General features: G+C 47.2%; 165 protein-coding genes, 4 tRNA genes and 6 pseudogenes. 84 read left to right on the top strand and 91 right to left on the bottom strand.

Annotated elements, in window-relative coordinates; genetic code table 11:
• The first annotated feature begins 275 nt into the window (after window positions 1–275).
• Both C7379_RS02770 and C7379_RS02765 read left to right on the top strand, forming a co-directional pair.
• Window positions 276–1,145, top strand: a complete 870-nt coding sequence (locus C7379_RS02770) for an IS982 family transposase (RefSeq protein ID WP_116615924.1) — start codon at window positions 276–278, stop codon at window positions 1,143–1,145.
• A gap of 483 nt (window positions 1,146–1,628) precedes the next feature.
• Window positions 1,629–3,875 (top strand): glycoside hydrolase family 3 C-terminal domain-containing protein, encoded by a 2,247-nt coding sequence (locus tag C7379_RS02765; protein ID WP_116615899.1) that lies wholly within the window; start codon window positions 1,629–1,631, stop codon window positions 3,873–3,875.
• Between the two features lie 151 nt (window positions 3,876–4,026).
• Here C7379_RS02765 and pncB read toward each other — a convergent pair whose 3' ends face one another.
• Window positions 4,027–5,244, bottom strand: coding sequence for a nicotinate phosphoribosyltransferase (gene pncB, locus C7379_RS02760; protein WP_116615898.1), 1,218 nt, complete (start codon window positions 5,242–5,244; stop codon window positions 4,027–4,029).
• Window positions 5,245–5,536: 292 nt separating this feature from the next.
• Here pncB and C7379_RS02755 point away from each other — a divergent pair, with 292 nt between their 5' ends.
• Window positions 5,537–6,427, top strand: a complete 891-nt coding sequence (locus C7379_RS02755; RefSeq protein WP_116615923.1) for a DMT family transporter — start codon at window positions 5,537–5,539, stop codon at window positions 6,425–6,427.
• A gap of 90 nt (window positions 6,428–6,517) precedes the next feature.
• Here the strand turns inward: C7379_RS02755 and pnp are convergent, their stop codons facing one another.
• Window positions 6,518–8,815, bottom strand: coding sequence for a polyribonucleotide nucleotidyltransferase (gene pnp / locus C7379_RS02750; protein ID WP_116615897.1), 2,298 nt, complete (start codon window positions 8,813–8,815; stop codon window positions 6,518–6,520).
• A 158-nt stretch (window positions 8,816–8,973) separates the two neighbouring features.
• Between pnp and C7379_RS02745 the strand changes: the two genes are divergently transcribed.
• The 7 genes from C7379_RS02745 to C7379_RS02715 all read left to right on the top strand — a co-directional run bounded on the left by C7379_RS02745 (window position 8,974) and on the right by C7379_RS02715 (window position 17,565).
• On the top strand, window positions 8,974–10,143 hold the full coding sequence (locus C7379_RS02745; protein ID WP_116615896.1) for a thioredoxin-like domain-containing protein: 1,170 nt from the start codon (window positions 8,974–8,976) through the stop codon (window positions 10,141–10,143).
• A gap of 149 nt (window positions 10,144–10,292) precedes the next feature.
• The gene (locus tag C7379_RS02740) at window positions 10,293–10,862 is read left to right on the top strand and encodes an NUDIX domain-containing protein (protein WP_116615922.1); all 570 of its coding nucleotides are present in this window, start codon (window positions 10,293–10,295) and stop codon (window positions 10,860–10,862) included.
• Window positions 10,863–11,487: 625 nt separating this feature from the next.
• Complete coding sequence (topA, locus tag C7379_RS02735; protein WP_116615895.1) at window positions 11,488–13,821, top strand: type I DNA topoisomerase; 2,334 nt, start codon at window positions 11,488–11,490, stop codon at window positions 13,819–13,821.
• Between the two features lie 24 nt (window positions 13,822–13,845).
• Complete coding sequence (locus C7379_RS02730) at window positions 13,846–14,403, top strand: shikimate kinase (protein WP_116615894.1); 558 nt, start codon at window positions 13,846–13,848, stop codon at window positions 14,401–14,403.
• Window positions 14,404–14,456: 53 nt separating this feature from the next.
• Complete coding sequence (speA, locus tag C7379_RS02725) at window positions 14,457–16,349, top strand: biosynthetic arginine decarboxylase (protein ID WP_116615893.1); 1,893 nt, start codon at window positions 14,457–14,459, stop codon at window positions 16,347–16,349.
• Between the two features lie 95 nt (window positions 16,350–16,444).
• Window positions 16,445–16,957, top strand: a complete 513-nt coding sequence (locus C7379_RS02720) for an RNA polymerase sigma factor (RefSeq protein WP_116615892.1) — start codon at window positions 16,445–16,447, stop codon at window positions 16,955–16,957.
• A 113-nt stretch (window positions 16,958–17,070) separates the two neighbouring features.
• Window positions 17,071–17,565 carry a pyruvate ferredoxin oxidoreductase gene (locus C7379_RS02715; RefSeq protein WP_116615891.1) on the top strand — a complete coding sequence of 165 codons (495 nt, stop codon included), beginning with the start codon at window positions 17,071–17,073 and terminating at the stop codon, window positions 17,563–17,565.
• A gap of 236 nt (window positions 17,566–17,801) precedes the next feature.
• Here the strand turns inward: C7379_RS02715 and C7379_RS02710 are convergent, their stop codons facing one another.
• Genes C7379_RS02710 through C7379_RS02700 form a run of 3 tightly spaced genes read right to left on the bottom strand, consistent with a single transcriptional unit; the run spans window position 17,802 to window position 22,294 of the window.
• Window positions 17,802–18,641, bottom strand: coding sequence for a CPBP family intramembrane glutamic endopeptidase (locus tag C7379_RS02710; protein WP_243406687.1), 840 nt, complete (start codon window positions 18,639–18,641; stop codon window positions 17,802–17,804).
• The gene (gene ribF, locus C7379_RS02705; RefSeq protein ID WP_116615889.1) at window positions 18,634–19,581 is read right to left on the bottom strand and encodes a riboflavin biosynthesis protein RibF; all 948 of its coding nucleotides are present in this window, start codon (window positions 19,579–19,581) and stop codon (window positions 18,634–18,636) included. The genes C7379_RS02710 and ribF overlap by 8 nt, the downstream gene beginning before the upstream one ends.
• 13 nt (window positions 19,582–19,594) lie before the next feature.
• Window positions 19,595–22,294, bottom strand: a complete 2,700-nt coding sequence (locus tag C7379_RS02700; protein WP_116615888.1) for a cation-translocating P-type ATPase — start codon at window positions 22,292–22,294, stop codon at window positions 19,595–19,597.
• Between the two features lie 805 nt (window positions 22,295–23,099).
• Here C7379_RS02700 and C7379_RS02695 point away from each other — a divergent pair.
• A tRNA-Ile gene (locus C7379_RS02695) sits at window positions 23,100–23,173 on the top strand.
• A 203-nt stretch (window positions 23,174–23,376) separates the two neighbouring features.
• Complete coding sequence (locus C7379_RS02690; RefSeq protein ID WP_116615887.1) at window positions 23,377–24,384, top strand: IS5 family transposase; 1,008 nt, start codon at window positions 23,377–23,379, stop codon at window positions 24,382–24,384.
• Between the two features lie 150 nt (window positions 24,385–24,534).
• On the opposite strand, the gene C7379_RS02685 is transcribed toward C7379_RS02690, so the two are convergent.
• A complete protein-coding gene (locus C7379_RS02685) occupies window positions 24,535–25,902 on the bottom strand; it encodes a transposase (protein ID WP_116615886.1) in 1,368 nt (455 codons plus the stop codon).
• Between the two features lie 123 nt (window positions 25,903–26,025).
• Between C7379_RS02685 and C7379_RS02680 the strand changes: the two are divergent.
• Window positions 26,026–26,769 (top strand): annotated as a pseudogene (locus C7379_RS02680) (IS256 family transposase); the annotation flags it as partial.
• Window positions 26,770–26,835: 66 nt separating this feature from the next.
• On the opposite strand, the gene C7379_RS02675 reads toward C7379_RS02680, so the two are convergent.
• From C7379_RS02675 to C7379_RS02530, 30 genes and pseudogenes are all read right to left on the bottom strand, one after another.
• Window positions 26,836–27,270 carry a DUF4372 domain-containing protein gene (locus C7379_RS02675; RefSeq protein ID WP_229039301.1) on the bottom strand — a complete coding sequence of 145 codons (435 nt, stop codon included), beginning with the start codon at window positions 27,268–27,270 and terminating at the stop codon, window positions 26,836–26,838.
• Between the two features lie 114 nt (window positions 27,271–27,384).
• The gene (locus C7379_RS02670; protein ID WP_116615885.1) at window positions 27,385–28,686 is read right to left on the bottom strand and encodes a class I adenylate-forming enzyme family protein; all 1,302 of its coding nucleotides are present in this window, start codon (window positions 28,684–28,686) and stop codon (window positions 27,385–27,387) included.
• Window positions 28,670–28,906, bottom strand: coding sequence for an acyl carrier protein (locus C7379_RS02665; protein WP_116615884.1), 237 nt, complete (start codon window positions 28,904–28,906; stop codon window positions 28,670–28,672). Before C7379_RS02665 ends, C7379_RS02670 begins: the two co-directional genes overlap by 17 nt.
• A 17-nt stretch (window positions 28,907–28,923) precedes the next feature.
• Entirely contained in the window at window positions 28,924–30,171 is a 1,248-nt protein-coding gene (locus C7379_RS02660) for an alpha/beta hydrolase-fold protein (protein WP_116615883.1), read from the bottom strand.
• Window positions 30,168–33,755: a 1-acyl-sn-glycerol-3-phosphate acyltransferase gene (locus C7379_RS02655; protein ID WP_116615882.1), complete on the bottom strand. Its 3,588-nt coding sequence runs from the start codon at window positions 33,753–33,755 to the stop codon at window positions 30,168–30,170. The genes C7379_RS02660 and C7379_RS02655 overlap by 4 nt, the downstream gene beginning before the upstream one ends.
• A 1-nt stretch (window position 33,756) precedes the next feature.
• Window positions 33,757–34,881, bottom strand: a complete 1,125-nt coding sequence (locus C7379_RS02650; RefSeq protein ID WP_116615881.1) for a 1-acyl-sn-glycerol-3-phosphate acyltransferase — start codon at window positions 34,879–34,881, stop codon at window positions 33,757–33,759.
• Window positions 34,882–34,941: 60 nt separating this feature from the next.
• Window positions 34,942–35,805, bottom strand: a complete 864-nt coding sequence (locus C7379_RS02645; RefSeq protein WP_116615880.1) for an alpha/beta hydrolase — start codon at window positions 35,803–35,805, stop codon at window positions 34,942–34,944.
• Window positions 35,806–35,851: 46 nt separating this feature from the next.
• Complete coding sequence (locus C7379_RS02640) at window positions 35,852–37,345, bottom strand: phytoene desaturase family protein (protein ID WP_116615879.1); 1,494 nt, start codon at window positions 37,343–37,345, stop codon at window positions 35,852–35,854.
• The gene (locus tag C7379_RS02635) at window positions 37,338–38,840 is read right to left on the bottom strand and encodes a phytoene desaturase family protein (protein WP_116615878.1); all 1,503 of its coding nucleotides are present in this window, start codon (window positions 38,838–38,840) and stop codon (window positions 37,338–37,340) included. Before C7379_RS02635 ends, C7379_RS02640 begins: the two co-directional genes overlap by 8 nt.
• Before the next feature lie 27 nt (window positions 38,841–38,867).
• Window positions 38,868–40,364, bottom strand: a complete 1,497-nt coding sequence (locus C7379_RS02630) for a glycosyltransferase (protein WP_116615877.1) — start codon at window positions 40,362–40,364, stop codon at window positions 38,868–38,870.
• Window positions 40,358–40,756, bottom strand: a complete 399-nt coding sequence (locus C7379_RS02625; RefSeq protein WP_116615876.1) for an ApeI family dehydratase — start codon at window positions 40,754–40,756, stop codon at window positions 40,358–40,360. Before C7379_RS02625 ends, C7379_RS02630 begins: the two co-directional genes overlap by 7 nt.
• A complete protein-coding gene (locus C7379_RS02620; protein WP_229039303.1) occupies window positions 40,740–41,156 on the bottom strand; it encodes a hypothetical protein in 417 nt (138 codons plus the stop codon). Before C7379_RS02620 ends, C7379_RS02625 begins: the two co-directional genes overlap by 17 nt.
• A complete protein-coding gene (gene lolA2 / locus C7379_RS02615) occupies window positions 41,143–41,766 on the bottom strand; it encodes a flexirubin biosynthesis/transport protein LolA2 (RefSeq protein ID WP_116615921.1) in 624 nt (207 codons plus the stop codon). Before lolA2 ends, C7379_RS02620 begins: the two co-directional genes overlap by 14 nt.
• Window positions 41,767–41,768: 2 nt before the next feature.
• On the bottom strand, window positions 41,769–42,122 hold the full coding sequence (locus tag C7379_RS02610) for an EamA family transporter (protein ID WP_116615874.1): 354 nt from the start codon (window positions 42,120–42,122) through the stop codon (window positions 41,769–41,771).
• Window positions 42,110–43,888, bottom strand: coding sequence for a beta-ketoacyl-[acyl-carrier-protein] synthase family protein (locus C7379_RS02605; protein WP_116615873.1), 1,779 nt, complete (start codon window positions 43,886–43,888; stop codon window positions 42,110–42,112). The genes C7379_RS02610 and C7379_RS02605 overlap by 13 nt, the downstream gene beginning before the upstream one ends.
• Window positions 43,889–43,900: 12 nt before the next feature.
• The gene (locus C7379_RS02600) at window positions 43,901–44,158 is read right to left on the bottom strand and encodes a phosphopantetheine-binding protein (protein WP_116615872.1); all 258 of its coding nucleotides are present in this window, start codon (window positions 44,156–44,158) and stop codon (window positions 43,901–43,903) included.
• Window positions 44,159–44,202: 44 nt separating this feature from the next.
• A complete protein-coding gene (locus C7379_RS02595) occupies window positions 44,203–45,873 on the bottom strand; it encodes a beta-ketoacyl synthase N-terminal-like domain-containing protein (protein ID WP_116615920.1) in 1,671 nt (556 codons plus the stop codon).
• Window positions 45,874–45,889: 16 nt separating this feature from the next.
• Window positions 45,890–46,318: an acyl-CoA thioesterase gene (locus tag C7379_RS02590; protein ID WP_116615871.1), complete on the bottom strand. Its 429-nt coding sequence runs from the start codon at window positions 46,316–46,318 to the stop codon at window positions 45,890–45,892.
• A 9-nt stretch (window positions 46,319–46,327) separates the two neighbouring features.
• A complete protein-coding gene (locus tag C7379_RS02585; protein WP_116615870.1) occupies window positions 46,328–46,798 on the bottom strand; it encodes a hotdog family protein in 471 nt (156 codons plus the stop codon).
• 17 nt (window positions 46,799–46,815) lie between these two features.
• Entirely contained in the window at window positions 46,816–47,655 is an 840-nt protein-coding gene (locus C7379_RS02580; protein WP_116615919.1) for an LpxL/LpxP family acyltransferase, read from the bottom strand.
• Window positions 47,656–47,685: 30 nt separating this feature from the next.
• Window positions 47,686–47,928 carry an acyl carrier protein gene (locus tag C7379_RS02575; protein WP_116615869.1) on the bottom strand — a complete coding sequence of 81 codons (243 nt, stop codon included), beginning with the start codon at window positions 47,926–47,928 and terminating at the stop codon, window positions 47,686–47,688.
• A 14-nt stretch (window positions 47,929–47,942) separates the two neighbouring features.
• Window positions 47,943–49,037: a FlxJ family methyltransferase gene (locus C7379_RS02570; protein ID WP_116615868.1), complete on the bottom strand. Its 1,095-nt coding sequence runs from the start codon at window positions 49,035–49,037 to the stop codon at window positions 47,943–47,945.
• A 6-nt stretch (window positions 49,038–49,043) separates the two neighbouring features.
• A complete protein-coding gene (locus tag C7379_RS02565; RefSeq protein WP_116615867.1) occupies window positions 49,044–49,571 on the bottom strand; it encodes a hypothetical protein in 528 nt (175 codons plus the stop codon).
• 23 nt (window positions 49,572–49,594) lie between these two features.
• On the bottom strand, window positions 49,595–50,116 hold the full coding sequence (locus C7379_RS02560) for a hypothetical protein (RefSeq protein WP_116615866.1): 522 nt from the start codon (window positions 50,114–50,116) through the stop codon (window positions 49,595–49,597).
• A gap of 21 nt (window positions 50,117–50,137) precedes the next feature.
• Window positions 50,138–51,361: pseudogene (locus tag C7379_RS02555) on the bottom strand (beta-ketoacyl-[acyl-carrier-protein] synthase family protein).
• A 49-nt stretch (window positions 51,362–51,410) separates the two neighbouring features.
• On the bottom strand, window positions 51,411–52,139 hold the full coding sequence (gene flxB / locus C7379_RS02550) for a flexirubin biosynthesis SDR family reductase FlxB (RefSeq protein WP_116615865.1): 729 nt from the start codon (window positions 52,137–52,139) through the stop codon (window positions 51,411–51,413).
• Window positions 52,140–52,189: 50 nt separating this feature from the next.
• Window positions 52,190–53,065 (bottom strand): annotated as a pseudogene (locus C7379_RS02545) (IS30 family transposase); the annotation flags it as partial.
• Window positions 53,066–53,089: 24 nt separating this feature from the next.
• Window positions 53,090–54,037 (bottom strand): IS30 family transposase, encoded by a 948-nt coding sequence (locus tag C7379_RS02540; protein WP_116615864.1) that lies wholly within the window; start codon window positions 54,035–54,037, stop codon window positions 53,090–53,092.
• Between the two features lie 181 nt (window positions 54,038–54,218).
• Entirely contained in the window at window positions 54,219–54,506 is a 288-nt protein-coding gene (locus tag C7379_RS02535) for a helix-turn-helix domain-containing protein (RefSeq protein ID WP_116615863.1), read from the bottom strand.
• 12 nt (window positions 54,507–54,518) lie between these two features.
• Window positions 54,519–54,821 (bottom strand): helix-turn-helix domain-containing protein, encoded by a 303-nt coding sequence (locus C7379_RS02530; protein ID WP_116615862.1) that lies wholly within the window; start codon window positions 54,819–54,821, stop codon window positions 54,519–54,521.
• Window positions 54,822–55,411: 590 nt separating this feature from the next.
• On the opposite strand from C7379_RS02530, the pseudogene C7379_RS02520 reads away from it, so the two are divergent.
• From C7379_RS02520 to C7379_RS02510, 3 genes and pseudogenes are all read left to right on the top strand, one after another.
• Window positions 55,412–56,682, top strand: a pseudogene (locus C7379_RS02520) (virulence-associated E family protein).
• 225 nt (window positions 56,683–56,907) lie between these two features.
• Window positions 56,908–57,900 carry a toprim domain-containing protein gene (locus tag C7379_RS02515; RefSeq protein ID WP_116615861.1) on the top strand — a complete coding sequence of 331 codons (993 nt, stop codon included), beginning with the start codon at window positions 56,908–56,910 and terminating at the stop codon, window positions 57,898–57,900.
• Between the two features lie 22 nt (window positions 57,901–57,922).
• Window positions 57,923–58,309, top strand: a pseudogene (locus tag C7379_RS02510) (transposase); the annotation flags it as partial.
• 130 nt (window positions 58,310–58,439) lie between these two features.
• Here the strand turns inward: C7379_RS02510 and C7379_RS02505 are convergent.
• From C7379_RS02505 to C7379_RS02475, 7 genes and pseudogenes are all read right to left on the bottom strand, one after another.
• A pseudogene (locus tag C7379_RS02505) lies at window positions 58,440–58,688 on the bottom strand (recombinase family protein); the annotation flags it as partial.
• Between the two features lie 411 nt (window positions 58,689–59,099).
• Window positions 59,100–59,690 (bottom strand): P-loop NTPase family protein, encoded by a 591-nt coding sequence (locus C7379_RS02500; protein ID WP_116615860.1) that lies wholly within the window; start codon window positions 59,688–59,690, stop codon window positions 59,100–59,102.
• Window positions 59,684–60,382 carry a DUF6291 domain-containing protein gene (locus C7379_RS02495; protein WP_116615859.1) on the bottom strand — a complete coding sequence of 233 codons (699 nt, stop codon included), beginning with the start codon at window positions 60,380–60,382 and terminating at the stop codon, window positions 59,684–59,686. The genes C7379_RS02500 and C7379_RS02495 overlap by 7 nt, the downstream gene beginning before the upstream one ends.
• A 7-nt stretch (window positions 60,383–60,389) precedes the next feature.
• The gene (locus C7379_RS02490) at window positions 60,390–60,752 is read right to left on the bottom strand and encodes a helix-turn-helix transcriptional regulator (RefSeq protein WP_133241860.1); all 363 of its coding nucleotides are present in this window, start codon (window positions 60,750–60,752) and stop codon (window positions 60,390–60,392) included.
• A 254-nt stretch (window positions 60,753–61,006) separates the two neighbouring features.
• Complete coding sequence (locus C7379_RS02485; RefSeq protein WP_116615857.1) at window positions 61,007–61,678, bottom strand: hypothetical protein; 672 nt, start codon at window positions 61,676–61,678, stop codon at window positions 61,007–61,009.
• Window positions 61,679–61,966: 288 nt separating this feature from the next.
• Entirely contained in the window at window positions 61,967–63,526 is a 1,560-nt protein-coding gene (locus tag C7379_RS02480; RefSeq protein ID WP_116615856.1) for an RNA-binding domain-containing protein, read from the bottom strand.
• An 80-nt stretch (window positions 63,527–63,606) separates the two neighbouring features.
• Window positions 63,607–65,055 (bottom strand): site-specific integrase, encoded by a 1,449-nt coding sequence (locus C7379_RS02475; RefSeq protein ID WP_229039369.1) that lies wholly within the window; start codon window positions 65,053–65,055, stop codon window positions 63,607–63,609.
• A gap of 817 nt (window positions 65,056–65,872) precedes the next feature.
• On the opposite strand from C7379_RS02475, the gene nadB reads away from it, so the two are divergent.
• The 3 genes from nadB to nadC all read left to right on the top strand — a co-directional run bounded on the left by nadB (window position 65,873) and on the right by nadC (window position 69,412).
• A complete protein-coding gene (nadB, locus tag C7379_RS02470) occupies window positions 65,873–67,462 on the top strand; it encodes an L-aspartate oxidase (protein ID WP_116615855.1) in 1,590 nt (529 codons plus the stop codon).
• A 19-nt stretch (window positions 67,463–67,481) separates the two neighbouring features.
• Window positions 67,482–68,474, top strand: coding sequence for a quinolinate synthase NadA (gene nadA, locus C7379_RS02465; protein ID WP_116615854.1), 993 nt, complete (start codon window positions 67,482–67,484; stop codon window positions 68,472–68,474).
• Window positions 68,475–68,539: 65 nt separating this feature from the next.
• A complete protein-coding gene (gene nadC, locus C7379_RS02460; RefSeq protein ID WP_116615853.1) occupies window positions 68,540–69,412 on the top strand; it encodes a carboxylating nicotinate-nucleotide diphosphorylase in 873 nt (290 codons plus the stop codon).
• Between the two features lie 495 nt (window positions 69,413–69,907).
• Here the strand turns inward: nadC and C7379_RS02455 are convergent, their stop codons facing one another.
• Together C7379_RS02455 and C7379_RS02450 are read right to left on the bottom strand one after the other, a co-directional pair.
• A complete protein-coding gene (locus tag C7379_RS02455; RefSeq protein ID WP_116615852.1) occupies window positions 69,908–70,270 on the bottom strand; it encodes a hypothetical protein in 363 nt (120 codons plus the stop codon).
• Between the two features lie 183 nt (window positions 70,271–70,453).
• Window positions 70,454–70,527: transfer RNA gene (locus C7379_RS02450), tRNA-Asn, on the bottom strand.
• A 321-nt stretch (window positions 70,528–70,848) separates the two neighbouring features.
• Here C7379_RS02450 and C7379_RS02445 point away from each other — a divergent pair.
• Window positions 70,849–72,486 carry a S41 family peptidase gene (locus C7379_RS02445; RefSeq protein ID WP_207773385.1) on the top strand — a complete coding sequence of 546 codons (1,638 nt, stop codon included), beginning with the start codon at window positions 70,849–70,851 and terminating at the stop codon, window positions 72,484–72,486.
• A 371-nt stretch (window positions 72,487–72,857) separates the two neighbouring features.
• Here the strand turns inward: C7379_RS02445 and C7379_RS02440 are convergent, their stop codons facing one another.
• Window positions 72,858–73,943, bottom strand: coding sequence for a BPL-N domain-containing protein (locus C7379_RS02440; RefSeq protein ID WP_243406689.1), 1,086 nt, complete (start codon window positions 73,941–73,943; stop codon window positions 72,858–72,860).
• Window positions 73,944–74,783: 840 nt separating this feature from the next.
• On the opposite strand from C7379_RS02440, the gene C7379_RS02435 reads away from it, so the two are divergent.
• The 5 genes from C7379_RS02435 (at window position 74,784) to C7379_RS02415 (ending at window position 80,771) form a co-directional block, all read left to right on the top strand.
• Window positions 74,784–76,841 (top strand): TonB-dependent receptor, encoded by a 2,058-nt coding sequence (locus C7379_RS02435; RefSeq protein ID WP_116615850.1) that lies wholly within the window; start codon window positions 74,784–74,786, stop codon window positions 76,839–76,841.
• Window positions 76,842–77,038: 197 nt separating this feature from the next.
• Complete coding sequence (gene hemN, locus C7379_RS02430; RefSeq protein WP_116615849.1) at window positions 77,039–78,430, top strand: oxygen-independent coproporphyrinogen III oxidase; 1,392 nt, start codon at window positions 77,039–77,041, stop codon at window positions 78,428–78,430.
• 96 nt (window positions 78,431–78,526) lie between these two features.
• Complete coding sequence (gene hemG / locus C7379_RS02425) at window positions 78,527–79,948, top strand: protoporphyrinogen oxidase (protein WP_116615916.1); 1,422 nt, start codon at window positions 78,527–78,529, stop codon at window positions 79,946–79,948.
• A 257-nt stretch (window positions 79,949–80,205) separates the two neighbouring features.
• Window positions 80,206–80,293: transfer RNA gene (locus C7379_RS02420), tRNA-Ser, on the top strand.
• A 67-nt stretch (window positions 80,294–80,360) separates the two neighbouring features.
• Window positions 80,361–80,771, top strand: coding sequence for a hypothetical protein (locus C7379_RS02415; protein ID WP_116615848.1), 411 nt, complete (start codon window positions 80,361–80,363; stop codon window positions 80,769–80,771).
• Window positions 80,772–80,774: 3 nt separating this feature from the next.
• On the opposite strand, the gene C7379_RS12655 is transcribed toward C7379_RS02415, so the two are convergent.
• Window positions 80,775–80,933 (bottom strand): hypothetical protein, encoded by a 159-nt coding sequence (locus C7379_RS12655; protein ID WP_165815005.1) that lies wholly within the window; start codon window positions 80,931–80,933, stop codon window positions 80,775–80,777.
• Window positions 80,934–80,958: 25 nt separating this feature from the next.
• Here C7379_RS12655 and C7379_RS02410 point away from each other — a divergent pair, with 25 nt between their 5' ends.
• Together C7379_RS02410 and C7379_RS12580 are read left to right on the top strand one after the other, a co-directional pair.
• The gene (locus C7379_RS02410) at window positions 80,959–81,360 is read left to right on the top strand and encodes a hypothetical protein (RefSeq protein WP_116615847.1); all 402 of its coding nucleotides are present in this window, start codon (window positions 80,959–80,961) and stop codon (window positions 81,358–81,360) included.
• Window positions 81,361–81,518: 158 nt separating this feature from the next.
• Complete coding sequence (locus C7379_RS12580; RefSeq protein WP_133241859.1) at window positions 81,519–81,881, top strand: hypothetical protein; 363 nt, start codon at window positions 81,519–81,521, stop codon at window positions 81,879–81,881.
• A 265-nt stretch (window positions 81,882–82,146) separates the two neighbouring features.
• Here C7379_RS12580 and lipA read toward each other — a convergent pair whose 3' ends face one another.
• Window positions 82,147–83,970: a bifunctional lipoate--protein ligase/lipoyl synthase gene (gene lipA / locus C7379_RS02400; RefSeq protein WP_116615845.1), complete on the bottom strand. Its 1,824-nt coding sequence runs from the start codon at window positions 83,968–83,970 to the stop codon at window positions 82,147–82,149.
• 891 nt (window positions 83,971–84,861) lie between these two features.
• On the opposite strand from lipA, the gene C7379_RS02395 reads away from it, so the two are divergent.
• Window positions 84,862–85,398, top strand: coding sequence for an LOG family protein (locus C7379_RS02395; protein WP_116615844.1), 537 nt, complete (start codon window positions 84,862–84,864; stop codon window positions 85,396–85,398).
• A gap of 392 nt (window positions 85,399–85,790) precedes the next feature.
• Here C7379_RS02395 and C7379_RS02390 read toward each other — a convergent pair whose 3' ends face one another.
• The 5 genes from C7379_RS02390 to C7379_RS02370 form a co-directional block, all read right to left on the bottom strand.
• Window positions 85,791–87,704 carry a RagB/SusD family nutrient uptake outer membrane protein gene (locus C7379_RS02390; RefSeq protein ID WP_116615843.1) on the bottom strand — a complete coding sequence of 638 codons (1,914 nt, stop codon included), beginning with the start codon at window positions 87,702–87,704 and terminating at the stop codon, window positions 85,791–85,793.
• Between the two features lie 21 nt (window positions 87,705–87,725).
• A complete protein-coding gene (locus C7379_RS02385; RefSeq protein ID WP_243406685.1) occupies window positions 87,726–90,899 on the bottom strand; it encodes a SusC/RagA family TonB-linked outer membrane protein in 3,174 nt (1,057 codons plus the stop codon).
• A gap of 226 nt (window positions 90,900–91,125) precedes the next feature.
• Window positions 91,126–92,640 carry a polysaccharide biosynthesis C-terminal domain-containing protein gene (locus tag C7379_RS02380; protein WP_116615842.1) on the bottom strand — a complete coding sequence of 505 codons (1,515 nt, stop codon included), beginning with the start codon at window positions 92,638–92,640 and terminating at the stop codon, window positions 91,126–91,128.
• Window positions 92,641–92,678: 38 nt separating this feature from the next.
• Window positions 92,679–93,908, bottom strand: a complete 1,230-nt coding sequence (locus C7379_RS02375) for a nucleoside recognition domain-containing protein (RefSeq protein ID WP_116615841.1) — start codon at window positions 93,906–93,908, stop codon at window positions 92,679–92,681.
• Window positions 93,909–94,171: 263 nt separating this feature from the next.
• Window positions 94,172–94,810, bottom strand: coding sequence for an alpha-amylase (locus tag C7379_RS02370; protein ID WP_116615840.1), 639 nt, complete (start codon window positions 94,808–94,810; stop codon window positions 94,172–94,174).
• A gap of 478 nt (window positions 94,811–95,288) precedes the next feature.
• Between C7379_RS02370 and C7379_RS02365 the strand changes: the two genes are divergently transcribed.
• Both C7379_RS02365 and C7379_RS02360 read left to right on the top strand, forming a co-directional pair.
• Window positions 95,289–97,211 carry a DEAD/DEAH box helicase gene (locus C7379_RS02365; protein ID WP_116615914.1) on the top strand — a complete coding sequence of 641 codons (1,923 nt, stop codon included), beginning with the start codon at window positions 95,289–95,291 and terminating at the stop codon, window positions 97,209–97,211.
• Between the two features lie 90 nt (window positions 97,212–97,301).
• Window positions 97,302–98,441 carry a TlpA disulfide reductase family protein gene (locus C7379_RS02360; protein WP_116615839.1) on the top strand — a complete coding sequence of 380 codons (1,140 nt, stop codon included), beginning with the start codon at window positions 97,302–97,304 and terminating at the stop codon, window positions 98,439–98,441.
• A gap of 691 nt (window positions 98,442–99,132) precedes the next feature.
• Here C7379_RS02360 and C7379_RS02350 read toward each other — a convergent pair.
• On the bottom strand, window positions 99,133–100,065 hold the full coding sequence (locus tag C7379_RS02350) for a PfkB family carbohydrate kinase (protein ID WP_116615913.1): 933 nt from the start codon (window positions 100,063–100,065) through the stop codon (window positions 99,133–99,135).
• Window positions 100,066–100,146: 81 nt separating this feature from the next.
• On the opposite strand from C7379_RS02350, the gene C7379_RS02345 reads away from it, so the two are divergent.
• Complete coding sequence (locus C7379_RS02345) at window positions 100,147–101,466, top strand: M16 family metallopeptidase (RefSeq protein ID WP_116615912.1); 1,320 nt, start codon at window positions 100,147–100,149, stop codon at window positions 101,464–101,466.
• A gap of 13 nt (window positions 101,467–101,479) precedes the next feature.
• Window positions 101,480–102,205: a nitroreductase family protein gene (locus C7379_RS02340; RefSeq protein ID WP_116615837.1), complete on the top strand. Its 726-nt coding sequence runs from the start codon at window positions 101,480–101,482 to the stop codon at window positions 102,203–102,205.
• 118 nt (window positions 102,206–102,323) lie between these two features.
• Here C7379_RS02340 and C7379_RS02335 read toward each other — a convergent pair whose 3' ends face one another.
• The 4 genes from C7379_RS02335 to dapB all read right to left on the bottom strand — a co-directional run bounded on the left by C7379_RS02335 (window position 102,324) and on the right by dapB (window position 105,914).
• Window positions 102,324–102,941, bottom strand: a complete 618-nt coding sequence (locus C7379_RS02335) for a WbqC family protein (protein ID WP_116615836.1) — start codon at window positions 102,939–102,941, stop codon at window positions 102,324–102,326.
• A 54-nt stretch (window positions 102,942–102,995) separates the two neighbouring features.
• Window positions 102,996–103,400 carry a signal peptidase I gene (lepB, locus tag C7379_RS02330; protein ID WP_116615835.1) on the bottom strand — a complete coding sequence of 135 codons (405 nt, stop codon included), beginning with the start codon at window positions 103,398–103,400 and terminating at the stop codon, window positions 102,996–102,998.
• Window positions 103,401–103,625: 225 nt separating this feature from the next.
• On the bottom strand, window positions 103,626–105,074 hold the full coding sequence (gene lepB / locus C7379_RS02325; protein ID WP_116615834.1) for a signal peptidase I: 1,449 nt from the start codon (window positions 105,072–105,074) through the stop codon (window positions 103,626–103,628).
• Between the two features lie 84 nt (window positions 105,075–105,158).
• Window positions 105,159–105,914 carry a 4-hydroxy-tetrahydrodipicolinate reductase gene (gene dapB, locus C7379_RS02320; RefSeq protein WP_116615833.1) on the bottom strand — a complete coding sequence of 252 codons (756 nt, stop codon included), beginning with the start codon at window positions 105,912–105,914 and terminating at the stop codon, window positions 105,159–105,161.
• A gap of 230 nt (window positions 105,915–106,144) precedes the next feature.
• Here dapB and C7379_RS02315 point away from each other — a divergent pair, with 230 nt between their 5' ends.
• Window positions 106,145–107,332: a PCMD domain-containing protein gene (locus tag C7379_RS02315; RefSeq protein WP_116615832.1), complete on the top strand. Its 1,188-nt coding sequence runs from the start codon at window positions 106,145–106,147 to the stop codon at window positions 107,330–107,332.
• A gap of 25 nt (window positions 107,333–107,357) precedes the next feature.
• On the top strand, window positions 107,358–108,116 hold the full coding sequence (locus tag C7379_RS02310; RefSeq protein ID WP_116615831.1) for a porin family protein: 759 nt from the start codon (window positions 107,358–107,360) through the stop codon (window positions 108,114–108,116).
• On the opposite strand, the gene dusB is transcribed toward C7379_RS02310, so the two are convergent.
• The 4 genes from dusB to C7379_RS02290 form a co-directional block, all read right to left on the bottom strand.
• Window positions 108,108–109,115, bottom strand: coding sequence for a tRNA dihydrouridine synthase DusB (gene dusB / locus C7379_RS02305; protein WP_116615830.1), 1,008 nt, complete (start codon window positions 109,113–109,115; stop codon window positions 108,108–108,110). The genes C7379_RS02310 and dusB overlap by 9 nt on opposite strands.
• 126 nt (window positions 109,116–109,241) lie before the next feature.
• A complete protein-coding gene (gene dprA / locus C7379_RS02300; protein ID WP_116615911.1) occupies window positions 109,242–110,369 on the bottom strand; it encodes a DNA-processing protein DprA in 1,128 nt (375 codons plus the stop codon).
• A gap of 82 nt (window positions 110,370–110,451) precedes the next feature.
• Window positions 110,452–110,898, bottom strand: a complete 447-nt coding sequence (locus C7379_RS02295; protein WP_207773384.1) for an acyl-CoA thioesterase — start codon at window positions 110,896–110,898, stop codon at window positions 110,452–110,454.
• A gap of 90 nt (window positions 110,899–110,988) precedes the next feature.
• Window positions 110,989–112,299, bottom strand: a complete 1,311-nt coding sequence (locus tag C7379_RS02290; protein WP_116615829.1) for a DUF2851 family protein — start codon at window positions 112,297–112,299, stop codon at window positions 110,989–110,991.
• A 96-nt stretch (window positions 112,300–112,395) separates the two neighbouring features.
• On the opposite strand from C7379_RS02290, the gene C7379_RS02285 reads away from it, so the two are divergent.
• The 4 genes from C7379_RS02285 to ybeY all read left to right on the top strand — a co-directional run bounded on the left by C7379_RS02285 (window position 112,396) and on the right by ybeY (window position 115,359).
• Window positions 112,396–112,647, top strand: a complete 252-nt coding sequence (locus C7379_RS02285) for a hypothetical protein (RefSeq protein WP_133241858.1) — start codon at window positions 112,396–112,398, stop codon at window positions 112,645–112,647.
• A gap of 634 nt (window positions 112,648–113,281) precedes the next feature.
• The gene (ruvB, locus tag C7379_RS02275; RefSeq protein WP_116615826.1) at window positions 113,282–114,313 is read left to right on the top strand and encodes a Holliday junction branch migration DNA helicase RuvB; all 1,032 of its coding nucleotides are present in this window, start codon (window positions 113,282–113,284) and stop codon (window positions 114,311–114,313) included.
• 81 nt (window positions 114,314–114,394) lie between these two features.
• Window positions 114,395–114,904, top strand: coding sequence for a pantetheine-phosphate adenylyltransferase (gene coaD / locus C7379_RS02270; protein ID WP_116615825.1), 510 nt, complete (start codon window positions 114,395–114,397; stop codon window positions 114,902–114,904).
• 29 nt (window positions 114,905–114,933) lie between these two features.
• Window positions 114,934–115,359, top strand: coding sequence for an rRNA maturation RNase YbeY (gene ybeY, locus C7379_RS02265; protein WP_116615824.1), 426 nt, complete (start codon window positions 114,934–114,936; stop codon window positions 115,357–115,359).
• A 218-nt stretch (window positions 115,360–115,577) separates the two neighbouring features.
• Here ybeY and C7379_RS02260 read toward each other — a convergent pair whose 3' ends face one another.
• From C7379_RS02260 to C7379_RS02230, 7 genes are all read right to left on the bottom strand, one after another.
• A complete protein-coding gene (locus C7379_RS02260; RefSeq protein WP_243406683.1) occupies window positions 115,578–117,179 on the bottom strand; it encodes a S41 family peptidase in 1,602 nt (533 codons plus the stop codon).
• 19 nt (window positions 117,180–117,198) lie between these two features.
• Window positions 117,199–119,190: a DNA topoisomerase IV subunit B gene (locus C7379_RS02255; protein WP_116615908.1), complete on the bottom strand. Its 1,992-nt coding sequence runs from the start codon at window positions 119,188–119,190 to the stop codon at window positions 117,199–117,201.
• 163 nt (window positions 119,191–119,353) lie between these two features.
• Window positions 119,354–120,493 (bottom strand): N-acetyltransferase, encoded by a 1,140-nt coding sequence (locus C7379_RS02250; RefSeq protein ID WP_116615823.1) that lies wholly within the window; start codon window positions 120,491–120,493, stop codon window positions 119,354–119,356.
• 864 nt (window positions 120,494–121,357) lie between these two features.
• The gene (locus C7379_RS02245) at window positions 121,358–122,587 is read right to left on the bottom strand and encodes a THUMP-like domain-containing protein (protein ID WP_116615822.1); all 1,230 of its coding nucleotides are present in this window, start codon (window positions 122,585–122,587) and stop codon (window positions 121,358–121,360) included.
• Window positions 122,588–123,139: 552 nt separating this feature from the next.
• On the bottom strand, window positions 123,140–123,895 hold the full coding sequence (locus tag C7379_RS02240) for a succinate dehydrogenase/fumarate reductase iron-sulfur subunit (RefSeq protein ID WP_116615821.1): 756 nt from the start codon (window positions 123,893–123,895) through the stop codon (window positions 123,140–123,142).
• Between the two features lie 17 nt (window positions 123,896–123,912).
• On the bottom strand, window positions 123,913–125,862 hold the full coding sequence (locus C7379_RS02235) for a fumarate reductase/succinate dehydrogenase flavoprotein subunit (RefSeq protein ID WP_116615820.1): 1,950 nt from the start codon (window positions 125,860–125,862) through the stop codon (window positions 123,913–123,915).
• Between the two features lie 41 nt (window positions 125,863–125,903).
• Window positions 125,904–126,587: a succinate dehydrogenase cytochrome b subunit gene (locus C7379_RS02230; RefSeq protein ID WP_116615819.1), complete on the bottom strand. Its 684-nt coding sequence runs from the start codon at window positions 126,585–126,587 to the stop codon at window positions 125,904–125,906.
• 219 nt (window positions 126,588–126,806) lie between these two features.
• On the opposite strand from C7379_RS02230, the gene mnmG reads away from it, so the two are divergent.
• The 7 genes from mnmG (at window position 126,807) to deoC (ending at window position 134,527) form a co-directional block, all read left to right on the top strand.
• On the top strand, window positions 126,807–128,678 hold the full coding sequence (gene mnmG, locus C7379_RS02225; protein ID WP_116615818.1) for a tRNA uridine-5-carboxymethylaminomethyl(34) synthesis enzyme MnmG: 1,872 nt from the start codon (window positions 126,807–126,809) through the stop codon (window positions 128,676–128,678).
• Window positions 128,679–128,916: 238 nt separating this feature from the next.
• The gene (locus C7379_RS02220) at window positions 128,917–129,447 is read left to right on the top strand and encodes an adenine phosphoribosyltransferase (protein WP_116615817.1); all 531 of its coding nucleotides are present in this window, start codon (window positions 128,917–128,919) and stop codon (window positions 129,445–129,447) included.
• A 405-nt stretch (window positions 129,448–129,852) separates the two neighbouring features.
• Window positions 129,853–131,739 carry an excinuclease ABC subunit UvrC gene (gene uvrC / locus C7379_RS02215; protein ID WP_116615816.1) on the top strand — a complete coding sequence of 629 codons (1,887 nt, stop codon included), beginning with the start codon at window positions 129,853–129,855 and terminating at the stop codon, window positions 131,737–131,739.
• Between the two features lie 677 nt (window positions 131,740–132,416).
• Window positions 132,417–132,869, top strand: coding sequence for a D-aminoacyl-tRNA deacylase (gene dtd / locus C7379_RS02210; RefSeq protein ID WP_116615815.1), 453 nt, complete (start codon window positions 132,417–132,419; stop codon window positions 132,867–132,869).
• The gene (locus C7379_RS02205; RefSeq protein WP_116615814.1) at window positions 132,866–133,057 is read left to right on the top strand and encodes a hypothetical protein; all 192 of its coding nucleotides are present in this window, start codon (window positions 132,866–132,868) and stop codon (window positions 133,055–133,057) included. The genes dtd and C7379_RS02205 overlap by 4 nt, the downstream gene beginning before the upstream one ends.
• 15 nt (window positions 133,058–133,072) lie before the next feature.
• Entirely contained in the window at window positions 133,073–133,399 is a 327-nt protein-coding gene (locus C7379_RS02200) for a nucleotide pyrophosphohydrolase (RefSeq protein WP_116615813.1), read from the top strand.
• Window positions 133,400–133,555: 156 nt separating this feature from the next.
• Window positions 133,556–134,527, top strand: a complete 972-nt coding sequence (gene deoC / locus C7379_RS02195) for a deoxyribose-phosphate aldolase (RefSeq protein WP_116615812.1) — start codon at window positions 133,556–133,558, stop codon at window positions 134,525–134,527.
• 231 nt (window positions 134,528–134,758) lie between these two features.
• Here deoC and C7379_RS02190 read toward each other — a convergent pair whose 3' ends face one another.
• Window positions 134,759–135,736 carry a polyprenyl synthetase family protein gene (locus tag C7379_RS02190; RefSeq protein ID WP_116615811.1) on the bottom strand — a complete coding sequence of 326 codons (978 nt, stop codon included), beginning with the start codon at window positions 135,734–135,736 and terminating at the stop codon, window positions 134,759–134,761.
• 89 nt (window positions 135,737–135,825) lie between these two features.
• Between C7379_RS02190 and polA the strand changes: the two genes are divergently transcribed.
• Window positions 135,826–138,588, top strand: a complete 2,763-nt coding sequence (gene polA / locus C7379_RS02185; protein ID WP_116615810.1) for a DNA polymerase I — start codon at window positions 135,826–135,828, stop codon at window positions 138,586–138,588.
• Between the two features lie 591 nt (window positions 138,589–139,179).
• On the opposite strand, the gene C7379_RS02180 is transcribed toward polA, so the two are convergent.
• Window positions 139,180–140,127 carry a cation diffusion facilitator family transporter gene (locus C7379_RS02180; protein WP_116615809.1) on the bottom strand — a complete coding sequence of 316 codons (948 nt, stop codon included), beginning with the start codon at window positions 140,125–140,127 and terminating at the stop codon, window positions 139,180–139,182.
• A 410-nt stretch (window positions 140,128–140,537) separates the two neighbouring features.
• Here C7379_RS02180 and C7379_RS02170 point away from each other — a divergent pair, with 410 nt between their 5' ends.
• From C7379_RS02170 to mutS, 3 genes are all read left to right on the top strand, one after another.
• A complete protein-coding gene (locus C7379_RS02170) occupies window positions 140,538–141,767 on the top strand; it encodes a VapE domain-containing protein (protein ID WP_116615807.1) in 1,230 nt (409 codons plus the stop codon).
• Between the two features lie 43 nt (window positions 141,768–141,810).
• Window positions 141,811–142,494, top strand: a complete 684-nt coding sequence (locus tag C7379_RS02165; protein WP_243406682.1) for a NanQ anomerase/TabA/YiaL family protein — start codon at window positions 141,811–141,813, stop codon at window positions 142,492–142,494.
• Between the two features lie 75 nt (window positions 142,495–142,569).
• Window positions 142,570–145,236 (top strand): DNA mismatch repair protein MutS, encoded by a 2,667-nt coding sequence (gene mutS / locus C7379_RS02160; protein WP_116615806.1) that lies wholly within the window; start codon window positions 142,570–142,572, stop codon window positions 145,234–145,236.
• 113 nt (window positions 145,237–145,349) lie between these two features.
• Here mutS and lgt read toward each other — a convergent pair whose 3' ends face one another.
• From lgt to C7379_RS02120, 8 genes are all read right to left on the bottom strand, one after another.
• Complete coding sequence (gene lgt, locus C7379_RS02155) at window positions 145,350–146,210, bottom strand: prolipoprotein diacylglyceryl transferase (RefSeq protein WP_116615805.1); 861 nt, start codon at window positions 146,208–146,210, stop codon at window positions 145,350–145,352.
• Window positions 146,211–146,300: 90 nt separating this feature from the next.
• Window positions 146,301–147,404, bottom strand: a complete 1,104-nt coding sequence (ychF, locus tag C7379_RS02150) for a redox-regulated ATPase YchF (protein ID WP_116615804.1) — start codon at window positions 147,402–147,404, stop codon at window positions 146,301–146,303.
• Between the two features lie 632 nt (window positions 147,405–148,036).
• Complete coding sequence (locus C7379_RS02145; protein WP_116615803.1) at window positions 148,037–149,086, bottom strand: M28 family peptidase; 1,050 nt, start codon at window positions 149,084–149,086, stop codon at window positions 148,037–148,039.
• A gap of 69 nt (window positions 149,087–149,155) precedes the next feature.
• Window positions 149,156–151,033: a membrane dipeptidase gene (locus C7379_RS02140; RefSeq protein WP_116615802.1), complete on the bottom strand. Its 1,878-nt coding sequence runs from the start codon at window positions 151,031–151,033 to the stop codon at window positions 149,156–149,158.
• Window positions 151,033–151,497 (bottom strand): Lrp/AsnC family transcriptional regulator, encoded by a 465-nt coding sequence (locus tag C7379_RS02135; RefSeq protein WP_116615801.1) that lies wholly within the window; start codon window positions 151,495–151,497, stop codon window positions 151,033–151,035. Before C7379_RS02135 ends, C7379_RS02140 begins: the two co-directional genes overlap by 1 nt.
• A gap of 205 nt (window positions 151,498–151,702) precedes the next feature.
• The gene (locus C7379_RS02130) at window positions 151,703–152,632 is read right to left on the bottom strand and encodes a BamJ family beta-barrel-assembly machinery protein (RefSeq protein ID WP_116615800.1); all 930 of its coding nucleotides are present in this window, start codon (window positions 152,630–152,632) and stop codon (window positions 151,703–151,705) included.
• A gap of 228 nt (window positions 152,633–152,860) precedes the next feature.
• The gene (locus C7379_RS02125; RefSeq protein ID WP_116615799.1) at window positions 152,861–153,739 is read right to left on the bottom strand and encodes a BamJ family beta-barrel-assembly machinery protein; all 879 of its coding nucleotides are present in this window, start codon (window positions 153,737–153,739) and stop codon (window positions 152,861–152,863) included.
• A 31-nt stretch (window positions 153,740–153,770) separates the two neighbouring features.
• Window positions 153,771–154,352, bottom strand: a complete 582-nt coding sequence (locus C7379_RS02120; RefSeq protein WP_116615798.1) for a BamJ family beta-barrel-assembly machinery protein — start codon at window positions 154,350–154,352, stop codon at window positions 153,771–153,773.
• Window positions 154,353–154,537: 185 nt separating this feature from the next.
• On the opposite strand from C7379_RS02120, the gene C7379_RS02115 reads away from it, so the two are divergent.
• The 11 genes from C7379_RS02115 (at window position 154,538) to C7379_RS02065 (ending at window position 166,687) form a co-directional block, all read left to right on the top strand.
• Entirely contained in the window at window positions 154,538–155,248 is a 711-nt protein-coding gene (locus C7379_RS02115) for an SIR2 family NAD-dependent protein deacylase (RefSeq protein WP_116615797.1), read from the top strand.
• Between the two features lie 597 nt (window positions 155,249–155,845).
• Window positions 155,846–157,972 carry a S9 family peptidase gene (locus C7379_RS02110; protein WP_116615906.1) on the top strand — a complete coding sequence of 709 codons (2,127 nt, stop codon included), beginning with the start codon at window positions 155,846–155,848 and terminating at the stop codon, window positions 157,970–157,972.
• Window positions 157,973–158,591: 619 nt separating this feature from the next.
• On the top strand, window positions 158,592–159,248 hold the full coding sequence (locus C7379_RS02105; protein WP_116615796.1) for a hypothetical protein: 657 nt from the start codon (window positions 158,592–158,594) through the stop codon (window positions 159,246–159,248).
• A 24-nt stretch (window positions 159,249–159,272) separates the two neighbouring features.
• Window positions 159,273–160,793, top strand: a complete 1,521-nt coding sequence (rpoN, locus tag C7379_RS02100) for an RNA polymerase factor sigma-54 (protein WP_116615795.1) — start codon at window positions 159,273–159,275, stop codon at window positions 160,791–160,793.
• Between the two features lie 21 nt (window positions 160,794–160,814).
• Entirely contained in the window at window positions 160,815–161,426 is a 612-nt protein-coding gene (locus tag C7379_RS02095; protein WP_116615794.1) for a hypothetical protein, read from the top strand.
• Between the two features lie 78 nt (window positions 161,427–161,504).
• Window positions 161,505–162,014: a 5-(carboxyamino)imidazole ribonucleotide mutase gene (gene purE, locus C7379_RS02090; protein WP_116615793.1), complete on the top strand. Its 510-nt coding sequence runs from the start codon at window positions 161,505–161,507 to the stop codon at window positions 162,012–162,014.
• A 14-nt stretch (window positions 162,015–162,028) separates the two neighbouring features.
• Complete coding sequence (locus C7379_RS02085) at window positions 162,029–163,966, top strand: 4-hydroxy-3-methylbut-2-en-1-yl diphosphate synthase (RefSeq protein WP_116615792.1); 1,938 nt, start codon at window positions 162,029–162,031, stop codon at window positions 163,964–163,966.
• 110 nt (window positions 163,967–164,076) lie between these two features.
• Window positions 164,077–165,045: an aldo/keto reductase gene (locus tag C7379_RS02080; protein ID WP_116615905.1), complete on the top strand. Its 969-nt coding sequence runs from the start codon at window positions 164,077–164,079 to the stop codon at window positions 165,043–165,045.
• A gap of 187 nt (window positions 165,046–165,232) precedes the next feature.
• Window positions 165,233–165,736, top strand: a complete 504-nt coding sequence (locus C7379_RS02075) for an RNA polymerase sigma factor (RefSeq protein WP_116615791.1) — start codon at window positions 165,233–165,235, stop codon at window positions 165,734–165,736.
• Window positions 165,737–165,753: 17 nt separating this feature from the next.
• A complete protein-coding gene (locus C7379_RS02070) occupies window positions 165,754–166,233 on the top strand; it encodes a hypothetical protein (protein WP_116615790.1) in 480 nt (159 codons plus the stop codon).
• Window positions 166,234–166,237: 4 nt separating this feature from the next.
• A complete protein-coding gene (locus C7379_RS02065; protein ID WP_116615904.1) occupies window positions 166,238–166,687 on the top strand; it encodes a DUF4252 domain-containing protein in 450 nt (149 codons plus the stop codon).
• Between the two features lie 69 nt (window positions 166,688–166,756).
• Here C7379_RS02065 and C7379_RS02060 read toward each other — a convergent pair whose 3' ends face one another.
• On the bottom strand, window positions 166,757–167,743 hold the full coding sequence (locus tag C7379_RS02060) for a glycosyltransferase family 2 protein (protein WP_116615789.1): 987 nt from the start codon (window positions 167,741–167,743) through the stop codon (window positions 166,757–166,759).
• Between the two features lie 258 nt (window positions 167,744–168,001).
• On the opposite strand from C7379_RS02060, the gene C7379_RS02055 reads away from it, so the two are divergent.
• From C7379_RS02055 to C7379_RS02025, 7 genes are read left to right on the top strand one after another with little or no spacing between them, the layout of a single operon-like run.
• Complete coding sequence (locus tag C7379_RS02055; protein ID WP_116615788.1) at window positions 168,002–169,834, top strand: ABC transporter ATP-binding protein; 1,833 nt, start codon at window positions 168,002–168,004, stop codon at window positions 169,832–169,834.
• Window positions 169,835–169,884: 50 nt separating this feature from the next.
• Window positions 169,885–171,894 carry an LTA synthase family protein gene (locus tag C7379_RS02050; RefSeq protein WP_116615787.1) on the top strand — a complete coding sequence of 670 codons (2,010 nt, stop codon included), beginning with the start codon at window positions 169,885–169,887 and terminating at the stop codon, window positions 171,892–171,894.
• The gene (locus tag C7379_RS02045) at window positions 171,891–172,814 is read left to right on the top strand and encodes a lysophospholipid acyltransferase family protein (protein ID WP_116615786.1); all 924 of its coding nucleotides are present in this window, start codon (window positions 171,891–171,893) and stop codon (window positions 172,812–172,814) included. The genes C7379_RS02050 and C7379_RS02045 overlap by 4 nt, the downstream gene beginning before the upstream one ends.
• Window positions 172,815–172,849: 35 nt before the next feature.
• Window positions 172,850–174,046 carry a glycosyltransferase family 4 protein gene (locus tag C7379_RS02040; RefSeq protein ID WP_243406681.1) on the top strand — a complete coding sequence of 399 codons (1,197 nt, stop codon included), beginning with the start codon at window positions 172,850–172,852 and terminating at the stop codon, window positions 174,044–174,046.
• Window positions 174,047–174,060: 14 nt separating this feature from the next.
• Window positions 174,061–174,780: a glycosyltransferase family 2 protein gene (locus C7379_RS02035; RefSeq protein ID WP_116615785.1), complete on the top strand. Its 720-nt coding sequence runs from the start codon at window positions 174,061–174,063 to the stop codon at window positions 174,778–174,780.
• Window positions 174,781–174,808: 28 nt separating this feature from the next.
• Window positions 174,809–175,990, top strand: a complete 1,182-nt coding sequence (locus tag C7379_RS02030; RefSeq protein ID WP_116615784.1) for a glycosyltransferase — start codon at window positions 174,809–174,811, stop codon at window positions 175,988–175,990.
• Window positions 175,991–176,005: 15 nt separating this feature from the next.
• The gene (locus tag C7379_RS02025) at window positions 176,006–177,013 is read left to right on the top strand and encodes a glycosyl transferase family 90 (RefSeq protein WP_116615783.1); all 1,008 of its coding nucleotides are present in this window, start codon (window positions 176,006–176,008) and stop codon (window positions 177,011–177,013) included.
• Between the two features lie 493 nt (window positions 177,014–177,506).
• On the opposite strand, the gene miaB is transcribed toward C7379_RS02025, so the two are convergent.
• The 3 genes from miaB to C7379_RS02010 all read right to left on the bottom strand — a co-directional run bounded on the left by miaB (window position 177,507) and on the right by C7379_RS02010 (window position 180,958).
• On the bottom strand, window positions 177,507–178,868 hold the full coding sequence (gene miaB, locus C7379_RS02020) for a tRNA (N6-isopentenyl adenosine(37)-C2)-methylthiotransferase MiaB (protein WP_116615782.1): 1,362 nt from the start codon (window positions 178,866–178,868) through the stop codon (window positions 177,507–177,509).
• A gap of 110 nt (window positions 178,869–178,978) precedes the next feature.
• Window positions 178,979–179,947 (bottom strand): phosphatase PAP2 family protein, encoded by a 969-nt coding sequence (locus tag C7379_RS02015; RefSeq protein WP_116615781.1) that lies wholly within the window; start codon window positions 179,945–179,947, stop codon window positions 178,979–178,981.
• Between the two features lie 15 nt (window positions 179,948–179,962).
• On the bottom strand, window positions 179,963–180,958 hold the full coding sequence (locus C7379_RS02010) for an NAD-dependent epimerase/dehydratase family protein (RefSeq protein WP_116615780.1): 996 nt from the start codon (window positions 180,956–180,958) through the stop codon (window positions 179,963–179,965).
• A gap of 300 nt (window positions 180,959–181,258) precedes the next feature.
• On the opposite strand from C7379_RS02010, the gene rnr reads away from it, so the two are divergent.
• Window positions 181,259–183,460, top strand: coding sequence for a ribonuclease R (gene rnr / locus C7379_RS02005; RefSeq protein WP_116615779.1), 2,202 nt, complete (start codon window positions 181,259–181,261; stop codon window positions 183,458–183,460).
• A 328-nt stretch (window positions 183,461–183,788) separates the two neighbouring features.
• Here rnr and C7379_RS02000 read toward each other — a convergent pair whose 3' ends face one another.
• A complete protein-coding gene (locus tag C7379_RS02000; RefSeq protein WP_133241856.1) occupies window positions 183,789–184,139 on the bottom strand; it encodes a hypothetical protein in 351 nt (116 codons plus the stop codon).
• Between the two features lie 193 nt (window positions 184,140–184,332).
• Here C7379_RS02000 and C7379_RS01995 point away from each other — a divergent pair, with 193 nt between their 5' ends.
• On the top strand, window positions 184,333–185,274 hold the full coding sequence (locus C7379_RS01995) for a DMT family transporter (RefSeq protein ID WP_116615902.1): 942 nt from the start codon (window positions 184,333–184,335) through the stop codon (window positions 185,272–185,274).
• A gap of 153 nt (window positions 185,275–185,427) precedes the next feature.
• Here C7379_RS01995 and cysS read toward each other — a convergent pair whose 3' ends face one another.
• Window positions 185,428–186,918: a cysteine--tRNA ligase gene (gene cysS / locus C7379_RS01990; protein WP_116615777.1), complete on the bottom strand. Its 1,491-nt coding sequence runs from the start codon at window positions 186,916–186,918 to the stop codon at window positions 185,428–185,430.
• 211 nt (window positions 186,919–187,129) lie between these two features.
• Here cysS and sucC point away from each other — a divergent pair, with 211 nt between their 5' ends.
• Both sucC and sucD read left to right on the top strand, forming a co-directional pair.
• Window positions 187,130–188,275 (top strand): ADP-forming succinate--CoA ligase subunit beta, encoded by a 1,146-nt coding sequence (gene sucC / locus C7379_RS01985; protein WP_116615776.1) that lies wholly within the window; start codon window positions 187,130–187,132, stop codon window positions 188,273–188,275.
• A 124-nt stretch (window positions 188,276–188,399) separates the two neighbouring features.
• The gene (gene sucD / locus C7379_RS01980) at window positions 188,400–189,272 is read left to right on the top strand and encodes a succinate--CoA ligase subunit alpha (protein WP_116615775.1); all 873 of its coding nucleotides are present in this window, start codon (window positions 188,400–188,402) and stop codon (window positions 189,270–189,272) included.
• Between the two features lie 120 nt (window positions 189,273–189,392).
• Here sucD and C7379_RS01975 read toward each other — a convergent pair whose 3' ends face one another.
• From C7379_RS01975 to C7379_RS01965, 3 genes are read right to left on the bottom strand one after another with little or no spacing between them, the layout of a single operon-like run.
• Complete coding sequence (locus tag C7379_RS01975) at window positions 189,393–189,998, bottom strand: RNA methyltransferase (protein WP_116615774.1); 606 nt, start codon at window positions 189,996–189,998, stop codon at window positions 189,393–189,395.
• Between the two features lie 5 nt (window positions 189,999–190,003).
• On the bottom strand, window positions 190,004–190,474 hold the full coding sequence (locus tag C7379_RS01970) for a SufE family protein (RefSeq protein ID WP_243406680.1): 471 nt from the start codon (window positions 190,472–190,474) through the stop codon (window positions 190,004–190,006).
• Window positions 190,475–190,514: 40 nt separating this feature from the next.
• Window positions 190,515–191,765, bottom strand: a complete 1,251-nt coding sequence (locus C7379_RS01965) for a peptidase U32 family protein (protein ID WP_116615773.1) — start codon at window positions 191,763–191,765, stop codon at window positions 190,515–190,517.
• Between the two features lie 762 nt (window positions 191,766–192,527).
• Between C7379_RS01965 and C7379_RS01960 the strand changes: the two genes are divergently transcribed.
• The 6 genes from C7379_RS01960 (at window position 192,528) to C7379_RS01935 (ending at window position 199,397) form a co-directional block, all read left to right on the top strand.
• Window positions 192,528–193,565, top strand: a complete 1,038-nt coding sequence (locus tag C7379_RS01960) for a C1 family peptidase (RefSeq protein ID WP_116615772.1) — start codon at window positions 192,528–192,530, stop codon at window positions 193,563–193,565.
• Between the two features lie 94 nt (window positions 193,566–193,659).
• Window positions 193,660–194,754 carry a tryptophan--tRNA ligase gene (gene trpS / locus C7379_RS01955; RefSeq protein ID WP_116615771.1) on the top strand — a complete coding sequence of 365 codons (1,095 nt, stop codon included), beginning with the start codon at window positions 193,660–193,662 and terminating at the stop codon, window positions 194,752–194,754.
• A gap of 194 nt (window positions 194,755–194,948) precedes the next feature.
• Window positions 194,949–195,020 (top strand) — tRNA-Arg (locus C7379_RS01950).
• Between the two features lie 126 nt (window positions 195,021–195,146).
• A complete protein-coding gene (gene porZ, locus C7379_RS01945) occupies window positions 195,147–197,189 on the top strand; it encodes a type IX secretion system anionic LPS delivery protein PorZ (protein ID WP_116615770.1) in 2,043 nt (680 codons plus the stop codon).
• Window positions 197,165–198,385: a hypothetical protein gene (locus C7379_RS01940; protein WP_116615769.1), complete on the top strand. Its 1,221-nt coding sequence runs from the start codon at window positions 197,165–197,167 to the stop codon at window positions 198,383–198,385. Before porZ ends, C7379_RS01940 begins: the two co-directional genes overlap by 25 nt.
• Window positions 198,386–198,872: 487 nt before the next feature.
• Window positions 198,873–199,397: a HutD family protein gene (locus C7379_RS01935; protein WP_116615768.1), complete on the top strand. Its 525-nt coding sequence runs from the start codon at window positions 198,873–198,875 to the stop codon at window positions 199,395–199,397.
• A gap of 196 nt (window positions 199,398–199,593) precedes the next feature.
• On the opposite strand, the gene C7379_RS01930 is transcribed toward C7379_RS01935, so the two are convergent.
• Together C7379_RS01930 and C7379_RS01925 are read right to left on the bottom strand one after the other, a co-directional pair.
• Window positions 199,594–200,640: a glycosyltransferase family 9 protein gene (locus tag C7379_RS01930; protein WP_116615767.1), complete on the bottom strand. Its 1,047-nt coding sequence runs from the start codon at window positions 200,638–200,640 to the stop codon at window positions 199,594–199,596.
• 27 nt (window positions 200,641–200,667) lie between these two features.
• The gene (locus C7379_RS01925; protein ID WP_116615766.1) at window positions 200,668–201,273 is read right to left on the bottom strand and encodes a DUF4254 domain-containing protein; all 606 of its coding nucleotides are present in this window, start codon (window positions 201,271–201,273) and stop codon (window positions 200,668–200,670) included.
• Window positions 201,274–201,483: 210 nt separating this feature from the next.
• Between C7379_RS01925 and C7379_RS01920 the strand changes: the two genes are divergently transcribed.
• The 6 genes from C7379_RS01920 to C7379_RS01895 all read left to right on the top strand — a co-directional run bounded on the left by C7379_RS01920 (window position 201,484) and on the right by C7379_RS01895 (window position 208,749).
• A complete protein-coding gene (locus C7379_RS01920; RefSeq protein ID WP_036893036.1) occupies window positions 201,484–201,720 on the top strand; it encodes an acyl carrier protein in 237 nt (78 codons plus the stop codon).
• A gap of 65 nt (window positions 201,721–201,785) precedes the next feature.
• Window positions 201,786–203,048, top strand: coding sequence for a beta-ketoacyl-ACP synthase II (fabF, locus tag C7379_RS01915; RefSeq protein WP_116615765.1), 1,263 nt, complete (start codon window positions 201,786–201,788; stop codon window positions 203,046–203,048).
• Complete coding sequence (rnc, locus tag C7379_RS01910; RefSeq protein ID WP_116615764.1) at window positions 203,038–203,961, top strand: ribonuclease III; 924 nt, start codon at window positions 203,038–203,040, stop codon at window positions 203,959–203,961. The genes fabF and rnc overlap by 11 nt, the downstream gene beginning before the upstream one ends.
• 128 nt (window positions 203,962–204,089) lie before the next feature.
• Complete coding sequence (locus tag C7379_RS01905) at window positions 204,090–205,598, top strand: GH3 auxin-responsive promoter family protein (RefSeq protein WP_116615763.1); 1,509 nt, start codon at window positions 204,090–204,092, stop codon at window positions 205,596–205,598.
• 201 nt (window positions 205,599–205,799) lie between these two features.
• Window positions 205,800–207,722 (top strand): Ig-like domain-containing protein, encoded by a 1,923-nt coding sequence (locus C7379_RS01900; protein WP_243406688.1) that lies wholly within the window; start codon window positions 205,800–205,802, stop codon window positions 207,720–207,722.
• Between the two features lie 235 nt (window positions 207,723–207,957).
• Window positions 207,958–208,749 (top strand): DUF3108 domain-containing protein, encoded by a 792-nt coding sequence (locus C7379_RS01895; protein ID WP_243406679.1) that lies wholly within the window; start codon window positions 207,958–207,960, stop codon window positions 208,747–208,749.
• A 234-nt stretch (window positions 208,750–208,983) separates the two neighbouring features.
• Here the strand turns inward: C7379_RS01895 and C7379_RS01890 are convergent, their stop codons facing one another.
• Window positions 208,984–210,978 (bottom strand): ComEA family DNA-binding protein, encoded by a 1,995-nt coding sequence (locus tag C7379_RS01890; protein ID WP_165815003.1) that lies wholly within the window; start codon window positions 210,976–210,978, stop codon window positions 208,984–208,986.
• Window positions 210,979–211,147: 169 nt separating this feature from the next.
• On the opposite strand from C7379_RS01890, the gene C7379_RS01885 reads away from it, so the two are divergent.
• On the top strand, window positions 211,148–211,789 hold the full coding sequence (locus C7379_RS01885; protein ID WP_116615760.1) for a DUF4294 domain-containing protein: 642 nt from the start codon (window positions 211,148–211,150) through the stop codon (window positions 211,787–211,789).
• The last annotated feature ends 357 nt before the right edge of the window (window positions 211,790–212,146 follow it).

The following is a 212,146-nucleotide window of genomic DNA, read 5'->3' as shown; positions in this document are numbered from 1 at the left end:
TTAGTAAAAACAAAGATAACCAAAAGGGCTGACACCTCGTGAGAAGTGTCAGCCCTAAATTATTTTGTTTAATAAAGTTTTACCGGACAGCAATAAAAAAAAATATACCTTATGTTAACGTGAGTTCGACGAATTATAAGTGTCTATAAATTTGGTGATTAGTGAAATTTATTGTACCTTTAAGGTGTGATTTACAAGCAATTACAAACAAAAATCGCTATGATCATCGAGGACAAAGTTTTTCGCAAGCTCAAGGAAATCCTGAAATATTTTGTATGGCAGATGATTTCTGCAAGTTTTTTGATGCAATGGTGGCAAAATATACGCTAAAGCCTACTGGAAAAAGAAGGTATCATCGAGATTCCACGATGTCAAAGGCAGAAGTCATGCTAATAATGATTCTTTTTCACGACTCTGGTTATCGCTGCTTTAAACATTTCTATCTTGAAAAAGTATGTAAGCATCTGCGTCATTTGTTTCCTAAAGTTGTCTCATACAACCGTATAGTAGAATTGGAAAGGGAGGTTGTCATTCCACTCGCTTTGTTTATCAAGAAAGTCTTGTTAGGAAAATGCACGGGCATAAGTTTTGTTGACAGCACACCACTGCGTGTCTGCAAGAACCAAAGAATACATATTCATAAGGTTTTCAAAGGTATAGCCCAACGAGGTAAATGCTCTATGGGTTGGTTCTTCGGTTTCAAATTGCATTTGATTTGCAATGAGAAAGGAGAGCTTCTCAACTTTATGATAACACCGGGAGATGTTGATGACCGTAAGCCATTGGAATATAAAGCGTTTATAGATTCCATATATGGCAAGCTGATCGGCGAAAAGAGGTACATCGGCAAGTATCTCTTCCAAAGGCTGTTTGTGGATGGAATACAACTTATTACCAAATTGAATAGTAACATGAAAGGAGCTTTGATGAGCGTTTCTGACAGACTCTTACTCAGAAAAAGATCCATTATAGAAACTGTGAATGATGAGCTTAAGAATATTGCACAGGTGGAGCACTCCAGACATAGATGCTTTGACAATTTTATCGTCAATTTATTAGGCGCTATTGCAGCCTATTGTCTGTTCCCCAAAAAGCCGTGTATCAATGTACAAAGGACTATTGACACACAGCTTGCTCTGTTCTGAATTCGTCGAACTCACGTTAAATTAATATGAAAGTGCAAAATTAAGCATAAACTGTGAAGAACCCTTGTTTCGGGATAGAAAAGTTTTGTCGTCCTTGAGATTTTCAGCGTAGGCAACAAAAATACCGAGACGCTCTTTTTTGTTTTTTCAAGCTGGCTTATAATACGGATATTTTATCTGATAAACAAAGCGCCATGAAAACAACGACTCGATAAAACAGTGCCATACCGGCCATGCGCCCACATGGACATCTACGCGACATCCACTCTTTTACTATTGGCGCCCAAGCACAACCTTCTCACTTGCAAATACATTCATTTCCACAACATATCACGCGCTTTCCACTTTTTAAAGTCACAACTTGACATTAGTGATTAAAATCCATTACCTTTGCAAGTCAAAAACATTCATCGCAAAAAAAAACGCTCTCGCTCGTCTTGAATGAGCGAGCGTTATTGAGCAACCAATCAAAAAAAACGGATTATGACAATTAGCAACAAATTACTCACGCTTTTCCTGCCTTGCCTAATGTCACTGCCCAGCAACGCGCAGACACCCGTGTATCTTGACAGCGGCAAGCCCATTGAGCAACGAGTGGAAGACGCACTCGGCCGTATGACATTAAACGAAAAAATAGCCGTGATACACGCTCAAAGCAAATTCTCGGCCCCGGGCGTAAAGCGTCTCGGGCTGCCCGACTTTTGGACCGACGACGGCCCACACGGCGTGCGCCCAGACGTGCTATGGGACGAATGGGAACAGGCGGGCCAAACCAACGACTCCTGCGTGGCATTCCCAGCGCTCACGTGCCTTGCCGCCACTTGGAACCCATCGCTGGCACTGATCTATGGGCACAGCTTGGGCGAGGAAGCGCTATACCGGGGCAAAGACATGATTCTCGGACCGGGCGTGAATATCTACCGCACGCCGCTCAATGGACGCAACTTTGAATACATGGGCGAAGACCCATTCCTCGCCTCGACCATGGTGGCGCCATACATCATAGGCATGCAACAGAATGGCGTGGCGGCCTGCGTGAAGCACTACGCACTCAACAACGACGAGGAGAACCGTCACAATGTCAATGTCATTGTCTCCGATAGAGCCCTACACGAGATATACCTGCCGGCTTTCAAGGCGGCCATGCAGAAAGGGAAAGCATGGGCCATCATGGGGTCATACGGCATGTATAAGAACCAGCACAACTGCCACAACGACATATTGCTCAACCAAATCCTTAAGCGAGACTGGAGGTTTGACGGCGTAGTAGTGAGCGACTGGGGAGGCGCACACGACACCGACCAAGCCATCACAAACGGACTCGACATGGAGTTTGGCACATGGACAGACGGCCTTGCCATGGGCAAGACCAACGCATACGACAGCTATCACTTGGCCGAACCTTACAAGAAACTTATCCTCGAGGGCAAATATACTGAGCGGGAACTTAACGACAAGGTGCGCCGAGTGCTCAGATTATACTTTCGGACAACGATGGCTCACAAGCCCAATCGTGGTTTCCTGTGCTCCGAAAGTCACTATGAGGCCGCACGGAAAATAGCCGGAGAAGGTATCGTGCTGTTGCTAAACAAAGACAACACGCTGCCCATCGTTCCGTCATCGTCAACGCATCGCAGAGCCAAGCTGTTGGTAGTGGGCGAGAACGCCATCAAGATGATGACCGTGGGGGGAGGCTCTTCCTCGTTGAAAGCGCAGCGAGAGGTGTCTCCATTGGATGGCATCAAGGCGCGACTGGGGCACGTCATGCAAGTGGACTATGAGCGCGGATACGTTGGCGACACCACCGGCAACTATAATGGAGTGACAACCGGCCAAAACCTCGCGGACCATCGCTCCGAGAGCCAACTCATCAACGATGCCGTCGAGAAAGCTAAAGGGGCCGACTACGTGGTGGTGATCGGTGGCCTGAACAAAAGCGACTACCAAGACTGCGAGGGGCACGACCGCAAGAGTTACGCCTTGCCATACGCCCAAGACAAACTCGTCTATGCGCTGACACGGGTCAACAAGCGCGTCATCTTTGTCAATATATCAGGCAACGCCGTGGCCATGCCGTGGCGAGACCGGGTGCAAGCCATCGTGCAGGGATGGTATATCGGCTCCGAAGCAGGCCATGCCATAGCCGACGTGCTTAGCGGAGACGTAAATCCCTCGGGCAAATTACCGTTTACATGGCCAGCGAGACTCGAGGACGTGGGCGCTCACGCACTCGGCGCTTATCCCGGCACATGGCGCGCCGACAAAAAGGTGATAGACCAAGAGTACAAAGAGGGCATCTACGTGGGATACCGATGGGTGGACAAGGCACATACCAAGCCGCTCTTCGCATTCGGCCACGGACTGAGCTACACGTCTTTCGCCCTGTCAAACCTGCGTCTTGACAAAACCACCATGCGCCCCTCCGACAGCCTGCGCGTCACCGTGACGGTGAGAAACACTGGCCCTCGCGACGGCATGGAGACCGTACAACTCTACGTGCGCGACAACCAAGCATCCGTGGATAGGCCCATGAAAGAGCTCAAAGGCTTCGCCAAAGTGGAGCTTCGGGCAGGCCAACGGCAAGACGTGACTATCACCATCGGGAAAGACGCGTTAAGTTTTTACGACGAGAAAAACAAACGATGGACGGCCGAGCCGGGCGAGTTCACCATATTAGTGGGAAACAGCTCCGACAAATTGAAACTGAGAAAGAGCTTCGTCTTGTTATAGGCTGGCTCTCGCTTTAACGCACCCAAGGCAGATCTAACAAGACAAGCGTTAGCCAAACAGCCCCATCCCGGGCAAAACAAAAAATCTCACGAGCCATCGTGAGATTTTTTTGTGGCAAGCTACCCACTCCCTCCATGTCTCGAAAAACGCGTCAGGCGTCGCCCTTCATGTTGAGACTTGCCATAAATCGCCTGATGACCTCGGGCTTGCCAGTGTGCTTGCCAGTATCCTCCGATAGCTTGCAGGTGTCGTTATAGAATGGCCACGACTCCGTAATCTTTACCGCCACCAACTTGATGACGGTGTTCATAGGGACAATTCCCTTAAAATCGTTGGTGAAATGAGTGCCTATCCCGAACGATGGATGACAACAATCCTTTGCGTATCTTTGTATCTCAATGGCGTCATCGGTGGTGAGCCCGTTAGAAAAGATGACTTGCTTGGTTCGCGACGGGATGTTAAACGACTTGTATTTCCGTACGATTTTACGCAGTTCCTCACGGTTGTCGCCACTATCCACACGCAAACCCTTGAACAAATTAGCAAAGTCTTCAGAGAAGTTCAACGAGAAGATGTCCCAGCCATAGCTATCGTAGAGATACACGCCCAAGGCTCCACGAAACGTGCCACGCCACGCCTCCATGGCTAAATGGTTGGCCATCTGTGGGCCGAACATGCCGCCCAAGGCGCAAACGAACTCGTGCGCCATGGTGCCCACAGGCTTGAAGCCATATTTCATGGCCAGATAAACATTGCTGGTACCCACTATTTTGCCCGTGGCGGATTTACCCATCTTGTCGGCACAATCCCTGAATGCCCTCACCACAGTATCCTCGGCCTTGAACGAAGCGCGACGGCGCGTACCAAAATCGGAGAATATGCACCCAGCTTTCAAAAGCCGCTCGGCTTTGTGGTAAGCCTTGCAATAGTAGTCGTCATAATCGAACGCCGCGTCCTGCCCGGTCACTTGGTAGTACAACTCCGAGACAATGGCAAGCACTTTCACCTCCAACAGGATGGTGTCAGACCAGTTGCCCTCTATCTCAATGTGCAGTTTTCCCTCCGCGTCTTGTGACACGTCCACCCACTCTTCCTTATACCTGAACCCTTTAAGATAGGTGTAAAACCAGCAAGGTATATAATAACACTCACGTCTCATAAAGGCTATCTCCTCGTCCGTAATGACAAGAGCCTCCAACATTTTGATTTGCTCGCGTACCAATTCGGCGAAACCGTCTGGATATACAGTGTCGTTTCGGTCAAAAAACGAGTATCTCACTCGAGCCCGTGGATAATTGTCGATAACGGCGCAACACATCGAAAACTTGTAAAGGTCATCGTCGGTGAAATGGCTAATGATAGGTTTCATTCTTTTTACGATATTGTTACAAGGCGTAAACTTACATCTTTTTTTCCGAAAAAAGCAACGCGCGTGCCATGATTTTTTCATTTGACATGAAATGGTGAAATATAATGCGTACCAAACATGCGCCAATAAGCCACCGCGGGCAAAAATTATCGCATGTACTGGAATGCGTTTGCCGATTGGGAAGCGAAATTGTTTGGGAAGGCAATAAAAATGATTACATTCAAACTCCTCGTCTCGCTTTTTACAGCATCCAAGCTTCATTAAATAACGAATAATGCTTAACTTTGTCGGCATGATGGAAAAAACAAAGATTCAAGGACACACAGCCGTCCTGTTAGCCAATATCATTTTCGGTCTCGGCGTGCCCGTGACCAAGTCGCTTTTGGAGCAATGGGTATCGCCCATGGCCTATATGGCAACGCGTTGCATCGGTGCGGCGGCCATTTTCTGGCTCATATCGCTGTTCATGCCCAAAGAAAACGTGGAGCGCAAAGACCTCTTGGTGATTATGATGGGCGGATTGCTGGGATTTGTCATCTCGCAAACGCTCACGGCTTGGGCACTCAACTATACCACGCCTGTATACTTCAGCCTCATCGCCACGCTCACGCCAGTGGCTACGATGGTATGCGCGGCTCTCTTCATCGGAGAGAGAATGTCAAAGCGTGGCGTTGTAGGAGTGGCAGTGGGCATCGTCGGAGCCATGCTCATGGTGCTGATGGGATGGCAACGTGGCAGTGGCAGCAACGACCTGTTAGGTATTGGGCTGGCCATATTGAGCCTACTCACATGGGCTGTGTACCTTATTGTCACACGCAAAGTATCGGTTAAATACACCGCCGTGACACAGATGAAGTGGATTTTCTTGGTATCGACCGTCGCGGTATTGCCATTCTCATGGTCAGACTTACTATCAGCCCCACTCTATAGCGCGGCGTGGCAATGGAGCGGCATGTTAGAGATGGGCTTCATCGTGGTGTTCGCCACCGTGGCCGGCTATTTTGCCATACCATTCGCTATGCGCTACCTTCGGGCCACCACGGTGAGCGTCTACACCAACCTACAACCCATCGTGGCATCAGCAGTGGCCATCGCCATCGGGCAAGACACGCTCACATGGGACAAGCCCACAGCTCTCGTCTTGGTTTTGCTGAGCGCCTATATCGTAACCACACGCCGCTGAGGCGTCACAATCAGAAACATCCAAAAAGCCCCACAACATCACGTTTGACGTTGTGGGGCTATTTTTATATCGAAAAAATTCGCTCTTGGCTTACTCGGCAGAACCGTTGTCGTTGCGTGCGTCGTCATTGTTACGCTCGGCGCGATCACCGCCGCGATCACCGCTGAAGCCATGGCGATCATTGTCACGACGTGGCCTGCGCTCGCCACCGTTGCGGTCTTCGCGACGCGGGCGACGCTCGCGAGCCACATATCCTTCGGGCTTTTCAAGCAGCGCGCGACGCGAAAGTTTATACTTGCCGGTCTTGGCGTCTATGTCAAGGAGTTTCACCTTGATCTTATCGCCCTCCGAGATACCAGCCTCTTCCACCGTCTCAAGACGTTTCCAAGCTATCTCCGAGATATGCAGCAAGCCCTCCTTGCCGGGCAAGATCTCCACGAAGCAACCGTAAGGCATCACGCTTTTCACCGTGCCCTCATACACCTCGCCCACCTCGGGCAATGCCACGATGCCCTTGATCTTGGCCAATGCGGCATCTATGCTATCCTTGTTGGGCGCGGATATCTGCACCTTGCCAACGCCATCAATCTCATCTATGGTGATGGTAGATCCAGTGTCCTCTTGCATTTGCTGGATAATCTTACCACCGGGGCCTATCACCGCTCCGATAAATTCCTTGGGAATCTCTATGGCAACAATGCGTGGCACTTGTGGTTTCATTTCGGCGCGAGGCTCAGACATGGTCTTCATCATCTCGCCCATGATATGCTCACGACCAGCCTTAGCCTGCATCAGAGCTTTCTCCAAAATATCAAATGACAGACCGTCGCACTTGATATCCATCTGCGTGGCGGTCAAGCCATCCTTCGTTCCGGTAGTCTTGAAGTCCATGTCACCCAAGTGGTCCTCGTCGCCAAGAATGTCGCTCAGTATGGCGTACTTGTCTTCTCCCGGGTTCTTGATAAGTCCCATGGCAATGCCGGAGACAGGTTTTTTCATAGGAACACCAGCATCCATCAACGCCAACGTACCCGCGCAAACAGTCGCCATGGACGAGGAGCCGTTAGATTCCAATATTTGGCTCACAAGACGCACGGTGTAAGGAAAATCAGATGGTATCTGATCTTTCAGTCCACGCCATGCCAAATGTCCATGCCCTATCTCTCTACGGCCCACACTTCGTTGCGCTTTGGCCTCGCCTGTGGAGAACGGTGGGAAGTTGTAGTGTAACAAGAAGCGCTGGTATCCACGGTTCAACACGTTGTCTACCAATTTCTCATCCAGCTTTGTACCCAATGTGCAGGTAGAAAGGCTCATGGTCTCACCGCGCTGGAAAATGGCGCTTCCGTGAGGCATTGGCAGTGGAGACACTTCGCACCAAATGGGGCGAATGTCGGTGGTAGCACGACCGTCAAGACGCTTACCTTCGTCGAGTATGCAACGGCGCATAGCGTCGCGCATCACGTCCTCGTAATAACGAGCGGCCTCTGCGTGTTTCTCCTCAAGCTCATCCTCGGACAATTCGGTGTGCGCCGCATCGTACCTCTCAAGGAAGTCGGCTATAATCTTATCGAAAGCGTCGTGGCGTGCGTGCTTCTCCAACGCCTGACGGTTGATGTCATACACAGGCTTGTAAAGCTCGTCCTTGATTTGTTGGCGCAGCTCGTCGTCGTTCACCTCATCCTCGTAAGCGCGTTTGGTGTCGGTGCCAAGCTCTTTGGCCAACTCGTCTTGCAACTCACACATGGGCTTGATGGCCTCGTGGGCCACTTTGAGGGCGGCAATAAGGTCTGTCTCCTGCACCTCTTTCATCTCGCCCTCCACCATCATGATATTGTCTTTGGTGGCTCCGACCATAAGATCCATGTCGGCCTCTTCCATCTGCTGGAACGTGGGGTTTACCACATACTCGCCGTTTACGCGAGCCACACGAACCTCCGAGATGGTATAATCGAAAGGAATGTCAGAGCATGCCATAGCCGCAGACGCAGCAAATCCAGCCAAAGCATCCGGCTGGTCCACCCCATCGGCGGAAAGTAGCATTACTTGCACATAAACCTCACAATGATAATCTGCTGGGAAAAGTGGACGAAGTGCTCGATCCACAAGGCGCGAGGTGAGTATCTCCTCGTCACTTGGCTTGCCTTCGCGCTTGGTAAATCCGCCGGGAAAACGACCCGCAGCACTGTACTGCTCACGATAATCAACCTGCAAAGGCATAAAATCTGTACCCGGAACTGCCTCTTTGGCTGCGCAAACTGTGGCCAACAAAACGGTGTTTCCTAAACGAAGGACTGCGGCACCGTCGGCTTGTTTCGCAACCTTTCCGGTTTCAATTGAGATGGTTCTGCCATCTGGCAACTGAACGGTCTTTGTAATTACGTTCATCTAAAAATCTTATTGTTTTGACTTACATCTAATAAAATATAATGTTGCAAAGTTACCCATTTAACACGAGAAAAGGGAAGAAAACGTTAATATTTTTTGTTTTTTTGGCGATTAGGCACTAACTTTGCAATCAACAACTTAGTAACCATAACATAGAAATGAAGATAACCAAACTCATTGTATCTGTGGCCTTGACACTCGCCGCCACTGCCATCACCTCTTGCTCCGGAGAAAAATTCAAGGTGAGCGGCAACATCACGGAAGCCAAAGACTCCACGCTCTATTTTGAAAATATGAGCCTGAACGGCCCCGTGGCGGTAGACTCTATCAAATTGGGAGCGGACGGCTCGTTCACTTTCGAGGGAGAAACCAAGGGAAATCCCGAATTTTACAGACTGCGCATAGACCGCCAAATCATTAATATTGGCGTGGATTCCACCGAGAACATCAGTGTGAAGGCTTCCTATCCCACAATGTCCACCGACTACCACGTGGAAGGATCGGAGCAGTGCGCCAAGATCAAACAGCTCGCCACTATGCAGATGCAATTGCAAATCGCGGTGAACGCCATCACACAAAACCCAAACGTGACTTACCAAAAGGAAGCCGACAGCATACAAACTGTGATAGAAGCCTATAAAAACATTGTGAAAAACGACTTCATTTTCAAAGAGCCCAAGGCCACATCCTCTTACTTCGCACTGTTCCAAACATTTTCCGTGAACGGCAAGCCAATGCTCATCTTCGACCCACGCAGCAAGAAAAGCGACGTACAGGTCTTTGCCGCCGTGGCCACCAGCTGGGACACTTTTTACCCAGGGTCTGAGCGTGGGCAAAACCTTCACAATATTGCCATTGAGGGCATGAAGAACGTGCGTATCATCCAAGCTGGCCAAAACCAAACAATAGATGCCTCGAAGGTTGTGGACGCAGGTGTAATAGAGATTGCCTTGCCAGACAACAAGGGCAACATCAGAAAACTGACCGCGCTGAAAGGGAAGGTAGTGTTGTTAGATTTTCACGTGTTTGAAAGCAAGGGTAGCGCACAACGCATCATGAAATTGCGAGAACTATACAACAAGTACAGCCGCCAGGGACTCGAGATATATCAAGTGAGCCTTGACCCTGACGAGCACTTTTGGAAAGAGAGCGTCGCCGCGCTGCCTTGGATATGCGTACGAGACGAGGAAGCCATGTCGTCTGTGAACGCCGCCCACTACAACGTGCAAAGCGTGCCTACTTTCTTCCTCATAGACAAAAACAACGTGCTGCAAAAGCGAGACTCCCAAATTAGAGATATCGACAAAGAAATCAAATCCATGCTATAACGGCACAATATGTTTGGCGGCTACACCCTAAAGGTTAACCGCCAACGTTGCTCCAGTGGCGAAGTCTCCGAGTGGCTGACAAGCGCCACCAACTCCAAGCCAACCACTCGTACCAAGCCATCGCGCCAACAACCCAAACAAAACACACTATGCATCCACTCGAAAAATTCCAGTACTGCCCCGTTTGCGGAAGCAAGCACTTTGATGTGCAAGACGACAAAAGCAAGAAATGCGACAACTGTGGGTTTGAATATTACCTAAACCCCAGTGCAGCCACCGTGGCCATCATACTCAACGACCGCGAGGAACTGCTCGTGCTAACCCGAAAAATAGCCCCTGCCAAGGGCACGCTCGACCTACCGGGTGGTTTTGTAGACATCGGCGAGACCGTGGAGCAAGGCGTGGTGCGCGAGGTGAAAGAGGAAACTGGCTTGGACGTGACGCACGCCAAATTTCTTTTCAGTCAGCCCAACGTGTACATGTATGCCGGTTTTGAGGTGAGAACCGCAGACTGTTTTTTCTTTTGTCAAGTGAAAGACGTGTCGGTGGTCAAGGCTTTGGACGACGCAGCCGCTTACCAATGGATTTCGGTGCACGACATCCACACCGAGCTTTTCGGGTTGAGATCCATCCGTCAGGGACTGTACGACTTTATAGACTGGTATGACAAACAGAGAAACGGGGAGGCGGAAAGCGGAAGTATTGAGAAATTTGTATGATAAAATACGTATTTCGATCACTCCGTTTTGAATGAGACAGGTGCACAACTGTCAAAAAAAACTACATGAAATCGTGACAAGAAAAACTTGACAAATAGCACACGAAAATCAACTTTTTCAGCCCTTACCCCATCAACAAGAGGTGTCTAAACTCTATTTTTAGTGGTCGAATGTCACTGCCATTATGCGTCTAAGCATTAATCGTGTCGCGACAAAGCATTAAACGCTTACCCATTAACTACTATTCACGCCACGATTAAGCATTAATGGCAAAGCGATTAAGCCCTAAAGGCACCCATCACGCAAACGAATTGTTTGACGCCAAACGAGCGGTTGCAACACGACTCTGACTTTCAGGCAGTTACCAAGTTTGCCCATTTCTTGCATATTTGGAAGCAAAGGCACGTCCATGCGCAAATAAGCCAAATATGAGCGTATATTTGTCAACATAATTCAAACTCAAAATATGACTCGCACATACCATGAAAATGTGCAATGTACGTTATGAATTACGAATTACAACATTTTCTTTTCTATTAAAAAAACAAAAAATATTATATATAATAATGTATAAGAAAATGTTTTAATTACTTTTGCCAACCATATAAATAACATGTACGCAAGTATGCAAGACAATTTAGTTATCGTAGAGAGCCCGGCAAAGGCTAAGACCATAGAGAAATTTCTCGGAAAAGATTACAAGGTGATGTCCTCATACGGGCATATTCGAGACCTCAAAAAAAAGGAGCTCAGCATAGACGAGAACACGTTGGAACCGTGTTATGAAATTCCAGAAGAGAAGAAAAAAATTGTAGCAGAACTCAAGAAAAACGCCAAGCAAGCAGGTAAGATTTGGCTCGCATCGGATGAGGACCGCGAGGGAGAGGCCATCAGTTGGCACCTTTGTGAGGTGCTTGGCTTAGACGAGGCGAAGACCGCCCGCATCGTATTCCATGAAATTACGAAAAGTGCCATAAAGGAGGCCATTGCCCATCCGCGACACTTGGACATGAACTTGGTGAACGCACAGCAGGCGCGCCGCCTGCTGGACCGTATCGTGGGTTTCAAGCTCTCGCCCGTGCTTTGGCGCAAAGTGAAGCCCCAGCTCTCGGCCGGCCGTGTTCAAAGCGTGGCCGTGAGATTGATCGTGGAGCGAGAGCGAGAGATACAAGCGTTCAACACCGAGCCTTACTATCGGGTGAGCGGCATCTTCACCGTGAGAAACACAGACGGCAGCAAAAGCGAGGTGAAAGCCGAGTTGGACCGCAGGTTCAACACGCACGAGGAGTCGGTGGCGTTTCTTGACAAATGCAAAAACGCCACGTTCACTGTGGACAACATCGTTAAAAAACCTACGAAACGCACGCCAGCCCCACCCTTCACCACCTCTACGCTACAACAAGAGGCCGCGCGAAAATTGGGGTTCACCGTGTCGCAAACCATGATGGTGGCCCAACGACTGTACGAGGCCGGCCGCATCACCTACATGAGAACCGACAGCGTAAACCTGTCAACATTGGCCATCAATACGTGCAAGGAGGAAATCATCAAGTCGTACGGCGAGAAATACAGCAAACCTCGCAACTATCACACGCACTCCAAAGGAGCGCAGGAGGCCCATGAGGCCATCAGGCCCACTTTTGCGAGCGAGCGCGGGCAAGATCTCTCAAGCCAAGAGCGCAGGCTCTACGACCTGATATGGAAACGCACGATAGCCTCGCAAATGGCCGACGCCCAACTGGAGAAGACCGTCGTGACCATTGACGTGGAAGGCGTGGACGAGAAATTCGTGGCCACCGGCGAGGTCTTGGACTTCGATGGATTTATCAAAGTATACCGCGAGTCGACCGACGAAGACGAAAACACCCGCGAGGAGGTCACGCTCTTGCCAACCCTAAAAGTGAGCGACAGGCTGGAGAGGCAGGAGATAGCCTCAACGGAGCGTTTTTCGCAAAGCCCATACCGCTACACAGAGGCGAGCTTGGTGCACAAGCTGGAGGAGCTCGGCATAGGGCGCCCATCCACTTATGCCCCAACAATATCTACCATCCAACAGCGCGAATACGTGGTCAAGGGAGACAAGCCCGGCAACGAGCGCACCTACATGGTGGACACGCTGAAAGGCAACAGCATAAAATCCGACAAAAAAAAGGAGATGGTAGGATCGGAAAAAGGAAAGTTGCTGCCCACCGACATTGGCATCGTGGTGACAGACTTCTTGGTGGATAGTTTTCCAGAAATAATGAAATACAACTTCACCGCAAAGGTGGAGCAACAGTTTGACCTTATCGCCGAGGGAAAAGAGGAGTGGAAAGACATGGTAAAGCAATTCACCAAAGATTTCGACCCCGACGTGGACAAGGTGATGCAAAGTCGCTCCGAGCACAAAGTGGGCGAACGACTGTTGGGCGAGGAACCAGCAACGGGCAAGCCTGTGTCTGTCAAGATTGGACGTTTTGGCCCCGTGGTGCAGATAGGATCGGCCGACGACGAAGAGAAGCCGCGCTTCGCGCAGATGCCCAAGGACAAGAGCATAGAGACCATTACGCTTGACGAGGCGTTAGAACTGTTCAAGCTGCCGCGCCACATTGGCGAGTTTGAGGGATCTGAGGTGACCATCGGCACCGGAAGATTTGGCCCATACGTGCTGCACAACAAGAAATATGTATCGCTGCCCAAGGGTGAAAACCCACTGACGGTGACACTCGGAACAGCCGTGGCGCTCATCGAGACCAAACGGCTACAAGAAAAGGAGAGGCACATCAAACAGTTCGAGCAAGACAACAAGATGGAGTTGCTGAAAGGGCGTTACGGACCTTACGTGGCCTATGACGGCAAAAATTATCGTATAGACAAGAAGCTGCACGAGCGCGCCTTGGCCGGAGACCTGAGCTACGAGGAGTGCATGGACATCGTGAGAAACGCCCCAGAGCCCAAGACAAACAGGCGCAAGAAATAACCACCCACAAAAATGGCGCACGGCATGACAAACGAAGCGCACGGCAAGGACATAACCCGAATTGCGCTTGTAGGATATATGGGGGCAGGCAAGACCACCATTGGCAAGGCTTTGGCAGAAGACTTGGCACTGTCATTCTACGACCTCGATTGGTACATCCAAAACCGCATGCACAAAAGCGTGAGCCAAATCTTTGACGAGCGAGGCGAGGAAGGCTTTCGCCTCATTGAGCGAAACATGTTGCACGAAGTGGCCGAGTTCGAGGACGTGGTCATCAGTTGTGGGGGCGGCACGCCATGTTTTTTCGACAACATGCAGTACATCAACCAACAAGCGCAGAGCGTTTACCTGAAATGCCATCCGGACACACTCTATGCCCACCTGCACATGGGACGGGCAGTGCGACCACTGCTGCTCGGGAAAAATACTGACGAAATGAAAAAATACATTGCCACCCAATTGGAAGAACGTGAGCCATACTACCTCATGGCCAAACACACGGTGGACGTGACGCTGATGGACAGTTGTCTAAAAATAAGCAACATGGTGGCCAAATTGAAAGAAACGTTGCACATAGGATAACGGCAGAATGCGACACAACCTTCATTTTTTAATAAAAAGACCCGCTTACAGACATGAAAAAATGGACTATTGAAGATTCGAAAGAGCTTTACAACATCAATGGTTGGGGCACTTCCTACTTTGGTATCAACAATAACGGTGACATGTACGTCATGCCGTGCAAAGATAACACCGAGATCGATCTACGAGATGTAATGGACGAATTGGCGCTGAGAGATGTTACGCCACCCGTGCTACTACGTTTTCCCGACATACTTGACAACCGCATAGAGAAGACGGCCTCATGTTTTACAAAAGCCAAGAAAGAATACAATTTCCAAGCGGAAAACTTCGTTATCTATCCCATCAAGGTTAACCAGATGCAGCCAGTGGTAGAGGAGGTGATCAGTCACGGCAAGAAATTCAACCTCGGCCTTGAGGCAGGCTCCAAACCCGAGCTACACGCGGTGATCGCCGTGCAATGCCAAAGCGACTCGCTCATCGTCTGCAACGGCTACAAAGACGAAGACTACATAGAGCTGGCATTGCTCGCGCAGAAGATGGGCAAGCGTATCTTCATTGTCGTGGAGAAACTCAGCGAGCTGGATACCATCGCCAAAGTGGCCAAAAAACTACACGTGGAACCCAACCTCGGCGTCCGTATCAAACTCGCCTCATCAGGCTCGGGCAAGTGGGAAGAGAGTGGTGGCGACGCCTCCAAGTTTGGCTTGACAGCCACCGAGTTGCTACAGGCGCTACGTAAACTCGACGCCATGGGCATGCACGACTCCCTAAGGCTCATCCATTTTCACATCGGCAGCCAGATAACAAAAATCAGACGCATACAAACCGCACTGAGAGAAGCGGCGCAATACTACATTAACCTGCACAAAATGGGCTATGCCGTCAACTTCGTTGACTGTGGAGGAGGTCTCGGCGTGGACTATGACGGCACCCGAAGCTCAAGCAGCGAAAGCTCAGTGAACTATTCCATACAAGAGTATGTCAACGACTGCGTGTCCACTTTCGTAGAAGCCGCCGACAAAAACGGCATCCAGCATCCCAACATCATTACCGAAAGCGGGCGCAGTTTGGCCGCTCACCACTCGGTATTGGTCATCGACGTGCTGGAAACGGCATCGCTACCAGAGATGCCCGAAGAGTTTGAGGCCACGGAGGAAGACCACCCCTTGGTGAAAGAGCTATACAATATCTGGTGCAATATCAACCCTAAGCGCATGCTTGAGGATTGGCACGATGCCGAGCAAATACGCGAAGAGTCGCTCGAACTATTCTCACACGGCATCGTAGACCTGCAAACGCGCGCCGAAATAGAAGCTATGTATTGGAGCGTTTGCCACGAAGTGAACACCATTGCCAAAAGCATGAAACACGTACCTGATGAGCTTCGCAGCTTGGACAAATTGTTAGCCGACAAATATTTCTGCAATTTCTCGCTCTTCCAAAGCCTTCCAGACTCGTGGGCCATAGACCAATTGTTCCCCATTGTGCCCTTGCAACGGCTCAACGAGCGCCCCACCCGCAAGGCCACGTTGCAAGACATCACGTGCGATTCTGACGGAAAAATCAGCAATTTCGTGGCCGATGGTCACGTTTGCAGCGTGCTACCACTACACACTTTGAGGAAAAACGAGCCTTATTACTTGGGCGTTTTCCTTGTCGGAGCCTACCAAGAGATACTCGGCGACATGCACAACCTCTTCGGAGACACCACCGCGGCGCACATCAGCGTGAAAGATGGGCGATACAACATAGACCAAATTTTTGATGGGGAGACCGTCGAGGAGGTGCTTGAATACGTACAATACAACCCCAAGAAACTTGTGCGCCAATTGGAACAATGGGTGGCCAAGAGTGTCAAACAGGGCAAAATATCAATCACGGAGGGCAAAGAGTTTCTCAACAACTACCGATCGGGACTCTACGGTTACACTTATTTAGAGTGAGACCCAACCTTATTCCACCTCGCGCGAAACACTCGCAAGAGCTCATCTCACAACTTTCTCCACGTAAACAAACATGGAGGGAAACGCCTTGAACCATGTCAGAAATTAGTTTTCGAAACGATATCATGCCGCTCAAGAACCAGCTGTACCGGCTGGCGCTACGCATTACACTTGACAATGCGGAGGCGGAGGACATCGTGCAAGAAACGCTTATCAAGGTTTGGAACCAGCGCGATCGATGGAATGAGATTGAAAACATACCAGCTTTTTGCTTCACCATCTGCCGAAACCTGTCCTTGGACAGCATCAAGCGGCAGGCTAACCAGCACCAATCACTGGACAACACACCCGTAGAACATACCGACAACGCCATCACACCATCCGAAAAAGCCATCCAGCGAGACCAAGTGAACTTGGTACGGCACATCGTGGACAACCTGCCCGAGAAGCAGCGCAGTTGCATACAATTACGCGACTTTGAGGGTAAAACTTACAAAGACATTGCCGAAATTCTCAACATATCCACCGAACAGGTCAAAGTAAACATCTTCAGGGCACGCCAAACTATCAAATTAAGATTTCAAGATTTGGACGATTACGGACTATGAAAACCATACCAACATCTTAATATCCGAAAAACCAAATAAAAGTTAAAACATCATTGCACTGTAACTTTGCTCCTGCCCAATCGTCATTATTATAGCAAACAAGAATATCGACAATGGATTACAAATACATCGACCAACTCTTAGAGCGCTATTGGCGCTGTGAGACCACCCTTGAGGAGGAGGATATCTTGCGCGCTTTCTTCAGCCAAGACAACGTGCCGGTGGAGTTGTTGCGCTACAAGGCTCTCTTCTGCTATGGAGAAAGCGAGCGCAAACACGATGTGTTGGGAGACGATTTCGACAACAAACTGATGGCCATGATAAACGAGCCCGAGCCGGTCAAAGTTCGTACAATCACCATGACACAGCGTTTCAAGCCGCTTTTCAAGGCCGCAGCCACCGTCGCCATTATCCTCACGTTGGGCAATGCCATGCAGTTCTCGTTCGGTCGTCACAATATCGACCCCATGAGCAGCTATGATGGCTACGCCATGCCAGAGATAGACAAGGCAAACCCAATGGCCATGGGCGATAGTGCCACTATCGACACTATGAAGCAAACCATGGCGCTGCCAGCCACAACGCATGACAAATCCATGCTGAAATAAGACTATTTTCTATGCTTTCTCTATAAAATAATGTTTAGTAAAACAACTTGAGGCTGTGAAGCTTCGTTTCTCTCAAATTTTTCATAACATACTAACGTAGAGAAGGGGTCACCACTCGACATCGAGCCGTGACCCCTTATTTTATGCCGATAAGCCAAACAATCGTAGTCATCAGTAATGGCAGATCGCACCCCAAGTGCCCAAAGAGGCATTAAATAGCCCTGCATCGTCGCATATCAACCCTGCGATCGTCTCAGCCTCAACGCCAATTGATACAGACTTGGCACGATGATACACACCGAGAACAACAACCCCAACCACATGGTTCGACTATCTCCGTGAAACAAATCGATGAGTTGACCATCCGCCGATGAGGGTAGCAGGTTAAACATGAGATAGGCCACCGTGTTGTTTATCCAGTGGAACACCACACCCGGAATTATGGAATTGGTGCGATAATACATCCATCCCAACAGCAAACCAATAATCATGGCATGCGCGAATTGGGCTTCGTTGCCATGCACTGCGCCAAAGATGAGGGCAGAAATGGCAATGGCTATCCAATGCTTGCGCCCAGTAAATACATGCAACAGATTGCCAAGGATAGCTCCCCTGAACACCACCTCTTCCGCCAAAGGTGCCAAAACGCCTATGGCCATGTACCCCACCGGCTCACTCATGATACTCTCAAACGTCCGCATCGCACTCTCGGGCACAGTAAGATTCATCTGCTCTTGCAACCATTGCGATGGCAAGATGGAGCCCAAAGCCAAGCATGCCACCCACACCAAGACCGTCCACGGACGCATAGAGAGCCACACACGCGTCAAGCGCGCCCATCGGGCGTACACAAACACAATGATAGTGACAATGCTGCTCAGCGCCGATACAGCTACCAACAACTTGCCACCCACACCGATGGCTCCATGATAGACATGGCTTGAAAACTCAGCCCACGAGATGCCGTTATGCCAAGCGTTAGCTCCTGACACGCCAACCAACATAACATACTGTATGACAAAAAACATCACCACATACAGCACGATGTCAAAAAAAACACGAGTCTGTTTATTCAAAACCATTTTCTTTTAATATTTTTTCTATTTCTTTCTCATCCAGTTTTAGTTGGTCCACCAAAGCATTCACGTCTTCAAACTTGCGCTCTGACCTCACGCGACGCACAAAAGACAAATCAAGCCTTTGATCGTATATATTCTCACTAAAATCGAAGATATGTGTCTCCACTGTTCGCTCGTGCCCAGCGAAAGTAGGCCTCATTCCTATATTGGTCATGGCGGGCATCGAGCGGCTGGCCGCCCCAACTCTTGCCTTCACCGCATACACACCATTACCCGGTATCAACTGCCCTATACGCGATACGTCGAGATTGGCCGTGGGATAGCCCAACTTTCTACCCTCTTTGTAACCATCAGATACCCATCCATACAATGTGTAGTCGCGGCCCAAGCAGCGAGCCGCCAACGTCACCTCACCCTCATGAAGAAAAGCTCGCACCACCGATGAACTGACCTCTATGCCATCCACCACGTAGGCAGAAGCATGTGTAACCTGCATGCCTATCTCGCGTCCATAACGGGCATAATCGTCAAAACTCTCTGCACGATCGTGCCCAAATCGGTTGTCATATCCGATAATCAGTTGCTGAACACACAGCCGTACACGCAGCACCTCATCCATGAAACGGCGAGCGGACAACATTGCCATTACCTTGTCAAAACGCAGCACCACCACTACATCCACGCCCGTTAGCCCAAGCAATCGCAGCTTCTCGTCGAGCGGGGTGAGTAGCTGTGGTTGAAAATCCTGCCGTAATACTGAGCGCGGATGGCGGTCGAACGTGATTACCATCGACTCTAAACCCAATGTGTGGGCACGATCCACCACTTGTCTCACAAGATACTGATGCCCCAGATGCACGCCATCAAAGAAGCCCACCGTTGCCACGACCGGCCGCGTCAATGCCCCACTTTCATTATCAAGATATATCGTTCTCATGGTCAGTCTATTGTTACCGGGCCATTCGCCAACGCCCCACGGCACGTATCAACTCGCCCGAGCCAAGCACCGCTACACACGTAATGCCTACTATCGCCATCCACTCTTCTGCGCTGAGAGGAAGCGTGCGAAACATTCTACCACCAAAAGTGACAATGGCCCATTGGCCCACCAAGATGAAAAACAACACCAACAATAGTCCGCGGTCACGCATCAGGTAGCGAAAAGCACTGTAATGGCTACCCAGACATTTAGCGTTGAAGAGATTCCAAAATTGCAACATGACAAACGTGGTGAAGAAAAGGGTCAGCTCATGCACATCTATCACACTGCCTGGGCCATGTCTTTCGCACCAAAGTAAAAACGTAAACATCACCGCAAAAAATAGCATGCCACACCATAAAATGGCGTTTCGCATGGCCTTGGTAATGATAAATTCGTTTTGTTGGCGTGGTTTGTCATGCATGACCTCATGCGATGGGGGAAGCGAGGCCAAGGCCATAGCCGCGAATGTGTCCATGATGAGGTTGATCCATAGTATTTGTGTCACCGTAAGTGGAACCTCTGTGCCTACAAACGAGCCAGCGAGCACGAGCATCAACGCAGAGAAATTGATGACAAGTTGGAAAAAGAGGAACCGTTGTATGTTCTTGTAGAGCGAGCGTCCCCACATCACTGCCGAGGCGATGGATCGGAAACTGTCATCCAAGAGCGTGATGTCTGACGCCTGCTTGGCGACCGACGTGCCAGACCCCAACGACAATCCCACGTGCGCATAGTTGAGCGCCGGTGCGTCATTGGTGCCATCACCCGTGACGGCCACAACCTCGCCTCGTCGTTGCAACAGTTGCACCAACCGCTGCTTGTCGGCCGGTCGAGCCCGAGACATCACCCTGAGCTTAGGCGCTAACTCATAAGCTTCGTCGTCGCTCAGCGCCGCGAACGCCTCGCCGGTGATGTGCCATCTATCCTCTTCGTTTTGTTTTTTGAGCTCATGGATATGTCGATCCTCCGCATTTCGATTATGATCGTTCCATATACCTATCTGTCGGGCTATCTCTATAGCTGTGGCCGAGTTGTCGCCTGTAACCACCTTTACTTCTATACCCGCTTTGAGGCACTCTTCGACAGCCTGCGGAACGTCCGAGCGGATAGGGTCTTCTATGGCGAATATGGCCTGGTAGCGCAAGCCCGCAGTGGCAAAATCAGCGCCTTGCCCACACGCCAGCGCTATCACGCGCATGCCAGCGCGCTGGTAGGAGGCTAGCTTTTCAGCCACATCGGCACGCTCACTGGCTCCCATGTCGCACATGGCCAAAACGATCTCTGGCGCACCCTTGACGTAGATCTGCCGGTCGTCAGTCACCGTTATCATGTATTTGTTCTCGGTAGAGAAAGGCAGTTGCTTGGTCACATGGGCCGCTTCGCGAATGGACTGATAGTCTTGGCCCTGCGCTTGCATCCATCTTAGCAATGCAACCTCGGTGGGATTACCCACGCCTTTGCGCCCATCCAAATGAGCCGTGGTGTTAGCGGCCACCCCCTTGAAGACGCTATCCATCACAGATGGGTCTGCCGCCATGCAAGCTTTGACCATCATGCGGTTTTGCGTGAGCGTTCCCGTCTTGTCGGTGCATATCACAGTCACGGCTCCCATGGTCTCTGAGGCATGCAATTTACGCACCAAGTTATTTGATTTGAGCATACGACGCATGTTGAGCGCCAACGCAAGCGTCACCGCCATGGGCAGACCCTCGGGCACTGCCATCACGATAAGCGTGACCGCCACCATGAAATAGTTGATCACAATGTGGGCCATACCAAGATAATCAGTGCCCTGCCAAATGGTGTTGGTGAGGATGTCGTGCACCATAAAAACCACAAAGGTTACTATAGCCACGACCGTGCCGACCTTGGATATGAGCTTGGCCAATTTGTCAAGCTGCATACTCAATGGTGTCTTTGTTCTGGTTTGCTCGGTGGCACTGATTGCCACTCTGCCTATCTCGGTATGGTCACCCACTTGAGTCACCACGGCCTCACCCCGTCCATTCATAACCATCGACGAGCGCAGCACCACATGTGGTGGATAGGCAGCATGTTTGTCGGAATCGGACAAGGTAGCGCTCGTAGAAAGCGACTGATGCGACGGCGCTCCCACAAGACTCTCCGCAACGATATTAGTGTGCGTGTTGCCACGCAATGATTTGGTGGCTATCTGCTCGCCGGTGAGACTTGATTCGTCCACTTGCAGGTTGACAGCCTCTGTCAAGAACCCATCGGCCGGTATTTCATCGCCCACCTCCATAAGCATGATATCGCCCACCACCACGTCGCGACGCGGTATCTGCGTCACTTGGCCATCGCGACGCACCTTGACTGGCTGATCTTCGTTGATCAAAGTGAGCACTCTGAACTTCTTGGCAGCGTCCATTTCAAAATAAAATCCTACCGTCGTGGCTATAAATATGGCCGCGAAGATACCAATGGTCTCCACGAAATCGTTCTCCACGAATGCCAAAACTAAAGATACCAAAGCAGCTACAAGCAGTATCTGGATAATGGGGTCGCGATATTTGTCTAAGTAAAGTCTATAAAATGATATTGGCTTGGGAGGTGTCAACACGTTGTCGCCGTGCTCACGGCGGCTTGCCGACACTTGTTCATCTGTCAATCCATGCGTCGACACGTCATGGGATGTCTGCTCTGTCATAAATAATGTTTTTATATTGGCAAAGATACTCAAAATACAAAAAATGACCAATATATTCGCTTGTTATTTGTTCTGGTAACACAAACTAAGAAGCATGCTATGGCATGAGACACTTAAGGATTTGTCTTTTATGTCAAAAATTAATCACAAAAAACAAGCCAAGATGAGGGGTTGTTTTAGCGAAAGAAAAGACATCCGATCCAAGTCAAGAATGCCATCCAGGCCATAAAAAAAGACACGTTTTTTGTTTCGGCACGCGTAAAAGCACTAATGGCAACACGTTTAGCGCTTAACCAAAGCGCGACTAACACCTAATGGCACCGTGATTAACGCCCATTCACCACACGATTAAACCTTAAACGCAAACCAGCAAAAAAACTTTTATTGTATAATACACTGTATTATTATCATAAAATCCTGAAATACAACACTTTGATAAAAACTCCAAATGAGGGCGTATTTACAAAAACACAAGACACATTTGTGTATACGCTAAGCATGGAGACTTTTTTGTCATATTTTTTACACATGCCATCGTCGCATCTAAGCGGTGTAAACAAAACGCTCGTCGCCGTATTGCATGCCACGCACCATTCTGTCACGGACAAGAGTGTTTTCTGTCGTCAAAACAGCGTTTGTCTTGCTATGTCATATCAGTCCCATCCTCACACAAGGCCAAATACAGAGCGTCAAATGGTCAAAATCGCACATTTTATCTTTTTTTTGCTAAAAACATTTGGAATTTTGCCAAGAACCCGCTATCTTTGCAGCCACTTAATTCGTCTGCGCCATTGCAGACTTACATGGACTTGTAGCTCAGTTGGTTAGAGCAACAGACTCATAATCTGGAGGTCCCTGGTTCAAGCCCAGGCTGGTCCACGCTGAAAATCAAGGAGTTACGCCATTAGCGCAACTCCTTTTTCTTTTGCTTGCGAACACATTGCGAACACGGGATATCACAGAATACATGCAATTCTAATTATCCATTATCTATTTGTCCTTTGTTTTTCCTATTTTGAGACCTCTGCAAAACTCATTGTTCAAAGTTTGCTCATTTCATCATATTTTTGTACCTTTATAGTATGAAACAACGTCCTTCTTCTCCGAGTTTTGCTGACCTAATAGTTGGTCATCGTAAGGTTAAACAGACCTTTTTCTTACAAATTGATCAGATAATCGACTGGAATCCCATTCGTGGACTTATTGAAATTGCTTACACCAAAGGCAACCGTCCCACTGGTCGTCCAAGCTATGACAGCCTTGTGTTGTTCAAGACCGAACTTCTTCGTACATGGTATGGCTTGAGTGACGGCGAGGTCGAAGAACAGGTAAATGACCGTCTGTCCTTCAGTCGCTTTGTTGGTTTAGGATTGGATGACTGCGCTCCAGATAGTACAACTGTATGCCGTTTCCGTAACATTTTGGTTGAAGCCGACCTTTATGACAATGTGCTGCAAGAGATAAATCGCCAGTTAGAGTTGGCTGGTGTTTTGGTTAAGCGTGGTGCCATCGTTGATGCAAGTATCACGGATAGTCCTCGTCGACCTCGCGGCCGTAAGGAATACGAAGTAGTTGAGGATCGCAATGAGGAATCAGGCAGGGATGTTGCAGAAAAGGCAATGGTTAATGAAATCGTCAAGCCCAATGTTGATGGTGAAGCACGTTGGGTAAAGAAGATGGGGAAGCTACACTTCGGTTACAAGCGACATTCGGTTACAGATGAGAACGGCTTGGTGATAGCCGAGGAAACCACACCGGCTAACGAAAGTGACATCAAACATTTGGAAAAGCCATTAGAAAAAGCTAAACTTCCACAAGGTACACCTGTTTATGCCGACAAGGGTTATGATTCTACAGCAAACAAGGATGTACTTAAACGTATGAAGCTCAAGAGTCGTATCATGCACAAAGGAGTAAGGGGACGTAAGCTAACGGAAAGAGAGCAGCGTGTTAATGTAGCTATCAGCAAGACACGGTACAAAGTGGAACGTACCATTGGATCTATTCACAGATGGTTTCATGGTGGGATAGCCAGATATGTAGGTTTAGCTAGGGAAATTCAGCTAATTCCCTTTTGGAAATCCTCATAAGCAGTAAAATATCATATTCTTTTCCTTGAAAAAGTTCTTGGAAAAGAATTTGATGTATCTTTCGCTCAAAAATCTTAAATTATGAGACGTATGGACACACTTGTTCCTTCCATACCCATCTATGGAATCGTAAAATTACTTTAATTTTTGTCAAGCTGTCTTCTTTATAGTCTGCGCCATCTCCCTTGCGGCAAGAATAGCAGCATTTACCGTATGTATGCCGAAAAAGAGTAGCAATCTTTCGCTGAACATATTGCGTGCCTTGATGCGTCCTACGTCATAATGCTGTTTCTGATTTCCGAAGCTACCCTCCATTGCCGTTGCCCTAAGATTTCCGATAATTCGTCTTGCCGTCTTGAGACATTCGGCTTCTTCCTTGGGCTTCGGACCTTTTCTGGTGAAACATGTTATTATGCCTTTTTCTGTACACATAGAGCGGTTGGCATTGTTGGCATATATGGAGTCGGCACCTACACGGCTGACCTTGATTCCCGTTAGAGATTCCTGATATTCAATACATTGCTTAAGACGAACACCCTCGTTGAAAGCTTCAAAGGAGTGGTGTTCTATAAATGATATGCCGTCAATTTGTATGTTGTTGACTTTTGCCCCGAACTCCACACGCTTGTTTTCCTTGCCTCTGACAATGGGACGGAGATAGGGACGGTCGATACTGACGATACGGTGTTTAACCTCCTTGCCAGAGAACAAGTCTGACTGTTGAAGATGTACGGTGCGTATTGCAGAGAGACGCTTTTCCTGTTCTGCCGACAGGCTGATGCAGGGGCGGTATAATTTGCAAAGACGGTTCCACTGGAAGAGGAGCTTGGAGAGAAGTTTCAGAAGTCTTCTCTTAAGCTTTCGGGTGGACGTAGCCGTGTGCTTGCGTTGCTTGGCATATACAAGTCTGGCCTTGGCAACATCATTGTACTTGCTTCTTGGAACACGTTCTGACAAGTGTTTGCTCTCAGAAACGAGCAGATCGTGAAGCCATTGACAACACTCCCAAAGCAGTTTGATGTCTGTCGGGAAGCGCAGGTAGCTCTCATAGCAGGTAGCATCCGTCAGGCACAGATCCTTGTTCTTAAGGCTGTCTTTCCATTTGTCGTACAATATGCGTTGAAAGTTGTCAATGTCAAGAGTTCTGGCAAGACGATTGCGTATGGCACTTATAATCTTACCATCCTTGAAGGGATGGGAAGGATTGATGAACACACCACAGAACATCTGCATATGGATGCTTCCGTTGAGCATCTCTATCAGACCGTCATCTGACAGACCTGTGTAGGGTTTGAGAAACATGAGAGCGATTTCCCCCTCTGGCGAGAAAAGTGGCTTTTTCCCTCGCTTACTCTTATGAATGCAATTCGTATACTCAGCTGCCAACTCCTTTAGCGGGAGTTGGGAATGGATACGTCCAAGTTCACTTTTTACAAAGCTATCACGATAAGCTTGTAAAATATTGAACTCCGTAAAGGGCAAAGTTGGTGTTATATCAGAAATTTTTTGTATCTTCACAACGATTTTTTTAAGAATTTTCCCCCGATTCTGCCCGTGATGGGTCGTTCGGGGGTTTTATGTAAAGGTACAAATAATATATTACTCTGGCAAACAATTAGTTAGGAATTTACAGAGTATCCCTACTTAGCCGTCTATATCGACGCCACCTTTATTTCCACCCGTAGGGACAGACAGGTGTCCAAGGAAGCCTACTATACCATTCTGGGGGTATTGGAAGACGGCAGCAGGGAGGTGCTCACGGTTGTCAATCATCCCACAGAAGGGGCTCTGTGCTGGAAAGACGAGCTTGAGGCCTTGAAGCAAAGAGGCGTCGAACAGATAGACTTAGTCGTTTCCGATGCATTGCAAGGAATAGAGAATGCCGTCTGTGCAGCCTTTCCCGGTGCCGCACACCAGTTCTGCGTGGCACACGTCAAGCGACAGATACTCAGCGGCGCATCACATAAAGACAAACCGGTAATGGCGCAGCAGCTCAGTGAGGTGTTCCAATTGGAGAACAACGAGATGAATTCCTTGCAGGGATACGAACAATTCATTACCTTTGTCGAGAAATGGGAAAGGAAATATCCTGCACTAAGAAAGTACAAGGCTGAACGCAACAGTGCCTACTTCACGTATATGGACTTCCCGGCCCAAGTGCAGAGGTGCATATATACGACCAACTGGATTGAAAGGCTCAATAGGAAGTACAGGAGAACCATCCAAATGCGAACATCCATGCCATCAGAGAAGTCTGTCATCTTCCTCCTGGCAGCCGTGGCGATGGAGGAAACAAAGACAACATATGAAAGGAGAATATATCAATTCAAGAACTGGAAAGAAAAGAATAAAATAACAGTGGAAGTACAGAGAAAGGAAAGATGAATTACACACTTTTAAGGACAGTACCTTCCCGTCTTAGGATGCCGGCCCACGCCCTTGAAGATGACGTTAGAGAACAGGGCTATCGTGGTGGAATCGATGATTCTCAGACGTTTTATCCATTCCTCCGTACCATTGCCGTCGGCTGTCCGAAGAAAGTCTGTCCTTATTGGACTCGTAAAGGTCGCGGTACACGTCCTCAAAGAACTTTTCCGAGTGTCTGGTGTTTGCATCTGACAGGGTACTGCGCTTAGGAACCCTGTCAGTGCCTATGTGGTGAAGCTTGCGCACCTCAGCCGTCATTGCCGCCTCTATCTCGCGCAGGGAGTTGAAGCGCATGATGACTGCATACAGCATCGTAAGAAGATGGGTGAAGCCGTCAAAGGTTTTCACATACCGCTCACCGCCGTTTCGACGGCTTATTTCAACTATTTTATCATGGTCGAGAGATTTTATCAGCTGACCATATACTGGCTGTCCGAAGAAATGTGTACTTTTGCCCATGTTATCTGAGTTTGGAAGCAAAAGCAATGATAACAAAAAGGGCTGATATCTCGTGAGAAGTGTCAGCCCTAAATTTGTATCTTACCCAAAAGTTTAGCGGACAGTAATAATTTTTTATCGATAACTCTTGCGATCGATTTTTCCATTAAATGTACGCCGCACTTCAGCAATCTCACCATATAATACAGGAACTTTATGAGATTCTAATTTAGATTTGAGGTAATTCACCAGATTCTTTCGATTATAATCGACATCTGGTACAATCAACAGTTTCAATACTTTTCCAACAACAGGATGTGGAGCCTCGATACAAATGCAATCTTTCACGCCAGAAAAAGCCAATGCAATGTCTTCAATCTCTGTAGGTGCAATCTTATAACCTCCAACGTTTATAACATCGTCACTTCGTCCATGCAGACGTAACCTACCTTTCATATCTATAGACCCTAAATCTGCTGTAATAATGGTACCATCTTTTAGTACTTTTGCTGTTGTTTCCGTATCGTTCCAATATCCCATCATAAGTGTTTTTCCCTTACACCCAACGACACCGTCGTCTGTAATGAAAAATGAGGATCGTTTCATTGGCATTCCCAAACAACCTGCCAAACATTCGCCATCATTATAATTAAAAGTAGAAATAATGCCTGTTTCTGTAGATGCATAGGTGTTGTAAAGTCGGGTTTGAGGCAAAACTTGACACAACAGACGCATATCTTCTAATGGCATGGGAGCTGCTCCCGTTTCTATGAAATCTATCTTATTAGCATACGATGTCAATTTATCCTTTGCAAAGGTCAAGAGCATACGTATGCAAGCTGGAACCAAGAAGGTTGCCACCTTGGTATTCGCATCATCTATTACCTCAAAGAAACGGTTAATATCCTTCATTCCATCAATCAACTGGATTGTTCCTCCTGTGTAAATAACGGGATAGATTTTCGACAAACTACCAATATGATTCAAAGGTCCATTGATGATAAATGTTAAATCACCATCATACTCTTGTGCCTCAACCAAATTTTCCGCATCAGCCATAATGGTTTCATGACTTATCATGACTGCTTTGGATTTTCCTGTTGTACCTGTTGTATAGAGAATATCTGCCACACCCTCTGGAGCAATCTTCCCAGAAAAAAAATCTATAAGTTGCTTTCTTTTACAGGATGGTAATTCTTTATCTAAGGGCACAGCTACAGCATTTGCAAGATGGATTGCGAAATAAGATGTAACAAAATCAAAAGTAGAAGTTGCCACGATTGGTACCATTTTTCGTGTAACATCACCCAATTCTGTTGATTTACGGCAAGCGGCTTTAAATAATGCTGAATACGAATATGACTTTCCCTCGCATTTTAAAGCTATCTTCTCTGGGCTATACGCTGCATGTGAACGCAATTTATCCTCTATCGTCATTTCCTGCTAGTTTTTTTTGTACCATCTCAACAAGACTATCAAGCGTCTTGAAATTCTTTGGAGTGACATCCGAATGGTTAAGTTCTATTCCATACATATCAGAAAGCGTCATCAAAATTGTTGTTATTCCAAGAGAATCAAGCTCTTGAAACAAAAAATCAGAGTCTAAATCTACTAGAGGCAACAAATTCTCCAGTGTCTGTCGAATAATTTCTTTCATTGTCAAAATAATAATAATTAAAAAATACGAGGTAAAAAATCCAATAAATATTTCCGCCAATTTTCCCAACTATGTGCTCCATCTGTTTCTTTATAGAGAGATGTAGCTCCTTGTTTAGAAAGGCGTTTGCGAAATTTATCCAAGAAAGGTTTTAAAGGGTCTTTCCTCCCAATTGCAATATAATAAAGTCGAGGAGGAGTTTTAAACTGATTTTTTAGTTTGTTGTCTAAATTTTGATAAATATCTACATCTTCAACAACATCTTTTCCCTTCTCATATTTTTGCTTCAACCAACTTGGAAATTTGTCTTTAATCTTCTCAACTTGAGCATTTACTTTTTGTATGTGCATAATATTTTTGTCAGTCAATGGGTTTATTGATTGGGGAGAGAACAAACCTACATAATCAAACATCATTGGATTGTTAGCAGAAATGGCTATAGCATGTAGACCTCCCATTGAAAGGCCAGCGATAGCTCTATGTTGTTTGTCTGGTTTTATCCTAAACGTCTTTTCGACGAAAGTTACCACTTCTTCGGGAAATGCTTTTTCTGTTCGACCCATCCATGAAGATACATTAGAATGACTCGCTTTTCCTTGCATATAAGGACTTTGTCCAGGTGCTGCATCCAAATCTACGATTCCATTAGGCATAATTACAATCATAGGTTTTGTCTTGCCTTGTGCAATCATATTATCCATTATCTGAGCCAAACGGCCCATATCAAGCCACGCCATTTCATCACCACCAGTACCATGTAAAAGGTACAATACTGGATACTTCTTCTTAATATTCATTTCATAGTCTGCAGGTAGATAGACAGACAAGCGACGTTGCTTCATATTCTCGTTAAATGATGAAGGATACCAAAGTTGATAAACTTTGCCATGTGGCACATTTTGCTTTTTATAATAAGAGCCTGGGACTCCATCAATAATAAAATAATTTATGGTGTCAGTAATATCACGTACCACATTTGGATTGCATGGATCCAAAAACTTTTTATTGCCATCATAGAAACGGTATGTATACATCTCCGATGGAAGAGAATCAATATGTAAAATCCATGCACTGTCTTTGAATGTCATATCTTTAGCTTCCGTAAATGATCCTTCTATTGTCACCTTTCTTTCTTCAGGACTTCTGTATTTGAATGTGATAGACCGATCTTCGCCTATTAATGGCATTTGTTCATTTGGAGTCTGACCTCTAACCGAGGTAGAAAGCAAGAAAAATATAAATGACAATATAAACATGTTCTTCATACGCTTATAACTTTAATATTACTAATTCCCTCTAAACTCTTGTCGTGCATATCAAACATAAATACCTGACATTCATCCGCTTTAATTTCTGCAACATCTATTGTCTTATGTATTTTTAAATTAGGAACTAATCCTTCTGAACAATAGAACAACAATGTTGATTTTTCCTCATCAGGTTCATATACTGATACTATAATATTCTTATGCACTAAGGCGTAGAGAAGTGCGAATTCTCCAAAGCTATGATTGAAGACAAGAACATTGGAAGATGTTACAACTCCATCTATCCACTGAGAAAAGTTGCTATACTTCTTTAGATTGTTCTGTACAGCACGATAAATTTCCGTTCCTTTATATCGATAGCGGTCAAGCAGTAAATTATGATAATAATGAGAGGTTTCTATCAATGAAGCCATTTTAACATACTCCTCAACATAATACCTATGTATATTTTTTGTCCGCTGTACATATCCATCTCCCCATCGAGCATCATTCAATAAAATGCGCTCACGAATACTTACTGTAATATTTCCACCATACACCGCAAAGCTATTTCTTGGTAAAACATCATTCAAACCATGTAAGAACACAGGCACAATATCCAATCCCAATTGTTCTGCTATATAGAATGCACCTTTATGAAATCGCATAATAGAAGACTTGGAATTTCGTTCGCCTTCAGGAAATACAACAAGACTATATCCCTGTTTTACACGTTCCTTAAGAACTGAGAGGTTCTTATTCATATCCTCTGATAGGGTAACAAAGCCCAACCATTGATAAATACGTTTTACTACCCAATTGTTACTTGGGTGTCTATTGGAAATTAGTACTATTTTAGAGCTCAACGCCATAAAAACAGCAGCATCCAACATTGATTGATGGTTGCTAATTATCATGGCAGGTTGTTCAAAGTCTTCATCAGAAGTTTTCTCCACACGATATCTAACTGTAGGTATATGCGTAAGATTATACTGATAAAGTCGTTGTACATATCTATGAAGATGTCTCCTCTTACTTGCCGTAGGTTTTAACAAGCATAAAGTCAAAAATCCTCTTACATAAACAGTTGTCAACTGACAGAAGAAAACAAATGAAGATAATCCCATAACGAGAAGAGGAATCATTGAAACAGGTCGTTTACGATACTCGTCATTGTGTCGCACCAAGAATTTGAATACGAGTGGTGGAAAAATGTAAGCCATTAGAACTACAGAGAACATACCAGCAATTGTAATTTCTGCAAGCGAATGGAGTGCGGGATGACGTGCCACGATCAAAGTACCGATACCAATAAACATAATCAATGCCGAAATGATGATGGAATGCTTGTAAGAAGCCAACATCTTGCGACGATAAGCATACTCATACATGGCACCCTCAGTCATGAAGATTGTATAATCATCGCCCTGACCAAAGATGAAGGTAGCCAAAATGATATTGACAATGTTGAACTGCATACCAAACAAAGCCATGATACCCAATATCCACAACCAACTCACTGCCATAGGGACAAATGAGAGGACTGCCAACTCGATACTGCCAAAAGAGAGCCAAAGGAAAAAGAACACTATGAATCCGCATGCAAAGCCGATGTAGTTGAAGTCGTCAGACAAGTGATTGGCGATAGCACTATTCATACTGACCACATCAAAGCTATAGCTATCATGCGAATCCAAGACATCCTCCACTTCCTTCACGTTGTTATCCTTCACGGAAAGGATATTAACTACATTATATCTTCTATTGGCACTATCCATACTCAAGTTGGAAACAAAAAGTGACTGGGTAAGAGGTTTAAAGTAAGAGAAGTTTTGTGGCTGATAATCCTTATCTAACAAGGCATAGAACTCATCAAAACTATCGTCAGCAAAACCTTCCAAGCGCATACCGACTTGCAAGGAAGACTTGATTTTTTCCTTGTTACGTTGCACAAAATCCTGCCAAAGAAGCAAACGGCGTTGCTGCTCCTTATATGAAACTATAAACTGACTGCACGTATTGTAATCGTGTACCTTACCTTGGGCTTGCAATTTCTTGAGACAAGATTGTAAATGTAGACTCTTGTCCAAAGCACCATCCATCGTAGAATCAGAAGAGATGGCATATACCTTCTGATATTCTCCACTCTGTACCATCGTACGCTGGAAATACGCCATGTCTGCCTTCTGCTCATCAGTCATATAGTTGATGTGCCCCATGTTGGCATCAAACTGAGTTTGCAAACTGAAATAGCCAAACACCAAGGTTAGGACAATCACCACAACCACAAAGACAGGTTTGTTTTCCAAAGATACATTGCTCAACTTATCTAAGAAAGTATGTTTCACTTCCTTTGTTTCCTTGGAAAGATGAGGAAGATAAATCAATACAAAGATAATGGTACCGATGAGCAAGAAAGAACTGAATAAGCCTAAGTCACGCAAAGCAACAGACTGCAAAGGCACCAATGCCAAGAAAGCCCCCACGGTCGTCACATTTCCTACCAACAAAGGCATCACTATTTCTCGCAAAGCCTTGCGTTTATTAGGTGTATGAGAAAGATGGGCGATGAAATGCAAAGGATAATTGACGGCGATACCCAAGATGACAGAAGATATGCCGATGACAATGACCGAAACCTTGTCATGGAAAAGAGCCAATCCACCCATGGCAAAGAGCCATCCCCATGCTATGGAGAATGCTATCAGAAGGAGATTATGGAAACTACGGAAAGAGAACAGGAGCAAGGCCAATATCAAGGTCACGGAAATTATGACTGCCAAGATACTATCCGTCTTTATCTGAGAGGCATTAGTTACAGCTATAACTGGGGCACCGATGATATGGATGCCAATATTCTTCTGCCCACTGGTCACTATGTCTGCACATGTCTTCAACATATTGGTAAGTCGGGCATTGTTCTCTGTCTCGCTCGCTCCATAAGGGGAATCCATCATGACAATGGCCTTCTGCATGTCGGGAGAAAAGATATACCCATTATACATCTCATGTTTGAGACCTGTATCTGAACGCTGCAATTTCTTTACCACAGGAGTAAAGATATTGAGTGGATCACGCTGAATATTATCAGAAAGAATGCCACCGGCAGGGAACATCAGCATTTGCTTGTCTTGCTTCAACTGATGAGCCACATAGTCAGGCTGAGTCATCACACTATCCATCCTCGCATAATCAGCATCTGTCAAGAAATAAGGGATGTTTTTATATACGAAGTCTGTCACCTCGGTCATCTTTTCCACATCGATCTGCGACATCACATTGGTGAGGATATGAGCAGTGTCAGTCTTCTCTAACTTTTCCACAAAAGCATCGATGCTGTTCACCATGGCGTCAGGATCCGTCTTAGTAGTATCACGATACTGGAAAATAGCAAAGACTTTGTTTGCACCTGAGATGTCCTGATATACTTTTAACGCATTGTGATGTTCGCTATCAATTGGCAGGAAGTCGGCAATGTCTTCCTTATAACCCAAGCGCAACACCGACATCACCAACAAGAGAGTAATGACGACGAATGAGAAGAAACACGTCATACGGTGCATCTTCATATAGTCATATAACTTCAGAATAAACTCTGGCATTTTACTTATTGTTTATTGGATTTGAATAAATGCCCAAGAAAATATCCATCAGTTTCCCGATGTCACAAGTGTCATATCGTTCCAACTCCTTGACACGCTTTAAGAACAGTTCTTTTTGCTCCTGCGTATAGCAATCTTGATATTTCGTTGTACCATAACGCAAGTCGTAAGCAATATAGTTGTTCGGATAGAGACGATAAGCCGTATTGATTCTACTATCCAAGAGCTGAGCTACCGCCCTGTGATACTCGTTATTGGTCAAGTTCTCAAACTTAGCCAATTCGGCATGGGAGATAGGGTCGCAAAGTTCAATATGTACCCGTCCCTTAGATTGCACAATGCCCGTAAGAATGCTATTCAAGTCCTCTCCTGGCTTTTTAGTATATTTGGAAAACTGGGACTCATAGAGTTCTAAGGTCTTGAGGATGTCGCAAGATTCCCATTCATAAGAGATAGACACTGGCACTATATGAAGTTGGTCTATCGCTTTGATTTTGTCATCCAAGCAAGACATACAAAACATCTTGATGATACCTTGGTCTGTAGCGTCATTTCCATCCTTGGTTCTTCCATTGCGTTGTGCAATCCAAACCGACTGTTTTTTCTCTGTAATGACATGGCGAATATAATCAGAAAGGTGCTTCGAACAACGATAGAACTCCTTAATGCTCCCCCCTGGACGTTCCACCTTAAACATCTTATTACTCTTGCCTATGTCAATGATCAAAGGATTCATCATCAAGTTTGCCCCGAAGGTTATCTCCGTTGTATCAAAACCATTCTGCACGAGGAAATACTGGAGAAGACTGGAGTCGAGCATGATGTCTCGGTGATTAGATACATAAAGATATTGCTTGTGAGGATCTAATTTATCCAATCCTGAACAAGAAAAATCGGTAATGCTATTCTCTATTACACGCTTGTTGACCATACGCATCGTCTCCGTTTGGAATTCCTTCACGGTTTTATAGTTGGCTATTCGCTTACGCACCTTATCCAAAGGTTCCTCTGGGTAGACGTATGCCGCCAAAATGGGGAAGGAAGAACTATAAGCTATACGCTGCATAGCTGCAGGTATCTCCTCTGCATTATAGGGACGAATATCATCGAATATTGTTGATTTCATTAGCTTCTTTTGATTAAAATCTATACCTTATTATTTTATACATTTGATTATAAATATCGCTTACCGAGTTAATCCCCTCAGCCAAATCAGGAACTCATCCTTCCATTGTCGGCATTCTGCTGTACCTTTATAGTCGGTAGCACCAAAACCATGACCACCAGTTTTATATTGGATATAACGGTGATCGACATGATGAACCGTAAGCGCAGAGTCAAGAAGTTCTGAATTATGGCATTTCACGATAGGGTCGTCCTGGCAATTAACCAAAAATACAGGAGGACAATCATCCGGAACATGCAACTCAAGGGAAAGAGAATCACGCAATTGTCGATTATTCTTTCTTCTATCCCCTAATAAAGCACGTCGTGAACGCTTATGCACACACTTGTCTACCATCGTCACGACAGGATAGATAGGGGCGATAAAAGCTGGACGCTCTTTCGGTTGCAATAATTCGCCAGCCGACATCACAAGATGGCCACCTGCCGAAAAGCCCATGGCACCAAGACTGTCGGGATTGATACCATATCGTTGTGAATGTTCCTTGATATATCGCATAGCTTGATGCAAGTCATTCAAAGCATCAGGATAGCGATTTCCCCGAAAAATATAGCGATAGTGTGTAAAATAAGCCCAGAAGCCTGCTGTACGATAATGAAGCACAAAAGCAGAAATACCATATTTCTGCAACCATTCACCTACCGCTTTGCCCTCTGCTTCCATATCATGCCAAAAATAACTACCACCAGGACAGACCACTACAGCAACATTGTTGTGCCCAGGAGCTAAGTAAGGGATCATCTCTACTATCCTATGGCAATCAATTCCTTCCCAAATGTTGACCTTGCCATTTTTCTCTTGCGCCGTCAGTGTCAAGACTCCTAAGTAAAGCAACATCCACAAAGTATATAATTTTCTCTTCATTTGCTTCTTTCTGTCTTTTGTTCTTTACTTTCCTTCAAGTCCTTCATTATTCGTTCAACTTGTTCAAAACATAATTTCTGCCCAATATGGCTTCTGCAGTACTAATAGCAGTCAGAGGAACTCCACAAAATCCATGCAAGTTGTTGTTCTGTCCTGTCAACAGGAGATTACTTATCTTGGTCACAACTGGAAGCTGTGAGAGAGCCATATTCTTGTAATCCTTGCTATAGCCACACAATGCTCCCTCCTTTACACCGTAGAAATCACGGATGGTCAATGGTGAGGAAGCATTAACCTTGTCTATGCACTCCTTGAAGTTTGGGTGCATCTCCTCCACACGTTCCAAAAGTTGTTTTGTCATTTTCTCTTTCCAAGCCTCATAATCAGCCCCACGATGTCCCACCGTGGTATTCTCCCATCGTCTAACCTCGTCATAGAGCATAGGAGCAGTAATGAGCACCTTGGTGCTGTATTTGCCTTGATGGTTCTCTGGTGAAGTCATAAAGAGAAACCCAAGGGGCCAAGAATCGTGATGTTCGCCAAAGTTCCACATCTCATCATATTTCGTCATATAATATTCCGAATGATTGATGTAAGGGAAGGAGTTTGGTTTGAGCTTGATATATGCAGAAAAGGCCGAATAAGCATTAGGTATCGCCTCTAAGCGATTACGATAAGCCTTCGGAAAAGCCTTTTCGGGCATCAGTTTCAAGAGCGTACAAGGATGGATGGCAGAGATATAATAATCTCCTCGAAATTCAGTGCCCGTTCGGGTTCGGACGAAATCAACATGTCTGTCATTCACTTCCACCCATTCCACTCCATCATTGGTCATGACAGAGCCTCCTGATTGTTGTATGACGGAAACCAACAAGTTGGCAAACTTGTCGCTACCCCCAACAAAACGGCTTGCCCCATTGATATACAGGGCACTGATGATAGCATGGATAAAGGCTGGAGTCTCGTCATGACGCCCACCATAAAGAGGATTCATATAAGCTAACACACTACGCAATTTGGTATTGGGAATGTATTTTGCCACAAAAACATCTGCAGGCATCAAAAAGTCTTCTGAATGCACCTTGAACAGGTCGGTAGTTGGTCGAAGGTTGAACAAATCAACAGCATCTGTAATAGCAAAAATCGCCTTAAGATATTCTTCCAAATGTGTCTTTTCCTCAGGAAAGTAAGTTGCCAAGGATTTAACAAATCCTTCCTTACCCTTTTGGATGCGATAGGTCATCTTATCTTCTGCAAAATAGAGACTGTCGGTGCACTCATCGTCCACATCCATCAGTTCCACCTTGTCCATGATGCCTAGATACTGGCAAATGCGACGTATATTTCCACCTGGTTGCATACCTCCTATAACGTGCATTCCTGTATCAAACTCTTCGCCAAAGCGTCTGAAAGTTTGTAATCCTCCTCCAGCTGTGGCGTTCTTCTCAAGAACAGTCACACGCAAACCTTCCTTGGCAAGGATGGCACCCGTAAACAATCCTCCCAATCCGCCTCCTATGATGATAGCTGTTTTATTCATTAGCCCCTTTTATTTGTGTATAAATCGTTTTTGCCGTTAGGAACTCACTGCAAGTGACTATTGTACCGACTAAAACGCCTAACATACCATGTGAGTTAATATTCTGCCCTGTCAGATAAACATTTGGAATCCTTGTACGTTGCGGAACTCTACATGCTGCACCCATATTAATGTCCTTAGCGTTTCCATACATAGAACCTTCTGCCGTCCCCGTGTAATCCAAGTAGGTAAGAGGAGTTGAGGTATAATATTGCTGTATTTGTTCTCTGACACCAGGAAAATGCTGTTCCAAGACATCCAGTAATTTTTCCGCTTTTTTTCTTTTGAAGTCCTCATAGTCTTGTCCCCGTCTTCCAGTAGCATTTTTTCCCCATTTCTCTACATCCTTCATTTGCATGTAAGAAAGCACTACACCTGTAGAAGCAAACTTAGGATGTTCCTCTTGACAAAAATGCATATAGAGAAAGCCTTTAGGCCATGTTGCTTCCGTATATTTCTCACAATCCCAAGGTGTGTCTCCTTGGTAACCATAATAGTTGTAGTTTTGATAAGGTACTTTATTCTCTTTAAAACGCAAGTAGACAACAAAACCTCCCACAGTCTGTGGTATAGTATTGATACGTTTTCTGAAAGCCGGGCGAATCAGCTTGTTATCTATCAATTCCAAGGTTCGGATAGGATGTGCATCCGAGATGATATAATCACAAGACATTTGCTCTTTGCCATTGATTTTGACAGCCACGGCATGGACATCATCACAAATGATACGAGTCACCTTCTTTCGAGTCAGCACCTCGCCACCATATCTCTGAATGGTTGCAGCCAACGACTTTGCAACAAAGTCACTTCCTCCTTGAAAACGAAAGGCACTCTTGTTATAGAAATCCATAATAAAAGCATGTGTGGCAAACGGAGTTTTGTCTTTCTCTGCCGCATAAAGCGGAAGGTTGCCCACTAATACTTTTGCCAATGTCGAATCGGTAATTACCTCATCAATAACCTCATTGATGGAACGTAGTTGGTATTCTGGACTAACCATAGAATCAGTCTCTGCTTCCTTGAGAGAATGTAAAGAAGAAGCATTGGATACCTTCTCCACCAAATCAAAGTATCTTTCTAAGTTATCGTGCTGATTGGGAAAATATTCCGTCATCTGACTGATGAAAGCTTCCCTACCATTAGGAAACTTATACCTTTTTCCATTCAAAGCCACGACATCATAACCAGTTGTATCGAGTTGCGAGAGTTGTACATCCTTATCTATCTCCAAATATTTCATCATTTTATCCAAAGTCTGCCCCTTGCCTGCGCTTCCTATAAAGTGCATTCCTGTCTCAAACTTGGCCCCTTGACGAAAGAAGCATTGTAAGCATCCTCCTATCTGTACGCCTTGTTCGAGCACAGTGACCTGATAGCCATTCTTTGCCAAGATGACACCAGTAGACAAGCCTCCCAGTCCACTTCCGATAATGATTACTTTTTTCTTTTCACTCATTCCTCAACGTTTAATGTTCCTTTGTTTTTATAACTCTTGCTCTATGCGATTCGCTATCTCCTCATGCTTCTGTATATAGTGCTTGCGCATCTGTGAAGCTTGGGCTCTCCAGTCGCCCATTGTTTTCAATTGCTGTAATGTTATCGGACGGTCAACTTCTACATAGAATATACCCTTACGTAAGTGATAGGATTTTTTGGGAAGAATCTTGCCTGGCCCATAGAGATACATGGGCAAGATTTCTACGCCTAATTGTTCAGCCAAGTAGAATGCTCCTTGATGGAAACGACCGATACGGCAATCCTTGGAGCGAGTGCCCTCTGGATACAAGGCGACACTATAACCCCGGTCTATCAACGAACGCAATTGTGGCAAGTTGGATTCCAAGCCGTCTATCACTGGCACATACTCAGCATGACGAATCAAGAAACCGTACAAGGGGTTGTTCCATACCCACTGGTTGGTAAGGAACACCACCTTCGGTGTAAAAACCAACTGACACATCAAGTCAAGGTGTGACTGATGGTTGCAGATGATAATGCGTGGCTTGTCAAAGTCGGTTTTCTCTTTCACTTGATAACGGAACTTCGTACCTGGTATACCGTGATGTATCATGACAAAACGAGAGGCATGGTAGATAAGCTGATGCAAGCGATAACGTTTCTTCTCCGTTACCTTTCCTATCTTGAGATAAAGCCAAGCGGCAGGTGTAAACACCACCATCGTAAAGAATAAGAAGAACAATAAGGAATAAAATGTGCGCAAGAACACCATCAACTTACGGCCCAACCGTAAAGGCAAGCCATAGACTACCGCCAAAAAACAGAGCACTGTGTTAAGTACACTGATTCTGGCAAAATCTTTGCCTGGGCGGAAATGACTCACACGTTCCTCACGAGGAGGATAATACACATTGACAGGTATCGAGACCAATTCCACACCATGCCATGATGCAAAGACAAGAAGTTCTAACTCAGCCTCATAGCGAGAAGTCAACAATCCTACCCCATACAACTTATGCAAAGGATAAAGTCGATAACCCGTTTGGGTATCCTCCAATGCCTTGCCTGTCTGCACATAAAACCAGAAGTTGGAGAATTTGTTGGCAAAGCTACTGCCCTTGGAGCGATCAACTCCTTCTAACAGGCGACGCCCAATAATCAAAGCTCCAGGATGTTCTTGGTTTGCCTTGAGAAAGAGTGCGATGTCCGCAGGATAATGTTGCCCATCCGCATCAAGAGTTATGGCATATGCGAATCCCATGGAGAGAGCTTTTCTAAAACCCTCACGCAAGGCACAACCCTTGCCCTTGTTTTGTGGATACGAGACAAGAGTGATGCCACCCATCTCGTGAAGGGTAGCTGTGGTACAATCTGTGCTGCCATCGTTCACGACGATGACATCGTCACAATAGTTCAATGTGTCAGTCACTACCTGCCGAATGCTCTTCTCATTATTATAGGTAGGAATAATGACACAGATGCCCCTTGACCTTAATTGGCTTTTCAACTTCATGCTTAACATTTCACACTCAACACTAAAGAAATCTTTGCCTTTGCCTCATCGCCCGAAGTAACCACCATTTGGACTTTCACCTCCGAGCCGTCCTCCGACATCTCCACTTTCTTCATCTGGTAAGTAATGACGGTGGATTCGTTTGGTGATATAACAGAAAGAAACTTAACGTTCTTTACCTTGTAGATTTCCAATTTCACTTTCTTCTGCAAGCCCTCACCCAAGAGGTCTTCCAAAAGTTCCGTTCCAATCTGCACGATACAGACACCAGGAGTGATCGGCTCACCAGGGAAATGAGCCTGATAGATAAAACAAGACGGAGTGAGCGCAAGTTCGAAGTACCCCGTCAAACCGTCCACCATCTTCTCGGTTACCGTATAAAGATTATTCCTCAGTTGCATCTTTTAAAATAGTAAAATTATAGTCTATCTTAAATTTCTTGTCGTGGTAGGAATATATGCCTTTGGAAAGATTCACCACGACTTGTACCAAGTCCTTCCTCAGCACTTTCTTAATGTACCACTTGTTGAGCATCTTGATAACACTTAGCAGTTTGACCTTCTTTTTGTCTGGTTGATAGGTGAAATCGATGGCAGAAATGCCAAATTCATTAAACAAGCTACCTTTAATGACACCTCCATCATTGACCATGATGCAGACACCACTGACATAACCTTTCGACATCTCTATTGTGGCATTGTACTTCACTTTGCTTCCCACACTATCTGGGAAATGTCGCTCTTGCTGTGCTTGAAGCGGCAAAACCAAGAGGCTCAGCAAAGCTATACTAATTGATACCAAAAACTTTTGCATTGATAGGCACATTGTTCTTGACATTTTTCAACTCTATTATAGTTCTATCTCCTTTTTTCTCTATGAGTTCCACCTTGAAAACCGTAGACTTCTGCTTATTGAAATGCAGGATTATCTTCTGGAACATCTGCTTCATCTGCTTTTGCTGCGGATAGAGTGTCGCCACATACTCAGCCGAAGAACCTGCAATGCTTACTTTGAAGTCCTTGCTATCAGTCAGGCATTTGCCCACGACACTATTCATCATGATACGAGCTATCTCCTTGAAGAACTTACTCTGATTGACATTGATAACATCATTACGATTCCCCTTGCTGATAAGTACCTTGGAACCATTGAGTACAAAGGTATAAGTATAAGGAGAGGTATATTCCCATCGGAGCTTGTTACTCTGTTGATAATACATTTTACCTCTTGACACCATCTTATCATTGAGCATCTTGAGATATTTAGTCTGCACAAAATCACATTGCATAGTCTTCATTTTCGAAGCTACAGCGTTGATTTGCTGTTTTACTTTTGCCTCATCGACTTTCTGTGCGGAAAGGTTGAGCAAGCATAGGCACAAAGCCATCAAAAAAAACAATACTCTTTTCATCTTTATTTTGCTATTAAACAACATCCTATCATAATAAAGCCAATACCAATCCACTTTACTGCCGACACTGACTCATGGAAAAACGCTATTGCCGCCAACATGCCAAATACATAGCTCAAACTAATCATCGGATAAGCTACACTGAGCGGATAATGCTTTACGATATACATCCAAAGCACAGAGCTGGCTCCAAAAAAAGCACCACTACAAGCGAACTGCCAGTTGATGAGCAAATGCCACCAGAAATCCTTCGTCAATCCGAAAGGGTGCATCTTCTGCAAAGCGAACTTCAAAAACACCTGTCCTATAGCCAAAAGTGCACTTTGGACGACGGCCAATACTATTACTCTCCACATGACAACACCATGGCTACAGAATGTACTGAAGGTAGTGGTTTCTCGCCAACCTTTTTCAACAGAGTGTTGAAGAGAGACGTGCTCTCATCATGGCATCCCACCAATACGTTTTTCACCTTTCCGCTTCTCAAGAGCAACTCTGCGTCTCGAATAGCCCACTCCAAAGAATGACTTTCTTGGGTATAAGTGACATTATAGCCATGGCAATGTGTCTTGATGGCGATATTGCTGCCTATCGTATTGTGAGTACTCTGCATGAAAAAGGTAGGTTTCAACATACCCTCACCTTCTTCCTTGATTTGCTCCATGAGGCGTTCGCTGTTCTCCAAACACCCATACGCCGTACCAGTGATAATGGAATCTGGCACTTCAATACCAGCTTGTTGCAAGGCCTCCAAGGAAGAAAGAAGAGAACTTTTCATGATTTTTCCCATGCGGCGAGCCTCTAATGGTTTAACATATTTGCGAATATCCATTAACTGTTCCTCAGAAGTTATTTCCACTTTGGAAAGTACCTCTATCTTAGCATCCCTCATTATAGTGCTTGTGCTCTCCTTTGGATGCAAAGATATGACCAATGAAGAGTCGTTTCCACCGAAACCAAAGGAATTGCAGAGCACATTCTCTAAGTCTACATTTTGAGTTCCCATCGTTGGAAGAATACCATTCTCCATAGGATTTTTCCATCCTAAGTTGGCTGGCACGAAATGATGCTGCATGGCAAGGATGCAAATGACTGTTTCTATGCTTCCAGAGGCACTGGTGGTATGACCAGTAAATGATTTGGTACTTGATACCATAGGCATCTCGTCACCGAATACTCGTTTCAGTGAGACGCTCTCGCTTTGGTCATTATTAGGAGTACCCGTGCCATGCGCATTGACATATTGGATGTCCTTTGCCGAGAGATGCGCCATCGCCAAAGCCTCAGTCATCGCAAGATATGCTCCCTCGCCATTTTCCGAGGATGCAGTCTGATGGAAAGCATCACAGGCATTGCCATATCCCGTAAGATAAGCATGAGGGGTGACTTTTCTCAGTTGTGCCATTTCTTCCGATTCCAAGACGAGAAAGGCTGCACCTTCTCCGAGATTCAAGCCTGCACGGGTCGTATCAAAAGGGCGACACGGCTCATGATCGAGAATCATCAAGGAATTGAAGCCATTGAGATGGAAACGAGAAAGGGCCTCCGTACCACCTGCCACCACTAAGTCAGCCTCACCAGCCTTGAGCAAACGAGCACCCAACATGATGGCATTAGCTGCTGAAGAACAAGCCGTCGACAAGGTGGTCACCTCATCAAAGATACCAAAGTGATCAGCCATCTGTTGAGTACACTTGCCGCAATCATGATGCTGCAAGAACTCAACGTTAGTCAGGTTCTCTAATTGATCGAAACATAATTCGGTAATGTCCATACCGCCCACTGTCGTACCTGACACGAGTACGATACGCAAAGGTTTACCATCTGGCTTTCTTGCCTTCATGTTTGCAACATCCACATGCGCCTCCTTCAAGGCCTGGTCGATAGCTAACATGCCCATCAACGATGTGCGACTCATCATCTGCCTCGATGGGATGCCCAGCATCTCTTTAATCTGCTCATTCGACAAGTCTACCTCCCCAACTGGCAGTTCATGGTGGACAGACTGGAGATATTTCATCTCTCCTATACCCGTCCGACCTTCCTGCAAGGACTGTAAAACCTCCTGCTTGTTCAGACCAATTGCAGAAACAATACCTTCACCAGTAATTGCGATATTCATCTTACCAAAACTTTATTTCTTTCTATTCTTGCTTACATAGTCAGCGATGGTTGCCACACTCTTAAAAATTTCCTTACCAGCAGCAGGATTAGCCAACTTAATGCCGTATTTTTTTTCCAGCATGACAATCAACTCCAAAGCATCAATAGAGTCCAATCCCAAGCCTTCACCAAAGAGAGCATCGTTCTCGTCAATGTCTTCTACTGTCATATCCTCAAGATTCAATACCTCAATGATTTCTTCCTTCAATTCTTTTATCAATTCTACCATTGTCTTATTCTTTATTTTATCAAATGATTTTCTATGTCTGTTTTTTAAATTTCTATGAGCATAAGGTCTGCCTCAAAGTGTTCCCCATCCTCATAGTCTATCCATCCAGTCAGTACACTTTTGCTTTGAGTGTCCATGAACATCGTCTCCAAGACTTCATTCATCTGCCTTTCGTCCTTCGATGGCAAAATATAAAAAGAGGTCTCGCCATGATAGTGGTTACGGATGGCAATCTCACCAGTCACGATATTTGGCAACGTATAGACAAACACCGATGGACTTGGAAAATAGTTTTCTTTGTTCTGTATTGACTCCAAAAACTTTTTATCAGAAAATATGGAAGAAGAACGATTGAAGAGCACAATAGCTCTATCATAGCATTCCTTAAATCTCACATTTCCCTCTGCTTGCAGAAGTAACTCAGAAGCCACAAAGCCTAATCGACAGAGCCCATCCATCTTATAATACTTAGGATATTCACCAATCTTCTGCTTATAGATGTTTGTCAGTAGTCCATTACCACCTTGTTCTATAGAAAGTGGCGTTCCATCCACAATGACACCCTTGGTGGAGATAGACACCCGATGTGTTATGACAAAAGCCTTTATGGAAGGTTTTTCTTCCCTAAATGTAGCAGAGCTCTTACTCGCCAACATAGTGGCATTACATCCTCCAAATCCTGACAACATCTTGACGAATGTTTTCTTGTCGGTAGGTCGATTTTCCGCAGAAACATTCACCTTGCCCGATACGCCTAACTCCTCATATCCGAGCGTACCGATTATGGTATGATCATCTACAGCCTTCATACTCAAGATGGTTTCCAATACTCCTGCAGCTCCCAAAGTATGTCCGAAGTAACCTTTCAAAGCATCTGTAGGAATTTCCGACAAACCAGCACGCTGGATAGCGATGGATTCCATTTGGTCATTAAACAATGTGGCTGTACCATGCGCATTCACAAATGCCAACCAACTTTTATCTACTCCTAACATGGTTTGCGATAAAGCTTGATATAGTCCCTCGCTGGTTTTGGAAGGTGCACTGATGTGAAAAGCGTCGTTTCTAACAAAACCATGACCGATTTGCCATACACACTCACCGTCCAGTCTTGGGGCATTCTTGGCAAGAACTATAGTTGCCACAGCTTCTCCAAGGTTCAGCCCAAAGCGTTCTATGTCAAAAGGACGACATGGTTCTGTAGACAAAGCCTTGAGCGACTGGAAACCAGATACGATAAAACGATCAGGACAGTCACAACCACAGACGACAGCATAGTCATATTTCTCTGCCGACAACAAGCGGGAGGCAAGTATCAAGGCAGACAGGCCAGAAATACAGGCATTGCAAACCACGAATGGCTTAGTCAAGATGCCTAATTGCTGCGCTATACGTTCTGCTAACGTACCTAATTCGATGTCCTCGTCATCCACCTTTCCCAATCTTTCAATGGCCCCCTTGGTAGAACTTAGAATCAATACCACCTTTTCGTGAGCTACGTCTACGTGAGAAGCTCCAATAGCCTTCTTTGCAGAATTAATGACCAGTTCCTCAAAATCAAGTGACATCAATGAGGCAACAAAGCCGTCTGGAATACCATGACTGCCCTTGGCATAGGCATGGATGCCCGACTTGCCAGCCTTGACCGCCAAGTAATTCTCCTCAGAAGTCTCACCTAATGGTGAAATGATATTATCTGCTAAAACGTATGCCATACAACCACTGAATTCTTCACTCTTCACTTATCACTCCCCAATGTTTCTTCCATTCTTGATAGAAAGGAGGATTATCCCATACCAGTTGGTAATTCAAGTCCATAAACACCTGTACGGAATGTCCCATTGCAATCAGACTCTCATCCTTAGGGTCATGGATTTCATAGTCGAAGACTATCTTTGCCGCTTCTGTTGGCCGATAGATTATGTCGATACGAGGACACATCCCATACTTGATGGGCTTCTTGTAATGGAAAGTAAGTTCCACCAACGGTGCGAAATATCCGTGGTCGAAGAAACTCATATATTCCAATCCATATTTCTTGCCAAATGCCTCTCGGGCATCTTCGAAATAGAGTGGATATGAACCATGCCATACTACATTCATGGAATCTACCTCGCTAAAACGAATGTTAAATATCTTGGACACCTTTAGTTCATTCATGCTTTCTTGTCACTCATTGTTCTCCATTTCCTTGACTGCGATTTTCATCTCCGTCGTCACAAATGTCTTACCTGCACATTCGATGGTGGCCTCTGCCAAAGTCATACCGAATACCTCTTCTTTCACGTCCACACGAGTGGTCAATAAAGAGCCTACCTGAGGTAGTTCCACCACCTCAAAGTTGCGAACGGCTCCGATAAATCCCAACTGAATACCTTTCTTCAAGATGTACTTATTGACATAGCCAATGCGAGCTGCGCAGGTCTGTGCTATATTCTCCATCAATCCTGAAGCGGTGAAGTGTCCATTGTCCACGAAGATATTATTCGCCTTCACCTCTGTCTCCGTCACGGTAAGCGTTCTGTCGAAATGCGTCAGCGTACCTATCATGACGAAAGGTTCTTGCTGAGGCAACAACTCATGAATATCTATCTGACGAAGATCTTGTTCCGTTGGATTCTCTGCATCAAATTCTATCATATTTCTTTAAAATAACATTATGACCAGAAATCATAAAAGTTATACCATTGTGTAGGAAATTGGCGCACTCGTTTTTCTAGTTCTGTCGCATAGCTCTCAGCCAATTGCTGTATTTGTACTTTACGAGAGGCTTCTTTATCGTAAAAGAGAGGAGAAACGAATACCGTATATCCCTTGAACGAGGTCTTCATAACATTGACAGCTATGACTTTCAGTTCTCTCATCGTCGCTACAGAGAACGGCCCCATCGGAAGACGAGCTTTAGCTCCAAGGAAGTTGACAGTCAATGTCTTTGCCGACCCTACAATGCGATCGGCTGGCATACTGACAATCTCCTGGTTGCTCAGTGCTTCATTAACCAAGAAGAGATGACTCATGTCTGGCATGACAGGAATCATGCGGATATTGTTATTTCCCAATTTTTCCCTACGTCCTTCCATCACAATTGTTTTCTCGCCACCAAAGACTAAGGCATTGAAACGCTTGGTCTTAGCAACTAAAGAAAAACCTGCTACTTCATAGCAACCTATGTGAGAACTGAGTATCATGAACCCATTCTCCTGTACTGCCAAGCGTGAGAAGTTCTCGTAGCCTTCTATCTTCAAGTCAAACTTTCTGCCAGCAAACATGGCGAATCGGTCGATGACCACCGTACCAAACAAGCAATGGTTTCGATAAGTACACCATGCTGCACGAAATCTGCTATACCCCAACCGCTTGCGAAAATAGCGATATGCCATTGTACGACTATGATTGGTATTGAGAAGCAGACATACTGGCATGATAAAGAGGGTGGAAAAGAGGTACAGTGCCCGCACATCCAGCACTCTTAAAGAGTTGACTAATTGGCGATGCATCCAAGCACTGCCGAATGTCGTATTCTTCACTTAGCCTACCTTGCTCTCAATATAGTCGCAGAACTGGCTAAGGGTTACAACCCCCTGCATTTCCTCAGGCTTAATCTTGAAACCAAAGTTCTTCTCCACGATAACAACAATATCAACGAAGTCAAGACTATCAATACCAAGATCGTCCTTTAACTTTGCTTCTGGTGCAATCTTCTCTTCCTCAATTTCCAAATCCTCAATGAGGAAATTTCTTACTTTCTCTTCAATTACTTTTCTTTCCATTTTTATTTATCTAATTATTTAAGTTTTACTTCTAATATTGTATGTCCTTGCCCTATACCATCATGAGTAGCCACAACTTTCAATCCGGCACGTTCAATTTGCTTTATCATGTCATCAGAATGATACATCTTGCTATTTCCATTTGCCATTACCGTAAAATAAACACTTGTCATAGTCAAGCAGAGCGATGCTGGTTCATATTTTTGGCGATCCCAGAAGGTTTCCATTATATATAAGGTGGTATTCTCGTTCATCACCTTTGCAGTACGGGCAAGAATGCTATATATTTCTTCTTCGGAAAAACAGTCCAAGAACTGGCTCATCCAAATGGCATCCCATTTTCCTGTCGGCAACTCATTTTCTACTTCAAGAATATTGGTTGGGTAGCCTTCTATTCTGTCTGCACCCGTTAGCCCCTCTACATTTTTCTTCATCATGCCGATTTGTCCAGGAAGATCTACGATTGTAACGTTTACATCTTTATCATAGTTTACACAACGAAGCGCAAAACGTCCAGTATTACCACCGACATCCATCAAGTGCTTAGTTTTTTTACCAAAAACAATATTCAAAGCTGTATCAAAAGAATGATCGCTATAGAAATGATCAAAACCAAACCAACTCTGCTGTACCTGTGGAGCGAGTTTTGAAAGTCCCTCATAAATAGTAGGCCATTCACCAAGTGTTTTCAAGCCTGCAGGCTTACCTTCTTTCAGAGCTTCGTCAAGATAGAACATTCCACGATAATTCACATCATGATTAAAGTCGATGTTGACTCGTGTGGCAGGATCGTTGAGCAAGAACCATCCAGTCTTGGAAATATAGTACTTGTCTGTTTTCTTGTCTATTAAAACAGTACCAGCACTGAGTGATGCCTCCAATAATATCTTAAGAACATACTCCGACAATTTTGTTTTCTGTTGCAACTCTATTAAAGTAAGTCCATCAGTACTATCACGCAGTTCATCCAATATTCCCCATTTTACCATAAGTCGGGAAACCTGAAAAATGACAGGTCCCCAAGCGATAAACTCAGCCTGGCGTTGAGCTTCACGAGCGGAAAGTTGCTCTTTTGTATATCTATCGCTTTCAGATTTAAAAAGATTCATACTATCTTATTTAAAGCATTTTAATATAAAAGAAGCTATTTTTTTTGCGGCATCTTCATAGCCGTCACCCCACAAATTGCTCATACTCCCCCAATGACCACCAGAACCAGAAATCTGAAATTTTACAAGAGCATTGCCATCCTCGTCCAATATGTAGCATTCATTCGTGTTATCGCCTTTTTTAGAAACACTAATGGGTTTTACTGATAAAGTATATTTTGCATTGGTATTAATTGTAACAAAGGCTCCTTTTTTAGATAATTTGTTATTCAAGTTCTTTAAAATTTTCTCTTGAACAACAGGTTTAAGCTCGTTCTCCAACTCTTTTTGGGCATCATATTTAGGCTGAGTAGCTTGACGGTATTCTAACCAATCTGCAATTGATTTATCGTCGATTTTCGTTTCTGAAAAATCAATTTTAAGATTAATTTTACCTTCTCCTTTTAAAGAAGGTATTGAGCCGTCTAATATTTTCTGTGCGTCTGTGGTTAACGTGACCATTATCGCCATCAAAATTAATGCTATTTTTTTCATTTTGCTTAGTAATATTGTTGTATTTATTTTAACTTAGTCATATCTTTTCCTAACGCCTTGAAACATTTACCTATGCCATCAGTGACGTTATAGTCCTTCGAAGCGCCATATCCGTCAATAAATATAGAACACACTTGTTCCTGGGTTTTGATGTTTAAAATATCAATGGTTCCCGTTACAGAAATCTTGCCTTGCCCCCACATACCTGTAAAAGCTTGGTGCTTTTCTAAATTTGTCACTTTAAAAATAATCGAGTATTCGGCTAGATCTTTGTTTGTAACCAATTTTAACCCTTTGGTGTTCTCATTAAAAGAGTTTACAAAGCATTCTGAGGCCACATTGACTCGTTTTTCGTAATCAGTTCCACTCCAATCCTTGAAACTCTCCTTTTGTTCCCAACGAGCATTTGAGAAATCGAAAACTATTACTGCGTTTGCATTTTCCTTGACAACAACAGATTTTCCACTTTTTACCTTGATGTCGCTGCCTGCTAAAGCGTTAAGACAAACCAGACATGCAGCAATCACAAACAATATATGCTTCATAATTATTTATTTAAAAGTAATTTATATTCTTTTGATAACCAATGCAGAGTTTGTGCCTCCGAACCCAAAACTGTTACTCAACACCGTATTTATTTCTTTATCTACAGTCTTGGTTGCAATGTTCAATCTCTCCGAGTATTCATCAGGATTTTCGAAGTTGACATTAGGAGCCACAAAGTTGTTTTGCAGCATCAAAGTGCTGTAAACAATCTCAGAGGCTCCTGCCATCCAACATTCATGTCCTGTCATACCTTTAGTCGATGAAATCAGAGCGTGTTTTCCTTTGAACATACGGTTGAGAGCTATCGCTTCATACATGTCGCCTTGATGAGTGCTGGTTGCATGAGCATTGATATAATCAATATCGTCTTCCTTTATTCCTGCCATATTGAGCGCACGAGTCATGGCTATAACACTACCATCATCAGACGGCTGACTGATACCGCCACCATTGCTTGAAAAACCATAGCCAACGACTTCTGCAAGAATATTAGCACCACGAGCCTTAGCATGCTCATACTCTTCCAAAACCAAAGAGGCAGCACCACCGCTTGGTATCAGACCATCTCAGTCACGGTCAAAAGGACGACTCGCTTTTGTCGGCTCGTCCATACGAATAGAAAACGCACCGAGCGCGTCAAAGGAAGCCATAGAATAATAATTGGTTTCCTGAGCACCCCCACATAATACAATATCTTGTAAACCTTGCTTTATCATCATAAAACCTAGGCCAATGGAATGACTTCCACTTGCACAAGCTGAACTAACAGTAAAGTTAACTCCTCTAAGGTGGAAAATTGTACTGAGATTCATATTAACTGTGGAATTCATAGACTGAAAGATAATACCATAGCCCAACATGGCAGAATCATGCTTCTCATCCATAATTTTCGAAGCTTCAATCACAGGTTTTGCAGAAGAATCATTGCCAAAAATACATCCAACTTCATTGTTTAGCAAATACTCATCAGAAATTTTAGCTTGATTAAATGCTTGCAGACTAGACATGTAAGCATATTTTGCCTCTTCTGACATTCCTGCGCGTGTATGACGGTCAAGCATCTTCTTTGTTATGACAGGTTCCTCAACAATGCCAGTCAACGCAGAACGGTAACCATATGTTAAACGTTCGGGCTGTACGCCTATACCTGATTTTCCATTATATAATGAATTCTTGACCGTTTCTAGGTCAGTACCAAGGCATGACCAAATACCCATACCTGTAATTACGACTCTTCTTTCCATTACTTATTATACCTTAATTATATTATGAATGATTGGAATGTAATAGCGATTATGTATAAAGACCACCATTTATACTGATTACCTCACCAGTGATGTAGGCTGCGTCATCCGAAACCAAGAAGCCTACCAATGCTGCCACTTCTTCTGGTTTTCCAAAACGTCCTACAGGTACTAACTTTTTAAGTTCGTCCTGTGGCAAATCCTTAGTCATATCTGTTTGTATGAAACCTGGAGCCACTGCATTCACTGTGATGTTACGAGGGGCTACCTCTTGAGCTAAAGCTTTCGTCGCTCCTATTAGCGCTGCTTTTGCAGTACTATAATTTACCTGACCTACCATTCCTTTCAAACCAGAAAGCGATGACATGTTTATAATTCTTCCACCTCGTTTACGAGGCATCATATGTTTCAATAGGCGTCTTGTGATATAGAAAAAGCCATTAAGATTCGTATTGATGACATCATGCCATTCCTCATTTGCCATCATAAACATAACATTGTCTCGACGAATACCTGCATTGTTTACTAACACAGAAATATAATCATCAGGATGTCTTTGTTCCCACAGGTCAATCGCATTTTCTATAGATTGTGAATCTGCAACATCAAAAGGTAGCAACTCTGCATAACCCCCGTTCGCCTCTATTAGTTCCTTTACCTCATTAGCACTTTCGGAATTAGAATGATAATTGATTATGACAGGATACTCATTTGCTAAGCGCAAAGCCACTGCACGTCCTATACCTCGCGAGGCTCCTGTTACTAAAGCATATTTCATATTTTATTAATTGTTTTATTATATTTTTTGAAGAACGTGAAAGTGCAAATTTACTTAATTTGTTCGTAAAAGCACTCATATGGTGTTTTAAATTCTAATTTCTTTCTTGGTCTCATGTTAATTTTCTTTGAATACTTTGTGATTTGTTGATGGCTGACATGTTCAAACGTTTCTGTTTTTGGCACGTATTGCCTAATCAGTCCGTTTGCATTTTCTATGGCCCCTTTCTGCCATGAAGCGTATGGGTCAGCAAAATAGATGGTGACACCAAGGCTTTTGCCTATCATTTCATGATAAGCGAATTCAGTACCGTTGTCAGTTGTAATAGACTTGACATGCTCTTTGAATGGAGACAGCAAATGTATTACAGTACGTGCCAGTTCTTTGGCATTTTTCCCCTTTTTGAGTTTTCTCATAAACAGCATACTTGTACTGCGCTCTATCAGTGTCACGATGGCCCCATGGTTTCCTCTTACAACAATCGTGTCCATCTCGAAGTCTCCAAAGCGTTTTCCGTTAACTTCAGCAGGTCTCTCACTGATGCTTGTTCTGTTGGGTATGGATATGCGCCTACCACCAACAGGTCTGGTGCGACGCTTCAGCTTGTGACGACAGTGTTTATATAATGTTCCTCCTTCTGCCTTGTCCTTACGTATCATACGATATATGGTTTCATGGCTAATATACTTGCCGTCCTTGGCCAATACACCGGATATTCGTTCCGGAGACCATTGCTCGGTAACAAGAAGATGCCTTGTCTCTTCCATGACATCCTTGTCGATTGAACGATTGCCTGGCTTTCTGCGCTTTGTCTGTACTGCATTTGCTTGGGCTGTTTCCCAATTATAGCGTCCTCTGACTCCACTATTACGTCTTATTTCACGAGACACTGTACTTGGACTTACATTTATCGCTTTGGCAATCCGTGAATTCAACAAGCAAGTGCAAATTTACTTAATTTGTTCGTAAAAGCACTCGTATGGTGTTTTAAATCCTAATTTCTTTCTTGGTCTCATGTTAATTTTCCTTGAACACTTTGTGATTTGTTGATGGCTGACATGTTCAAAAGTTTCTGATTTTGGCACGTATTGCCTAATCAGTCCGTTTGCATTTTCTATGCCGCCCTTCTGCCATGAAGAGTATGGATCGGCAAAATAGATGTTGACACCAAGGCTTTTTCCTATCATTTCATGGCAAGCGAATTCAGTACCGTTGTCTGTTGTAATAGACTTGACATGCCCTTTGAATGGAGATAGCAGATGTATTACAGTACGTGCCAGCTCTATGGCATTCTTTCCCTTTTTAAGTTTTCTCATAAACAGCATGTTTGTACTGCGTTCTATCAGTGTAACGATGGCACCGTGATTTCCTCTTCCTACGATAGTATCCATCTCGAAGTCCCCAAAGCGCTTGCCGTCAGCTTCTGCAGGTCTTTCGCTGATGCTTGTTCTGTTGACTATGGATATGCGTCTGCCCCCGACAGGTCTGGCACGATGCTTTAGCCTGTGACGACAGTGTTGGTATAGTTTCCCTCCTTCTGCCTTGTCTTTACGTATCATACGGTATATGGTTTCATGACAAATATACTTGCCATCATTGGCCAATGCACCGTATATTTGTTTCGGAGACCACTGTTCGGTAACAAGAAAGCGTTTCGCCTCTTCCATGACATCCTTGTCAACTGAACGATTACCTGGCTTCTTGCGTTTTGTGCGTACTGCATTTGCTTGGGCTGTCTCCCAGTTGTAGTGTCCTCTAATCCCACTGTTACGTCTTATTTCACGTGACACTGTACTTGGACTTACATTTATCGCTTTGGCAATGTCTTTTTGTTTCATTCCGTTTTGGAGTAGCACAGAAATTGTGTACCTTTGCTCCGAGGTTAATTGTTTGTACATAGCAATGCAAATTTAATTAATCTTTGGGAGACAGAGGTCTCCCTTTTTCATTTTTATGCATTGCTTGCTGATTTTTCCACTCATGGGGGCTGCTCGCCCCCAAACCCCTCGGTGTTTTCAGGTATGGATTATTAAGCTACACCCGTACTTGGGATTGCAGTTCTATGTTGAACTTGCGCTATCACTTATAATTCTCCTCTAACAGCCTTTCCAAATCCGACTCCTTATAGAGTATCTTCCCTGCGAATTGCGTATAGGGGATAACTTTCCTGTCCCGATAGTCCTGCAAGGTACGAGGGCTGATATACAGTCGCTCGCATATGTCCTTGCTCGTTAGGAAATGCTCACCTCCAAACAGCGGTTTATGTGTCTGTGCCACTTCCTTTATCCGTCTGTTCACTCCTTCAAGTGCGGACAGCACCACCTGCATATCATCCGCTTCCATATTCAAGTCCTTTATTGACTCCATTGTCATCTTATTTTATTTGTTATTCTTAGATTTATCTGTTTTAGGCTTCTCCGATTTAGTCTGCAACAGCCACTCCACGTCCTCATGCTTGTAATAACACTTATGCCCTATTTGGGCAAAAGGCAACACACCTGTATCCCGATAGTGCTGCAATGTACGCTTGCTGATATTAAGCAACCTGCATACATCGCCGTTGTGCAGCCAATCGGTGTGCCTGCTCTGTTCTCCGAATGCCTTGTGGCAGGTCTCGGCAAGACTGAGTATCTCGTTCCTCAGTTTTGCCCAGTTTGAATCCGTAATGATAAAATATCCCATAATTCTATTGTTGTTTTGTTTGTACTTTTGTCTTATTGGTATTGACAACACCTTTGTCTGTTCTGCGTTTCATCGCACGTTTATGCCTGCAAAAGTATGATGAGTTTGTCATACTTCAAAGCATTAAGGAATGGCTGGGAAATATCGGGAACTTCAAGGAAAACTAACGCATTTTATCGGCAGCCGTTTGCGCATTCTTTCTCTGTTTTCTTCTTTCACCGTCCGTTTGGTGCAAAGATAGAGCGGGGTATGTCCTATTCAATCATTCTTCGTTCAAGTGACACCTTGTAACACTTTTAGTGTGGACAAACGATACCCTATTTCTGTGCTGATTCTATTGTTTGCAATATCGATGCAGAATACTGCAAACGAGTGCAAAAGGTACACTTCTATCTCTGTCTTTCCTTGCTATTTTATACCCAGTTTTGACTTAATTCGTGTTTAAATCAGTCATTTCTTTTTCTGTCTCCATAAAAATCCGTGCGAACTTTATTGCCAATGAATGCAACATTATGCAAGCACTCTTTGAATGCTTGGAACTTTCCTGTTCTCTTCATAACTTCACTCTCGGAAACCAAACTAAGCATATAATGAAGAAGAATGCAGATAAAAGCAAATCGAAGGGAGGAAACAATATGCCTAAGCAAAGGAAGACTTCCTCCAAAAATGGTGAGATAGAAACTTATCTCTCCTCTTATTATGAGTTCAGATACAACACGGTGTTGGGAAGAACTGAATACAGGGACAAGGACGATACTCACTTCTCAAAAGTGGGTCGCTATGAAATCAACACGCTCCGCAGAGAGATAGACAACGACATCGGGATTATCACATCTTCTGATAATCTCTACTCCATTATCGAGAGCAGCTTCTCTCCACGTATCAACCCTATACAGGAGTATTTCAAAAACTTACCATCGGTGGATATAAGCAGTAGTTCTTCCCTTTCACTGAAAGCCATTCCCAACTTGGCAAGTTGCGTGGTCGTGCGCAACTCTGACAAGTGGTTGCCGTATCTTACCAAATGGCTTGTGGCGGTGGTCGCTAATGCCATGGACAACCGTGAATGCCGTAACCATACCTGCCTTGTGCTCACAGGTGAGCAGGGAAAGTTCAAGACAACGTTTCTCGATTTACTTTGTCCACCCAAACTGCACGGTTACAGTTATACCGGCAAGATATATCCGCAGGAGAAGGACACGCTCACCTATATCGAGCAAAACCTCATCGTAAACATTGACGACCAGCTCAAAGCCCTCAACAAACGGGACGAGAACGAGCTCAAAAACCTCATCACCTGTCCGATGGTCAAATACCATATACCCTACGACAAATACGTGGAAGAGCATCCCCACTTGGCAAGCTTTGTGGCATCAGTGAACGGCAATGACTTTCTTACAGACCCTACAGGAAGCAGACGGTTCCTGCCCTTTGAAGTGCTTTCCATAGATATTGAGAGAGCAAAACGTATTTCAATGGACAGAGTATATGCGGAATCTAAAGCCTTGTTGAGCATAGGTTTCCGCTATTGGTTTGACGATGAAGAGATAACGGAACTATACAGGAGAGCGAGGATTTCCAAGTGCAGACCGCAGAAATGGAACTACTGCTACGCTGCTTTGAGAAGCCAACGGAGGATAATCCCTATTGTACCTATATGACCACCACCGAGATAATCACCTACTTAGGCTACTATACGCATCATCCCTTGTCCTTAAAGCACATGGGCGAAGCCCTTAGAAAGGCAGGCTTTGAGAAAGTAAGCCGAAGGCGTGACGGTGGCAGCCCCATCTATGTGTATAAGGTAAGAAAGATTCTGCCGTGTCCTTTGCTGAATAGTTGCAGCAGTCAGATGTCGTAAACTATGTGTAATAGGCAAATGTAGTTGGATGTGTAGTTTCTTCAAAATCATAATATATAACTGATTAACAACAACTTAGAGTAGAGTAGTTTGTAGTAAGAAGAAAGATGAAAAAGTTTGGAGGGGAAAGACTTAGGAAAAGGGAAATTCATTCAAATATAATTCAGACGAACTATTGTCATTCAAACAAAAATTATTTAATCAATTCAATTAAAACATATCACAATGAAAGAAGAAGATTTATCACGTATCAAGCGATACCCCATCGTAGAGTATCTTGAAAGGAAAGGCATCAAGCCTGTACGTAGGACTGCTGCCTATGCCCTGTATTGTTCACCGCTCAGGGAGGAAACGCATCCAAGCTTCAAGGTGGACACAGAGAAGAACCTTTGGATAGATTATGGCGAAGGACGGGGCGGAAGCATCATCGACCTCTGTATGCGTATGGAGGGATGCACGCTATCGGAAGCCATCCGTCGTTTGGGGCAGAACGTTTCCGATAATGGCACATATAGTTCTCTTAATGACTTCGTGCCAAATAATTCCCAGCCTGTGATGGCTGTAAATGGAGCAAGGAGACTGATAGAAATATCAGACACTCTGCCACCACATTTTCAGGAATACCTTACAAAGGTGCGTTGCATCAACTTGGAAAAGGCTACGCCTTTCCTCAAATGTATCAGCTATGAGGTAAGGGGCAGGCGCTATCAAGCCATCGGCTTTGCCAACCTGTCGGGAGGGTATGAGCTTCGGGATAACGGATCGTTCAAGGGAACGATAGCTCCGAAAGACATCACTCCCATATTTATGTATAAGATAACAAAACAAATACAGCCAAGTTTCGTGTTCGAGGGATTTATGGACTTCCTCTCCTTCCTTTCAATGAAAGAAAAAGTAACAAGTGCCTGCCTTGTGCTAAACTCCGTGAGCAATACCGCCAAAGCAATTCGTTATATGAATGCACAGGGAATATCTTCCATTCGTACCTTCCTTGATAATGACGATGCAGGGCGGAGAGCCGTACAGGAGTTTGCAGGGGCAGGCTTTCATGTTGAGAACATGAGCATACACTACAAGGATTTCAAAGACCTCAACGAGTTTCATGTCAGCCGTGTCCGTGAGCGACAGAAGCATAAAGGGAAGATACAGGCACACATGTCGGTTACAGTCCAAAATCAAAACAAGGAATCAAAACAAGGCAAACATAAAATCAGATAGAGAAATGAAAAAGAAAACAATGATGAATGACAAAGACCCAAAGGTTTTCAAGGTTCTTGCCAAACGTCTGGATGGCAAACTGTTCGCTGACAAAGGATACATATCACAAAAACTTTTTGACTTTCTTTTTGAAGATGGTATTCAGTTGATGACGGGGCTCAGAGTAAATATGAAAAACAAACTCATGCCTTTCTATGATAGAATGATGCTGCGCAAAAGATATATCATAAAAACCATCAATGATCTTCTGAAAAACACTGCCCAAATTGTACATTCACGCCATAGGTCTATGACAAACTTTATCATGAATCTTGTATCTGCCTTGGGGGCATACTGCTTCTTTGAAAACAAGGCAGAAGCTCTCCAGGGATATTGCATAGAAGACACTAAGCAGTTGGCGTTGTTTTAAGCAACATTTTTTATCTAAATCATATCCCATTCATGATAGAGTGGGATGTATGAGCATGCACATGACTCTAACAAGGAACAATGCTCCTAACTTGTCAAAATAGGGACAGGCTTAACCCGAACTGAAGTTATATCTCCATAATCATAAAAAGGTTGCGCCCCAGACGAGAGAGCTCGCTACAGATGATAACGTCATCCTTACCAACCTTTTTGAGGAGGTTGCCGAGTTGCCGTTTAGTATAGTTCTTTGTGCCACTGATAGTCTCCTCAATCCAATCATTGACTTGAAGGTGCTGTTTCTCGCAAAAATTATTGATTTCAAATCGTTGGTTTTCAACAGTTTGCTTGTCACTACTTACTCTAATGTAACCGTAAATCATATTCAGATAGAATTAAAAATACTTTGAAATTTAAGAATATATCGTATTTTCTAATAACACCAAATATGGTCCAAATCTGAGTTTGCTCTGTTTTATTTATCTTGTCTGCCTTTTGGCGATATTGTGCCGCTCATTTTTCCATGGATTTTGATAATACGAGTTGCGAGCATTATCCTCCAGCAGGAACGGCTGGCAAGTCACTTTTGCAGGATAGGGCGTTTCCCAGAAACGATTTGTCCGCACAAAAGTACAACTTGCTAATCAAATTCTGTAAGAGTAACATGCTCCTCAGTATGTAAAAATCGTGATTTTACAAAATAGTGATTTACTAATCTTTATTTCACTAAATCTTTATTTCACTAAATCGGTATTTCACTATCTTTCGGACTTGTGAATTCTCGTCTTAGTAACTTACCGACGTAGGCTTTCACCCTCAAAGTGCACGACATGTGTAATAGCTTTTAAACGGTCGAGCGTCCTTGCACCATACTTTGCCGACAGTTCCGCCGTAGTGAGATTGGTAGTAATCAGCAATAACTTACCTTTCTTCTCTGCCAAGTCAACCAATTCTGCAAATGGCACTTTCCGCTCACCATACCTGATAGCCTCATTTTCCACGCCTACATCATCAATGCAAAGGATATGGCGTTGTTTCAACTCCTCATGTTTTGTATTGAATTCGGTGGCATCTGCCACATTAACTATCAGATGGCAGTAGTAATTGAGGATCACTGGAAGAATTTTAGCACAGATTACCGTTTTTCCACGTCCTACATGGCCAATACAAAGCAATCCTCTGCCATGATTATCTGACAGCCAATCTGCTATCAAATCGTATTCTGGCAACCATTGTGGATTAGCAACAAAACGTTTTAATCCAATAGCCAGTGCCTGCTTTGCCTCTGGGATATGGAGATACACGTTTGAGGCATCCGGGCTGAATCCCGTATTGCGTAGCTTTTCCACTGTTGCGTTAAAAGTATCTATATTCATTGTTACCATGATTCATCGTTTTCGTATTTATTGGGGGCATTGTCTTGCAGCACAATACCCACTTTTATGTTAGCATTTCGGATAGGCTCGGTTTCCCATATTCTTTGGGAGAGAAAGTTCTCAAAGTTCTTGCGGTATTGCACTTCTGGGCGGGAAGCTACATACTGCGGGATATACTGCATGATTTTCGTCCTGTCTTCATCAGTTAGCAGCATCCACTTTTCCCTCAAGGTCACAATGTTTCCCACAGGCTTACCATACATCTTCCAAATCATCTCAAACGAGTCCATCATATCACCAACATTGATGACAGAAGTGATAGCTTCTTCATCAATGTTATTCTTATCCTTACTCTTAGTCTTATTCTTATCCTGCGACGGATTGCCATCGCTAACGATGGCCGACGATAGTTGTGTTTGGTTCTCTACCTTACTTGTAACCAATCGAGATGCCTGACGTTTCAGGGCATTGGCCCTATTCGCCCGACATCTCTTCTCGTATGAGCTTTGGCTACGATCAATCTGGATACGAAGCATACAAAAGAGGGACATCAAAGCCTTGTCCTCAAACGTTGGTCTATCCCCACTGGCAGCATAGCCATAAAGAGCCTTGAAGAGGATTCCTGCCTCTGCATCGTCCAAACAGCAGATGGCCTCCTTTTGGTCTGTAAACAGCATAAAGCCCTTGATTTCCTTCTCCATAGCTGTATTATTTAGAATCGTTCAATAGACACAGAACCTCTGCATAGTTGTACATCACTCTGCGGGGGCCTACTTTTCTTGCGCATAACACCTTTGTCTTGTTCCACCGCCACAAAGTACTCAAATCCACATGAAGAAGTCGGGAGGCTTCCTCACGTGTAATAAAGCGTTCCTCATTGGGTATAGCAGGTTTTTCTGCACCGTTGCTATCAGAAGAGGAGTCTTCCGTTTTGTACGCAGCCTTATGAATTAACTCGTCTAAATCTGATTTTGTCATCACGATGAGCTGGGTACCAATAATCGAATTATGATCTTCCATTGTTCTATCATTGAATAGTTTGACATGACCAACCTCACTGCTACCTTCCATAGCATATGTTGGCATTGCATTTCAGGTTACGGTGGAAGGTTCCGTCCTTTAAAGCACAATGCAAAATTATGCTATCCAATGACACAAAGGCTAAGAATAAAGGCTATAAATCAACTTTTCACAATAAGGTTCTTAGACATTCCATCATGTTCTGCAAGATGTACCATATCGTCCCAAGTAGTTCTCCAAGATTCAATCAAAAAAACTCCAGCAGAACAAACTGTTGGAGGTTATTTTTCTTATCTTCTGTAGTCTTACGCTTGCTCTTGCAAGCCTGCCAATATCTTTTTCATCAATAGTTTCATGGCCCTTATTTCTGATAGTTTCTTATCATCAAGATTTCCAGGGGTGAAATTACCTTTCTGCACACTATAATTATTCTTGCTGCCAACTGTCTCTTCCCCAAATATCCTAACAGCTTCGGCATGGGTCGGGATGGATATTAACCAGTTCATATTTGTATCTGCACCGCAATAGAAAGCCAGGACAACATTTTTTCCTCCGTTCTTTTCCTTAAACAACTTCTGATAGGTTTCAAAAACAGGCTGATTAACATAATCCTTATTGACAAATTGCCAAACAAAGTATGATTTCAAGGGATTCTCTTCCTGAATCTTCTCACTGGTTGAAATCTTTTGATCTTCTATTTCTATCTTGTCTAAGGCAGCTTGAACTTCTGAAGTGTAATGATGGTTTCTTATTTTATTCGCCAGTCTATCTACTGGTAAGAAATCACATAAAATCCGAATCAAAGCCATAATCATTATGATTAAGGAAACCAAAGCTACCAACCACAACCAGAACTTAGCCTCGGTAGATATATGATATCCGGCGAGCAGCATGCCAAGCGTCACCACCAGAATAGGGCAGGCCACACCAAACCCTGAATACACAAACACCTTAAAGGCTTTGTCGCTTATCTTCATAACTTTTATTGCTTTATTTCTTGGTTACTTCCCTTATTATCTTGATTACTTACTTGGTTACTTTTTGAGAGTTACTTGGTTACTTTTAATTGTATCTTGGTTACTTTTCGTCCATCCTCGATCACTTCTTCAACAGCTTGGTTACTTTTTAGCATGAACTATACGGGCTTTAGTATCTTGCCGAAAAACGCACAAAGCCAACATCTTGCTGAAGAATGTATAGTCACTGATTATCAACTACTTGCCAACAGGAATTGCTGAATTTATGCTAAAAACTTGCTGAATTTATCAACATTCAGCAATGGGCAAAGTGGGATTGTCGCCAGACCTTATCTTACGATACTTCTGATTCTTATCGTTCGGGTGTTCTGGAATGGTCATTTCCAGCATACCCATCTCTAAGAGGGGATTGATATGCTTCTTTCTATTCCTAGTTTGATTGGTAATTCGCAGCCTATCCATTATTTCCTGAGCTGTTCGAGGTACGCTGCAGAAGTTGAGTAAATCAATTTGTTTCTTGGTTAGTTTTCCATAACTCCTTTGAATTGAATGAGCGGCTTCTTGGTTACTTTTCGCCTTATCTTGGTTACTTTTATCTGTTTCTTGGCTACTTTCCAGATTAGTATGACGATAAATTGTGACCAAGAACTCCCGTGATTTCTCATTATTCTCAAACTGCACATCAAGTCCCGTTTCCAAAGAACGCTGAATACCACTACCAACACCTGTGTAGGGTAGTAAGTAATTCGCATTATTAAAAAGGAACACGTTTCGAGGCATAGAGGTACCTGCTTTGATGTCATCTACAGTCAGCCCATCAGGAAGTGTTCCGGGACTATGGATTTCCAATCTGTCATCAAAGATAAAGATACGGATAGGAGCTCTCCAGTTAAGTGAACGGTGTACCAGAGCATTAACGGTAAATTCTACAAGACTAACATAAGGAATTTCCAGTTCACCTTTAGAATTAAACTCATCATTAGCTTGTACTGTGCGGAGATTACGTGTATAGAATGCCATGATGGTATCAAACTGATGGAGCAAGTTTCCTTCCATATCAGCATCATCTACCTTGTCACGAAACTGTGTTCCACCAACAGAATTGCCAACGTAACAGATACATTTTGCTGTTATCACTGGCAACCATCGTTGAGTATATGAGGCAAACAGAAGAACTGCAGCCACCGTAAGCCTACCGGTAGGCAGTATAAAATGTAGATTACGCAGCAACTGACTAATATCATGATTTTTAGCTATGGCATTAGCTATCTCATCGAGCGAGGCCTTCTTGTATTTATCACCAACAAACCCTTTCAGACCTAACACTTTTGTAAAACGGTTCTGAAGATAAATCTTCAGCGTCCTCTCGTCAAGGTCATCAACGGTTATATCATTGACAGCTGCCACATCGGGAAAGAATGCTCCACAACCAGTCATCATCTCTGCAATTTCAGCATTATCAAAGATCTTTCGCTTATCGGTACCATTCTTTACCCAAATAACCCCTTTGTTATCATGGTAGGGCTTATTCTTTCCTTCAGGGATTGTAGCCACGACGACAGCACCGCCTTTTACCGGGACATTCTCTATATCAATGAGTATGCCAGGGAGAACATTCTCTGAAGCCATACTGGTCAACATATTTGTTGTCTCCTGAAGTTCCTTGTAAGACAAAGCATTGATATTGCCCGTCTTATCATTGATACCAATGACCAATCGACCACCATGGCTATTGCTAAAAGCAACAAGTTCGCAGCCTATATCGTATTTATCATTGATTCGCTCCTTAAACTGGGCACTTCCAACCTCAGCCAGATCACGCAATGCAATCACGTCTTGTTCTGTCATAACCTTTAATATTGATGCTACAAATTTAGTAAAAAAGAAAGAATTTCATTTGTTCTTGAAGAATATTCGCATTAGCTGTACTATTTCTGTCCTAATATTGCCTTCAGCATCTCCTTTGCTTGCTCTGGTGTCATACTGTCAACATCAACAGCCTGAGGACTCGGTACAAGATTCAGCAACTTTGAGTTATTCTCGAATCTGGTCTCCAATGGATACATATCCTGATACCCGACCGTAATATTGTTACCCATAGAATGTCCCATGCTCTCCGATATGTACAACTCTTCCACTCCCGCCAACTTGAGATTCGTGGCAAAAGAATGCCTCGCCCATGTTCCCGAAGGCTCTTTGTTCCACTTCAACACTTCCTTGCAAACTCTGATTACCCGATCTTTAATATTTGAATTCTCTTGTACTGTGAGCTTTCTTCGTTTCAACTCATCCTCTTCACCTTGAAATATCTGTGGAAACACATAGGCATCTTTCTTAGGCTTGGCTGCTATTTCGTCCAAGATGAATTGCAAAGGCTGAATAATAGGCACTACTACCACCGACATACTATTACTTCGTGCCGATGTTTTCTTTCGCATAAATTCAAAAGCCCTACCGCCCTCAGCAAAATAGGTTCGATTATAAGTTAGTCTACCTGCGTCGGCAAGATTGAAGCCATTGCACAAATATTGCGCAAGAAACAATCCCAAGGAATCGTGTACACGTTTCGTATATTCTTTGTCCCACATTTCTGGGTATCGTTTCTCCTCAAAGACATGATAGAGTTCTGTCATTTCAGCGATAGACAAGTAGGATTGTTGTCTTCTTTTCCCTCTTGGAATGGAAATGAGGTCATTGTCTTTATTTGAGAATGGGTATTTGTCAGCCGGAAGAAAGCCTCGTTTAATACATTCATTCCAAACAACACGACAAGTTCTTAAATACATTCCCCGTGTTGCATCAGCGATTTTCCCAACCAGCATACCATCAATCATTATGCCGTTCTTCATTCCATCATTCCACTTGGCTATAACATCCTTGTCCACCTTGAAGCCTTCTGTCCGACCAACTATCTTCAGAAAAGAGTTAAGAGCCCACTGGTAATTTTCGGCACAGCCCACTCTATTATCATCCCGATACCTTGCAATAAGCCCTTCCCACATGCCAACAAACGACAAAGAATGCTCGTCTTGATATTCCACTCCAGAAAGCATTGTCTTAATCAGCCCAATAGTCAGTTCATGCGACTTACTAAGTTTCACGATCTTGTCTCTAAAGTCCTCTAAGATTTTCTGCCAACCTTTATAAACATCCATCAGGTTACTACGAGAACTTGTTACACTACAAACACTATTGAAGTACTTTTCCGTTTGAAATGGCATATCGGTCAACTTATGATAGTACCGCTTTCGTTCTATGGTGAAGCAGATAGCCATTGGATATTCCATCGTCTCTTTATTAGTACGCTTATCCAACACAAGAGTAAGAGAACAGTTACCCACCCGATTACAGTTGATTGATGTTTTTACAGTCTTCATTTTTCCTCAGCTATTTCATGTAATCTTGCGAACATTTTGCGAACACCGTGCGAACACCGTGCGAACACCAACGCTTATTTTATGCCATTTCGCAAGATTTCATATTTTTGATGCAAATATAGTAAATCATTGAATACCAAGCAAATATATTAAAAACAAAAAATTTATAAAATCTTATAAAACCATATTTCAACAGACTCATAATCTGGAGGTCACAGGTTCAAGCCCTGTCTGGTCCACGATGGAAATCAAGGCATTCGCAGTTAGAATCCATGCTAACACACAAGAGACGGAAATTCTTAATAATAAAGGATTTCCGCCTCTTTTTTATATAAAATAACGCACGAAATACAAAAAGTTATAAGTTTATTTCCTCCTAACCTTACTATTATGAACAGTACAAGTAGGTTTTAAAACACACAAGTGAATTATAAATTTTGACTGAATATTGACTGAAAAATATGGCAACATTAAAAAACCATTATAAAAAAGGAAACAAACGTGCAGACGAAACATGGAACATTGTTATTGGCTTCACACATAATGGGAAAGTTAGCTTCATGCCAACAACAACGTATGTGCCCCCAAAAAACTTGGCATGATATTTTAAAATTTAAAATACTGTTATCCTTGATAAGTGTAATGACAGGATTAAAGTATATTGGGAATTAGCTGATACACCTTGCGGAAATGCTGTGAGATGTTAAAAGCTGACTATCTTAACGCTTTTTAAGCATTAATTGATTACTACATTAATACTCTAAGAATTTTTTATTATTTTTGCATTGAGATGAAGATGACCAATTTTTAGGATATTATGATACGAAAATTTGATTTTCTTGTCATTGGCTCTGGAGTTGCAGGCATGACCTTTGCGCTCAAAGTCGCTAATAGTGGCAAGGGTAAGGTGGCCTTGGTATGCAAGACCTCACTCGACGAATCCAACACATCCAAGGCTCAAGGAGGCATCGCTTCAGTAACAAATCTTAAAGTGGACAACTTCGAAAAGCACATCGAAGACACCATGATAGCTGGCGATTACATTTCCGATCGCAAAGCCGTTGAACACGTAGTGCGTCATGCTCCTAATGCCATTGACGACTTGGTGAAGTGGGGCGTTAATTTCGACAAGACGTCTGAAGGCTGCTTTGACCTGCATCGTGAGGGTGGACACAGCGAGTTTAGAATCTTGCACCACGAAGATGATACGGGGTTTGAGATACAACGCGGACTGATGGCGGCCGTGAGGGCCTGCAAAAATATCACCGTTTTAGAAAACCATTACGCCGTTGAGATTATTACCCAGCATCACCTTGGTATCGAGGTGACACGCAAAACACCTGACATAGAGTGCTATGGCGCTTACATATTGGATCCCGACACACACAAGATAGACACTTTTTTGAGCCGTGTCACCCTGATGGCCACGGGTGGAACGGGAGCCGTCTACGCCACCACATCAAACCCGAACATTGCCACCGGTGACGGCATAGCCATGGTTTATAGGGCCAAGGGCACGGTAAAAGACATGGAGTTTGTGCAGTTTCATCCAACGGTGCTTTATAATCCCGCCGAGACCCATCCCGCCTTTCTCATCACTGAGGCCATGCGCGGATATGGCGCCGTGCTCCGCTTGCCCAATGGAGAGGAGTTTATGCAGAAATATGACAAACGATTGTCATTGGCGCCACGCGACATTGTGGCGCGCGCCATAGACCGAGAGATGAAACTGCACGGCCTAAACCACGTATGTTTAGACGTGACGCATAAGAACGCGGATGAGACAAGAAAACATTTTCCGCACATATATAACAAATGCCTATCCATTGGTATAGACATCACAAAAAACTATATACCCGTTTGCCCGAGCGCACACTATATGTGCGGAGGAATCAAAGTGGATCTCAATGGCGAGAGTTCAATACATAGGCTCTATGCCGTGGGCGAATGTTCATGCACTGGATTGCACGGCGGCAATCGTTTGGCAAGCAACTCTCTGATAGAGGCCGTGGTCTATGCCAAATCGGCAGCTGAGCACGCCGTGCGTGTTATAGATGGCTACTGCTTTAATGAAAAGGTGCCTGAATGGGATGACGAGGGTACCATGAGCAACGAGGAGAAGGTGCTCATTGCCCAAGACAAACGAGAGGTGGGGCAGATCATGTCCAACTATGTAGGCATAGTGCGCAGCGACCTTCGTTTACGCCGGGCATGGAAACGACTCGATCTGCTGTACGAAGAGACCGAGGAACTGTTCAAACGGGTAAAGCCCACGAGCGATATATGCGAATTGCGCAACATGATCAACGTTGGATACCTCATCACCCGTCAAGCCATTGAGCGCAAAGAGAGCAGGGGTTTGCATTACACCATAGACTATCCCAAACACGCTTACGACCAAAAGTAAGTTTTATAACAATAACATTATGATTAAACAAGAATGGAAAGAAAAGGGCTTCGTGGACGAGCCTATTCCTGAAGGTACAGATGTCAAGGCAGAAATACGCCGTATGTGCAAGGAAAAAAATGCCATTATCATGGCGCATTATTATACAGAGAGCGATGTGCAAGACATTGCCGATTTCGTGGGAGACAGCTTGGCATTAGCACAAAAGGCCGCCACTACCGACGCAAGCATCATTGTTATGTGCGGCGTTCATTTCATGGGCGAGACCAACAAAATACTCTGCCCTGAAAAAACGGTGCTCGTGCCTGATCTCAACGCATCGTGCTCGCTGGCCGAGAGCTGTCCGGCCGACGAGTTTAAGCAGTTTGTCGAGGCTCATCCCGAGCACACTGTTATCAGCTATGTCAACACCACCGCGGCCACCAAGGCCGTTACCGACGTGGTTGTGACAAGCAGCAACACACGCCAAATCGTGGAATCCTTCCCGGAAGACACGCCGATAATCTTCGGTCCGGACGAGAATTTGGGTGGCTATATCAACAGCCTGACCGGGCGAAACATGCTGCTTTGGAATGGCGCATGCCACGTACACGAGAAATTTTCGGTGGAAAAGATACTTAAACTTAAGGCCGAACACCCCGGTGCCAAGATTTTGGCGCACCCAGAGTGCAAAGGCCCAGTGGTAAAAATGGCCGACAAAGTGGGTAGCACGGCGGCCCTTTTGAAATACAGCATAGCTGACGAGGCGCAAGAGTTTATCGTTGCCACTGAGAGCGGTATACTTCATGAAATGCAAAAATCGGCTCCGCACAAAACGTTTATACCCGCTCCGCCTGATGATAGCACGTGCGCTTGCAACGAGTGTAACTTTATGAAACTCATTAATATGCGCAAGCTATACAACTGCTTGAAATATGAATGGCCCACGATAGAAGTGCCTGCCGAGGTGGCAGAAAAGGCCATTCGCCCCATCAATCGCATGTTAGAAATATCTAAACGATTAGGGCTATAAGTTTTTTTAGACTTGCGCACATTTGTAATTCCACATTGATCATTTATTCTTAAAACCGAAAATATATGCTTTCCGTAAAAGAATTGAACGACAAACTATTAGACCTCGCTTTTAGTGAGGATATTGGCGACGGCGACCACACCACCCTTTGCTGCATCCCCGAGGATGCCATGGGCGAATGTAAGCTACTTATCAAAGAGGCGGGGATATTCGCTGGCGTTGAAATAGCCAAGGAAGTATTTCACCGTTTTGACCCCGACATGGAAGTCAAAGTTTTTATTCAAGATGGCACACTTGTCAAACCGGGAGACATTGCACTCTCCGTCAAAGGGCGAGAGCGTAGCTTATTGCAGACAGAGCGCCTTGTGCTCAACATTCTGCAGCGTATGAGCGGCATTGCCACGATGACGCATAAGTATCAAAAGGCATTGAGAGACGCAGGCACAAAGACTCGTGTTTTGGACACCCGAAAGACCACTCCGGGCATGCGCATGCTCGAAAAAGAGGCCGTAAAGATTGGCGGAGGCATGAATCACCGCATCGGCCTTTTCGACATGATCCTCCTTAAAGATAATCATATCGACTTTTGCGGTGGTGTTCGCAATGCCATTTCTCGCGCCAAGAAATATTGCGAGGAGCATCACAAAAAACTTAAGATAGAGTGTGAGGTGCGCAATTTCAAGGAGTTGGAAGAGGCCTTGGCTGAAGGGTGCGACCGTATCATGTTTGACAACTTCACGCCAGGTCAGACGCGAGAGGCCGTGGAGATGGTTGCTGGGCGTTGCGAGACAGAGTCAAGCGGTGGCATTACCTTTGAGACAATGATACCCTATGCCAAGGCTGGGGTGGATTTCATCTCGTTCGGTGCGCTCACCCACAGCGTAAAAGGTCTTGATATGAGTCTGAAGGCAGCTGGGAGCGACAAGTTGAATATATGATTTTGGTGTCACTGCATACCTTCATGTTTCGAAAAATGTATGTAACTTCCATATCGAATAGCTGCTAAAAGCTACTCATACTCTACGCAATATATCATGATTTCAGGCGCGACGTGGCCACATCGCTTAAAGCAATCGAGTGCCATGTCACGCCTGTTGTGTCAGCCTCTTACATTCTTGCCATCATAAAGGAGACGGACATGCGCCTTGTCGCGGCTACGTCCAACGTATGTTTCTTGGCTACGTTCTATGGCACGGGTTTATATTTGTCGAGAGAATTTTTACCGGAATGACACCATTTCCCTCGTCGTTATGATAATCTCGCGCCGCATTGAATATAACCTTGAGACAGATTAGGTAGACTAATTGCGGCCCGTGGGCGGTCTTTAAGGCTCGCTTCAAACGTTTTTATTGACTTCACGTTCGATTCTCTTGGCACAAAATGTCTTTACGTCCGTAAAAAAACACCTATGCCTTTATAGCCGTTTCGCAATTCTACATTCCCTTTTTCTTGGAGTTGTGTTTTCTGCATTTATCCGCAAAGTCTGAAAAAGAAATCCCCCTTGATTCTTGCTTGCGTTTAATAAAGTTCGCATTGGTGCCTATGTCTATGTCAATGTCATTAAATTCAAGATTGAATTCACTTACACGTTTTCGATAGTTTTCTATCAAATCATTACCCCTCTCGCGAATGCTCGCATCTTTTATTATGAAAGACGCCTTGATGTCTTTTTTGCTGACAAACATTGTTGTATGGAGAAATATTACTTTTTCATTATGTGTGAAACGAATAACAACATTCCAAGTTCCATCTAAACGTTTGTTGCATTTCTTAATAACGGCTTTTAATGTAGCCATATCATTTCAGTCAATTATCGGTCAATTATCGGTCAATAATTTAAGTTTACTTGTGGCTTACAAGCCGTACCCGTAAAAATGCAATTTATATATTGTGAATTTTCTGATGATTTGAAAGGCCACCAAGGACTGTATTATAGCAAAAAAAACGGAAATCCTTAAATAAAAGGACTTCCGTCTGTGCGCTCCAGGATGGGCTTGAACCAACGACCCCCTGATTAACAGTCAGGTGCTCTAACCAACTGAGCTACTGAAGCAATTCTTAAATAGCGTGTGCAAAGGTAAGCAGATTAACCGAAATCTCCAAATTTTTTCAAGAAAAAATTTTAAATAACCCGAAAAAAATTTGTGAACCGTCAATATTTACATACCTTTGCACTGTGTACAATAGCCGAAGGCAACACTTCTGTCAAAGCCTTTAGCCATCAGAGTGTTTAGCATCGACCGCGAAAGCCCATGTCTCACCATAAATAGGCAATATCACAGATCTAAAAATAAGCAACAAAATGAAGCATATCAATTCATACCTCAAATGGCTAAAACAGAGCCACAAAACCCACCTTACCATCGCTATCTCCATGCTCTTGGTTATGACTACGCACGCGCAAGACAACGACCATCTTTTCAAAGTGGCCAAAAACTTGGACGTGTTCAACACCATCTACAAAAATTTGGACATGATCTATGTAGACACGCTTGACGCAGACGAGGTGATAGGCAATGGCATCGATGCCATGCTGCGCAGCCTCGACCCCTACACCGAATACTATTCAGAGCAGAAAAACAAAGAGGTGAAGATGATGCTGCAAGGCAAATACGCTGGTATCGGTGCCTTGATACGCTACAATTACAAGCTCGGGCGCGTGTGCATAGACGAGCCTTACGAGAATATGCCAGCGGCTGAGGCAGGTCTTAAAAAAGGCGACATCATCTTGTCCATCGATGGCGAGGATATGACCACGCGCGACAACAGCTACGTCAGCAACCACCTGCGAGGAGACGCCGGCACCACTTTCGAGCTGAAAATCATGCGGCCGTCCACCAACAAGACCATGAAGTTCAAGATTAGACGACGTTCCATCAAACTGCCATCAGTGCCTTACTATGGCCTGCAACCTGACGGCATGGGCTATCTCAATCTCAACGGTTTCACCGAGGGTTGCGGCAAAGACGTCAGAAACGCAGTCATCGAGATGAAACGCAGTGGCATGAAAGGTCTCGTGCTCGACCTTAGAGGCAATGGTGGCGGATCGGAGATGGAGGCGGTAAACGTCGTGAACTGTTTTATTCCAAAAGGAAAGTTAGTGGTCTCAAACCGTGGCAAACTCAAAAGCGTGAACAGAGACTACAAAACCACCGTTGAACCCGTAGACTCCCTCATGCCCATCGTCGTATTGGTGAACGGAAATTCCGCCTCATCGTCAGAAATTACAAGTGGCGCTTTGCAAGACTTGGATCGAGCCGTGGTAATGGGCACCAAGACCTATGGCAAGGGATTGGTGCAAACATTGATAGACCTGCCCTACAATGGACAGATGAAACTCACCACCCACAAATATTACATCCCCTCCGGAAGATGTATCCAAAAAATAAAATACCGCCACGAAAACGGCGGCTCCACTGAAGAAAAGGCAGACTCCTTGGCCAAAACTTTCTATACGGCAAATGGTCGACCCGTGAAAGATAGCGGCGGCATAGAGCCAGACGTGGAAGTAAAGTCAGACTCGCTGCCCAACATAGCATATTATTTAGTAAACGTGAGAGACTCGTCCGAAGTGTTGCAAACCTTTGAGATCGATTATATTGCCAAGCACCCCACCATTGCCCCAGCGGCAAAGTTCGACTTGAGCGACGCCGACTACGAGCGGTTCAAGCAGTTGGCCATAACCAACAATTTCAAGTACGACGCTATCAGCGAGAAGACGTTAGACAATCTTGTGAAAGTGGCCAAGTTCGAGGGATACTACGATGACGCGCGCGACGAGTTTGAGACGCTACGCAAAAAACTTAAGCCCAACTTGGCCAAGGACTTGGAGTACAACAAAAAGAAAATTAAACAAATCATCAACAGCGACATCGTGAGCGCCTATTATTTCCAACGTGGAGCCATCGAGAACGCTCTGAAGAATGACGCTCAAGTACAAGCAGCTTTTGAGATGCTGAAAGACCACGATAGATATCGCTCAATCCTTGCACCTAAGCAAACCGTGAAATAGCCTCAGCCCTCTATCAATCCTCCTACCACAAGGCGCGTGCCATCATGATGGCACGCGCCTTGTGGTTTTCTACTGCATATAGACAAGTAGGCGCTTGTAATTAAACGTCATCATGTTTGCTGATTGTTCTTACATTCAGCATGTTTTTTCGCGGACATGGCTTGGCTAACCAAGCTGCCGATTCGGGATGGCGCAACAACCCAATAAAGAGGTGAAGAGAGTGGCGAGACAAAACGGAAAAATATGAAAATAAACGATACTTTTAATAGTAAGCGCCTACTTAAAAACGTGTCTGTCAACGATATTGGCGTGTGTCTACCCCTCACCAATTGTGCGCCGGCGCATAAGAAACCAGCGACAGCCCACCACCATCAGGGCAGGCAATGTCTCAACGATTGCAAATATCGCTCTATCTCCATTTTGGTAGCAACGTCGCTCTCCGTGCTACATGCCGCCTCCATATCGGGTAAGAAAGGCAGGTAGTCGGTCTCGGCGATGAAACGAGCAGCTCGCACGCGCACCTGTGGGGCTCCATCAAAGAGCAATCCTTGCACCCAGCGCTTCGCATCCCACGAGCGGCGCTCCTGCAACCAGTCCAAAGCCGCTATCTTTTCACCCGCGGAGCCATATAAAAACGTCTCGTAACATAGCCGCTCACGTTTCAGATCAGCCTTGGTCATAAGATATTCCCTATTATATATATCGGCGTTCACCACCCGCGACTTGTACGTTTTGACAGGTTTGCGCAAGGTCCACCTCACTATTCGTGGTATCATCCACATCATGCCGGGCGTAGCCTCAGGATGTGCTATGCTGCAAAACACTCGTCCTCGGCCGTAGTCATTGCCTATAAAAAAAGGTTTGTCGTTGGTCATATTGGCCGGGGCGTCTCCCTCCTCATGCACATCACTCTCCATCATGGCAAAGGTGGTGTAATGAATGGACGAGGTGTCACTTTTCACAAACACTGGTCCCTCATAATACATCACGTATGACAATGTCCTTGCAGCCAACTCCGGAAACAGGTCTCGCCCCACCTTAGTCAGCGAGAATTTGGCTATACCGTGGCCACGATTGTCGTGCTCTATGTCGATGGCCTTGGCGCCATTGATGCGCATGCACGCATAGTTAGGCGTATCAGAAAACAGATATGCACCCGCGCAGATGCCCACAGCTCCCTTTCCCGCAGCCACAAACGCCTTGATGCGCCTTTGGTTTTCTGTGCCAAGATTGAGAAATTGCGTAGAGCCGCCACCACCGGGCACGATAATGGCATCCAAACTATCGAGCACTCCACCCGCTATTTGGGCCGTAGTAACCGTCCGCACCGTCATCTCAGGATCGAGCCTGATAGCCGCGACAGCTTCCCATATACACGTTTCGGCCCCTCCATGACCACGAAACACGCCCACCCTGATTGGGCTTGATAAATCGACAGCGCTGCCAATCAATGGCATTGCCAGCAAAACAATGCTCAACACCCATCCTTTCATCATCGTTGTTAACGTTTGGTTTTTCATCTTTAAAATAAGGTTGTTATCATTTGCAAATGTCAGCATTTTAACTCGATTATCCAAAGAAATGGGCAAATATCATTTGCTCAAATGGAAACTTTGCCTGCCTAAGCCATTGCGGACCATATATCAATATCGAAACAAATAAGCGCGCTCCTACCAATTCGTTAAAATAAAATCATAAAAACTTGACCATCTAAAAAGCATGTTTTAGAGACTAAAAATACTTTTAAAAAGAAAAACACTATCAAAAAAAACGCATCAAAGTTTGCGCATTGAGCCATTAGTATTTTATCGCAATGCGTTTAGCACGTAAACATCACGTAAATAACACCTGTTCGTCTGATGATTAGGCATTAATCTCAACTCGTTTAAGCATCAAAGGCAATACCAACAGAAGCTGATGGTATGCCATTTTACACCATCAAACGGATAAACGTCTTACTATGAGCAACTTATAAAAATGCTGTTTTTTTGGCATATTCAGAACTATGGAAATATTTTTTGAAAATAAACGAAATACACGAGGGTGTTTGTCAAGATTATTACCTGTGTTTTTCTCACAAGTAATGAAGACTACCACGCCAACCTCTCCCATTTCTTCGCAAGGGTGCAAGGCCTTGTTGCATAACTCCTAACAGCCTTAAAAAATCCTTATAAAAGAGGGTTGTGAGTTTTTTTAGGTTTGCATAACTTTGCAAACGGAATGAAATAAGCCATTACAACAATCCCCAACCGGTTAGAGAATGGCATAATACCAACCTAAAATAATACAAAAACAAAATGTTATTCCACACGCTCCTGTTTCTCTCTTTAGGCATCACAACGCCCGAAAACCCAGCAGATTCGACCACATACAAAGGCGGAGACATAGACGAAGTGATCATTACGGAATTTAAATCCAACCGTCGCAACCTATCACCAACTTCCATTTCGGCCATAAACAGCCGTATACTTAAAACATTGGAAGTGAGATCGGTTAAGGAACTAACAGCCGTGGTGCCCAATTTCTTCATGCCAGACTATGGGTCCAAGCAAAACTCACCCATCTATATCCGCGGCATCGGCACGAGGGTGAAAGGAGCAACCACAGGCTTTTACGTGGACGGCGTGCCCCATTTCGAAACATCGGCTTTTGACATAGACATGAACGACGTGGCCAACGTTGAGGTTTATAGAGGACCACAAGGCACGCTCTACGGCCGAAACTCCATCGGTGGGCTCATCGCCGTGCATTACCGCTCGCCGTTAGACTACCAGGGCACAAGAATTAAAGTGGGCTATGGCAGTAAAAACGACGTGGTGGCACAGTTCTCTTCTTATAATAAGTTGGGCGACAACCTCGGCATCGCCATAGCTGGCGGATATCATCACAACAGCGGTTTCTTCTTGAACCATACCACCAACGCCACGGCCGACGCCATCAACGGTGGCATGGGACGGCTATCCTTAGAGTGGAAACCAGCCGCATCATGGACGCTTCGTCTCAACTCCATGCTCGATTACAGCGACCAAAACGGCTACCCGTATGGCAAATACGACATAAAGAAGGATTTCGTCGCGCCCGTCAGCTACAACCGCGACTGCACATACAGGCGAGTGGTGTCTACCTCTGGCCTGAACGCTCGGTACGAAGGCAGCCACGTGAGCTTCAACTCGCAAACGTCGTTCCAATTTGTGCAAGACAAGCAAGGAATGGACCAAGACTTCACGCCAGCCGACATGTACTATGTTACAAATAAGAATTGGCAGAATATGGTAAGCCAAGATTTCACCCTGAAATCAAACGATGACAGCCGATACCAATGGATTGTGGGACTCTTTGGCATGGCTCAAAACCTGCGTAACAACGTGGAGGTGGAGTATATAGCCAAGAAGTTCAGCACGCCCACCCACAACCGCATACCCACTTACGCCTTGGCCATGTACCACCAGTCATCTTATAACATCTGGCGCGGGCTGTCGGCCACAGCTGGATTGCGCTTCGACTATGAGCACGCACAAGACACTTACGAGAAACAAACGCTCTCCATGAAGACCGGCAAGAGTAAAGTGTTGTCGGCTTTCGATGCCAAACTGCATTTCAAGCAGTTCACGCCAAAGTTCTCCTTACAATATCTCACCACGGAAGGCAACCTCTATTACGCCTCGGTGGTGCGCGGATACAAAGCTGGCGGCTTCAACCAGAGCATAAGAAACGAAAGCGAGCGGACGTTCAACCCCGAGTACAACTGGAACTACGAGATGGGCGCCAAACTGAGATTTTGGGATGACAAGCTAACCACTGACCTCACCCTCTTCTACATTGATTGGCGAGACCAACAAGTGGCGCAGCTTGTTCCCGGAGTGGGCAACATCTTGCACAACGCCGGGCACTCCGACAGCAAAGGCCTTGAGTTGACCATAGCCGCCCGCCCCGTTAACAACTTGATACTGCAAATGGATTACGGCTACACCTATGCGCGCTTCCTTAACTACAAAAAGACCGACAAATTGGACTACTCTGGCAAAATGCTGCCATTCGTTCCGCGGCACACCTTGGCCGTCAACGGCAGTTACGTGGTGAAACCGCGCACATCGCTGATAGACCGCATCGTGCTGACAGCTGGCGTCACGGGGGTTGGAAAGCTGTTCTGGCAAGAGGACAACGCAGTGGCCCAAAACTTCTACACGTTGCTCAACGCAAAGATTTCCATAACCAAGGGGCGTTTCACATGGGACATATACGGCAAAAACATCGCAGATGCCAAATACAATGTGTACTGCTTTAAGTCGCACGAATATTTCGCCCAACAAGGCAAGCCCATGTCATGGGGCACAAGCGTTATCGTAAATATTTAACTTAGATTTGTATAGATAGCCCCTGTCGAGCCGAGCACCGGCTCTTCGAGGGCGGAGCGTAAGCTGGTGAGCAAGCGTATTGACATACGCTATCGACCAAGCTTACGCTTTGCGATGAAAACAAAGAGACCCTCCGAAAAGACGCCAAGCGCAGTTGTCGCGCCGCGAGAGAAATATTATACAAAAACATTGAGATTATGAACGTTACACAACAAACGAGTTCTCAGGCTAACGAGGGGCTGATAGCCAAGTACAATGTACCCGCGCCGAGGTACACAAGCTATCCGCCAGCCAACTATTTCGCTGATTTCACGCCAGACCAATACTTGGCGGCCGTGGCCCAGACAGACCGTGACGAGAACAATATATCGTGGTACATACACATGCCTTTCTGCCGAAAACTGTGCCATTACTGCGGTTGCAACTCGTACCCCATGCAGAAACCCGAGGCCGTGGAACGCTACATCAACGCCATACATCATGAGATAGACCTCATGGCGCCACACCTACGCCCTGATCGAAAGATATCGCAGATACACTATGGAGGGGGCAGCCCTACGGCCATCGCGCCGCGTTTCCTCAAAGAGATCAACGACCACCTGCTATCATTACACGCCACCATAGACCGCCCGGAAATCGCTATAGAGTGCCATCCGGGCTATCTCCAAGCTAAAGACTGGAACGAACTGCTGGACTGTGGGTTTAACAGGTTCAGTATCGGCGTGCAAGACTTGGACGAACATGTGCTGAAAGTGGTGAACAGGGAGCCGTCGCTGATGCCTCTGCGAGACATATTTGGCCTGCTGCGGAGCGCTGGGGCCACCATCAACCTCGATTTTCTCTATGGCCTGCCGCTGCAAACACCCGAAAGTTTTGCCCGTAATATAGAGGCGGCGGTGGAGTTGCACCCAGACCGGGTGGTCACCTTCAGCTATGGACATGTGCCTTGGGTGCACAAGCGCCAGCTCGTGTTGGAGAAGATTGGGCTGCCTGAGGAAGGCGCCAAACAGCGCATGGGCGCCAACGCGAGGGCCATCATGCGCCAAGCCGGCTACCGAAGCATTGGCATGGATCATTATGTTTTGCCCGAAGACGAATTGAGCAAGGCTTTGGACAACCACTTTTTGCGCCGCAATTTCCAAGGTTATTGCACCCTGCGCACCACCGGGCAAGTGTACGCGTTGGGGGTGACGGGCATCAGCCAACTATCCACGGCCTACGCACAGAACAGTCATGACATAGACGGCTACATGGCTAACATAGAGGCTGGCAGGCTCGACGTGAGACGAGGCTATGCGCTCACGCACCGCGACCAAATGGTGCGCGAGGTGGTGGAAAATCTCATGTGCAACTATCATGCAGACTGGAAAGACATAGCCAAGCGTATGGGCGTGAGTCGAGAGGAGCTTCGCGAGGCTTTGCACTGGGACGAGAGCCAACTCCGGGAGATGGAAGCCGACGGCTTGTTCATGCGCACAGAAGACACGCTCACCATGACAACAGAGGGCACTCCATTCGTGCGCAACGTGGTGGCGGCACTCGATCCGCTTATGGTGAACACCACGCGAAAATTCTCCAAACCCATATAGACTGCACGGCAAGACATTTCATGCGCCACGCAGGCAATCACTTGGATGAGCCCATGGGCTATCACCCTCGTTCAATTAAAGAATAAACTCGAAAAAATGGAACAGAAAAAACAATCCACAAACACTCCTGTGACACCCTCCGCGAACCACGAGGCTGATGTCGTCGTAATTGGAGCGGGGCTCACTGGCCTCACCACCGCGTTCTATCTGACACGTGGCGGAAAAAACGTGGCTATGATAGAGACCTCTGACCGCGTTGGAGGACAAATACACTCACACCGCGTAGGCGACTTCATCTTTGAGAGCGGACCCAACACAGGGGCAATATCCTATCCGGAAGTGGTACGGCTTTTCGAAGATTTGAAGCCTTCTTGCGAACTGGAGGAAGCCCACAAGTCATCCAAACGACGACTCATTTGGAAAGGCCATAAGTTTCACGAGTTGCCCTCTGGACCCATCAGTGGACTGCGCACACCGCTGTTCACGTGGCACGACAAGATAAGAATTTTGTTCGAGCCGTGGCGAAAGAAGGGTACCAATCCAAACGAGAGCGTGGGCGACATGGCCGCGCGCCGACTTGGAAAATCGTTCGTAGACTATGCCGTGGACCCTTTTTTGTCTGGTGTTTACGCCAGCGACCCTGACCGTCTACCCACAAGACTGGCGCTTCCCAAACTGTATAATTTGGAGCAAAACTACGGCAGCTTCATTCGTGGAGCGCTGGCCAAGCTCAAGGAGCGCAAGTCTACGGCCGACCGAATGGCCACCAAGGGTGTGTTCTCGGCGCGTGGTGGCCTGAGCAACCTGACCAATGCTTTGGCCCAATCCATTGGTATGGACCGAATACATACCTCCGCCCAAAACGTCTCGGTCATGCCCAAAGACAAAGGTTGGGTGGTTACTTTCCGTTCGAAAGACGGCATAGAGACCACCATCGCATGCCAACGGGTTGTCACAACGTGCCCAGCCTACGCACTGCCCACACTTCTTCCGTTCATCGACAAGGCGCAAATGGCCAAACTGAGCAACCTGTACTATGCGCCCATAGTGCAAATTGGAGTAGGCTTGACACACCATGGAGGGATCAAATACAACGCATTTGGTGGGTTGGTGCCATCCAAAGAGCATAAAAAAGTATTAGGAATACTCTTCCCATCGGCCTGTTTCGATGGTCGTGCCCCTAAAGAGGGGGTGAGCTACACCTTTTTCTTGGGTGGCACTCGACATCCAGAATATGTGGAAAAGAGTGACGAGGAACTGAAAAAAATTATAGACGACACATTGCATGACATGCTGAAATATCCTGCCGACATGCACGCGGACTCCATCCAAATATACCGCCACAAGCGAGCTATACCACAGTATGAGTTGAGCAGCCAAGAGCGATTTGACACGATTGAGGAGCTCGCCGCCCAATATCCCACACTCACTATCGCCGGCAACCTATGGGGAGGCATCGGCATGGCAGACCGTATCAAGCAAGCCGTGGGTGTGGCAAAAGACATCAACAGAGGCTAAGCCTTTTTGCATGGACATGGGACAAGCAAGCACATGAATACCATTGGCGATGGCGACCAATGGCCTTTAACCGTTGATTTTGTCACATCCAAAGGCGCACGGCTATAAAAGCCTCACGCACGTCAAATCTTACCACTTTCTGACAAGTAACGCATCGCATGCTTTCCCATTCAAATTATCTTTCGTTTTTACATGTCAATTTATGTTAAAGTCTTCTTTTTATCCAAGGTTTTACGTACATTTGCATCCGATTATCGGGAAGATTGGCAGAGTGATCGAATGCGCTGGACTCGAAATCCGGTATACCCTTTTTGGGTATCGGGGGTTTGAATCCCTCATCTTCCGCTTTTCAATGAAAATGCTTGGCTAACGATTGCCAATAGTTTTCAATCACCAAGCAGGTTCAATCCCTATGAAAAGGCTTTTCCATATTTTATCGCTCGCCGTCTCGCTGTTCGTTTGTTGCCAAATGAGCATACATGCGGCAAACATTGGTAAAAGTCCGATCACACCCAAAGAGCTTTCTGGTCTCGACGAGCACGAGCGCAAAGACACGCTCCACGGCTTTGAGAAAAGTGAAGAAAAAGCCACGGCTATTATTGAAAACACGGCCGAAACGTACCGTGTTTGCAGCTCAAGGCCACAACGCATTCTACCTTCGTGCGAGCCTAATTTTGGCCATTTCATCGCACAAAACGCACGTTCTTACCATGCGACTATCATCGCATACAGACAATCTTCACATCTCAAACAGAGCGCTCCGATTAGGAAAGGCAGCTCGATTCGATACTATGTCTACGCGCTGAGACATATCATTTGCTGAAAATCACGTCTTTTTCAATTTAAACTTCATTCCCGCTCCGATAGCGGCAGCGCCGTCCAGCCTATTTTCATTGGCCATAACGGGCGCACCGTTCTCCTTGTGGGCATGCGCGAGAGCGACGAGTGGCCCAAAAGCCAAGCGTCGTCTCGTTAACCCATTCATTCATTTAAAAGACGTATTTAACAACATGGCAAATATTAACAAATTAGAAATAGTGAAGGCAAACGCCGACAAAAACATAGTGACTATCAAGAAAGGATTTCTCGGCATGGGAGGAAAAGTAATAGATAACAAGTCTGGACAACCCATGACCGTGACCGTGGAGGAGTTCGACTCCACCGAGGGCGAGCTGCTATCGCGTGTCATTAACATGGACACGGAGGGCATGGTGCAAGCTCTCGCCGACCGAAAGCCACGCCCCGCAGGCTTGGGCAACTTCCGATTAGAAACCTTATTGACAGAGGACGGCAACCTGTTGCTGATGCAAATGTTCAAGTTTGTCGATTTCAAACATCGCCCATTCTCCGACCTTAAGGTCATCAAGGGCGAACATGCCAAGGAGATAGCCCAGTTGTTGGGTGGGCGGTAGAGCCCCCAACGCATAGTTAGAGGCATGGTCCATGCGTCTCGCGTTACCATCATCCATGCGTCTGTTTTTGGCCAATTCATCGCCTTTTACAGGTCTTCCGAGCCACAACACTCCTTGCACAAGACTGGGGGATGGGCGAAAAAACACACAAAAATAGGATGACGGCCAAGCATAAACATTTCCTTATAAGCCAAAAATTCCCGACATGGCGCCAACATGCCATGTCGGGAACGCTTTTCCAACCCATAAGAAGGTGGTATAACACCATACAGTTTTATCTCGTTATCCACTCGAACAAACCACAAGATGGGCCTTTTGGCAGGTCGACGACAATTCTTACAGCCATGGGGTTCGCAGGCTCGAAGTTGACAGCGCAAGGCAATCTGCGTTCGGCGGATTACCGCTCGACAGCCGCAACAGGTTTCCAAACGCCACATTTGTCCTGCCAGTCGAGGTTCCAACTATCAGGAATAGCGCATCCTCCCCACGGAGAGTCTTCCTACCCACAACGCTTTTCATAGTTTTTGAAATTGTCGAAGAAACTATCTCCGTCTTCAAAACGATAGCAAGCTGTACACTTGGGCGCATCGCAGACACGCTCCGTGGCATCCCAACTTTCATATTTTCGATACCACGCAGCTCCAAGCAAAATACAGGACAAGGCTCAAGACAACGTCGCGCGTGTCAAACTACCCATCTCATCGAAAGAAAACGCTTGTGCCAAGGTTGGCGAGGCAATAATTTTCTGATCGTGAAAAAGTGTCAATTTATCCATGCACTCATCGCTCACGCGCCCTCGGCGGCATGGTATGACGAGCGCACCAAAGGCCCACTCTCCACATGCTCAAAACCCTTGGCGAGGGCGATATTCTTGTATTCGGCAAACTGTTGTGGCGTGATGTAGGCCGACACAGGCAAATGAGCGGCGGTGGGCTGCAGGTATTGGCCGATGGTGAGACGCCGGCAGCCGGTGCCCAAAATGTCGTCCATCAGCTCAAGCACCTCCTCACGCGTCTCTCCCAGCCCCACCATAAAACCTGTTTTGGCCGCTATGCCACAACGCGCTATCTCGCTCAGCACGCCCAGGCTGCGCTCGTAGCGTGCCACGCTACGAACAGACGGCGTGAGCCTGCGCACGGTTTCCATGTTGTGCCCAGCCACGTGGGGACGGGTGGCCATAACCATCTGAACGAGATTGGCGCGCCCCATGAAGTCGGGTATGAGCACTTCTATCTTGGTATCAGGGTTCAAGGATTTAACTTCCTCTATCGTTTTGACCCAATGAGCCGCTCCATGATCTGGCAAGTCGTCGCGGTCCACCGACGTGATGACAGCGTAGCGCAGACCGAGAGCCTTCACGGTCTCGGCCACATGGCGTGGCTCAGCGCAATCCAAAGGTGCCGGCCTGCCCGTGGGCGTGTTACAAAAACGGCACTTGCGGGTACAGATATTGCCGCCTATCATCAACGTGGCCGTTCGGGCCATCCAGCATTCGGCGCGGTTGGGACACAGGCCGTCGGTGCAAATGGTGTTCATGTGATGTCCCGCCAAAATCTTGGCCGTCTCCGTGGTCGACTTCTTAGACGTGAGGTCTATTTTCAACCACTCGGGTTTCATCACGTGGGGCTCTCGTCCAAAGAGCAAACGCAAGAACTGCTTAAGCGTCAGGCCTCGCACGATGGCCGACAGGTCTACGCCCACCAACGCCTCGGCCACAGCCTCGCGACTGAGTGCTACACCACGCAAGCGGTTGAGCAGACCAAGGTCAATGTCGCCCAAAAGAAAATAATCACCCATCAAATTCATCTTCACGATGGTGTTATTTTTCAACTCCACGCGCGCTTCCAAGGTGCCAACGCCCTCAAAACGGTGCTTGCGCACGATGGAATATTTGGGATTGTTGCCATAAACGAAGTCGTCATCCGCCAGCGTCTTCTCTATCTCGGCTATGCCCCTCAGGTCATCGTCGGTCAGCTCGAGCACTTCGTCGCCACACATGTAATGACGCACATAATCCATAAACTCCTCTACACTGAGCTTAACATGTGGCGCCACATTGTTGACACGCTGGCTCACCGAAGCCACACCCTTGCTCTGCAACTTCTCGCGAGACGGAGTGAGCGACTGTTCCAAATGGTCCAACTGGGTGTCATACAACAACGAATTGTGGAGCACACTACGGCCGCGAAGCGCATAAAACGCACTACCCGACACCTTGCGGCCATCCACCAAGATATCGTTCCGACCAGATAGTTGGGCTTCTACACCCAAGCTGCGCAGCACATCGGCCATACCACGCATGTATTGTACAAAAGCCTCGTTAACATGATCAGTGTAAGATATATAAGAAAACTGTATACAGCCAAGATCGCTGTATATGCAGCCTCCACCGCTCTTACGGCGAAAAATATCTATGTTGTTAGCCTTACAGTAATCTATGTTTACTTCATTTTCGATGAGCTGGTTGCGGCCTAACATCACTGTGGGCGCCACACGCCAGCCCATGAAATAGTCGTCGTCGGTATAGTGGCAAGCCACATACTCTTCCACGGCAAAATAAAAAGGCAGTTGGCGTATCTTCTCGGGGTGTGGTATAATGATGTATTTCATTTTAAGGTTATAAAGGTTATGGGCGCAAATATACAAAAAAAAATTCAATACCATAATATCTTTTTTCAACACTTGGCATGTATTTTATCACAAAAGACAGCATGAAAGCCACGCACACTGCCTGCGAGGGCCAAATTGGGGCACGCCGTCTCTTTCATTGTCAGACGGCTTAATCCATGTAACGCTTCTTCCAATGGAACGAAAAACAACGCTCCAACTGCCATCATGGGCTAACGTCGGGGCAATCCGCGCCGAAAGTCAACTATTGCGGACAGTCATCTTTTACACTTTGAAATTATCCGACAAAAGTGCGAAAATACAGAGCTTATTATGAAAAAAGAAATCGCTGGCTACAAATACGCCAAAAATAAGCCCACAAATGTTAGTCGCTATCAATCTGGAAGTTACAATATGTTTTGTCTATTTATAGTTGGTTTGCGCTCGTTTTCAAATGTGTTTAACGCCCAATCACACTGCGATTAGTGCCTATTGGCGAGACAATTAGCACTTATTCGACACACGTTCAGGCTCTTTTCGCATTGCCATTAAGCGCTAAAGGCCACACCAATCAAAAACCAATGACGCGCATATTGACAAATTATTAACAAATCATTAGAATTTCTCGTCTAAAACGTTAGTTTCTCAAGGACCAGTTTTTATGATTTATAATTGACAAAAACGATATGAAAATTATTGTTTGTCGCGCCATGCGTTATACTATATGGGAATATTCCCAACCTCCTATTGACGGGATAATAATGTATGTTTTTACGACAGATGAAACCTGATGAAATCTGATAAAACAGGTAGGCGCAAGCAAAATTATTAATTGTAAATTGTAAATTGTGAATTGAAAAATTGCTATATTTGCCCCATCAAAACTATACAGACATGAAAATAGGCATATTTTGTTCGGCCAACGACAATATCGACCCAGACTTTTTCAAGCTCACCGAGGAGTTGGGCACGTGGATGGCAACCGAGGGCCACACCTTGGTCTACGGCGGATGCAACATCGGCCTGATGGAGTGCGTGGCCAAGGCCGTCCACCTTGGCGGTGGCCAGACCATCGGGGTGATACCCTCGCGCATGGAGCGAGGCGGCAAAATGTCAGACTATGTGGACGTGCACGTGCCATGCGACGACCTGAACGACCGCAAGCAACTACTGATGGCGCAAAGCGACGCTTTCGTGGCGCTTCCAGGCGGCGTGGGTACCTTGGACGAGATTTTTACCGTGGCGGCCTCCAAAACGGTGGGCTACCACAATAAAAAAGTGGTGCTGTACAACATGAAAGGCTTTTGGCAGAGTGCCATCGACCTGCTGGACGACCTGCAAAAACGTGGATTTGTTCGCGGGCAATGGCCAGATCTCATCAAGGTGGCCAACAGCCTCGATGAACTTCGATCGTTGATAGCCAACTCATAAGGGCTTTGCGCATTGCCCAATCGAGAGAGCGCAAGCCCGGTCGGCAATCGTCGTGGGCAAGCGGCAGATTGAAAACACGACGCTCGACAAGCGTAAACACATGAAAATCCCCGCGTTCTCACGATGAGAGCGCGGGGATTTGAGTTGTCGCATAGACAAACAGGCAGTCATTTTGAGTGGTTAAGCTGGCATTCAAGTTAAAGCATGCGTTTTACCCCAGTATGGTTTCCGCTTAACATTGCCACCATCCTCTTACAGCTTTTTTGCGATTGGGCCGCACTCTGTCGGTAGCCAAGCGCGTCTCGCTCTTTTTTCAAGGCAGCCTTCTCACTAAAAAGACAGGCGCAAACTTGATGGCGATTGGCCTTGAGCGCCTATTTGTCAGCGATTGATTAATAGCCCGGATTTTGTACCAAGTTGGGGTCTATCTGTATCTGGTCGATAGGAATGGCAAGCCAGTAGCACTTGGGAGCCACGATAGTAGATCGGTTGACATACGCTCCATCGTTCATGTCAGTGAGGCGATAATAGTCTTTGGCGCTTCTGCCAGCTGTATTCCACGCTTTTTCCTTGGGCCTCAACACCTTCTCAAGTATCTTCCATCGACGAATGTCATGGAAACGACGACCCTCCATAGCCAATTCATTGGACCGCTCGTCGTGTATCACCTGCCGTAGCTTAGCCTCGTCGGTAGGTATGCCTCCGGCGTAGCTCCACGACTTTTGGAACGTGGGAAGCCCGCTGCGCGTGCGCACCTTGTTGAGATATTCCAAGCTCTTGGCGCTCAACTTATGGTTATATTCAAAATCGGCTTCCACGTAGCTCAGGTACAACCCGGCCAAACGCATATAAGGGAAAACCCACTTGTTGTACGTGAACTGCTTGTTTCTGGGGTTGTAAGTGTCTTTGGACGAGACCCATTTTTGGCAGTAATAGCCATTGTCGCTTTGATACTCGTTGCCCTTTATGCCATCTTCCTGTTGAGGCTCACCCCTGCGACACTTCAGCATTGTCACGCCATTGTTGACCTCAAACGGTCCACGGTCGAAACCGACAGAGGCATAGAACCTCGGCTCTCTGAACGCATTGTAGGCAGATGTCTGCTCTTTAGGAAAGAAAGGAGAGGGCACTAAGTCTGTGGGTTGAAGGTTCTTCGTGTCCGGGTCGTCTTCCCATGGCAAACCTTTTAATGTAAAGTATCGGGTCACGCAACTCCATGTGGGGAACACGTATCCCCTGAACCCATCGCGACTATACTTGGTGAAGCCTATGCGCGGCGCGAAATTCTTGATGCAATATTTTATTTCATCCTGGTTGGCTAAACCGAAGAGTATCTCGTCCCAGTTGTTAAAGTTACCCGTCTTTGGGCCAACGAAAGCCTCGTGATAGTTTTTGCCACCCTGCAACATGTCGCTTGTGCTGCCACCGTATAGCTTGTAGCCATTCGTCTCGCACAGTTTGATGGCGTCCTCGGCGGCGTCCATGGCCTTCTTCCACTTCTCCCGGTCGTACGTCAGGTTCATCAATGGTTTGCCATCCGGGTTTTTGAAATTGGCGTAAAACTCCGCATTACCATTTACCAAGGGCGACGCGGCGTACAAAAGCAAGCGCGCCTTGAATCCGAGCGCGGTGGCCGAAGTGGCCCTATTCTTCTCGCCATTGGTACGAACAGCAGGAAGCAGCTTGGCGGCCTCGTCGTATTTCTCAGCGATAAAGTTCACGCACTCATCGTATGGCACGCGCATCTGCCCGTTTTCAGCATTCTGCGAGTACTCTTCCTTGGCCAAGAATATCGGGCCGTAATACTCCAACAACAACTGATGATAATAGCCTATGAGGAAAAGAGCCTCTCCTTTCCACACATTTTTGTTCTCATTGGTGATGTCGGGCACCTTGTCAAGGTTATTCAACACATTGTAACACTTGCGAATGGCCCCCCAAATGTCTTTCTTTTGGGCATCCGTGGGGTAATGGTCAGCCGTATTGCTCCACATCGCGAAGTAGGTGTTGGACGACGACTCGTCGCCGTTCATAAGGCTTTTGTAGTGAAACCATCGTGTCGTTCCTCGGTGGCCCACCACCATTTCGTCTGACCCCATCAAGCCGGGAAATCCCTTTTGTGGCTGCATGATGTCGGGTATCTCGCTATAACAGCCCACCACCATACGCTCCGCTTGGGTTTGTGTCTTGTAAATATCGGCCTCGGTGGCGTTTCCTGTGGGCACCACATCGAGAAAGTCGCATGCCGACAGCGTTCCCGCCAAAACGGTGGCTAACGCTATTTTGATGTATGATTTGGTTTTCATCGTTATGTATTTTTGTCGCTATTAATAATGAAACTGTACGCCAACTTTGACGGTTCGCTGCAATGGGTAACTCAAACCGTTACCGCTTCCCATCTCGGGATCCCACGTCTTGAACTTCGAGAAGGTGAGAAGGTTGGTCCCCGCCACATAAACGCGCATCCACTTGGTAGGCGTGAAGCCCACCTCCATGGTCTTGAGGCGTAAGTAGCTGCCGTCACGCATGTAGAAAGTGCTTGGCACCACGTTGTTGTTCACAAACGATTGGGACAGGCGCGGATAGGCCGCATTGGCGTTGTTGTTGGCCTCTGACCAGTGGTTTTTCACGATATACTGGGCTATACCCAGTCCGTCGCCCTCCTTGTCAACGAAGGGATGGATGTCTCTCATCATCAGGCTCACGCGCGCCGCTCCTTGAAACATCATCGACACGTCCCACTTCTTGTAAGTGACGGTGGCGCCAAAACCATAGATTATCTCCGGCAACTCTGGGTATCCGATGGTAGTAACGTCGTTTTGGTCTATCTTGTTGTCATTGTTGAGGTCCTTGTATTTGATGTCGCCCACGGTATACGCGCTAAGCTCTTGCTTGGGCGCTTGGTCTATTTCCTCTTGCGAGGTGAACAGGCCCTCGGCCACAAAGCCGCGTATGCTGTTGATGGGGTGACCCAAACGGGAGTAGTAAGAAGACACGTTTTGCGGCTCATCCACGTCGGTCATCTCATTGTGGGCGTATGTCAGGCTACCGTTTGCCTTGACGGTGAAATCCCTGTTGAACACTTTGGTGTAGGCCAAGCTCATGTCAAAGCCCTCGTTTTTCACCGCTCCGATATTGGCCCAAGGTTTGTTCTTGCCGAAGCCCAACATGGAAATCACGGCGTTTCTCTGCATGAAGATGCCCGTGCGCGCCTCGTTGAAATAGTCAAATGTGATGTCCAAGCAGCCCATCAGGCTCATATCCACGCCCACATTGAGCTTCTTCGATTTCTCCCATGTGGCCAACGTGTTGCCATAAGTGGTGATATTGGGCACTTTGATGTTATCATAGTTGTTGCCTATCCACCAACCACCATTGGACAACATGTCCACCGTGGTGATGTATGGGAAACGGTTTTGCAGAGCGTCGTTTCCCACAAGGCCATACGAGCCGCGTATCTTCAAGTTGTGTACGTAGGCTTTGACAGGTTTGAAGAACGCCTCGTTGGAGATGGTCCAGCCCGCGGCGACGGCCGGGAAGAACCCAAAGCGCTGGCCACTCATAAAGTTTTCCGAGCCGTTGTAGCCGAACGTGGCCTCCAACAGGTATCGATGGCCATAGTTATAAGCCAACCTGCCGGCCAAACCCTGCTCTCGATAAGGCAGCAAATCGTATTCTCCACCGCCATTCTTGACCTTTTTGGTCTCTTTCATGTGGTACACCAAAGTGGTGTTCACGTCGTGCTTGCCAAACATTCTTTGATAGTCCACCTTGCCTTGCATTGACCATACGGTCGTGGTGGGGTCCCTGCCAGAGTTGGATTGCAGGTAAGGTTGTCCGGGGTCTCCAATGGAGGTGGTGTCGAAATGGTATTGTCCGTTCTCGTCCACGGTGTAATCATCAGCCACTTTGTAATAAAAGGGCACGTTCCAATGGTCCAGCCAGTTGAAACTGTAATTGTAGAATGATACCAAACCGCTCGCCTTGAGTCCGGGAGTGACAAAGTCCAAGTCTTGGTCTATATTGAACGCCGTCGTGGAATATACGTAGTTGCGGTCAGTATAGCCAGAACTCAGCCGCGCGTATGGGTTGGTTTGCAAGCCACCTACGCCTTGGCGAGCGTTCAGTCCGTATCGCACGAACATGTCGCCATTCTGCGCGGGAAGCACGGGTGGGAAGCTAACAGGCGACACGGTCATGGTGTAATAGAACAATCGATTGACCGGTTCTTTCGGCGCGTGATAGTAGAACAGTTGCGTATTCATGTTCAAGCCAATCTTTGTCGTGCGCGTAAGACGAGCCGTGACGTTGCTTTGGAACAAGTACTTGCGGCTTCGCATGCTCACATCCAACGCTTGCGCCTCTTTGGGTTGGCGTATGATACCGTTCTCGTAGAAGATGCCCGCGTTGAGAAAATAGGTCAATATCTTGCTACCACCCCTGACATTGAGGTTCAAGTTCTGGTTCATGGTCATCTTTTTAAACAACATACCATACCAGTCGTTGTTCGGGAACAGGTATGGATTGGCTCCCTCGCGAGTCTTGGCAATGCGCTCCTCACTATAATAAGGAGTGTAAGCGTTGCCCACAGCCTTAGCCTCGTTGTAGGCAGCTTCGTTGAACATTTCCATGTAAGTGGGCCCGTCGGCCATGGACTGTATCATCGTTGGAGAGGAAAAAGTGTTGTCCAAACGCACCTTCACTTGCATTTTCTCGGACAGCTCGCCCTGTTTGGTGTTCACGATAATAACACCATTGGCGCCACGCGAACCATATAAAGATGTGGCGGTGGCATCCTTGAGCACCGAGAAAGACTCGATTGACTCTGGCGGGATATTGTTGAGCATGGTGGGACTAATCTCAACACCATCGAGAATGATAAGCGGAGCCTTGTTCGCGCCAAAGGTGGAGATACCCCTTATATAGAACTCGGCGTGATCATAACCGGGCTCTCCACTTGCTTGTCGGGCTATGATGCCAGGCACGTTGCCCGCGAACGAGGTGGTAAGGCTGCTTGAAGTCATCTTCAAGTCGTCTGGATTTACAGCTTGCACAGCCCCGACCAACGATTCTTTCTTCTGTTTGCCAAAACCGACAACCACCACTTCTTTCAGGTCTTTGTGCGCGGGAATCATCGATATGGACACAAAGGTGCGACCTTTGAGCCTAATCTCTTTGTCTTGGTAGCCTATGTAGGCCACGTCCAAGACAGCGTTGGGCGAGGCTTTGATGACAAACGTTCCCTCGGCGTTGGTGATGGCAGCGTTGGCAGAGCCATGTTCCCTTACCGTGGCGCCAATGATGGGCTCGCCATTCTCATCGCCAATAAATCCCTTAATGTCTCTTTTGTTGTCTTGTGCGGATTGGGTAACTTGCCGCACGCTTGTGACTCCCGACGAAATATCGCCCAAAGCCTTGGCCTCGGTTGCCGTTAGATTTGCAGCTAACAAAGCTAATGACATCACGAATAGCCTTGGTCCGTGACCATGGTTGCATTTCATTTGCTTGTGAATTAAAGGTTTATAAATTAGAATTTTAATGTTACTATCCGTGTGAACGCATGACTACATGTTCTTTTAACACATAAAGCCGTTAGGTAAACACATTGGCAAATGTACCCTGATAACCCGAAGAACGCTGCAACTATTCGTTCAAAAGATAGAAAAATTGAGCCAAACGCATGCGTTTGGCTCAATTTGGCGTATTTGGAACTGTTTTGTTATAATATCAAGCAGTCTTGCTCGGACCTTGATGGCGCGCAAACAGTTTGCCAACAACCGGCAAGGAGGAGAGCGACAAGTCTTTCTTGACAAGATAAAAAAGAAAGACAAACACCAATATCGTATTCGTGACGATGGCCCACAAGGCTGGCAAATGATTATTGGCGAGCGTCATGCATACGGTAAGCACGGCGGCAAGGGCCACGTAGGCGAATATATCCTTGAGCGGATAGCTGATGGGATAGTATCGCTGGCCTATCAAATAACTCAGCGTCATGGCCGTGCCGTAGCCGGCAAAACCACCCCACGCGCATGCCATATAGCTGTATTGGGGCACAAAAATGACGTTGACAGCTATGAGAACCAAGCAGCCAGCGCCGCTGAAATAAGCCCCCCAGATGGTTTTGTCAATGAGCTTGTACCAAAACGAAAGGTTGAAATACACACCCATCATAATCTCGGCGGCCATCACAATCGGCACCACGCGCAATCCGGACCAATAGTCATGGTTGGGTATGATGTATCTAAGGACATCCATATAACCCATTACCAAGAGGAAGGCCAAAAGCGTAAAAATAACAAAATACTTCATGGCCTTGGCGTAAGTGTCACGGTTATCCTTGTCCTTGGCCTTGCCAAAGACGAAAGGCTCGTAGGCGTAACGGAAGGCTTGGGTTATCATGGCCATGATCATGGCAATCTTGACGGTGGCTCCATACACACTCAACTCTGCCTTGGCATCTGCCCCACGATAGAGGAAAGGAAACACGATCTTGTCGAAAGTCTGGTTCAAAATGCCGGCAATGCCAAGAATGAGCAGCGGCCAAGCATAGCGAAGCATTCGCTTGAGCAACCCCCAGTCTAAACGATAACGGAAAGTGAACAGCTCCTTCCAAAACATGAGAGTGACCAATGCGGTGCAAACCAAATTGATATAGAACACCATGCCCACGTCCAAGGTGAAACGCTCATCGTACAATCCGAATGGATTGATGCGTAAGGCAGGCAGCAAAAACAGGTATGTGATATTGAGAAGGACATTCAAAAAAACGTTAGCCAACTGGATAACGGCGAACTTTACCGGGCGTTTGTTGTATCGCAGAAAGGCAAATGGGATACATTTAAACGCATCTATCGCCACACATATAAACATCACCGCCACCCAATCGGGGTGTGATGAGTAACCCATGAAAGTAGCGATGGGACCAAGAAATATTAAGACTAAGGATATGAAGAGCAGCGAAGTGGAGCCTACAGCTATGAGCGTGGTGGTGTAGACGACTCGCGGATTTTCCTCTGTCTTGTTGGCAAACCTGAAGAATGACGTTTCCATGCCATAGGTAAGGATGACCAACAACAACGCCGTGTAAGCGTAAACATTGGTCACGACACCGTATTGGCCACCCGACGCAGCCCATGCGGCGGTCTGGATGGGCACCAAAAGATAGTTCACAAACCGGCCGGCTATGCTGCTGATACCATAGATGGCGGTGTCTTTTACGAGTGATTTCAAGTTTGCCATAGTGCTGAAACAATTGCTACAAGTCCACGAGCGGGCACTTATCCGAAGAATATATAGGCGATGCCAATGGCCGCCAAGACACCGACAAGGTCGGCAAGCAGGCCACAAGCCACCGCATGGCGAGCGTATTTAACACTCACGCTGCCAAAATATACGGCGAGAATATAGAACGTGGTGTCGGTGCTGCCTTGGAAAATGCAGCTCAACCGCCCCACAAAACTATCAGGACCATAGTTTTTCATGGCCTCGAGCATGAGCCCCCGGGCCCCGCTTCCAGACAGAGGTTTCATCAGTGCGGTAGGCAACGCGCCCACGAAATCCGCGTCAAGGCCACAACCTCGCACCACCTGCGCTATGCCATCAATGAGCATATTCATGGCTCCAGAGGCCCGAAACACGCCCACGGCCACCAATATGGCAACAAGATAGGGAATGATTCGAACGGCTGTGGAGAAACCCTCTTTAGCCCCTTCGATAAAAGCCTCGTACACATTCACCTTTTTAAAAAGACCGGCGAGAATGAACATAATGATAATTCCGAACAAGATGAGATTGCTGGTCACGCTCGTTACAGTGTCCATAGTGTCTTTATCCATCTGCGAGAAGCCCCAAATCACCAATCCGACAAACGTTACCAACCCACCCATTGTGGCCAACAGCGCAGGTTGGAAGATGTTGATGCGCTGCCAAGTAGCCGTTATCACGATACCCGCGAGGGTGGCCACGGTGGTGGCCAAGAGTATAGGTATGAAGACATCTGTAGGTGTTTCCGCGCCGTATGAGGCGCGAAAAGCAAGAATGGTGGTTGGAATGATGGTCAGCCCGGAGGTGTTGAGCACCAAAAACATTATCATTGGGTTGGTCGCCGTGTCTTTCTTGGGGTTCAATTCCTGCATTTGTTGCATGGCCTTCAGCCCCGTTGGGGTAGCGGCGTTGTCAAGCCCGAGCATGTTGGAGGCTATGTTCATGAAGATTGATCCCATAGCCGGATGGTTTCGAGGAATGTCCGGAAAGAGCTTCGTGAACACCGGGCTGAGTGCCTTGGCCAGCACATTCACCACACCAGCGCGCTCGCCTATCTTCATAATTCCAAGCCACAGGGCGAGCACCCCGGTAAGGCCGAGCGAAATCTCGAATGCCGTTTTGGACGTGTCAAACGTTGAGTCTACTATTTTCTGGAAAATAGTGGCGTCGCCCATGCAGAGCTGAAAGGCTCCGAAAACAAAGGCTACAAGAAAAAAACCTATCCAAATATAATTCAGTACCATACGTAGTGGCAAAGTTACCACTATTTATATTTTATAGCAAAAAAATCGTTTCGAAAACCCACAAAACTTTGAAAAGAATATCGGCGAGCAACGCTTTTGAGCCAGTCTCATCCCTCTCGTGCTGCGTTTTGTCGCCCATCCTCACGCCATTGGCACACAACAAGAAACACATGATATTTTGACATGACATAAAAACAAGCGAGAGACAGCCTCGTAGCCACCCCTCGCCGACAGTATCGCCGTTCGGACGGCGTATCGTTGTATCAAAACACCACTTTCTTGCCATTCACGATATACACGCCTTTGCCTATCTTGCTCACGCGACGCCCCTGCAAATCGAACACCTCTGGTGTTTTCTTGTATGCGTTCACATGGTCGATACCCGTGGGAACTGATTTCTTTTTTCCCTTGAATACATATTGTATATGTGAGTCATCCTTAAAAGACAAGAAAAAACTAAGTTCCAAATTGCCTTCCTTATCCACACAACTCTCTTTCTCGTCAATACTACCCGAGAGCCATACCGTGTGCTGTTTGTCCTTGGTAGCCACCTCGTCATCAAGATTGTTGTATGCCTCTACATGCCATTTGTTGTTATTACGCAACAGGTAACAATCTTTGAAAGGGATTGACGCGAACTCATATTGGCCGATTGTAACGTCTTTTAAGGTTAAAACCGTGAACTGACGCTCACCCTTGCTTATCTCTATGATCATTTGTTTCTTGCCACTTGGAGTCTTGGTCTCGGTCGTGCGGTCGAACAACTCCGTGGTGGCCTCACCCTCATAAGTGCCCCAAACATCTGGCACAACCTCAGGCTTGGCTTCTTGGGCCATCATCATATTCACCTGCGCACATAGCACAATCAATAACATGGGAATTTTGTGAAAGATTCTCATCATTGTTTTTTTCTTTTAATTTTTAATTGATTATTTAATGAAGTGACCACAACAATTCACATATCACATTGCGAGCCGTTTGCGACCACAAAAAAAATTGCGGCGCAAAGATATGAAAATAGTGGTAAAAAATCATGACTCTACTTGCAAAAAAATCATAAATATGCCATTTACAACCAAATTTATCATGCTCTAAAGCACACCGAGAACAGCTCTCTCGGCCTTAGACACGCAGCGTCAAGACGTGTATACCAGCGTTAAAACGTTTCTTTCGCTATCATTTTAAATCGCCTTGCAAATGAGGTTCAAGACAAAAAGAACGTCGCAAAAACCTAATAAACATAAAAAAAATAGCAAAAATATGCGATTAGTACTCATCCGTCACTTTATTATCGTAACTTTGCGGCGTTCAAAGGGACAAGGAATAACGGTAGGGCGTTGTCAAGAAGTCCCTACGGTTACATTATTAAACATTACTTTTTTGAAAACATTTGAAGAATTAGGCGTAAGCGAAGAGATTCGCCGCGCTATTGACGAACTGGGCTTTGTAAACCCCATGCCAGTTCAAGAAGAAGTTATCCCGTATTTATTAGGTCAAGGAAATGACGTTATCGCGTTGGCGCAGACTGGCACCGGAAAGACCGCAGCCTTTGGCATACCATTGTTACAGCGCACCGACCCCAATCTTCGCGAGACACAAGCGCTCATCCTAAGCCCCACCCGCGAGTTGTGCTTGCAAATAGCCGACGACCTCAACGCTTTCGCCAAATACATAGACGGCATGCACATCTTGCCCGTGTACGGCGGCTCGTCCATTGAGACGCAGATACGGTCGTTGCGCCACGGCGTGCAAATCATAGTGGCCACGCCGGGCAGGCTCATAGACTTGATGAAACGTGGCGTGGCCAAACTCGAGCGCGTGAACAACGTGGTGCTGGACGAAGCCGACGAAATGCTCAACATGGGCTTTACCGAAAGCATCAACACCATATTCGAGGGCGTGCCCCGCGACCGCAACACGCTGCTATTCTCGGCCACCATGAGCCGCGAGATAGAGAAGATAGCCAAAAGCTACCTCAACGACTACAAAGAGATTGTGGTAGGCTCTCGCAACGAGGGAGCGGAGAACGTGAACCACATATACTACATGGTGAACGCCAAAGACAAATACTTGGCGCTCAAGCGCGTGGTGGATTTCTACCCCAACATCTACGGCATCATATTCTGTCGCACCAAGATTGAGACTCAAGAGGTGGCCGACAAGCTCATCAAAGACGGCTACAACGCCGAGTCGCTACATGGCGACCTCTCGCAGCAACAGCGCGACTTGACCATGCAAAAGTTTAGAAAGCATATCACCCAACTGCTTGTGGCCACCGACGTGGCAGCCCGCGGACTCGACGTTGACGATCTGACGCATGTCATCAACTACGGCTTACCCGACGACATTGAGAGCTACACCCACCGTTCGGGGCGCACGGGGCGAGCCGGAAAGAAAGGCACATCCATTGCCATCATTCACACGCGCGAGAAACACAAAGTGCGCGCCATAGAGAAAATCATAGGCAAGGAGTTTGTAGACGGCGAGCTGCCGGCACCCGAAGAGATCTGCAAGAAGCAACTCTACAAGGTGATGAACAATATCATGAAGACCGACGTGGACGAGGAACAAATAGCGCCCTACGTGACGGAGATATACCGACAGTTTGAATATATTGACAAGGAGGACATCATCAAGAAGATGATCACGGTGACATTTGGCCGTTTTCTCGACTACTACAAAAACGCGCCGGCAATAGAGAAGCCATCCGCCAAGCGCGGCAAAAAAGAGGATGGCGCTGGCGGCAAGGCCGACAACCGACGGGGCAAGCGGCGAGGCGCGGAGACAGGATATAGCCGTCTGGCCATCAACATGGGCAAGAAAGACGGCTTCTATCCCGGCGAGATCATGCAATACATCAACCAGCACATAGAGGGAAAACAAGAAGTGGGACACATAGACTTGTTACAGAAATCGTGCTACGTGGAGGTGCCTGAGCGCGACGCTGCTTATGTGGCCGAGTCACTCAATGGCACGCGCTATCATGGGCGTGAGGTACGTTGCGCCATCGCTCATGGCAACGGGCAAGAAGGCGCCAACAAGGCGACCGCGAGACGAGGCGACCGCGGCGGTCGAAACAATGCGAGAGATTCCCGGTACGCAGACAAAGGAGGGCGCGCGGCACGCCGGGGCCAGCGTGGCAATGCCTATCGCGAAGAGTTGCAAGATTTTGATAAGGGGGGCAGACGTGGTCGCGACGATTGGAAAAGCCTCATGCAGGGTGCGCCTTTCAAGCTCAAAGGCGAGGAGCCAGACTTCAGCGAGGAGGGATGGGCACGGAGAAAACCAAAAAAGAAACAATAAAGTTATTAATTCTTAACATCGGCCATCACTTTAACAAAGTATGCGTACCTTTACGAACAAATACCGCCACAATCAATTAAAAAACACTATATGAAAAAGACAATTTATGCATTAGCGCTCATGGCAACAGCCATGATGCCCTCAATGGCAAGTGCCGACAATGGAAACGTGCGATTCAAGGGCGATGTAAAGGGGCTGAAAGACAGCCTCATCGTGATGTATGCCACACAAGGCGGAACCCAAGCCAAAGACACAGTGATCGTCAAGGACGGCAAATTTGACTTCACCGTCAGCGTGGCCGGGCCCACCAATCTCTATGCCTACACCCCAGCCACTCTTCGACACGAGGAGAGAGTGGGGTTCCAAGCTGTCGCCGTGCCAGGCGAAACGGCAGAACTCAGCGGAGACCTCACCAAGTCTTACTACTTCTCGGGGTCTAAATTCTACAACGAGTTCAACGAGGCCGACCGTGCCATGGAGGCTGCGTCCAAGCCACTCGACGACTTCGTGGGCGGACTGAACAGTCGCATGCAGGCCGGCGAGCCACGCGAAGCGTTGATGAACGAGTACCAAGCCAAGGCTCCGGCTTTGAAGAAACAAATGCTCGATGGTATCATGGCCTTTATCAAGGAGCACCCCAACTATGAGGCTTGTGCCGCTATCATCCCCAAACTGGAACAGTTGGACGACATGAAAGAAGCTGTCAAACTGCTCTCGCCATCCGTGCGCGATGGGCGGATGAAACCCATATACCAAAGCGTCATCACCGAGATGGAAAACCAAGCCAAGGCCGAAGCCGAGGCCGCAAAAAAACAAGCGGCCGGCGTGACGGCCCCCGACTTCACCCTGAACGACATCAACGGCAAACCGTTGGCGCTGTCGTCGCTACGCGGCAAATACGTGGTGCTCGACTTTTGGGGCAGTTGGTGCGGCTGGTGCATCAAGGGTTTCCCGGAGATGAAAAAATACTACGAGAAATACAAGGGCAAGTTTGAGATTTTGGGCGTAGACTGCAACGACCGCGAGGAGAAATGGAGAAAGGCCGTGAAAGACCACGCCCTGCCTTGGTTGCACGTCTATAACACGCGCGATAGCAAAATACTGGAAAAGTATGGTGTGCGTGGTTTCCCAACCAAGATACTCGTGGGACCCGACGGAAAAATCGTGAAGACATATGTGGGGGAGGACCCAGCCTTCTACACTTTTCTCGATGACACCTTTGGCAAGTAAAACCACGGCCTCGCGGCCCAAACCTTTCAACCCCTAACCATGTAGGAGACAAACGCTCATCAAGGGCGCTTGTCTCCTTTTTTTCTTTTTATCACCATGATGTCTCATGCCAAATAAGCATGAAACTCACTCGCGAAAACGTGACAACCGTTGGCAAAAGGACGTAAAACAGCGCGTCTCTCACTTTGTCAGGAAGACAAAAAAGTAAAATAATAATCACGAGAAACAGCACCTGCAAACCATCGCTTTTAGCCATCTAAAACGGCAAACTACACTTCAAGACAACCATCCCAACGGCGACAAAATCGTGATTTCCGAGCGCGCAAATCGATTCCACCGTGCGTATAACATCTAATCACCATACGAAAGAGCACTAAACGCAACGCGTTTAAAGCCCATTCGAAGCGTGATTGGACCTTAATCGCAATCCCATTAATGCCCATTCGCACACCCAAAGAAAAGAATTTTGATTGCCTTTACACCGGAAAATCCACAAAATACTGTCTTACAAGCAATTACCAAAATGCCGAAATTTGGGCGTATTTGCGAACAAAGCGCCAACGACTTGCAAATACGCGAAATATGAGCGTAGCTTTGTCAAGGAATTTCGAAATAAATAAAAAAGTAATTCACAGTTTTCAACACGCCGTGGCGCAAGCCTAATTGCGCATGGAAAACTGTGAATCGTGAATTACAAAACTTTTTTTCCCTCTCCAAACGCCGTGGAGACGTAGTTGTAATAGTGCCGACAGCTGTCCGCCGAAAACTCCAACGCGCCCTTAACAAGCTTGTCCCACACATCGACAGCAAGCCCACGCTCCATCTGTTCATGGGTTACTCCCTGTCTTATCATCTCATAGATAAAACCTGCGTTGAAGTTATCACCCGCGCCAATAGTGCTTAACACCTCTCCTTGCGGCACTGGATAGCTGCGCGCCAAACCGTTTTCGGCCCGCAATTCCACTTGGTCGGCGCCGCGAGTGCAAATGAAGCGTTTGCAATAAAACGATATTTCAGACCTGTATATCTTATCAGCGTCGTCTGTTTTGTATAAATTGACAAAATCGTCACTGCTGCCACGCACTATGTCAGCGTAACCAAAATTGTCCAACAAGTTGGGCGTGACCCTCATAAGCTCATGTTGGTGAGAACGGCGAAAGTTAACATCATAATAGATGATGGCCCCATTGGCACGCGCCTCGTCGAGCAGCGCCTGCACCTGTGGGCGTATCACGGGGTTCACGGCATAAAAAGAGCCTATCAGGACAATGTCGTCGGGCTGTATGTTGAGAGTGGGAAGCTCAAGCCGGTCGTTAGGATGATTTTTGTAAAAGAGATAATCAGCGTCGCCCCGCTCATTGAGAAACGCCAATGACACAGGCGATTTGGCGTCTTGGAAAACACTCACATTGTGGGCGTCCACATCATTCCGGGTCAAGAAATCGACGGTGTCGCGCCCCACCCTGTCGTCTCCGGCCTCGCCAATAAACATACAGTTCACGCCCGACCGTCCAAGGGAAATCATGGCGTTGAACGTGGATCCACCTGGAAACGCGGCGATGGGCTGCGCGTTTTTAAATACAATATCATAGACGGTCTCGCCTAATCCTATTACTTTTCGCATGGGTTCACTTTGCATTTCTTTTGCAAATATCCGAAAAAACAAGCGCATATCAAAACAAAATTGGCTATTTTTGCGCTTGATATGAAATATAACACAGCAACGCTTAGCAATGGGCTAAGGGTCATCCATATGCCATCATCTTCACCTGTGGTCTATTGCGGATACTGCATACGCGCCGGTTCGAGAGACGAGAGGCCGGGCGAGGAGGGATTGGCACACTTCTGCGAGCACGCCACATTTAAGGGTACAGAGCGGCGCAGGTCTTGGAACGTGCTGAACTGCTTGGAGAGCGTGGGCGGTGACCTCAACGCTTTCACCACCAAGGAGGACACCACCTACCATGCCGCGGTGCTCAAGCAAGATATATCAAGGGCCATAGATATCCTGACCGACATCGTGTTTCACTCCACCTATCCACAGGGCGAAATAGACAAAGAGGTAGAGGTGATATGCGACGAGATTGAAAGCTACAACGACACGCCCTCAGAACTGATATATGACGAGTTTGAAAATCTCGTCTTCGACGGGCATCCATTGGGGCACGCCATATTAGGCACGACCACCAACGTGCGGGGCTTTGACACCAAAAAGGCGCACGAGTTTACCAACAGGTTTTACAAGCCACGCAACAGCGTTTTCTTTGTATACGGAGATTTGTCTTTCAAAAGGATCATCAACAAGTTGTGCGCCGTACATCAGGCCAAGATGGTCGAGACGGCTGGCCCAAAAGCGCGCGCGGATGACGCGAGCCCAGAAAAAGACAAGGGCCTGCACACAGGCCGTGGCGGCATCCAAGACATCGGCAACGATGCGCATGACGGCGACAAGCACGTGTGGCTCGACAAGTTGGCAGGACAAAAAACAATAGTGCGCAAAGGCACGCATCAAGCCCATGTGATGGTTGGGAGCAGGGCTTACGACATCTATGACCGTCGCCGCATGGCCCTTTACTTGCTCAACAACATGATAGGAGGCCCAGGCATGAACACGCGCCTGAACCTCATACTACGCGAGCATCACGGGTTGGTGTACACAGTGGAAAGCTCCATGGTAAGCTATGGCGACACAGGCGTGTGGTGCACCTATTTTGGATGCGACCCGCACGACGTTGACAGATGCCTGCGATTGGTGCGAAGAGAGCTTGACGGCTTTATGCAAAACCCCATCAGCCCCACCCGCCTCAACGCTGCCAAGAAACAATTGAAAGGGCAAATAGGCGTGGCCTGCGACAACAGGGAGAGCTTCGCGCTCGACTTTGGCAAGAGTTTCCTGCACTATGGTTGGGAGAAAGACATCAACCAGCTCTATAAAAACATTGACGAGCTGACAGCAGACAACCTGCACGAGGTGGCCAACGATATTTTTAACGAATCGCGCCTAACCACACTCATATACAAATAAAGAACTGGCAAACATGACTTTAGAAAACATTTTGGAACATCGAAGGGCCATCAGGAAGTATGACCCCAACCAGCCGTTGGAAGATAGCAAGGTGAAAGACTGTATCCGCATGGCCACATTGGCCCCGTCAAGCTCAAACATGCAACTGTGGGAGTGCTATCACGTGACGGACAAAGACACGTTGGGCAAGTTGGCCCACGCCTGCCTGGATCAAGGAAGCGCACGGACAGCCCAACAGATGGTGGTGTTCGTGACACGTCAAGACTTGTATCGAGACCACGCACAAAAAGTGTTGCGGGCTGCCATTGACGACATATTGAAAAACAGTCCGAAAGACAAGCAAGCGCGCCGAATACGATTGCAACGTCTCTATTACAAACGGGTCATGCCCATGCAGTACGCACGCTTTCTTGGTATCAAGGGACTACTGAACAAAATCTTGGCACAAACCATCGGCCTCTTCCGCCCCATCGTGCGCCAAGTGTCGGAGGGAGAAGTGAGCACGGTGGTGCACAAGAGTTGCGCGCTGGCCGTGCAAACGTTCATGCTGGCCATGAGCGAGAAAGGGTACGACACATGCCCGTTGGAGGGTTTTGATAGTAGGTTGGTGAAAAAGGCCCTCCACCTGCCATACAATCGTGGCATCAACATGGTAATAACGTGTGGTGTGCGACTGCCGGAGGGTGTGCGAGGAGAGCGTTTCCGGCTGCCCTTCGAGGAAATATACCACAAAGTTTAATCAAAAATTCAAAATCCTCAATACGAAATTAGGCTCGCTCAGGGGGCTGCCAAAGAGGATGTCATGTCAAAACGAAAGGATTGGCCATTTGCCAATCCATACCTCACGCGCCACCTTGTCAAAGGTACAGCACCGCCTCGTTGCCCATGTTGAAGAGCAAGTCGAGGATGGAAAGGTTTGGCAAGAAACCGTGTTTCCGCTCGTAAACTTGGTAATATCTCCGTGGCGTAAAGTCATTGTCGGGCAAAGGACGCTTGGGACGGATGGCCTCGCGGAAGTCGAGGCAATTTGGCTTGGCCTCGTAATGGGTTGTCAAGGCTATGGACGGCTCGATATCAAGCAGCTCGCATAGCTTGTGCGTTATCTCAAGGTTGAAATCGAAGAGGTAATCCCATCGCTTTTCGAAAAACGGACGTATGTCATCGGCAAGAAACTCGAAAAATGGACTTTCGCCATAGGCAGACACCAAAGCGTTCCAATGTACATGCCTCCAACGTCCATGATTGCTCACACGGATGTCTTTCATGGCGCATTTTGGCCCATCATATCGCTCGATGGGCACGGAGAGCGCTTGCGGCCCGTTGGCCGTGGCAATGACACAACGGTTGCGAAAGGTCTGCTTAAGGAAATTATCATGGCGTTCCAACAGCACCTCGCGGTGACGATTGAGCTTTTGGTACCATTGGATGGGTCCAAAATAGGCGGACGAGAGCATGCAAATATCAGTATCGTTCATAAGGAAAGACTATCGGCGCGACAAATAGTTGGCACATGAAAAACAAGGATGGGCCTAAAAAGACAAATGAAAAAGTTTATAGGCATGACCCAATACCTGATGTCTGTAAACCAACGTTCTGCTCTTACCCAAATTGACAAGGTACAACTTGCAGTCTGAACAGCGGCATCGCGAACAGCATATGCGTGGAATGAGATACTGCCCCGAATCCACGGCGACGGTATCACCGGGCACGCCTTCCACCCTGCCGATAATATCACGCGAACATCTGAAAACCATCAAATCTCCCTTTTTGAACCCTGCATGCGACAGCTTGTTCACCACGACACGGTCTCCGCGTCTCAGCGTTTGGTCTATGTCCGTTGGCACCGCGTACACGGTGAAAGCGTAGAAGCGCACAACAAGCAAGATGGCCAAGGCGCCAGCAAACACAAATATGGTTTTTAGGAAATAACGCATGCTAACTCACAGTTCACGATTTTCAATTCACAATTTGGCTCGAGCGAGATTGCTGAGCATTGGTTGAACAATCCATAACTCACCATTGCCAATTCATAATTTAACCCGAGCGACGTACACGCGCTCCGCATTGGCAATTCTAAATGAATTTTTTTTATTTTTCCACCGCCACCGCAACACACATCCCGAATGGCAAATGATGAATAGACAATGGTGAGTTGTGAATTATTTAATATTGTCAACCATCCTGAAGAGACGACCCCAGCGAACGCCCGAGAATCCGTGGCGGTCGGGATCTGAGCTCCACCATATAAAGATGGGTTTCCCAACCACATGGTCTTCGGGCACGAAACCCCAATATCGCGAGTCGGCGGAGTTGTGACGGTTGTCACCCATCATCCAGTAATAGTCCATCTTGAAAGTGTAATAATGGGCCAATTTGCCGTTGATGTAGATTTGCCCGTTCTTTACAACAAGGTCATTGTTCTCATAAACCTTGATGGGACGCTCGTAAATGGCGATATTGTCCATTGTCAATTTGAGTGTCGCACCTCGCTTTGGTATCCATATTGGGCCATAGTTGTCACACGTCCAACCCGTCACGGCGTTGAGAGGGTACAGCCCGCCGGGCACGGCCGTGGTGTTGAGCTTGACGCTTTCCACCAAGTCGGTACGAGCTTTCAAGGCTTTTGCCGCTCTCTTGGTGAGTGGCATGTATCCGTTTTGGTTCAGACTTGTGAGGTCTTCCATGGATATCTCCAACTCCTTGAGCACGTCATCGGGGATGGGTTGCTTGAGCTTCACGAAGTATGAGTACTGCACATTGTCAGGCTCTTTGTTGGGTTTGCCATCCAAATAGACAATGCGGTTCTTGATTTGCAAGGTCTGGCCAGGCAGCCCCACGCACCTTTTCACATAATTTTCGCGGCGATCGGTGGGACGATGGTCTATGGAGCCGTACTCGTTGGGATTGTTAAGTATGTAGTTTCGGCCAATCTCGTACATGCGCCGGAAGTAGTCATACTGTTCCATACGGTTCAAATTGGCAGGATTTACCACATCGGTGGATTGCTCTTGATAGATTTGTTCACCAAAAGAATACACCATGGCGTAGTAGTCGGAAGCCTGATAGCGTTCTTCTGTCACAATGGTATCGCCCGCGGGATAGTTGAAAACGACGATGTCATTAAGCCGCACCTTGCCCAAACCCCTTACCCGACGATAGTCCCAATGGGGAAACTCTATGTAGCTTTTAGTGTTTATCACCGGCATAGTGTGCTGCGTGAGCGGCATGGTGAGCGGCGTTTGCGGTATGCGCGGGCCATAGCTCAGCTTGCTTACGAACAGGTAATCGCCCGTCAAAAGGCTTTTTTCCAAAGAGCTTGAGGGAATGACATAGTTCTGGAAGAAGAACAAATTGATGAAATAAACAGCCACAAGGGCGAATACCAAAGCATCCACCCAACTCATTATAAATCGTACCGGGCCCTCGGAAGTTTTCCACCACTGCCACTTTATCTTCTTTGTGATATAGACGTCGAAGATGAACGGCACGACCAACAAGCCCCACCAGCTCTCCACCCAGTACAGGAATATCAAATAAAGAAGGAGTACCACAATGAACTTGGCCCATTGTTTTTTCATGTTTAGCTTAGCTTTTTCTTTATCAATCATGGTTTGTTATGATTAGTTGATGACAAAACGGCTCCGCGTCAAATATAACAAATAATAAACAACAGCGCCCAGTGTCTTTGATATTTAAAACTTAAACAAATCTCCTGTGGTCAGAAGGCCGGTGCGATTTTTTGTGAACTCGGCAGCCAAAACAGCTCCAAGGGCGAAACCTTCGCGCGAGTGGGCATTATGCGTAATGGTGATTTGGTCGGCCTCCGAGTCATAATCAACGCTGTGAATACCCGGCACCTCGTCATGTCTGATGCTGTTAATCAGCAGTTCTTGATCCGCATGGTCGTCGTTTCCGTCCACATGGCCGTCGTCCCAAGTAGTGGTTCCGAGTTTCCATGAAGTTTTGCGGTCGAGGTTCGCGATAATATCCTCCGCCAGAGTGATGGCCGTTCCAGATGGGGCGTCAAGCTTATGGACATGGTGTGTCTCCTCCATCCGCACGTCATACTGCGCAAAGCCATTCATAATACGTGCCAAATACTTGTTGACAGCGGCGAAAATGGCTACGCCAACAGAGAAATTTGAGGCCCAAAACAGCGTTTGTCCACCCTCTCGTGTCATGTGCTCAACCTCGGCTTTATGGTCTTTCATCCATCCCGTGGAGCCACTCACCACTTTGACATTGTGCTTGAAAGCGCGGCAATAATTGTCGAACGCTGCCGTGGGATTAGTAAACTCGATGGCGACATCAGCGCTCACGAAAGCCTCGCTATCAAAATCTTGCTGATTGTCAACATCTATCTTACACACTATTTCATGGCCACGGGACAAGGCTATACGCTCTACCATGCGCCCCATCTTGCCATAGCCTATCAATGCTATCTTCATAATCGAAACGATTTTAAACCTTTTTGCAAAGGTAACCAAAAACTATGAATGTACTCTTTAGAGCACCTTAAATTATTCAAAAAGAACAGATTGCATATACATTTTTTGCGTTTCAAAAAGAAAATGTACCGTAAAATCTTTGCGATGAGAAATAAAAAAGGTAATTTTGCGGCCTAATTCAAGATGCGCTTTGCACATTTTCTTATTTTTTGTGTAATCTTTTTTATTCTATGAGCAAAATCAAAATATTGTTTTCCATACTCGTATGTGGCATCCTTATGTCTTGCATCAAAGAAGAACCTCTCAACGCAGAGTGCGACATTGAGCAAATTTGGTTTCATCTTGATGACCCCACAGCTACTTTTTTCAGTGCGGCCGACACCATGAAGGCGGTGTCCTCGACAGAAGACAATGTCACGTTTCATGTGCGCCGAAATCACCAATCTGACCTGACTGCCCTGATACCCCACTTGGCGCTCACCCCCGGCGCACGCGCGTCACTGCGCCAAAACACCGTAGACGCTGTGTCTGGCGGTAACATCACCTATCGCGTTACATCCGAGGATGGGCTTTGGCATCGCGACTACACCATCTCCATCGTGCCGCTACTGCGCACCATCGCAGAAACCGTGAGCTACGATTTTGAGCATTTCGAACTGGAAAAGAAAAAACAGCAATACTATATTTGGACATGCGCGACAAAAGAGGAGGCCGCCATCTCCAAATGGACAAATGGCAACGAAGGCTTTGCCATGGCTCGTTCTTCCGCCAAGCCAGAGGAATTTCCATCAGTCCCACTCATTGATGGCTACGACGGGCATGGTCTGAAACTCACCACGCGCGGCACGGGTTTATTGGGGTCATTGTTCAAGAAGCCCATCGCCGCCGGCAATTTCTATCTCGGAGAATTCGACTTTGGCAAGGCTATGTCGGCTCCCATGCAAGCCACCAAGTTTGGCATTCCCTTTGATCGCCAACCTATTTCTATCACGGGATATTACAAATACAAACCCGGCAAAAAGGTTATCGACAAAAACAGCAAAGCCATACCGGGCAAAACCGACGAGCCCGCTATTTATGCGGTGTTCTATCGCAACACTGACGCCAACGGCAATCATGTGACGCTCTATGGCGATGACGTGAAAACCAACGCTAACATAGTGGCGATAGCCAATGTGGGAAAACTGCCGGCGACAAACCAATGGACAGCCTTCAAACTCACTTTTGATTACAAAGAGCCTTTAGACTATACGCTCTTGGACAACCGCGGATACAATCTCACCATCGTTTTCTCGTCGAGTCAAAACGGAGATAGCTTCGAAGGCGCTGTCGGCTCGGAGCTATGCATAGACAAAGTGCGTGTAATCTGCAAAAAAGAAGAGGAAGTGACAAAAGCCGTTTCCAACAAAAAAAATTGAATACTCAACAATCCATCATACCATAATGACAACGCTAAGAACACTCATCATATTCCTTTGTTTCCACGTGGCCAACGCACATGCCTTTGATATCATTTTTCCTCAAAACCTATCGCTCAAGGCAAGGTTGGGCTACAACCTTGGCGGCACGGCGCCAATAGGCCTTTCCCCATCTATTCGCGAGCTTAACTCATACCGTCTACAACCCAACTTCAGCGTTGGTTTGGACGCCATTCGTCCAATCAATGACAATTGGAGCGTGCTCATGGGATTGCATCTCGAGAACAAAGGCATGAATATTGACGCGCGCGTAAAAAACTATTACGAGGAGATTGTGCGCGGCGACGAGCGGATAAGCGGTCGGTTTACCGGCAACGTCAACACCTATGTGCGAGAATGGATGTTCACCATTCCGCTGCAAGCCGTGTGGTCTCCCATTTCAAAGGTAGATTTTCGAGTTGGTCCTTACTTCTCCGTAGTACCCGCAAAAAAATTCAATGGCTATGCCCATAACGGCTACCTGCGCGTCGGCGACCCTACGGGGGCCAAGGTTATTCTTGGTGAAGACGAGACCTCAAGGGGCTTTTACGACTTCTCCGGAGACATGCGCAACATGCAATGGGGCATTGACATTGGCGCGGATTGGAACTGCTATCGTCGCCTTGAGGTCTACGCTGACATCAGTTGGGGCGTGACAGGCATATTTAAGAAACGGTTTAAGACCTTGGAACAAACGCTATACCCCATATTCGGAACCGTTGGCGTGGCGTATAAACTAAAATGACCGCTGCCTCAACAAGTCTCGGCAATTTTCCAATATGGCCGTAAGCTCGTCCACGGTTTCAGCTCTAAGCATGGAGATGCGTGTTTGCCTGAAGTTTGGAATGTGCTTAAAGATGGGCGAAGCGGCAAGATGACGACGTGTGTGCAGTATGCCTCGATACTCGTCTATACGTTCCACGTTAATGCGAAGCTGTTCCTCAAGTATGTCAATTTTGTCATCCAAAGTCAACGATTGGGCAATGCCCGAGACGCCATCCGCGCCTTGGTCGAGACAGTCGCGCATCTCCTTGAATATCCACGGATGGCCAAAGGTGGCGCGCCCCACCATCACCGCATCCACGCCATAGCTCTCAAACGCGCGCTTGGCCTCCTCGGGCGTGGTAATATCGCCATTGCCTATGATGGGGATGCGCATCCGCTGGTTGCGTTTCACCTCGCCTATCGGCGTCCAGTCAGCGTCGCCCGTGTACATCTGCGAGCGTGTCCGACCGTGTATGGTCAACGCTTGGATGCCACAATCTTGCAATCGTTCGGCCAATTCGGCAATGACAATATTGTTCCCATCCCATCCCAACCGTGTCTTTGCCGTTACCGGAACCCGCACCGCGTCAACCACAGCACGGGTTATCTCAAGCATCAACGGGATGTTTCGAAGCAACCCAGCGCCAGCGCCTTTGCCCGCTACTTTCTTCACGGGACACCCAAAGTTTAGATCTATGACGTCAGGCCGCACCGTCTCCACAATCCTCGCGGCCTCCACCATGGACGCCACGTCGCGGCCGTAAATCTGTATTCCCACAGGCCTTTCATCGTCATCAATGGCCATTTTGGCCAAAGTGGACTTTATGTTACGCACAACGGCCTCCGCCGAGACGAACTCCGTGTACATCATGTCGGCGCCAAAACGCTTGCACAATTTGCGAAAGCCAATATCGGTCACGTCTTCCATTGGGGCGAGGAAGAGTGGCTGGTTTCCAAATTCTGTATTACCTATTTTCATAATTGGTCACAAAGTTACGATTTTTAGACGGCATTCGCCAATGTGGGAGATACAAATTGATGCCCCGCCTGTCTTTCAAGCAAGTGGTTTTCCTATGCCGACGTTTAGCCCAACAAGAGCTCCTCGCTATCCTAACAAGTGGTATGTGCCGCCCGCGTATGGTTTGACGATACCCTTCATCTCCAAATTGAAAAGTAGCGAAGACAGTTGTCCAATGGGGATGCCGGTTTTCACGCTGATAATATTGAGTTGCAAATCGTTCATTTTTTGCAACAGTTTCACCACCAACCGCTCGTTTTCTGACAATTCTGGAAACAAGTCGAGAGCTATTCCAGCCTGTTTTATACCTGCGACCTCGCGACTGTCAGCCCATCCCATGGCATTAAGCAAGTCGTCGGCCGAAGTGATAAGTCCCGCGCCATTGTCACGAATGAGGCGGTTGCAGCCCTCGCTGTAAATAGCTCCCACCGGACCTGGGAAAGCGAACACATCGCGATTGTATTCCTTAGAAATGCGCGTGGTGATAAGGCCGCCTCCCTTTGGGGCACTCTCCACAATGACACAAGCATCTGAGATGCCCGCGACGATGCGATTACGCCGCACGAAATTGAGCTTGTCGGCGTTGGTGTGGGTCATAAACTCGGTAAGCAAGCCGCCGTGACGAACCATCTCATTGGCCACGTCTCGATGCCGAGGGGGATAAAGATTATCCAATCCGTGCGCCAACACGCCTATGGTGTACATGCCATTGCGCAACGCGTTGCGATGGGCGCACACGTCAACACCGTAAGCCAAACCACTCACCACTACAACATCGGGGCATCGCAGGCGCAGGTCGTCAATCAAGTGGCGCACCAAATCTTCACCATAGGGAGTGCAATGACGGGTTCCGACGATGTTGACAATACGGCGCGCGTTCAGGTTGGCCGTACCTTTATAAAACAGCATCAGCGGCGCGTCAGGGCACTCCTTGAGCCGCGCCGGGTAAGCGGCGTCATTGAGGCAGAGCGAGATTATGCCGTGCGCCTCGTTATATTCCAACTCTTCTTCACATCTGGCGCGCACCACCTCCACGTCTTTCAGCGCCTCGACCACCTTGGCCGGCAATCCGCTGAACAGATGGGGCAGCTCGTCGCGACGATCCACGATGGCCGTTGCCGATCCTAACGAACGGTAGAGTTGAACCATGGTGTTGAGGTGATAATAGCTCAACCGGGTGAGGATGGCGGTATTAATGAGTTCGTCTGTAGACATCATAGCTTAGATTATACGATGGAATGGGCGTAAAAGCGGTTTTATGGCAATGGGGCGTCGCGCGCCGACAGGCACGCCCCGCCTATTCGTCGACAGTATGCCGTTTGCGTTCAAAAGCCTCGATTACGGGCAAGAAAGCACGGTCGTAATCTTCGCTTTGCGCCAACACGCCGTTAACAAGCGTCACCAATTCCACATCAGCATGAAAGGATAGTTGGCCGTCAGAAGAGCGGTATATGTCGTGCGAGAACACGTACTTGAGACCATCCTTGCGCAAGTTCAAGCACGACAACATCTCGTCGTCAGGCCGTAGCGGCGCCCTGTACTTGAGTTTCATGCGCGCCACCACAGCATCCACGCCCTTGTGGTGCAGCTCCGAAAAACTGACACCGATCGAACGGAGAAACCGATGGCGAGTGTGCTCGGTGTAGTGCAGGTAGTTGGCGTTATTTACAATTCCCTGAATATCACATTCAGAGTCGCGCACGTCCATGCGCGTCTCAAACAAATAGTCTTTCTTCTTTATCATCTTCGTTCATTTTTATAAGTGTATCTGTCTTTTATTGTTTGTCCCCAATGGAGCGAGCGCGCCTCGTCGAGATAGTAGGCGCGGCGGCTCTCAAGGGCGATCCTGTTTGGCTTTGGACAAATAGTGATAACCTAAGCGGCATCTCAAGCACTCGCGCTTGTCGCAATATTCGTTTTTCAGTTGGATGAGGGCCTGCGAATCTCCGGCGTTTTCAACGCTCAACCCACAGTCTTTCCACATCCTGACAATGTGATTGTCCTCGGCTTTGAGCGCTTCCAGAAAATTGATGGCGCGCTCGCACAAGCTATCATCACGCTTGTGCCTGCCATACGCGAAAAGCATTGGCACGACGGTATTGACGAGCAGCACGTTTCTCGAGGCTGCCGACACGCGTTTTTCCCGTCTTGGACTCTCGTGGCCAAAAGTGTAGTGCGTCTCCCAATAGCGCGTCACGTTGGCACACAGCAAATCGCCAGCGTCGGCCACCTCGTGACAGTCTACAAGATTGGCCAGGCTCATCTTGCGCTGATAGTACAGGTTGGCGAGCTGGGCAATGCGTATATACGGAAAATTTTGTGGCCTCAACCTCAAAAATCGCCATTGTGAATAATCCATCGGCAGTAAGCCGAACTTATGCGACAAATAACGATACTCCTCTCTCAACCGCACGAAATAATCATCTTTGACAGCTGCCTCGCGATGCCGCTCGGACATGGCCGACGGGTCTAACAACCCTGCTTGGCCCATAAAGATAGCCTCTATCTGCAAAAGATTGTCTCGATGGTGGGCCACGCACTGCAGTGGCACGCTCTGCGCCCACCGCTCCAAGGCGTCGCTATTGATGCCAAACCCATAGTTGCGGGCCAGCGTCACAAAGCAAGCAGCCTCCCACGACCCGTCGCACAACTTGACCCTACGGCGTATAGCCTCTGTCTTCTGCTCCAAACGCTCCGTTTGCAGCGCATTCATATAAGCATGTATGGCCAGCCGCGAGATTGAAGGAATAATCTGGTAGCAAGGCGGATAGCGTTCTGTCTTGCGCAGCTCGTCATAGTTTTGGCGTACAGTCTCTGGCACGTCAAGTTGCAATTGGGGCAGTATCTGCCCCGAACAGGTCTGCACATCGGTGTCGATGATACCTGCCACATGCAGGATTACGCTGTCATAATGCTCGTCTGTATGGTGGCGATGCAAGTACCACTCTGACGCTTTGTCATGTATCTCGACGTTGCCCACCCACATGGTGTCACCTATTTTGACCTTGGCGTTAAAAAAATCAGGACCCGCGTCATGGTTGTGCAGTCCTGAATCGATTACCTCCACGGGGCGACCATCGGTGGTGCACAGGCCCCCCAACGGAAAAAGCTTGTGTTTCCAAACATAGTGCAAAAGTTGCTCCATCGACAAAAGATTAATAAGACGTGTTTCGAAATCGCGCTTCTCAAACGCAAAAAAGCATACTCCATGTCATGCAAAAGTAAAAATAAATATCTGAAAATGGTTATCCAATATGAAAAATCTTATTTTTTACAGCTCTCCCAATGGCCCCACCCTGCCCTCCACCCTGCCTCGTGGCAAAATACCGGAGCCGACAGCGGGCACGTTTGGACAAGCCATGACAACCGCGTGCCATCTGTAAACGCCAAGGCATGTCGAGACACGCCGCGCCCCAAGTTTGCCACAAGCGAGGTGAAAGGCAACGCCGACCGACAACGCCACAGCGTCAGGAGAGAACCTTTTGCCAATTGAAAATAAATGACAAAAGGCGGCTCAAAATTCGAGTATTTGGAAACAACAAGGTCATCGCTCGCAAATACGCGAAAAATAGGCAACCTTAGCAAATGCCTATCACACAGCATGTTACTTCAAACAATCAATTTTGATAGCGTGATTTTTGTCTCCGTGGTTTGCCATTGGTACTCATTCGCACGGCGATTAAGCGTTAATCGCATGGCCAATAAGCCTTATCGGCATGGCGTTTACGCCCGATACGCATCATGAATAGATACCAACGGCAGCGAGTGCCATCGACGAAAGACAACATGAAAGCAAACGGAAGCGAAAATAATGGGTATTTGCACTGTAGAACAACCGGTTTAGTAGGGCCATTTTTTATGACTTTTAATAAACAAAATGATGGCCCACCCACGCTTGGCGCACATTTTTCACGAAGCGACACAGGGCTTTCATGTCAGACGGACCGCGCGTCCACGGTATGCCACATTGGATCGCATGGCACGCCTAAGCAGACGCACCCATCGGGAGCCCAACAGCTGGAGGGCCGATTTGCAAATGACAAAGGAGGGGCGCAACAACCTAAAAAAATGGTATTTGCCATGCCTATATGCAATCTTTTTCATATCTTTGCATCAAAAAGAGGCCAATGACGGAAGACTTTGATATAAGGGACGAGCAACTGTCCTCAAACGAAAAAGAGTTTGAGAACGCACTTCGCCCGCTACATTTTGACGACTTTAACGGTCAGCCCAAGGTGGTGGAAAATCTTGAAGTCTTCGTAGAGGCCGCCAAATATCGCGGCGAGCCTTTAGACCATACTTTGCTATACGGCCCCCCCGGATTGGGAAAGACCACGCTGAGCAACATCATCGCCAACGAGCTTGGCGTAGGCTTCAAACTCACGTCGGGCCCCATTCTCGACAAACCGGGAGACCTCGCCGGCATCCTCACGTCGTTGGAACCTAACGACGTGCTTTTTATCGACGAGATTCACCGTCTGCAACCGGTGGTGGAAGAGTACCTGTATTCGGCTATGGAGGACTATCGCATTGACATCATGATAGACAAAGGACCGTCGGCCAGAAGCATACAGATAGACCTAAATCCTTTCACGCTCGTCGGAGCGACCACTCGGTCGGGCATGCTCACGGCTCCGCTGCGGGCCCGCTTTGGCATCAACATGCACTTGGAATACTACGACCCCGAGACGCTCAAGCGCATCATCAACCGCTCGGCACGATTGTTGAAAGTGGCGATAGACAGCGACGCGGCCATCGAGATAGCACGCCGTAGCAGGGGAACGCCACGTATAGCCAACGGACTGCTGCGTCGCGTGCGAGACTTCGCTCAGGTGAAAGGCAACGGAACCATCACGACCGACATAGCCCAATTGGCACTCAGCGCGCTCAACATAGACCAGTACGGACTTGACGAGACAGACAACAAGATATTGTTGACCATCATAGAAAAGTTTGGCGGTGGCCCAGTGGGATTGTCCACCATAGCCACCGCCATCGGCGAAGACACTGGAACCGTGGAGGAGGTTTACGAACCGTTTCTCATCATGGAAGGCTTCGTCAAACGAACACCACGTGGGCGCATGGCCACAAGGCTCGCCTACGAGCACCTCGGCCGAGACGCGGGGAAAGGCAATGTGTACCAACCCCAACTCTTCTGACACTGACAGGGCTTGCAAGCCCCGACCCTTCGCACATTCACCCAATACGCACCCAAGCACCATTCCTCAACGTTTAAGCGCATGAGACAGCAACGACGACCATCCGTGGCACTTTTTGTGGGCACTTTCGACCCTTTCACCATCGGGCACGACAATATCGCCCAACGCGCCCTGACACTCGTGGACAGGCTTGTCATAGGCGTGGGCGTAAACCCTGACAAGCGTACCCTCTTCTCCGCCGACGAGCGACTGGAGGCTATCCGACAACTATACGCCGACGAGCCACGCATTACCGTCGAGCTGTACACAGACTTGGCGACAGACTTGGCGCGCAGAGTGGGCGCGCAATTCTTCGTGCGAGGCGTGCGCTCTGTAAAAGATTTTGAGTACGAACGCGACCAAGCGGCGTTCAACAAACGGCTTGGCAATGTCGAGACGTTGCTGCTATACGCAGAGCCCAAACTCGCCGCGGTCTCCTCCTCGGCCTATCGCCAACTTGTCTTTTTCCACAAAGACGCCGATTGGATGCTGCCCAAACGCGGAGGACAAGCACGTGAGAATGGCAGCGAGACCAACAACTCGAAACAGTGACAATAGCAAGTCCTAACCCATATCAACAGATGATAACGTATCAAGCAGACGGCGTGGAAATGCCGAAAATAAAGCATCGCGAAATAACCACATGGATAAGGGCGGTTGCCGCCACCTATAACAGACGGGTAGGCGACATCGGCTACATGTTCGTGAACGACGAAAAAATTTTGGAAACGAACAGGCAGTACTTGGGACACGACTACTACACCGATGTCATCACTTTCGACTATAACGAGGGGGACATTATCAGCGGCGACATTGTCATATCAATTGACACGGTGGCAAGCAACGCCAAGCTGTATGGCAAGTCTTACGACGACGAGCTGTACCGTGTCATCATTCATGGCGTATTGCACCTTTGCGGCATCAACGACAAAGGGCCGGGCGAGCGCGAAATCATGGAGGCAAACGAAGAGAAAGCCCTCGCGCTGCTAAAAGCGAGGCGAGGATAACACGCGTGCATGCGCTGACAATGTATTGATGACATTTATATAGTCGTTATCTACCATCTCTTTCGTAGGATAACAACACGCTATCCGCATCTGACAAGCCACCAAGGGGGCTCCCCGTCCGCACAACGAGGAGTGTGCCGAATATTCTTACCATGAAGAAAAAATGGGTATGGGAGCGAGGGCGCGAACACAAAACGTAAGGAAGGAAAGGCGGGCGCCTATTTCATCAACTCGTCCACGGCACGCATGACAATGTGGTTTTGCTCGTTCATCACTTGAAAATACTCGGTCATATCCCACAAATCGCGAGCCACAAGGGCTTTGAGCTGTATGCGCAGAGAAAGCAACGTGGCCGCCAGTTCCGCGTTGTCCTTGGACGTGACGTTTTGTTTCTTGCCCTCGGCGATGATTTCGTCGATGACTTTTTGCGGGATTTCAAACTTGCCGTTGAACGTGGGGAAGTCGGGATACTGCTTTTTCAACTGTTTGCGACACTCGTCAACATACCTCAAATTGGCGCTGACAATGATGCCCTTGGCTGCCAACTGCCTGTGCATAGAAGTGAACTGCGTAGTGTCGAGGGGCACAAAGATGTCGGGCATGATACCACCTCCGCCATAAACCGGGCGGTGGAGACGCAGGGTGTAATATTTCAGGCTGTCAGCAAAATGCACGCTGTCAGACGAATACAGTTCTCCGTGCTTGAACCGTTCGTCCAACTCTCGGTCATAATCCTTGCGGTCTCCCTTGGTGTAAGGTTTCTGTATGCATCGACCGGATGGCGTGTAGTAATGGGCGATGGTAAGCCTCAGCATGCTGCCATCGGGAAAATCGACGGGGCGTTGCACCAATCCTTTTCCAAAACTACGCCGTCCAATCACCACGCCTCGGTCTTGGTCTTGTATGGCCCCGGTCACTATCTCCGCGGCAGAAGCTGAAAACTCGTTGATAAGGACCGCCACCTTTCCTTGGAGCAAAGAGCCATTGCCTTGCGCTCTGTATTCTTGGACGCGAGACTTACGGCCCCGTGTATAGACTATCAGGTCGTCATGGCGCAAAAACTCATTGGCAATGGCAACGGCCGCCTGCAGGTAACCACCACCGTTATCCTGCAAATCGAGTATCAAATGGCGCATGCCCCGAGCCTGCAAAGATTTGACGCACGACATGAACTCTTTATAAGTGGTGGCCCCGAAGCTTCCTATGCGAATGTAGCCTATACCAGGCCGTATCATGTAATAGCCGTCTATGGTCTTCATGGGGATTTTGTCGCGCGTCACCGTAAAACTCAACGTATCTTTGATACCACGCCGCACCACGCCCAAACGCACCTTGGTGCCTTTGCGGCCACGTAGCTTTCGCAATATCTCCTCACGTGGCATCTTGACGCCAGCAATGGCTGTATCGTTGACCATCACGATGCGGTCACCAGGCAAAATGCCAGCTTTCTCAGACGGTCCGTTAACGATAGTCTGTATGACGAGCAGCGTGTCTTGCTGCATGTTGAACTGTATGCCGATGCCATCAAACGACCCATTAAGCGATTCTTGCATGAGCTTGGTCTCCTTGGCGGTGGTGTACGAGGAGTGAGGGTCGAGCTTCTCAAGCATGCCGCGAATGCCATCCTCCACCAATTTCTGCTCGTCGACAGAATCTACATACATGTTGGTGATGGCCATCTCGGCTATTTGCAACTTTCTGAAAGGTGACTTGCTGCCAAAATTCAGCCGTAATTGCGCGTTGGCGGGCGAGAGAGCTAAAAGCGCCAATACAGCCAAGCACACAGGCTTGGCGCATCTCCTAATGATATTTGTTGGCATTTGTCGGTATGATGGTTGATTAGTTTAATTGCTCGTTATCATCATCGACGCTGTTATCCTCTACCACAAGGTTGTCTATGATGAAGTTTTGGCGCTCCATGGTGTTTTTACCCATATAGTACTCGAGAAGTTTTTGTACTTGGTCGTTCTTGTGAAGGGTGACCTGCTCCAATCGCATGTCCGGGCCGATGAAATGGGCAAATTCATCGGGCGAGATCTCTCCAAGCCCTTTGAAGCGAGTGATCTCCGGGTCTGGGCCTAACGCGCTGATTGCCTCCAAGCGTTCTTCGTCGGTATAGCAATAGCGAGTTATGAAGTCACTTTTTTTCTCTCCCTTGGCCAACCGGGCGTCTGCCTCGGCTATAACCTTCTTGTTCTTGATTTTAGAACGGCGATTTCGCACCCTGAAAAGAGGCGTCTGAAGCACAAACACATGTCCTTTCTTAATAAGCTCAGGATAGAACTGCAAGAAAAACGTGATGATGAGCAATCGTATATGCATACCGTCCACGTCGGCGTCTGTGGCCACTATCACCTTGTTGTAACGCAAATTGTCCAAACCATCCTCTATGTCCAACGCGGCTTGGAGCAGATTGAACTCCTCGTTCTCGTAGACAACCTTTTTTGTCAAGCCAAAAGAGTTGAGTGGTTTGCCACGCAACGAAAACACCGCCTGCGTGTTGACGTCGCGGCTCTTGGTGATGCTTCCACTGGCCGAGTCGCCCTCAGTGATAAAGATGGAGGCTTCCTCCTTGCGGTCATCTTTAGCGTCGGAGAAGTGCACACGGCAGTCGCGCAACTTGCGATTGTGCAAATTGGCTTTCTTGGCACGCTCACGCGCCAACTTGGTTATGCCCGCCATCGACTTGCGCTCGCGCTCGCTCTCCTTGATCTTGGCCTCCAAAACATCCGCCACGTCTTCTTTGTGAATGTGGAGGTAGTTGTCCACCTCTCGCTTAATAAAGTCGCCCACATATTTGTTGATGGTGTCTCCGTTAGGCTCCATGACCGTGGAACCGAGCTTTATCTTGGTTTGGCTCTCAAAGACAGGTTCCTCCACGTTGATGGCAATGGCCGCGACGATACCGTTACGGATGTCGGTGTACTCATAGTTCTTGTCGTAAAACTCCTTGATAGTCTTGGCGATGTGCTCCTTGAACGCACTCTGATGAGTACCTCCCTGTGTGGTATGCTGCCCATTTACGAAGCTGTGGTACTCTTCTCCGTACTGGTTGGTGTGCGTGAAAGCTATCTCAATGTCTTCTCCCTTGATGTGCACGATGGGATAAAGGCCATCGACGGTCATGTTGTCGTTGAGCAAATCTTCCAAGCCGTTGCGACTCTTGATACGCCGACCGTTGTACATAATGGTAAGCCCGGCGTTGAGATAGGTGTAGTTGCGAAGCATGGTTTCCACGTACTCGTCGCGGAAACGATAATTCTTGAACAACGTGTCGTCAGGCTCAAAAAAGATGAACGTGCCATTCTCATCATTGTTTTTCTTGGTGACATCGCTCTTGAGCGTTCCTCTCTCAAACACAAGCTCGCGCACCTTGCCGTCACGATAGCTCCTCACCTCAAAATGGGAGCTCAGCGCGTTGACCGCCTTGACGCCCACGCCATTGAGCCCCACGCTCTTCTTGAAAGCCTTGGAGTCGTACTTTCCGCCCGTGTTGAGCATGGATACAGCCTCTACCAGCTTGCCCTGCGGTATGCCACGACCATAGTCGCGAACGGTCACGCGCAGATTGTCGTCCACATCTACCTCTATGCGGTCGCCAGCGTTCATCTTGAACTCGTCAATGGAATTGTCGACCACCTCCTTGAGAAGCACGTAAATTCCGTCCTCGGGCAGACTGCCATCTCCCAATCTTCCGATATACATACCAGGTCGCGTACGCACATGCTCCATGTCGCTAAGATGGCGAATGTTATCGTCTGTGTACTCCACCGACCCTTGGGCCGAGGTTTGTCCGGACTGGTTGGCCTTCAAAAGATTGTCATCTGTCATCATTATTGACCTTTCTGGTATTTATCGAGAAAAACGGAATATTAAAAATTAAACTAACAAAAATAAAAGAAACAATGCCACCAAGACCGCACAGTGAGACGTACGCGCAAATAGAGCACCGTGGCATCGACCCCGAACAGCAAAGTGAAGTTGGCGCGCGGAACTATATTTTCTTGCGATAGCAACGACGAGCCTTGTGGTTTTCGTGCTCGAACATTTCCCACTGTCCCTGCACACCAGTGTTGGTTACCATCTCCACCTGACTTTCTCCCCACTTGAAACCATACTTGATGTAGCGTGGGATGAGGTCGTTAAACATCAGGGCGTTGGCGCCTTTTGACCGATATTCAGGCAGCACGCCTATGAGCAGCAGGTCCAACCCCTCGGTCTTATGGAACTTGACGGTGCGCAAAAGATGCCACCAGCCAAAGGGAAGCAGGCGGCCGCGACGGCACTTCTTCAGGGCTTTTGATATAGAGGGAATGGTGATGGCTATGCCCACCTCCTTGTCATTGTCATTGCCATCCACGACGACCGTTACCAAATCAAAATCGATTACGGGCAAGAACATTTTGACGTACTGGTCTATCTGCTTGTCTGTAAGGCTCACGAAACCGTAAAGGTCTACATAGGTGGCGTTGATGATATGGAACAGCTTGCGCGCATAACCCTCGCGCACCTCACGCGGAGTGACCTTTTTGACATGGAGATTGTACCGGTTCTCTATCATCTCAGAAATCTTGACCAATTTTTCGGGCACTTTATCAGGCACGTGGATGAGATATTCCACATAGTCATTGTCTTTCTCAAACCCTCCAAGACGCTCTATGTGCTGCGGATAGTATGGATAGTTATAGAGCGTGGCGGCCGTGCTCAAACGGTCGAAACCAAAGGTAAGCATGCCCTCGCGGTCCATATCCGAGAAACCAAGAGGCCCTATCATGTGGGTCATGCCCTTGCGGCGGCCATAATCGGCCACGGCATCAAAGAGCGCGCGGCTCACGTCAATGTCGTCAACAAAGTCTAACCAGCCGAAACGCACGTCTTTATTGTCCCACCGCTCGTTGGCGCGATGATTGATGATAGCAGCCACCCTGCCCACCAAACGGCCATCTTTGTAGGCTAAAAAATACTCTGCCTCACAAAAATCGAATGCTGCGTTTTTATCCTTGCTCAGCGCATTTATCTCGTCATTATAGAGAGATGGAACATCGTAAGGGCAATCCTCGTAAAGTTTGTAATGAAACTCTATGAAAGCCTTGAGGTCTTTTTTGGTCTCAACTTTCTTTATTTCTATCGCCATTGATAATATAATAATATGATGTTAAAACGTTTTAATATGCAAAAGTAGCAATTTTAAACACATTGAGCAAAAAGAAACGCCAAAATTATAAAATAAGGTATAAAAAATGGTCTTATCGTATTTTGAGTGTGTCTTCAAACTCAAAATACAAAACAAGGGATGGTGTGCAGCATGCCCCGTTACTGAACAAACACGAATTTTGATGTGAGTGGATAAGCAAAGATGACAACGCTCAACATACATTTACTTTTTACGCCATACAGGTTGATGATTTCCGCAGCAATCCATTGCCTGTTCGCGTCCTGTCATAAAAATAAATGGCATACTTCACGGTTTGTCCACAAGAATGAAAAAAAAACTAACAAATACCTTGTCACCATGTGTCGTATTGCCAAAATAAAAACTCGAAATTATCTGACAAAACCCCTCGCATGCTTGGCTTATTTGAAAATTATGCCGACTTAGCTGAAAATAAGCGCAAAATATCGGTACTTGCATAATCTACTATAAGTCAGTATGTTGCAAAAATATCATCATTTTGCCAACGACAATCCACTCTCAAGAAGACACGTTTAGGCACTAATGGCATGGCGTTTAGTGCCTGAACGCATCATGATTGGGCCGTAAACGAAGCATGAATAAAACCTATTGGGCACGCGATTAAGCCTTAATGGGCAGTTGATGTGTGAGGAATGGTCATGACAAAATGATTTTTTTGCGGAAAAAAAATAAGCCATACGCTTAACCCCTCAAAAATGGACGCTATTTCACTACAAAAAAGAGGGAAGGTTTTTGTGATGTTTTCTTAACAAAAAACAAGAACGCCACTTCATTGAAAGAATTGCGAAAACATGAGCGTCAGTCTTATGAAACGGATGTCTTGGAGGTGATGACAAGTACGTGCCGCCCTTGCCATGTGGTTGCGAATATATAGACGGAGCCACCATCTTGCAATTTTAGCCGCTTGCGAAGCTCGGCTACCGACAGTGGGAAGTTGCGAACGGAAATATTGGCTTGCCGTAGCCCATGGAGATTTTGCCTAAGTTCTCGCTTGCCAAGCGCGCTTACAGCAAGAATACGAAATTGCCGACCGGGGAAATTAGGAACGATATGGGGAGAGACGAACAAATGGGAGTTGGTGTCTATGGAGCGCACGTCAAAACGCATGGCAAGCTCTGCGAAGCAACCTGACTTCATGATGGCGGCATTAGGGACAAGAATCGTGCCCGTGGGCGAAACAGAGATGGTAGCAGTAGGCAAATTGCCGCTACCCGCATTGGTTAACCGTGGATGAAACGCGAAAATGTCCGCGTCGTTGGAACAGACCACACGCAGATCGTGGTGGCCATGAGCAAGCACGAGCAAAAGCTCCTTGCACTCGTTGCCTACGGCTATGATATGTACCTCTGAGACGTTGCCTCCCGTGTCCATAGCCGCGACAGCGGCATGCCAATCGAGCATGGGCGAGAGTTTGAGGATGACATAATCGGCCTTGCGCATCAGCTCGTCGCGCAGGGCCACGACATCGGGTGTACAATCGCCCAAGGCAACAACTTTCTGCCCGTGGGCGTCACGACGAGCGGGATCCATATATATGACAATGGGTGCGGCCGTGTCTGGCTTGGATTGACGGTGTAGCCACTCCACCCCATCGTCACATATCACCTCGGCATGCGGCAGGTTGAGCAGTTCGAAATTGTGCCGGGCCACCGCGCACAAAGCTGGATCGCGCTCCACGTAAATAGATTTGCGAAAACCGCGAGACATAAACGAGAAGTCGACACCAAAGCCACCAGTGAGATCGATGAGCGTGGATTGATCCAAGAAACTGCCCAAAAGGCGAGCCAAGATGCGCTGTTTGTATATGGCGGTGTCCTCGGAGCTGCATTGTTCCATATTGAGATGTGGCGGATAGACTATACCGTCGATCGTGGCCCATGTGGGCAACTTAGAGCGAGCCATCTGCCATCCTTGTATCTGGACCAAGGCATAGCTCATGTTCACGCTTGGGAACTTGTCGGCCATGAAGGCCAAACGGCGCACGTCATCACCACGATGAAGCGTGATGAATGTATGGGTGTCTATCTCTTTCATACATGACAAAGTTACTTATAAATAAACGAAAATATTAAGAGATTAACGTTTTTTATGTCAGAATGTAACTAATGTGTCAGCTTTTTGTTTGGTTATTCAAAATATTATGATTATATTTGCGATGGTCGAAAGACCTTAGTTAATAATCAATTAAATGCACCCAAAAATGAAAAAAGATCCTAAAGATTTAGCGGGTGTCTATGAAGAGCAAGAATTTCTTGCCAATGAACCGGACACCAACCCTACTGAGGAAATGGGTGGAGAGGTTTGGTACTTATGAAAGCGAGCCAATAGTCTTCACTCAAGACATCTAATAGAAGATAGACCCAAGACGTCTGCCTTCTGCACTTATATAGAAAAGGATGCGCCACAGATGGCACATCCTTTTTCTTTTATTTGTACATAAAGCTAATTAGTGGTGATATGGCATGAGTAATGCTTACTTGAATTGGCTGCGAAGGCGCCTTTTGAGAAAACAAATAACCGCAAGAGTAATCCTCTTGCGGTTAAATTGATATAGTGGGAAAATCTCTTTAAAAGAGCCTCGTCAAACTAATCGGCCAACTTTGCGCAAATATACTCGCGGTTAAGACGGGCTATATTGGCTATAGACTCGTTTTTGGGGCACTCGGCCTCGCAAGCGCGGGTATTGGTACAGTTGCCAAATCCAAGCTCCTCCATCTTCGCAATCATGTTCTTGGCACGACGGGCGGCCTCTGGGCGGCCTTGTGGAAGAAGTGCCAGCTGGCTGACCTTGGAGCTCAAGAAAAGCATGGCCGAGCCATTCTTGCAGGCGGCGACACATGCGCCGCAACCTATGCAAGAGGCGCAATCCATAGCCTCGTCGGCGTTTTGCTTGGATATGAGGATATTGTTGGCGTCTTGGGCCTGCCCCGTGCGCACAGTGGTGTAACCACCCGCAGCGATAATCTTGTCGAAAGCGGAACGGTCTACCATGCAATCTTTGATAATAGGGAATGCGGCCGAGCGCCATGGTTCCACGGTGATAACGTCGCCATCGTTAAACCGGCGCATGTAAAGCTGGCAGGTGGTGGCTCCCTGGGCAAGTCCGTGGGGATGTCCATTGATATAGAGAGAACACATGCCACAGATGCCCTCGCGGCAGTCATGATCAAAGACGAACGGCTCCTTGTTGTCTTCGATAAGTTGCTCATTGAGGATGTCCAACATTTCGAGGAAGGATGTACCACCGGAGATCTCCTTCATTTCGAATGAGTCAAAATGGCCCTCTGCGGTGGGACCGTTTTGGCGCCATACTTTCAATGTGAATGAAATATTTTTATCCATTGTCTTGATTCCTTAATTTATGATTTGTAGTTTCTGGTCTGAACTTTGATATACTCGTAGTTCAGGGGTTCTTTGATCAGCTCGGGGGCTACATCATCAGAGCCTCCATATTTCCAACAACCAACGTACATGAAGTTTTCATCATCACGCTTGGCCTCGCCTTCCTCGGTTTTGCTCTCCTCACGAAAGTGTCCGCCACAGCTCTCGTTGCGGTGCAACGCGTCATAAGCGATAAGTTCGCCCATGGTGATAAAGTCGCGAAGGTGGATGGCTTTGTCAAGCTCAACATTAAGACCCTCTTTGGATCCGGGAATGCGTACGTGCTCATTAAACTCAACACGCATCTGCTTGAGCATCTCGATGGCCTTCTTAAGCCCCTCGGCGGTACGTGCCATGCCGACATAATTCCATAGGATTTTATAAAGACGCTTATGGAGCGAATCGACGCTCTCATCATGATACTTGCTGTTCATCAAACGATCGATTTCTGCATCAACACCCTTTTCTGCCTCCTCGAATTCAGGAAGGTCGGTACTGAAACGTGGAACGGTAATCTGGTCTGACAAGTAATTTTGCATAGTATAAGGAATGACGAAGTAACCGTCGCTAAGTCCTTGCATCAATGCTGATGCTCCTAAGCGGTTGGCTCCGTGATCGGAGAAGTTACATTCTCCAAGTGCGAACAACCCCTTGATAGAGGTCTGCAATTCATAATCAACCCAAAGGCCGCCCATGGTATAATGGATAGCGGGATAGATCATCATCGGGTTCTCGTATGGATTGACGTTCACGATCTCCTCGTACATGTCAAATAGGTTTCCGTAACGCTCGGCCACGCGATCCCTGCCAAGACGCTCGATGGCCTCAGCAAAATCGAGGAACACAGCCAAACCGGTGTTGTTAACACCAAAACCGTGGTCTGTGCGCTCCTTAGCGGCACGTGACGCCACGTCGCGAGGCACCAAGTTACCAAACGCCGGATATCTGCGCTCCAAATAATAATCACGGTCTTCTTCAGGAATGTCACGCCCCTTGAGCTCTCCACTCTGCAATTTCTTTGCGTCTTCTATCTTTTTAGGCACCCAAATACGGCCGTCGTTACGCAGAGACTCTGACATCAACGTTAGCTTACTCTGCTTGTCTCCATGCACGGGAATGCACGTGGGGTGTATCTGAACGAAACATGGGTTGGCAAAATAAGCGCCTTTTCGGTAGGCCTGAACGGCAGCGGTGGCATTGCAACCCATGGCGTTAGTGGAGAGGAAATAGGCGTTTCCGTACCCGCCAGTGGCAAGGCACACGGCATGACCGGCATAGCGTTCGAGCTTGCCAGTTACCAAATTTTTGGCAATAATGCCTCGGGCACGGCCGTCAATGACAACAATATCTTCCATCTCTGTGCGGGTATGAAGATCTACAGTGCCATTATTGACCTCTTTCATCAATGACGAATAGGCTCCAAGGAGTAGCTGCTGCCCCGTCTGTCCCTTAGCATAGAAGGTACGACTTACCTGCACACCTCCAAAAGAGCGGTTGGCAAGCATGCCGCCATACTCACGGGCGAAAGGTACGCCCTGGGCTACACATTGGTCGATAATGGCCGCACTTACCTCGGCCAAACGATAAACATTGGCTTCGCGAGCACGGTAATCGCCACCCTTGATAGTGTCATAGAACAGGCGATATACGGCATCGCCATCATTTTGATAGTTTTTTGCCGCATTGATACCGCCCTGTGCTGCGATAGAGTGCGCACGACGAGGGCTGTCTTGAATACATAGGTTGATAACGTGGAAGCCCATCTCGCCAAGTGACGCAGCAGCGCTGGCACCAGCAAGTCCAGTTCCAACCACGATGATATCGAGCTTACGCTTGTTGGCTGGGTTAACCAATTTCTGATGAGCTTTATAATTTGTCCATTTCTCGGCCAATGGGCCATCTGGAATTTTAGAATCTATTGGTGACATAATCAATTGTCTATATTTAATTATGAAATGTGAACTGGAGGTCAAGCGCAGCACATGCTGGGGGCAAATCCTAACCAAAAAGAGAGCACAAGAAATGCGAATATCGCCATAAGGATGCTTACATAAACAACACCTATACACTGCCAGCGCTTCAACCAAATCTTGCCACTAAAGCCAAGTGTCTGCATAGAGCTCCAAAAGCCATGTGTGAGGTGGAACCAAAGAGCTGCAAACCATACAAGATAAAGAATGGAGTAAATCGGATTGGAGAACGTCTCCTGTATCCAAGCGAAGCCATCGGCAGGATCATGTGCCACTTGAATGTCAGCCAATTCGGCAAACATCATGTGGCCCCAGAAATTGTACATGTGAAGTAAAAGCCCCACAAAGATGATCAGTCCTAACACAAGCATGTTCTGAGACGCCCAACTGACCTCTGGACGACGGCTTGTCACCTCATAGCGCTGATTGCCACGGGCACGCCGATTTTGCATCGTGAGGATGAAAGCATAAATGATATGGCATACGGCTAAGGCAGCGAGAGCCACTGTTCCAATAATCGCATACCAGTTACTTCCCAAAAATTCACATACCACATTATAGGCTTCTCCCGAAAAAAAAGCCGCAATGTTCATGCAACAGTGGAAAGTCAGGAATAGAATAAGGCAAATGCCAGTCAACGACATCACCACCTTTCTACCAATTGGAGAATTGATTAACCACATAAATGATTGATTTTAAAATATTTAACTGTTAGATTTCGTTTGGCAATGGTTATGCAGATAGTTCCTTCCCTAACCGTTACGATGATAAAAATACCGTCTTTTAGGTATTCTTCACGCACGTTTAGACCGCAAAAATACTATATTTTAGTGATAAATCAAAGTAAAAGAGGTAAAAAATCAGGAATATTATGTACTTTTGCAGAAAAAGCAAAGACAGGAATGAAATTTGATTATGACGTCATCGTCATAGGGGGTGGACACGCTGGTTGCGAGGCCGCCACGGCAGCGGCAAACATGGGAGCCAAGACGTGCTTGGTCACTATGGATATGAACAAGGTCGCACAGATGAGTTGCAACCCTGCCGTCGGTGGTATCGCCAAAGGTCAAATCGTCAGAGAAATAGACGCCTTGGGAGGTAACATGGGTAAGGTTACCGACGCCACCTCCATACAATTTAGGATGCTCAACAAAGGAAAGGGACCTGCCGTATGGTCGCCACGCGCTCAATGCGACCGAGAAAAATTTATCGTAGAGTGGCGACGCGTACTCGACCGAACCCCCAATCTTGACATCTGGCAAGACCAAGCGGACCAACTGTTAGTGAAAAACGGTGAGGCAATCGGCGTAAAAACAATATGGGGCGTGAACATAATGGCCAAGGCAATAGTTGTCACGGCTGGCACTTTTCTTAACGGATTGATGCATATTGGGCATCATAAATATCCCGGAGGCAGATGCGCGGAGCCTGCCGTTCCACATTTTTCAGAATCAATATCCTATTGGGGAATACGCTCCGCCCGTATGAAAACAGGTACCCCTTTAAGGCTTGACAAACGAAGCATCCACTTTGAAGACACGGTGATGCAGCCTGGGGATAACGAGTTTCACACTTTCAGCTACCTTGGTATGCCCCCCACCTTGAAGCAACTCCCATGCTGGACATGCGACACCAACAGCGCCGTGCATGAAATTTTGCGTGCCGACCTTGCCAACTCTCCTTTATACAACGGGCAAATTCAGTCCACCGGGCCACGTTATTGCCCATCTATCGAGACAAAGCTCGTAACCTTTCCCGACAAAGACCAACACCCTCTTTTTATAGAACCAGAAGGCGAAGACACCAACGAGATGTACCTCAACGGCTTCTCTTCGTCAATGCCCATCGAGACACAACTTAGAGCCCTGCACAAAATACCCGCCTTGCGGGATGCCAAGATTTATCGCGCAGGCTACGCAATAGAATACGATTATTTTGACCCTACGCAACTAAAGCACTCGCTTGAATCTAAAATTATCAAAGGGTTATTCATGGCCGGCCAAGTGAATGGGACCACGGGATACGAAGAGGCGGGCGGACAGGGAATAGTTGCAGGTATTAACGCCGCAATGTTTTGTTCGGGAAACGATCCTTTTATAATGAAAAGAGACGAGAGTTATATCGGTGTTTTAATCGATGACCTCGTTACAAAAGGCGTAGACGAACCATACAGAATGTTCACCTCGAGAGCAGAATATCGCATACTTTTACGCCAAGACGACGCCGACGCACGACTTACAGAAAAAGCCTACAACATCGGATTGGCCACACAAGAACGCTTAGACTGGTGGCTGCAAAAGAAAAACGCTATTGGCAGACTCGTCAAATTCTGCGATGAGACATCGGTAAAACCAAAAGAAATAAACTCGGCATTAGAAGCAATCGGTACTACCCCACTACGCATGGGATGTAAAATATCCGACTTGATAGGCCGGCCACAAATCACGATGACAATGCTTTCAACCGTCATTCCCACACTAAAGGAGATGATGAATGAGCCAGAAAACAGAAAAGAAGAGATTAGCGAGGGTGCGGAAATACGAATCAAATATAAAGGCTATATTGAGCGCGAACGTATGATTGCGGACAAAATGCACCGATTGGAAGATATAAAGATAAAAGGGCATTTTGACTATAGTCAGCTCAAGGAGATTAGTACCGAAGGAAGGCAAAAACTTGAACATATAAATCCTGATACATTAGGACAGGCCAGCCGAATACCGGGCGTATCTCCAAGTGACATTAACGTGTTATTGGTACTGCTGGGTCGATGAAGCCTTTTAAGCATAAAGCAACCAACGAAAAAATATAATCACAAGCAAAACCCTATATTCTATTGTCAACACAAATTCATATTGATGGGAGGAATACGATTTTTCTATTGATTGTCATCAATTAATTAAATAAAGTTCAAGCTGTCGACAATGAATGGGCAATACGGTTTCACGTGAAACAAAGATGCGATTAAGCCCTTATCAAGCAACGAATTAATATCTAAAAAGAACGATAAACGTGAATAATCAAATTTTATTAAATCATCTGAGATGTATTCCAGATTGGCCAATCAAAGGCGTAATTTTTAGAGATGTGAGCACATTGTTTAAAAATCAGCAGTGTTTAAAGCTCATGAGTGATGAATTGGTAAACATTTATAAGGACAAAGGCATCACCCAAATTGTTGGCATTGAGAGTCGAGGATTTGTGATGAGCTCAGCCGTAGCCTACCATTTGAACGCCGGAGTAGTGCTTTGCCGCAAGCCCGGAAAGCTGCCTTGCGAGACCATTCAGGAAAGCTACGCCAAAGAATACGGCATGGACACCATCGAAATTCACAAAGATGCCATAACAGAAGATGATGTAATATTACTGCACGACGACCTTTTAGCAACGGGCGGAACAATGAAAGCGGCATGTAAATTAGTAAAGAAATTCCATCCAAAGAAAATTTATTGCAATTTCATCATAGAGCTTAACACGGAGTTTCCGAACGCGCGTGATAGCTTTGACCCAGATATTGAGATAACCAGTCTTCTTAAATTCTAATCATTCAAGGACACGCACCCTACCTTGCAAAAAAGGAAACAGATCCCCACGGCCAATTTGAACCGTGGGGTTTTTCATTTACACGAAGATCCTACATTCTTCACACGGTATACCTTAGGCAAAACAAACTCTTACAAGGACATTTCCATTAAACGTATAAAAACATGTTCTTGCAATTGAGTTCAACCGCCACGCATTTCTCAATTTTATAAAATTATAACAGCCAAAACATTGCAAAGAGAATACATTATAGCTATATTTGCATGTCAAGACCATTCAGATTTGGGCAAGCTAAAAACACATTAGAAAAACATAAAGAAAGAATTTCAAAATTACAAAAGGCAAAAACGTTCCACGTGAAACAATTTTCACGACAACAGCAGTGTATAAAAGGAAAACAAGTATATGACAAGGGAAGAAAATGAAAAACGTTTGAACTATCTAAAGAGCGTGGTACTGAATATGCCAGAGCTACCTGGCAGCTATCAATTCTACGACAAAGAACATGTTATCATATATGTAGGCAAAGCCAAAAAACTAAAAAGCAGAGTGTCAACCTACTTCCACAAAGAGGTGGACAGATTTAAAACAAAGGTCCTTGTAAGCAAAATACATGACATAACATATACTGTTGTCAACTCAGAGGAAGATGCTTTGCTACTCGAAAACTCACTTATCAAAAAATACAACCCACGTTATAACGTGCTGTTGAAAGACGGCAAAACCTACCCCAGCATTTGTGTCACAAAAGAACACTTCCCAAGAATCTTCAAAACGCGAACCATAAACCGTAAGCATGGCACGTTTTTCGGCCCATATCCACACATCACTGCCATGTACAACGTGCTCGAACTCATCAACAAAGTGTTTAAACCCAGACGATGCAAACAACCCATCACGCCCGAAGGTATAAAGGAAAACAGATATCGCCCATGCTTAGAATATCACATACACAACTGCGACGCATGCTGCATCGGCAAACAAAGCCATGAAGAGTACAATGAAAACATCAGGCAAGCCAAAGAGGTTTTAAAAGGAAATACAAGGCAATTAAGCGACTGGGTATATGAAAGAATGATGAAAAAAGCGTCGGAACTAAAATTTGAAGAGGCCGACCGACTCAAACAACGCTACCTACTCTTGAAAGAATTTGTAGCCAAGGTGGAGGTGGTAAGCTATACCATACAAGACGTGGACGTATTTACAATAACCGAGGACGACAGTAAAAAAATAGCCTTCGTAAACTATTTGCACGTAAAAAATGGCACCATCAACCAAAGTTTTACCTATGAGTACAAACGCAAATTAGACGAAACAGACGAGGACATTCTCACACAGGCCATTCCAGAGATACGCTATAGATTTGACAGCAAGGCCAAAGAGATAGTCGTGCCCTTTGAGATGGAATGGAAAATCAAAGACGCAGACTTGTTTGTCCCACAACGAGGAGACAAAAAACACTTGCTGGACCTGTCGCAAATGAACGCGAAACAGTATAAGTTCGATCGTCTGAAACGCGTGGAAAAACTAAACGTTGAGCAGAAGCAAACCCGCTTAATGAAAGAATTGCAAGAGAAATTGGGACTACCCAAACTGCCATACCATATAGAATGTTTTGACAACTCGAACATCTCCGGAACCGACGCCGTAGCAGGATGCGTGGTCTACAAGGGCATGAAACCATCCAAAAAAGACTACCGTAAATACAACATCAAGACCGTGACAGGACCTGACGACTACGCATCCATGCAAGAAGTGGTACGCCGCAGATACAGCAGAATGATAGCCGAAGAGGTCGCCCTACCCGACCTCATCATCACCGATGGTGGCAAAGGACAAATGGACGTGGTGAGAGATGTGGTTGAAAAAGAACTTAAACTGGACATCCCGATCGCCGGACTGGCCAAAGACGACCACCATCGAACCAACGAGTTGCTGTATGGATGGCCTCCCAAGGTGATTGGATTAAAGCCAGATTCAGAGCTTTTTCACGCCTTGACGCAAATACAAGACGAAGTGCACCGATATGCAATAACATTCCATCGAGACAAGAGATCAAAACATGCACTGCACTCCGAGCTTGATGACATAAAAGGAATAGGTCCACAAACAAAGAAATCACTTATAAAAAGCTTTAAATCAATTAGTAACATTAAGGTAGCAACACTTGAGCAACTTGCTACCATCGTTGGTCCATCAAAGGCCAAAACAATAATAAAACACTTTGAAAATCAAAGGAAAACAAACGCAGAAACACAAATATCCGCAAGCGACGAAAACATCACAACATGACAAGCCATGGCCGGGCGATTGCACTTAATCATAGTATTTGTCTAATTTTAATCACAAAAAAAGGTACGTTTCCAAACAGTAATCTACAGCTAAAAATTGGCGTTTCTAAACGACAAACTCTCCATCTTGCAACCATAAAAAACGGCACTCTCTCCCATTAGTATCTATTCATCCTACATTAAAGGCCTAAACACAAAGTAATTAGACAGCAATCGGATTGCGTTTAGCGTCTAATCGACATGCGATTAAGCACTAAACGCAGATCAAATATTAAACAAAAAATTAGGGAACAAGCAAGAAACAGTACAACAATCTAACACACAACAACTTACAAAACTTTTGTATATAGAGCTTATTTGCAAACAAAGGTGTGGCAGTACGTAAATAAGCGAACTACAAATGGCAACATGTCAAATATTTTCACATACATAAAAAGCGGCGAAATCAAACAAGGTAACATGGCGCCGTCTTATCATTCAAGCTATCAACACCATGAAAAATAACGTGATTTTCATCATGAAAAGAGTACCCAAAAAATGATAAAATGGCAAAGAAACGCAAATACAAAATTGAAAACAGACTTGATAAAACAAAAATAATAAGCCAATCATTGCGTAAATATCATCTTTTTGCTATCTTTGTGATGTCAAATAACAACACCAACATTAACGTATATCATGCGAATTGTCATCCAGCGAGTGAGCCAAGCGTCAGTCACCATAGCGGGTAAGACCAAATCTGCCATTGGCCAAGGCTACGTTGTCTTGTTAGGGATAGGCAGCGATGACACAAAGGAAGATGCCAACTGGCTCGTCAAAAAGACCTGCTCCCTGCGCGTGTTTGACGACCCTGACGGCGTGATGAACCTCAGCGTCAGGGACGTAGACGGCGACATCATCGTGGTTTCGCAATTCACGCTCATGGCGAGCACAAAAAAGGGCAACCGCCCAAGTTGGATAAAGGCGGCGCCACACGACATCTCCATCCCGCTCTACGAGTATTTTTGCCAAGCCCTTGCACGGGAGTTGGGCAAACCGATTGGCACCGGTGAGTTTGGCGCCGACATGAAAGTGCAGCTCATTAACGATGGCCCCGTTACTATTTGCATAGACTCAAAGAACAAAGAATGAAAACGAACAATTTAAAAATAGCTACTATAACATTCATGATCGTGCTCTTTCTTTGCCTGACAGCATTAGATTTGGCCAATGGAGTAAAAGTGGATTGGTGGGGACATCTTGTCACGTCCGTATTTGCCGCGGGCGGATTCATGCTGTTTAAAAAATTAGAATATATCCACAATAAAAGAAACCCGTAAACCGCACCGCTAAAAATGACTATACAAGAAGCGCAAAAAACCGTGGACCAATGGGTCAAAACCTTTGGCGTGAGATATTTCAGCGAACTGACAAACATGGCCGTCTTGACCGAGGAAGTGGGCGAGCTGGCGCGCGTAATGGCCCGAAAATACGGAGACCAGAGCTTTAAAGCCGGTGAGAAAGACAACTTGGGCGAGGAGATGGCGGACATACTTTGGGTGCTGTGCTGCCTTGCCAACCAAACGGGCGTAGACCTTACACAAGAGTTCAGGAAAAGCGTCGAGAAGAAAACCTTGCGCGACGCCAACAGGCACAAGAGCAATCCCAAACTCAAAGCCTGACGCCAAGCCAGCGGAGCGCACGTCACGGAATATGGCGCACATCACCATCGCCCAAAACATCAACCACAGCCCCTGGCACATGCATGCACCTTATCAGCAAAGGGCAAACACTATATCTTATCACGAATAAAACCAATCGATTAAACAATAAACGACATGGCATACACCAAAGACATCCAGCCCACCAAAAAAAATGGTGGCATCAAAGCTCAAGTGAACGCAAGTCGCGCGGACGAAACACAAAAAAAGAGCAAGTACGAGCAAGCGCTCGAGAAATACAACTGTGACGTTGACGAGGCCGAAATAGGCAAGGCGTTGAAAAAAATCATCGTTGAGAAAGTGCCCGAGAACGACACCGCCGAGGTTAAGAAATTTCTCTTGGGCAGCGTGGAGCTCACCTCGCTAAGCGCGTCGGACAATGATGTAAACATCATGGCCATGGTAGAGAAAGTCAACCAGTTTGACACCGCGTACCCCGACCTACCCCACGTGGCCACCATCTGCGTGTACCCCAACTTCGCCGAGGTGGTGAAAGACACCCTGGAAGTAGACGGAGTAGACATCGCCGTGGTTTCGGGAGCGTTCCCTTCCTCGCAAACGTTCCTTGAGGTCAAGGTGGCAGAGACCGCGCTGGCCATCAAAGACGGAGCCACAAACGTGGACATCGTGATGCCAGTGGGCAAGTTTCTTTGCGGAGACTACGAGGGCTTGTGCGAGGATATCAACGAGTTGAAACAGACATGCGGCAACGTTCCCATGAAAGTCATACTCGAAAACTGCCTCTTGGGCACCCTTTCTAACGTGAAAAAAGCGGCTATTCTCTCCATGTACGCAGGCGCCGACTACATTAAAACGTCCACAGGCAAGGACAAAGGCGGTGCCACAGCGCAAGACGTTTACATCATGTGCCAAGCCATCAAGGAGTACTACGACGAAACAGGCATACAGATAGGCTTGAAACCAGCGGGCGGCATTAACTCCGTGATGGACGCCGTGACATTCTACACCATCGTCAAAGAGGTGCTCGGCGAGAAATGGCTCACCAATCAGTGGTTTCGCCTCGGCACGAGCAGACTTACCAACATGCTGCTAAGCGAAATTCTGGGCCGGCAAGTCAAGTTCTTCTAAACCACCATTCCATGCGTTGAAAACATTATAAGCATAACGCAAAAAATACATAAGCAGCCCATAGAAACAATTTTCAACGCCTATTGGCATATACCAACAAAAGCGGATATTTTAACCTTCTAGCATAAAATATCCGCTTTTTCACATGCGACAATCTAAACGTGTGGACTGCGACAATAGTTGCATGTCGCGTTTTTCGATGAGCCATAAACACTCATCACCACGAAAAAATCACTTTTGCCGTTCTATCACAAAATCGAGATAGGCTCTCAATCCTTTCTTCACCGAATCGTCTTCCACCTCGGATTCCAAGAAATCGAGCGACTCGGCATGCAACTTCCACATACGTTTCTCCGCATACTCTATACCACCATGAGCCTTGGTAAAAGCCACCAATTGTCCAATTTCATCGGTTGTTACCATACCAGCCTTCACCTTTCGAGCCACTGCAAGCATGGCCTCGTCGGCCGTTGAGTTTAGGGCATAGATCGCCGGAAGCGTCAATTTACCCTCGGCCATATCATTTCCGGTGGGCTTTCCTATCTCCTCCTTGTCATAATAGTCAAAGATATCGTCGCGTATCTGAAAGATAATACCAAGATTTTGGCCAAATTTCTTAGCCAACTCAATATCCGCCCTATCAGCTCCGACAGACATCGCACCCAAACATGCGCAAGCCTCGAAGAACGCGGCGGTCTTTTGCTTAATCACTTGGTAGTAAACCGCCTCTGAAATTTCCTTGTTTTGGATATTCGACAACTGCAATATCTCACCATTTGAGAGCGTTCTTCCCAGTTCGGCCAATGTGTTGACTATTTCCTGATTATGCGTATAATTAACGTGCAGCAATGCCGTCGAAAGGATATAATCGCCCACCAACACCGCCACTTTGTTATTGTAGACAGCGTTGACCGAGCTTTGCCCACGACGTTCCCTGCTCTCGTCCACCACGTCATCGTGCACCAACGAGGCCGTGTGCAACAGTTCCAACCCCACCGCCGCATGCTGCGTCACGGCGTTCACCTTGCCATAGTTTTTGGCCATTAGCAGTATAAACATGGGCCGCATGCGCTTGCCACTGCTTTGGCGAACATGTTCCAACGCCTGCCCTAATAGGCCGTCTTGGTGCGATAGCGATTTTGTGAACAAATCATCAAAATCGCTCAACTCCGATAAGATGGGTTGCTTGATGGTTGACAAATAATCCATGAACTCGTGTATATTTTGTTACAAAATTACTGTTTTTATCGGATATTGTGGCAAAAATTTAGTAATTTTACGCTTAAATCAATATAAACATGGACAAATTATTTCTCTTTGACGCCTACGCCATTATATTCCGGTCGTATTACGCTTTCATAAACCGACCCACCCGAAACCACAAAGGCCAGAACACCTCGCCCATATTGGGATTTTGCAACACCCTGAACGAGATTATTAAAAAGCAAAGCCCCACTCACATCGCCGTGGCTTTCGACTGTGGCAAGACTTTCCGACACGACGCTTACCCACCCTACAAGGCACAAAGAGAGGCCACGCCCGAGGATATCAACACCGCCGTGCCATATATCAAGAGCATACTCCAAGCCATGCACATACCCATTTTGGAGGCCAAAGGGTTCGAGGCCGACGATGTCATCGGAACCTTAGCCCTAAAAGCCGGGCAAGAAGGCATGGAAACTTACATGCTCACACCCGACAAAGACTATGGGCAGTTGGTGCGACCCAATGTCTTCATGTTCCGTCCCAAACACGGCGGGGGATATGAGAAAATCGGCGAGAACGAAATAAAAGATAAATATGGCGTTGAGACGGCAAGCCAAGTAGTGGACCTGCTGGCTCTCATGGGCGACTCGGCCGACAACTTCCCGGGCTGCCCTGGCGTTGGGGAGAAAACCGCCGCAAAACTAATCAAGGAGTTTGGCACCTGCGAAAACCTCATTGCCAACACCGACAGGTTGAAAGGCAAGATGCGCGAGAAAGTGGAAAACGCCATCGATGATATCAAGATATCAAAGTTTCTCGCTACCATCAAGACAGATGTACCCATCAAGCTCGACTTGGACGAGATGAAACTCAAGACACCCGACGAGGCCAAACTGCGCGAAATATTTGCCGAATTGGAATTTAGGAAGTTGGCAGACGACTTTATTAACAAAAGTAAAAAATCATCAACGGATCAAAATTTACAATTGGATTTATTCGCTCCAAATCCGACCGAGGGGACAGGCGACGCCGAAAATTCAAATTTTGAGACGCTAAAAACCACGCCTCACAACTATAAACTCATTGAAAATCAAGACAATTGCATCAAACTTTATGACTTTTTACGGACAAAAAAGATTTTAAGTTTAGACACGGAGACCACTTCCGCCAACGCCATTGACGCTGAGTTGGTGGGATTGAGCTTTGCCGTTCAAGAAAAAGAGGCTTTTTACGTGGCCATCCCCAAGGAGCGCGCGCAAGCCATCCAAATCGTCAACATTTTCAAACCACTATACGAAGACCCCACCATTCTCAAGGTGGGACAAAACATCAAATACGACTACGAGGTGCTGCGAGGCTACGGAGTGGACATCAAAGGCAAGATGTTCGACACCATGCTGGCCCACTACCTCATCCAGCCCGAGCAGCGTCACAACATGGACTACATGGCCGAGACCCTACTCCACTATCGCACCATCCATATAGAAGAGCTTATAGGTCCCGGTGGAAAAGGCCAAAAGAACATGCGCGACCTTGAACCGGGAGAGGTTTTCGAGTACGCCGCCGAGGACGCCGACATCACTTTGAGATTGAAAAACGTATTGGAACCCAAACTTAAAGAGGTAGGAGCCGAGCCGTTGTTTTGGGATATTGAGATGCCATTGGTCAGGGTGCTGGCCGACATGGAGCTCACCGGCGTGCGATTAGACACCAAGCAGCTCGACGAAACCAACCGCGCGTTCACCGCTCGAATGGCCCATTACGAGCGCCACGCATACGAATTGGCAGGCGGTGAGTTTAACATCAACAGTCCCAAGCAGGTGGGCGAGATCCTCTTTGACAAGATGAAGATTATAGACAAACCCAAAAAGACTCGCACGGGGCAGTACGTAACATCCGAGGATACACTGCTACAGCTCAAAGACAAATCGCCCATCGTCGAGGACATCCTCAACTATCGTGGCATGAAAAAGCTGCTCAGCACCTACATCGAGGCCCTGCCCAAGCTCATCAACAGTCGCACCGGCCGCATACACACCTCGTTCAACCAAGCCATCACAGCCACGGGACGGCTCTCCTCGAGCAATCCTAACCTGCAAAACATACCCGTGCGCGACGATGATGGCAAGGAGATACGCAAATGCTTCGTCCCGGAGCCGGGATGCAAGTTCTTCTCTGCGGACTACAGCCAGATAGAATTGCGCATCATGGCACACCTCAGCGGCGATGAGCACATGACAGAGGCTTTTCGCCAAGGGCAAGACATACATCGCGCCACAGCCGCCAAAATATGGAAAATAGCTCCCGAGACCGTCACCGACAGCCAGCGCAAGCAGGCCAAGCAGGCCAATTTCGGCATCATATACGGCATCACCGCCTTTGGTTTGGCACAGCGCATGGGCATCCCCAACGGCGAGGCGCGCAAGCTCATAGACGACTATTTCGACACGTTTCCTAAAGTACACGAGTATATGGAACAAGCCAAGCGCTACGCCCGAGAACATGGATATGTGGAAACACTGTTCGGAAGGAGGCGCTACCTGCCCAACATCAATTCCAAAAACGGTACCGTGCGCGGTTTTGACGAGCGCAATGCCATCAACGCCCCCATACAAGGCTCCGAGGCAGACATCATCAAACTCGCCATGACGCGCATTTGGAACAGGTTTAAAAAAGAAAATATAAAATCCAAAATGATACTCCAAGTGCACGATGAGCTAAACTTCTCGGTCTATCCGGACGAAGCCGAGCGCGTGCAAAGCATTGTCATCGAGGAGATGCAAAACGCCTACCCGCTATCCGTGCCGCTCATAGCCGACGCCGGATGGGGCGACAACTGGTTGGAGGCGCACTGAAAACCGCTACATATCAAACAGCCAAAGTTTTCAAAAAACATACACAATATGCTGATTATTATAACTTTATATAATTACCCATGAGAAATATCTATATCTCTTTTCTAACTCATCGCTCATCTTTTTAGGAAAGCGATAGGCTGTCTTCGTAGATTTATTTTATGGTGTCCATACTATCAATATGTCCTAAAATAATCACAAAAACAGAACCTTCAGAAGCAATCATTCTACAGAGAAAACAAGCAAGAAAATACAACTTATATACTGTCGCTCGCAGAATGTTATCGCAGCGCGTCGCGATAACTATCCATTCGCCATACGTTGAACGCTTAAACGCAAGCCGAATAAGGCTCAATAGCAACATGAATAATGCCTATTCACACCATGAATAGGCATTAAAGGCAAGACAAAAATCAAGCTTTTTAGAACGGGAAAAGGCTAAAACTCCGTAAAATGGTGGCTAACAGCAAGTTGCCTAAAACGCTCATATTTCGCGTATTTGAGAGCAAAGCACTCTTCAATTGAAAATAAACGAAATATGAGAGACCTTTTGTCCGCATATTTCAACATTATTTAGAACATCGCAAGTCATTAGATCCTTCGTTCCATTTGGGGCGGCACATACTTGCCGTTGACTTTCAACGGTTCGAAATGCAGCGTGATGAGCGAGTCTTGGCCAAGCAGCTCGTGCAATCGCCGCTCTATCTCGGTGGCATGCAAATGGGCATCGTAGAGTGTCATCGCACCCGGCATGCGAAAGTGTAACTCCATGGCAATACTGTTGCCAATGCGTCGCGTGCGCAAGTTGTGCACGTCGCTCACCAATGGGTCGGCCTTAACGGTAGCCACAATCTGCTCTTCAAGCTCGTCAGGCAGGCTGGCTTCCAACAGCTCGCTCGCCGACTTCTTAATCAAATCGTAAGCCGCCCTCAATATGAAATAGCTCACCACGATGGCCGCCAATGGGTCGAGCACAGCCCACCGCTGTCCCAAAATGATGGCTCCGCCTATGCCTATAGACGTGCCAATGGACGAAAACGCATCGGTACGATGATGCCACGCATTGGCCTCAACAGATTGCGAGCCAACTCGTCTGCCCACACGAATGGTGTATTGAAAAAGCCATTCCTTGGACACAACGCTTGCCACAGCAATCACAAAGGCTATCCAGCCCGGAGTCTCCAATGGTACACCTTGTATGGCCTGCCACACCTTAACGATGCCATTGAAGCATATCATCAGGCCCACGGCCAACAATGCCAACCCGATAAAAGCGGTGGCTAACGTCTCATACTTGCCATGCCCATAGTCGTGGTCATGGTCTATGGGCTTGTTGCTTAGTCGTACAAAAACCAATACGATGATGTCGGTAACAAAATCTGACGCCGAATGCACTGCGTCGGCTATCATGGCAGCCGAGCCTCCCACTATGCCGGCTACAAATTTGAGTGCCAACAGCATGGCGTTGAACATGCTTCCAATGATGGTCACACGGTATATCGACCGCGCGCGCAGCTTTTTATGTTCTGCTTTGTTCATATGTTTTTGCAATGTAACACTATAAGAAATCATCCCAGCCCACCATCACCATAATTGGTATTGGGCGAGATTGCAACGTGTTTAATACCACAAAATTATGAAAAATTGCCATACAACCAAGACAAAACGAGCGAAAAAAGACAGCCAAGCACACTTATTTCAACATTAACCATCATGAAAACGAATGTAGAAAAGCGTTTAAAAGCAAAAGACAACACCACGAAACAGCAGAGCGATAGGCATGGTTTGAGCGTCCTCCTCACCATATCCTTTGAACCAAGAAACACGACTGAAACAAAAATAGGGTGCAATTTGTTAGAAAATGCACCCGACATGATGCAAAAACTATGATTTTTTCTTTCGAGGTTCCTGTCTTTTTCATATCTTTGCAATTATCAACATTTAAGCTTATGGATGCCTTGACTTACCTTGAATCGCGCTGCCAACTGCGCCGAAACGTTCTCACGGGCGAGACGCTGTACGCCATTCCTAACTCGGACGAGTACCTGCCGCTCTCGCGCGAGGCCATCAACACGCTCATTTTGGAGGCTGGGCGCGAGGGGGTTGGACTTTCGGAGGGCTTGCTGAAACGATACGCCGAGTCTACGCTCATAGCGCCGTGGAATCCTGCCGAGGCTTGGCTACACAGCTTGGACGAATGGGATGGGACCGACCACGTGGCCGCATTGGCAGACCGTATCATCACCACCAACCCCGATTGGCCACAGCGTTTCCACAAGTGGATGCTGCAAATGGTGGCCCGATGGATAGGATACGAGGTGGCCCAACGCGACGTATTGGTGCCCACCATAGTGGGACAGTACGGTTATGGCAAGTCGTCATTCTGCAATATCATCCTTCCACCTGATTTGCGCAGATACTATACGGACCAAGTGCGCTTGCGCTCCACATCCGAGGTACATCGCATTGTCACCACCAACCTGTTGACTTGCATCGACGAGTTTTACCAAGAAAACACCGAACAAGAGGTGCTGTCGCGCTATCTTTTCTCTCGAAGCACACCGGTATTCAGAGCATCTTACGGCGTCACTGAGGAACCGCGGACCAACTACTCGGCCTTTATCGCCAACACGGGGAACCTGCATCCCATGACCGACGCAGCCGGAGCGGCCCACTTGGTGTGCGTGGAGATACAGCATCGCATAGATATCGCCACTCCAGTGCCCTACGAACAACTTTACGCGCAGCTCTTGGCCGAGGTGGAGAACGGCGTGGACTATGGCCTTACCGATGAGGAAAGGGAGGCTATGGCGGTGCAAAACTCACCATTCCAAGAGGCCGACAACTTGGTGAAAATGGTAACAATGCTCTACGCCACCCCTCCCAAGGGCAAGCGAGTGAAAGCCAAGGACATTGACACCATTGTGGACAGGCTGATGAAAGAGTATCCCTATTGGACGCCGGGAGAGCACGTCAACCAAGATGTGGGGTTCGCATTGCAGGAGGCTGGCTTTGCGCGGAGCCGCATACACGGCCGTTCTTGTTACAAGGTGATAGAGAAAGACCCGCGTAAACTTGATTTCGTGGAAGAGCCGCAAACCCCAGACAAGGATGGACTGGACAACAACCCATTGGCAAAGGCATTGCTATCGGGATTGGGAAACCTCGTGAAAAAATAAATAAAAACGTATATAAACAGCAATATTTTTTAAACAAACAACGATGAGACATATCACTATCACATTTGACATGAAGCATCTTGCCATCCGCATGGATGCCCTGAAAAAAGCCACATTGCTCGCATTGGCAACATGGTCAATATCATTAAACCTCAACGCGCAAGGTTATTACACCAAGTATTGCGCCGACAAGCAGCTGCAAAAGCAAGCCCAAGCATGGCTCAAGAAGGGCGAATGGCGCAACGGATTCACCAAGGCCGACGCTCATGAGACGGTAAACGCCGTGGAATTTTACACGCAATACAAAAAAAATCCGGAGCAGTGGAAAAAACTATTCGAGTGGTGTCAAAACACCGATCTCGCTGCATTGCCCAAAGGACGCGTACCCATCCCCGGCACTACAATGGTGGCAAGCGTGGAAGATGACCACAACCGCGACCTGCGAACACTAAAACCGGAAAGCCATGTACGGCACATCGATTTCCAATACGTGGTGAAAGGATGTGAGCGATTCGGCTTGGTAGACCACTATTCAAGCAAGGTGAGTGTGCCCTATCGGCCCGACGTGGTAAACTACTCCTACGACGCGAGTAAAGCGAAATTCTATGATGGAGACGCGTCAAAATTCTTCATCTTCTTCCCCGACGACTGGCACATCGCCAAAGTGAAAACCGACAAGAACGACCAAAACATCAGGGTGGTGGTTATCAAGGTGGATTACATGTGAGCCAACGCGCCGAAAAAACGAGTCGTCCATGGCTCATTCTTGGACAACAAAAACCCCTAAATACACAAATAGAGCATGGCAAAAAAAGACAATGATATGACACCGATGATGCGACAGTTCTTCTCCATGAAGGCAAAGCACCCTGACGCGGTGCTGCTCTTTCGCTGCGGCGACTTCTACGAGACCTACGGCGACGACGCAGTGACAGCATCTGGCATCCTCGGCATAACGCTCACCAAACGAAACAACGGCGGAGCAACGGGAGAGACGGCCATGGCTGGCTTTCCCCACCACGCCTTGGACACCTACCTGCCCAAACTAATCAGGGCTGGAAAACGTGTCGCTATATGCGACCAACTGGAGGATCCGAAGAAGAAACGACAAGCCATCAAAGGCAAAAAGGGGCTCACGGAGATGGACAAAATGGTCAAAAGGGGCATCACGGAGCTTGTGACACCGGGCGTGGCGATGAGTGACAACGTGCTGAACTACAAGGAAAACAATTTTCTCGCGGCCGTACACTTCGGAAAAACGGCCTGTGGCGTGAGTTTCCTCGACATCTCCACAGGCGAGTTTCTCACCGGACAGGGCACCTATGACTACGTCGAAAAACTCCTTGGCAGCTTCTCCCCGAAAGAGGTGCTGCATGACCACGAACGCAAAAAAGACTTCGAGCGCTATTTCGGCACGCGCCATTGCACGTTCGAGATGGACGACTGGGTGTTCACGGAACAAAGCGCACGCCAGAAACTCCTTAAGCATTTTGGCACCAAAAACTTAAAAGGATTTGGCGTGGAGCACCTGCGTGAGGGCGTTATCGCGGCCGGGGCTATCATGCAATACCTTGAAATAACCCAGCACACAAGCATCAACCATATCACCTCATTACAACGCATCGAGGAGGAAAAATACGTCCGATTGGACAAGTTTACCATTCGATCGTTGGAGCTTCTTGGAGCCATGCAAGACGAGGGACGCTCGCTACTGAGCGTGGTGGATCACACCGTGACCCCCATGGGAGGCCGACTGCTAAGGCGATGGATGGTTTTTCCGCTCAGGGATGTGGCCCTAATTACCGACCGGCAAGACATCGTGGAGTACTTTTTTAGGCAGCCAGACTTCAGGCAAGTGGTCGATGAGCAGCTGCATCGCGTGGGCGACTTGGAACGCATCATATCCAAAGTGGCCGTGGGAAGGGTGTCGCCACGCGAGGTGATACAGCTCAAAAACGCGCTCATAGCCACCCAGCCCATCAGATCGGCTTGCCTGTACGCCAACAACGACAGCCTGAAACGCTTAGGGCAGCGGCTGAACCTATGCGAGACCCTGCGTGACCGCATCGCCGCCGAAATACAGCCCGACCCGCCCTTGTTGGTCAACAGGGGCAATGTCATTGCCGAGGGATACTGCGCAGAGCTTGACGAGCTGAGACAAATATCAAGTCATGGCAAGGACAGCCTGCTCGAAATACAGCGGCAAGAGACCGAGCGAACGGGCATAACGTCACTCAAAGTGGGCTTCAACAACGTGTTTGGATATTACCTTGAAGTGCGCAACACCTTCAAAGATAAGGTTCCAGACACATGGACAAGGAAGCAGACACTGGCCCAAGCGGAGCGATACATCACGCCCGAGCTGAAAGAATACGAGCAAAAGATATTGGGCGCTGACGAGAAAATAATCGAGTTGGAAACACAATTGTTCAACGAACTTGTGGCTGATATGCAGCGATACATCGCCGACATACAGGCCAACGCCAACCTGTTGGCACGCATAGACTGCCTACTTTCGTTCGCCAAGGTGTCCGAGAGCAACATGTATGTGCGCCCTACGGTAGACGAGACCGATGTCATAGACATTCGGCAAGGTCGCCATCCTGTCATAGAGACTCAAATGCCATTAGGCGAACTATACGTGCCAAACGACGTATATCTCGACACCAAGAAGCAACAGGTGATGATGATAACGGGTCCTAACATGGCCGGCAAATCGGCTCTGCTGCGCCAAACGGCCCTAATCGCACTATTGGCCCAGACAGGATGCTTCGTGCCGGCAGAGCGAGCGAAAATAGGTTTGGTGGACAAGATATTCACTCGCGTGGGCGCAAGTGACAACCTCTCGTTGGGAGAGTCCACCTTTATGGTCGAGATGACCGAGGCCGCGAACATTCTCAACAACGTGACGCCACGCTCGTTGGTACTCTTTGACGAGCTGGGACGAGGCACGTCCACCTACGACGGCATATCAATAGCATGGGCCATCGTGGAGTATTTGCACGAACAGCCCAAGGCTCGGGCGCGCACTCTCTTCGCGACGCACTACCACGAGCTGAACGAAATGGAAAAACATTTCGCCCGAATCAAGAACTTCAACGTCTCCGTCAAGGAAGTAGACGGCAAGGTTATCTTCTTGCGCAAACTGTTGCCGGGCGGATCCGAGCACTCGTTTGGCATCCACGTGGCCGAGATCGCGGGCATGCCCAGGTCTATAGTAAGGCGCGCCAACATCATCCTGAAGCAGCTTGAGGCCGACAACTCGGAAGTGGGTAACGTGGGTAAGCCATCGGTGGAGCGGCTGGCTGGCACACGAGACGGCATGCAGCTCAGCATATTCCAACTGGACGACCCCGTCCTTTCGCAAGTGCGCGACGAGATATTGGGCTTGGATGTCAACAACCTCACGCCAGTGGAGGCACTCAACAAACTCAACGATATCAAGAAAATAGTGACGGGAAGAAGCTGACCGAACATTCCAAACATTACCAATACCAATACGGCAACAGGCCATATCCGCACTGACAAACAGTGGGGGATGGCCTGTTTACATGATATCGAGAGCGCGACAACTACAAGTCGCTACTTGGGGTCTACCCTCGCGCCAAGTTTTTTCATCCAGTTTCCGCCTATCATCACGGCCACGCCAAGGATGATAAAAGGAATGGAGAGCAACTGCCCCATGTCAAGGAGCATGCCAGCCTCAAAGTCCACTTGTATGTCTTTGGTGTACTCTATGAAAAAACGAGCCACGAACACCAATGCCAAGCACATGCCAAAGAAGTACCCGGTGCCCACTTTCTGTTTGTTTTTGCGATACGCCAAGAAGATGACGAAGAAGAAACAAGCGTAAGACAAGGCCTCATAGAGCTGTCCGGGATGGCGTGGATACTGGTCTACTCGCTCAAAGATGAACGCCCATGGAACATCTGTCACCTTGCCTATAATCTCCGAGTTCATGAGGTTTCCAAGCCTTATGAATGTGGCCGTGACGCAAGAGCAAATACCCATATTGTCCAACACAACCCACACGGGCACTTTGGTGCGCCTGCTATACAGCCAGATGGCTATGAGCATACCTATAACACCACCATGCGACGCCAAGCCCTCATAGCCCACGAACTTCCAACTACCATCGGGCATGTGGTGCATAGGGACGATCATCTCTATGAAATGCTCCCACGACCCAAGGAAATATTCGGGCTGGTAGAACAAACAATGTCCCAAACGCGCGCCAATAAGTACGCTCAAAAAGATATAGAGGAACAGCGGTTCAAACTTCTCGTCGGGTATCTTTTGCTCCTTATAGAGCCGCTGCATAAGCAGATAGCCCAAGAGAAGACCCACCAACCAGCACATGGAATACCACCTAATACCAAAACTCCCGATATGGAACATGATCTCGCTCGGGTTCCAATAAACGAATAACAAATCAAAATTCATAATTCAAAATTTAATATTTGGCGCGCCACATGCCGTGAAAGATCCCTTGCAAAGACAGCGCGGAAACATGGTTTAGGAACATGACAACGGTCAGACATTAAACCTGAAGTGCATGATGTCGCCATCTTGCACCACATAGTCCTTGCCCTCGATACCCAATTTGCCAGCCTCACGAACGGCGGCCTCTGAGCCATACTCGATATAATCAGCGTATTTGATGACCTCGGCTCGGATAAATCCCTTCTCAAAGTCGGTATGAATCACGCCGGCGCACTGTGGGGCTTTCCACCCTTTGTGGAATGTCCATGCTTTCACCTCCATCTCGCCGGCCGTGATAAAGGTTTGCAAGTTGAGCAGGCTGTAGGCTTTTTTGATGAGCCTGTTTACCCCACTCTCCTCCAATCCAAGCTCGTCCAAGAACAAACGCTTGTCCTCATAGCTCTCGAGCGATGCGATGTCCTCCTCTGTCTTGGCAGCGATAACCATGGCCTCAGCGCCCTCGGCGGCGGCCATCTCTTCTATTTTCTTGCTGTACGCGTTGCCCGTCTTGGCACTGTTCTCATCCACATTGCACACGTATAGCACGGGCTTGGTGGTCAACAAAAACAGGTCGTGGGCGGCTTTCTCCTCCTCACGGGTGTCGAATGTCACCCCGCGAGCGTTCTGACCCTTGTCCAACACTTCCTTGTAGGCCTGCAACACCGTCACCAACACCTTGGCCTCCTTGTTGCCAGCGGCAGCGGCCTTCTCTGTTTTTGACAACTGAGCGTCGATGGTCTCAAGGTCTTTGAGTTGCAACTCCGTGTCGATGATTTCCTTGTCGGCAATGGGATCAACCGCCATGCCACCCTCACGCACCACGTTGTCATCATCAAAGCAACGCACCACGTGGATGATGGCGTCACACTCGCGAATGTTTCCAAGAAACTTGTTGCCCAAACCCTCGCCCTTGGAGGCTCCCTTTACTAAACCGGCGATGTCCACTATCTCACAGGTAGCTGGCACGATACGCCCCGGACGCACTATCTCGGCAAGCCGCGTGAGCCGCTCGTCCGGAACCGTTATCACGCCAAGGTTGGGCTCTATTGTACAAAAGGGGAAGTTGGCTGCCTGTGCTTTGGCACTCGAAAGGCAGTTGAAAAGGGTAGACTTCCCTACGTTGGGAAGGCCCACGATACCACATTTTAATGACATGTCTAATGATAAACGTTTATATTCTGACATGCAAAGTTACTAAAAAGATTGGTAACAGACCGTGCTGCAGCGTTATTAATATATAATGCCAATATGGACGGCTATACAAATATCACTATGAAATATTCTGACAACAACCCCTTCATACATCGCGCACATGAAAATTCAAACGCCAACGGCAAAAATACGCCAAAAACAAGCATGTTTCACAAAAGCCTATCTGTCAACAACTTATAAGAAAACAGCATTAGGATGCACGTTGGTGGCATCGTGGAACGCATGCGTTTAAGCACCAATCGCAATATGATTGGTGCTTAAACGCAAGCCGAATAACGCTTAAACACGCTGTCATTGAGCATTAATGGCAAGCCCTTGAAATACCAATGGCAAAATAGGCACATTTCGCGGGCTTGAAAAAAACGATTAAACAACATTTCAACTGGTCCGCGTTGGCTTCACGTCGTCTGAAAACTCTCTATTTCACCAAGATGAGAAGGTGCTGTTTTCTCATAATTTTTTTGACAAAAATGAGCCGTTCTCCCACCCTCTTACCTATATTTTGAAGCTGTGAATAAAACTAAAAAGTCATTATCCAACATAACGAAAAGGGCTTTATCCACCGTCGTTGACGACTATTTTTCGGTGTAAATCACCTGCACCATGGTTTGTCCCACGGCCTTAAGCGTGCTCTTGTCTATATGCTCCAAATTGTCGGCAAGGGTGTGCCAAGTTGGGCCGAAAGAGCTTTGGGCGCAGTCTGGATAATAAGGTATAATGTCTATGCAAGGTATTTTGGCCACTTGGTTGAGCGGGATGTGGTCGTCTGTAATCATGCCACCATCTGATTGGGGGAAATAAGAGCCATAACCCGCCGAGCGCGCGGCGCCCCAAACCTTCTTCACGATTTCCGGAGCGTATTGCATGGACATGCCCTCGCGATAAAATCTGGCTCCCTGTCCACCCACCATATCCAACAAGATGCCGTATCTCGGCGCGTAGCCTTGTGGCAGGTTTGCGGCAAAATGCTGCGCACCGAGCGCCCAAGAGTCGCCACTGTCAGCCACATCGCTCCATTGTGGCACCCCCCAGTCCTCCGCGTCGAAGCACACAAAATCGATGCCGATAGTGGGTTTAGGCGAGTTGGCCCCTGCCTTGTCGGCCTCGCTCAACAGTCTCGCCAACTCCAACATCACAGCCACTCCACTGGCAGCGTCGTTAGCGGCGAGGATAGGTTTGCGCCAATTGGTGGAGTCAGGGTCATTGTCCGCCCACGGGCGCGAGTCCCAATGAGCGCAAAACATGATACGTGTGGTGGCCGCCGGGTTGTAGCTCGCCATGATATTGGTGGCCTTGAGGACGGTGCCATCAAAGCCTTTGAGGTCGGTCTTTTGGGTTTTTACCTCGCAGCCATACTGCTTAAATTTAGCAACGATCCAATCCAAGCATCGATCGTGTCCTGCGGTGTTCATGGCCCTTGGACCAAAGTCGCACTGCGCCTTAACAAACGCAAAAGCCGTGTCGGCATTAAACTGCGGTCCGACAGGCTGTATCTTTTCCGTTTCCTCGGCATCATCAGCTCCGCTGGCAGGGCCCGATAGATTGGGATAAAAGACAAGGCACGCGGCGGCCGCGAACAAGACTACTGCTATCACTATGATATATCTTTTTTGTTTTTTGGTCATGTTTCTGTTTTTAAAATTGAGCTATCTGGTCTAAAGAGATCTCTTTGGCACATGCGAAAACCATTCCACCTATCGTTTGGCAGCTTGCGCCATCGACATGACGCGTAGCCAATTGCCACCCCAAATCTTCGCTATGTCGCGCTCGCTATACTTGCGACGCAATAGATGGAGGGTGATATTGATAAGCTCTGAGGCGTCGGCGCAGCCCAACACGGTGCCATCGCCATCAAAATCGGTGCCTATGCCCACGTGATCGATGCCCATCACCTCGATGGCGTGCTCCAAATGCTCCAAGGCATGCAGCAAAGTAGCCTCGCCATCCTGTCGCAAGAAGCCGTGGTAAAGTGTGACTTGCATAACCCCTCCCTTGTGAGCAAGGGCGCGCATTTGGTCGTCAGTGAGATTGCGCGGCACGTCACAGAGAGCTCTACAATTACTGTGCGAACACACTATAGGCACACGGCTGATATCCAACGCGTCATAGAACGACCGCTCACTACCGTGACTCAAGTCGACCATTACACCCTCGTCGTTCATCTTGTGGATGACCTTCTCACCAAATTGGGACACACCATCGTGCGTGTTACATCCACGGGCGCTGTCGCAAATATCGTTGTCTCCATTGTGACACAATGTGATATACACCACGCCTCGCTGGGCGAAGTGGCGCACATTGGCAATGTCGTGATTGAGAGCAAGCCCATTCTCTATGCCCATCATGATGCTCTTGCGCCCCTTTCGCTTGTCCTCGTAAAGGTCAGCAGGCGTGCGGGCAATGCTGACGTATTGGCTGTTTTGGTCCACAATACGCTCTATCTTGTCAAAGATCAGGTTGGCATACTCTGTTGGAGAGAGGCTCGTGGAAAGGTCTTTCAAGTAGGGATTGTGCTTGATAATGCCAGCAATATCGACCGTTTGCGAGAATTTCTCGCCCATTTTTGGCTGCGGAAGATAGGCCACCATGATGACGGCGTCTTGCCTGCCATCGGTCATCTTGTGCAGGTCGTAAAGCACACGTGGGTCGCGATGGCTGAACTCAACGCCCTGAGGGAAAAACATCGGGGTGTCGCAATGGCTGTCGAGGGTGAGCATGCGAGCGTGAAGCTGCTTGGCCGAAAGGAAATTGCGAGCGTGCGCCACCAGCCACTTAAATATCTTTAGCCCTTCTTCACCCATCCACTCTGGATGCCATTGCACGCCCATGATGGGCTTTAGCTCCGCGCTCTCCATGCCCTCTATGATGCCATCGGGAGCCATCGCCGACACCCTGAACCGTTTGCCGGTAGCGCTGACGGCCTGATGGTGAAAAGAGTTGACCGCAATGGAAATCTCCTCTCCCCCATCCCGTGGCGTATCTACGACGTAAGTGGGCGCGCCCGCGGTGTATATGTCAGCCAGAAAAGAGCCCGCGCTCAACTTGACCGTATGTGTAGGCTCAGATTTGTCGGCATCCTGCGAATGCTTGATGCAAGCTGACGGAGCGACACTTTTGCCCCCTGTATTCAAGCCGTCGCTAATATCTTGCGCGACTTTTCCACCCAACGCCATCGCCAAGGTTTGCATGCCACGGCAAATACCAAGCATGGGTATCTGCCTGTTGTAGGCCAATCGCGTGATGAGCAGCTCGGGCAGGTCGCGCGTGGCATTGATATTAGACAATCGTGGAGATGGCTCCTCGCCGCACCAAAGTGGATTAAAATCACCTCCGCCAGTAAGTATCAATCCGTCAATATGGTCGAGGGTGTTGATGATGGTGCCCCTGTCAGCCACGGGCGGAATGATGATTGGGACGCCTCCTGCCTTGACAACTTGTTTGTAATAACGCTCACGCAAGGTCGCGTCGCCATCAGAGTAATTAGAAGTGATGCCAATAATCGGCTGATTATTGGCCTCTGGGAAAGTCGTGTAAAAATCGTTCAGGCACGACTCGATATCAAATTGGTTCATTATTCGTTTACACTAACGGTGATTTCACGCTTCACGCTTTGCTCCAAAGAGATGAGCGTCTCGGTGGAAACCACACCGGGTATGGTCTGAAGCCTATTGTTGAGCAGATCCATGAGCTGCTCGTTGTCGCGGGCATAAGCCTTGATGAGCATGGTGTAAGGGCCTGTAGTGAAGTGGCATTCCACAATCTCGGGGATGTCAATAATGCGCTTTACCACATTCTTGTACATGGAGCCACGCTCCAAATTCAGCCCCACATAAGTGCAAGTGGTGTAGCCAAGGCTTTTGGGATTGACGTCGAAACTGCTGCCAGTGATAACGCCAGCCTCCATCAGTCGTTGCACGCGCTGGTGGATAGCGGCTCTCGACACACCACACTCGGCGGCCACATCCTTAAAAGGTATACGTGCGTTTTTCGATAGAATTAAAAGGATTTTCTTGTCTAAATTGTCTATTCTCTCCATGTTTAAGCATTAACAGATTGTTGATATTGTTTGAGCAAAAATAGGTAAAATATGTGATACTAACAACAAAATGCACGAATAAATTAAATTACTCGTGCATTTTGTTATATTAAAAAGATGATTTGGGGTGTTGGCCTTGTATATTTGATAGTTTGTGCTATGATTAGTGCACCAATCTAACAAATGTCAGTGCATGTCGATTGGGCTATTTTGATTTTTTAGAAGCTTTCTCCTCTGGCTGTATTGAGACGAGCTCCACGGTGAAAATCAGTGTGGAAAATGGCTTGATTTGGCCTGCCTCACGAGCGCCATAGCCCAAATTCTGAGGAATGTAAATCTCCCATTTGCTGCCCACGGGCATATTGGTCAAAGCCTCTGTCCACCCTTTTATAACCTGATTGCAACGGAAACTGTCCGTCTTTTGGCCGGGATGTTTGGATGTGGCGTCAAAAATATGGCCATCAATGGTTTTTCCCTCGTATATCACTTCTACCGTCTGGTCAACCGTGGGCTTGGCGCCTGTTCCGTTTTTGAGCACCTTATATTGCAGTCCTGAGGGCAAAACGACAACTCCTTGCTTGGTGGAGTTGGCTTTTAGCCATGCCTCGTTCTCTGCCTTATAAGCTGTGTTTCTACGTGCGGTGATAGCCTGCATACGCACATCGAAAAGCTCTGATGCTGATGTCATGCTGTAGACGGTGGTGTCCTCGACCACTCCGGCCAGAAATCCCTCGTGGAAACACGTCGCGCGAAGAGAGTCGGCAGTGCCTGCGAGTGATTTGTTCATACCGGGAAAAATTTGGGTTTTTGCTTGGTTGGCTATCTGCGTGCCGACGATGTACGCCGTGAATGCAGGATCCTCTCCTTTTTCTATAACCTCCTTGTAGCCGCGCACAAACTCCGACATATACGTGGTGTCAACATGCAACTGGTTTTGAAGGTAGTTCAAAAGTCCCTGCGTGGCCCTATAACCAGCCGCATAGCTCAAACTATCGGCACTCGTAACCAAGCGCACTTGCTTGACAAGCTCACTTTTTTCTTTTTTCTTTTTCTTGTCTTTATCGCTCGCCAAGCTTGAGACAGGAACCAACGCGGCCATCAATATGGCCATCGACATAATGGCAATCCTCTTCATTTGTTATTATTTTAATGATATGATTTTATGTAAAAAATATGAAAGTACTGTCTTAACTTATATAAAAATTTTTCCCAAAACGTTTATGTCGTTGGACAAATGTATTGGTACAATCATTTTACCACGGCCTCATCAAAATTGGTTTTGGCACAGTAGCAATCAAAAAACACCCCTCCTGACGGACCGTACATGGCCTCGAGGAGGGGTTGTTATTATCTAAGGATATTATTATTTTCCAACCTTGATAAGTTCTATCTTAAAGATAAGCGTTGAGAATGGCTTGATATCACCAGCCTGACGCTCTTTGTAGGCGAGGTTTTGGGGTATGTAAACTTCCCAAACAGAACCCTCTGGCATGTGCGTCAATGCTTCCGTCCAGCCCGGAATAAATTGCTTGGGCTGAATTGTCACAGGGCCTTGGCCGTTTGTGTACGAGCTTTCGAACACCTTACCATCTATGGTACGACCTTCGTAGTTCACCTTAACAGTAGTGGTATCGGTAGGAATGGCGCCCTTTCCCTCCTTGATTACCTTATACTGTAAGCCCGAAGGCAGTGTCACAACGCCCGCCTTTTTCTTGTTGTCAGCAAGGAATTTCTCTCCCGCCACTTTGTTGGGACCGTACTCTTTAAGCATGGTCTTGCTCTTGATGGCTTCCATTTTGGTCTGGGCTATCTGATTGGCGGCATCAGGAGTAAATAGTCCTGACTTTCCCTTAGCTCCTGTAATAAAGCCTGCCAAAAGGTTTTTCAAGGAAATGGTCTTTGTCGAGTCGCTACCATAAACCTCATGATTGATACCCTTAACAAGCTGTGTAGCCAGCTGCTGTCCTACCTGCAAACCCATGATATAAGCATTTTTCTTCTTGTCATCACCTGCGTTTGCTCCTTCGTTGATACCTTTGATGAATTCATCAATATATGCCGTGTCTATGACCTGTCCTTGCTGAATGGCTTGGCGAACATACTGTGACTGCGCCAAACCAATGGCATAACTCATGGTGTCCACGTCTGATTTCAAGTCAGCTTTTGGTGTTGACGAATTACCGCACGCACTGAATGTTGCGGCTGTGATGGCCATAACGGCCACGATTTTCAAACTTTTCATTTGTTCAATTTTACTTTTTATCTTTACTTATTTATTTCACTTTTATCAACTCCACATCAAAAATAAGTGTAGCGTAAGGTGGAATGGACTGCCCCGCACCTCGCTCACCATATCCAAGTGTATATGGGATGAAGAACCGATACTTGGCGCCTTCCTGCATTAGCTGTAATCCTTCTGTCCAGCCAGCAATCACTTGGTTCAACCCGAAAGTGGCTGTCTCGCCGCGACGATAGCTGCTATCAAACACCTGACCGTTGATGAGCGTGCCCTCATAGTGACACTCCACTTGGTCTGTAGCCTTTGGTTTACGGCCGTTTCCCTCTCGCAGCACTTGATATTGCAATCCAGATGGAAGCGTTACGACACCCTCTTTGCAACCATTCTCAGCTAAAAAATTCTCACCTGCGGCCTTCGCGGTCTTAGATTGTTCTTCCGTCTTGCGTTCAAAGAACGATTGAACCAACGCCTGAGCGTCAGCATCAGACATTGATGCCTTGTCGGCGAAAACATCTTTGACAGCCGTTGCAAAATCTTCCACATTCAGCTCGGTCGCGTTCATCTGCACAAGCTGATGACCTATACTCATCCCTAATGCGTAGCTTATTTTATCCATGCTAATTATTGTCTTATTAGTAATAATGTGCAAAGATACTTATTTTTAATTGTTTGCAATAGGTTTATTCCCGAAAAAATACTATTTTTGTAGAAAATAGGCGTCGCCTTAACAATTCGAGCTAAACTTGATTGCGCTCGGTTCGCACTATTTGTGTCTCTAATGACTATTTTAATCGATTGGGTATGAAAAAGAAAATCGTGTTTCTGACAGGCGCAGGAATGTCTGTGGAAAGTGGCTTCAAAACATTTCGAGGCAATGACGGGCTATGGGAAAACTATCCCGTGCAGCAGGTTGCGTCACACGAGGGTTGGCTCGCTGACCCTACGCTCGTAACAAACTTTTACAACATGTTGAGAAAAAAACTGTGGAATGCACAGCCCAACGAAGGCCATCGCCTCATAGCCGAACTGGAAAAAGACTATGAAGTGGCCGTGCTTACACAGAATGTAGACGACTTGCACGAGCGGGCCGGCTCATCAAAGGTAATACACCTGCACGGCGAGCTGTCCAAGGTATGCTCCGCGGACGACCCCTACAACGAGCAATTTATACAGCAGCTCACACCGGAGAATAGCGAGATAAAACCCGGAACCAAAGCGGGAGACGGCTCGTTGCTCCGCCCATTCATTGTCTTTTTTGGCGAAAGTGTGCCTATGCTCGGACCTGCCGCGACGGAGGCGATGACGGCCGACATCTTCGTCATCATCGGTACGTCATTGATAGTCTACCCTGCTGCAGGCTTAGTGAACTACACCAAACGACAATGCCCTATCTATTTGATAGACCCCGATGACATGGACAACTACCGCATGCCCAATCTCACACACATACAGAAAGGCGCTTCGGAAGGCATGCGCGAGTTCATAGACTTATTAAAACAAAACAAACAATAAAACAAGCACTCATAGGTAGCACATTTTCAAACAGTGCTACCTATCTTTTTGTTACCGTTTAAACTATCTATCCAAAGACAGATAGAACCCTAAAACACGTCCTTGCCAACTTTATTTTCGGTGCGTTTAGCCTTCAAAAGCGATTGCCTTCTCTTCAATCTATCAATCCACCACCCTACTCCACCAGCAAATTAGCAGCTCAAAAAGATATGTCCTCATTCCTTTGGAAAGACAAAGACACGAACATTGAAAAACAATTCTTTTTAATTGACATAATCAAAAGGATAAAAGGCTAACTTATACAACTATAATATATTAGTTTACAAATAATTATATGTATAAAAACAAAATAATTTTATTCTGATAATACTTTACACTTTTTTGTCGCACTTTGCTTCTTTTACGATTGAAACATGTTGTCATCATGACAAGGAAACAACCGTTTTGGAAAGTGATTTGCCAAATTTCGGTCCATCAAAACCACCACTCTCTTGCATGACACACACGGTTTGTTTTCAAATTTTGAACAAAAAAAGCATTCCGCAAAAGCTTTATCTGCAAAAAAAACATATCTTTGCACAAAACTACAACACAATTATGAAAAAGAAACTAATGCTTTCCGCCATGCTGTTGGCCATGCTACCAGCCTGCGCACAAAAGCGCGCTTTCACCATAGAAGACGTGTATCGCGTCAAGCGCGTGTCCTCACCCACCGTCAACAAAGACGGCGTATTGGCCTATAGTGTTTCCTCCCAGAACCTCAAAGCCCAACGCTCGTACAACAACATCGTGCTGAAAGCGCCTCAAAGCGGCAGCTTCCTCGGTTTATCAAAAGGCCAAACCAAACAACTCACAACAGACAACAGCAGCTATTCGCCCTTTTGGTCGCAGGATGGCAAAACCCTCTACTATCTCTCCTACGCCGATGGCACGCCGCAAGTGTACCGATACGCCAATGGCTCAACAAAGAAAATAACCGACTACGCGCTCGGCATCCAAGGTCCTACGCTCTCGCCAGACGGCAAACTCATAGCTTTCGCGGCGGAGGTTTTCCCCGAGATTGGCGGCTCAGACGGCAAGGCCAACAAAGCGGTGATGAACCAGAAAAAAAACAACCCCATACAAGCGCACGTGGCAGACGAATTGCTTTTCCGCCATTGGACAGAATATAGCGATGGCAAATATTGGCACATCATCGTGTACGACATAGCCCGAGGCACCTACACCGACGTCACGCCCGGGCGTTATCACAGCCCGGTGTTCTCGCCCTCCGGCCCCACCGGTTTCGTCTTCTCGCCCGACTCCAAGGAGATATGCTACACAAGCAACCACGATAAACACCCCGAGGCATCCACCAACTGCGACCTTTGGGTCGTTCCCACGACCGGAGGCGAGGCCCGAAACATCACCGCCAACAACCCCGCGTGGGACGGTTCGCCACAATACTCACCCGACGGCCGCTACATAGCCTACCGATTCCAGCGCACGCCAAGCTACGAGAGCGACCGCTTCACACTCGCCATTTACGACAGAAAGACTGGCGAGAAACGCGCGTTGACCGAGAAATTCGACAACTGGGTGGACGATTTCAAATGGGCGCCCAACTCCAAAAGCATCTATTTCCTTGGTGAGGAGAGAGGATATGAGCCGCTCTTCCAAGTGGACGTCAAAACCTGCGCCATCACCAAAGTAATCGCCAGGCGCGCCATCTCAAGTTTCGACATTGACGGGCAGGGACACGTCTACTACACATGGTCGTCCACAGGTCGACCTACCGAACTTTACCAAGCCACCATTAACGCCTCCAAGGGTAGACGCGCCAAAGCCGCGCTCGATGAGCAAAAGCTCACCTCGCTCAACGACAGCCTACTGCGAGCCGTAGACTTCAGGCCATCTGAACAGCTGTGGGTGCGTGGCGCCAAAGGCGACAGCGTACACGTTTTCATCGTCAAGCCACACAGTTTCGACCCCAACAAGCGATACCCATTGGTCATCAACGTGCACGGCGGCCCTCAAATGCAATGGATGGACTCGTACAGGGCGGATTGGCAGGTGTACCCCGGGGCCGGATACGTGGTGGCATACCCCAACCCACACGGCTCCACAGGGTACGGACAGCAGTATTGCCGAGACATCAGCGGCTCTTGGGGCGGTATGCCATACGAGGACGTGATGGCGGTGACCGACAAGCTGGCAACGCTCCAATACGTGGACTCCACGCGCATGGGAGCCATGGGATGGAGCTATGGCGGCTACTTCATGAACTGGCTGCAGGGACAGACCAAACGTTTTAAGTGCCTGGCCTCAATGATGGGGCTATTTGATCTCGAGTCCATGTGGGGCACCACAGAGGAACTGTGGTTCCCCAATTTTGACCTGCAAGGCCAACCATGGAACTCCCCACTGTACAAGAAATGGAGCCCGTCTGAGTTCACCTCACGCTTTGCCACGCCCACGCTCATCATCACCGGCGAGCGCGACTACCGCGTGTCATACAATCAGAGCCTGCAATATTTCACCACCTTGCAAACACTTGGCATTCCCAGCCGCCTCATCATCTTCGACAATGACGGGCACTGGCCAAGCGGACTAAAGTCTATGCCACTATACTACAACGCACATTTAGAATGGTTCCACACCTATCTCGGTGGCGCACCCGCCCCATGGGACACCAAAAAGATGGTGATGGCAAACCCTTACATCGCAGCTCCCACCCAACCTTGACACACTACCCCCATCTTGACCAACGACTTACGCTCAGAAAAGAAAACCGTTGAAAAGATCTGACAAAAGCTTCCTGAAAATTCGCGTATAGGCAAACAGCTCTCACGTTGCTCGCAAATACGCGATTTTTCAGGGTTTTTGTCAAATGCCTATAAATCAGCGTTTTCTACACTTTTTAAGCCCATCACGTCAAAAAAGTTTTCTCCACGGCCTGCGTATAAGCCCTAATCGCACCCTGATTAAAGCCCAATGCCGCCATCATTGCGGCCTAATCGGCACATCATGAGTATCTAAACGCTACGCCATTGAGCACCAATGGGAACATGATGATAAAAAAAATGGGTGAAAATAACAAATTCATCGTTTTCTCTCCCTTTACCACTTTCTAAAACAGGCCATTCGAACCAAGCGATTTTTGGTATTTATTCATTACAAAAATACACGTTGACCCAAATATGAATACAAAAAAAATGGCAATAAAAAAACACGAAAAACTAAACCATATCGGATTTTTGCACTACCTTTGTAAAAAATAGTGGGCACACAGGCCACACACACACTATGTAGTTGAGCTTGGCTCCTGTCACACTTGCAGGAAAAAGACCTAAGGCGACACGTTATGGCAACAAACACGTTATGGCATGATGAGTACTGGCTATTGCTCATGCAGCTCTATCTGAAGCGACCGCAAGGCGTAAAACCCATGTACAGCAAAGATGTGGTGAACCTTGCCCTCGAGCTGCACATAGCCCCCGAATTTCTATACCGGCAACTGTTAAAGCTCAGGCAGATAGACACCCCGAGCATGCAACAGCTATGGGACACTTACGCCCACTGCCCCCAAAAACTCAAAAAAGAGGCCAAGCTGGTACGCGGCATGAAAGGTTTTGGAAATTTCAAGGCATTCTACTCGGGTGTAAAACTGAACGAAACGTGGGAGACAGACTTCAAGCCTTTGGATGCGTCCAAGGGCGATAACTCACTATCGCCCGTGAAACTCATCATGATACTCGACCTCTATTTCAGGCTCGTCCCTCATACCATGGTGCCACAAACGCCCGAGGTGCGACAATTGGCCAAGCTCATCCATTCCTCGCCCAAAGAGGTGTCGGAGGTGATGGAGGTGTTTCGCTTCTGCGATCCACTGCTCTCCAAAGAAGACCTTATGCTCCACCCGTTAGTCACGCCGTGCATGCAAGTGTGGCAACGATTTGGCAACAAAGACCCCAAAAAGCTCACCGCGCTGGCCGCGCAGCTCAAAGATTATTGGAAATAAAGGCTCAAAACACCCTCACGTTATATGGCACAAAAATTAATTCAAGCCCAGACACAGCAGCAAGTTCAGCAGCAACGTCTCTCGCAACAGCAGTTGTTGCAGGTGCGGTTGCTTGAGATGCCATTGCCAGAATTGGAAGAAAACATCCAGACCGAGCTTGACGAGAACCCAGCTTTAGAAGAAAAGCGAGACGACCTCGACTCTCATGGTGATGAGAGCGGCGCAGAAATGGAACCCGACGCGCCACATGAAGACGAGCCTTTCGAGGCTAAGACAGAGCGAGAGGAACGCGAAGAGGCACTTGACACGGCACTCGAGAGCCTTGGAAGCGACGACGAGCTACCCGAGCCCAACACTTACGCTGGTTCACAAGCCAACCCCAACGCCGACTACGAGGAGATGGTATGGGGCGACACCACCTCGTTTTACGACAAGCTAAAAGAGCAAATGGGCATGCTCGAACTAACCGAGCGGCAACGCGACGTGATGGAATATCTCATCGGCTCATTGGACGACGATGGACTGTTGAGAAAACCTTTAGACAGCATAGCCGACGAATTGGCCATCTATCACAACATCGACGTACCCGAAAGGTATGTAGAAGACACGCTGCGCCTGTTGCAAACGTTCGATCCCGCAGGCATAGGCGCGCGTTCGTTACAAGAATGTCTATTACTGCAAATAGACCGAAAGGAAGACGGCAAACTGAAAGAGCTGATGCGGTCAGTCGTTGAAAATCATTTTGACGAGTTCACTAAGAAGCATTGGGGCAAGATAGCGCAAGCCCTCCTGCTCACCCAACAGCAAACCGACGTAGTGCACGAGGAGTTGCGCAAGCTCAATCCCAAACCCGGAGCGGCGCTGGGCGAGACACTCGGGCGAAACACCCAGCAGATCACACCCGACTTTATCGTAGACACGGACGAGGCGGGCAACGTAACCTTCACTATCAACCGTGGACGCATACCAGAGTTGAAAGTTTCGCCATTGTTCAATGAGATGGTGGATAATTACAAGGCCAACAAGCACCAAATGAATAGACAGGAGAAGGAAGCCCTGCTTTACGCCAAGGACAAAGTAGACAAGGCGCAAGGCTATATCGAGGCCATCAAGCAGCGCAGACACACGCTCTATGCCACGATGAAAGCTATCATCAACTGGCAGAAAAGATTTTTTCAAGACGGTGACGAGTCTGATCTCAAACCTATGATACTCAAAGACATAGCCGAAAAGACCGGACTGGATATATCGACCATATCTCGCGTGAGCAATATCAAATACGCACAGACACGCTGGGGCACGTTCCCGCTGCGGTTCTTCTTCACAGACAGTTATGTCACCGAGGACGGAGAGGAGATGTCCACACGCAAGATCAAGTTAGCATTAAAAGAGGTAATAGAACGGGAGAACAAGCAAAAGCCCCTTAGCGATGACGCGCTGACCGTCGAGATGAGAAAGAAAGGGTTTCCCATCGCTCGCCGGACGATAGCCAAATATCGCGATCAATTGAACATTCCGGTGGCCCGACTGAGAAGAGAGCAATAGCTTTATAAAGAACAATAAAACATGGTAGCGAAAAACATCATATTGGCAGCACGTGTGATCAGCATGGTCTTCACGCCGTTCTATTTGTCATTGGTGGGACTTGTGGCACTCTTCATCTTCAGCTATATGAGCATGATGCCGTGGCAATACAAGCTGATGGTACTCACGATGGTATATTTTTTTACCATCTTGTTGCCCACGCTGCTCATCCACGCCTATCGCAGGTATCAAGGATGGTCACCGGCCGAGATAGGCAAGAAAGAGCGTCGCATGATGCCATACATCATGGCCATACTGTGCTATTTTGCCTGTTACTATCTCATGAGCGTGATGCGCATACCCCAGTTCATGGCCAACATTCTTGTGGCGGCACTGATGATACAAGTGATTTGTGCCATCATCAACATTTGGTGGAAGATATCCACGCATACCGCAGGCATTGGAGGGTTTGTGGGTGGACTGTTAGCATTCTCCATCCTTTTCTCGTTTAACCCCTTAGGATGGTTTTGCGCCAACATGATCATAGCCGGCATGGTGGGCACCAGTCGTATGATTTTGCGCCAACACTCACTGGCCCAAGTGGTGGTCGGTTTCTTGGTGGGCGTAGTCACGGCCTTTTGGATGATCATTTGAAAACGCCAATCAAGTGCCTGCCCCTCATGTTGGCAACAAGCATACAATAAAATGTACATATTATAAAACATAATCAATATGAAGCCAATTATCAGTATTATCATGGGTTCGACAAGCGATTTGCCCATTATGGAAAAAGCTTGCAAGTGGTTAAACGACCAAAAGATACCTTTTGAGGTCAACGCGTTGTCGGCTCATCGCACCCCCGACGCCGTGGAAACATTTGCCAAGGAGGCCAAGGGACGCGGCATCAAAGTCATTATAGCCGGTGCCGGCATGTCCGCCGCTTTGCCCGGCGTCATTGCGGCATGCACACCGCTGCCCGTAATCGGCGTGCCCATCAAGGGAATGCTCGATGGCCTTGACGCCATGCTGAGCATTGTGCAAATGCCCCCCGGCATCCCCGTGGCCACTGTTGGCGTCAATGGCGCGCAAAACGCCGCCATCCTCGCAGCGGAAATGATAGCCCTTGGCGATGAGGATATGGCCCAGAAAATTGACAATTGGAAAGCCGGACTTGGGAAAAAAATTGAGAAAGCCAACGCCGACCTGGCCGCCATCAAAGACTACGAGTATAAATGTAACTGAAGGGTAGGGGGACAATGATAGACCTTTTCAACTATCATCGACGCGCCACCACTGAGGTACGAGTCGGCGCCCTCAATATGGGCGGCGACAATCCGGTGCGCGTGCAGTCGATGACCACCACAGACACCAACGACACGAAAGCTTGCGTGGCCCAGGCCGAACGCATCATCAAGGCAGGGGGAGAACTGGTTCGTCTCACCACGCAAGGTGTCAGGGAGGCCGAGAACCTTCAGAACATCAAAGCGGGCATACGCGCCAAGGGATATGACACACCCTTGGTGGCCGACGTGCACTTCAACCCGAAAGTGGCCGACGTGGCCGCGTGCCATGTGGAAAAGGTGCGTATCAATCCCGGCAACTATGTGGACCCAGCCCGAAAGTTCGTCAAAATGGAATATACAGACGAGGAATACGCCCATGAGTTGCAAAAAATAGAAGCGCGCTTCGTGCCATTCCTAAACATTTGCAAGGCCAACCACACGGCCATTCGCATAGGCGTAAACCACGGGTCGTTATCAGACCGCATACGTAACCGCTATGGCGACACGCCAGAGGGCATCGTGGAGAGTTGCATGGAATTTCTGCGCGTGTGCAAGAAAGAACATTTTGACGATGTGGTCATATCCATCAAGTCGAGCAACACGGTGGTGATGGTACGGTCGGTACGCCTATTGGTTGAGGAGATGGAGCGGGAGGGCATGCGCTATCCGTTGCATCTCGGCGTTACAGAAGCCGGAGAGGGCGAGGATGGGCGTATCAAAAGCGCCGTCGGCATAGGCTCGCTGCTTGCCGATGGAATAGGCGACACCATCAGAGTCTCGCTGTCTGAAGCACCCGAAGATGAGATACCCGTGGCCCGACACTTGGTGGATTATATAGGCACGAAAGCGGGACAACTCGTCATTCCGGGAGAGCCGTTCGACGGCTTCGATTGGCTTCACCCCACGAGAAGGGAGACCACGCCAGCTGGAAACATTGGCGGCGAACGCCCACCGGTGGTCATCGCGACACAAAAAGATGCGGCCGAAGAGGGTAAGGCACACTCCTCCAGAACTCACAACAACGCCGATGCCCCCACTTCGGGCAAACATAGGACGGACAAACCCAAGGCCGACTATATATACATAGGTGGCAACCTCCCTCCAAACAGGGAGCAAAACCAAGGGTATATCGTTGACTTTCAGGTTTACGCACAGCTTCAAGCTGACAAAAAAACAGGGCAGGGGAGTGGCAACGAGAACGTTTACCCCATCTTCCCAGTGTCGGCCATGCCATTCATCGCCATGATCAAGGCCGACGTGAAATTCTTGGTTTTGAAGTTTGGAACTCCCGTTGAGGAATACACCGCATGCTTGAGGCATCATCCAGAAGTGGTGGTGGTATGCACCTCCAACCATCAAAACCGACTGGGTGAACAGCGAGCGTTGGCGCACGAGATGATGGCGGCAGGGCTGAAAAATCCCTTGGTCTTCGCCCAAATGTACCAACTCGACGACAAGGCGGAGTTCCAGCTCAGAGCGGCGGCCGATATGGGCGCGCTGATGATGGACGGATTGACCGACGGCGTGTGGCTCATGAACGAGGGAGCCATTGCCTTTGACGACATCGAGGATACCGCTTTCGGCATCTTGCAAGCCGCGCGGCTGCGCACCACAAAGACAGAATATATCAGCTGCCCGGGGTGTGGGCGAACGCTATACGACTTGCGCGAGACCATCGCGAAAATCAAAGCCGCCACCCAAGATCTCAAAGGACTGAAGATAGGTATCATGGGATGTATCGTAAATGGTCCCGGAGAGATGAACGACGCAGATTATGGATACGTAGGGGCAGGTCCCAACAAGGTGTCACTCTATCGCAAGCAAATATGTGTGGAACGCAACATTCCAGAGGAACAAGCCGTGGAAAAACTGCTTCAACTTATCAATGCGGATAGGTCGCGGAATGGATAGCATTGGCCAGCAAAACCAATCGTATACCAGTTTGTTCTCAAGCATCCTTCGGTCACCAACCATCACAACTCTAAATAATTAAAATCATGCAAAGACTTACTATCAAGCAAATGGATTTCAAAGGCGTTTATTCGCCCTCGACAAATAGGTACGACGATGCCGACAACTTGTACACACGCTGCGGTAAATCTGGCGTAATGTTCCCGAAAGTGAGTTTAGGATTTTGGCATAACTTTGGAGGCATTGACCCTTACGAACGCTCGAGAGCCATTACACACTACGCTTTTGATCATGGCATAACTCATTTTGATCTCGCCAACAACTACGGGCCACCATACGGAACAGCCGAAGAGACCCTCGGACGACTGATGGATGATGACTTCAGACCGTACAGAGATGAGCTCTTCATATCAACGAAAGCAGGATACGACATGTGGCCTGGGCCCTACGGCAATTGGGGCTCAAGAAAATATCTTATGGCCAGCATCGAACAAAGCCTTCGACGTATGCACTTGGACTACGTGGACTTGTTTTATAGCCACCGTTTCGATCCAGACACACCATTGGAAGAGACGTTACAAACATTGGTCGACATCGTGCGACAAGGCAAGGCTCTCTACGTGGGTATATCACGATGGCCTTTGCATGCACTCAAAATAGCTGACAAATACCTGCGCGAACACGACGTGCCTCTGCTCATTTTCCAAGATCGGCTCAATCTGCTCGACCGCGAACCGATATCCAACGGCACGCTCAACTATTGTCGCGAGCATGGCATTGGCTTTATCAGTTTCTCGCCGTTGGCCCAAGGATTGCTCACCGATCGTTATCTCGACGGCATACCAAAAGACTCGAGAATGGCCAAAAACAAAAGCTTGACACATGACAAACTCACACCAGAGCTTTTAGCACAACTGCGCGAACTGAACAAGGATGCTGCCGACAGGGGCGAGACACTGGCCGAAATGGCATTGGCATGGATACTCCACCAAGTTGGCGTCACAAGTGTTTTAGTGGGTGCCAGCAGTGTAGGGCAGTTGGAAAAAAACATGAAATGCGTGTCGGCCAAACCTTTTTAACATAGTAGATAGAGTTTGGCGGTGAAAAGAAAAATCCAAGTTCTGCTTACATCTACATGGATATGGGTTAGAGACGGTTTGTGTTTGTGCCATCCCAACCATACTCTTTTAGTAACAAAAACTTGGTAAAATAGTAAAAAACATTGTAACAAAACCCTAAAAGCCACGTCTAACGAATAGAACAAGGATGAATGCCTCCGATTTCAAACAGATTTTTCTTCCCTGCCACCGCCGAATGTACACCGCAGCGTGGCGACTGACAGGCAATCAGCAAGAGGCTGAAGACCTCGTTCAAGACGCTATGATGCGACTATGGATAAAACGCAAAAACATAGAAAAGCCCGATAATGCAGAAGCCTTTGCAGTAACAACACTTCGCAATCTTTTTTATGATCAACACCGCAAAAAACAGCTAAAGCAGAACGATGAAGAGCCTAAAGATCATCAGTTGCGCACAGAACACGATGCCAGCGACGCATTAGCCGTGAAGCAAGAAATGATGATGACGCAACAGTGCATTAATGATTTGCCCGAAAATCAACGGCTCATTATCACACTTCACGATATAGACGAACTGAGTTACGAGGAAATAGAAAAACAAACGGGCCTCAATGCGGTCAATATCAGGGTTACACTGAGTAGAGCCAGAAAGGCTGTTAGAGAAAAGCTACAAGCCTTCAGACAACAATAAAGAATGACCATTTTGCCATGACAACAAATGATTTCAAGGAATTGCTGGATAAATTTTATAACGCTGAAAGCACAGCGGAAGAAGAGTCCAAACTGAAAAAGCTCTTCAAGGATAACGCCGTGCCTGAAGAATTTGAAGTGGATAGGGCACTGTTCGATACTCTAAATGCCACCGTCCCAGCAGTTCCACAAGACATGAGCAAACGCATTGAACGAGACATGGACCGCTGGAATACCTTAGAGGCAGCAGTAGCACACAAAGCTCGAACAGTGAATATGCGATGGACTGTTGGCGTGGCGGCTGGCCTGTTGTTACTGTTCGGTATAGGCAATTACTATAATCAGCCGAAAATGATGCCTCAACCATACGCAGGCAACTTGATGGAAACCTACGAAAACGTGGATGACGCAGCCGCGGAGACAGAGCGAGCGCTCACCAAATTCTCTATAGCCATTAACAAAGGATTGCGTAAAATAGACAACACCAAAAATGATTAAGGCAATGAAAAAATATTTTCTCATAGCCATCATGATGGCCATAACCACCCTCGGAAACGCTCAAAGCACACTGTTCAAAAAGTATGAGAACACCAAAGGCGTGAGCATCGTGACCATTTCAAAGGCAATGTTTCGCATGATGCCAACCATGAAAGTGGGCAATAAGAATCTCAAGAAGATTGCATCCAAAATAGACCACCTGCAAATATTGTCTTGCGAACGACAAGTTCTGAATGCGAAAATCAACAAAGACGTCGTCTATATATACGGCAAAAAGCCATGGGAGGAGGTGATGAGCTATCGGGAGAACGGCGGTAACACCTATATATATATGCGAACGATAGGCAATGGCAAATACGAATACGCTCTTTACACCACAGAGAAAGGTGAGCTGCAAATCATCAGTATTACCGGAGACCTCACGCTGAGAGACATTCAGGCCATCGCCAAATAGCCCTCTGCCAATCCCTAAAAAACACAATGGCTATGCCTTTTCTTGATAGCAAAAGCGTCTTCCGAACAATTACAGCCATTGGGCTAAAGCATATTTTATCTTGTCCTTGCGTAGCACGGAGCGCCTATACAGATTATACAGCTTCGTCGCCCATTTGGATTGGTAGTCTTTTTGGTACAAACGGTATATCAATGCGGCCATCAAGTTGATGGGATGATAGTCCAATAGTGCGTCTATCTCAGCCATTTGCTCACGCGGCAGCTTGAATTTATAGCCATAGGTAAGCGCGTCAAGCATGCCCAAGTTGCGGTATTTGGCATACACACCCTTGGTGTCGCGCTCTTGAAAAAACTTTTCCAACACCTTGTTTGCCTTTATCAACGACCTCAACGATTTCAAAGATATGCTCGCACAGTACGACTCTGGCCTTATGGCCCTGTACGAATAAACTACCCTGTCTGTCCACACGCGCCTGCCCACAAGCAACAAACGAGGTGTTGTGGCATAGTCTTCACCGTAGTCAACGCCCTCCTTAAACCTTATTCCATAGCTTGTAAACAACTCGCGACGGTACAGTTTAGCCCAAATATGACCTGCCGCCTTATGCCAAAGAATATGTTTTATCAACAGTTCATTGGACCAATGCCGTGGCAATGCCACCACCGTTCGGTCGTCAAAGATATGTTCGCTGGCACCTGATACAATACAGGCACCCGTCTCTTCCATCTTTTCCACCAAAGCCTCGATGGCATCCGATGGCATGAGATCGTCACTGTCCACGAAACAAACGGCATCGCCAGTAGCGGCGTCAAGCCCTGTTTGTCGCGCGGCACCAAGCCCACGGTTAACCTCATGGCGCACAATCCTCACTTTCGAGGCCACCAACGGATGCGCATCAACGCACCGTTGCAATATCTCCATGCTGCAGTCAGGACTACAATCGTCCACAAATATAAACTCAACGCATGGATAAGTCTGCGCGAACAAACTCTCCGCGCACTCTTTTATATATGTCTCTACCCCATATACAGGTACCAAAATCGAAACTTTTATCATGCTAATCGTGTGAATATATGTATTAAACTTTTCATGGGTGTTGCAAAATTAACACCTTTTTTTGACCTATTGGATATAAAGTATATATATTTTCGTAATATGAACATTAAGAGAACAAAAAATATATAGCCAAGATGACCATTTCTTAATAATTCGAATTACCTTTGCAATAGATATGTAACGAGCGTAAGAAAGGAATAACAAGCATAGCGTACATATAACATCAATTCTTGGCTTGCGTCACACAATAATCATAAAATGAAAGAGTTTCTACAAGTATTGCGGCGCTATATTCCTCCATATAAGCGTTATATCGGCTTTGCGGTGATATTCAATTTGCTGTCATCGCTACTAAATATATTCTCATTCGCGGCCATCATCCCCATTCTTAACATCCTTTTCAATGTCAGTACCGCCACGGTAAAGACGCTCATGCCATGGCCGGCTTCGCTAAAAGACGTGCCAAACATGCTGGCAAACAACGCCAATTATTATGTACAAGAGATGATAGCGCAATATGGAGAGAGCGTTTCGCTGCTACTCATCGGCTTGTTTTTAGCCGTGATGACCTTTTTTAAGATATCCGCTTATTTCTTGGGGTCAGCCAGCATCATACCCATACGCACGGGTATCGTGCGCGACATGCGCAACCAATTGTACCATAAGATAACAAGTTTGCCGCTGAGTTTCTTCTCCGAGGAGCGCAAAGGCGACATCATCGCGCGTATGAGCGGCGACGTGCAGGAGATAGAGGGATCTATCATGGCATCCATAGACATGCTGTTCAAGAACCCAATATTGGTCATTGTCTATTTCATCACGCTGCTTTGCATCTCTTGGGAGCTTACATTGTTCACCATACTCTTCGTGCCCCTGTTCGGATGGATCATGGGATTGGTAGGAAAGAACCTGAAACGGGGCAGCATAAAAGCGCAAAGCACATGGAGCGACACGATGAGCCAAGTAGAGGAGACATTGGGTGGGCTGCGCATTATCAAGGCCTTTTGCGCCGAGGAGAAGATGAACAAGCGCTTTAGCAAGATTAACGACGATTACCGAGACATCATCCTAAAAGTTAACATGAGGCAGCAGATGGCCCATCCGATGAGCGAATTTCTCGGTACCGTCATGATTGTTATCGTGCTGTGGTTCGGCGGATCGTTGGTGCTGGGCGGCCAAGCGCTAAGCGGCCCCACTTTTATCTATTACTTGGTGATACTCTACAGCATCATCAACCCGCTCAAAGAGCTGTCCAAGGCCGGATACAGCATTATGAAAGGGTTGGCCTCCATAGATCGCGTGGACATGATATTAAACGCCGAGAACAATATCAAGGAGAGCTCCTCGCCCGTCCATATCAAGTCGTTCGAGCACCAAATAGAGTTCAAGGACGTGTCATTCAAGTACAAGGACCAGTGGGTATTGCGCCATATCAACCTGACAATACCCAAGGGAAAAACCATCGCCCTTGTGGGACAGAGCGGCAGCGGCAAGTCTACTTTGGTCGACCTCATACCGAGATATTACGACGTTCAGGAGGGAGCGGTGCTCGTGGACGGCGTGGACGTGCGCCAAATAGGCATCCACGACCTGCGACAGCTGATAGGAAACGTCAACCAAGAAGCTATCTTGTTCAACGACACCTTCTTCAACAACATCACCTTCGGGGTGGAGCGAGCCACCAACGAGCAAGTGGAGCGCGCCATGAAGATAGCCAACGCCTACGACTTCATCATGGAATCGGAGCGTGGCATGGACACCTGCATTGGCGATCGGGGCGGCAGGCTAAGCGGCGGGCAGCGTCAACGCGTGTCGATAGCGCGCGCCATTCTCAAAAATCCGCCCATACTGATACTCGACGAGGCCACCAGCGCCCTTGACACGGAGAGCGAGCGATTGGTGCAAGACGCCTTGGAACGACTGATGAGCACACGCACCACCGTGGCCATAGCGCACCGCCTTTCCACCATCAAGCACGCCGACGAGATATTCGTGCTGCACGAAGGCAAAATAGTGGAGAGCGGCACGCACGACCAACTGTTGGCCTTGGACGGCTATTACAAGAGGCTTCACGACATGCAAGAGGTATGATATCCATGAGAAAAAGAAACCAAGAGGGACTAAGGAAAGCTTAAAGACTGATGAAAATTTACCGTAATTCACTCGCAAGATACCTCGAGCCGGCATGGACCACGCTCATCAACATCTGCGTGGCCTTTGCCATCTACGCCATCGCACGCCTCGCTTTTCTCCTCGAAAACTGGCATTACTTTGCCAACGACCTGTCTTTCAGACAGCTATCCACCCTTTTTTACGGTGGCTACATCTTCGACCGATCGGCTATCGTCTACACAAACGCGCTGTACATCGTGCTCATGCTCTTTCCGTTATGGTTGAAAGAGCGGAGGGGTTACCATTTATTCTGCAAGTGGTTGTTTGTCATTGTTAACGGCTTGGCATTGGTCATTAATCTCTGTGACGCCGTTTATTTCCCATTCACCCTGCGCCGCACCACCACGAATGTGTTCAGCGAGTTCAGCCATGAGCGTAATTTAGCCGACATATTCCTCACCCAGACACTAAACCATTGGTACTTGCTGCTCTTGGCCATCGTGGTAATCGGCTTGACGTGCAGGTTGTATCGCAAACCCCGTTTGAGCCACGAGCAGTTTAGCTCCACGCGCCATCGCGTGCAATTCGCTGTCTCGCAGATAGTGATATTGGCGCTCATTGCGCCACTGTGCATAGGCGCTTGCCGGGGTGGTCTCAGCTCAGGCATCAGGCCCATCACAATCAACAACGCCAACCAATACGTGCAACATCCCACCGAGTGCGCCTTGGTGCTCAACACTCCATTCTCGCTTATCCGGACCATTGGCAAGAATGTGTTTGAAATTCCTAACTATTACGCGAGCTTATCGTCCGCCGAGCGCGTGTTCTCACCCATCCATCAGCCCAAGCCCACACACGCTTTTAAACGCAAAAACGTGGTGATACTCATCGTGGAGAGTTTCGGACGGGAATATATCGGGGCCTTCAACCATTGGTTGGAGAATGGGCAATACAAGGGCTACACTCCCCATGTGGACAGCCTCATTGGTAAAAGCATGGTGTTCAAACACTCGTTTTGCAACGGCCGTAAGAGCATAGACGGCATGCCATCGGTGCTATGCGGCATTCCAATGTTCAAGGAGCCATTCGTCCTCACGTCGGCCTCCATGAACGATTACACAGGGATAGCCGGACTGTTGCGCGCCGAGGGCTACTCCACGGCTTTCTTCCATGGGGCCAATAGGGGCAGCATGGGGTTTCTCGCGTTGGCCAACAAGATAGGGTTCGAGCACTACTATGGTCGGCAAGACTATGCCCAAGACCCGCGTTTTGGGGGCGACGCCGATTTCGATGGCCATTGGGGAATTTGGGACGAGCCATTCTTACAGTACTGGGCCACCAAGATAGGCGAGATGCGGCAGCCTTTCATGACCGCCTGTTTCACGGTGTCGAGCCACACGCCGTTTGTCATTCCAGACAAATACAAAGCCGTCTATCCCGAGGGAAAACTCCCCATACACAAGTGCATCAGGTACACCGACATGGCCATAGGCCGATTTTTTGAAACCGCCAGTAAACAACCTTGGTACAAAAACACCATCTTCGTCATCCTCAGTGACCACACCAACCAAAGCGACCACGCCGAATATCAAACAGACATAGGTGGCTTTTCCTCGCCGTTCATACTCTTCGACCCAAGCGGAGAGATCAAACCGGGCATGCGCGACGGCATCGCACAGCAAATAGACGTGTTGCCCACGGTGCTCAGCGCACTGGGTTACGACAAGCCATTCCTCTCGTTTGGTTGCGACCTGCTAACCACTCCGACAAACCAAACTTACGCCGTAAACTATCTCAACGGTATCTATCAATATTGCAAATACGGCTATGTGTTGCAGTTTGACGGACAGCGCACGCGTGCCATCTACGCTTTAGACGACCGCTTGATGCAACATAACCTGATAGGAAAAATAGGCCAGCAAGCCCAAATGGAGCGCGAGCTAAAAGCCATTATCTACCAATACATGTACCGCATGGCGAACGACAAACTCCAACCACTGGGCCACCAAGCCAACTCAACCCACAAACCGCAGCCATGAAAAAACTGTTACGCAACACCGCATACGCCATGGGCTACGCATTATGGTACGCCTTGTCACTGTTACCACTACGGGTGCTGTACGTGTTGTCAGACATTTTATATTGGCTCATCACCCACGTGGTGAGATACAGACGCGACATTATTCTCCAAAACCTAACCTCAAGTTTCCCTAAGAAAACCGCGCCCGAGATACAAGCGATAGCCAAGGAGTTTTACCATTGGTTCTGCGACTACATTGTGGAGACCATCAAACTGATGACCATGAGCCAACAGCAACTCAAGAGGCACATCCAGTTTGAGGGCATGGACGAGTTTAACAAAGTGCTTGCCGAAGGCCAATCATGTGGCATTTACCTCGGGCACTACTGCAATTGGGAGTGGATAACATCCTTGCCCTATTGGATAGACTCCTCGGCACAATGTTGCCAGCTATACCATCCTTTGGAAAACGAGAGCTTCGACCGGCTCTTCAAGCATGTCAGAGAGCTGCACAACGCCCGCTGCATACCCATGCAGGAGTCTATCAGAAAGATTATAGACCTGCAACGCAAGCACCAAACGGTGGTGGTGGGCTACATAGCCGACCAAGTGCCAATGTGGAACAACATTCACCATTGGGTAGATTTTCTGAACCACGACACGCCCGTCCTTACTGGTACCGAGCGCATCATCAGGCACATGGACCAAGCGTGCTTCTACGGCGACTTGCGTAGAGTGGGGCGCGGGCACTACATTTGCCGCATGCAGCTCATCTCCCGCCACCCCAAAGACTGCGCGCAGTGGGAACTCACCAACCGCTATTTTGCCCTCTTGGAACAAACCATACGCCGCCAACCGGCACTATGGCTGTGGAGTCACAATCGTTGGAAACGCACACGCGAGGAGTATAACCGGCGATATGGCATCGCGCCCGAATAGCCAGCCAACGATTTTCTTCTCGCCATTCATAGAAGATGGATCACCAACAAACACCACCCACCAACATGACCGACAACCCAAACCATACCACCATTGGTTTTGACGCCAAGCGCATCGTGAGCAACTACACGGGCTTGGGCAACTATGGGCGCACGCTTGTCAACGCGCTCGCCGATGGTAACCCACACCTTAACCTCAGGTTGTATGCTCCCGACAGTGGGCATGAAGACCTGCGAGCACAGGTAAGCAAGGCCGACAACGTCACGTTTTGCTATCCAGAAAACGCGCGTTGCCGCCTGCAAAAAGACTGGTGGCGACATCGTGGCATCACGAAGCAACTCGTATCCGACGGCGTGGACATCTTCCATGGTCTCTCCGGCGAACTGCCCGTAGGCATCAAAAATAGCGGCATCAAAAGCATCGTGACCATACACGACCTCATCTTCATGCGCCATCCAGAATATTACAAGCGCATAGACGCTTATCTCTATAAACGAAAATTTCTCGCCACATGCCGCGAGGCTGACCAAATCATAGCCATCAGCGAATGCACCAAGCGCGACATCATGGCCTTCTCCAACTATCCAGAGTGTCAAATCAAGGTAATATACCAAGCCTGCGGAACCCATTTCAAACAACCAGCCAGCGCCGACCACCTGCAAAGCGCACGGCAAACGCACCACTTGCCCCAACGATACATACTCTACGTTGGCTCCATCGAGGAACGGAAAAACCTGCTCTTGGCCGTCAAGGCCATGCGACACCTACCGACAGACGTGTCGCTTGTAGCCGTGGGTAGGGCCACACCATATCTTCAAAAAGTGAGAAAATACATACATGCCCACGGGCTTGAGCCTCGCGTCCGCATGCTTCACGACGTGGGCAACGATGAGTTGCCGGCCATTTACCAGCAAGCGGAATGCTTCGTATACCCCTCACGCTACGAGGGTTTTGGCATTCCCATCATTGAGGCCATACAGAGCGGATTGCCCGTGGTGGCATGCACGGGGTCGTGCTTGGAAGAGGCGGGAGGCCCTAACAGCCTGTACGTGCACCCTGACGATGAGGAAGCCTTGGCCCAAGCCATAGCGGCGTCGCTCCAAGGCAGCCCCGGAAGAGACGAGCGCATAGCCCAAAGCCAAGCCTACGTGCGCCGTTTCGAGAACGCTGACGTGGCCAACCAAGTGTTGGAGGCCTACCGCTCTTTACGCCAAGCCGGCATACACCGCTAAAGATAATATCGCCCATGAACCATCATTCATTACCCACGGTTACGGTCATCACCGTATGCTACAACGCCAAAGAAGCGCTCAAGACCACCATGCGCAGCGTCTTCGCGCAACGATACGATGCCTTGGAATATGTCATCGTGGACGGCGCGTCCACAGATGGCAGCGTGGAGCTAATCAAACAGAGCGCAAACAAGGTGGACCATTGGGTCTCAGAGCCAGACAATGGCATATACGAAGCGATGAACAAAGGCGCGCGCCAAGCCTCAGGAGAATGGGTCATGTTTTTGAACGCTGGCGACGAGTTTGCCAACGAAGACGTGTTGCGGCGTATTTTCGAGCATGACATTCAGGCAGACATCGTCTATGGAGACGTGGTAAAAGACGGCATCGTCAAGGAGGCCGAGCCACCGCACGTCGCGCACCGCATGTTCTTTTGCCACCAAAGCTGCCTCACCCGCCGCTCGTGCCTGCTGCAAACACCCTTCGACACGACACACAAACTATCCGCCGACTTCAAATTTTTCAAGCAAATGTATCGCGAGCGCAAACGGTTCAAACAACTACATTTCCCCATTGCGGTGTTCGACACCGGAGGCATATCCAACCGCAAACGCTCCATGGGCCTCAAAGACAACATGCGAGTGATAGCCGAAGTGGATGACATACAAACACAAATCAGACTGTTACCGCGCTTGTACTTCGTCTACTTGCTATGCAAGCTACGAGGAAAATAACCTAAAAAACTCTCAACACCTATCCAACATGAAAAAAATAGTACACATCAGCACAGCCGACACGGGTGGGGCAGGGCTATGCGCCTATCGCATCTGCAAGGCACAACGCGACTTGGGCATGGACGCTCACCTCATAGTGATGCACCGAACGCACACCGACAACTTCGTGCATCAGGTTGGTGCCGTGGCATATTTCTTGCAAAGCGCGCGCCGAAAGGTGAAAAAACTGCTCGGAATGCCTGACGAGATCAACACCTGCAGAGAATTGGGACGACAGCGCCAAGCCACTTACACCCTGCCCATATCGCCCATAGACCTAACCCACAACCCACTGATAGCGTCGGCCGACGTGATACACCTGCACTGGATAGGCGGATTGATAGACTATCCCTCGTTTTTCAAGGCATACAGCCACAAACCCATCGTCTTCACGCTGCACGACGAGAGCATGCTTCATGGCATCGCGAGCGTGAAAGACCAATGCCTGCGAGACCATCCGCTCGAACAAAAATACTACCGTCTCAAACTGTCATACACGCGAGATATAGAGCGATTGGGCGTGGTGTTCTTGTCAAAAGCCATCTACGATGAGTACCACGACCACGAGATGCTGGCGCGCGCCCACAAAACCATCATACACAACTTGGTGGATTGCTCGCTCTTCAAGCCATACGACCGAGCCTACGCTCGACAGGCGTTGACACTGCCGGACACCAAGCTGTTCGGATTTTGCGCCTACGCCATCGGCGACCCGCGCAAGGGTTTGGGACAATTGTCAGAGGCCCTCACGCGCATGAACCCACAATATCGCATATTGGCCATTGGCAAAAATCGTGGCAAAAAGTCGTGGCCAAACGTCATGGAGATGGGCTTTCACACCGACCCGGGAGAAATATCGCAAATACTATCAGCAGCCGATTTCTTCTGCCTACCCAGCCTAAAAGAGGATTTTGCACAGGCCCCTCTCGAGGCGTTGGCATGCGGCACACCCGTCATCATGAGCCCATGTAGCGGCTCAGATGAGCTAATCACCCCTGAGAATGGCGTCAGATACGCCGATTTCAGCACAGAGGCGCTAATCGAGGGCATTGGACAAGCCATGCAAAAATCATACGACAGGACCGCGCTCAGACAAGACGTGACACGCCGTTTCTCCCCACAAAAGATAGCGCGAGACTATCTGCGCTTCTACGACACACTCACATCATAACACGAACAACCCACCATGACCCATTTGCGGCAAAATATCAACGGATTGCTTCATCGTGACAAAAACTCCAAGTTGGCCTATTACGCCACGGCATACTCACAGATAGCTATGCCACACGCCGTGCTGCGACAGCTCTTGGCACGCGACATGAAAGCCTTGGCCAAGCGCAAGGACCAAACCTATATCCACGAGAGAGTGAGCTATTATAACCGGCTCACCAACCTAACGCCCATAGACCATCAGGCTTTCAGCCGGCAGGCCACGCCCATCGGCCGACAGCCCGTGGTGCGACCCAAAGTGTATTACCTTGACTCCTACCGATACGCCAAGGCTTTCGACCCTACGCTCAAATGGCTATTGTTGCCCGGCGACATCACCAACGTACCCACGTTGCCCTCCATCACCAAAAGTAGGCCCATTGGAGGCGACAACGCCAACTCCGTGCTCATGAAACTGGACAGGGTGCGCCATTTCCTCTTCGTGAACGACAGCAAGCGTTTTGAGGAAAAAAAAGACATGGTGATATTTCGCGGAGAGATAGGGCAGAAAGAGGGAGACTGCATCAAGCAAAACCGATACGATTTCATACAAAAATACTTTGGACATCCCATGGTGGACGCGGGCGTGGTGGATGCACGCTTCAAGGAGTGGCACAAGCCCAAGATTAGCTTGCGCAAACACTTGGACTATAAATTTGTCATGGCCCTCGAGGGCAACGACGTGGCCACCAACCTGAAATGGATTATGTCGTCAAACTCCATCGCCGTGATGCCGCGCCCCACGTGTGAGACATGGTTCATGGAGGGCAAGCTCATCCCAAACTATCACTACATTGAGGTGAAAGCCGACTTCTCCGACCTGACAGAACAGCTCAACCACTACATAGCGCACCCTGACGAGGCCCAACGCATCATAGAGCACGCGCACGAATTTGTAGCACAATTCAAGGATGGGCGACGCGAGCGCATCATATCGTTGTTGGTGTTGCAAAAGTACTTAGATATAACCAACAAGCCGCTATGATATGACAGAAAACAAATATTGTCGGGAAAAAATCACAAAAACAGGGCCTTCGGAAAGTGTCGTTACAGAGAGAAAATACAGATGATTTTGGATTCGTGCCCATCTCGCCCGCCGATTTATTTGGGCAACACAACGCGATGAGTATCTAATGGCTGTGCCTTTAGGTCGTAAAGGCAACGCGATGGGTTGTTAATGGGAGCGCGATGAAGGCCTAATCGCCATACGAATAGGTAACAATGGCAAAATGTATGGCATTTTTTTGGATGCAAAAAAATACTATAAAGGTATAAGATGTTGTATTTTAGATTGTTATAAAAAACCCTCATAATTCGCGTATTTGCTGCCAAAGGGGCATTCGTTTGCAAAAACGCGAGTTATGAGCGATACTTTGTCAAAAGTTTTCAAGAGTGCGAGCCGCGCCCAACCGTGGCGCGCGGCCATGAGCTAAACGACGTGGCGCGCACGGATGATGACACCGATGCCCAAGCATGGGTCACTCCAACGGCTCACCAATGAGCGTGGCAGAGGTTGAGCGTGTGACGCGCACACGCACTCGTTGGCCTATGTGGTGACGGCCTCGAGGTATGATGACGGCCTTGTTTTGCGGCGTGCGACCCATGAGCTGGTCATGGCTGCGCTTACCGAAACGCTCAACGAGTATCTCAAACTCTTTACCCTCGTCTTTCTTGTTCTGCTCGGCGCTGATCTCTGTTTGCAGCTTGATAAGCTCGTTCAAGCGTCTCACCTTCTCCTCCTCGGGCACATTGTCTGGCAAATGCTTGGCCGCATATGTGCCCGGCCGCTCGCTATACTTGAACATGAAGGCCGAGTCGAAGCCCACCTCGCGCACCAAACTGAGCGTCTGCTGGTAGTCGTCCTCCGTCTCGTCGTGGTAGCCCACGAAAATATCCGTAGTCAGTCCGCAGTCGGGTATGATGCGCTTGATAGCCGCTACCTTTTCCAAATAGTCTTCTCGTGTGTACTTGCGGTTCATGAGCCTGAGCACCTTGCTGCTCCCACTCTGTGCCGGGAAATGTATATGGTTGCACAGATTTGGCTCATCGGCCACGGCATGGAGTATGTCCTCGGTCATGTCTTCCGGGTTTGAGGTGGTGAAACGCACTCGCATGTCGGGCACCTCGCGCGCCACTTGTCGCAGCAATTGCGCAAAAGACGTGCCGTTGTCCGGTCGCTTGCCATTAGGAAGCAGACCATAACTGTTCACATTTTGTCCCAACAGTGTCACTTCTTTGAACCCCTTGTCGCGCAAGTCGCTGACCTCGCGCAGTATGCTATCCACATCACGACTGCGCTCTCGCCCCCGTGTAAAGGGCACGATGCAGTAATGGCAAAAGTTGTTGCAACCTCGCATGATGCTCACGAAGGCGCTTACTCGGTTGCCACCGATACGCCGAGGCACCACGTCGCGATATGTCTCGGTGGTGGATAGCTGCACGTCGATGGCCGGTTGGCCCACCTCCACAGCCGCTATCATCTCCGGAAGGTTGAGGTAAGCGTCTGGCCCACACACCAAATTGGCGTGGTGGTTCCTCACCAAATCGTCCTTGACACGCTCCGCCATGCAGCCCAACACGCCAAGAATGGGGTGGGGCGCCAATGCGTCGGGTTGGGCGGCCGCATGCTTGCGCTGCTCGGCGTGCAAGGCGTCGAGCCGATGATAAATTTTGTTCTCCGCATTCTCGCGTATAGAGCATGTATTCAAGAAGATGGCGTCTGCCTCTGCCTCGTTGTCAGTGAGAGTGTAACCGGCCATTTGCATCACCGAGGCCACTACCTCCGAGTCGGCCACGTTCATCTGACAGCCGTAAGTTTCGATATATAGTTTCTTTGTCATTATCGTAAAACGTTATGGTGTGCAAAGTTACGAATAATATCATTCTTATTCGCAACCTTGCGCCAAAATAGAATAGTGTGACAGTTTTTTACCTTCAAAATCGTGGGTTATCATCCGCGAATGGTGTGAAAACGTTTGGACACATGCGACCACCCACAATAAAACGCCACACCGACCACCAGTCCAGCCAGCACGTCGATGGCATAATGGGCACGCACATACACCGTGGCAAGGCAAATGAGCATGGCGAAAGGCAGGAGCGTGAAAAACAACTTGCGACTGCCCGTGCGCCAAGCCAACATCATACAAACCACCGAAATACCCACATGCGAGCTGGGGAAGGCGGCCGTGGGCCGTTCGCCCGAATCGTGGGCCATGGTGAGAAGGTTATAGAATATGCCATTTTTATAGCCCGGCGACTGCATCATGTCGAGATGAGTGCGGAAATAATAGCCTAAATTGGGGAATACTCCTTTGGCGATTTGGTCAATCCCGACGGCGTGGTAATAATACATTGGCCCAGTGACGGGAACCAAGTCGTAGATGACATAGAAAGCGAAGAACGAAGCGAGAATGACAAACGAGGCATGCTCGAAATCGTTGTACCGCTTAAAAAAATAATATAAAATGACCGTGGTTATGATGGGAAAATAACTCACGTAGGCCATGTCCATGAGCTCACTGAAAAATAATTGCGGGTAAAGTTGAGCAAAGAGGAGGGCTGGTTGACACCCGAAGACAGCCTGCTCGGCACGAATAAAGACGTGGTCGAGATTGGGAAAAAGGCAATTGAGCAGGTAAGTGTCTGTGTACCACCAGCTCAACAACGCCATCTGCACCGCCACACGGAGCAGGCGAGTGGCCCTGCAGGGAATGAGCCTATAGACCATCCATATACCCACAGTAGTGGCTCCAACACGCATGCGACTCCAAATGGCAGCATCTGGATTTTCAAGACTTGTCCTGCCAAAGAGCACCACGAGCAACGTGAATGCCATGTAGGTGAGCACTACCCACTCTAAAGGCATTAACCCACGAGCGGGTTTCTTCTCCAATATAAAGTATTTTTTTAGCTTCATGCTATGTAAAGGCTGTTATAGCCATTTGTTTTTTTTATACCAAGCCACCGTCTCCTTGACTCCCTTGCTCAAGTCATAATGCGGATGATAGCCCAACTCGTCGCATGCGGGCTCAATGTCGCAACGCCAATTGCGTTGTTTCATTATATTGTACTTGTCGTTGTTCAAAGTCGATACCGTACCAGTCATGCGACCTATCCACTCGCCGCAAGCCGTGACGAGCCTGAGCGCCCATACCGGAACCCTTATCCTGACCCACCAATGGTTGCCGAGCTCCTCGCGCAGATAGTCGCTGAAAGTGCTACTTTGATATACCTTGCCATCGGTAAGGAAATATTTTCGCCCCGACATGCCACGGTCCAGCGCCAAGAAAACGGCCTGGACCACATCCTTGACATACACGAACGTGATATCCTGCCGCTTGTAACCAACACTGAAATCCAAGTGCCTCTTGATGGTTTTGGCCATTAAATAATAATCTTTCTCACGCGGTCCGTACACGCCAGTGGGCCTGAGGATGATATAATTGAAATCGTTGCCTATGCTGTCCAAGAAACGCTCGGCCATCAGTTTGCTCTTGCCATAAGCCGTATTGGGCTTGGGTGTATCATCTTCTTTTATTTCCTGATAAGGCATCTCCTCATGAATGGCTCCATAAACACCGAGCGTACTGATATAGACAAAACGTTTGAGAGGCATGCGAGACCTCAAGATGGCATGCACAAAATTGGTCGTCCCCTCATAGTTTATCTTGAAAAAATCATCGGCATGCAGACATTTGGTGGTTCCGGCGGCATGCACTATATAGTCGAACGCATGCCCATCAAGCTGCCGCGCAAGCATATCTTCCGAGCTAAAGTCAAGCTCCAAGAAGTGGATACGGGTATCTTGCAGATATTGGCGCGAGCTGGTAGAGCGCACGCCAACCCATGTTTCAAAGCCCTGACGCAGCGCTTCTTCCACAATAAAACTGCCAATGAACCCACTGGCACCAGTTATTAATATTTTCATAATTATCAGGTTACAAAGTTAATACAAATCGAATGATTTGCAAAATAATCAAAATGAAATTAGGTTTCCTCAATTATTTTTTGTTAATTTGCATATATAATAACGAGGTTTTGTCAGGCACACTGACAGTGTAGACGCTAATACAGCAGCCGGTTACGATTTGAGGCCTATCAATTTGACGCTTTACGCCAAGAATTGAGGATATCGGTGCCTCCTAAAAAGATTTTGAGACGCAAAGCCAAGCATATTAGCAGATACCCCATTCGACCTAAACCCATGACAATTTTAAATCGACAAACTATGGTAAAAGGAAAAAAAAGCAGTAAGAGATTGTCCAAGAAGCAATTGGCTGCCATGCTCGAAGATTATTTCTCGACGCAACCAGGAAAGACGCTATCGTTCAAAGAGATATTTCGTAGTCTACATCTTTCAACCCACCCCATGAAGATGTTAGCCATTGATATCATGGAGGAGATGGCATGGGACGACTATATCAATAAAGTCTCAGAAAACTCTTACACGCTCAATACCAAAGGGCAGGTACAGGAAGGCAAGTTTATACGCAAGGCCAACGGCAAGAACTCGTTCATACCTGATGGCGACGAGAAACCTATCTTCGTGGCCGAGCGCAACTCGATGTCAGCGCTCACGGGCGACCGTGTGCGCGTATCGTTCAATGCCCGACGGCAGAAACACATCAAGGAGGCGCAGGTGATCGAGATACTCGAACGCGCCAAGGACGTATTCGTGGGCAAACTGACCGTGAGCAAGGATATCGCATTTCTCAATCCTCAAAGTGGGGTTTTCGTGCACGACATACTTATTCCCAAAAACAAGCTCAAGGGAGGCAAGACCAATGACAAGGCTATGGTGAAGATAACGCAATGGCCAGACGAGGATCATCGCAATATCGTGGGTGAGGTGATAGACGTGCTCGGCGCGAGCGGTGACAATGATGTGGAGATGAACACCATCCTCGCTCAATTCGGATTGCCCTACAAATACCCCAAGAAAGTAGAGCGGGCGGCCGAGCAAATCAAGGCGGAGATTACGCCTCAAGACGTGGCCGAACGCGAGGATTTTCGTGAAACGTGGACTTGCACCATAGACCCAGCTGACGCCAAAGACTTTGACGACGCACTGTCCATCAAAAAATTGGACAATGGGCTATGGGAGGTGGGCGTGCATATCGCCGATGTCTCGCACTATGTAAAGGAGGGAAGTGTCATTGACAAAGAAGCCGCTAACCGAGGCACATCGGTTTATCTCGTAGACCGCACTATCCCCATGCTGCCCGAGCGACTGTGCAATTTCATCTGCTCACTACGCCCGGAAGAGGACAAACTCACCTATAGCGCCGTGTTTGACCTTGACGAGGACGCATACGTGCGAAATTTTCGATTGGTGCACGCTATCATTCGCTCCAATAGACGTTATGCCTACGAAGAAGTACAACAAATCTTAGAAGACAACGGTGTGGTGGATGGTACTGGCAAACCAGCTCCAGACCCTAAAAACCGAGGCTACAAAGGCGAAAACGGATGGCAATTGTGCACGCTTGACAGATTGGCCAAGCATCTGCGAGAACGCCGTTTCAAGAACGGATCGGTGAAGTTCGACTCTGAGGAACTGCACTTCGACATTGACCAAGCGGGACATCCAACCCGCGCTTACTATAAGCGCTCTAAAGATGCCAACAAGCTCATTGAGGAGTTCATGCTATTGGCCAATAAGACCGTGGCGGAGACTTTTGGCAAAAAAACAAAAGGCAAAGCTGTCAAAACGCTACCTTATCGCGTGCACGACAACCCCGACCCACAGAAGATGGAAAACCTTCGCGAGTTTATAGCCAAGTTTGGCTACAAGGTGAAAACTGATGGCACCAAAGCCGCCATGGCTCGCAGCATTAACAAACTGATGGACAGTTGCGAAGGCAAGCGAGAGGAAAAGGTCATCCAAAGCGTGGCTCTACGCGCCATGATGAAAGCTAAGTACAGCGTACATAATATTGGGCACTTTGGACTTGCGTTTGATTACTACACGCATTTCACATCGCCCATACGTCGCTATCCAGACACCATGGTGCACCGTTTGCTCACAAGATACCAAGCCGGGGGACGCTCTGCCAACGAGAGGCGATACGAAGAATTGTGCGAGCACTGCTCCGACATGGAACAAATAGCGCAAAACGCCGAACGCGACTCTATCAAATACAAGATGGTGGAGTTTATGGGCGATAAGATAGGCGAATGTTATGACGCGCACATCAGCGGCATTACCAGCTATGGCATTTACGCCGAGATAGACGAAAATCACTGCGAGGGCATGGTGCCCATGCACGATCTGGATGACGACTACTACGACTTCGACGAGAAAAACTTTGTGCTGCGTGGAAGAAGGCATCATCACAAGTACCAACTTGGCGACCCTATTCGCATACAAGTGGCCAGTGCCAATCTGCAAAAAAGGCAGCTCGACTTTGTTATAGCCAAAGAAAAATAGGCCACATGGCAATGCAAAATAAGCCACATGGCAATGCGTGGAGCCACCATAGCCCGTCAAAACCATCGGAATGACACCCTGCAGCGAGCGGCACGACCGCTCTATTTTTGCGCATGCCACCTTTGTTCGTGTTTGGCTCACAAAGAACATGGGGTATATAAAAACACAAATTCCCAACTCTCCTATGCGGAGATGGGGATTTGTGCTAACCTAAAAACTAATCTTTAAAATTACCTTAAATTACTAATAACCTAATTGAATAACCTAAAAATCTAATCTTAAACCTAAAAACTAAAAACCTATATGAAACAATCTACTAACTTTAAACCTATTGAATAAATTGTCGCTGGAACATCTCTTCACAGAGACCTTGTTTCCTTTTGACATTGCAAAGATAGGCCGAAATACGGGATGCCACAAATATTTTAAACCCATAATCCACGAAATAACCCTTTTCTTGACCTAAATCAACGGTTTGTGTACGCACACAATGTATTTTTTGCTTTAATGGCAAAATTGCACTCTCTCTTTTGATAGGGCCTCGACATGAAATGATCGCCACCCAATGTCTACCCAATAGCATCCCTGCCTCCCATTCTACGATTACGGAAAAGAAAACAACAAGCATGCCATGATAAGGACCGAGGTGTGTCGCACAAACACAATCCGCACGGAACATGTCACGAATGTGAAAATCAATGTCAAAAAATTAAGTTGAAAGAGATTTTATTACGCTTATTTGTTGTAATTTTGCAAAATCTTAAAATGGGCTGCGCTTCCACTTGACATTACCATCATTGGCATGCGTACCAACAGCCGACGTTGCAATTTGACAACTCACAACAGAGTACAACATAACATATATTATGCACATACAATATTTAGGCGAGATCATTTCCTTGGGCGTAGCCTTCTCATGGACCATTGCGGCCATGACATGCGAGGTGGCCAGCAAGCGCATAGGTGTCACCGTCACTAATGTGTGGCGCATGGCGTTGGCACTCATATTCTCGCTGCTCATGATGTGGTGGTTTACGGGCGAGGCATGGCCCACGCATGCAAGTGCGACCAGTTGGGCGTGGCTCATGGCCTCGGGCGTGGTGGGATATTTTCTCGGCGACTGGTGTTTGTTCAACAGCTATATCAGCATTGGGTCGCGCTACGGCCAACTCTTTATGACACTTGCGCCCATGTTCACCGCCATCTCGGCTTGGGCCATGCTCGGACAAGTGATGAGCGTGGGCAGTCTGATAGCCATGATGGTGACCATGCTTGGCATAGCCATATCCGTACTGAGCAAGGGTGAGAACAAAGGGCGTTTTCTTTCGCTGCAATTGCCAGTCAAAGGCGTACTCTTTGGCATCGGCGCAGGGTTAGGACAGGGATTGGGATTGGTGCTCAGCAAGATAGGCTTAGACTATTACACGGCCGACATTCCACAAACGATGGTGGCCGATATGGAAAACTATCTGCCCTTCAGCGCCAACCTTATCAGGTGCGTCGCCGGCCTAATTTGCTGGGGAGTGTTTCTCGTAGTGACTGGGCAAGGACAAAAATTACGACAAAGCGCACACGATACCAAGGCACTATGGGCACTGCTCATCGCCGTATTCTCTGGTCCGGTGATTGGCGTGGGCTTCTCGCTCATGGCCGTGCAATACACCGCGGCGGGCATCGCGAGCACGCTGATGGCCACAAGCCCTATCATGATATTGCTTCCAGCCCACTATTTCTTTCATGAGAAAATCACGCTCAAGGGCATTGTCGGAGCCGTTATCTCCGTGGTAGGCGTGTCTCTTTTCTTCTTGATTTGAGGCTATGAAAGGAAAAAATAAAGTTCAAAAACATCAAATACATGTGTTTTATGAACTTATTTCGAAAATTTATTGTTGCTGTTTAACTATGACGCCCAACGCGAAGTTCGCGTTGGGCGTTTGCCGTACTGACCTACAATCCAGAAACTCAACTTATATGTTGAGCTTCCACGTGGCCCCATCCTTGGTATCTTTTATCTCAAAACCTGCCTCGGCGAGAGCGTCGCGGATCTGGTCGCTGGTAGCCCAATCCTTGGCTTGCTTGGCTTGCTGGCGCAACTTGAGCACCATCTCCACCACCTTGCCGTAAGCCTCCTCGCGAGCCTCGTCGCTCTGTCCTTTCTCGTCTCTCAGTCCGAGCAGGTCAAACGCGAATAGACGCATGGCATCGCCCAACTCCTGAAGGTCTGCCGCGGATATATTGGCCTTGTGGTCCACAAGCATGTTCACCATGTGGCAAGCCTCAAATAGGGTGCCGATGACAAGTGGTGTTTGTAAGTCATCGTTCATGGCGTCGTAGAGACGTTGGCGCAAAGCCCCCACGAACTCTGATATTTCAGACGAACTTTCCTTAGCGGCCTGTACACGAGAAAGATCGGCCATGCCGTTCATCAGACGTTCATAGCCTTTTTTAGCGGCCTTGAGCGCATCATTTGAAAAATCTACCGTGCCCCTGTAATGGGCCGACAAAATGAAAAACCTGATGGTCATGGGCGAGTATGCGCTGTCCAACGATGCGTGCGAGCCATTGAAAAACTGTTCCAATGTGATGAAGTTCCCAAGCGATTTACCCATCTTCTGGCCATTGATGGTAATCATGTTGTTGTGCATCCAGTAACGAACCATCTGGTCACCCTGGCTTGCCACGGCCTGCGCTATCTCACATTCGTGATGCGGAAACACCAAGTCCATGCCGCCACCGTGTATGTCGAAGTGGCTGCCCAAATACTTGCGCCCCATCGCAGTGCACTCGCAGTGCCAACCGGGAAAACCCTCGCTCCACTCACTGGGCCATCGCATAATATGCTCGGGCATGGCTTTTTTCCACAGCGCAAAGTCGGCTTGGTTTCTCTTTTCGGCCGTACCGGCCAACTGCCGGCTGTTATTGATGATATCGGTGAGGTTTCTACCGGACAGGATGCCGTACTTATGATCCTTATCATACTTGGCCACGTCAAAATAAATGGAGCCGTTGCTCTCGTAGGCATAGCCATTATCCATAATCTGCTTGACCAGTTGTTCTTGCTCGATGATATGCCCAGTGGCATGCGGCTCGATGCTCGGCGGCAGCACGTTGAGGCCTTCCATGGCCTTGTGGTAACGGTTGGTATAATGCTGGGCTATCTCCATGGGCTCCAATTGCTCCAACCGCGCTTTCTTCTCAATCTTGTCGTCGCCGTCGTCCGCGTCATGCTCGAGATGGCCCACGTCAGTGATATTGCGCACATAGCGCACCTTATAACCCAAATGTTTGAGGTAGCGGAAGAGCACATCGAACGTGATGGCTGGCCGTGCATGGCCGAGATGCGGGTCGCCATAAACCGTAGGACCGCACACATACATGCCCACATGTGGCGCGTGCAGGGGCTTAAAAAGTTCCTTACTGCGTGTAAGCGTATTGTAAATCAATAAATTCTGTTCCATAATCATTAGCGTGTATTACATGCAAAGGTAACTATTTATCGTGAAAAAGATAGTGCAAAAGTATGGTTTTATTTGTTCTTGAGACAAAAAAACAAATAATAGATATGAAAATGAAATAAAAAAAGGAGCGTTTTCTTTCTTACTATTCAATTAATTCGTACATTTGTAAAATGTAAACAATCAATTATCAAACCCTTAAAATATTTTTACTATGAAGGTACATGAGTATCAAGCAAAAGCTTTCTTTGCCGACTATGGTGTCCCTGTGGATCGCAACACCGTGTGCAGTACACCTGACGAGGCCGTGGAAGCTTACAAGAAATTGGGTGTGGATCGTGCCGTGGTCAAGGCTCAAGTGCACACCGGAGGTCGTGGCAAGGCCGGCGGCGTGAAACTTGGCAGCTCCGAGGCCGAAATCAAGAGCCACGCCGAGGCCATACTTGGCATGGACATTAAAGGTTTTACTGTTAACCGCGTGCTGGTGAGCGAGGCCGTAGACATTGACTCGGAGTACTACGTGAGCATCCTCGTAGACCGCAAATCGAAATGCCCGCTTATGATGTTGAGCCGCGAAGGTGGCATGGACATTGAGCAAGTGGCCAAGGAAACGCCAGAGAAAATAGAAAAAATTGTCATCGACCCCGTTATAGGCATGACCGATTTCTTGGCTCGCGAGGCTGCCTTCAAGCTCTTTGACAACATGGCTCAGGTGAAACAAGCCGTGCCATTGTTCAAAAATTTGTACCGTCTTTTTATCGAGAAAGATGCCTCTTTGGCCGAGATCAACCCATTGGTAAAACTCAAGGACGGCACGTTGAAAGCTATTGACGCCAAAATGACGTTTGACGACAACGCACTATTCCGCCATCCTGATGTGGCAGCCCTGTTCGAACCTACCGAGGAGGAGCGCAAGGAGCGCGAAGCCAAGGACAAAGGTTTCAGCTACGTGAACCTCGGAGGAAAGATAGGATGCATGGTGAACGGAGCCGGATTAGCCATGGCCACCATGGACATGATTAAACTTTACGGCGGCGAACCGGCCAATTTCCTTGACATTGGTGGCAGCTCAAATCCAGAGAAGATAGTGGAAGCCATGAAGCTGTTGCTCTCTGACAAGCACGTTAACACGGTTCTAATCAATATATTTGGCGGCATCACCCGTTGCGATGACGTGGCCAAAGGATTGATAGAAGCGTTCAAGATCGTGAAGACAGACATCCCAATCGTCATCCGTCTCACCGGAACGAACGAGGCCGAAGGTCGCAAACTGCTCGAGGGCACACAGTTTAAGGTGGGATCAAGCATGGCAGATGCAGGCCATCGCGCCGTGGAACTGAGTTTAAAGCACAATGCATAATGCGCCATTCATAATGGCCAATCCACATGAAGAAATTATAGCGATTTGATCAATCGTAAATTGTGAGCTGCAAACTCGTGTATTATCAATCATAAATTTTGAATTATAAATCGTGAATTAAAAGATGAGTATTCTAATCAATAAAGACACCAAACTGATCGTTCAGGGCATCACTGGACGAGATGGAAGTTTCCACGCTTCCAAGATGAAAAAGTATGGGACCAATGTAGTGGGTGGAACATCGCCCGGCAAGGCCGGCCAAGAAGTTGACGGCATTCCCGTGTTCAACACCGTGAAAGACGCTGTGGCGGCCACCGGAGCCAACACTTCTATCATCTTCGTACCCGCGGCCTTTGCCAAAGATGCCATGCTTGAAGCCATAGACGGTGGCATCAAACTGCTGATTTGTATCACTGAGGGCGTGCCCACGATAGATGCCGTGGAGGCACAACGCTACGCTCGCATAAAGGGCGTGCAGGTGATTGGCCCTAACTGTCCTGGACTTATCTCGCCAGAAGAGAGCATGGTGGGCATCATGCCTACCAACGTGTTCAAGAAAGGGCACACAGGCGTTATCAGTAGGAGTGGCACACTGACCTACGAGGTAGTTTATAACCTCACACAGGCGGGCCTCGGCCAATCCACGGCGGTGGGCGTCGGTGGCGACCCCGTGGTTGGATTGTACTTCGAGGACTTGCTCAAGATGTTCCAAGACGACCCTGATACCGATTCCATCGCATTGATTGGTGAGATTGGTGGCGACGCCGAGGAGCGCGCCGCAAAATACATCAAGGAGCATGTCACCAAGCCAGTGGCCGTGTTTATTTCAGGCCGTCAGGCTCCTCCGGGCAAGCAGATGGGACACGCCGGAGCCATCATATCGGGCGGTTCCGGCTCTGCAGAGGGCAAGGTTGCCGCATTTGAAGCCGTAGGCGTGCCCGTGGCCAAAGAGACAAGCGAAATTCCGGAGATGCTGAAAAAGGCGTTGGGCAAATGAGCCAACATATAGAAATAGCCACATCTCGGTAATTCTTGCCTTGAAACGACAAGGGAAAACAAGAAAAATATGTATTGACTTGACAAAAATACAAGTGACGAGAAGCCTGACTTTTAACGGTCAGGCTTCTTTTATGAATAGCTTAGCAAACTCCCAAATCACGATGCCTGCAGTGACGCTGACATTCAACGAGTGCTTGGTGCCAAATTGAGGTATTTCCAAGCAGCCGTCGCACATGTCGACAACACTCTGTTTCACCCCCTTCACCTCGTTACCAAAGACCACTGCATGAGGCCGAAAAGCCGAACACTCCAATTTTGATGAGCTTATGCCATTTACGTCATGGCTATCTTCTCTCATGCCAGCCAATTGCGAATTTTGAATATCTTGCAGTTTCGTCGAGCCTTCCACTTGCTCCACACCATACACGAAATAGCCACGATTGCGCAATTCTCGCACCGCGTTCTCCGTATGCTCAAAATACCTCCAATCCACAGAATCCTCGCCGCCGAGCGCCGTTTTGTGTATCTCCGCGTTGGGTGGGGTGGCCGTGATGCCGCACAGATAAACCGCCTCCACACGGAAAGCGTCGCACGAGCGAAACACCGACCCCACGTTGTAAAGGCTTCTTACATCGTCCAATACCACCACCAAAGGCAGTTTTGGGGCCTCCTTAAACTCCTCCACGGTGAGCCTTGACATCTCTATGGTCTTGAGTTTACGCATGTCTATCAGATGTTTTCCTTAGCCATGTATGCCAGCGCGTAGGCTTTCACCTTCTTGACCATAGCCAACAGGCCGTTGCTGCGCGTGGGAGATAGATGCTCGCGCAGTCCGATGCGCTCAATGAAATAGAGGTCGGCATCGATGATTTCCTTCGGCGTATGGCCGCTTACCACCCTGAGCAGCAAGGCAATGATGCCCTTGACGATGAGCGCGTCGCTGTCAGCGGTGAACCAAAGTGCGCCATCTCGGTAGTCGCATTGCAGCCATACACGGCTTTGGCAACCATCTATGAGATTTTGCTCGTTCTTGTACTTCTCCTCCAAGGCCTCAAGGTCGTTTCCAAGGTCAATAAGCATCTGGTATTTGTCCATCCAGTCGTCCAAATCGGCGAAATCATCAACAACCTCGTCTTGTATCTCGTTGATGGAACGAGCGTGAGGCATCTCATGGCTTGAAATATTTTTGCTTGTCATCATTTTTGGTATAATTAATAATGGAAAACTTATAGTCTCATCTTTATGGTGTCACGCTCACGAGCTTGAACAATTTGTCGTTGCGTCTCACCTTGTCTGTCACAGGAATGGAGACGCGAGTACCTTGCTCCGCACGCTCCACCGGTTTGAGGTCGTAACGTATCTCCGTGGCGTCGAGATACATCACGCCAGTGGTGTTGCCGGTGATGAGCAAACGGTCTCCGAGCTTGAAATCGGCGGCCTCCACGGCCACTTCAGCCACGCCAAGCTTGGCAAAATAGTTCACCACCTTGCCCACTTGCACCTTTTTCTCTGTGGCCATGGAGCCATAGCCCCTGTTCCACTCGCCCATGGTCTGCCCGAGATAGTAGCCATCCCAAAAGCCACGGTTGAACACCTTGGACAGCCGCTCGTCCCACTCGGTCTTTCTCTCCTCGGTGAACGAGTCGTCAAGCACAGCCTGTATGGCCTCCTTGTAACACGTCACCACAGTATGAACGTACTCGGGGCCGCGCGCCCTGCCCTCTATCTTGAACACCCTCACGCCAGCGTCCATCATGCGATCCACAAAACGAATGGTCTTCAGGTCTCTCGGACTCATGATATATTTGTTGTCTATCTCAAGCTGGTTGTCGGTCTCATTGTCGGTCACAGTGTACGATCTACGGCATATCTGCGTGCAAGCCCCCCGGTTGGCCGATCGGTTTTGAGCGTGCAAACTGAGGTAACACTTGCCCGATACCGCCATGCACAGCGCGCCATGGCAAAACATCTCTATACGCATCAGTCCGCCCATAGGACCGCAAATGCGCTGCCGCTCTATCTGCTGGTGTATCTTTTTCACTTGATCGAGGTTCAGCTCGCGTGCCAACACGCTCACGTCGGCAAACTGAGCGTAAAACTTCAGAGCCTCGATATTACTGATATTGAGCTGGGTGGAGAGGTGAACCTCCACGCCCACCTCGCGGCAATAGCTCATCACCGCCACGTCTGAGGCAATAATCGCACTTATACCGGCCGACTTGGCAGCGTCTACAATCTCGCGCATCAAATCGATGTCCTCATCGTATATCACGGTGTTCACCGTGAGATATGTCTTGATGTCGCGAGCGTTACAAGCATCAGCTATCTCTCGCAAATCGTTTATGTCAAAATGATTGGCGCTGTGCGACCGCATGTTGAGGCGACCAATGCCAAAATACACAGCGCCAGCGCCCGCCTGCATGGCGGCGGCAAGCGATTCGCGCGAGCCGACAGGAGCCATGATTTCAAAATCCTTAGCGTTTAAATCCATACTGCAAAGTTACGAAAAAGTAAAGAGCTTATGGCCTTAAAATGGAAAAATAACAATGTATAGAGCGCGGCGGCCTTGATGTTTGGTTTGTCATAAGCGCACCAAACGCAATTTTTCTGCATTGCGTTAGGGCACGCCACGCCTTGCTGCAAAATATGAAAAGATGCCAAGACCAAACGTGATATCACCGCTCTACAAACGCATGGATGTATTATAAAAATCATAAAAAAAGAACCGTCAACATTGACCGTTCCATGACAGAATTTCTGATTTTTGGACGGAAAGGCAGGGCAGGAGATCGCATTATTTTCCGGTCGGCGTACCATTAATACTCATTGGCGCACCGTTTAGAACCTAATCGCGCTCAGATTGAACCCCATTCAGGTCACGATTAAACCTTAATTGTCACGTCATTGAGGCCTAATGGCAAGGCGCAACGTAAACAATCAAGACGAAAAAAATATATATAAATCCATAACATGGCTTCTATCAGGCATTTGGCTAAAAGCCTCATTTTTCGCGTATTTGCGGCCAGTGGGGGCCTGGCTTGCGAATATACAATAAATAAATCATGTTTTGTCGTGTTTTTTCATCATATTTATTCTCCTTTTGTTGGTCTTTAAAATTTATAGTCGCAATCGTCGCGCACGTCACGGCCAATGAACGTATGGCCATTTCGAGCCATGCCTCGATGGCATAACAAAATAAAAATTAACGGATAATGGCCATGTATCTTGATTTTTTTTTAATTTTGCATACATCATGAGCAAGAGGTTATCATTGGTGGTATTGGTGGTCGCTTTGTTGGCGTCGTGTAGCTATCAAACCCCGAAAAAAGGCCAAAAACGTCACAGAGAGTTCGTCAACGAGGTGACGGTTAAAACCACCCCCGTGAAAAATCAGGGGCAAAGCCCTCTGTGTTGGGCCTATGCCATGGCGGCGACCATTGAGTCTGAGCACCTAATGATGGGCGACTCCGTGGAACTTTCTGTCGATTTTTTCGCGAGAAAACTGATTGAGGACGAGGCGCGTGATTATTTTTTCGCTCACAAGATGGGCGGGATTAGCCTGCGGGGCATGTCGTCCATGCTGCTCAACCTGCTACACGAACACGGCGCTGAGACCTTCGAGGCCTATCACAACGACAGGCCCATCAATTATAACCCGATAGTGAGACGAGCCATAAACATAGCGCGCACGTCAACATCCCTATCGGCGATGAATGGCAGGCTAAACTACATGCTCGACGAAAACATAGGTTTCATGCCAAAACACGTGTTTATGTTGGGCATGGAGTACACGATGGGACAATTTGGCGAGAGCGTTTGCTTGCCTGACGAATATGTTAGTTTGACAAGTTTCACGCATCATCCGTTTGGTAAAAAATTCATTTTGGAAATGCCTGACAACCAAATGCGCGACAGCTTTATGAACGTTCCTATCGACACCCTGATGTTTCGGGTGGAACGTGCCATACGCCGTGGTCATCCAGTTTGTTGGGAGGGAGATATCAGTGAGCCCGGATTCGATTTCCAAAAAGGTGTGGCTCGTCTTTACAACGAGGGCCACAAGCCCACACAGAGAGAGCGACAGCGAGCGTTTGAAAGCCTCAGAACCACCGATGACCACTGCATGACGCTGTGCGGACTGGCCCGGGACAGCAACAATGCCTTGTACTTCTTGGCTAAAAACTCATGGGGAACGGGCAATCCATACGGCGGTTTCATGTACCTGAGCTATAACTATGTCAGACTCAAAACCATAGCTTTCTACATGAGCAAGATAGCGTGGAGAAATTGACAAAGTGGGGGCGAGGCGCATATAAAATGCCATAAAGACGCTCTTTTTTGCTTGGAAAGGCCTATCTTTGCATTGGAATAACAAAACTATAATTATGGGAAAAATAATATTGACTGGCGACAGACCCACCGGAAAATTGCATTTGGGTCACTATGTGGGCAGTCTGCGCCGCCGCGTGCAGCTCCAAGAAGAGGGAGACTACGACCACATGTACGTGTTCATGGCCGATGTGCAGGCCTTGACCGACAATGCCAGCAACCCCGAGAAAATACGGCAAAACATCATAGAGGTAGCCTTGGACTACCTATCGGCTGGGCTCAACCCAGAAAAATGCACGCTCTACATACAGAGTTGCATACCAGAATTGGCCGAGCTGACCACTTACCTGATGAACATTGTAAGCGTGAGCCGCGTGCAACGTAACCCCACCGTCAAGACCGAGGTCAAGATGAGAGGCTTTGAGAGCGGCTCCGTGCCATTGGGATTTTTCTGCTATCCCGTTTCGCAAGCCGCCGACATCGCCGCCTTCAAGGCCACGACCGTGCCAGCCGGCGAGGACCAAGAACCGATGATAGAAATCACCCGCGAATTAGTGAGCCGCTTCAACCAGACCTACGCGCCCGTGCTCGTGGAGCCCACCATCATGCTGCCCGAGAACGCCACGGCTCGACGGCTGCCGGGAACAGACGGCAAGGAGAAGATGAGCAAGAGCCTTGGCAACTGCATCTATCTGTCTGACGACGCGGACACCGTATGGACAAAAGTTAAGAGTATGTACACCGACCCTACGCATCTCAACGTGTCAGACCCCGGACATGTGGAGGGAAATGCCGTGTTCACCTATTTGGACGCTTTCGCCAACGACCAAGACTTCGCTGATTTTTGGCCCGATTTCGCCAATCTTGACGAGCTGAAAGCCGCCTATACGGCTGGTGGCATAGGCGACATGAAATGCAAAAAAATGCTCAACAAGGTTATTAACCGCATGCTCGACCCCATACGCGCCCGTCGACACGAGTACGAGCAAGACATACCCGAAATTTTCAACATACTGAAAAAAGGCTCCGAGCAGGCGCGCCAAGTGGCCGCCAATACCATGGACGAAGTTCGAGCGGCCATGCGTATCAACTATTTTGACGACGCGCAGCTCATCAAGGAGCAAGCCGACAAATACAAAAGTAAAAAATAAAAGGTTCCACGCCAACCTATAAAAATAACAAAATAAAAATCGTCAAGGCAGGTAACGATGCTTATCCGCCTTGACGACCTGTCAAAAAGCGCGTCGCAGGAACGATGGAAAAAACAATTTTCGTTTATTTTTCGCGTTTCATTGTCTTATCCATAAAAAAATATTTACCTTTGCATAAGCAATAGTTAACATCAGCTCTGATAGTTCAATGGATAGAACGGAGGTTTCCTAAACCTTTGATCCGGGTTCGATTCCCGGTCGGAGTACAAAATATGTGTCACTCTATCCGGGTGACACATTTCGTGTGATTGTCAATTGAATACAATCAAATGAAGAGCATAAAACAATAGACTGGGTATTTTTACGTTTTAACAGTAACCCATAATTGTATTATGAATCAAAATAAAATATTCCGTGTATCGAGTTTTCTCGGATGGAGAAAACTTTGTTTATCGTTATTGTTAATAGCTGGCACGGCACATGCACAAGATGGACTTTGGAAGTCGTATCTAAGTTATTACGAGCCAACAGAAATAGAACAGGCCGGCAATAACATACTATATGTGTTGGCGTCAAATGGTTTGTACGCTTATAACAAAACTGACAAAAGCGTACAGATCTACGATAAGATAAACGCGCTAACCGATTGCGGCATCGCTCATATAGCTTGGTGCCAAGCCGCCAAAAGATTAGTCATAGTATACCAAAACAATAACATAGACTTGATGGCTCCAAACGGCAATGTGGTGAACATAGCCGATTATATGAACAAAAGCATGCCAACGGACAAAACAGTGAACGCCGTGGATGTGTTGGGAAAATACGCTTATCTCTCAACTGGTTTTGGAATAGTGAAAATAAACGTGGGTAATGGAACTATAAGCGACACCTATCAACTTGGTTTCAAGGTGGAATACTCATACGTGAAAGATGGTTTCCTGTACGCTGCCAGTCCCTCAAGTGGTCTATATAAGGGAGCACTCACCGACAACCTGCTTGACAAGAACAATTGGAAACACATGGGGCCATACATACGTCGGCCAAAAAATATTGACGCAAACCTTCTCGCCTTGGCGAGAAAAGTGGCACCCGATGGACCTAAATACAACCAATTCGGATTCATGAAAATATATAAAGACCGTATATATACATGTGGAGGTGGATTTACGTCTCTCAATGATCTTAACCGTCCAGGAACAATACAAGTACTTAAAGAAAATAAATGGATCATATACGAAGACAATTTAAAAAATAAAACAGGGCATGATTATGTAGACATGAACTGTATAGACATTGACCCAAGAGACGACAATAGGGTATTTGTCTCTGGAAGAACAGGACTTTACGAGTTTTACAATGGTAAGTTTGTAAAAGAATACACACCTGACAACAGCCCATTAAGAGGGGCACAAACCGTAAATCCCACTAACAAAGACTATAATATCGTACAAGGCATCAAATTTGATTCCGATGCCAATTTATGGGTTTTCAATAGCATGAGTGGCACTACGTCTATACTTAAGTACGACAAAGATAAAAAATGGAGCAACCATCATAAAAAAGAATTGACGCGCGACGGATATTCTTTATCTCGCATGGAAGATCCCATTATAGACAGCAGAGGATATGTGTGGATTGCGAACAACTTCTTTAATTATGCGCAAGCCATCTGTTACAATCCCCAAAAGGATAGCGTGCGCACGTTTGAACAACTTATCAATGAGGATGGAGACAAACTCAAAAACATGTACGTGAGATGCGTGGCAGAAGACAAAGACAAAAATATTTGGATTGGTACAAACATTGGCCCAGTGTATCTAACACCAGACCAAATAACGGTAGAAAATCCAATTGTCACCCAAGTGAAAGTGCCTCGAAACGATGGCACTAACTTAGCTGATTACCTTCTCTCTGGCATAGATATCAACTGCATGGCCATTGACAAATCCAACAGAAAATGGTTTGGTACAAATGGTAACGGCGTATATCTTATCAGCTCCAATAATATCAATCAAATATTGCATTTCACAGATAAAAATAGCAGTTTACTTTCCAACAATATCGAATCTATCGCCATAAACAACAATACAGGAGAAGTGTTTTTTGGAACAAGCAATGGGTTGTGCTCATACATGAGCAATATACGAAATGAAGGCGAAGGCATGACCAAAGAAAATGTCTACGCATACCCCAACCCTGTACGACCAGACTATACAGGTGCCATCACTATTACAGGATTGGATGATGACGCCAATGTAAAGATAGTGGCAGTTAACGGCACATTGGTGAGTGAAGGCAGAACCAAGGGAAATACTTACAAATGGTATGGTATTGACATGAATGGATACCCAGTGGCATCGGGCATGTACATGGTGGAAGTAGCTACACATGATGGAGAAAGGGGAGTGGTATGCAAAATCGCCATCGTGAGATAATTATAGCTTTCACCATCACCCAATTTATAGTGCTATGGATATTTGGTTATACTCCTTATCCCGATAGCGAGGGTTATATTTTTTTGGCTAAAGAATGCGTGGCAAGTGGTGAACCATATCCTATTAGTTGGAAAATGAATGAACTGCCATTCATATGGAACGTGGGAGCTATCAATATAGTTGTATTTTCACTAAAATTTTTCCATACCATTACGCCAGTGTTATGGATATATTGTATCATAAAAGGTGCTACCGCATGGCTCACCTATCAACTATCAAAAAAAATATTTAATGAGCAAATAGGCTATATAACACTAATTCTATACGTTCTCTACCCATCCAATTATGGTGAGGCAACCTCACTATTGAGTGAGCTTCCATCACTCTTTCTCGCCATGTCAGGATTGTGGCTCATAGTGTGCAAAGAAAAAAAATTGCTCGGTGGAGGCATTATAGCCCTGGCCAATTGGGTAAGGCCAATTGGCATTATTTTTTTATTGGCCGCGTGTGTATATAAATGGCGTGCCATGCTCAATACAATAGCTGGCTATTTGCTCGTGGTATGCTTAATAGGTGGGGCTACATACATGCGTACCGGACATTTCATTTACCAAGCCCAAACAGGATGGATGGCTCTTTTGCAATATAGCGTGGACCATACCACTACCACCACCGATGATTGTCTACCTATCGTAGACAAAGCCAATGTAGTGGAGAAAAACACAATTTGGAGAAAAAGATTTTTCTCATGGCTCTATGATCATCCCATCGATTATTTTACACAAATGCCTCGCAAACTTGTCAATACCTATATATCGGACAATGTCAATATGTGCGCTTTCCTTTCTAATAAAAATGAAAGAGCATATCTCTACGATGAATTGAGCATGCGACAACTATTGCGACATTTCCCAAATTATACACCTACACAAACACTTACCATCGTAAACTTAGTTTACTATTACGCTATACTTATCATGTTTGTAATGGGATTATTCTTGATGATAAGAAAAAAGGCTGTCACTGCACTGCTGTTGCCCATGACAATCATTGTCGCCACAACGGCCATGCTGCTACTCCTTGGGCATGGAGAGGCTCGTTTCCATCAATCGCTCATGCCATTTTTTATGATGATAGCGGCGGTGACAATAATGAAAATCTATAAACGTCTCAATAAATCCATTTCAAAACGATAATTCCATTTTCTGCCATCGTTATCCCCACCACTTTATATTATTCTTTTATTTATTTAATATTTAAAAAATATAAGAATAAGATGATGGGGTGTGGATAAGTGCAAAACTTTCATGCTTATTGTTTTGATATTTGTTTATCCCATTGAAATGATAGATTGTGAACAGTAGAGTATGATAATTTTTGTTTGATAATCAAGCATCACGCACATTTATCAACAATAGTGCATAACTATCAATTAGATGTGTATGCACAAACATTGATTGGAAATATTTGTTGAGAACGTGATGACAACCCTTGGAAAAACATGTGGATATGCACTGATTTTGAAAATTTGGCGGGTGGTGTTGATAAGTGGTAAGTTATGAGTAGAGTTATACAATGGGTTACGAACATATTTATAAACAGTCTTCAAATAACAATATGAGTGATATTGCCATATTTGTTATTTGTTTTATTAATTTTGCAATAACATTAAGATTTAAGGCTATGAAAAAAATTATCAATCAGTCTGATTATAAAGAAAACAGATGGAGTGGTGGTATAACAAGAGAATTATTGATACTGCCGCAAGGTAGCAGTCTATCTGAGCGAAACTTTGATATAAGGATTTCCTCGGCTGTAATTAATCTCACGAAAAGTGTTTTTTCTGATTTCACCAATTATAAACGCTACATATTGCCAGTAGAAGGCAGTATTACATTATATATAGATAACAAGGAATATCCACTCAACAGAGATGTTCCTTTTGAGTTTGACGGCAGTGAAAGTGTCTGTTCTCAAAACAGTGTCAATGCCGTGGACTTTAACGTTATTTGTCGTAAAGATTTAAATGTCAATGTAGCTGTGCTTTCAAAAGGTAAAAATAATAAGCAAAATGCTACTTTTATTTTTGCGCTTGAAGATATTGTAATAAATAATATGAAAGTAAATAAGTACAATTCAATCATATTGGATGAGCCATATCAATTTGAGGGAAAGGCTATTGTTGTGGAAAATCTTTTAAAAGGATAAATTGACAATATTATTATTGGTATACAAAAAAAATAAAAATAAGTTGTATTTGTGCATTTCTTAAAAATTTATGGGATGCCATAAATAAAAAAATGGGTATCATTAAAATTGATTATAAAAATTTCTACCGTATGCAATACTAAAAGAAATGTGAAGCGTGTGGGTTATATTGTTGAGCATGACGCATAACAATGCGCTATTGCAGGTTATTTTCCACGCATTTCACGATGGTGTCTGGGTCTATGTCTCGTAAGCAAGCATAGTCTCGACGCATACAGTCTTTGTTTCCGTATATGGAGCATGGCCGGCACGGCATAGGTATCTGTACGGCATTTTCCATTTTTTGGTTCCAACCCATAAAGCCTGCGTAGGGATGCGTGGCACCCCAAATGCTTACCACAGGCGTGCCCACCAAAGAAGCCAAATGCATGTTGGCACTGTCCATGCTGACCATGACATCAAGATGTTTCATCAAGATTAGCTCTTGATCCAAACCGTTAAGAACAGATGATACATTGACGCAATGTTTGTGATTGGCGGCTATGTTGTTGATGATTTTTTTTTCTTGATTTCCGCCCCCAAATAAGAAAATGCGACAAGAAGGGTGTTGACGAATTAGTTTTTCGATAACTTGTATAGTTAAATCGATAGGGTAGGTCTTGGTTTTGTGGGCTGCGAATGGCGCTACGCCTATCCATTGGCTAAATTTTTTCTTCTCTCCGATAATCTCTGGAAGCAATCTCAGATTGGCGTTTTCGTTTGTAAGTATTGATGAGAACGATGGAGTGATAGGATACCCCAATTCCTCAAATACTTTGCAATAATTCTCAAACGTGGTTGGAAGTGGCTTTAATACTTTGTCGCGCATGTTAGTGAGCTGCCTGCGCATGGCTCTGTGTTTCTTGAGATGTGCCACTTTGCACTTATCCAAATTGAATAATATGCGTAGATAATTAGATCTAATCACATTGTGAAGGTCTGCTACGGCAGTGAAGCGTTTGGCCGTTAAACGACGATAAAGTGCGTTAAGCCCATTTATTCCATTGTACTCTTTTTTAATATCGGCTTCCATAAAGCTCACGTTTGGAGCCAAATGATCATAAAACGGACGTGCAAACGGACGTGATAGAAATGTGATTCTCACATGCGGATATTGCTTGGCAACGGCATAAACAATAGGTACCGTCATAGCAACATCACCCAAGGCAGAGAATCTGATGACCAAGATGTGTTCTGTTTTCATAGCGAAGCCACAGAAATAAGAACGTCTTTATTTTTTCTTGTATAGTATGGGGTTGGTGCTTGGGTCGTTATACATTTTCATTTGCCTATAAACTTTCATGTATATTTTTCCCGCCTCAATGTCTTCCAACAGTTGGTCTATGGCCAAACTAAGATCTACTTGCTGTTCCAATAGCACATTGAGTTTATCCGAGCATTTCTGTCGGTGCTCATCTGTGGCATCCTCACGCTCTACCTGTTCGCGCATGTGGTATATCTTCAAGGCCAAAATGGAAAGCCTATCTATGGCCCAAGCAGGGCTCTCGGTGTTGAGGCGAGCTTGTGGTGTGGGATTTATGTCACTGTATTTTTGTCTGAAATAAGAGTCTATTTGTTCCACAAGATCAGTTCGATCTTGATTTGATCGATCTATGCGGCGTTTCAACGACAAGGCTTCTCCCGGATCAATGTGAGGGTCTCGAATGATGTCCTCGAGATGCCATTGCACCGTGTCTATCCAGCATTTCAAGTACAAGCGGTTTTCGATAGAATTGCGCTCGTAAGGATTATTGATGGGTTTGTTAATATCGTTCGTTACGTGATAATCTTCAATCGCCTTGTTGAAGATTTCGTTGCATAGCTTTGTGAATGACATTTTTAGGTATTTAATTTTTTGCAAAGTTAGTAAATGATTTTGAATTTAACAACTTAATAATATATAAAAAGGTAACAAAAAATGCACAGTTATATAGTGTTTGTGCAACTATTATTCAAATTTAGAGCAAAATATTTGCATAATTGGTAAAAAATTTGTTTCTTTGCAGCCGTTTTGTAGTAATTCATTAATTATTAAAAAGTTATAATCATGTCAGAAATTGAAGCAAAAGTTAAGTCTATTATCGTTGATAAGTTAGGTGTTGATGAGTCAGAAGTAAAAGCAGAATCAAGCTTCACCAATGATCTTGGTGCCGATTCATTGGATACTGTTGAGCTCATCATGGAATTTGAGAAAGAGTTTGGCATTTCCATTCCTGACGACAAGGCTGAGACCATCCAGACTGTACAAGACGCTATCAAGTACATCGAGGAGAACGCAAAATAATTAAGCGTCAATTGTTTAGCGTTTTAATTAAGAAACGCTAAACATTTACACTTAAATTTATTTCAATGGAATTAAATAGAGTCGTGGTAACAGGGTTAGGAGCTGTTACGCCAATTGGTAACACACCCGAAGAGATGTGGAAAAACCTTTTAGCGGGAAAAAGCGGTGCCGCACCTATTACCTCGTTTGATACTACCAACTTCAAGACCACCTTTGCTTGTGAGGTGAAAGACCTTAACGTCAATGATTATATTGACCGCAAGGAGTCTCGCAGGATGGATCGTTGCACGCAGCTTGCCATGATAAGTGCTATGCAGGGCGTGAAAGACGCTGGTCTCGACTTGGAAAAAGAAGATAAAAACCGTATTGGCGTTGTCTATGGCATTGGCATTGGCGGTATAAAGACTTTCCAGGAGGAGGTGATGAACTATGGGAAACGCGCCGAAGAGGGCCCAAAGTTTAATCCTTTCTTCATCCCCAAGATGATCTCGGATATAGCCGCTGGCCATATCAGTATTCACTTTGGATTTCATGGCCCCAACTATGTAACCACAAGCGCTTGTGCGTCGTCAACCCATGCACTGGCTGACGCGTTCAATCTTTTGCGTTTGGGCAAGGCAGATGTCATTGTCTCTGGTGGTGCCGAGGCTGCTATTTGTGAGTGTGGCTTAGGCGGGTTTAACGCCATGCATGCGCTCTCAACCCGCAATGACAACCCAGAGGGAGCCAGTAGACCATTTAGTGCCAGCCGAGATGGTTTTGTGATGGGCGAGGGTTCTGGATGCTTGGTGTTGGAAACATTGGAGCATGCCAAGGCTCGTGGTGCCAAAATTTACGCTGAGATAGTGGGTGAGGGAATGAGTGCCGACGCACATCATATTACAGCATCTCACCCTGAAGGGCTCGGCGCCAAATTGGTGATGAGCGAAGCTCTTAAAGACGCAGGTATGACGGTGGAGGATATAGATTATATCAACGTGCACGGAACGTCTACTCCAGTGGGCGATATTTCCGAGGCCAAGGCCATCAAGGACTTGTTCGGAGAGCGTGCGTACGATATTAATATCAGCTCTACTAAAAGTATGACTGGCCATCTCCTTGGAGCAGCTGGAGCTGTGGAGGGTATGGTATGCGTGTTGAGCGTACAAAACGATATTGTTCCGCCAACAATCAATCATGCCGAGGATGACAAAGATCCTGAGCTTGATTACAACATGAACTTCACTTTCAACAAGGCCCAGAAGCGCGAAGTGCGCGCAGCACTGTCAAACACGTTTGGATTTGGTGGCCACAACGCATGTGTAATTTTTAAAAAGTATGCTGAATAGGGTAAGTGTACTTGGAAATATCATTGATAGAATAAAACTCCCGTTCCGCAAGGAAAAGGAGTTTTATTCTTGTTTATATCCTATTTTGGGCTTTTATCCACATGAAATCAGCTATTATAAATTAGCGTTGATGCACAGGAGCGTTACCAAACACAACGACAAAGGCAAACCGTTGAACAATGAGCGATTAGAGTTTTTGGGCGATGCCATCCTTGATGCTGCTGTGGGCGACATTGTCTACCGTCATTTTCCCGGTAAACGCGAGGGTTTCTTGACCAACACTCGTTCTAAGCTCGTGCAGCGGGATACACTCAACAAATTGGCCAAGGAATTGGGAATAAACAGTCTTGTCAAGTCAAGCGGCCAAACCGTAGCCCACAATAGCTACATAGGCGGCAACGCGTTTGAGGCACTTGTAGGGGCCATCTATTTGGATAGAGGTTACGATGCCTGTATGCAATTTATGAAAAAACGCATATTGGCACAAATGATCAACATTGACAGGATGGCCTACAAAGAGATGAATTTCAAGAGCAAGCTCATCGAGTGGAGCCAAAAAAACCGTATAAATCTCTGTTTTGATTTAATTAAAGAAACCAAGGACGACAATGGTAGCCCTATGTTTACATATAGGGTTCAGCTTGAAGACATAGAATGTTGCGAGGGATGTGGATTTTCAAAAAAGGAAAGTCAGCAGAAAGCAAGTAAGCTCACGCTTCAAAAACTCAAGCACGAACCGTGGTTTCTTGACAAAATTTTCGCGGCAAAAACAGATCGGACAAAAATGGAGGAAGAGCCCGTCATGGCCATTCCAAGTGCTGACGATGCCGAGAATTTCTTGAAAATGACTGGCGATCCAGTTGAAATTGTCGAAAATCAAGAAAGCACTTGTAGTGAAATAAGCCTCACTTAGCATGCCATTTTCTTCATTTACCTATTGCTAATCCCCATATTTCGTATCCAGTATTAAAATAACTAAATATTGGTATATTCTCGATAAATTAAGGTACTTTTGTAATCTAAACAGATATATTACAAAACATGAACTTAACTAAGATAGCCGGCAAATTTTTTCTGCCTCGTCAAAAAGAAATTGAGAGACACTATACAGAGCCGGAAGCACTGCAACATGAAGTGCTCAACTATCTGATTAGTAAAGGGAAACAGACAGAATACGGACGTAATCATCTGATGGGAGCCGTGGATAATTATGAAGATTTCCGCGACAGATTGCCTATTTGCACGTACGAAGATTTGAAGAGCGACATTGACCGTATGCGTCATGGAGATGAGGATGTGTTGTGGCCAGGCCAAACAAGGTGGTACGCCAAGTCGTCCGGAACCACCAACGACAAATCTAAATTTATACCAATATCTCCGGAAGGACTCAAAAACATACACTACAAAGGCGGCGCTGACGTGGTGGCGCTGTACTTGAGAAACCACCCCGATAGCCGTATTTTTGACGGCAAGTCACTTATTCTTGGTGGGAGCCACTCACCCAACTACGACCAAAACGGCTCGTTGGTGGGCGATTTGAGTGCTATTCTTATAGAGAATATCAATCCGATAGTCAATTTTTTCCGAGTACCAAAGAAAAAAACGGCGTTGCTCTCTGATTTCGAAGTAAAGAGGGATCGTATCGCCAAAGAATGCATGGGCAAAAATGTCACTAACATCTCGGGTGTCCCATCGTGGATGTTGAGTGTCTTGGTGCGCATTTTGGAACTTTCAGGTAAGCAACACTTGGAAGAGGTTTGGCCCAATTTGGAGGTGTTTTTTCATGGTGGCATAACTTTTACGCCTTATCGCAACCAATACGAGAGCCTCATAACATCGGCTAATATGCGCTACATGGAGACTTACAATGCCTCTGAAGGTTTCTTTGGCATACAAGATGACCCATCAGATAAGTCAATGCTCTTAATGCTCGACTACGATGTTTTCTATGAGTTTATACCTCTCGAGGATATTGGCAGTGACAACCCTCACATCGTTCCTTTGGAGGCCGTCGAACTTGAGCGCAACTATGCGATGGTAATAACCACCTCGTGCGGATTGTGGCGATACATGATAGGCGACACCGTGAAGTTCACATCCAAGAAACCTTACAAATTCTTGATAACCGGACGCACCAAATATTTCATCAATGCCTTTGGTGAAGAGCTTATCATGGACAATGCCGAGAAAGCCTTAGCATACGCTTGCGAGCACAGTGGCGCACAGATAAGCGAGTATACCGCCGCGCCCGTTTATATGGATATGCATGCCAAATGCCGTCATCAGTGGCTCATAGAGTTTACAAAAGACCCGGATAGCATGGATCATTTTGCCAGACTGCTTGACCAAAAGCTCCAGCAAATCAATTCTGACTATGAGGCCAAGCGGTCGCACGACGTTACCTTGCAACACTTGGAAGTGGTCAAGGCACGTCAAAATCTCTTTAACGATTGGCTCAAGTCCAAACAGAAATTGGGCGGACAGCACAAGGTGCCACGCCTTAGTAATTCCAGAAAAAACATGGAGGAGCTGTTGGAGATGAACCAATGACCCAAACTCCTCAATGGCTTTCGCATGATGATAAGGCACTGTACGTTCAACCATATAAATGCGTTTGCCTATCAATATAAATGCGTTTGCCCATCAATCTGCGTTAACCGTCCATTTAAATAAGCGATAAAGATGACAAGAACATTCCTCCATAAAGTGCCCGGCATCGTTTCTCCTTACTCGGTATGGAGAGCTTTCAGTATGTTATTGGTATTGTTTGGAGCCTTGTTCTTATTGGTATCTTGCGCTAAAATGGGAAGTCCGGATGGGGGATGGTACGATGAGACACCGCCCAAGGTTATAGGGGCCACACCTATGGACAAGGGAACTAACGTGAATAGTCGCCGCATCATCATCCGCTTTAACGAGTATATCACCATTGACAATCCCACTCAAAATGTTGTTGTGTCACCCCCACAAATGGAGATGCCAGAGATTAGGGGGCAGGGCAAACGCATCTCCGTCCATCTTTTAGATTCGCTCAAGCCCAACACCACGTACACCGTGGACTTCTCCAATGCCATTAAGGACAACAACGAGGGTAACCCGCTTGGCAACTACACATACAGTTTCTCCACAGGAGACCATATAGACACCATGGAAGTGTCTGGCTATGTGTTGCAAGCCGACAACTTGGAGCCTATCCAAGGCATGCTCGTAGGCTTGTATAGCAATCTCTCAGATACCATTTTCAAGAAAAAACCCATGTTGCGTGTCTCACGAACCGACTCGCGAGGGCATTTCGTCATTAAAGGCATAGCACCCGGTAAATATCGCGTATACGGTCTTCAGGACGCTGATGGAGACTATGTTTTTGGCCAAAAAAGCGAGATGATAGCGTTCAATCACGATATTATTGAGCCATCGCTCAAACCAGACACACGACAAGACACTACTTGGATAGATAGCTTGCATATCAAAAACATCGAGCGCGTGAATTACACTCACTACCTGCCCGATGATATATGCCTGCGCGCTTTCAATGAAAAAAACACTAACAGATACCTGCTTAAAAGTGAGCGTAAAGAGCCCACGCACTTCACATTGTATTATAGTAGTGGCTCGGACACGCTGCCACAGTTGCGTGGACTCAATTTTAACGTGGACAACGCGTTTGTGATAGATGCTACCCCCGCCAACGATACGATCAACTATTGGCTTCGAGACACGGCATTGGTCAATGCCGACACGTTGAGCGTGGAGATTAAACATCATATCACCGACACCCTTGGCGTGCTGCGTCTGCGTACAGATACCATCACGTTGCTCTCCAAACAGCCTTATGCCAAGCGTATTAAGGAACGACAAAAAGCTTTTGACACATGGCAAAAAGCGCAAGAAAAAAAGAAGAAAAAAGGTGAGCCTTACGATACCGTCATGCCAAAGGAGCAGCTCAAATTGACAATATCTCCATCTGGAGAGATGGATCCAGACCAAAATGTCAATATACTGTCAGACGTTCCTTTGCTTGAGGTAGACACTGCCATGCTGCACCTTTACAGCAAACCCGAGGGCGACACGCTATGGTATCGAGAACCTTACGAAATGTCGAGGCGCACGCCTCTAAACTATGTCGTCAAGGCATCGTGGCGGCCTGGCAGCGAGTACAGCTTTGAGGCTGACAGCACCGCCTTTAAAAACATTTACGGATTGGCGAGCAATCGTTTAAAACAAGGTTTTAAAGTACGCGCCAATGACTCTTACGCCACACTCTTGGTAACACTCAATGGAATGACAGAAAAACATGTCATAGGACAGTTGATAGATGGCTCTGACAAAGTGGTGAAACAAGCGTTCACGTCAAACGGCCAATTGGAATTTTACTATCTTAGAGAGGGAAAATATTACATGCGTCTCATAGTTGATGCCAACAATAATGGCATTTGGGACACAGGTAGTTATGATGATAACATACAGCCAGAGGAGGTTTACTATTATCCCGAGGAGATAGAGTGTAAAGCTAAATGGGATGTAACCAGAACGTGGAATCCTACGTCTATAGAATTGTATAGACAAAAACCAAATGCCATCACTAAGCAGAAGGGGGAGAAGGAGAGAACCATTAAACACCGAAATTTGGAGCGTGCAAAAAAACTTGGTAAAGAGTACATTCCAAAATTATAAGTAAGGTGTTTTTCATTAATAGCCATCAGGCAGTTTCTTTTTTATTTGCCAGAGTGTGTTGTCTTTAAAAAGGAGTGAATACGTATGTGCTACACTACTGATGAAAGACAGCAGATTGACTAAAAAACACATACGATGGATGCGAAGTGAAATGGAAAAAATATGTAGATCAATTGTACGTTTTATTATGAACACTTACTTAAATAGAATGAAGAAATTTCTTAAAATCATACTGATGACATTTTTTTTCGTCATCGGCCATGTATCAGCCAATGCCCAGTGCAGTTTTCAGAACACCGCTTTCAAATCAGGAGAACACCTTTCATACAATCTTTATTTCAATTGGAAGTTTGTTTGGGTCAAAGCTGGTACAGCCACTTTCTCCACGGTACGGAGTGTCTACAACGGCCAGCCAGCCTATAGAGGAAGCCTGATCACGCGTGGCAGCCGAAGGGTGGACAAGGTTTTTATGTTGCGCGACACGCTGCTTTGCTACAACAGTCTGAGACTTGAGCCACTCTATTATCGCAAAGGTGCGACAGAAGGCTCGCGCTATACGGTAGATGAGGTGTTTTATTCATATCCCAATGGAAAGTGCAATACCAAGCAGCACAGGCAGCGACATGATGGCACACACACATGGAACAAATATGTGTACAACGAGTGCGTGTTTGACATGATGAACATTTTCATGCGTGCTCGTTCATTTAGCATTGATGGTTGGAAGCGAGGCAGGGATGTCAATTTCCGTATGGTGGATGGTAGCACGAGCTATCCGGCTAAACTAAGGTACGAGGGCAAACGAAAAGTGAAAACAGATGATGGCCATATATATCGATGTTTGAAGTTGAGTTATATGGATAACGAGAGTGGTAAGGGTTATAAAAAGATAGTGGATTTTTATGTCACCGACGACGCTAACCATGTGCCTGTGATGCTCGACATGCACTTACGCTTTGGATCTGCCAAGGCATATATGGTCAATATGCGTGGCCTGCGAGGCCCTGTGGGCGCACTGTTGAAATAATGTAGGGGTATCTTTGTTAGGCTATGACAGTCTCTGTTTGATGATTTTCATGTATAGCTCATCGGGAAAATCCAATAATCATGACATGATACGAGAGGCCACATCCACTCTATGCGCCTCTGTACGATTGATATTTTTCGTCAACAGGAATAATATATCATAGTGCATAAACCCTTGGCAAAGATGCTTCAAAAGCGTCTATGAAAACAATCTTATGGAGGCATGTTTATTTTCTCATAGCTTTACCCGTATTTGCACTTCTAAGTCGGTTATGTTTTTACCCTCCACAGTTTGTAGTCCACTACCCATTTTCGTGACATCGAAATGATGCGTGGTACCCAATTTGGCCATCACCATGACGCTCTGGCCGATGTTCGTGCGCGCACTCAATGCCACACGCATGCCTTGACCAAAAAATGCCGGGAATGACAATGTGTACAGCATGCCCCTTTCGTACACGTAGATACGTGATCGAAAATCGTCCGTGTGGAAATACCCCACCTGAGCGTTCAGTTTAAGCCATTGTTGGTTTAAGCTGACATTTTCGGTCAGCATATAGCCGAAACTACTGTCCTTAAACCTCGTATAGCTCATGTCGGCTTGTGTGCGTGCGGTCCAATGGGGTCCAGTATGGGTCACAGCCAAGCGTCCACGATGCTCATAGCACATGAGCAGCGATGTTTTTTCGGTATTGTCGTGCTCACGCGCTTTTAACCGGTAGCGCCCTAAGAAACTGAGTGACCCGTGCTCGTAGGTGGCCTGGACAAAATGGTCAAAGCTGCGTGAAGACTGGCTCGCTTGGTATTTGGGCCAAGCAAAATAGGCCATATCTGTGTAAAATGTCATCAAGAGGTGTCTCATGGGCATCCAGTTGCCACCAATGTATAAGCCGCTCTCATTGTTCACAGCCCTCCCCTCGGTAAAACTCTCGCCAAAAATGGCCTCGTATTGATAAGGATAAAATCGCTGAAGGGCTGTGAGCGAAAGGTTGTTTAGCAGTTGGTAACTTATGCTGTTGATGGTGGCGATTGCTCCCCGGTTGCCTGTCGCAGTCTCGCCTGCTATGTTGAGGCGTCCAGACACGTAGCCATAATCTACGCTCATGTTCCAAAACGATTTACCACTTGGGTACCATCTTCGAAAACGTTGCGACGTGTTGGGGCGCAAATCACGGTTGAAGGCAGTGCGCAACGCGGTGATGCCAACGTGAAAACCGTTTCGAAAGAAATTCAGATTGCCACCTATTGTTGTCTGCGAAGTGTTGCGACGGCGTCGCATCTCGCTGGGTGTGCGGTGATAACCCGTGGTGAGCAGCGAGGCCACCGAGATTGAATCTGCGTTGAGCGTGGCGTCTACACGTCGCCACGAGACAAAGGCTGACATGTCGAGTCCACGCGAGAGGGTCACGGTGGCTGCCACCCCTTGCAGATAGTTGGCTTCTAATCGACTGCTGTGCGCCATAATACGGTTAGTGTTTCGCCCAATTGTGGCTAACGTGTTGATTTTGCCAAGTCCAAATGAATTGTTCATCACTAACCCCATTCCAAATCGCAGTCGATACCTTCCCACTACCAACTTGCGAAACCTGCCCACGTTTGATAGCAGTGCGTAAGCTGAATAGAAATCGTAGCCAATGGCGTTTTGGCCAGCGAAAAATGGTTCGCCGGCATCTTGTGAGGCCACAAAACCTGCTTTGACGTGCTGACCGGCATGGAAAGTGTAGCGCAACCAGTGCTTATACTTGTAACCCAAATATCCATTGCGGTCGCCCTTTCGCTCATAAAACGGTATCTTGATGGCACCTACCATCTCGTGCTGGCCGTATTTCAAGATGTTTCTGAGCGAGGGTAGGGAGTCGCGAGCCACCTCGGGCACTATCGTGACAAATTGCATGAGCATGTCTACGTCTGTACGTTCCAAAGAGGATATCATGCGAAGCTCTATAGGAGACTCGATGAGCCCCACCTTGTCGCGATACTCCATGATGTCCATTATTTGTTGATTGGATAAGAAGGGCAAGCGGTTCAGGTCCTCGCGCGTGCATCGGTTCAGGTCCATTTTGTTGGCCGCTATGCTTTGCAGCTCCTCGATGGTTTGTTCCCAGCTACCCGATTCTATGTCTTCCATCTGTCCCATGCGGTTAAGATATTCTTCCCACGAGCCAATGTCTTGGGCGTAAGACACAAGGGATAGCAGCGTGAGAAACAACGCGATGAATACTTTTTGCATAGATTGGTATTAAGGTTAGACATTTCAAAAGTAATCATTTGCCTGATAATATCCAACGAATGCTCTTGTTAAATGTCCAAATACATCATTTTTAGTTTACTTTGCTTTGTATTTTTTTAATTGAAATCTCTTTGCCATTGACCAAATAGATTGTAATTTTGCCAGTGAGATGAGAATTATTTTGTCTTTATTTCTGCTCGTGGCCATGTCTACGTCAGGCTTCGCTCAGACAGACAGGCCTGGTCATGTCAACCCGGAGGATCGTGAGGTTGACATGGACAATCCCACTTTTGTGCCTATGATGAGAGTGGGAAAGGTGAAGATTGGTGGCGACTCCATTCAATACATGGAGATGAATGATATATGGGTTTTTGCCGAGCCTACATTCAAGAACGCACGCCAACGCGCCGCTTACAATCGTTTGGTTTACAACGTGAAAAAGGTGTTGCCTATTGCTAAGGAGGTAAATCGTATCATTATAGAGACGGGTGATTATCTCGAGACGTTGCCTAACAAGAAAGCTCGAGACGAGCACATGAAGCTTGTGGAGCGTAGCATTAAGAAAGAATATACGCCACGCATGAAAAAACTGACCTACAGCCAAGGCAAACTTCTCATCAGGCTTGTCTACCGTGAGTGCAACAGCTCGAGTTATGAACTCATCAACGGATTTCTCGGACCAATCAGAGCGGGATTTTATCAAGCTTTCGCATGGGTGTTTGGCGCAAGCTTGAAAAAGCAATACGATCCCAATGGCGTGGACCGGCTAACGGAGCGCATAGTGTTGCAGGTGGAGGCGGGGCAGTTGTAGTTTACGATTAACAATATATAAATTTGGAATTTGCAAAATGTTGCGTGCTAAAATGTTTTGACAAAGCATAAAACGGGTGATGATGTGTCTCGCCAAGTATAGTTTTTTTTACTCATACCTCTCCATTTGCCAGTACAATTTTAAATTATTATTCCAAATTTATAACAAAATATACTTATTTTTATAAAAACTACAGCATTTAAGGGTATTGTATTGGAATTTTTCCTAAATTTGCAAAAAATAAAATTCATATAAATTTTTTTATTGCTGTCCGGTAAAACTTTATTAAACAAAATAATTTAGGGCTGACACTTCTCACGAGGTGTCAGCCCTTTTGGTTATCTTTGTTTTTACTAA

Origin of the sequence: Hallella colorans, from assembly GCF_003096815.1 — a bacterium.
Taxonomy (GTDB): domain Bacteria; phylum Bacteroidota; class Bacteroidia; order Bacteroidales; family Bacteroidaceae; genus Prevotella; species Prevotella colorans.
Note: the sequence above shows the minus strand (reverse complement) of the source record. Positions and strands in the feature narration are given on the sequence as shown.

Excerpts from the sequence above, each read along its gene's own strand:
- C7379_RS02770 (WP_116615924.1), top strand. The coding sequence starts at position 276 with ATGGCAGATGATTTCTGCAAGTTTTTTGATGCAATGGTGGCAAAATAT.
- C7379_RS02765 (WP_116615899.1), top strand. The coding sequence starts at position 1,629 with ATGACAATTAGCAACAAATTACTCACGCTTTTCCTGCCTTGCCTAATG.
- pncB (WP_116615898.1), bottom strand. The coding sequence starts at position 5,244 with ATGAAACCTATCATTAGCCATTTCACCGACGATGACCTTTACAAGTTT.
- C7379_RS02755 (WP_116615923.1), top strand. The coding sequence starts at position 5,537 with ATGATGGAAAAAACAAAGATTCAAGGACACACAGCCGTCCTGTTAGCC.
- pnp (WP_116615897.1), bottom strand. The coding sequence starts at position 8,815 with ATGAACGTAATTACAAAGACCGTTCAGTTGCCAGATGGCAGAACCATC.
- C7379_RS02745 (WP_116615896.1), top strand. The coding sequence starts at position 8,974 with ATGAAGATAACCAAACTCATTGTATCTGTGGCCTTGACACTCGCCGCC.
- C7379_RS02740 (WP_116615922.1), top strand. The coding sequence starts at position 10,293 with ATGCATCCACTCGAAAAATTCCAGTACTGCCCCGTTTGCGGAAGCAAG.
- topA (WP_116615895.1), top strand. The coding sequence starts at position 11,488 with ATGCAAGACAATTTAGTTATCGTAGAGAGCCCGGCAAAGGCTAAGACC.
- C7379_RS02730 (WP_116615894.1), top strand. The coding sequence starts at position 13,846 with ATGACAAACGAAGCGCACGGCAAGGACATAACCCGAATTGCGCTTGTA.
- speA (WP_116615893.1), top strand. The coding sequence starts at position 14,457 with ATGAAAAAATGGACTATTGAAGATTCGAAAGAGCTTTACAACATCAAT.
- C7379_RS02720 (WP_116615892.1), top strand. The coding sequence starts at position 16,445 with ATGTCAGAAATTAGTTTTCGAAACGATATCATGCCGCTCAAGAACCAG.
- C7379_RS02715 (WP_116615891.1), top strand. The coding sequence starts at position 17,071 with ATGGATTACAAATACATCGACCAACTCTTAGAGCGCTATTGGCGCTGT.
- ribF (WP_116615889.1), bottom strand. The coding sequence starts at position 19,581 with ATGAGAACGATATATCTTGATAATGAAAGTGGGGCATTGACGCGGCCG.
- C7379_RS02700 (WP_116615888.1), bottom strand. The coding sequence starts at position 22,294 with ATGACAGAGCAGACATCCCATGACGTGTCGACGCATGGATTGACAGAT.
- C7379_RS02690 (WP_116615887.1), top strand. The coding sequence starts at position 23,377 with ATGAAACAACGTCCTTCTTCTCCGAGTTTTGCTGACCTAATAGTTGGT.
- C7379_RS02675 (WP_229039301.1), bottom strand. The coding sequence starts at position 27,270 with ATGGGCAAAAGTACACATTTCTTCGGACAGCCAGTATATGGTCAGCTG.
- C7379_RS02670 (WP_116615885.1), bottom strand. The coding sequence starts at position 28,686 with ATGACGATAGAGGATAAATTGCGTTCACATGCAGCGTATAGCCCAGAG.
- C7379_RS02665 (WP_116615884.1), bottom strand. The coding sequence starts at position 28,906 with ATGAAAGAAATTATTCGACAGACACTGGAGAATTTGTTGCCTCTAGTA.
- C7379_RS02660 (WP_116615883.1), bottom strand. The coding sequence starts at position 30,171 with ATGAAGAACATGTTTATATTGTCATTTATATTTTTCTTGCTTTCTACC.
- C7379_RS02655 (WP_116615882.1), bottom strand. The coding sequence starts at position 33,755 with ATGCCAGAGTTTATTCTGAAGTTATATGACTATATGAAGATGCACCGT.
- C7379_RS02650 (WP_116615881.1), bottom strand. The coding sequence starts at position 34,881 with ATGAAATCAACAATATTCGATGATATTCGTCCCTATAATGCAGAGGAG.
- C7379_RS02645 (WP_116615880.1), bottom strand. The coding sequence starts at position 35,805 with ATGAAGAGAAAATTATATACTTTGTGGATGTTGCTTTACTTAGGAGTC.
- C7379_RS02640 (WP_116615879.1), bottom strand. The coding sequence starts at position 37,345 with ATGAATAAAACAGCTATCATCATAGGAGGCGGATTGGGAGGATTGTTT.
- C7379_RS02635 (WP_116615878.1), bottom strand. The coding sequence starts at position 38,840 with ATGAGTGAAAAGAAAAAAGTAATCATTATCGGAAGTGGACTGGGAGGC.
- C7379_RS02630 (WP_116615877.1), bottom strand. The coding sequence starts at position 40,364 with ATGTTAAGCATGAAGTTGAAAAGCCAATTAAGGTCAAGGGGCATCTGT.
- C7379_RS02625 (WP_116615876.1), bottom strand. The coding sequence starts at position 40,756 with ATGCAACTGAGGAATAATCTTTATACGGTAACCGAGAAGATGGTGGAC.
- lolA2 (WP_116615921.1), bottom strand. The coding sequence starts at position 41,766 with ATGAAAAGAGTATTGTTTTTTTTGATGGCTTTGTGCCTATGCTTGCTC.
- C7379_RS02610 (WP_116615874.1), bottom strand. The coding sequence starts at position 42,122 with ATGTGGAGAGTAATAGTATTGGCCGTCGTCCAAAGTGCACTTTTGGCT.
- C7379_RS02605 (WP_116615873.1), bottom strand. The coding sequence starts at position 43,888 with ATGAATATCGCAATTACTGGTGAAGGTATTGTTTCTGCAATTGGTCTG.
- C7379_RS02600 (WP_116615872.1), bottom strand. The coding sequence starts at position 44,158 with ATGGTAGAATTGATAAAAGAATTGAAGGAAGAAATCATTGAGGTATTG.
- C7379_RS02595 (WP_116615920.1), bottom strand. The coding sequence starts at position 45,873 with ATGGCATACGTTTTAGCAGATAATATCATTTCACCATTAGGTGAGACT.
- C7379_RS02590 (WP_116615871.1), bottom strand. The coding sequence starts at position 46,318 with ATGAATGAACTAAAGGTGTCCAAGATATTTAACATTCGTTTTAGCGAG.
- C7379_RS02585 (WP_116615870.1), bottom strand. The coding sequence starts at position 46,798 with ATGATAGAATTTGATGCAGAGAATCCAACGGAACAAGATCTTCGTCAG.
- C7379_RS02580 (WP_116615919.1), bottom strand. The coding sequence starts at position 47,655 with ATGCATCGCCAATTAGTCAACTCTTTAAGAGTGCTGGATGTGCGGGCA.
- C7379_RS02575 (WP_116615869.1), bottom strand. The coding sequence starts at position 47,928 with ATGGAAAGAAAAGTAATTGAAGAGAAAGTAAGAAATTTCCTCATTGAG.
- C7379_RS02570 (WP_116615868.1), bottom strand. The coding sequence starts at position 49,037 with ATGAATCTTTTTAAATCTGAAAGCGATAGATATACAAAAGAGCAACTT.
- C7379_RS02565 (WP_116615867.1), bottom strand. The coding sequence starts at position 49,571 with ATGAAAAAAATAGCATTAATTTTGATGGCGATAATGGTCACGTTAACC.
- C7379_RS02560 (WP_116615866.1), bottom strand. The coding sequence starts at position 50,116 with ATGAAGCATATATTGTTTGTGATTGCTGCATGTCTGGTTTGTCTTAAC.
- flxB (WP_116615865.1), bottom strand. The coding sequence starts at position 52,139 with ATGAAATATGCTTTAGTAACAGGAGCCTCGCGAGGTATAGGACGTGCA.
- C7379_RS02540 (WP_116615864.1), bottom strand. The coding sequence starts at position 54,037 with ATGTACAAACAATTAACCTCGGAGCAAAGGTACACAATTTCTGTGCTA.
- C7379_RS02535 (WP_116615863.1), bottom strand. The coding sequence starts at position 54,506 with ATGGAGTCAATAAAGGACTTGAATATGGAAGCGGATGATATGCAGGTG.
- C7379_RS02530 (WP_116615862.1), bottom strand. The coding sequence starts at position 54,821 with ATGGGATATTTTATCATTACGGATTCAAACTGGGCAAAACTGAGGAAC.
- C7379_RS02515 (WP_116615861.1), top strand. The coding sequence starts at position 56,908 with ATGAAAGAAGAAGATTTATCACGTATCAAGCGATACCCCATCGTAGAG.
- C7379_RS02500 (WP_116615860.1), bottom strand. The coding sequence starts at position 59,690 with ATGGTAACAATGAATATAGATACTTTTAACGCAACAGTGGAAAAGCTA.
- C7379_RS02495 (WP_116615859.1), bottom strand. The coding sequence starts at position 60,382 with ATGGAGAAGGAAATCAAGGGCTTTATGCTGTTTACAGACCAAAAGGAG.
- C7379_RS02490 (WP_133241860.1), bottom strand. The coding sequence starts at position 60,752 with ATGGAAGGTAGCAGTGAGGTTGGTCATGTCAAACTATTCAATGATAGA.
- C7379_RS02485 (WP_116615857.1), bottom strand. The coding sequence starts at position 61,678 with ATGAAGATAAGCGACAAAGCCTTTAAGGTGTTTGTGTATTCAGGGTTT.
- C7379_RS02480 (WP_116615856.1), bottom strand. The coding sequence starts at position 63,526 with ATGACAGAACAAGACGTGATTGCATTGCGTGATCTGGCTGAGGTTGGA.
- C7379_RS02475 (WP_229039369.1), bottom strand. The coding sequence starts at position 65,055 with ATGAAGACTGTAAAAACATCAATCAACTGTAATCGGGTGGGTAACTGT.
- nadB (WP_116615855.1), top strand. The coding sequence starts at position 65,873 with ATGATACGAAAATTTGATTTTCTTGTCATTGGCTCTGGAGTTGCAGGC.
- nadA (WP_116615854.1), top strand. The coding sequence starts at position 67,482 with ATGATTAAACAAGAATGGAAAGAAAAGGGCTTCGTGGACGAGCCTATT.
- nadC (WP_116615853.1), top strand. The coding sequence starts at position 68,540 with ATGCTTTCCGTAAAAGAATTGAACGACAAACTATTAGACCTCGCTTTT.
- C7379_RS02455 (WP_116615852.1), bottom strand. The coding sequence starts at position 70,270 with ATGGCTACATTAAAAGCCGTTATTAAGAAATGCAACAAACGTTTAGAT.
- C7379_RS02445 (WP_207773385.1), top strand. The coding sequence starts at position 70,849 with ATGCTCTTGGTTATGACTACGCACGCGCAAGACAACGACCATCTTTTC.
- C7379_RS02440 (WP_243406689.1), bottom strand. The coding sequence starts at position 73,943 with ATGCCATTGATTGGCAGCGCTGTCGATTTATCAAGCCCAATCAGGGTG.
- C7379_RS02435 (WP_116615850.1), top strand. The coding sequence starts at position 74,784 with ATGTTATTCCACACGCTCCTGTTTCTCTCTTTAGGCATCACAACGCCC.
- hemN (WP_116615849.1), top strand. The coding sequence starts at position 77,039 with ATGAACGTTACACAACAAACGAGTTCTCAGGCTAACGAGGGGCTGATA.
- hemG (WP_116615916.1), top strand. The coding sequence starts at position 78,527 with ATGGAACAGAAAAAACAATCCACAAACACTCCTGTGACACCCTCCGCG.
- C7379_RS02415 (WP_116615848.1), top strand. The coding sequence starts at position 80,361 with ATGAAAAGGCTTTTCCATATTTTATCGCTCGCCGTCTCGCTGTTCGTT.
- C7379_RS12655 (WP_165815005.1), bottom strand. The coding sequence starts at position 80,933 with ATGAATGGGTTAACGAGACGACGCTTGGCTTTTGGGCCACTCGTCGCT.
- C7379_RS02410 (WP_116615847.1), top strand. The coding sequence starts at position 80,959 with ATGGCAAATATTAACAAATTAGAAATAGTGAAGGCAAACGCCGACAAA.
- C7379_RS12580 (WP_133241859.1), top strand. The coding sequence starts at position 81,519 with ATGACGGCCAAGCATAAACATTTCCTTATAAGCCAAAAATTCCCGACA.
- lipA (WP_116615845.1), bottom strand. The coding sequence starts at position 83,970 with ATGAAATACATCATTATACCACACCCCGAGAAGATACGCCAACTGCCT.
- C7379_RS02395 (WP_116615844.1), top strand. The coding sequence starts at position 84,862 with ATGAAAATAGGCATATTTTGTTCGGCCAACGACAATATCGACCCAGAC.
- C7379_RS02390 (WP_116615843.1), bottom strand. The coding sequence starts at position 87,704 with ATGAAAACCAAATCATACATCAAAATAGCGTTAGCCACCGTTTTGGCG.
- C7379_RS02385 (WP_243406685.1), bottom strand. The coding sequence starts at position 90,899 with ATGAAATGCAACCATGGTCACGGACCAAGGCTATTCGTGATGTCATTA.
- C7379_RS02380 (WP_116615842.1), bottom strand. The coding sequence starts at position 92,640 with ATGGCAAACTTGAAATCACTCGTAAAAGACACCGCCATCTATGGTATC.
- C7379_RS02375 (WP_116615841.1), bottom strand. The coding sequence starts at position 93,908 with ATGGTACTGAATTATATTTGGATAGGTTTTTTTCTTGTAGCCTTTGTT.
- C7379_RS02370 (WP_116615840.1), bottom strand. The coding sequence starts at position 94,810 with ATGATGAGAATCTTTCACAAAATTCCCATGTTATTGATTGTGCTATGT.
- C7379_RS02360 (WP_116615839.1), top strand. The coding sequence starts at position 97,302 with ATGAAAAAGACAATTTATGCATTAGCGCTCATGGCAACAGCCATGATG.
- C7379_RS02350 (WP_116615913.1), bottom strand. The coding sequence starts at position 100,065 with ATGCGAAAAGTAATAGGATTAGGCGAGACCGTCTATGATATTGTATTT.
- C7379_RS02345 (WP_116615912.1), top strand. The coding sequence starts at position 100,147 with ATGAAATATAACACAGCAACGCTTAGCAATGGGCTAAGGGTCATCCAT.
- C7379_RS02340 (WP_116615837.1), top strand. The coding sequence starts at position 101,480 with ATGACTTTAGAAAACATTTTGGAACATCGAAGGGCCATCAGGAAGTAT.
- C7379_RS02335 (WP_116615836.1), bottom strand. The coding sequence starts at position 102,941 with ATGAACGATACTGATATTTGCATGCTCTCGTCCGCCTATTTTGGACCC.
- lepB (WP_116615835.1), bottom strand. The coding sequence starts at position 103,400 with ATGCGTTATTTCCTAAAAACCATATTTGTGTTTGCTGGCGCCTTGGCC.
- lepB (WP_116615834.1), bottom strand. The coding sequence starts at position 105,074 with ATGATTGATAAAGAAAAAGCTAAGCTAAACATGAAAAAACAATGGGCC.
- dapB (WP_116615833.1), bottom strand. The coding sequence starts at position 105,914 with ATGAAGATAGCATTGATAGGCTATGGCAAGATGGGGCGCATGGTAGAG.
- C7379_RS02315 (WP_116615832.1), top strand. The coding sequence starts at position 106,145 with ATGAGCAAAATCAAAATATTGTTTTCCATACTCGTATGTGGCATCCTT.
- C7379_RS02310 (WP_116615831.1), top strand. The coding sequence starts at position 107,358 with ATGACAACGCTAAGAACACTCATCATATTCCTTTGTTTCCACGTGGCC.
- dusB (WP_116615830.1), bottom strand. The coding sequence starts at position 109,115 with ATGAAAATAGGTAATACAGAATTTGGAAACCAGCCACTCTTCCTCGCC.
- dprA (WP_116615911.1), bottom strand. The coding sequence starts at position 110,369 with ATGTCTACAGACGAACTCATTAATACCGCCATCCTCACCCGGTTGAGC.
- C7379_RS02295 (WP_207773384.1), bottom strand. The coding sequence starts at position 110,898 with ATGATAAAGAAGAAAGACTATTTGTTTGAGACGCGCATGGACGTGCGC.
- C7379_RS02290 (WP_116615829.1), bottom strand. The coding sequence starts at position 112,299 with ATGGAGCAACTTTTGCACTATGTTTGGAAACACAAGCTTTTTCCGTTG.
- C7379_RS02285 (WP_133241858.1), top strand. The coding sequence starts at position 112,396 with ATGGTTATCCAATATGAAAAATCTTATTTTTTACAGCTCTCCCAATGG.
- ruvB (WP_116615826.1), top strand. The coding sequence starts at position 113,282 with ATGACGGAAGACTTTGATATAAGGGACGAGCAACTGTCCTCAAACGAA.
- coaD (WP_116615825.1), top strand. The coding sequence starts at position 114,395 with ATGAGACAGCAACGACGACCATCCGTGGCACTTTTTGTGGGCACTTTC.
- ybeY (WP_116615824.1), top strand. The coding sequence starts at position 114,934 with ATGATAACGTATCAAGCAGACGGCGTGGAAATGCCGAAAATAAAGCAT.
- C7379_RS02260 (WP_243406683.1), bottom strand. The coding sequence starts at position 117,179 with ATGCCAACAAATATCATTAGGAGATGCGCCAAGCCTGTGTGCTTGGCT.
- C7379_RS02255 (WP_116615908.1), bottom strand. The coding sequence starts at position 119,190 with ATGACAGATGACAATCTTTTGAAGGCCAACCAGTCCGGACAAACCTCG.
- C7379_RS02250 (WP_116615823.1), bottom strand. The coding sequence starts at position 120,493 with ATGGCGATAGAAATAAAGAAAGTTGAGACCAAAAAAGACCTCAAGGCT.
- C7379_RS02245 (WP_116615822.1), bottom strand. The coding sequence starts at position 122,587 with ATGAAAGAGATAGACACCCATACATTCATCACGCTTCATCGTGGTGAT.
- C7379_RS02240 (WP_116615821.1), bottom strand. The coding sequence starts at position 123,895 with ATGGATAAAAATATTTCATTCACATTGAAAGTATGGCGCCAAAACGGT.
- C7379_RS02235 (WP_116615820.1), bottom strand. The coding sequence starts at position 125,862 with ATGTCACCAATAGATTCTAAAATTCCAGATGGCCCATTGGCCGAGAAA.
- C7379_RS02230 (WP_116615819.1), bottom strand. The coding sequence starts at position 126,587 with ATGTGGTTAATCAATTCTCCAATTGGTAGAAAGGTGGTGATGTCGTTG.
- mnmG (WP_116615818.1), top strand. The coding sequence starts at position 126,807 with ATGAAATTTGATTATGACGTCATCGTCATAGGGGGTGGACACGCTGGT.
- uvrC (WP_116615816.1), top strand. The coding sequence starts at position 129,853 with ATGACAAGGGAAGAAAATGAAAAACGTTTGAACTATCTAAAGAGCGTG.
- dtd (WP_116615815.1), top strand. The coding sequence starts at position 132,417 with ATGCGAATTGTCATCCAGCGAGTGAGCCAAGCGTCAGTCACCATAGCG.
- C7379_RS02205 (WP_116615814.1), top strand. The coding sequence starts at position 132,866 with ATGAAAACGAACAATTTAAAAATAGCTACTATAACATTCATGATCGTG.
- C7379_RS02200 (WP_116615813.1), top strand. The coding sequence starts at position 133,073 with ATGACTATACAAGAAGCGCAAAAAACCGTGGACCAATGGGTCAAAACC.
- deoC (WP_116615812.1), top strand. The coding sequence starts at position 133,556 with ATGGCATACACCAAAGACATCCAGCCCACCAAAAAAAATGGTGGCATC.
- C7379_RS02190 (WP_116615811.1), bottom strand. The coding sequence starts at position 135,736 with ATGGATTATTTGTCAACCATCAAGCAACCCATCTTATCGGAGTTGAGC.
- polA (WP_116615810.1), top strand. The coding sequence starts at position 135,826 with ATGGACAAATTATTTCTCTTTGACGCCTACGCCATTATATTCCGGTCG.
- C7379_RS02180 (WP_116615809.1), bottom strand. The coding sequence starts at position 140,127 with ATGAACAAAGCAGAACATAAAAAGCTGCGCGCGCGGTCGATATACCGT.
- C7379_RS02170 (WP_116615807.1), top strand. The coding sequence starts at position 140,538 with ATGGATGCCTTGACTTACCTTGAATCGCGCTGCCAACTGCGCCGAAAC.
- C7379_RS02165 (WP_243406682.1), top strand. The coding sequence starts at position 141,811 with ATGAGACATATCACTATCACATTTGACATGAAGCATCTTGCCATCCGC.
- mutS (WP_116615806.1), top strand. The coding sequence starts at position 142,570 with ATGGCAAAAAAAGACAATGATATGACACCGATGATGCGACAGTTCTTC.
- lgt (WP_116615805.1), bottom strand. The coding sequence starts at position 146,210 with ATGAATTTTGATTTGTTATTCGTTTATTGGAACCCGAGCGAGATCATG.
- ychF (WP_116615804.1), bottom strand. The coding sequence starts at position 147,404 with ATGTCATTAAAATGTGGTATCGTGGGCCTTCCCAACGTAGGGAAGTCT.
- C7379_RS02145 (WP_116615803.1), bottom strand. The coding sequence starts at position 149,086 with ATGACCAAAAAACAAAAAAGATATATCATAGTGATAGCAGTAGTCTTG.
- C7379_RS02140 (WP_116615802.1), bottom strand. The coding sequence starts at position 151,033 with ATGAACCAATTTGATATCGAGTCGTGCCTGAACGATTTTTACACGACT.
- C7379_RS02135 (WP_116615801.1), bottom strand. The coding sequence starts at position 151,497 with ATGGAGAGAATAGACAATTTAGACAAGAAAATCCTTTTAATTCTATCG.
- C7379_RS02130 (WP_116615800.1), bottom strand. The coding sequence starts at position 152,632 with ATGAAGAGGATTGCCATTATGTCGATGGCCATATTGATGGCCGCGTTG.
- C7379_RS02125 (WP_116615799.1), bottom strand. The coding sequence starts at position 153,739 with ATGAAAAGTTTGAAAATCGTGGCCGTTATGGCCATCACAGCCGCAACA.
- C7379_RS02120 (WP_116615798.1), bottom strand. The coding sequence starts at position 154,352 with ATGGATAAAATAAGCTACGCATTAGGGATGAGTATAGGTCATCAGCTT.
- C7379_RS02115 (WP_116615797.1), top strand. The coding sequence starts at position 154,538 with ATGAAAAAGAAAATCGTGTTTCTGACAGGCGCAGGAATGTCTGTGGAA.
- C7379_RS02110 (WP_116615906.1), top strand. The coding sequence starts at position 155,846 with ATGAAAAAGAAACTAATGCTTTCCGCCATGCTGTTGGCCATGCTACCA.
- C7379_RS02105 (WP_116615796.1), top strand. The coding sequence starts at position 158,592 with ATGGCAACAAACACGTTATGGCATGATGAGTACTGGCTATTGCTCATG.
- rpoN (WP_116615795.1), top strand. The coding sequence starts at position 159,273 with ATGGCACAAAAATTAATTCAAGCCCAGACACAGCAGCAAGTTCAGCAG.
- C7379_RS02095 (WP_116615794.1), top strand. The coding sequence starts at position 160,815 with ATGGTAGCGAAAAACATCATATTGGCAGCACGTGTGATCAGCATGGTC.
- purE (WP_116615793.1), top strand. The coding sequence starts at position 161,505 with ATGAAGCCAATTATCAGTATTATCATGGGTTCGACAAGCGATTTGCCC.
- C7379_RS02085 (WP_116615792.1), top strand. The coding sequence starts at position 162,029 with ATGATAGACCTTTTCAACTATCATCGACGCGCCACCACTGAGGTACGA.
- C7379_RS02080 (WP_116615905.1), top strand. The coding sequence starts at position 164,077 with ATGGATTTCAAAGGCGTTTATTCGCCCTCGACAAATAGGTACGACGAT.
- C7379_RS02075 (WP_116615791.1), top strand. The coding sequence starts at position 165,233 with ATGAATGCCTCCGATTTCAAACAGATTTTTCTTCCCTGCCACCGCCGA.
- C7379_RS02070 (WP_116615790.1), top strand. The coding sequence starts at position 165,754 with ATGACAACAAATGATTTCAAGGAATTGCTGGATAAATTTTATAACGCT.
- C7379_RS02065 (WP_116615904.1), top strand. The coding sequence starts at position 166,238 with ATGAAAAAATATTTTCTCATAGCCATCATGATGGCCATAACCACCCTC.
- C7379_RS02060 (WP_116615789.1), bottom strand. The coding sequence starts at position 167,743 with ATGATAAAAGTTTCGATTTTGGTACCTGTATATGGGGTAGAGACATAT.
- C7379_RS02055 (WP_116615788.1), top strand. The coding sequence starts at position 168,002 with ATGAAAGAGTTTCTACAAGTATTGCGGCGCTATATTCCTCCATATAAG.
- C7379_RS02050 (WP_116615787.1), top strand. The coding sequence starts at position 169,885 with ATGAAAATTTACCGTAATTCACTCGCAAGATACCTCGAGCCGGCATGG.
- C7379_RS02045 (WP_116615786.1), top strand. The coding sequence starts at position 171,891 with ATGAAAAAACTGTTACGCAACACCGCATACGCCATGGGCTACGCATTA.
- C7379_RS02040 (WP_243406681.1), top strand. The coding sequence starts at position 172,850 with ATGGATCACCAACAAACACCACCCACCAACATGACCGACAACCCAAAC.
- C7379_RS02035 (WP_116615785.1), top strand. The coding sequence starts at position 174,061 with ATGAACCATCATTCATTACCCACGGTTACGGTCATCACCGTATGCTAC.
- C7379_RS02030 (WP_116615784.1), top strand. The coding sequence starts at position 174,809 with ATGAAAAAAATAGTACACATCAGCACAGCCGACACGGGTGGGGCAGGG.
- C7379_RS02025 (WP_116615783.1), top strand. The coding sequence starts at position 176,006 with ATGACCCATTTGCGGCAAAATATCAACGGATTGCTTCATCGTGACAAA.
- miaB (WP_116615782.1), bottom strand. The coding sequence starts at position 178,868 with ATGACAAAGAAACTATATATCGAAACTTACGGCTGTCAGATGAACGTG.
- C7379_RS02015 (WP_116615781.1), bottom strand. The coding sequence starts at position 179,947 with ATGAAGCTAAAAAAATACTTTATATTGGAGAAGAAACCCGCTCGTGGG.
- C7379_RS02010 (WP_116615780.1), bottom strand. The coding sequence starts at position 180,958 with ATGAAAATATTAATAACTGGTGCCAGTGGGTTCATTGGCAGTTTTATT.
- rnr (WP_116615779.1), top strand. The coding sequence starts at position 181,259 with ATGGTAAAAGGAAAAAAAAGCAGTAAGAGATTGTCCAAGAAGCAATTG.
- C7379_RS02000 (WP_133241856.1), bottom strand. The coding sequence starts at position 184,139 with ATGTTCCGTGCGGATTGTGTTTGTGCGACACACCTCGGTCCTTATCAT.
- cysS (WP_116615777.1), bottom strand. The coding sequence starts at position 186,918 with ATGGAACAGAATTTATTGATTTACAATACGCTTACACGCAGTAAGGAA.
- sucC (WP_116615776.1), top strand. The coding sequence starts at position 187,130 with ATGAAGGTACATGAGTATCAAGCAAAAGCTTTCTTTGCCGACTATGGT.
- sucD (WP_116615775.1), top strand. The coding sequence starts at position 188,400 with ATGAGTATTCTAATCAATAAAGACACCAAACTGATCGTTCAGGGCATC.
- C7379_RS01975 (WP_116615774.1), bottom strand. The coding sequence starts at position 189,998 with ATGCGTAAACTCAAGACCATAGAGATGTCAAGGCTCACCGTGGAGGAG.
- C7379_RS01970 (WP_243406680.1), bottom strand. The coding sequence starts at position 190,474 with ATGATGACAAGCAAAAATATTTCAAGCCATGAGATGCCTCACGCTCGT.
- C7379_RS01965 (WP_116615773.1), bottom strand. The coding sequence starts at position 191,765 with ATGGATTTAAACGCTAAGGATTTTGAAATCATGGCTCCTGTCGGCTCG.
- C7379_RS01960 (WP_116615772.1), top strand. The coding sequence starts at position 192,528 with ATGAGCAAGAGGTTATCATTGGTGGTATTGGTGGTCGCTTTGTTGGCG.
- trpS (WP_116615771.1), top strand. The coding sequence starts at position 193,660 with ATGGGAAAAATAATATTGACTGGCGACAGACCCACCGGAAAATTGCAT.
- porZ (WP_116615770.1), top strand. The coding sequence starts at position 195,147 with ATGAATCAAAATAAAATATTCCGTGTATCGAGTTTTCTCGGATGGAGA.
- C7379_RS01940 (WP_116615769.1), top strand. The coding sequence starts at position 197,165 with ATGCAAAATCGCCATCGTGAGATAATTATAGCTTTCACCATCACCCAA.
- C7379_RS01935 (WP_116615768.1), top strand. The coding sequence starts at position 198,873 with ATGAAAAAAATTATCAATCAGTCTGATTATAAAGAAAACAGATGGAGT.
- C7379_RS01930 (WP_116615767.1), bottom strand. The coding sequence starts at position 200,640 with ATGAAAACAGAACACATCTTGGTCATCAGATTCTCTGCCTTGGGTGAT.
- C7379_RS01925 (WP_116615766.1), bottom strand. The coding sequence starts at position 201,273 with ATGTCATTCACAAAGCTATGCAACGAAATCTTCAACAAGGCGATTGAA.
- C7379_RS01920 (WP_036893036.1), top strand. The coding sequence starts at position 201,484 with ATGTCAGAAATTGAAGCAAAAGTTAAGTCTATTATCGTTGATAAGTTA.
- fabF (WP_116615765.1), top strand. The coding sequence starts at position 201,786 with ATGGAATTAAATAGAGTCGTGGTAACAGGGTTAGGAGCTGTTACGCCA.
- rnc (WP_116615764.1), top strand. The coding sequence starts at position 203,038 with ATGCTGAATAGGGTAAGTGTACTTGGAAATATCATTGATAGAATAAAA.
- C7379_RS01905 (WP_116615763.1), top strand. The coding sequence starts at position 204,090 with ATGAACTTAACTAAGATAGCCGGCAAATTTTTTCTGCCTCGTCAAAAA.
- C7379_RS01900 (WP_243406688.1), top strand. The coding sequence starts at position 205,800 with ATGTTATTGGTATTGTTTGGAGCCTTGTTCTTATTGGTATCTTGCGCT.
- C7379_RS01895 (WP_243406679.1), top strand. The coding sequence starts at position 207,958 with ATGACATTTTTTTTCGTCATCGGCCATGTATCAGCCAATGCCCAGTGC.
- C7379_RS01890 (WP_165815003.1), bottom strand. The coding sequence starts at position 210,978 with ATGCAAAAAGTATTCATCGCGTTGTTTCTCACGCTGCTATCCCTTGTG.
- C7379_RS01885 (WP_116615760.1), top strand. The coding sequence starts at position 211,148 with ATGAGAATTATTTTGTCTTTATTTCTGCTCGTGGCCATGTCTACGTCA.